Raw genomic sequence first — 230686 nt, forward strand, 5'->3', positions numbered from 1 at the left:
GGGCTGTCTCTTCGTATCATTTGTGGGCAAGCGCCGAGAAGCGCTCGTCGGTGTCGAAGGTGGCAAAGTAGTCGGCCTGGGTCTCGGCGCGGCGGATCTGCCGCACGGAGCCGTCCTCGCGCAGGAGCAGCTCGGCCGAGCGGAGGCTGCCGTTGTAGTTGTAGCCCATGCTGAATCCGTGGGCGCCCGTGTCGTGAATGAACAGCAGGTCGCCGATGCCGCACTCCGGCAGCATGCGGTCGCGGGCAAACTGGTCGTTGTTCTCGCAGAGGCGGCCCACCACGTTGTAGGCGTGGCAGGCGGGCTCGTCCTCCTTGCCCATGACGCTCACGTGGTGGTAGGCGTCGTAGATGGCCGGGCGCATGAGGTTGGCCGCGCAGGCGTCCACGCCCAGGTAGTCGTGGTAGGTCACCTTGTGGTGGATGACGCGGGTCACAAGGCCGCCCGCCGGGGCAAGCATCCAGCGACCGAGCTCTGCGGCAAGGCGAACGTCTCCCATGCCCGCCGGCACCAGCACCTCCTCGAAGGCCCGGCGCACGCCCTCGCCGATGGCGGAGATGTCCGCGGCGCGGTCCTCGGGCCGGTAGTCAACGCCGATGCCGCCGGAGAGGTCGATGAGCCACACGTGGACGCCGAGTTCCTCGTGCAGACGCACGGCCAGCTCGAAGAGCGTGCGGGCCAGGCGCGGGTAGTAGTCGTCCACCTGCGTGTTGCTGGCGAGAAACGCATGGATGCCGAAGTCCTCCACCCCCAGGGCGGCAAGCCTGCGGAAGGCCTCCTCAAGCTGCGGGACGGTCATGCCGAACTTGGCGTCCTCGGGGTTTCCGATGATGCCGCTTGCCGCCTCGAAGGTGCCGCCGGGGTTGACGCGGCAGCACACGCGGGAGGGCACCCGGCCGCCCAGAGCGCGCTCGAGGCACCCCACCATGTCGAGGCTGTCCAGGTTGATGATGGCGCCCATGGCGTCTGCCTGGGCAAAGTCCGCGTCGGGCGTGTCGTTGCTCGAGAGCATGACGCGCTCGCCGGTCACGCCCGCAGCCCGGGCGAGTGTGAGCTCGGTGGCCGTGGCGCAGTCGCAGCCGCAGCCCTCCTCGGCCAGGATGGAGACAATCCAGGGGTTGGGCGTGGCCTTGACGGCAAAGTACTCGCAGAAGCCCGGGTTCCAGGCAAACGCGGCGTTGAGCGCCCGCGCCCGCTGGCGGATCTGGGCCTCGTCGTAGATGTGGAACGGCGTGGGGTGCTCGGCGCAGACGGCCTCGAGCTGCTCCTTGCCAATGAACGGGCGCTTCTCCATGAGCGCGGCTCCTTGCCCTCGACGTGCTGACGTGTGCGCAGGCTCGAAGGCTCACCGGCTGCGGCGGCTCCCTGGCTGGGCGGGCCGCCATGCCCGTAAGACAGCGCTCCTGCGAGGTTGCTCTCGCAGACAGTCCGTGAGGTGTTTCCCCACGGCCCACCGCCGCGCCGCGCCCGGCAACGGAAGTTCGGCGGGCCTCGCCTCCTCCCGGGATCTTTGCCTGCCGGCTCCCCCAGGAGCCATCGTGCCCGCTCCTCTGTCGATGCGCATACCCTAGCACCGCGGCGGTGGGCGCGCCACCTAAAGTCGCACCGATACACGCACCGGAAACAGTTTGCATATAGACTGCAACCGTAAGGGAAGGCTTTGCGCCGTACGGGAGGACACGTGGACGAGAGGATCTGCGAGCTCGCTCGCGCCTATGCGCGAGAGGTCTACGAGGAGGAACTCGAGCTGTTGAGGAGGCTCGCGCGCATTCCCGCGCCCTCCCACCACGAGGAGAGGCGCGCCGCGTTCATCCGGGATTGGCTCGTCGAGCAGGGCGCCCCCGAGGACTCCGTCCGCATCGACGAGGCCAACAACGTGATCCTCTCGCTGGGCGGCGAGGAGCACGAGGAGTGCGCGGTCTTCTCGGCCCACACCGACGTCGTCTTTCCCGACACCGACGAGCTGCCGCTGCACGAGGACGAGACGCGCCTGTACGCCCCCGGCGTGGGCGACGACACCGCCAACCTGGTGGGGCTTCTCATGGCGGCACGCTTCTTCATCAGGCACAAGCTGCCCCTGGACCGCGACATCCTGGTGGTGGCCAACTCCTGCGAGGAGGGTTTGGGCAACCTCGAGGGCACCCGCGCCCTCTTCCGAGCCCTCAAGCGGCGCGTCCACGAGTTCACCAGCTTCGACCTCTACCTGGGCATGCACGTGACCTCGGCCGTGGGCAGCCACCGCTGGCGCGTGCGCTGCACCACCGAGGGCGGCCACTCGTGGGAGAACTTCGGGCGCGACAATGCCATCGAGGCGCTCTGCTCCTTCATAGAGGACCTCTACGCCATGGAGCTGCCGAAGGAGGCCAAGACCACGGTCAACGTCGGGCGCTTCGTGGGCGGCACTACGGTCAACTCCATCGCCGAGGAGGCGGCCGTGCTCGTGGAGTACCGCAGCGCCTCCGAGGAGTGCCTGGAGCAGATGTACGGCAAGTTCGTGGCGCTCGTCGAGGAGCACCTCAGGGAGAACACCCGCATTGACGTGGAGCTCATCGGCAGGCGACCCGCCTCCGGCACGGCCGTTCCGGCAGGCCAGCGGGCGCTGGTGGAGGCCGCCGACGAGGCCCTGCGCACCCTTGCCGGCGAGAAGCCCATCCACCAGGAGTCATCCACCGACGCCAACATCCCGCTGTCGCTGGGCATTGCCGCCCACACGGTGGGCGCCGTGGAGGGAGACCTCCTGCACACCCGCGAGGAGTGGGTCGAGAAGGCGAGCTTGAGGCGCGGCCTGGCCGTCATCCTCGCTCTCATGCTGGCCCACGCCAAGGCCCTCCCCCGCACTGAACTGCACCCCAAAACTTGGACGGCTTAAATAAGAACTACGCCGCAAGGGACTGTCTCCGGAACTCCTCCGGGGTCAGTCCCTTCAGTTTAACCTGGCGCCTCCTCGTGTTCCAATGGACCACGAAGTCGTCGAGGTCCGCCTTGAAGGACTCGAAGTCCGGCCACGTCCTTCCACGGAAGAACTCGTCCTTGATGTGGCCGAACACCTGCTCCGTCGCGCCGTTGTCGATGCAGTTGCCCTTCCGGGACATGCTCTGCACCACGCCGGCCTCCTCCAACCGCCTGCACCAACCGGCCTGCTGGTACTGCCAGCCCATGTCCGAGTGCAGGATCGGCCTGGAGCCCTTGGGCTTCTTGGACACGAGCTGGTCGAGCAGCTCGTGCTGCTGAGCCATGTTGGGGTGCAGCGACGTGGACCAGGCGACGATCTCCTTGCTGCCGAAGTCGTAGACCGGCGCGAAGTAGGCCTTGCCCCAGGGCTGCTTGAACTCGGTGACGTCGGTGCCCATCTTTTCCCACGGCCCGTCGGCGGCGAAGTCCCTGCCGATGACGTTCTCGAAGGTCTTTCCGACCTTGCCCCTGTACGAGTTGTACCTGTGGTAGTCGGTCTCGCGGCGGATCCCGCAGCTGATGCCCATCTCGCGCATCATCTTCAGCGTCGTCTTGTAGGCTATGCGCACGCCCTGCTCGGCGCGCAGGCACATGGCGATCTGCCTGTGGCCGCACCCGTTGGCGGTGCGCGAGAATATCTCGGCGGCGGCCTCCCAGAGCTCGGGCCTGGTGGGAGCCTTCGGGTGCGACAGCGCGTAGTAGTAGCTGGACCGGGCCATGCCGGCGCACTCCAGCAGGCGCCCCAGCCCGTGCCCCTCTTCGCGCAGGACCCTCACGGCCTCGACCTTCGCCCTGGTCAGAGCCCGTCCCTCTCGACCAGGGCACGCAATTTTTTTAGGTAGGCCACCTCGGTCTCGAGCCTTCGGCAGCGCTCCTCGAGCTCCTCCTCGCGGGTCCGCGGCCTCGCCTTGGAACCGCTCGGCCGGCCCTTGGGCCTCGGGCGCAGGGCCTCCGCGCCGCCCCGGCGGTATAGCGCGCACCACTTCTTGAGCGGCGACATCGACATTATGCCGAACGCCGCCATCGCCTCGGCCTTCGTCATGCCGCCGTCGACCACGGCGGAGGCTGCGGCGACCTTCTGCTCGTATGTGTACCTGGCCTGCTTGCCGTCCATGGATAGCAGCACCCCGCTTCCGAACGACCGGTATACGCAGAGCCATTGTCTCACGGTTCCGCGCGGGACCGACAGCGCCTTCGCCGCAGACTTGTAGCCGTTGCCTCGCTCGAAGAGCCCGATCGCCGCCTTCCTGGCCTCGATGTCGTGCTTCACCCTCAAGTCGACACGCATAAAAAGCCTCCCATTTCTCGTGTCCAAGAAATGGGAGGCAGTTCACACCTGACAGCGGGGACGTTGTTAGTTACCTGGTAAAAGGGACACCCTTACCCCGGTCCCCAATTTGCGGGGGGCTAGGAGAGCTCGCCGAGAAGGGCCACGGCCCGCTCGGCCAGCGGCGAGAGGAGCCTGTCGGCTCGCCACACCACCGCCGGGCGCGAGTCCAGCCCGCGGCAGTCCACGACCTTGATGAACTGGTCGCCGGTGTCCGTCACGCGGATGAGCGAACGCGGCGCCAGGGCCACGGCCATGCCCTCGCGGGCCCACAGGACGCAGGTCCTGACGTCATCCATGACGCAGGCCACCTGCGGCGAGAGGCCCTTCTCGGCAAAGGCCGAGCTGACCGCGGGCTCCTGCCGGCGGGAAAGGGCGAGCGGCACCGCCGCGAGGTCCTCGAGGGTGCAGAAGAGGTCCGACCCCACCTCGAGGTCCGCGGGCATGACGGCCGCGAGCGGCTCGGCGGCGGCAAAGCGGCAGCGGAGGCCCCCGCTCTTGAAGGGGGTGCGCACCACCCCCACGTCCACGATGCCTCCCTCAAGAAGCTCCAGGACCTCGGAGGTCGAGCCCTCTGAGACCTCGACGGAGACCTCGGGAAAGCGGTCGCGCAGCTCGCGCAGACGCGCGGCCGGCACCAGGCCCGCGCAGTCCGGGCAGACGCCCAGCGAGAGCGCGCCGGTCATGCCGGAGCCCACGCTCTCGACCTCCCTGCGGGCGGCGGCGGCCATGGCAAGGATCTTGGTCGCACGCTGGTAGAGGAGCTGTCCGGCCTCGGTGAGGCACGCCTGGCGCGGTCCGCGCACCACCAGCGTGACGCCGAGCTCGCTCTCCAGCTGGCGCAGCTCGTAGGAGAGCGGCGGCTGCGAGATGTTGAGGCGGCGGGCGGCGGCGGTGATCTGCCGCTCCTCGGCGATGGCGACAAAGTACTCCAGCTGCTTGAGGTTCATACCGAACGCCCTTCTCCGCACGCTATACCATACAGGGATTATATGGCCTCCGCGGCCCGGCCGCCCCAAGGCCTGGCGAGAAGGACGCCTCGGCACAGAAAGCGCCCCCGGACGGGAGGAGGTTGTCCGGGGGCTCAAGGGAGGGAGGAAGCGGTTTTTGGCGCGCGGCCCGAGTCGCCAGGCCGCGCGACGGGCATCGACCTTAGGCGTCCTCGTCGTCGGGGTCGTCGACGGCAGCCTCGGCGTCGACCTTGGCGACCTGGGCCTTTGCGGGAGCCTCGTCGCCCTCGCCCATGCCGTCGCGGAAGTTCTTGACGGTCTTGCCGAGCGAGCTGCCCAGCTTGGGAAGGTTCTTGGGCCCGAAGATGACCAGGACGACGGCCAGGATGACCGCCAGCTCGGGAACGCCCATGCCAAGGATCATGAGATGCCTCCAAACAACGAGAAGTGCGCGTCGCTTGGGCGGCGCTCGGAACAAGACCAATGGTAGGCGCGCACAACCGATAAGTGAAATACATGTTTGCATGGGTTAGCATACAGGCTTTGTATGGCGCAGCCGCCGGCAGTGCAGATTGCCACGTTTTGGGTTCGCGTCCCGCGCCATAGCAGCCAAATCAAAAATAAAACGGCCCGCTCACCTGCGCAAACGGCGAGCGGACCGACGTCTCTCCTCGAGCATCGAACCCAAAACGTGAGAAGGACCCCCAGAGAGCCCTCGTCTCCTACCGCGCGGCCTCCAGACGCGAGATGGCCTCGCGCACCCAGGCGGTGGCCTCCTCGACGCGGTCCTCAGCGTCCGAGATGTCCTTCTGGACCAAGAGGTCCACCAGCGTGTTGTCCATGGCGATGTCAAAGAAGGTGTTGAGGCCACCCACCTCGGCGTTCAGCAGGTGAAGGTCGCGCACGTCGGAGATCTCCCTGGTGAAGGCGCGGATCTCCTCGCGGGCGCGCGCGAGCTCGCGGTTGGCGTCCCCCAGGCGCGAGTGCTTGACCATGCTGGTCACAAAGCCTCCGCCCAGAATGTCAACGATGCCCCAGCGCTTGGCGGAGTCAAGCGAGTCAGCGGCCTCGGCCAGCGCGTCCAGCGCCCGATACCCGGCGGCGATAGCCTCGTCAATCTCAACGGCACGGTCGTACATGGGTCCTCCCTCAAGTCAGGCTGGCCCAATGATACCCAATGCGCGCGGCCCGCGGCACTACGCCCTGGGCTTCAGGGCGTAGGTGAGCGCCACGGAGGTCACGTAGCCAATGAGGACCAGGTAGACGTAGGTGGCAAGCCATGCGGCAACGAGGCCGGCGCCGCCGGTGTGCACCCAGGCCTCAACGAGGCTGATGATGGTCACGAAGATGAGGTTCTCGATGAAAATCTGCACGTAGACGCGCCAGGACGCCTCGCCCGCCCAGCCGGTCAGCGCACGCGCCCAGGTCCCGGTGGGAAGCAGGAACTGCCCCAGAACGTTGGTCGCCAGCGCCACGCAGGTGAACGTGTACCAGGTGTGGTCAAACGGGTCTCCGCCCAGAAGCGTAGCGCTCGTGTTGATGACAATGGCAAGGACGATGTCCTGGATGATGATGCTGCGGTTCCACTCGCACATGGGCGTGCCCTTCTCGACGGCAGTCTGCTTATGCAGAGAAGAGCGTACGCAAGCGCGCGGGCGCCTCCAAGGTGTGCCACCTCAGAAACGCGACGCGCGCCCGGCGCCACTTTTGTGTGGACGCACAGGCGCGCGGGCCTTGACTCGGTGGGCACAGGCCCTAGAGCTCGTTGCAGAAGCTCACGAAGTCAAGCAGCTGGATGGCCTCGATGAAGGCCGCCTTGCGGCCCATGTGGCCGAGCGTGACGGTAAGCGTGACGGCGCAGTCGCGGCTGCCGGCCGCGCCCTTGGTGAGCGTGAAGTCACTGTACTGGCAGTCCCAGGAGTTGAGCTTCTTGAGCAGCTCCTTGACCGCCCCGTGGCTCTCGAGCTCAATGTAGAGGTCGAAGACGCGCGCGTTGTCGTGCAGCCAGCGGTCCACCATCGAGAGCGCCGAGAACGTCAGCACCACGAAGAGCAGAGCGAGAAGCGCGGCCTCCACGAAGCCGATGCCCACAGCCAGGCCGATGCACGCGCAGGCCCACAGGCCCGCCGCCGTGGTGAGGCCGCGGACCTCGTTTCTTCCGGTAACGATGATGGTGCCCACGCCCAGGAAGCCCACGCCGGAGACCACCTGCGCGCCGATGCGGTTCATGTCGGCCCGCACCTCGGGAAACATCATGGCCACGTACTCGGAGACCACCATGGTCATGGCCGAGCCCAGGCACACCAGGACGTGCGTCTTTATGCCGGCGCCCTTGTTGTGGTACTCGCGATCCAGGCCGATGACGGCGCCCACGAGGGTTGCCACCAGGAGGCGCAGGAAGACCGCGCGCTCGTCCCAGGCAGCCGCCGCGGAGAGAAACGCGCCAAACCAGCCCGCGAGCACGCTACTCGTCTCCGAAGCTGATGCCCAGGAGCTTGGCCTCGCGCACGAGGTCGCTCTCGGGGTCGACGTACTTGAGCTTGCCGGCCACGTCCTCCAGGGGGACGCGGACCATCTTGCCGGCGCGCTGGGCCACCATGAAGCCGAACTGACCCTCCAGGCAGGCGCGGGCCGCCTCGACGCCGCACTGGGTGGCGAAGATGCGGTCCTGGGCGTCGGGGGCGCCGCCGCGCTGGGTGTGACCGGGCACCGCCACGCGGACCTCGCGGTCGGTGCGGGCGGCGATCTCCTCGGCGATGTCATAGGCCACGGACGGCTTCACGCGGGCGGCCACCTTGGCCTTGTAGGCCTTCTTCTTCATGGCCGCCTCCTCGCGGGAGATGGCGCCCTCGGCCACCACGACGATGGCGAAGCGGCCGCCCTTCTCCTCGCGCCTCTCGATGGCCGCCACGACGTTGTCCATGTCGTAGGGGATCTCGGGGATGAGGATGACGTCGGCGCCGCCGGCCACGCCCGCGTACAACGGGATCCAGCCCACCTTGTGGCCCATGATCTCGATGACGAAGACGCGGCCGTGGGAGCTGGCCGTGGTGTGGATGTCGTCGATGCAGCGGGTGGCCACGTCGATGGCGGAGGGGAAGCCGAAGGTCATGTCGGTGCCCCAGGTGTCGTTGTCGATGGTCTTGGGCAGGGCGATGATGTTCAGCCCCTCCTGGCGCAGGCGGTTGGCCGTCTTGGTCGAGCCGTTGCCACCCAGCATGAAGAGGCAGTCCAGCTTGAGCTTGCGGTAGTTGGCCACCATGGCCGGGACCTTCTCCACGCCGTCGGCCTCGGGGGCATCGAGCATCTTGAAGGGCGTGCGGGAGGTGCCCAGGATGGTGCCGCCCATGGTGAGGACGCCGGAGAAGTCGGCCCACTCCATCTTGCGGTAGCGCCCGTAGATGAGGCCCTGGTAGCCGTCCTCGAAGCCGTAGATCTCGACCTTCTCCTTGGCGTTGTTGAGCACGGTCTTGACGATGCCGCGCATGGTGGCGTTGAGCGCCTGGCAGTCTCCGCCGCTGGTGAGCAGTCCGATCCTCAGCATGTTGGCCTCCCTGGAATAAGCGCAGAGCGCGAAGTGACCCGCCCATTATGGCACGCGCAAATTGGGGACGTGTTCGTTTTTGCGCAAAGTTGGGACAGGTTTGCCCCGGCACCGGACACTGGGGACGTTGATCGTTACCTGGGAAAAGGGACACCCCTGCCGCCCGGCCCTGGCGGCCGCGGACAGGGGTGTCCCTCTTACCTGGCAACTAACAACGTCCCCGGTGTCTGGCGCTAGGCGCCAAAGCAGGGAAAGCCCTCGAAGACGGGCTTGCCGGAGTAGCGGCGGGGCAGCTCGGCGCCGTCGAGGACGCGGCGGGCGCCTGCGGCCATGGCCTCGAGCTCGAACTCGCCCGGATAGGCCGTGACCGGGGCTATCCAGCCGCAGCGCTCGACGATGTCGGCGACAAGGCCCTTGTTGTGAACCATGCCGCCTCCGAGCAGAATGCCGTCGACGCCGCCGCCCAATGCCGCGGCCATGGCGCCGATCTCCTTGCAGATCTGATAGACCATGGCGTCCCAAGCGCGACGGGCCGCCTCGTCGCCGGCCTCGGCGCGCCGGCTCACCTCGAGGGCGTCGGAGGTGCCCAGCAGGTCGACGAAGCCGCCGGTCTTCATGCAGAGGCGGCGCGTCTCGGCGACGCCGTGGCCGGCCTCCAGGTAGTCCAGGACCTCGGCCACGGGAAGGGCGCCCGCACGCGTGGGGGCCATCGGGCCCTCGCCGCCCACGATGTCGGCGCCGTCGACCATCTTGCCGTGGTCGTGGGCGCTGACGGAGATGCCGCCACCGATGTGGCAGACCACAAAGCGGCAGTCCTCGTAGGCACGGCCCATCGAGGCCGCGTGGCGGATGGCCGTCTCCTTGAGGTTGAGCGCATGAAGGTGCACGTGGCGGTACACGCCGCGCACGCCGGTCATGCGCGCCTCGTCGCACAGCTCGTCGGTGTCGGGCGGGTTCACCACAAAGGCTGGGCGGCCGCACCTCGCCGCAAGGGCGTGCGCGATCTGCGGCCCCAGCTGGGCCGGGTGCTGCACGCCGTTTGCGCCGCGCGTGGAGTGGTCGAGAAGGACGTCGTCCACCTCGTAGGTGCCTCCCGGGAGCGGCAGCAGGCCGCCGCCGCGCCCCACGAAGGCGTCCACGCTGGCAAGGTCCACGCCGTTCTCCGCGAGCGCGGCCTCGATGAGGCCCAGGCGGTACGGCAGCTGGTCCGACACGCCGGCGAACTTGGCCAGCTCGGAGGCCTCGTGCGCGACGTTTACGGTGAAGACGGGCTTCTCGCCGTCAAAGAGGCCGACCTTGGTGGAGGTGGAGCCCGGGTTGATGACAAGGACGCGCCAGGCGCGGGGCTCGATGGTCTGCGCCATGGCTACTCCCCCTCCGTCAGCGCCTGGGCGCGCACGCAGCTCATGACCACGTTGCCCACGATCTCGGAGACTGGGGCGCTGCGGCTGCAGTCGCAGACGATCTTCTTGAAGCCCTGGAGCATGGGGCCGTAGGCGTCGGCGCCCGTGAGGTTCTGGATGATCTTGACGCCGATGTTTCCGACGTTGATGTCGGGCCAGATGAGGAGGTTGGCACGGCCGGCCACCTCAGACTCGCGGCGGACCTTCTTGGCGGCAACGTCCGGGCGGACGGCGGCGTCAAACTGGAACTCGCCGTCGATCTTGAGGTCGGGCCTGCGCTCGTTGGCAATGTTGCGCGCGGCGCGGACCTTGTCGACAAGGGCATTGTCCATGGAGCCGTCCGTGGAGTGCGAGAGCAGGGCGCAGCGCACGTCCCAGCCGGTGAGCGCGGCCACCGTGTCGGAGGAGGCGCAGGCGATGGAGGCCAGCTCCTCGGGCGTGGGGTCAACGCAGACGGCGGAGTCGCCAAAGCCGATGAGGCCGTTCTCGCCGCCGTCCCAGCCGGGGACCTGGGCGATGCCGCAGGAGCTGATGGTGTCCACGCCGTCGGCCAGGCCCACGATGATCTGGCCGGCCAGGATGATGTCGCCGGTGGCGTTGGCGATGCCCGCGAACATCACGTCAACGTCGCCGAGCACCTGCATGATGAGGGCGCGCTCCAGGGGGCGCGTCATGCGCTTGGCCGCGCCCTTGGGCTTGTAGCGGCAGTCGGGGTGCGCCAGGTAGCGCTCGCAGCAGGCGGCGTTGGCGGCCTCGTCGGTCACGTCGACGACCTCGATGCCGTCGAGCGAGATGCCGCGCTCGCCGGCCAGGCGGGCCAGCTCGGCGCCGTCGCCCACCAGCACGCACTGGGCCAGGCCCTCGTCGGCCAGCTCGCGCACGGCGCGCATCATGGTCTCGTTGTCGCCCTCGGGGAAGGCGACGCGCATGGGGCGCGCGGCGGCGCGCTCGCGCAGGGTCTGCATCAGATCCATGCGCTACTCCATCTCTTCCTCGACGCGGGCCACGAGCTCGGCGATGTTCTTCATGACCATGACCTCGCGGACGGGCACCTCGGCATCGAGCTCGTTCTCGATCATGGAGGTGAGGGCGATCATCTTCATGGAGCCCTTGCCTAGCTCGTCGAAGGTGGTCTCGGGCGTGATCTGGCCCTCGTACTTGTAGGCGTTCTTGGCGAACTCGGCAACCTGCTCGAAGACTTCCTGGTTCATGGTTTGATTCCTTTCATAGGTTGATAAGTCGAGAAGGACCTGCCATTGGGGACAGTCCCCAATGGCAGGTAAAAGGGACAGGTCAGATGGCTAGTCCAGCTCAAAGGTGAGCATCTTGTAGCCGGGGCGGTCGATCACCTTTGCGTGGACGCCGACCTTCTCGCCGGCCATGAGGGCCGCGCGGATGGCCGGGGCCTTCTTCTTGGTGATGCCGTAGATGACGTAGGTGTACTGGGCGCCCTCGTCAATCTCCACGGCGCCGTAGGCGTACTTGCCGTTCTCCTTGAGGTAGGGCTTGTCGTTTTGCGGGCCGGGCAGAGTGAAGTCGATGAGGCGGCCGTGGCCGGAGACCTCGCACCACTCGGTCTCGTGGTAGCCGCAGGCGTTGCAGGCCAGGTGGGGCGGAAACTCCACGGCACCGCACTCCTTGCACTTGCGGGCGTAGAACTTGCCCTGCTCCAGGCCCTCGTAGAACTTCTTGACGATGGGCTCCATCATTTCGAGTTTCATGGGTCTCTCCTCTCGGCGCCTAGCGGACGGCGCGCAGGATCTGGCAGCGGACGTTCTGGGAACCGCCGAAGCCGCGGACGAAGGTGGTGTCGGGACGCTTGACCATCTGGGTGGCGCCGGCCTCGCCGCGCATCTGCTTGACGGCCTCGTAGATGTCGGCGATGCCCGAGGCGCCGTGGGCGTGGCCGAAGTTGCAGCGGCCGCCGTGCGGGTTGATGGGCTTGTCACCGTCGTAGGCGGTGCGGCCGTCGATGGCGTAGCGCCAGGCCTCGCCGCGCGGGATGTAGCCGCACTCCTCCGCGGAGACAATCTCCGACGCGAGGAAGAAGTCGTTGCACATGAAGAGGTCGACCTCGTCGGGAGAGACGCCGGTGAGTTCGTAGACCTGCTGGGCGGCGACCTTCGTGGCCCAGTGCTCGTTGTGGACCAGGCCCGCCTCAACGGCGGAGGCGCCGGTGCCCAGGACCTCGATGGGGGTGTGGGGCACACCCATGGCCAGGGCCTTCTCGGTGGGCATGACCACCAGGGCCGCCGCGCCGTCGCACTTCTTCTCGAAGCCGGTCACGCGCAGGTACTGGGTGACCTTGGGGTTGTACATGGACTTGAGGTACTCGTCGGCGGTCGCAAAGCCGTTGGCGGTCGCGTCCTCCTCGACCGTGGTCTCGTACCAGGCCAGCGGGTTGGCCACGGCGCCGCGGCGAAGGCTCTTGGTGAGGCCGTTTAGGGCGTCGTCGATCTTCTCGGCGTCGATGTCGTACTGCATGGAGTACTCGTTGATCCAGTTGTCGAAGGACACGCCGAAGGCGCCGTCAAGCGGGCGTCCGTAGGCGCGGTCGTAGATCTTGTCCAGGGACGGGATCATGACGGAGAGCGGGAAGTCCTGGCGGATGTGGGACGGCTGGTGCTCCACGGGAAGCGTGGAAGCCAGGTCGCAGGCGCCGGAGAGGACGACGTCGTAGGTGCCGGAGGCCACGGCCATGACGGCCTGCTCGAGCGCCACGTAGCCGGTGCAGCAGGCCTCGGAGTGGTGGACGGAGCCCTTGGCGCGCATGCCGATCCAGTCGGCCACCTGCATGTTGGGGGTGATGCAGTCTCCCACCAGGTAGGGGTTGGCGCTGCCGTGGTAGAAGAAGTCCACGTCGCGCGGCTCCAGGCCGGCGTCGGCGATGGCCTCCAGCGCGGCGTAGCCAAAGGCCTCGCCCTCGCCGATGCCCTGGGTCTCGGGGTGGGTCTCGAAGTCCTTGAACGGCGTGCAGCCCACGCCGACGATGGACACGCTTCGAGCGTTCTTGCCAAGCTTGACCATGGTTCACATCCTTATCCTTCGGCGGCCCCTTTGGCGGGGCCGGCTCTCTGGCATGGATGCTACGAGGACGTGCCGCAGGCGAGAAGAACACGCCCACGCCCCGCGTTCCCACCCGTGGGACAACTAAGCGCCACATGTGCCATTCCGCAGGTAGATGGTGCCGCCCTGACAGTGGGGACGTTGTTGTTTGCCACAAATTGGGGACGTGTTCGTTTTTGCGCGAAGAAGGGACAGGTTCGTGCCCCGCGCCTCCGGCTGCCAGCCCAAACCTGTCCCAAGTTTGCGCAAACTTGAACACGTCCCCAATTTGCGAGGCAGAGCAAGAGTGTCCCTTTTACCAGGTAACTAACAACGTCCCCAGTGTCAGGGGCTAGCTGGAGTCACTTCTCGCCGAAGGGGGAGGTGGGGCTCGTGCGGGCGCGGGACTCGTCGAGGAAGAAGGGGGCGTAGAAGAGGCGGTTGAGGACGCCGGCCACCTTCTCGGGCGGCGTGTCGGGGCGCTCCTCCAGCCAGTACTGGATGACGTTGTGGTGCCCCGCCAGAACGAAGGCCAGGTAGAAGTCTCGGTAGTCGGCGGACCCTGGCACGTCGGCCAGGCGGTCGCGGAAGTGGTCGTGCATGAGGACGGTGGCCTTGTGGATGAACTGCGGGTCCCCGTGGGGGCCGTTCAGCGCCACGATCTTGTCGCGGCGCTCCTGGAGGAGCTCCATGCGGCGGATCATGGTGGGCGTGGGGTCGAGCTCAGCCAGGCCGAAGCGCGCCTTCAGGGCGTACCCGTTGATGTCGTGCATGTTGGCCAGAAGGTCCATCTCGAAGCCCTTGACCACCTGGTCAACGCTGTCGAAGTGCCGGTAGAACGTGGAGCGCGACACCCCCGCCCCATGGCAGACGTCCGCCACGCGGATGTCCGGTATGTCGGTGGTCCTCATGAGCGAGAAGACTGCGTCCTCTATGCGCTCGTCAGCTGAGTCGCGCTTCTTGTCGTATCCCCAGGCCGTCATGACCACACTTCCTTTCAGATTCGGCTACCATGTCCCGCGACGGGACCGCTATCCACATCCGTCACCAACGCCCAAGCGAGGGGACTCCCATGAACACCACCGGCACAGACGTGCAGGAATCAAACGAGCGCCTGCTCAAGGCCCTGTTTTCCAACCGAGGCCTGACTCACCTCGTGGAGGTGGGCGCCGCCGAGCTTGGCAACCCGGTACTGGTAGTTGACCCAACCTACCACTACGCCGCCCGCGCCGGCATAGAGCTCGACGACGCCGACGACTCCGCCTTCGCCCGCTTCGTCCGCACCGAGTCCGCCGACGAGGTCATCGCCGACGAGGGCATCCGCTACATCAAGGAGACGGGCGTGGACGAGGAGCTCGCCCGCGCGCACGGCGCGGTGCTGCGGCACAACCCCCTCTACGACCTCGACACCCTGACGCAGGACGTCGTGGCCGAGGGCATCTGCCTGGGCCGCGTTATGGCCCTGGCAAAGAACCACCCCTTCGGCGAGGCCGACCGCGCCGTCTTCGACCGGCTCGTGGCCCTGGTGGCCCAGGAGCTCCAGAAGGGCGGGTTCCTCTCTTCCAAGGACTCGCAGGCAGGGCCCTACTTCCTGGCCCGCCTGCTCGACGACGAGCAGCCCAACCCCATGCACACCGCGCGCCGCATGAAGCTGGTGGGCTTCTCTCCCCTCTCCACGCTCTTCGTGGTGACCCTGCGCCGCCGCGAGGGAGACATGGACGGCAGCTGCGCCCAGCGCGTGCGCGCCCACCTCTCGGGCCTCCTCGCGCACAGCCTCTCCACCATCTACGACAACGAGCTCGTCTGCCTGGTCTCTCGCACGGACGAGCCGGTGCTTCCCGCACGCGACGAGGAGGCCCTCGTGCGCGCCGCCGCGAGCAACGGGCTCTTGGTGGGCATCAGCAACGCGTTCTCGGAGGTCACCGACGTGCGCCCCCACCTGGAGCAGGCGAGAAGCGCCATCCGCTACGGGTCCACCTACACCAAGATCCTGGACGACACCGGCGTCTACCGCTACTGCGAGTACACCTACATGGAGATGCTGGACATCTGCAACGACCACGTGAACCTGATGAACTACTGCCACCCGGCCATCTGGGCCCTGTGGGAGTACGACCAGGCGCACGGCACCGAGCTCGTGGAGACGCTCTTTGCCTACATGCAGAACGGCTGCAACACCGCCCGCACCTCCGCCCTGCTCAGCCTGCACAAGAACACGCTGCTCTACCGCCTGGGCAGGATCCGCGAGGTCACCGGCAACGACCTCGCCTCCGGGGAGGACCTGTTCCTCTTCCACCTCTCCATCCGCGTCCTGCTCTACCTGGGCATCTTCGAGACCCGCACCAAGCCGCGCTCGAGCGCGGACCTGCACCTGCCGGCGGAGTAGCTTCGCCGCGCAGAGCCTGCCGCAGGTCCTTCTCGCCACCTTACCCGTATGGCGAGAAGCCCGGCGGGCCGCAGGGACCCACCGGGCGCGGGGCGTCATCTGGCACTAGTCGCGCTTGATCTCGAGCGTGGGGAACTCCATCTTGGCGTACTTGTCAATGAGGGGCTTGACCTCGCCCATGTGCGCGAAGAACTCGTCGCGCGTCTTGTTAATCTCGTTCAGGTGCTCAGCGCGGGCGCGGTCGTCGTTGCGGTCGCGGATGAGGCCGTTCTCAGCGATCCTGAGCTTGGGGCGGCCGGTCTTCTCGTCGGTCACGAGGTCGCCGCCGGCGCCGCAGACGGCGCACTCCCACGGGAACTCGACGCCGTCCCAGTGCTTGTCGCCGGGGTAGACCAGGGAGCTGTGGCAGTTGGGGCAGACGCCGTCGTCGGCGTCGCCCAGCCAGCAGCGCTCCTCGACGGGGGTCTGGATGGCCTTGACGATGTTCTCGCCCATCCTGCGGGCGCGGGCGAGCTGGCCGCCCCACTCATCGCCCTCGCCCCACACGAAGCAGTTGCCCGGGCGGCCGTCGCGCTGGGCCATGTAGCGGTCAACGACCTGCATGGACATGGTGAACATGGTGGCCTGCAGGCTCTCCAGCGCAAGGGATTGCCAGTCGTGCATGGAGCCGCCGACGGAGATGAGGCCGGCCACCGTGTGCGGGTTCTCCTTGACGTCGCCGATGGCGAGCCTGAAGGAGAGCTCGTAGGCGAGGAAGCGCTGGGCCAGGCGGGTATAGACGGAGCTGGGCGTGAGGTCGTAGGTGGGGACCGAGATGATCACGCCCTGGCAGGTCTGGATCTCGTTGATGATGGCGTCGACGTCGTCCTTGTTCTTGAGGACGCAGCCGTGGTACTCCTTCTGGAGGCCGGCGGCCATCTTGCCCATCTGCATGGTGCAGCCCTCGCAGCCGGTGCAGGGCAGGATGTTGTAGTCAAAGAGGTTGATGAGCTCGACCTCTCCGCCCGCCTCCTGGACCGCGCAGAGGGCCTCCTTGGCGAGCGCCTCGCCATTTCCGCCGTGCCTGCCGGCGCAGATTGCCATAACCTTGAACGACATGTTTGCCCCTCTCCAGAGCATCCGGGCGCGGGCCGACGCCCGCGCATTCTGGAAAGAAGGTTACGGCGCCCGGAGGGGACGTTCACCGTCTGTGCAAACGAGGGATGCGCGATGAGGGGCCGCGCGCTCGTGCGAACATACAAAGGCCCTTCTTGCTTCCCGGCATGGCGGGCAAGAAGCAAGAAGGGCCTTTTGCCGTACAAGAGTATCCTCGCGGCGACGCACGCGTTCATTGGTCGCGCGACCAGAATCCGCCGTGCGTCGGGCGGTCGTCCTTGGCATCCGCCACAGCCGGCCAAATCAGAAAGGCTGAAAATGCAGGTTACTTGAGCAGGCCCGCCGACGCCATGGTCTGTTGACACCCGTTAAGGTAGGCTCTGCATGCAGCCTCATCGCTCACAAATGCATCAAAGTCAGAGGCTTCGCCGAAGGGGATGTTCTCGCCATCCTCGCCGGGCACGGCTCCCCTGATTCTGACCCGCTCCGGATGCTCCAGGACGTCGAGCGCAACATGTGCATAGGCGCTGTGCACCTGGACGTAGCGAGGCTCGCTCGCCTCGGGAAGATCGCGCTTCTTGTTGAGAAACAAAAGGTATGCCTGTCCCTCGCGCAACGGCGCCGCACCGCGTATGTTGGGGCCAAGCCCTGCCGGCCGCACCCTTCGCTCAGAAGTGAACTGACCCTTGCCGGAGTAGTTATACGGCTCCTCTATGGCCAGGTTATCGTATGTGTCGATGACGTCTCCCGGCTCGACGCCTTCGCCCCTCAGAACCTCGGTCACCTCAAGCTCGCGCAAAAAAGACTGGTATATGTACACTCCCCGGCCCCGGCACACCGCCACAGCGACGACCCCCGCCGAATCGAGGGCTTCGGAGTTATCGGCGTACGCCAGCATCTCCGCAGGCTGCGAGAAAACGGCGAAGGGAAGCGCATCCAGCTTGGTTCGGTCGCGGTTGTAATCGGTGAAGCTCTTGCGGGTGGCAAACCCGAAGACGGTACAGACGCCAAGCATGAGGATAACCAGGCACGCAGTCGCCCTCAAGGACAGCTCGGGGAGCTTTCGCAGGGCAACCATCACTGCCTCCCGTCTGCTATGCGCCCCTCATACAGGCGATAGGTCCTATCGAACAAGGCTTCAACCTGAGGCTCGTTGTGACAAGACACAAGAACGGTGCAGCCCCTCGCGCGCTCCTCCAAGATCAGCCTCGCAACCATGCCGATACCGTCCACATCCAGCGCATTCGTCGGCTCATCAAGGATGAGAAGCTCCGGCCTCTCCATCACCGCCTGCGCAATCGAGAGGCGCTGTCGCATTCCCATGCTAAAAGCAGACACCTTTCGGGCGTCGTCGGGGTCGAGCCCCACGCGCCTCAGCGCATCACGGGCCGCAGGCTCCCCCACCTCGCCGCGTATCGAGGCAAGAAAGGTCATGTTCCAAAGGGCCGATTGATCTTCCCAAAAGCCTGTCGAGTCGAGCGAAAGGCCTAGACCGGGTGGGAAGTCGCAATCCTCGCCGATGCGTTTCCCAAAGACGTTGACCGTTCCGGAACTAAGGTGAATCAACCCCGCGACGGCTCGAAAGAGCATGGTCTTTCCGGACCCGTTGATTCCCATAAAGCCGTAAACGCCGCCTCGCGGCAGCTCAAGCGAGATGCCATCGAGCACCGCGCGGTCCTTGATGACCTTTGTTGCGTTTTCGATCCTGATGACGTCCGTCATAAGACACCCCCTACAGAAGCTCCTTTGAGGCAAGGGCCCCGGATGCGAGCCCGCAAGCAACCAAGAGCAGCAGCAGCAAATAGACGATGGACCTGGCGGGCAAGAAGCCCAAGGCGTCGTGCCACGCGAGCACCGCCTGAGCCGAAGGCGCGAGCGGCACGAGCACGGCCTGCCACTTGGCGGGAGAGACCGCGAGGGCGCACAGAGTCGCAAAGTGCACGCCCAGGACCGCGACGGACGCCTCGACTTCCCCCAACCGCAAGGCCGCCGCGCTTGCCACCACAGCAAGAAGCGCTTGCTGAAGGGCGAGAAGCACCACCGAGGCCAGGAGCCCCGGAAAACCGGACACTTCCTCGCCGCCGACCAGAAGCAAGGCCCCCAGACCAGCGCCGTAGCCGAGCAGTGCCGAGAAACCTCCGCGCAAAGCAGCGCCGGCGCACGCCCTTCTTGCCCAACTCATGCGCGAGCCGATCCGAATGGCGGTAAGCCTCGCGCGAGAACAATCCTCCACGAGCTGATCGGAAAAGGCAAAGGTGCACACCGATGGCAGAATCATCGCCGTCATCATGGTGAACACATGTGGGGATGCGCCAGCCCTCGGAACAAGCGCGCCTCCTGCGATGAGATAGCGAGCCGCCTTATCCGCACCACCAGCGGCCATGGCGAGCATCAGCACCGCAGAGACCAGAGTGATCAGGGCACACTTTACGGCAAGGGACCTACAAGACATCAGCGCCACCGCCCATCGAGGGCAAATCTCTTCTCGAAGCAACGCGCGCTGAGGCGAACGCGAGAATCAAGGCGATGGCCAGCAGACGCAGAGCGTTGCAGACCATAACCGATACGGGCATGGTCGCCTCAAGAAGCGTCAGCCTCCAACCGAGGTACAAAGCGGGGTGGTCTAGAGCCGGAGAAAAGCTGGCAAGGTAGTCGAGCGAGCCGTAGAACGCCACTGAGCAGATTGCCATCGGCAAAGAAGCGCAGGTTAGCCAGGTAAAGAGCATGACGAGCTGGCAACTTGTGCAGAAGAGAGCGATCAAAACGGCCTCGACTATAAGGAACGAAACCGCCGCCTTAGTGCTAAATGTCCAGAAGCCCCTGGCAGCAACCAGCAAAAGACCGCTCGCCACCACAGTCAGTGCAAAAACCGCCGAACGCACCACGTAGACCTTGAGGCACATAGCAACGCTCGCGGCTCCGCTGCCGGCGCGGATCAGTATTTGCGGAGAGGAGCTCATTTGCAGATTCGATATCCCCAGTATGATCACGAGCGGAACGAGCGCAAAGACGGCAAGGTTCGAGCTGGTAACAACGAAGAACAACTTTGGCAAGTTGCCAACCGCCGCCGAGAACGTGCCCGTCTCGATGAAAGCGAATTCGACGCCCCTGAGCATGACGCCCAGGGCGCACGCTATGGCGCAGCTTCTGTCGAGAGCGCTTCTTCGCACAGGCCCGGCGCTCATAGGAGAACATCCCGCTTGGTCAGCAAGGCGGCGGCGATCGCGGCAACCGCGAAGAACAGCGCAAAAGCCGGGAGCGCAATAAACCAAAACAGCGTTGCGCCACCACCCCAAACAAAGGAAAGCCCAAGGTAGGTGGCCATGACGTTCACTTCGCTCGGCAAGAAGTTCGAGGACACCAAAAGCAGGAGCGTCGGCAAGCCAAGAACGAGGATGCGGCTCCGCTTCGAGTACAGCGAGATCGTCACCGAAACGAGGGCGGCGATTCCGGACCAAAGCGCCTCGTAAAAGGCGATCAAAAGATTGAAGGCATAGCGATTGTTCGCAGCGAGCGAGGCGAGCAGGTCCACGCCCGCGGCGGGAGCCACCGCGGCCTCGTATGACGCGGGAGTGTTGAACTCGGCAAAGGAGTCCTGCCCGGCGACGAGGGGGAAAGCGGCAAGGGTCATAAGCTGCGAGATCACGAGGGCCAGGAAGGTCAGAAGGAACGCGAAGGCGAAAGCGATCGCAGCTATGGAGGCAACATAGGCACGCAAGGAAGCCCTGCTTACGATCGCATTGGCCTGCTTTTGCCTCACGTCAAGGTAAAGCCGGTCGGCAAAGGCGGCGCTGGAGCACGGAATCATGAGGAAATACACGAACAGCCCGAACACAGGCGTCTGCATGGCACCATGGTTCCCAACCCATGCGTATGCGGCCGAGGGAAGCTCCGCGACGTCGTGGCCCCAAAAGCCAAGACAGGTCTGGATGAAAGCCAAAGACAAGACCGCAACAAAGATGAGAAGCGCATATCGCCAGTTTTTTGAGCGGAAGGCTCGATGGGACTGAGCCTTGAGCATACCTTTGCCAGCATCCATACGACCTCCCCTGGATATGCGGCCGGGAGGAACCCCGGCCGCCATTCGGTTAATTGTTAAAGTTCACACTACCGGTTACATAATCTGTCCCAGAGCCATAACCGTATTGATGACCATGGAGAACAACAGTGCCCGAAGTCCCGCTGTTGTGATAAGAAGAGCCCTTGCTCTGATTCACATGGACGTCAACGGAATAAGAGCACTGATTTCCATCCTTGGTAATCCAGAAATTACCACCGTTCTTTGAGCTGGAACTAACAGAGATCAGGGCTGTGCCCGATCCACTGTGTTTGGTTCCGCTCACGATGGAGACGTCCTCCCACCAAGGACCAAGTGTAATGTTGGTAAAAGACGCTGCAAAAACCGGTGCTGCAAAGCCAAATGTCAGCGCCGCCAGCAGAGCCAAAGTTGCCACCTTCTTCTTGGTTTTCTCAAACTTCATCGGTACTCTCCTTTCCATCCCCACCTCATTTGCAAACTCGCCAACCCTTCGCTTAATAAATTGATAAATTACTCCTTTCACCAGCTGTACATTGCGACGGTTGGTGCCGTAATCAACGAACCAAGATTGCTGCGAAATTCAAACATGTACTGACCAGATCCGACATTGCTCCATGTTGCCTTCGTGAACCCATTGCTTTTAAGGGAGGCGGACCCTATCCGAATGGTTGATGTATCCGAAACTCTTAAGAGAGTCACCGTGAAGAAACCGGTCTTAGCGCAACTAGATGTAAGTTCAAGACCGACATTCGAGCCATCAAATGAATAAGGCCCGAATCTTTCATATGAGTTCAAAGTCAGGGGTTCCCCAAACCAAGAGCAGGATGCAACTCCAGAGTTTGAGTCGTCATACGTTACCGAAACCTTATAATCGCGCTCTGTCGCCAACGCCTTAATTGGGAACATAAACGCCAATAGAGCTACGGCCGCAATCAACCAACCCGGTAATAGACACTTTCTCGAGGTGCCAGCGCATGAATCCATCACCACATCACGCTCCTATCCAATTCGCCATCGGGTGGTAGAACCGATTCTGGCAAAGAAAGGTTGCGATGTCTGTCACTCAACGCTATGCAATTAATGAATCAGCTTGTAAAGCCCGCCTCATCCTTAAGTAGTTTCCGCAGCTCACCGATGCTGTTGAGACCGAGCTTCTCAAAAGCCCTCGTCCGGTATGAGTAAACCGTTGCAGGCGTTGTGGTGTTCTTCTTGCAAACAGACGCAAGGTCCTCCCCACTAGCAAGGTTGATCAGAATGTCAGCCTGAAGCTGGCCGAGCCCTCGGCCCATGAGATAATGCCTCGCCTGCTCGATGCCCTTTGGAGCCACTTTAATGCGGCGCCACCCCAGCCTTCGCCACAAGCAGATGATTAGAACCACTATGGCAGCGGGATACACATAGGCAATGGGATTTGAAAGCGCCCCAATATGGTAGTAATCAAACCATTCCGATATATATAGGGCTGCCGCGAGAAAGAAGAGGTTCTCCGGCCCCATCCCGACAAGCCTTCGAACACCAAGGACAAACGCGGTAAGAAGTCGTCTGGAGCATCCGGCAGACCCGTCGATTTCAAGCTTCTCGGCGCCCAAACAAAGAAATACGAGTACCAGCAAGAGCAATATCTTTAGACGGTAAGCAAGATACTGATTGAGGTCTAATCCGATACCAGTCCATACCGGGGAAGAAGACCACGCAAAGTAGGAACCCACCGAAAAGAGCAGGTAATGTGCAAGCGTCATTGCCGCCTCGCGCGCCGTAAGTTTTCTGATCGAGTCGACGGCCTCTTTCGACCCGGCGTAAACCTCGGACCATGCAACGCCCATCAGAACAAGAAGAGCCGCAAAGGCAAGCAGGCCAAAGCGGCATATTCCCCCAATGGACCCATAGTCACCTTTGCTGTGGTTATAGATGATATCCGGCCAGACCATAAATATGACTGCGAGCATCAATATGACGAAGGCCGCCATCCCCGCGACGGAAGGCTCATTCGTTTGTTTTTCCTTCTCACCAGATTCGTTAGCGGCAACCGGCCTCCTTTTGCTGTCACGAGCATACTGCCGCAGCTCGGAAGCTCCAGAAAACCCCAGTTTTTCATAGCCGCGCCGACGGTACGAGGCAACCGTAGCCTCGGCAATTCCCAGGCAGTCCGCTATGGTGGCAGCCGAATGGCCCAGCGCCGTTTTACACATGACGCTGAGCTCCCTCTGGGTTAGGGGCGAGCTGGCGGCTTTACCTAGCAAATTCGCAACTTCATCTTCTTCGTTGGCTGCCGGTAAGCTGTCGATAGACGCCGCCGGCGTCGTTTTTGCGCGCCATTTGGTCATGCCCTTTAGCACCGCCTCGAAAAGAGATGCGCACAGCAGCACAACTGCCAAATAACCAAAAACCATCGCCGGCGGGTAATACGTCTCGAATATCATGTTCGACCATAGACTCATCAGAAACTCAAGGAATAAAGAGAACATCAGATGCCCTGCGACAAGGTACATGGCCGTTCTTCCCGGGAGCGCGCCGGCTCTGAAGCTGTGCCGCCCCCAAAGCACGACTGCAACGGCCACAAAAATGGACAGCAGCACAGAGCGCACCAAGCTTGCGGCGCACAACGAAAGAGCAGCCAGCAAAACCGCCGAAGGCCAGGCGCAGCCCAAGAAATATGATCGCGACGCCGCAAAACGCGGAGGCCTTCCCTGCGCGGCCACTTTTTTATCGAGATAGAGGCACCAACCGAACGTACCGATTATGCGGCAGAAAACCTCAAGGTTATCGATAAGCTCGACCAGACCCCAAGGGAGATCGACCGATTCAACCGTTGCGTTTATAACGGCGACGAGGCCAAGCGGAACGAGCATGAGGGTCATGGTTCGTGCTGCCAGAAAGAACCAGTCGAATGCCTTGGGAAATACGCGCAGGATTCGCGGCTCAAGCCAATCTCCCAGCCAGTGCCAGGCGATTAACAGCGCCAAAACAGTCGCGTGAACAATAGCCCCGCAAAGTCCCGGGGCAACGGGATCTCCCACGATAAAGGGCCCATACGGCGTCGCAGCAAGCAGCGCTGTCCAAAGAACCCAAGACATTGCTCCTCCAAAGGCAAAGAACCACCCGCGTGATTTCCCGTATATCCAATTTACTTAAACAATCCCAGACGGCCGCGCTGTCTCAATGAGCGGTTGCCATATCAGGCTTAGACGGCAGATGGCTCATTAACGGTAGCGCCCGCTCGTCTCAGCATAAGCCGAGGCGAGCGGGCGCTACCGATCCGGACAGGCAAAAAACGCTGCCGAACCAGACAGGCTGAAAACGCAGGTTACTTGCGCTTGAAGGGAATGGGCTTGGGCGGGCACTTGGGCTTGACGGCGCCGGCGGTCACGATGGCACCGTACTCGCAGGAGCCCAGGCAGGCGCCGCACTGGGCGCAGGCCTTCTGGTCGATGACGTGGATGAAGCGCGGACGGCCCAGGATGGCGTCCTCCTCGCAGGAGTCCACGCAGGCGTTGCATGCCTGGCACTTGCTGGCCAGGATGTGGTAGGTGAGAAACGCCTTGCACTCCCCCGCCGGGCAGGTCTTCTTGCCGATGTGGGCAGAGATCTCGGCCTCGAAGAGGTCGAGGAAGGCCATGACGGTCCTGGCCATGACGCGGCCCTGCTCGCAGAGGCACTGGCTCTGCATGACGGGGCAGAGGTCGCGCAGAAGCGCCAGGTCGGAGGGCTTGCCCTTCTTGCGGCAGACGTCCGCCACGATGGTGGCGATCTGGTGGCTTCCCTCGTGGCCGAAGACGCAGCGGCCGCAGGTCTCGTGGCGGTAGAGCTGGCAGATCTCGTTCAGCGCGTTGGCCATGCAGTTCTTGGCCGTGTAGACGCGCACGTAGTCGCTGGCGAGCTCGACCGTGGCCTCGGCGTCGGCGGCGGAGGTCAGCGTGCCGGCGGGATAGCCGACGTAGACGGCCTTGGGCTCCTCGGCGCCGGCGGCGGCTGCGAGCTCGGCCACCGTGGCGGTGGCGCCCAGGCAGACGGGCTCGGAGGCACCCTCGAGCCAGACACAGCGGCTGCCCTCGTCCGCCAGCAGGGCGCTGCCCTCGATGACGGAGTCGGCGCCCTCGCCGTTGGCGCAGGACGGGATGGGCTTCTCGCCGGAGAGCACCTTGGCGGCGGCAGACGGGTTGGCGTAGACGAAGCCGAGCTCGGGGTTGCACTCCACCACGCGGACGGAGTCGCCCAGCGCGTCGGCGAGACGTGCGGCAAGTTCGTGGCCGGCCGGGACGAGCACGGCCTTGGCGCCGGAGTCGGCGATTCTTGAGACGGAGGCGTCAAAGTCCCTGGCCAGGAGCCAGAGCGCGACGGGGGCCTGCCTGTGGGCAGGCATGAGGTTGACGACGGTCATGGTTCTGGGCTCCTTTCCTAGTACTCGTTCCAGAGGCGCGGGGAGGTGAGGGTGAGGCGCAGGTCGCACTGCAGGCAGCGGCTGGCCTCGCAGGTGGCCTCCTGCTCGGTGTAGGGGCACTCGAAGACGTCGAAGTCGTGCTTGCGCTCCTCGGCGTCGCGGAACTGCGGCTGCACGGCCTCGCCGTAGAAGCCCTCCGGCGCTCGGCCGATGTGCTGGCAGGGGGCCTCGTGCTCGGTGAGCTCGCCGTCGATGTCGCCGTCTCCGCCCAGGGCGCGGTCGATGGCGGAGGCGCACTCGCGGCCCGCGGCGATGGCGGCGATGACGGACTTGGTGCCGGTCACGCAGTCGCCGGCGGCCCAGACGCCCTCGACGCTGGTCTTGCCCTCGGCATCGGCCACGATGTAGGGGCCGTGGGTGAGCTCGAAGCCCATGTCCGCGGTGCCCTCGGGCTTCTGGCCCACGGCGAAGATGACGCGGTCCACGTCGATGGTCATCTCGCCGCCGTCGAGAAGCTCTGTCACGGCACGGTGGTTCTCGTCAAAGTAGAAGCGCTCGATCTTGTGGATGGTCATGGAGCCGACCTTGCCGGAGCCCTCGGCGCTCTCGTTGATGCTCGTGAAGGCGTAGGCGTCGTGCAGGACCACGCCCTCCTCGGCGGCCTCGGCGCGCTCCTCGGGGGTGGAGGTCATGACTGCCTCGGCCTCCAGGCAGGCGACGTCCACGGACGCGGCGCCCAGGCGCACGGCGGTGCGGGCGCAGTCGTAGGCGACGTTGCCGCCGCCCAGGACCATGACGCGCAGGCCCGTGAGGTCCTCGGCCTCGCCCCTGCGGGCGGCCTTCAGGAAGTCGGTGTTGCGGACGACGCCCTCAAGGTCGTGGCCGGCCATGGGCAGCACGGTGCCGTCGTGGGTGCCGATGGTCACCAGCACGGCGTCGAAGCCCTCGGACAAGAGCGCCTTGGGGTTGGCGACGCGAGTCCCGCAGGCAAGCTCGATGCGGGGCTCTGGGTCGCCGGCCTGGGAGATCTCCAGGATGGTTGCCACCTCGGCGTCGACGGTCTCGTCGGGCAGGCGGTAGGCCGGGATGCCGTAGCGCATCTGGCCGCCGACCTTCTCGTTTGCCTCGAAGACCTTGACCTGGTGGCCCTTCTCGGCGCAGTAGAGGGCCGCGGTGAGGCCGGCGGGGCCGGCGCCCACGACGGCGACGCGCTTGCCGGTGAGCGGCTCGTGGCGGACGTTGGCCTTCCAGGTGCCCTCGTCGCGGACGGCGGCGGCGCGCTTCAGGCGGCAGACGGAGACCGGCGTGCCGTTGAGGCCGTTGCGCTTGCAGGCGCCCTGGCAGTTGTGGACGCAGATGTCGCCCAGGCTCTCGGGGAAGGGTACCTTCTCGCGGACGACGGCCGCGGCCTGGGTGTACTCGCCGTTGCGGATGTGGCGCAGGTAGCGCGGGATGTCCACGTGCGCGGGGCAGCCGGAGCGGCAGGGGACCACGTTGTCGGCGTAGGACTTGTTCTCGTCAAACATGTTGAGGGTGTCCACGATGGAGCCCGTCGGGCACACCTCGATGCAGGCGCCGCAGAAGCGGCAGCCGGCCTGCTGAAGGCTCACGCTGCCGTCGGTGCCGATGCGGATGCCCTCCTCGGTGTGCTGGTAGTCGAGCACGCCGACGCCGCGCAGCTCGCGGCAGGCGCGCACGCAGCGGCCGCAGCGGATGCAGCGGGTGAACATGTGGGTGATGAGCGGGTTCTTGTCGTCGGTGGCAACCGGGCGGCTCTTGACGCGCCAGCGGGTGGGAGACACGCCCATGTACTGGTACATGGACTGCAGCTCGCACTTGCCGTACTTGGGGCAGCCGGTGCAGTCGGTGGGGTGCGTGGCCAGGATGAGCTCCATGGCCATCTTGCGCACGCGCTCGGCGGCCTCGCCGGTGGTGCTCACCACCATGCCCTCGGCCACGGGCGTCTTGCAGGCGCAGACCGGGCCGTCGGTGCCCTCGACCTCGACCATGCACAGGCGGCAGCCGCCCACGGCCTCAAGGTCGGGGTGCTTGCACAGGTGCGGGATGTAGATGCCGGCGTCAAGGGCGGCCTCAAGGACGTTTTGTCCCTCGGCGGCCTCGACCTCGGTCCCGTTGATTGAAAGCTTCATGCGTTTCCCCTCGAAACGTATTCCAACGTGCCAAAAGAGGCGCCCGGGAAACCCCTCCCCCGGGCGCCTCAGAAGGGCAATGGTCACGCGGCGAGAAGCCCTTCTCGCCTGCGCTCGTCAAGCCAGGCTAGGCCTAGGACCACTCCTCGTCGCCCGCGTCCTCGAAGCAGGAGGCCGCCGCGTTCTCGCCGGCGATGCGGCCGGAGTTGAGGCAGAAGCCCATGGTGTTGCCCGGGATGCAGTAGTTGTAGGAGTCGCCGTAGATGGTGCAGGCGTCGGTGCCCACGCAGTAGAGGCCAGGGATGACCTCGTAGTCGTCGGTCATGACCTCCATCTTGTGGTTGATGAGCACGCCGCCCAGGGTGCCGTAGGCGCCGCAGTACTGCTTGCAGCAGTAGAAGGGGCCCTTCTCCAGCGGGCGCATGAACTCGCGCTCCTTCTCGAAGATGTCATCCCAGCCGTTGTCGCACATCTCGTTGTACTCGTCGACGTTGGCAAGAAGCCCCTCGACGTCGATGCCGGCCTTCTCGGCGAGCTCCTCGAGGGTGTCGGCCTGGCAGATGGCGGGGTAGCCGGCCTCCAGGTCACGGTTCCACTGCTCCTCGAAGCCCTCGTAGAGGTCGTGCGGGTGGACGTGGGAGACGATGTCCGGGCCGTCCTTCTTCCAATGCTTGAGCATGCGGGAGTCGAAGATGGCGTAGGCGACCTTGCCGGGCAGGTGGTTGATGGCGTTGCCGACGAAGGTGGTGTTGTAGATCTCGTCCTCGGGCATGAAGCGCTCGCCGAGGCGGTTGCACCAGTAGCAGGGCTGGCGGAAGGCGCCCTCGACGTAGAAGTGGTTCATGTTGTCGGGAATCTGGTACATGAGCTCCATGGTGACGGGGGTGTGGCCCGCGCCGACCTCGTGGCACATGTTGATGCCGTCGCCGTCCATGCCGGGGATGGCGAAGGAGAACAGGTCCTTGCCCCACTCGAAGCCGAGCTTCTCCTTGATGAGCTTGGCGTTGTGGCCAAAGCCGCCGGTGGCGACGATGACGGACTTGCAGGAGATCTGGTACTCCTCGCCGTCCTTGTCCTTGGCGGTGACGCCGCAGACGGCGCCGTCCTCGCCCTTGACCAGGCCGGTGGCGGGGCACTCGAGCATGAACTCGACGCCCAGCTCCTGGGCGCGCTCGGTCATGCGCTTGGTCATCGTGGTGGCAGCGCGCGGGCCGGGCTCGGAGCCGTCCTCGGGCTGGACGACGTGCCAGGTGTACTCGCCGTCGGAGTAGCCGCGGGTGCGCTCGCGGGCGCGGAAGGCGGGACGCACGGAGTTGAAGACCACGCCCATGTCCTGCAGCCAGGCGATGGTGTCGCCGGACTTGAAGTAGTAGTCGCGGACCAGGCGGGCGTCCACCTGGTAGTGCGTGTAGAACATGTGGCGACGGAAGAGCTCGCCGGGGGTGACCTCGATCATGGAGCCCTTCTGGACCGGGGAGCCGGCCGCGGCCGGGCCCATGCCCATGTTGGCGGCGCCACCGGTGTTGGACGCCTTCTCCAGGGTGATGACGCGGGCGCCGCCCTCGGCGGCAGCCACGGACGCGGCCAGGCCGGACAGGCCGGCGGCAACGACGACGACGTCAGTCTCAAGCTGCTTCATGCGAATCCTCCTTGTTAGATGCGCTTCTCGCAACCAAACTTCAATCTGAAGCTACGAGTACACCATCGCGCTTTGGAGCCGCCCGTTCCATGTGCGCACGCACCGACCTCGCCCGCGCGCGCCCGCGCCCTTTGTGCAATCAGACATGGAGCAGCCGAGAAGCCCGTGAGCACCCGGAGGCGATGGGACAAAAACGGCCCCGGCCGCACAGGGGCGGTCGGGGCCGGCATGGCCTTGCGTGACCTCGGAGCTCTTGCCTAGCGCTCGGGAGTGGTGGCGGAGATGGCCTCCTTGTAGAAGTTGACGCGGTCCTTGTAGGCCTGGGTCTTCTTCATCTCGGCGAGCTTGCCCTCGTTCTCCTGGATGTCCTTGCCGTGGATCTCCTTGCCGGAGATGATGTCGTGGGCCTTGTGCAGGTCCTCGTCCCTGTAGGTGACGTGGGCACCGGTCTCGTCGACGGACAGCTCGCCCTCGAGGCCGCAGACGCAGCAGATGGCGCGGTTCTCGCCGGGGACGATGTAGAAGTCGTTGCAGTTGCAGTGGGGGCAGATGCCCTTCTTGCCCTGGTACTCAACGCCCTCGTAGGGCTGCTTGCCGGAGGCGCAGTTCTCCTGGATCTGCTTGGCGGCGGCGGCCAGGTTCTGGCCGATCTGGGTGGCACGGTCGATGAGGGCGTCGTCCATCAGGGCCGTCTTGGACCAGGGCACCCACTCGTTGTCGATGACCTTCCAGCTGGGGGTCATGGCCTGGAGCTGGTGCTCGGACTGGACATGCGTGCCCCAGTCGGAGCCGCCGATGCCGATGTAGGAGACGGCCTTGGGGCTCATGATGGCCGGGTCGGGGACCACGACGCCCTGGGCGGCGGGACCACCCTCGGCCAGGCGGCCCTTGGCGATCTGCGTGGAGATGAAGTTGTTGCCGGTGTCCATGCGGGGTCCGAAGCGATCCATGATGGTGTGGAACAGGCCGGAGGCGCCGGTCTCGAAGATCGGGTCGACCATGACGACGCCGTCGGCACGGAACATCTCGAAGGCCAGCCAGTCAAAGTCGTCCTTGTGGATGCACATGTTCTTGGTGCCGCTCATGAGCATCTTGACGCAGGTGATGCAGCCGGTGCAGTGCTTGATGTCGAGGTCCATCGCGCGGATGAACTCGACCTCGCAGCCAGCCTCCTTGGCGGCCAGAAGCACAGCCTTGCAGATGGTGTCGTTGTTGCCGTTCTTGGTGCCAAACGAGACGCCCACGATCTTGGTCATGGCGACCCCTTTCCTCTCCGTGCACAAACGGTGTGCGGCGCACCTCCCTAAGGCGGGCCGCCTTTTCACGGAAAAGCGTAGGGCCAAAGCCGTTATGCAAACGCATAGAGAACCGGGGCAAGCCGAGACGGGCCGTTGTGCTGGATGACAACGGTCGCCGCCGAGCGCCGGCTGGGGCCGGCGGGCAAAATGAGACAAAGGGACTGTCCCTTTATCTCATTTGCTCAGCCGAGGCCCTCCAGGATGGACGTGGAGAAGGACGTGGCCAGGCGGTCGTCGCCGTCCTTGAGGTCGATGAAGAAGAGCTCACGGACCTTGTTCACGCGGTAGAAGTACGTGTTGCGATGGACGTTCAGGGCGCCGGCGGCCTCGGCGGGGCTGCCGGGGAAGCGCACGGACATGACGGCCGTCTTGAGGTAGTCGGTGCCGTGGTCGCGGTCGTAGTCGGCCATGGCGACCACGCGCTTGTCGAGCATGCGCTCGAGGCGGTCGGCGCCCTCCGGGGCGCAGGCCAGGACGGCAAAGCGGTTCTCCCAGAAGTAGACCACCCGGCCCGCCACGCGGGAGGCGCAGGCCTGCGCGAGGTCGGTGGCCTGCGCGAGCCTGCCGGGCGCGAGCGCCAGGTCACGCAGGGGCTCGGCCACGAAGGCGCGCAGGTCGTTGTTCTCGAGCGCGCTCGTGAGCTGGGTGTTTCCCGAGAGCCTGCGCGCGGCGCGAGCGTAGTCGTCGTAGCCCACGCACTCGTTCCTGCCGATGGGGGCAAGCACCACCAGACAGTTCTCGCGGGCGCACCACAGGCAGTCGCGGAAGGCGCGCGCCACGATGCCGCCCACCCGGGCGTAGTAGTCCTTGCCGGCGCCGCGCTGGCCCATGACGGCCATCATGACGTAGGAGACGTCCAGCGGAAGGCCCGTCAGGGCGAGCTGCGCGCGCATGGTCGGCTCGTTGGCAAAGGCGCCGGCCACGAGGTCCTCCAGGACCGACGAGCCAAAGCCCACGCGCTCCCCCGCCGCGCCCAGGCGGTCGATCATGATGCCGGCGAGCTGCCCCGCGTAGTCGACGAGCTCCAGGTCAAAGCCGGTGATGGGGCGGTCGGACTCCATGACGTCGTAGCGGCCCATCTCGAGGTGGTGGTAGTAGATGATCGAGGTCACCCAGTGCCTGCCAAAGCGGGTGGTGCCCGAGAGCAGCGAGTGGCGGGCGTGCCGGACGGCCTCGATCATGCCGTCCGCCTCGAGCTCGGAATTCACGCCCTCGGACACGTAGCCGCAGGAGAGGACCTCCTGCACGTCGGGGGCGTCGGCGGGAAACTCGCCGGCGGTGGCGAGAAGGCGCATGTCGGCGTTGACGATGATGACAGGGTTGCCCAGCACCTCGGAGGACCTGCGCGCGAACTGCGGCAGGTCGTAGGACGAGAGGAACGCCTCGAACATCTTCTCGCGCCTGACCTCGAGGATGGCCGCGCCGGCGGGAAGGTCCAGGAAGGTGGCGCGGAAGTCCCCGTAGGAGTAGGGGTGGCTCACCACCACGGCGTCCGCCGAGCACGAGAAGCCCTCGGGAAGGGCGCCCTGGGTGTGGACGAGAAGGACCTGCCCCTCGCCGGCCTTGACGTGCTCCTCCAGGTAGCTCTGGAGGCTGCACAGGCGCAGGAGCTTTGCCTCGGGCGGGACGTTCTTCTCGTACTCCGGCACGACGATGACGTCCTCGTCCAGGAGCTCGTCACGGCCCACGCAAAGCGGTGCGCACTGCAGCTCGTTAAGGACGGTCCTCAGCTTCATGTCAAATCCCCCCAGGCATCTTTTGGAACCATCATAACGCGCGCGTTCCTCCTTTTGGCAAGGGGAGGCGGGCCGGCCATTGTACGGCATACCACGACCACGCGGGCGGACGCGGGAAAGTTTGTCATCCAGTCCAATGACCTTCTCGCCCCAAAAACGGACACTCATCCATGACCAGGACGCGGCCCCGAGGGGGTGCGTCAAGAACATCCGAGAGGAGAGCGCATGGCTGAGAAGCAGCCGGGCATCACCAAGAAGATGACCTTCGGCGGCGAGGAGTTCGAGGTCCCCTTCGCCAAGGGCAACCCGGGCAAGTCCCGCGAGGAGCTGGACGAGATCAAGCGCAAGCTGCAGGAGGACCCCGACGCCGGCGACGGCGAGATGGTGGCCACCATGGGCTTCTGCGCCAAGTACAACCCCCACACCTACATGACCGAGATTCCGGGCGTCATGTGCGAGCGCGACGTGGCCTGCGTCCTTCGTGACGGCACCACCATCTACGCCGACATCTACCGCCCCGCCAACACGACGGAGAAGGTGCCCGTCATCTGCGTCTTTGCCCCCTTCGGCAAGAACCCCTCCGAGGGCATGGACTCCTGGCAGCTCATGGGCGTGCCGCCCAAGACGGTCTCCCAGTACGCCAAGTTCGAGGCTCCCGACCCCGGCTACTGGTGCCACTACGGCTACGCCGTGGCCAACGTGGACCCGCGCGGCGTCGGCAACTCCGAGGGCGACGTCTACCTCTGGGGCTCCCAGGACGCCCAGGACGGCTATGACTTCATCGAGTGGGTGACGGCCCAGGAGTGGTGCAACGGCCGCGCCACCATGATCGGCAACTCCGGCGTCTGCATGGCCCACTGGCGCATCGCCGCCACCAGGCCTCCCCACCTCGCCTGCCTCGCCGCCTGGGAGGGCCAGGGCGACCTCTACCGCGAGTCCTACTTCTGCGGCGGCATCCCCAACCCCGACTACGAGACCCACATCATCCAGGCCCTCGCCGTCAACAACTACATCGAGGACACCCCGGCGATGGTGGCCAAGTACCCGCTCATGAACGCGTACTACAAGGACAAGATCGTCGACTGGAACAAGATCCGCATCCCCACGTACGTCACCGCCGGCTGGGTCCACCACCACCTGCGCGGCGCCTTCGAGGGCTTCCGCCGCATCCGCACCCCCAAGAAGTGGATGCGCGCCCACCGCGACTTCGAGTGGCCCGACAGCTACAAGCCCGAGAACCTCGACGACATCCGCCGCTTCTTCGACCGCTACTGCAAGGAGATCCACAACGGCTGGGAGATGACCCCGCGCGTCCGCCTGGACGTCATGGACGGCTATGACTACGACTACGCCAGCCGTCGCGCCGAGGAGACCTTCCCGCTCAAGCGCACCGAGTACAAGAAGCTGTACCTGGACGCCGAGAACCACGCGGCCGGCTTCGAGGAGTACGCCAACGAGTCCGAGGTCACCTACGACCCCAAGACCGAGACCACGACGTTCACCTACCAGTTCACCGAGGACACCGAGATCACCGGCTACATGAAGCTGCACCTCAACGTCGAGTGCCGCGGCTACGACAACATGGACCTCTTCCCCTGGGTCATCAAGCTGGACAAGGACGGCAACTACGTGCCCATCCGCGTCATGGGCGCCCCCTTCCGCGGCGCGTGGGGGTTCCTGCGCTGCAGCCACCGCGACCTCGACCCCAAGTACGCCAGCGACTTCCAGCCCGTGCACTCCCACGAGAAGGAGGAGCGCATGCAGCCGGGCGAGATCGTCCCGGTGGACGTGGAGATGTACCCGCACTCCCGCTTCTGGCACAAGGGCGAGAAGTTCCAGGTCGTCATTGCCGGTCGCTTCATCAAGACCGAGTGGTTCCACGACAACGACATGAACCACGCCACCGACAACGGCGACGGCATCCACGTCATCCACACCGGCGGCGAGCACCAGTCCTACCTGCAGATTCCCGTCGTTCCCCCCAAGTACCAGGTGGGCGACTACATCTGGCACGGCGACGAGAACAAGTAGCCCGCCGCGCACGACCAAGAGAAGTTGACAAAGGGACTGTCCCTTTGTCACCAAGACCAAACAAGAAGGAGCATTGACATGAACGATTTCCAGGAAGAGGTCGTCGAGATCCTCAAGAACAAGGCCGCCGACATCTTTGGCGTCGACCCCTCCACCCTCTCCGAGGCCACCAGCTTCGTTGACGACCTGCACTGCAAGTCCGTCAACATCGTGCAGTTTGCCTCTGCCCTCGAGGACGAGTACGAGGTCGAGGTCCCCTACATGCAGCTGAACAAGTGCGCCACCTTCGCCGACGCCGCCAAGTTCGTGGACGACGCCCTCTCCATGTAGTTGCCCCAGGGCCCGCAACCAGGCACTTCTCGCCTGACTGCGGGCTCTCTTTCTATAGAAAGGACCCAACAGATGAACCTCATCCAGAAGCTCACCGAGGAGGCCAAGGCCGCCCCCGCCCGCCGCGTGGCCATGCCCGAGTGCGAGGCCGTCAAGACCTTGCAGGCCGCCCGCCGCGTGGCCGACGACGGCATCGGCACGCCGGTGCTGGTCTCCCCCGCCGACGTCATCTCCGCCACCGCCGAGGAGGCCGGCGTCTCCCTGGAGGGCATGGAGGTCGTGGACACCACCGACGCCGACGCCCTCGAGGAGCGCGCCGCCCGCTTCATGGCCGCGGGCCAGCGCATGCTGAGCGACAAGGGCATCCGCCGCAAGATGAAGATGCCCATGTGGTACGCCATGGTCATGGAGGAGCTCGGCGAGGTCGACTGCACCTTCTGCGGCCACACCAACACCACCGGCGACGTGCTCATGTGCGCCCAGATGACCATCGGCCTGGCCGAGGGCGTGGACGTGCCCTCCATCCTGGCCCTGGTTGACACCCCGGGCTTCGAGGGCCCCGAGGGCAGCGTCATCTGCTTCACCGACTGCGGCCTCAACCCCGAACCCAATGCCTCCGAGCTGGCCTCCATTGCCATCAGCGCCGCCGACGGCGTGCGCTCCATCATGGGCTGGGAGCCGCGCGTGGGGTTCCTCTCCTTCTCCACCGACGGCTCCGGCGCCGGACAGAGCGTCGATCGCGTGGACGAGGCCATCAAGCTCGTGCACGAGAGGCGCCCCGAGCTTGCCGCCGACGGCGAGTTCCAGCTCGACGCCGCCATCGACCCTGCCGTGGCCGCCAAGAAGGTCGGCCGCGAGTCCGACGTCGCCGGCCGCGCCAACGTGCTGGTCTTCCCCGACCTCAACGCCGCCAACATCGCCGTGAAGCTCATCCAGCGCTTTGCCAAGGGCGCGGCCTACGGCCACACGCTCAACGGCTTCAAGCGCCCCGTGGCCGACTCCAGCCGCGGCGCAACCGTCGAGGAGATCGTCGGCGACATCGCGATGCTCGTCCTCTCCGCCCGCTAGCGCTTCTCGCCCAGATGCCGCGCGGCATCACGCACTCCATCAGAAAGGAAACCATGGGATACAAGGTCCTCACGCTCTCCCCCGGCTCCACCTCCACCAAGGTGGCCGTCTTCGACGGCACCGAGGCGCTCTTCCGCCTGAACGTCACCCACCCCGCAGACGAGCTCGCCCGCTTTGACTCCGCCGCGGACCAGTTTGACTACCGCCGTCAGACCATCCTCGACGCCCTTGCCGAGCAGGGCATCAGGCTCGAGGACATCGACGCCTTCAGCGGCTACTGCGGCGCCATGGGCCCCACCGTGGGCGGCATCTTTGCCATCGACGACACCGTCTGCGAGCACGTCATGAACGCCGGCGTCAACCACCCCGCAATCCTGGGCGCCCCGCTGCTGCACGCCTTTGCCCAGGCCACCGGCAAGCCCGCCTACGCCGTAAACCAGCCCGACACCGACGAGCTCGCCGACGTGGCGCGCATCACCGGCTGGCCCGGCGTCTACCGCAAGAGCCACGTCCACTGCCTCAACCAGAAGGAGTGCGCCATCCGCTGCGCCGCCGAGCTGGGCATGAGCTACAAGGAGGGCAACTTCATCGTGGCCCACGTGGGCGGTGGCCTCTCCGTGGCCTGCCACGAGCGCGGCCGCATGGTGGACACCAACGACGTCCTCGAGGGCGCCGGCCCCTTCGCGCCCAACCGCTCCGGCGACGTGCCGGCCAAGCCCGTCGTGAAGATGGCCTTCTCCGAGGGCGCCAGCAAGAAGCAGATGGACGGCGTCGTGGGCAAGACCGGCGGCCTTCTGGGCCTGCTCGGCACCGATGACGCCCGCAGAATCGTAGAGCGCATCGAGAACGGCGACGAGTGGGCGGCCACCGTCTACGACGCCATGGCCTACCAGGTTGCCAAGTACGTGGCCGGCTTTGCCGCCGTCGTCCGCGGCAAGGTGGACGGCATCGTGCTGACCGGCGGTGTCTCCCACGACCCGCGCTTTGTCTCCTACGTGACCGAGCGCGTGGGCTGGATCGCCCCCGTCAAGGTCTACGCCGGCGACTTCGAGATGGACGCGCTCGCCGCTGGCGCCATCCGCGCCCTCGACGGCAAGGAGCAGGTCATGACCTACACGGGCGAGCCCAGCTGGAAGGGCTTCGCCTGCGAGGGCGCCCTGCCCGACGTGGAGGCGTAGGCGAGAGGCGCTTCTCGCCAGCGAAAGGTGGCAGAGGGACCGTCCCCCTGTCGCCTTTGTCACGTGACACAAGCGACCCTGCGGGGCCGAGGCCTGATTTGGTGACGCCAAACAGTGCCTCGGCCCCTCTTTGGCACCACACTTGACCTGCAGCGGCACAAGATGCCGTAAAAACCAGCGCACCACCGGAGGAAACCCGTGACCCAAACCCAGACCAAGACCCAGAAGGCAGGCGGCTTCCACTACGCCTACGCCATCGTCGCGGCGTGCATCGCCATGACGTGCCTGCCGTGCGCGCTCGTGCTCTCCTGCGCCGGCATCTTCTTCACGCCCGTCTCCAGCTTCTTTGGCGTCCCCAAGGCCACGTTCACGCTGTACTTCTCCATCGTGAACCTCGCCATGATGGTGACCCTGCCCATCTGGGGCAAGATCATGTCCAAGACCGACCTGCGCGTCTCGCTCTCCGTGGCCGCGGTGCTGTGCGGCGCCGGCCTTCTGGGCATGAGCGCCTGCCAGGCCATGTGGCAGTTCTACGTCTGCGGCGCCGTCCTGGGCGCCGGCGTGGCCCCCTTCATCTACCTGGCCATCCCCACGCTCATCAACGCCTGGTGCGTCAAGCGCGTCGGCTTCTTCGTGGGCCTGTGCATGGCGTTCACCGGCATCGGCGGCGTGATCTTCAACCCCGTGGGAACCGCCCTCATCAACTCCGGCGCCGAGGGCTGGCGCACGGCGTACCTGGTCTTTGGCGTCATCGTCCTGGTGGGCACCCTGCCCTTCACCCTGCTGGTGGTGCGCAACCGCCCCGCCGACAAGGGGCTTCTCCCCTACGGCGCCGACGAGGCCGATGCCCCTTCCGGCGAGAAGGACGCCGAGGCCGCCGCGCCCGCCCAGGGCGGTATGAGCGCCCCGGAGGCCATGAGGACCCCGGCCTTCTTTGCCCTGGCCGCCTTCTGCGGCGTCATCACGCTCAACCAGACCATCTACCAGTTCCTGCCCAGCTACGCGCAATCCTTCGGCGACTCCCTGCCCGCCGTGGCCGCCGCCTCCGGCGTTGTTGCCAGCGCCGCCATGGCCGGCCAGGCCGTGGGCAAGGTCCTGCTGGGCGCCATCAACGACAAGTCCGTCCACCTGGGCGTCTTCCTGGGCATTGGCGCCGGTGCCGTGGGCGTGACCGTGATGTGGCTCGTGCCCGGCGTGCTGCCGCTGCTGCTTGTGGGCGCCTTCCTCTTTGGCGTGGTCTACGCCATGACCACCGTCCAGACCCCGCTTCTGGTGAGGACCGTCTTCGGCAGCGCGGACTACGCCAACATCTACTCCCGCGTGAGCATGGTGGGCTCCCTCATGGGCACCGTCGCGGCCGTCTTCTGGGGCTTTGTCTGCGACTCCGCCGGCGGCTACCCGCTGATGTTCATCCTGGGCTACGCCTGCATGGCCGTCTGCCTGGTGCTGGCGCTCTTCTCGCTGCGCTGGAAGGCGCGCCGGGAGGCCTAGGCGCCCCGCTCCGCCAGATCAACCCATCGGGCCAACCCCTCACATGCGGCCCGTCCCTCTCCTCGCCCCGGCGCGCCCCCGCACGCCGGGGCACTCTTGTGCGGGGGGCCGTGCACGCTGTCGGAGGGGCGCCACTCACCCCCGCCCCAAAGGCACACAATGGATTAACCGTATTAATTTCTTTATGCCCAGATCTGATATCAATCCCTTTACGCCACGCTAACCAGGCATTTCTCGCCAGCCAGGGACCAGACGGCGAGTAATTCACACGTGAAGCATCAAAGATTCAATACGGACAAGCTCAGCTACGCGCCGCTAGGCGTTGCGACGGCCTCCCCCTGCGGGGACGTGCGGGCGGCAGGCCGCGGGTGATGACGGCGCGGAAGTCGGGCGAGTCCGGGCTCCAGACGCCGTTGGGCACGAGGTGGATGGTGCCCTCCCAGCCCGGCACGATGCTGTGGTGCCACTCGTGGCCGCGGTCGTCCTCGGCAAAGTCGGCGGCTGCGGCAAAGCCCTCCAGGCTGTCCTTGCCAAACGGCACGCCGTGGTGGCCCGTCCAGAACTCGCGGAAGTCGAGACCCGCCATCTTGGCGAGCGTCTGCCTCCACGCGTCCAGCGTGAGGCTCTCCGCAAAGCAGAGGCACATCACGGGCGTCACGGCGTCGCCGGAGAGCAGGAGCCCGGCGTCGCGCACGAGGTAGCCCACGCTGCCCACCGTGTGGCCGGCAAGCTCCACCACGTCCACCGTTCGGCCGCCCAGGTCCAGCGCGTCGCCCTCCCCCACGTGGCTCACGCGCGGACGGCCGCCGCGCTCCACGGCGCACTTCTCGCCGTCAGGCACCATGCCCTCCCGGCGGGCCACCTCGGCAAAGAGGCGGGCGCCGCGCTCGGACTCCTCCCAGGCGGCCTCGACGTCGTCTGCGGCAGACATCAGCACCTCGCCTGCGCCAAAGGAGCCGCCCACATGGTCGCAGTGGCGGTGCGTGAGGGCCACGCTGACCGGCAGGCCGCCGGCAAGCTCCGACGCCTGCGCCACTACGTCGCCAAAGCCGGCCATGGTGTCCACCAGCAGGGCGCGCTCGCGGCCGGCCACCACGTAGGCGCGGTTCTCGAAGGGGTCGGTCAGCTGCCAGACGCCCTCGGCGATGGGTCTTGCGGAGATGAGCTTGGCCATGGGTGGTCCTTGTCCTTTCCAGACGAGAAGGGCCCGCCCGCGGTGCGGACGGACCCTGGGGGCACGTTTCTTAGGCTAGCGCGATTGCCCTGGCGAGGACGATACAAATGGAAGCCGCATGTCTCGCCTTTGGAGCGCCCTAGTGCATCTGGGGCTCGGGGTCCTTGCAGATGGCGCGGGCCCACTTCTCGCACTGGGGAGCCCAGAAGAGGGAGACCACGTAGCCGACGATCCAGCACTGCAGGATGGAGCTGGCGAAGGCGGCCGGGTAGGCGGCAAGCGGGGCGCCGTTCATGACGCAGGCGTTGACGTAGGTCAGGATGACGCTGTTGAAGGCGACGTAGATGGTGTTGACCACGACGTTCAGGGTGGCGCCGAACTTGAGGCCGTCGGTGGGCTTGAGGCCGCACTTCATGGCAAAGCCGAAGCCGAGCTTCTCGGCGGGGATGAACCAGCCCACGAAGAAGGAGATCACGTAGGACATGCCGATGTTGGCGAGGGACGTACCCAGGAAGGCGGGCACGAAGGCCTCGGCCGGGACGCCGGCGCCGGAGACGCCGATGTAGCTCGCGGTGAGCGAGATGGCCACGGCGATGGCGATGTTGGTGAGCAGGACCTTCACGAGCTTGGTGGAGTTCTTCATGGGCATGGTGCGAACCTTCCGTTGGAGAGCGAGCTCTTACACGTACAGCTGGGACCTCGCCCGGGCGCGCCCGGGCCTGTAACCCTGGGTCTTCTTAACCCATGTGGACATGTTATGGAGAAGGGGCCGTCCCCTCCATGGAGGACGGCCCCAAATGGACGCACCAAACGGATGGTTGTTTGTACCGCTGCACAGCGGCCGCGGCTACCGGGGTAAGGCCGGGCTTCTCGCCTGCGCAAGGGCCGCGGCGGCGGAAAGGTTGACAAAGGGACTGTCCCTTTGTCAACCCTCTCACGCCAAGGTGACGGAGTCCGCGCCGGTGATGCGCAGGTCGCGCGCATAGAAGGCCTTGAGGGCGGCGATGCCGAGGCTGACGTCGCGGGCGCCGGCGGTCTCGAAGCTGGAGTGCATTGCCAGCTGGGGCAGGCCCACGTCCACGCCGTGCAGGGACACCTGCGTGTTTGAGAGGTTGCCCAGGGTGCCGCCGCCGGCCATGTCGCTCCTGTTGGCAAAGGTCTGGAACGGCACACCGGCGTCCTGGAGCACGGCCACCAGCGCCGCGCGGCTGAAGGCGTCCGTGCAGTAGTGCTGGTTGGCGGCCTCCTTGATGACGAGGCCGCGGTTGAGCCAGCAGCGGTTTGCCTCGTCGTGCTTCTCGGCGTGGTTGGGGTGGCAGGCGTGGGCGTTGTCGCAACTCACAAGCAGGGAGCCGGCAACGGCGCGCAGGTAGTCCTCGGGCGTCTTGCCCAGGGCGGCGTTGGCGCGCGCGAGGACGTCGTGCAGGAAGGTGGACATGGCGCCCTGCTTGGTGTTGGAGCCCACCTCCTCGTTGTCAAAGCACGCGTAGACGCCGACGTCGTGGGGGTTCTCGGCAGAGAGGAACGCCTCCAGGGCCACGTAGGCGCAGCCCAGGTCGTCCAGCTTGGGCGCGCTCACAAACTCCGGGGCGCCGGCCGCCCCGCCCCAGGCCACGGGCTCCTGGCGGTTGCAGAGGAAGGCGTCGCGGGCCAGCACCTGCCCGGGCTCCACGCCCAGCTCGTCGGCGACCATCTGGTCGAAGGCGCCCTCGCCGAAGTCTCCCGCCGAGAAGAGCGCGCAGAGGTCAACGACCCGGTTGAGCTCGGGGTTGCGGCCACCCTCGCGGTTGAGGTGGATGGCCACGCTCGGGATGATGGCCACGTCGCGGTCCGTGGCAAACAGGCAGCTCTCCACGCGGTCGCCCTCGCGCACGAGGGCGCGCCCGGCCACGCCGAGCGGGCGGTCGAGCCAGGTGTGGTCAATCATGCCGCCGTAGGCCTCCACGTCAAGGCGCAGGTACTCGCCGGGGCCGGCCAGCTCGGGCACCGCCTTGACCTTGAAGCAGGGAGAGTCACCGTGGGCGGCGGCCAGCTGGAAGTGGTAGGAGTCAAGGTCTGCGCCCACCTTGAGCGCTATGACACTGGAGTTGTTGCGGCTGGTGTAGTAGCGGCCGCCCGGCTCCATGCGCCAGGCCTCGCCCTCGGGAAGGTAGGTGAAGCCGGCCTCGTCGAGCCTACGGCTGATGGCGGCGGCAGTGTGGAACATGGAAGGGCATGCGCGGACGAAGTCCAAAAGGCCCTGGGCTGCGCTCTGGTCTGTCATGTGGTGCCTCCTTGGCGGTTGGTTTGCACCCGCCAAGCCTAGCACCAAGCGGCGAGAAGGACGCGCTTCTCGCCGAATCGGCCACGGCTGGCGCCGGAGCCGGGACTACTCCAGCATGTTGCGCTCGGAGAACTCCGCCAGGACGGTGGCGAGCATGAGGTCCACGTCGTCCAGGCCCAGGTGGCGCTCGGACTCCCCGGCGGCAAGCGTGCCGCGGCGGCGGGCCCAGTTCTCCAGCGAGGCGGGACGGGAGTCGCGCGGGAGGGTGCGGACCTCGGGGTCAATGCGGCGGCAGATGTCGCGCGTGTCTATGGGCAGCACGCGGCCGGCGCGGCGGGCCTCGGCGTAGCCGTCGACGTGCAGCATGAACCAGGAGTCCTCGAAGGCGGCGTTGTGGGCCATGTAGGGGTAGGCGCACATGGCGGTAAGAATCGCCTTCTGGATGGCCTTGTTTTCGCGGAAGGGCTGCTTGCCCTCCACGTCGGACCACTGAATCTTGTGGATGTCAGCCAGCGGCACGCCCTTCTGCTCGTACATCTGCGGCAGGCCGAAGTAGGCCGCGTGCGCGTCGTGCGGCTTGGCGTCGGGCTCGATGGTCATGAACTCGAGGCCCACGTTGATGATGTAGCCGCGCGCCGGGTCACGGTCGGTGGTCTCGATGTCTATGCCCATGACCATGCCCGAGACAGGTGCGTCCACGTAGGCCACGTTGAGGTCGGCGGCGCCCTGGCCGGCAAGGGCCGCGACCTGCTCGACGGGGCGGTGCTGCAGCGTGGCGCAGGCCCGCACGAGGTCCGCCTCGGAGAGCTTGCGCGCCAGGTTGGGGCTGCTGGCGTCGCGCAGGCGCCCTATGCCGTAGCGGTCGCAGACGTCGCGGTTGCGGTCCGCCAGGGACATGATGAGGTCGTAGCCAAAGGGCTCATGGTCGGGCTCGGCAGACGACCAGGCGTCGCGCAGGACGGCCAGGGCCTCCTCGTTCTTGGAGCGCTCCGCGGCGAGCGAGGCGTCGTCGGCGAGAAACCCCGGGAAGACGAAGGCGCTCGCGCACTCTATTGCCTGGCTCAGATCCATGTGGCAGCTCTCTGTAGAAGTTGGCGGTGGCCCTCAACCCTACCAGAACGTTCCCTCAAATTGGGGACGTGTTCGTTTTTGCGCAAATTGGGGACAGGTTGGCGCGGGCCGGCGGGCGCAGACGGGCGGACGCGGGCCGGCGGGGCCTACGCGGAGAAGACGCGACCCTCGCGACGGGCCGGCGGCTCGGGCTTCTGACCCTCCCAGAAGCCGACGGCGCAGTGGCCGATGCCCTCGTAGTCGCCCTCGACGCCCAGCTGGGCCAGGATGGCGCGGCCCTCCTCGGAGCCAAAGACCTCGCGGGCGCGGTGGATCCAGATGCTGCCCAGGCCCAGGGAATCGGCGGCCAGCAGCATGTTGCCCATAGCGAGCGAGCCGTCGTAGACGTGGGTGGGCACGTCGCGCGCGGCCAGGACCACCAGCACGGCGGGCGCGCCATAGAAGGGGTCGGTGCCCTCGGGGGCGCCCATGACCTGGGCGTTCAGGGCAGAGAGGCGGTCGCGCAGCGCACGGTCGGTGACCTTGAGGATGATGGCGCTCTGACGCCCCATGCCGCTCGCGGCGTAGAGGCCCGCCTTCACGACTGCGTCCAGCTGCTCCTCGGAGGGCATGTCGGCCTTGAACGAGCGGCAGCTCCTGCGCTCGACCATGGCATCGATGACCTCGTTGACGGCCCTTCCGACCTTGCTGTCCATAAAACGCCCCCTCCAACGGCAAACCTTCCGCCCGCCATTCTACGCCCTGCCCAAAGCTCCACGGCAAGAGGCTCTTCTTACCCAGGTAAAAACCTTACAGGTAGCGTTTCTTCCACAAACGGAGAACCGCGTTCCCCCACTTGTCGAGAAACCCGTCCCGCCAAAAGAAACCCTACCTGTAAGGTTTTCTCCCCAGTCGAAAGGCCCTACGCCGAGAAGCACGTGCCGGCAGCCGGGCGCCCCCAACTCTCTCCTGGGCGACTTCCGCAGCCGCGCACGTCCTCTGCGCGGCGAGGACTGAGCCCAGGTGAGAGTTGGGGGCGCCCGGCGGAGGACCCCACGCCCTTCTCGCCTAGGCCGCCAGGTTGGCCTCCTTGTGCTCCCTCGCGTGGTCCATCCAGTGCCCGAGGCGGTAGTACAGGATGAACGCCACGCCCGTGGTTGCCCACGTGATGGGGTAGCTCAGCAGCGCCATGTGCAGCGTGTGGTTGAGCGGCACTACGGCCAGCTGCCAGACCACGCGCAGCAGGCACGACCCCGTGAGCACGATGATCATGGGCCGCAGGCTCTCGCCGGCGCCGCGGATGGTGCCGGCGATGTTGTCGTAGAGCGAGTAGACAACGTAGAAGGGCCCGATGTACCACATGACCTGGGCAGTCAGCGCCGCAATCTCAGGGTCGTTCACAAAGAAGCCGGCGATGCCGAGCACGTTGGCCATGAGCACCACGGAGAGCGTGCCCACCACCAGCGCGGTCAGGCAGAGGGCGCACCTGAGGCCCCGGCGCATGCGCTCGTAGTTGCGCGCGCCGAAGTTCTGGGCCGAGAACGTGGTCACGGCCACGCCCAGGGCCTCGGAGGCCATCCAGATGATGGCGTCGATGCGCCCGCACAGGCCAAAGGCAGTCACCACCGTGGAGCCGAAGGAGTTGATGGTGGCCTGCGTGATGATGTTGGAGACCGAGTAGCAGGACGACTGCAGGCCCAGCGGAAGGCCGCAGCGCAGCATGACGCGGCAGATGCCAGGGTCTATGCGAAGCCTGCGCAGGTCAAGGCGCCAGGGACCGTCCACGTGTGTGAGGCGCGCCAGCGTGAGGGCGCAGCCCCAGACGAGCGAGAGCGCCGTGGCCAGGCCGGCGCCCGCCGCCTCCATGTGCATCCCGGCAACGAGCACCAGGTCAAGCACGATGTTCACCACGCAGGTGGAGGCGACGATGATGGAGGGCGATCGGGTGTCCCCCACGGAGCGCTGCACGGCGGAGCCCGTGTTGTAGACGATGGAGAAGACCATGGCGCCAAAGTAGATCCGCACGAAGGCGAGCGACTCGGCCATGAGGTCGGCGGGCGTGCCCATGAGCGAGAGGATGGGCTCGGCAAGAAGGCTCCCCAGGACCGAGACGGCAAGGCCTCCCACCAGCGCGATGGTCATGGCGGTGTGGACGGAGGCCGAGAGGCGCTCCTCGTCGCGCGCTCCAAAGTACTGGCTGCACACCACGGCAAAGCCCGTTCCCATGCCCACGGAGAAGCCCACGGCGAGGTCCACCAGCGGCGCGGTGGCCTGGATGCCGCCCAGGGCCGCCTTTCCAGCGTACTGCCCCACCACGAAGGTGTTGACCAGCGAGTACGCCTCCTGGAAGAACGACGAGAAGAACACCGGCACGCACAGCAGCAGGAGCTGCCGCCAGATGACCCCCTCCGTCACGTCCAGCGACCCCGCCCTACCTCGTCCCGCCATGCTCTTCCCCTCCGCAACGCCTATTGCCAAAGTCGCACCAGCATACCCACAATAACGCCCAGCGAGAAGCCCTTCTCGCCGGGCGCACTCTCTATTGCATGCGGATGGCGCGGGCGCGCTGCCGCGAAGGATCGAGGGCCGCCAATCCCTCGATCCTTCTGGAGCCGGCCGTGCGCTAGACTGAAGGGTGGCATCGTCGAGAGGAACAGCATGGACATCAACCAGATCGCGCAGCTCGCAGGCGTTTCTCGCGCCACCGTCTCTCGCTACCTCAACGACGGCTACGTCTCTCAGGAGAAGCGCGCCGCCATCGCGCGCGTCATCAAGGAGACCGGCTACGTGCCCTCCCAGTACGCCAAGAGCCTGCGTACCGGCAAGTCCAACGTCGTGGGCGTGATCATCCCCAAGATCAACTCCGCCTCGGTGAGCCGCATGGTCGCCGGCATGACCACGATCCTGAACGAGGCCGGCTATCAGCTCCTGCTTGCCAACACCGACAACGACGAGTCCCGCGAGGTCAGCTTCCTTCGCCTCTTTGGCGAGAAGAACCAGGTGGACGGCATCATCCTCATCGCCACGGTCTTCACGCCCGCCCACGAGGAGGTGCTCTCCGGCCTGACGCTGCCGCTCGTGGTGCTCAACCAGAGCCACCCCGGCAAGTCCTGCGTCTACCAGAACAACGAGGGGGCCCTGCACGACATCACGGAGCTGGCGCTCAAGAAGGGCACCCACCCCGCCTACATCGGCGTGCACGAGGAGGACACCTCCGCCGGGCGCATGAGCCACCGCGGCTTCCTGGATGCCTGCCGCGAGGCGGGAGTCGAGGTGCCCGAGCGCGCCCAGGTGGTCACCACCTCCACCGTGGACACCGGCTACGTGGCCGCCGAGCAGATCCTGCGCGACTACCCCGAGGTGGACACCATCGTGTGCGCGACGGACTCCATCGCCTACGGCACCCTCACGTGCCTGCAGGAGTACGGCCACCGCGTGCCCGAGGACATCCAGGTCACGGGCATCGGCGACGGCGACCTCTCGCAGATTGTCAGTCCGACGCTCACCACCGTGCACCCCTACTACAAGACGAGCGGCATCGAGGCGGCAAAGATGCTCGTCGGCCTCATGAACGACTCAGACACCGCCCAGAGGGACATCCGCATGGGCTACGAGCTCGTCGTGCGCAACTCCACGCGCTAGGCCTGCCGCCCCGACCTTCCACCGAACTTGCATTGCCCGCCCCGCGCGCACGCGCTACCGTCATGCGACAAGCACGCAAGGACTTCCGGGAGGTCGCATGATCAAGATCGAGCGCCAGGTCACAGACCCCCTGGGCTTCCACATCCAGCTTGCCGTGCTCCTTGCCGGCGAGGCTCAGCGCTGGCGCAGCCGCGTGACCTTCCGCCACGGCCAGAGCGCGGTCGACGCCGCCGACCTCATGGCCCTTCTCAGCCTGGGCGTGCCCAGCGGCTCCAGCATAGAGATCTGCGTCGAGGGGCCCGACGAGGCCACCGCCGCAGAGGCCATCCGCGACCTGGCGAGGACGTTCTAGGCCCTTCTCGCCAGCTAAAACCCACCGCTTGGCGAAGGGCCGACAGCAACGCGCGTCGTCATGGCCAGAATGGCCGTTATGCGTTTCAGTCGCACCCCACGAGAGGAGCACCACATGAAGCAGCTCAACGAGAAGGTCGCCATCGTCACCGGCGCCGGCCAGGGCATCGGCAAGGGCATCGCGATGTGCCTCGCCAAGCGTGGCGTCAAGGTCGTCTGCACCGGCCGCCGCGAGGCCCCCATCCAGCAGACCGTGGCCGAAATCGAGGAGCTCGGCGGCCAGGGCCTTGCCATGACCTGCGACTCGGCCGACCGCACCCGCGTCGAGGAGGTCGTCAAGGCCGCCGTTGACACCTTCGGCTCCATCGACGTCATCGTCAACAACGGCCAGGCCATCGTGCCCTCCGCCCCGGTCGAGGACACCACCTACGAGAACATGCTCGCCGCCTGGCAGTCCGGCACCATCGGCTCGCTCAACTACATGCAGGCCGCCTTTCCCTACATGAAGGAGCAGCACGAGGGCCGCATCATCAACTTCGCCTCCGCCACCGGCATGTTCGGCATCGCCGGCCAGCTCGCCTACGGCTCCAACAAGGAGGCCCTGCGCGGCCTGACCAAGATCGCCGCCAAGGAGTGGGGCCAGTACGGCATCTGCGTCAACGTGGTCCTGCCGGGCGCCGAGTCCCCCGCCGCCAAGGCCTGGGCCGAGAAGTTCCCCGAGGAGTACCAGAAGCAGGTCATGCTCAACCCCATGCACCGCTTCGGCGACCCCGAGGACGACATCGCGCCCGTGGTGGCGTTCCTCGCCGGCCCGGACTCCTGCTACTACTCCGGCCAGTCCGTGATCGTGGACGGTGCCAACTCCATCATGCCGTAGCGCGGGACAACCACAAGCCGCACTGACGGCGCCCCGTCCCTCCGCCCAGGCGATTCTCGCCGCGTGGGCCCGGGGGGGACGGGGCGTCCCTTTTGCCGGCCGGCCGCCGGGGCCGCGCTCTACTCGCTCGGGCGCGCCGGCGCGACGAGGCTCGTGGCGAGCGCCACAGCCTTCTCCACGTCGTCGGTGACGGTCACGAGGCCGGGGTCGGGCGCGGAGATGTTCCCGCTGGAAAGCACAGTGCCGCCCAGCCAGTCCATGAGGCCGTCCCAGTACTGGTGGCCAAAGAGGACGATGGGCATGCTCGGCGCCTTATGGGTCTGTACCAGGGTCAGAAGCTCAAAGGTCTCGTCCATCGTGCCAAAGCCGCCCGGGAAGATGATGGCGCCGCTCGCGTACTTGACGAACATCGTCTTGCGCACGAAGAAGTAGCGGAAGCTCATGCCCAGGTTGACCCACTGGTTGATGCCCTGCTCGTGGGGAAGCTCTATGCCCAGCCCGACGGAGACGCCGCCCGCCTCGGCCGCGCCGCGGTTTGCCGCCTCCATGATGCCGGGGCCACCGCCCGTGATGGTAGCGAAGCCCGCCTGGGCGATGAGCTCGCCCGCACGGCGCGCGGCCTCGTAGCAGGGGTCCTCCCGCGCGGTGCGGGCGCTGCCAAAGACCGTGACGGCGGGACCAAGCTCCGCCAGGGCGCCGAAGCCGTCCACGAACTCCGCCTGGATGCGCAGGACGCGCCAGGGGTCCATGTGGAGCCAGTCGGTGTCCGGGTCTGCCGAGAGCAGGTTCGCCGAGGTCGTCGAGGTGGGAATCATGGGCCCGCGCAAGATCACGGGGCCGCGGTGGTACGTCTCGCCGGCGCCTGCCGCCGGGTTCTTGGTGAGGTTCTTCTCGTCCATTCTCGCTCCTTCTTGGTTGCGTACTCTGAACGTACCCCAGAAGGCGCCCCGCCCGCGTCACGCCATGGTAAGCGATCGGACAGGGCCGCCGGCGCGTCGAGAGGCGCGACCGAAAAAACGGTAGCAAACTTTGGAAGCCAACCGCAAAACCGCAGGTCGCGGGTTTCTCGCCAAAAAAGGGCCGGGCGTCGCCACCAGATAATCGGTAGGCGACGCCCGGCACCATGGCGCCAGGGCCTCAAGGCATCAGAGCCTCAGGCGAGACCCGTCCCCTACAGGCCGGCCTTGGCTCGGTTGTAGTTGATGAGGCAGCCGGCCTTGACGATGGCGCGCTCCTCGGGGGTCATGTCGGCCACGTAGAGGCTGACCTTGCTGACCGAGCCGTCCGCGCGCACGACGTAGGCGGCAACGTCCGCGAGGTCACCGTCGAGCGCGGCGCGGATGCCGGGCACGAAGAGGTGGTCGCCCACCTCGAAGCAGGGCTCGCTGGCAAGCTGGAAGGGCACCATGCCCCAGTTCATGACGTTGGAGCGGTAGCGCTTGGTGGCGTACTCGCTGACCACGTTGGCGAGGCCGCCGATGACGCGCTGGCAGCTGGCCGCCTGCTCGCGGGCGCTGCCGTCGCCGGGCTTGACGGCGTAGATCATGCTGCCGAACTCGGTCTTGGCGGAGTCGGCCGACACACCGGCGCCCTCGAGCGCGCCGAAGACCCGGGCGAGCTCGGGCTCTGCCGCCAGGTCCTCGCCCGCCACGCGGCGCTTCTCGATGGCGTCCACAGCCTTGGAGCGACCGACATACTCCGGGTCGCGACGGCTGAGGGTGAACTCGGCCAGGCCGAGCGGGTTGGAGCGGAAGGAGCTGGTCTCGCCGGACGGGATGAGCTCGTCGGTGGTGGTGACGGGGTCCATAATCTTGGAGCAGATGCGCAGCAGGATATCGTCGGCAAGCGGCTCCATGGCAGGCCACGGCTTGATGTTGGGGCCCTCGACGAGCTCGTCGGCGGGCGCAGCCTTGCCATAGCCCCAGTACACGCGCTTGTCGTAGGGCGCGGAGTCAAAGCGGTACTCGCAGGACTCGTCCCAGGTCTCGTCGGGAAGGTCAGTCGCGGCCGTGAGCACGCCGCCGGCCGCCGCCGTGGCGGCAATGGAGCGGGCGTCCATGAGGGCCACGGCGCTGAGCTGGCCATTTCCGGGCTTGGAGCCCTCGCGGTTGGGGAAGTTGCGCGTGGTGTGGCGGATGGAGAGGCCGTTGTTGGCCGGCGTGTCCCCCGCGCCGAAGCACGGGCCGCAGAACGCCGTGCGCACGATGGCGCCGGCCTCCATGAGGTCGTAGACATAGCCCTGGCGCGTGAGCTCCAGCGCCACGGGCTGGCTCGTGGGGTAGACGGACAGTGAGAACTCGCCGCAGCCGGTGTTGGCGCCCTTGAGCGCGCGGGCGGCCTGGACCACGTTGCCGAAGTTGCCGCCCGAGCAGCCGGCGATGACGCCCTGCTGGACGTGCAGCCTTCCGTCCACGACCTTGTCCATGAGGCTGAGGCTGGCGCGTCCGCCGCCCACCTTGGCCGCCTCGACCTCGACGCCGCGCAGGATGTCCTCGAGGTTCTCGTTGAGCTCGTCGATCTCGAAGGCGTTGGACGGGTGGAACGGCAGCGCGATCATGGGCTTGACGGAGGAGAGGTCCACCTCGACGCAGCCGTCGTAGTAGGCCACATCGGCCGGCCTGAGCTCGCGGTAGTCTCCGCCGCGGCCGTGCATGGCCAGGAAGGCGTGCGTGTCCTCGTCGGTGGCCCAGATGGAGGAGAGGCAGGTGGTCTCTGTGGTCATGACGTCCACGCCGTTGCGGTAGTCGGTGTTCATGCTGGCAATGCCGGGGCCCACGAACTCCATGACCTTGTTCTTGACGTAGCCCTTGGCAAAGACCGCCCTGATGATGGCCAGGGCCACGTCGTGCGGGCCCACGCCGGGACGCGGGGCGCCTGTGAGGTAGATGGCCACCACGCCGGGATAGGCCACATCGTAGGTGTCGCACAGCAGCTGCTTGGCCAGCTCGCCGCCGCCCTCGCCTACGGCCATGGTGCCCAGGGCGCCGTAGCGGGTGTGGGAGTCGGAGCCCAGGATCATCTTGCCGCAGCCGGCGAAGTTCTCGCGCATGAAGGAGTGGATGACGGCGATATGGGGCGGGACGAAGATGCCGCCGTACTTCTTGGCCGCGGAGAGGCCGAAGACGTGGTCGTCCTCGTTGATGGTGCCGCCGACGGCGCACAGGGAGTTGTGGCAGTTGGTGAGCACGTAGGGCAGCGGGAACTCCGTCATGCCGGACGCGCGCGCCGTCTGGATGATGCCCACGAAGGTGATGTCGTGGCTGGCCATGGCGTCAAAGCGGATCTTGAGCGCCTCGGGGTCTCCGGAGGTGTTGTGCGCCTGCAGGATGGACCAGGCGATGGTGCCCTGGCGGGCCTCTTCGGGCGTGGCCGCGATGCCGGCGGCCGCGGCCTCGGACTCGCGGACGAGCTCCTTGCCACCGCGCAGGTAGACGCCGCCCTCGTACAGCTTGACCATGGATCCCCACTCTCCCCCGGCAGGCCGGGACACGCAGAAGACTGTTTTGGCGAGAAGTGCCTTTCCGGCCATTATGCCCCACGGAGGTTGCCATGGGGTTACCGGATGGGCCGGGACTAGGGCAGAAGGGGCGACAGGGCCTCGGACCAGGCAGCGGCGAGGCGCTCCTCGCCCCAGGCGGCGTTGGCCGGGCTCGTAGAGGGCAGGACCTGCGCGGCAAGGCCGCACCGCGACTCCAGCCAGCGGTGGTACAGGCGGCCGGCAGTGCCACCGTTGCACAGCACCGCTCGGACGGGCGAGACGGACGTGATTCTCGCCAGGTCCACGGGTACGACGTTCTTGATGCTGGCGTCCGACGAGCCGCGCACGTCGCAGCTCTGGACCACGTCCCAGAGGGCCACGCCGTGGGCCAGGAGGAGCCGCCTCTTTGCGGGGGTGTCCTCGTCGGCGGGGACGGGCTCGCCCAGGACGCGCGCCATGACGCGCCAGAAGCGGTTGCGCGGGTTGCCGTAGTAGAAGTCGTTGGCGCGGCTCAGCACGGAGGGAAAGCTGCCCAGAACCAGCACGCGGCTGCGCTCGTCAAAGACCGGCTCGAAGCCGTGGGGTATGTGCTGGTATCCTGTCATGCGGTTGATTATAGGCGCCGCCACCAAGGAGAGACCATGACCTCAGCCCACAGGGCCCACCGCGACCTGCCGCCCCTTCCCAAGACCCCGCGCGGGCGCCAGGGCTTTGGAGGCCCCGCCGCGCAGAAGGGCATAGGCCCCAACAAGGCCTGCGGCCACAAGGGTGGCATCCGCCGCCAGGGCTCCAAGCGGGGCTAGCGTGGCCGGGCAGAACGAGGCGGCGGCGACCGCCGCACGGCCCGAGATGGGCCCCGAGGAGTGCTTTGCCGCCTACGAGGCCGCCCATAACCACAGGCCGCTCACAAAGGGGCAGGTGCTCGACCTGCTGGACGGACGCGGCGTTGCCTACGAGCGCTGCGACCACGCGGCCGTGCGCACCGTGGGAGAGGCCGAGGCGGCCCGCATTCCCTTCAAGCGCCACATGGCAAAGAACCTCTTCCTGCGCGACCCAAAGAAGAGAAACTACTACCTCTTCACCGCGCCGGACCAGAAGGCCATTGACCTGCGAGTCCTCCAAGAGCGGCTAGGCAGCAAGCGACTCTCGTTTGCAAGCGCCCAAGACCTTGCGGAGAAGCTGGGCGTCTGGCCAGGCTCCGTCACGCCGTTTGCCGCGCTCAACGAGGACACCCACACCGTGCGCGTGACCATGGACGCGGACTTTGCGGCCATGGGCTGGATCGGCTGCCACCCCTGCGACAACACGGCCTCCGTCCACCTGAGAACGAGCGACCTCCTGGCGCTGCTGGCAGACGCCGGCGTGGACGTGGAGCTGCTGAAGGTCTAGGCGTCACGGGCGGCTGCCCTTCTCGCCGCCGTTTGCATGTAAACGTAGTCGCTGCGAAGGCGCCCACAGACCAGAAGCGCATGCAAACCGCGGCGAGAACGGCTGAGCTACTTGGACGTCGCGGCCGCCAGCATCTCTCGGGCGTGGGCGAGCGAGAGCTCGGAGGCGTCGCCGGAGAGCATGCGGGCGACCTCGGCGACGCGGTCCTCTCCGTCAATCTGGGCGATGCTGGTCTGGGGGACGTCGCCGGCGGACTTGCTCACCAGGTAGTGCCTCTGGGCCATGACGGCCACCTGAGCCAGGTGCGTGACCACGATGACCTGGTGGCTCCTTGCGAGGTCTGCCAGCACGCCCGCCAGGGCCACGGCCGTGGCACCGCCGACGCCGGCATCCACCTCGTCAAAGACCAGCGTGTCGCAGCCGTCGGCCTCGCCCAGGACCACCTTGCAGGCAAGCATGACGCGGCTGACCTCGCCGCCGGAGGCAATGCGGCGCAGCGGCCGCGCCGTGAGCCCGGCGCCGGGGCGGTAGAGAAACTCCACGTGGCTGGGCCCGCGGCGGCCCCACTCGGCGCGCGGGAGCCTCTCCTGGGTAACCACGAGCTCGGCAGAGCCCATCTGCAGGCGACCCATCTGTTCGCTCACCAAAGCGGCAAGCTGCGGTGCGGCCTTGGCGCGGGCCTCGTCCAGAGCGTCGGCGCACTTGGCAAGACGAGTCTCGGCCGCATCGACCTCCCCGCGGGCACGACGCTCGGCCTCGCCGCCGTCGCCGGCGGCCTCCACGACCTCCCGAGCCTCCCGGCGCCGTGCGAGGACGTCCTCCATGCGCGGCCCGAAGGCACGCAGCAGGCCCTGCAGCTGCGACATCCTGGCGTGCATGGCCTCGAGGGACTCCGGGTCAAACTCCACCTCGTCGGCATAGGAGCGCAGCTCGGACGCCACGTCCTCCACGTCGATGAGGGCGCTCTCCAGAGACTCCGCAAAGCCGCCCAGGCGCGCGTCGTAGCGTGAGGCGTCCTGCAGAGCGCGCACGGCGCCGCCGATGGCGTCGCAGGCCCCCTCGTCGCCCGCCAGCAGCGCGTGGGCGCCGGAGGCGGCCTCCACGAGGGTCTCGCCGTGCTCGGCGCGCGGCAAGGCGTCCTCGAGCTCCTGAAGCTCTCCCTCCTGGGGATCGACCTCGTCGATGCGCCTCAGCGCAAAGGCGGCCTCCTCGAGCTTCTCGCCGGTTGCGCGGCCAAGCTCGCGGATGCGCTCGAGCTCGGCGGCGGCATCCTTGGCGGCGGCAAGCGCCTCCTGGTAGGCTGCGAGCGGGGCCGCCACGGACTCTCCCGCCCAGGCGTCGAGCATCTCGACGTGGGTCTGGACGGCAAGGAGACGCTGGTGCTCGTGCTGGCCGCAGAGGTCTACGGTGGACCCCACACCGGAGGCGAGCTCGCGCACGCTGGCCATGTGTCCGTCTATCTCCACGCGGCCGCGCCCGTCCGCGGAGACACGGCGGCGCACCACGCAGCCGTCGGGGTCTCCCCCGCGCACGAAGAAGCGGCCCTCGACGCAGAGCCCGTCTGCCCCCTCCCGGACGGCAGACGCGTCCGCGCGCTCTCCCACCAGCAGCTTTATGGACGAGAGGAGCGCCGTCTTGCCCGTGCCCGTCTCGCCGGTGAGGACGGTGAGGCCGCCTGCCGGCTCGATGGTGGCGTCGTGGATGAGGGCGACGTCGCAGACGTGCATCTGGTCGATCATCGGCGGGCCGCCTGACCGTAGAAGACGCGGCTCACCGAGCCGTAGAAGCTCTCGGTGCTGTGGTCCAGCAGGAGGATGTCCCCCTCGCCGCGGCGCACCGTGGCATGCGTGGCCCAGCTGGCGTCCTCGTCGCCCACGGGCTGGCCGTCCGCAAAGAAGTGCCTGATGACGGGCCTCTCCTGGGACATGTCGATCTCCACCACGTCCGAGGGGGAGGTCAGAAAGGCGCGGGCCATGATGGTGTGGGGGGCCACGGGCACGCAGACCATGCCGCCAAACTCTGGGGTCACGATGGGGCCGCCCGCCGCCAGGGCGTAGCCCGTGGAGCCGGTTGCCGTGGAGACTACGAAGCCATCTCCGCGCAGACGGTCGATGTGGATACCCGAGACCGAGACGTCAAACTCCACGATGTCCCCGTGGCCGCCGCGCGAGAGCGCGAAGTCGTTGAGCGCGAAGCTCCTCACGGTGTAGGTGGAGCCGTCCGAGCGCACGAACTCGCTCTCTATGTCCAGCGTAGCGCGGTGGCTCACGTGGAGCTCCCCCGCCAGGGCCTCCCCCACCGTGGCGATGAGGTCGGCCGGTCCCGCGCTGGTGAGAAACCCGAGGTGGCCGTAGGAGATGCCGAGGATGGGCGTGCCTGAGTAGCCGACGATGCGGGCCGCCCGCAGCAGCGTGCCGTCGCCTCCGAGGGAGACCACCAGGTTGCAGTCGGACGCGTCCACGGCGCGACCGGGGAAGAGCTTCTTGTCGTGCGCCCACTTGGCCTCGATGCCTTGCCCGTCAAGCCAAGACTCCAGGCTGCGAGCGCCCTCGACGGCGTCTGGGCGCGAGTAGTTGGGAACGATGAGGACCTTCACGGCAACCCCCTAGTACGAACATCCGTACGGCAATGGTAGCACACGGCGAGCGGCAGGGCCTATCCGCGCGTGCCCAGCAGCAGGTACTCCACGTTGCCCTTGTGGCCGTGGATGGGGCTCTCGCAGACGCCGGCGACGTTGAGGCCCGCCTCCTCGAAGGCGGTGCGCACCCGCTCCACCGCGGCGTCGCGCACGGCCTGGTCGCGGACCACACCACCCTCGCCCACGTCCTCGCGAGCGGCCTCAAACTGCGGCTTCACCAAGGTGAGAAACGCGCCGTGCGGCCGCAGCAGCTCCATGACCGCCGGAAGCACCGTGGTCACCGACGTGAACGAGACGTCGCAGACGGCCAGGTCCACGCAGGAGGCACCCACGGCGGCGGGCACGTCCACGATGTTGGTCCGCTCCATCAGGGTCACCCTCGCGTCCTGCCGAAGCGCCCAGTCAAACTGCGCGTAGCCCACGTCGACGGAGAGCACCGAGGAGGCGCCCCGGCGCAGCAGGCAGTCGGTGAAGCCTCCCGTCGAGCAGCCCACGTCAAGGCAGGCGAGGCCCGTGGGGTCAACGCCAAAGTGGTCGAGGCCCCGCTCGAGCTTGAGGCCGCCGCGGCTCACGTAGGAGCCGTGCCCCTTGACGTGCAGCGGGAGGCCTCGCTCCACCTTCTGGCCCGCCGAGGTCAGCCTCCGGTCAGAAGTCGAGACCTCGCCCGCCATGATGGCGCGCAAGGCCTCGTCCCTTGTCGCAAAGAATCCTTGCTCGACGAGCTCGTCGTCAAGGCGCTGGCGCTTGGCCACTACTCGGCCCCGCCCGTCTCGCCGCCCGCCTGGGACTCGTCGGCCTCCGGAGACTCGGCGACACCGGCATCCTTGGCCTGGGCCTCGTCCAGCTTTGCCTCCTCCTCGGGCGAGAAGTCCGTGGCGTCCACGAGGTCCACCGCCTTGGAGCCCAGGGCGATGGCCTCATCGAAGAGGTCGAGCGAGCGCTCCAGCGAGACGTCCTTGTCGCGGACCTGGGCGACGATGTCGTCAAGCCTGCCGGTGATGTCGCCGAAGGTCTGGTAGCGGGAGGTGTCCGGCCTTGCCACGCCTACCAACCCTCGCCGTCGTCGTCAGTCTCCTCGCGACGAATGAAGACGCCGGTGAGCTCTCCCTCCTGGGGAGCCATGTCGGAGCCGAAGGGCTTGTGCTCGACGGGAGCGGCCTGGTCGCGCTCGCGGCGCGTGCGGTGGGCGAGCTCCCAGTAGCCGTCGTTGTCGTCCTCGTAGGCGTAGTCGTCTTCGTAGCCGCCCTCGTAGTCGTCGTACTCCTCGTCGGAGACGGGCTCGAAGACCTCGGCCTCGGCGGCCACGGGAGAGGGCTCGGCGACGGTGGGCTCCGCCATGAGGTCGGCCTCGTCCTCGCCGCGCTCGGCAAGCACCTCGTGGGCGCGGGCGATAACGTCGACGCCAGCCTCCACGTCGTCGGCGACGCGGCCGAGGATGCCGTTCACGAAGCGGGAGGAGTCGTCGGTGCCGTAGGCCTTGGCGAGCTCGACACTCTCGTTGATGGTGACCGGGATCTCGACCTCGTCGACAAAGAGCATCTCGTAGATGGCGAGGCGCAGGAGGTTGCGGTCCATGGACGGCATGCGGCGCAGCGTCCAGGTGACGGAGCGGCTGGCGATGACAGCGTCCAGGTCGTGGCGGGCGGCGTCGGCGCCCAGGGCGAGCTGGCGGGCAAAGTCGTCCAGCGGGCCCTTCTCGATGACGTAGTCCTTGCCCAGGACCTCCTCAACCGTGAGGTGGTTGGCCTCGGCCTGGAACAGAAGCTGGAACGCCTGGCTGCGGGCGAGGGTGCGCCCGCCGAAGTGGATGCTCAAGAGGACTTACTCCTTGGGGAAGACGAGACTGTCAATGTAGACGTCGATGGCTGCGACCTCGACGCCGATCTGCTCGGTCACGGCGTCGGCCACGGCCTCGCGCACGTCGGCGGCGAGCTTGGTGAACGGGTAGCCGTAGAAGGCCGCGATGTGCACGACGAGCTTGAGGCGGTCGTCCTCGACGGAGGACTCCACGGCCTGCTCGGGGGCAAGGGAGCGGCTGGTGAAGACGGAGATGAGGCTGGAGGCGATGTCGTTGCCACCGACGGAGGCGACGCCGGCGACGCGGCGGGCCGCCAGGGAGACGACGGTGGAGACAACGTTCTTGGAGATTCCGATACCGGAGACGTAGAGTTCGCTTTCGGCCATTGCTGACCCCTCCCTCGTTTGCGCGGGCCCGGACGGGCCCTGGCGTGAGTTATCAAGCTTCCAGTATAGCCGCATCGCGGCGGGTGGCCGGCGCGCGTTGCGTCGAGGTACAAAAAGACCCGCGGGCGCCCACAGGTGCCGCGCGGGTCATTCAGGCGAGAGGGCGCGTGCTAGACGCGGGAGACGAACTTGCCGTCGCGGGTGTCGACCTTGATGACCTCGCCCTGGTTGAGGTACATCGGGACCTGGATGACAGCGCCGGTCTCGATGGTGGCGGGCTTGGTGCCGCCCTGGACGGTGTCACCCTTGAAGCCCGGGTCGGTCTCGGTGATCTCGACCTCAATGAACATCGGGGGCTGGACGCCGAGCAGCTCGGTGTCGGCGTAAAGGAGCTGGCAGTTGTCGTTCTCCTTGAACCACTTCACGGAGTCGCCAATGAAGTCGGCGGGAACGGGAATCTGCTCGTAGGTCTCGTTGTCCATGAAGTAGAAGGAGTCGCCGTCGTTGTAGAGGTACTGCATCTCCTTGGTGATGAGCTGCACGTTCTCGAACTTGGTGCCGGCGTTGCAGGTCTGGTCGATGACGCGGCCACTCTTGAGGTCGCGAATCTTGTAGCGCACGAAAGCGCCGCCCTTGCCCGGCTTGACGTGCTGGAACTCAACGATGGTGTAGTACTTGCCGTTGATCTTGAGGCCCATGCCGTTCTTGAAGTCTGCGGTGCTGATGGTTGCCACTTCTTGCTCTTCTCTCTCTAGCCCGCATCCCGGGCACTTACGCATAACGTCCAGATTCTACCAGCATTCGGCGAGCGGCGAGAAACTCTCCGCCAGAAAACATAAAAGGCGAGAAGCGCGCTTCTCGCCTTGGGTTTATCTGCCGAAAGACCGCCTAGCCAAAGATCGAGCGCAGACGGGACATGAGCCCGCCCGAAGGCTGTTCGGCAGGGGCGACCTCGTTGACGTTCTCGACCTTGTCACGCCCGACGTGGGCGGCCATGGCGCGCAGCGCCTCGATGTCGTCGTCCACAGTGAAGGTCAGGATGTCGCCGAGCGAGGTGTGCACATCCATGGTGCGGACGTGGCCGCGGAAGATGTCGCAGCTCACGAGCTCGACGTCGTCCCAGGCAACGCGCTGGGCAAAGGTGGAGTCCCCGCGGAACTCGATGCCCCTCTCGCCCAGGTAGAGCGTGCCCGGCTTGGGGACGAACCCGTTGACGAGGCAGTTAGCGGAGGTCTCGAGCTCGACCTCGGAGTTGAAGGACGGGCGGGCCCCGTGAGCTGCCGCAGTGACGGCCTGTGCCATGCGCTTCCTCCCAAATGACGCGTGCTTTCGTGGGCAGATTCTACTCCCCGCGCATGGCGTCCCTGGGACGACTCCGCCCGCTCCCCAAAAAGCCCCTACTTGCGCCCGAGGTGAAGCAGGCTCTTGGCGCCGGCCTTCATGACGTCGGCGAAGGAGGGCGACCTCTGGAGGCGGTCCTCGGGAATGTAGGCCCTCATGGCGCGCAGCGTCGCCTTGTTGTCACGTGTGGAGAACGAGAAGTGGCCGTTCTCCTTGGTGAAGATTGCGAAGCGCGCGATCTTCTTGCCGGGGAGCACCTCGGCGGCGACGTAGTCCACCTGGTCCCAGGGAATCTGGATATAGTCCTCGGGGTTCTTCTCGTTGTAGAACTCGAAGGCGGCGTTGCCCACCATGACGTCGCCATAGGTGGTGAGCCCCTGGAAGGACGTGGCCTTGAGGGCGAGGTCGACCGAGCTGTTCTGTGACTGGGCCATGAGAGCTCCTTAGCGAAGTGCGATACAAAAGGGGGCCGCGCCCCAGGTGTTGCTGGAACGCGGCCCCGTGAGCGCAGGTGTTCCTACGCCGACATCCTACATGAAGCCGACGACGCGGCCGATGATGCCCACGGCGAAGAGGGCGAGGATGATGACGATGGGGCTGACCTTCTTCTTGAGCAGGTAGCAGCAGAGCATCGTCAGGCCCACGGCGGCAAGGCCGGGGATGAGGGAGTCCAGGTTGGCCTGGAGCGTGGTGACCTTGATCTGATCAAGACCGGTGGCGCCCAGGGCGGCGTACTGCGTGAGGGCGCTCTTGATGCCCTCGGCGCCGGCAGGAAGCGCGGACCAGTCGATGTAGGCGCCCGCGGACTGCGTGACCTGGGAGACGACCGGCGTGAAGGAGATGGAGACCCAGCGCTCCACCAGGGCGCCGATGATGAACATGCCCAGGATGGAGGCGCCCTCGGTGACCTTGCCCATCAGGCCGCCGGAGAGGTCCTTGGCGATGGAGGAGCCCACCTTGTAGCCAAACTCCTGCGTGTACCACAGGAAGGCGATGCGGATGACGTTCCACAGCACGAAGAAGAGGAGCGGGCCGAGGATGTTGCCGGAGAGGGCCAGGGAGGCGCCCAGGGCACCCAGAATCGGGCGCACGGTGAACCAGAAGACCGGGTCGCCGACGCCGGCGAGCGGGCCCATCATGCCGACCTTGACGCCCTGGATGGCCACGTCGTCAACGGGTGCGCCGTTGGCGCGCTCCTCCTCGAGGGCCAGGGTGACGCCAATGACCGGAGCGGACACGTACGGGTGCGTGTTGTAGAACTCCATGTGGCGCTTGAGGGCCGCGATCTGGTCATCCTTGTTGGTGTACAGCTTCTTGATCGCAGGGATCATGGAGTAGCACCAGCCGCCGTTCTGCATGCGCTCGTAGTTCCAGGAGCCCTGGAGGAACTGGTGACGGAAGCAAACCGCCTGGCGGTCCTTCTTGGAAAGAGACACCTTGTTCTCTGCCATGTGTATCACTCCCCTCTTACTCGTAGTCGTTCAAGATGTCGCCCAGCGGGTCGCCGGAGCCACCGTTGCCGCCACCCTGCTTGGCCATGTCCTTCAGGCCGAGGTAGATGAGGGCGAGGGAGATGCCGATGAGACCCAGGGCGATGAGCGTGAGCTCGGAGATGGCGGCGAGGACGAAGCCGAGGATGAAGAACGGCCAGACCTCCTTGGTGGCCATCATGTTGATGACCATGGCGTAGCCGACGGCCGCGACCATGCCGCCGCCGACGGCCATGCCGCCGGACAGCCATGCGGGCATGGCGTTGAGGGCGGAGGTCACGGTCTCGGACGGGATGAAGCAGAGGATGGCGGCCGGGATGGCGATGCGGATGCCCTGCATCAGGATGGCGATGACCTGCCAGCGCTCGATGGCGGCGAAGTCGCCCTTCTCGGCGGCGCCGTCCATGATGTGGACGATGCCGGTTGCCAGCGTACGGCAGATCATGGTCAGGAACAGGCCGGCCACGGACAGGGGCACTGCCAGGGCGATGGACGTGTTGATGGCGTTGGTCGGGTCGGTGGTGCCGCCGTCAAGCGCCAGGACCATGATGATGGAGGAGGCGACGGAGGCGAGGGCGGCGTCGGGAGCGACGGCCGCGCCGATATTGGCCCAGCCGAGGGCAATCATCTGGAGGGAGCCGCCCAGGATGATGCCCTCCTGCAGGTGACCGGAGACCAGGCCGATGAGCGTGCAGGCCACCAGCGGCTGGTGGAACTGGAACTCATCGAGGATGCCCTCCATGCCGGCCAGCAAGGCGACGATGACGATGAGCAGAATCGTGATTGGGTTCATGACCCATCCTCCTAACTAGGCAGAGGCCAACTCGGACTTGGCCTTCTTGATGAGGTCCTCGTAGCTGACGGGAGAGTCGGACGGGACCTTGCGGGCCTCGAGCGCGACGCCCTTGGCGTGCAGGGTCTCGAGGGTCTCCACGTCGGCGTTGTCCATCGCGATGGCGTTGGTGACAACGACCTTGCCGACGGAGTGGGCCATGGAGCCGATGTTGGCCTCCTTGATGTCCACCCCGCCCTCAATGGCGGCGAGAAGATCCTGCGGGTTCTCGAAGAGCAGCATGGCCTTGGTGGCGCCGAAGCGCGGGTCCTTGGTGACCTCGATCATCTTGGAGATGGGGACCACGTTGGCGGGGACTCCGGGAGGGGCCGCCTGCTCGATCATGGTCTTGCGGAGCTGGTCGTGGGCCACGCCGTCGGAGACCACGATGATGCGGTCGGGGGAGACGGTCTTGGTCCACGTGGTGGCAACCTGGCCGTGCAGCAGGCGCGTGTCCACGCGCACGTGCGCGATCTTGATGTGGCCGTCGCCCAGGACCGTGCCCTCGGGAATGGCCCCCTGGCGGGCGACGGGAGCGGCTGCGGGAGCCTCGGCGGGGGCGATGCCCTCCGGCTTGGTGACGATGCCGCCCTTGGCCTCGGGGAGAATCTCCTTGGCGACGTCGACCGCGGTCTCAGCGCCCATGCGGGCGCCGTAGGCGGAGACGAGCATGGGCAGGTTGAGGCCTGCGACCGCAACCCAGTTCTCGTGACCCTCCTCGTCCAGCAGCAGGGAGATCTGGTTCCAGGGCGTGCCGCCCTGCAGGTCGACCAGGAACAGGACCTGGTCCTGGTCGCCGAGGCCACCTATGGCCTCGAGGAGCTTAGCCCTGAGGTCATCCGGCCCCATCTCGGGCATAAGCGTCACGGCGACGACGTCGTCCTGCTGGCCAAAGATCATCTGGCCGGACATCTTGATGCCCTCGGCGAACGTGCCATGACTGGCTAGAACAATGCTAACCACTGCCTACCTCCTTCTTCTCTTGACGCTTCCTTCCCTGTTCTTGCTCGCAACGCAACGCATGGCTTCATAATTCCTACCTCGCTGCTTCACGAACCGTCCACATTCTAGCGAGCCAATTGACTATTTCAACCATAAACAGCTAATTGGAAACGCAAATGTGCGCTTGCCGACTATTTGCTACCGCCTGCCGTTTTGCAACTTGTTATAAGGGAGCGCATTTGCAGAGCCCTTACAAAAAAGGGGCGGAGCCAAGCGGCCCCGCCCCATGTGCGCTAGTCGGACGAGTTTCTCGCCGCGAGGCTAGCAGTCGATGCAGACGAGGTCGTGGGTGGACTTCGTGAAGGGCACGAAGCCCTCGGCCGTCATGAGGCCGAAGTCCTCCAGGCGCACGCCGAAGTTGCCCGGCAGGTAGATGCCCGGCTCGACGGTGACCACGGAGCCCTCGGGCACCGGGCGCATCCAGCGGCGGCCGAAGTTGGGGTTCTCGTGGATCTCGATGCCCACGCCATGGCCCAGGCCGTGCTTGAAGAAGTCGCCGTAGCCGGCGTCGGAGATGACTTTGACGGCCAGGTCCTGGATGTCGGAGCCGATGCAGCCGGGCTTTGCCGCGGCGGCGCAGGCCTCGTGGGCCTGGCGCACGACGTCATAGACGTGGCGCTGCTCGTCGGTGGGCTCGCCCACGCAGACGGTGCGGGTCATGTCGCTCTTGTAGTCGTGGTAGCCGGCGCCGTAGTCCATGACGATCATGTCGCCCTTCTTGACCACGGTCTCGCCGGGCTGGGCGTGCGGGTTGGCACCGTTTGCGCCGGTGGCGATGATTGAGCCAAAGGCCAGGGAGTCGGCGCCGTGGTTGAACATGTAGTTCTCGAGCTCCACGCGGATCTGCTGCTCGGTCATGCCGGGCTTTATGAAGCCGCAGATGTGCGTGAACGCGGCGTCCGTGATGGACTGGGCGTGACGCATGAGCTCGACCTCCTCGGCGTCCTTGACCATGCGCAGGTCGCAGATGTCGCTGTGCATGCGCGGGGTGAGGCAGGCAGTGGAGAGCTCGCTCATGGCCTGGTTGAAGGCATCGAAGAAGGCAAGGTCGCAGGTGTCCTCGACGGCCACGACGCGAGAGCGGGTGGCGCGGGCGCGCTCGGCGGCCCAGGCGGCGGCGCTCACGATTTCTTCATCGATGACCCAGGGGGTGTCGGCGCCCAGGCGCTCGCGGAAGGTGTTGGCGTAGCGGGAGTCCGTGTGGAGCCACTGGCCGTCGGCCGTCACGAAGGCGGTGTGGGCGACCTCGTCGTCAAAGGTGCGCTCCGCCCCGGTGAGCCAGCGCAGGTCGGGGTTGTTGCGCAGGATCACGGCGTCGTAGCCGCGCTCCGCCATGAGGGCGCGCAGGCGCTCGACGCGCCCCGCGCATGCCTTGGCATCTGCCATGTTCTTCTCCTCTGCTCAAGGGCGCGCGGCGACAAGGACTCTCCCGCCGCCGCGCGCATGGTTACCGACTAGATGTTACTCCGCCTGCGAGCGGGCGGCGCACCAGGCGCCCACGTGCTCGCGCAGGGTCGCCTCCTCCACGTTGGTCAGGCGCACGCGGCCGAGGGCGCGCGGCACCTCCACCATGAAGCGGTTGGTGCGCAGGAACCTCTCGGCGCGAAGCGCGTCATAGAGGGCGTCTGCGTCCACGGGGCAATCGACGCTGCCGAGCTCCAGGCGCTCCAGCAGCTCGTCCTGGGTGAACATGTCGTCAAGCGAGAGCTCTCCGGAGGCCACGGCCAGGCGGGCGCAGAAGCGCAGGGCGTCGGCCAGCATGGCGGAGCGCGGCACGTCAGCCCCCACCAGGCCCGAGAGAGCCGCGACGAAGCTCTGGCCGTAGGCTATGGACTGGCGGACGGCCACCGACGTGGAGGCCACCACCTTGCCGCGGCTTCTCAGGGTGGCGGTGAGCTGCTCGGTCAGGGCGTTGAGGTCTCCCGCCACCAGACCGTCGGTGGCGTCGAAGAGGGTCTCGAAGGCCTTGGAGGAGTCCGCCATGGCCGTGGCGGCCATGAGCGCACGGGCGAGAAGGACGTTCTCGCGGGAGGCGGCGTCGTCCCCGGAGAGGCCCATGAGGTCGAGGTCGCAGATCTCGAAGCGGGCAGAGCCGTCCTGCTGCAGCATGTCGGGCGTCCCGCCCACGGCAAGGCCCTGCGGGGTCACGCCCGCAAGGACCGCGGAGACCAGGTCGCAGGGCACGAGGGCCAGCGAGGTGCCGCCGCACCAGGCGTGACACACCATCGTCGCGAGGGAGAGCTCGGGCAGGTGCCCCACGGCGACCACGAGGTCGTCGGAGGTCACGCGCATGCGGGCGAGCTCTGCTGCCACGACGTCCGCATGGGCGAGGTCGCAGCACGCGTCCCCCGAGGGGAGCTCGGCGAGAAGAACCTCGAAGCCCTGGTCGGAGAGGCCTCGGGAGAGCGTCCTCAGAACGTCATCGGAGACGTCGGGCGCGTGCAGGAGCGCGCAGGCGTGCGGTCGGCCGACGACGCTCTTGAGGTCGTGGGCAATGTCGTCCACGATGCCGCGGCCCACGCGGGCGTCCATGGAGGTGCCGCGCAGGGTGACCCACTGGCGGCACTTCTTGACGGGCGCGGGGGCCGGCTCGAGAGCCTCGGCGGCCTCGGGCTCGGCGGTCGCGGCGTCGGCGTCGCCGTTAGCGTCCTGCGGCTCAGCGGTCACGTTCTTCTCGTCCGGCTGGACGTCGTCTTGCTGTGTCATAGCAGGCCCTTCTCCCAGAGGAGGCGGCCGCTCTCAAGCGCCACCTGCTCGAAGGTCTTGTTCCTAATGTCGATGGTGATGTCGGCCGCCTCCCGGTAGAGCGGGTAGCGGTGCCGGTAGAGGCGCTCAGCCTGGCGGGCGCTGCCCAGGTCGGGGCGGCGCTCGCGGCTCCTGATCTGGCGCATGGAGTCAGAGAGGTCTCCGTCGAGAAAGACCACGGTGCCCATCTGCCGCATGAGCCCCGCGTTCTCGGGACGCTCGACGATGCCGCCGCCGCAGCTCACGAGCAGGGACTTCCTGGCCTCGAGGCCTTTGAGAACGCGGGTCTCCTCGTCGCGGAAGGCGTCCTCGCCGTCCTCGGAGAACACGCAGGCTATGGACTTGCCAAGGGCTCGCTCCACCAGGCGGTCCGTGTCCACGCAGGGGCGGTGGAAGAGACCGCTCAGGTTTCGCGCGAGGGTGGACTTGCCGGCACCGAGGAACCCCACGAAGAAGATGTGGTCACATCCCTCGTGGACTACGTATCCCTGTCCTGCCGACTCCACCTTAAAAGCTCCCCCACGCCGCGTTCATCGGCCTGATTCTAGCATGGAGCGCACGGACGCCACGAAAGTTGACAAAGGGACTGTCCCTTTGTCACAAGCGGGGGTTCACTCGCCCTCGAAGGGGTGGTTTCGCAGGGCGAGAAGCTCGAAGACGCGAAAGACCTGCGTGTACCAGAGGTCCCGGCGCGACTGCGGCCTCACCAGGACGGTACGGACGCCGGCGAGGTTGCCTGCGGCGACGTCGGTGAAGACCTGGTCGCCGATCATGACGGTCTTGTCCGGGGTGGCGCAGTGCATCTCCATGGCGCGGCGCAGCGCGAAGGGGGCGGGCTTCATGGCGTGGTCGACGACCTCGCACCCCAGCTCGTCTGCCGTGGCGCGCACCTGGCCGGAGTGGAAGTTGTTGGAGACCAGGCAGAGCGTGAGGCCGGCGGAGCGCGCCTCGGCGAGCCATGCCGTGACCTCGGCCGGAACCCTCCTGGTGTCCCTGGGCACGCAGGTGTTGTCGCGGTCCAGGAGCACGAGCGAGACGCCCTCCCCCACGAGCCAGTCGATGCTCACCTGGGGAAGGGACGCCACGTAGCGCGTTGCCGTGAAGACGCCCATGCTACTGCGGCCTTGCCTCGATGGCCTGCTGGTGCTGCTCGTAGGTCTCCGAGAAGGCGTGGTAGTCGCCGCTGATGAAGAAGTAGTAGTAGCTGGTGTCGTCGGGGTTGCAGGCGGCCTGGATGGAGGCGAGGCCCGGCGAGCAGATGGGCGTGGGCGTGAGGCCCGTGCGCGTGTAGGTGTTCCACTCGTTGTCGTCCTTGAGGTCCGCCGCCGAGAAGTCACCGCCCTTGTAGTAGGCGGTGGTGGCATCGGACTGCAGGGGCATGCCCACGGCAAGGCGGTTGTAGAAGACGGAGGCCACGGTGGCGCGGTCGTCGTCGGAGTTGGTCTCGCGCTCCACGATGGAGGCCACGGTGAGGATGTCCTCCTGCGTGAAGTCCATCTGGAAGCGGGACTTGAGGCTCGCGATGGCCGCGTCGAAGTCGATGCCTGCCATCTCGGTCTGCCACTGCGAGAGCATGGTGCGGATGACAAGGTCGCTCGTGACGTCCTTGCCCGAGAAGTCGTAGGTCTTGGGGAAGAGGTAGCCCTCGAGGGAGTCGTTTTTGGCTGCCGCCAGGAAGGGGTAGTCGGCCACGTAGTTGGACGCCTTGGCCTGGGCGGTGAAGTCGTCAGCCGAGATGCCGAACTGCGACTCGACGGCGGAGGCGACCTTTGCCACGGTGAAGCCCTCGGGAATGGTGAGGGTGGCGGCCGTGGAGTTGGGGCCGCGGCTCAGCAGCTGGATGATGTTGTCCAGGGAGTCGCCCGTCACGAGGGAGTAGGTGCCGCTCTTGAGGCCGAGCTCGGAGTTGGTGCGCCTGACCTGGTTGAGGAAGTCGCTCTTGGACTCGATGACGCCGGCGTCGTAGAGGGCCTGCGCGATGGCGGAGGCACCAGAGCCGTCAGGAATCGTGACCTCGACGACCTGGCCGGCGGTTATCTGTTGCTTGTCCCCGTCGGAGGAGGCGGAGCCCGTGAGGCGCGGGATGACGAGAAGCACAACCAGCCCGATTACGGCCGCCGCGGCGACGATGCCGCCGATGACGAGGGGAAGGGCGCTGGCGCGCCCCTGCTTGCCGCGCTTGCGGACATTGCCGGAGCCGGCGCGGCGCGTGGCCTGGGCGGTGCGGCTTGAGACCCCGGTGGAGCCCAGGGCGCTCCTGGCGCCCACGGCGCCGGTGGAGCCGGCCCTGCGGCCAGGGGCGGCCTGCGGGCGCATGCGGCTGGCGGGACGGGTCGTGCCCGACGTGCGCTGGCGCGCCTGCGGGGTGCGGGGCGCCTGCCCGGAGCCGCCGAAGTGGGCTGCGTGACGAGGCGCCTGGCCGTTGGGAGTACTCATGTAATGCCTTACTGCTCGTGTCTGGCGTCGAGCCAGGATTGCAGGAAGAGGGACGCCGCAACCATGTCGACCTTGCCGCGCATGGACTTTTCGGAGAGGCCCTGCTCCCTGAGAATACGCTTGGCCTCCTGGGAGGACAGGCGCTCGTCGGCAAACTCAAGAGGAAGACCACACGCGTCGGCAATCTGACGCGCCTGGGACATGATGCGCTCGGCCTGCGGCCCGTCCTCCCCCGCCATGGTCTTGGGACGGCCACACACCAGGACGTCGGGCTCCCAGTCCTCCAGCACGCGCCGGAACGTGGACGCGTGCTGGAGGACCTCCTGCGCGGGAAGGACGCAGACCGGGGAGGCCACGCGACCGGCAGGGTCGCACACGGCGACGCCGACGCGGACCTCCCCGATGTCAAGGGCGAGTGCGCGCACTAGAGGCCGAGCTCCTTCTTGGCGGCCTCGAGGGCAGCATCGATGCCGGAGATGTCGGAGCCACCGGCCTGGGCCATGTTGGGCCTGCCGCCACCGCGGCCGCCCACCATGCCGGCGATGGCCTTGACCACGTTGCCGGCGGCAAAGCCGGAGGCGACGGCGGCGTCGGTTGCGCCGGCGAGAAGGGCGACCTTGCCGTCGGGCGTGGCGGAGGCGATGACGCAGGCCACCGGCTCACCGTTGGCGGCGTCGCGGATGCCGTCCCAGGCGGAGCGCATGTCCTTGCCGGCCAGGCCGTCCAGGCGGGCGACGACGAGCTTGTAGCCGTTGTGGTCGACGGCGGACTTGAAGGCGGCCGCGACCTTGTCGCTACCGGCGCCGGTGGTTGCGGCCTCGAGCTTCTTCTGGGTGTCGCGCAGCTCGCGCAGCAGGGACGCCACGCGCTCGGTGACGTCGGCCGGACGGCACTTGAGCTGGGCCGCGACCTCGCTCATCTGGGCCAGGCGCTCGTCGACGTACTCGATGGCGCCGGCGGAGGTGACGGCCTCGATGCGGCGGGCGTTGGAGCCCACGGAGCTCTCGGAGACAATCTTGAAGAAGCCGAGGTCGGCGGTGTTGCGGGCGTGGGTGCCACCGCACAGCTCGCGGCTGAACGGGGCGTCGGACTCGCCGGTGGAGACCACGCGCACAACGTCGCCGTACTTCTCGCCAAAGAGGGCGACGGCGCCGGTGGCGCGGGCGTTCTCGAGGCTCATGACGCGGGTCACGATGGGCTCGGCGGCAAAGATCTCTGCGTTGACAAGGCCCTCGACACGCTCGAGCTCGTCGGCGGTCATGGCCTCGAAGTGCGTGAAGTCAAAGCGCAGGCGGCCCGGCTCGACGAGGGAGCCGGCCTGGGAGACGTGCTCGCCCAGGACCTGCTTGAGGGCGGCGTCCAGGAGGTGCGTGGCGGTGTGGTTGCGGCGGATGAGCTCGCGGCGGCCGTGGTCGATGGTGGCGGTGACGGTGGCGCCAACCTCGAGGGTGCCCTGCTCGACGACGCAGACGTGGGCGTACAGGCTGCCCTTGCCCTTGGTGTCGGTCACGCGCAGGGTGGCGCCATCGCAGCGGATGGCGCCGGTGTCGCCGCACTGGCCGCCCATCTCGGCGTAGAAGGGCGTGGCATCAAGGACGACCTCGACCTCGGAGCCCTCGGCGGCGCTGGCCACCTCGGAGCCCTCGGAGACGATGGCCAGGACCTTGGCCTCGCAGGACTCCTCGTCGTAGCCGCGGAAGTCGGTTGCGGCGAGCTTGTCGGAGAGCGCCGTCCAGACGTTGTTGAAGTCGCCCCAGGCGTCGCGGTTGGCGGCGGCGCGCGCACGCTCCTTCTGCTCGGTCATGCAGGCGTCGAAGGCGGCCATGTCGACCTCGTGGCCGGCGGCCTCGGCGATCTCGACCGTGAGGTCGATGGGGAAGCCATAGGTGTCATGCAGCTTGAAGGCCACCTCGCCGGGGAGCTCGGCGCCCTCGGCCAGGCCCGCGATGGCGGCGTCCAGGTAGGAGCGGCCGTTGTCCAGCGTCTGGGAGAAGCGCTCCTCCTCGGCGGAGACGATGCCCTTCACCAGGGCGACGTTCTTGAGGAGCTCGGGGTAGGCCTCGCCCATGAGGCGGTTGACCTCGTCGATGAAGGTGGTGAGGAAGGCGTCCTCGATGCCCAGCAGGCGGCCGTGGAAGACGGCGCGGCGCAGCAGGCGGCGCAGGACGTACTCGCGGCCCTCGTTGCCCGGCAGGATGCCGTCGGAAATCATGAAGTCCACGGCGCGGGCGTGGTCAGCGATGATGCGCAGGCTGCGGGAGGCGCCGGAGTAGTCGTCGGCCACGTAGCTCTTGCCGGAGATCTTCTCGCCGAGAGCGATGAGGGACTGCATGAGGTCGCCGTCGTAGTTGGCGCTCTTGTGCTGCAGGATGGCGGCCATGCGCTCCAGGCCCATGCCCGTGTCGAGGTTGCGGTGCGGCAGCTCCGGCATGGAGCCGTCCTCCTGGCGGTCGAACTGCGTGAAGACGAGGTTCCAGAACTCGAGGAAGCGGTCGCAGTCGCAGCCGGGCTTGCAGTCGGGCTTGCCGCAGCCCACCTCGGGGCCCTGGTCGTAGTAGATCTCGGAGCAGGGGCCGCAGGGGCCGGTGGGGCCGGCGGCCCAGAAGTTGTCGTCCTCGCCGAGGCGGGAGATGTGGTCCTCGGCCACGCCCAGGGAGCGCCACACGTCGTGGGTCTCGTCGTCGTCGGTGAAGACGGTGAAGTAGAGGCGGTCCACCGGGAGCTTGAACTTCTCGGTGATGAGCTCGAAGGCCCAGGTGCAGGCCTGCTGCTTGGAGACGCCGCCGAAGGAGAAGTCTCCGAGCATCTCGAAGAAGGACAGGTGACGGCCGTCCTCGCCGATGCAGTCGATATCATTGGTGCGGACGCACTTCTGGCAGGAGCAGGCGCCGATCTCCTTCATGGTCTTCTTGCCCTGGTAGAACTCCTTGAACTGGTTCATGCCGGCGTTGGCGAGAAGCAGGGAGGGGTCGTCGGGCACGAGCGACGAGCTGGGGTACAGCTTGAGGCCGCGCTCCTCGAAGAAGCTGAGGAACGTCGAGCGGATCTCAGCGGTGGTCATGGTAGGAAAGTCTGCGGTGCTCATATCTCTCCCTGCTATCGGGGTTCTTCTGCACATACGGATTAGGAGTATACCGCGAGCGGACACGCGGCGAGAAGAACGCACGAAGGCACCAGACTAGGGGCCGGGCGCAGGCCGCCCCCGCTACGCGAGGAGCTCGAACTCGAGCAGGTCCAGACGGCCGCCACCGCGATGGCGCAGGTAGAGGGCACTCCTTGGGCCTGCCGGCTCCAGGGGCGCGGCAAAGTCGGCCCACGCGCGTCCCGCAGCAGCCACGTCCACCGTTCCCAGCAGGCGAGAGAAGCCCGCGTCGTCGGAGACCTCCACGACGCCAGCGCCCCGCCCGCGGGCGACGAGCCTGATGCCGCGCGTCTGCGAGAGGTCAAGGTACTTGAAGCCGCAGACGGCGCCGTCGCGCAGGTTTGCCACGTACTGGCGGGCACCTCTCCCCCGGCCCTCCTGCGTGAGGAAGGGGTGTGCCGCCAGGGCTCGCCTGGGGTGCGGGCCGTCCACGCGGCCCACGCCGTCCGCGCTCCAGAGGTTGCAGGCGAGGCGCGCCTGGTAGGTGCCCACGCCCGGCAGGGTGCCCGCGAGGCCCGAGGTGGTGACCTCGGCCTGGAGCCAGCTGCCGCGGCCGTCGGGGAGAAGCTCCTCGGCGCAGGCCTGGCGCGCATAGGAGCTGCGGTTGGTCTGCCGGTGGTAGAAGACGTAGGTCCTCTGCCCCAGGCGCAGGAGGCCGCCGTGGGTGTTTCCCAGGTAGTTGGTGCCATGGGCCTCGTCGGGATGTCCCGGAAGGCCCACGTCCCCTATTGAGACCAGGACGCCGCCGTAGGCAAAGCCGCCGTCGGGGCGGCTGCTCGTGGCGTAGCAGAGCTCGTAGTTGGCCACGGAGCTGTAGACAAAGACGCAGCGGCCGTCCAGCTTGCGGATGGAGCTCGCCTCGAAGAAGCCGTGGCCGAGAAAGGCCGGGTCGTCCGTCGCCATGAGCAGGCGCTGGGGCCCGCGCACCGTCAGCATGTCAGGCGCAAGCTCCAGCACGTAGGCGCCGTCGCTTGCCGTGCGGACGCCGCCCGTGGCGAGCGCCGGCACGGGCGTCCTGAAGCCGGAGTAGAGCCAGACGCGGCCGTCGTCGTCTACTAGCACCGCCGGGTCGAAGGCAAAGCCGTCGCCCGCGCGGCGACCGTAGGGCGTGCCGTCCGGGTAGTGGACGCGCCCCAGGTACTCGTAGCGGCCGGCCGGGCTGTCGCAGACGGCCACGCCGATGGTGCCCATGAAGTCGAAGGCGTAGAAGAGGTAGTAGCGGCCGTCGGCGCCCCGCGCAACGTCAGGCGCGAAGAGCAGGCGCAGCCCCAGGCGGTTTGCCGGGTCCTGGCCGCGGCGGTAGATGACGCCCTCCTCGCGCCAGGCGGCAAGGTCGTCCACGGGGGCAGACCAGCAGACGTAATCCCCCACGCAGAAGATGGGCGCGCCAAAGCGGTCGTGCGAGCCATAGAGGTAGACGCGGTCCCCAAAGACGTGGGGCTCGCCGTCTGGAACGTACTCCCACTCCGGCATGAAGGGGTTGGCGCCGGGATGCCCGCCCTGGCCGGAGGCGACGTCCGGCCGGCTCATCGACCGTCGCCGCCGTCGTCTTGCGGCGCGTCCCTCTCGCCAAGGACGTCAGGTGAGAAGGACAGGCGAGAGCCCTCGAAGAAGCGCTCGTCGTCCAGGGCGTCCAGCGCCGGGATGGGGTCGCCCTTCTCGTCGACGTAGGGGCGGCTCCAGAAGAGGGCGCCGTCCTCGGAGACGATCTGGCGCCCGGTGCGGGTCTCGAAGAAGTAGACGAAGAAGCCGCGCAGGGCCGCCGTGACCGGCACGGCGATGACCATGCCCACGGGGCCACCCAGGCAGCCGCCGACGATGATGCCGACCAGCGAGAGCGCCGGGTGGATCTTGACGGCGCTGCGCATCACCATGGGAGACAGCAGGTTGTCGGCCACGTTCTGGGCGACCATGGCAATGACCAGCGTCCACAGGGCGCAGACCGGGCTCACAAAGAGCCCGAGCAACGTCCCGGCCACGGCCGAGAGCATGGGGCCGATGACCGGGATGAAGTGCAGCACGAAGGTGAGGGCACCCACCAGGCCCGCGTAGGGGTGGCCGACCAGGACCAGGCCCACGGCCACCATGAGGCCGTCGGCGATGGACGTGATGAGGGTGCCGCGCATGTAGCCGCCGGTGGAGCGCGAGAGCACGGCCAGAATGAGGGTCACGTCCCGCCCGCGCTCGGGACCGACGACGCGCACCAGCTCGCGCGCCATGCGCGGGTAGTCCACGGCAAACCAGTAGGCCAGGATAATGCCAAGGAAGAACGTGGTGAAGTCGCTCGCCAGGGCGCTCAGGTTTGCGGCGAGGCCGCCGGAGACCTGGCGGGCAAGGTCGCTCGCCATGGAGCTGCCCATGGTCGAGGCGGTGCCCACCAGGGAGTTCACGAGGTTCTGGACGTTGGAGTTCTCGCTCGTGCCCACCTTGGCCCAGAAGTCGGCCAGGGCCTGGTTGACCTGCGTCACGTAGGAGGGGACGTTGCGCAGCAGCACCACGAGCTCCTGCAGGAGCGGCCCGCCCACGAAGGCGAGAAGCGCCGCCAGCGCCACGAGGAAGGCGAGAAGCGCCAGGAAGGCCGCTGCCCCGCGCGGCACGCCAGCATCCTCCAGGCGGTTTGTTATGGGGCTGCAGACAAAGCCCACCACGCCGCCGACCAGCAGCAGCTCCAGGGCCTGCTGGACGAAGGAGAGGGCGCCCACGACCAGCCACGCCGCCACGAAGGCGCCGACGACCGTCCATACCGCGAGCGCGCGCGGACGCCAGCGGTCCACGCGCGCCTGGGAGTCATGCCTGTCCGGACGACTGCTCAACGCATCAGCCCCTCGGGGTCGATCTTGTCCTGTATCTTGCGCAGCGTGCGGCGCAGAAGGCGGCTCACCTGCACCTGGGAGACGCCCAGGCGCTTGGCAATCTCCACCTGCGTGAGGCCGTCGATGAAGCGCATGCGCACGATCTCCTGCTCGCGCGGCGAGAAGTCACTGATGGCGTCGTCGATGACCATGCGGTCGTCCGAGGCGTCGAGGTCCTCGTCGACGGAGCCGAGGCGGTCGATGAGAGCCGGGGCCTCGTCGTCCTCAGAGGAGCCGCCCGCCTCCAGTGAGACAGACGTGTAGGCCCCGGAGGACTCCATGGCCTCGAGGATCTCCTCGGCGCCGACGCCGAGCTTGGCCGCGATCTCCTCAACGGAGGGGCTGCGCTGCAGCTCGACCGTGAGCTCGTCGGTGGCCTGGTTGACCTTGGCGGAGAGCTCCTGAAGGCGACGGGGCACGCGGATGGACCAGCCCTTGTCGCGGAAGTGGCGCTTGATCTCTCCCAGGATGGTGGGCGTAGCGTACGTGGTGAACTCCAGGCCGCGCTCCGGGTCAAATCGGTCGATGGCCTTGATGAGGCCGATGGTTCCGACCTGCACGAGGTCGTCCAAGGGCTCGCCGCGGTTCTTGAACTTGGAGGCGAGGAAGCGCACAAGGTTGAGGTGGCTCACGATGAGCTGGTCACGGGCCTCCTCGTCGCCCTTCTCCTTGTACAGGCGGAAGAGCTCGTGGGTGCGCTCCTTGTCCCAGGCATCCTTGCCCTTGGGGGCGCGACGCACGGCACGGGCCTCCGAGGCGTCCCTCTGGGGCGCCTGCGGCACCCGCTCCTCGGCGCGGGCGCCCTCGGGCTTGGGGACGCTACTCGTCATGGGCACCGCCCGTCCGCTTGGTGAGGCTCAGGGTCCGCCCGTCCTCGGAGATGGAGCTCTCGTCGCAGATGGCGGCGAGAAGCGCCTCCACGAGCTCGAGGGACTCGTCGGCATCGGCCGCGCCGAGGTCCTCGCCAAGCGAGAAGTCCATGGACACGGCCTCGTCGGAGATGCCGAAGACGATGCCGCACTCCTGCTGGCCGGTGGCGCAGGCATAGACGAAGCCCTCCTCGGCGGCCATGCGGGCGTCCTCGACCTCGTCGACGCCCATGTCGCAGGTGACGGCCAGGGAGGCCGCGGTCATGCGCACGATGCGGGCAAAGCCGGGCTCGGCGGGAACGGTGAGGCAGACGCGCTTCTGGTCCATGGCGCGCCCCCTACTCTGCGTCGGCCGCGGAGGCGGCGCCATCGGGGTCGGACTCGGGCTTCTCGGCGCTGTCGGCGGCGGGGGCGACGGCGTCGTAGTCCACGTAGGAGACCGTGCGGGCCGGGCGCTCGGCGGGCTCGGGGACGGTCACGCCCTCGAGGGACGCGGGCGCGGCGCCCTCGGAGATCTGGGCGGGGGCGCAGGACTTGCGGCCGCCGGCGATCTTGCCCACCACGCCGGCCACGGCGCTGGCGGCGCCCGAGACGGCGCCGTTGACGGCCTCGGTCACGCCGGCGGCGGTGCCGGACACGGAGGCCACGTCGTCCAGGATGGCGTTCACGCTGGCAAGGGACTCGTTGGCGGAGTCCAGGGCGGTGTTGGCCTTCTCCATGAGGGCGGGGACGTCCTTGACCGCGGGCTGGAGCTCGTCGACCATGCCGTCAAGCTTGGCCACGATGGGCTGCGTCTGGGCGATGACCTCGTTTGCCGTGGACGCGACCTCGTCGATGGACTTGCGCGCGCCGCGCACGGTGAGCGCGACCTCGATGACGGCCCAGATTCCAACGAGCGCCAGCACGATGAGCGCGATGTCCAGATAGTTCATGGGAGCCCCCTTCGGGAGGATTGGGTTTGCCTTGCGCATTCTGTCATTCTACCCGAGTGCGCCCACGCGAGTCCGCGCGCTCGGGCGCCTCCACGCCTCGGCGCAGTGCGCAAAATAACGACCCCGCGCCCTTCTCGCCTGCGTTTTCGCAGGTGAGAAGGGCGCGGGGTCGTTATTTTGTACGCTATTTGCCCGCCGACAGCACCGGCGGCGAGCTAGGAGCGGTCGCGGGCGGCGACGTCGAGGCGCCAGGCCTCCCAGCCGCGGGGGCTGGGGTGGTAGAAGCAGCCGCGGTCAAGGCCCTCGGGCAGGTAACGCTGGTCGACCCAGCCCTCCGGGTAGTTGTGCGGGTAGAGGTAGGGGCCATACTCGTCCGAGCCGGGGCGGTGGCGGTCGCGCAGGTAGTTGGGCACCTCGCGGCGCGGGCCCTGGCGGACCTCGGCCAGGGCGGCGTCGATGCCGGCCTCGCAGGCATTTGACTTGGGGGCAAGCGCAAGGTAGGTGGCAGCCTGGGCCAGGTTGATGCGACACTCCGGCATGCCGATGACCTCGGTGGCGCGGAACGCCGCCTCGGCGATAAGAAGGGCCTGCGGGTCGGCGTTGCCCACGTCCTCGGAGGCGCAGATCATGATGCGTCGCGCGATGAACTTTGGGTCCTCGCCGGCGTCGAGCATGCGCGCGAGCCAGTAGAGCACGGCATCCGGGTCGCTCCCGCGCATGGACTTGATGAAGGCGCTGATGATGTCATAGTGCATGTCGCCAGACTTGTCGTAGGACAGGCCGCGGCGCGGGTTTGCCTCCAGGACGTTCTCGGCGGTGATGGTGACGGGGGCCTCGGCGGAGGGCTCGGTGCCGTCCACGGGCGCGGCCATCTGACTTGCCAGCTCAAGCGAGGTCAGGGCCGCTCGCCCGTCTCCCCCGGAGAGCTTCACGATCTCATCCTCGGCCTCGGGCGAGAGCACGAAGGCCCCGGCCAGGCCGTTCTCGGACGCGCAGGCGCGCTCGACCATCTGGCGCACGGAGGCGTCATCCAGCGGCTGGAGCTCAACCACGCGGCTGCGGCTGATGAGGGCCGAGTTGACCTCGAAGTAGGGGTTCTCCGTCGTGGCGCCCACCAGCACGACAGTGCGGTCCTCCACGGCGTGGAGAAGCGCGTCCTGCTGGCTGCGGTTGAAGCGGTGGATCTCATCCACAAAGAGGATGGTGCGCCGCCCGCTGGTGAGAAGGCGGCTCTCGGCGGCCTCGATCTCTCGGCGCAGGTCCTTGACCGTGCCCGTGACGGCCGAGACCTCGACGAACTCCGCGTGCGTGGAGTGCGCGATGATGCGCGCCAGGGTGGTCTTTCCGGTGCCGGCAGGCCCGTACAGCAGCACGGATGAGAGCGTGTCGTGCTCTATGGCGCGCCTGAGCCAGCTACCCTCGCCCACGGCCTGGGCCTGGCCCAGGTACTCGTCAAGGGTCTGCGGGCGCATGCGAGCAGCGAGCGGCGCGTTGTCGTTGCGGCGGGCGCGCTCTATGTGTGCGAATAAGGTCTCCATGGGAACAATTGTACTACATGTTGAGGAGTGCCGGACCGCCTGGCTTCTCCCCAAATGTACCTCGCGCAAAGGACGCGCTCAAAAACATTTGGGGAGAAGCCCGGCGGTCCGGCTCAGCCTACAGGGGCAATTTGGGGTGCCTAGGTTGTTGCCGCGAGCCATCGATTGGCAGAGGCCGATAAAATGGTAGGTAATTATTTTAATTGGATACAAAAGGGCAGGTGGCGGAGGAGAGGGTCAAAAAAGTCCGGGCGTGGCGGTTTGGGGCGGCGGCGGTCCTAGCGGGAGGACTTGGCCAGGGCCAGGGCGACGAGGGTTCCGGCGGCGCCCATGGCGGCCATGATGACCAGGACGGGGATGAAGGAGCCTAGGCGCTCGGCCAGAAGGCCGGCACCCCAGGAGCCAAGGACGGCGCCGAAGATGCTGTAGGTGTTGACCACAGCCATGTTGGAGGCCATGTTGGCCATGCCCCACTCGGTGCGGGTCACAAAGGGCATGCAAACCACGGCGGCGCCCCACGCAAGGCCCGCCACCAGGCACGCCACGGTCATGAGGGCCGTGCTCTCCCCCAGCAGGGAGAGGACGAGCAGGATGGTGCCCACCATGGAGAGAAGGCCCACGCCCACCATGGTACGGCCCCGGCCAAGGCGGTCGAGCAGCGTTCCGGCCACAAGGCGCCCCAGGCCGTTGCCCACGTTGACGAAGCCGATGACGAAGGCCGCCCCGAGGGCGTCAACGCCCAGGGAGGCCGGAAGCTCCTTGCCGATGCCGGTGATGCCCATGCCCACGGAGCCAAGCATGAAGAGGAAGACGTAGAGCAGGCGGAAGGTGCGGTCCCCCACCATCTGCGCCACGCCGCAGTCGCGAACAGGCGCGGCATCGGCGCCCCCGGCGGACTGGGCGGGAACGGCGGCGGGGAGCTTGGCCAGCTCGTCGGCCGTGGGCTCGCGCAGGATGAGGGAGCAGGCGACCGTCAGCGCGGAGAAGACCACGCCCACGCCCACGAAGGCAACGCGCCAGGCGAGCACGGTGTAGAGCTGCGCGGCCACCGGGCCCAGGAGGAACCCGCCCATGCCGAAGCCCATGAGCGAGACGCCCTGCGCCATGCCGCACGCGTCGGGGAACCACGAGGTCACCACCGGGATGACCACGTTGTAGACGAGGCCGATGCCAAGGCTGGCAAGAACGCCGTAGGTGAGGTAGACCACCGCGAGCGCGGAGGGGCCGTCCACCAGCGAGGACCCGACGAAGCCCGCCAGCAGCAGGGCCGCGCCCAGCAGGTAGACCGGGCGGACGCCCACGGCGGACTCGATCTTTCCTGCCAGGAGGTTTCCAATGGTGAAGGCCACGATGGAGATGGCAAAGATCAACGTCATGCCCGAGACGCTCCAGTCGAACTGGGCCTTGAGCGGCGCCATGAGCACCGAGTACGCGTAGATGAGGCCGAGGAAGAGCAGGAGCAGCGTTCCCACCGCAAGCGTGAGGACGCGACGTGCGCGAAGGTTCATGGGACGCCTTTCGGGCCGGGCGGCGGCCACGGACGGCCGCGCGAGTTGTGTTCCGCCTGAGAAGTTTGGGCCATCGTGACGCGTGTCAGTCCGCCACTGCCTTGATTTTCACGCCTTGCCCACACAAACGGAACGGCGAGAAGAACACGGGTTCTTCTCGCCGTTATAAAGGCAATCTATATGTGTAGGCCATGTGGACGCAAAACAAAGATGCCAAACGCGCGTTCTGCCTACGAAAGCTCTGCGACGGCGGTCTTGAGCTCCTCGGTGCGGTTGGTGGCCTCCCAGGTGAAGTCCGGGTCGTTGCGGCCGAAGTGGCCATAGGCGGCCGTCTTCTCGAAGATGGGGCGGCGCAGGTCGAGGTCGCGGATGATGGCGCCGGGGCGCAGGTCGAAGACCTTCTCGACGGCCTGCTCGATCACGTCGTCGGCGACGACGCCGGTGTCGTGGGTGTCCACCATGACGGACAGTGGGTGGGAGACGCCGATGGCGTAGGCCAGCTCGACCTCGCACTTGTGCGCCAGGCCCGCGGCCACGACGTTCTTGGCCACCCAGCGGGCGGCGTAGGCGGCGGAGCGGTCGACCTTGGTGCAGTCCTTGCCACTGAAGGCGCCGCCGCCGTGGCGGCCCATGCCGCCGTAGGTGTCGACGATGATCTTGCGACCGGTGAGGCCGGTGTCACCCATGGGACCGCCGACCACAAAGCGGCCGGTGGGGTTGACGTAGATGTCGGCGCCGTCCCACTTGATGCCCTGGGCGTCCAGGACGGGGGCGATGACGTGCTCGACCATGTCGGCCTTGACCTGGGCCATGTCGGTCACGGAGTCGGCGTGCTGGGTGGAGACCACGACAGCCGTGACCTCGACGGGGCGGTCGTCCTCGTAGCGGACGGTGACCTGGGTCTTGCCGTCCGGGCGCAGGTAGGGCACGGTGCCGTCCTTGCGGACGGTGGCCAGGCGCTCGGACATGCGCTGGGCCAGGTAGGCGGGCATGGGCATGAGGACGTCGGTCTCGTCGGAGGCGTAGCCGAACATCATGCCCTGGTCGCCGGCACCCACCTCGTCGATGGGATCGGTCGTGCGGCCGGCCTGCGCGTCAAAGGACTCGTCGACGCCCTGGGCGATGTCGGGGCTCTGCTCGTGGATGAGGTTGAGCACGCCGCAGGTCTCGCAGTCAAAGCCGTACTTTGCGCGGTCGTAGCCGATGCGGCGGATGGTGTCTCGGGCAATCTTCTGGACGTCCACGTAGGCCTCGGTGCGCACCTCTCCGGCCACGATGACGGTTCCGGTGGTGACGAAGGTCTCGCAGGCGCAGCGGACGTTCTCGACGTTGGCGGGCACGCCGTCGGGAGAGACGTAGCCCTTCTCCTGCAGCTCCGCCTCCTTGGCCAGGATGGCGTCAAGGATGGCGTCGGAGACCTGGTCGCAGATCTTGTCGGGGTGACCCTCGGTTACGCTCTCGGAGGTGAAGTAGTAGCTCTTGTGTGACATGCGAATGCTTCCTTTCTGCTTGCTGTCACCATGTTGGAGCCGGGCAGGTCAGACACCCGGCAGCGTTGCCTTGGTTGGCGAGGGGCGCCAGGCGAGAAGGCCTGCGCCGCCGCGACGCTAGCTCGCGCGGTCCAGCCCCAGGCGCTCCTGGGCCTTGGACGTGCCCATGCCCTCGAAGGCCAGGCGCACGAGCTGCGCGGAGAACTCGTCGGAGTCGGATAGGGCGTTCTCCTCGGGCTGCTCCAGGACGGCGAAGGTGAAGGCGCCGGCGATGGCGATGGCCCCCAGGCGGCTGCTCACCTCTGGGCGCACGAGCCCCTCCTCCTTGGCGCGGTCGAACTGCGCCGAGAAGATGGAGACGATGCGCGCCAGGCGCGTCTCCACGGAGGGCAGGACGGACTTCTCGGTGTTGGAGACCTCCCGGCCCATGGCCAGGGCCAGCGGGCTTCTGGGCCTCATGCCGCAAGCGAGCACGCGGGCGATACCCTCGATGGACTCCATGGCCGAGCTCGCCTTGGCCACGGCGCCCTCGATCTGGTCCACGAGGTCGTCGATGGAGGCGTCAAAGATCGCCTGGACCAGCGCGCCCTTGTCGGCAAAGTAGTAGTAGAGGGCGCCCTTGGACATCTGGCAGCGGGCGGAGACCTCGCTCATCTGGAAGTCGGTGTTGCCACGCTCCACCATGAGCTCGGTGGCGGCTGCCATGATCTTCTCGCGCGTGGCCGCGCTCTTGCGAGTCTTGGCACCGCTCCTCAGGCGCGTGGCGCCACGGGCCGCGGCAGTCTCTATGCCGCCCTTGGCCGCCGCGTGCACGGTGCGGATGCCGCGCGCTATATCCTCGGTCACGTCCTTGTCTAGAAGGCTCATGAGACTCTCCCCCACCATTGTTTGACTTGGACCAGTCTAGCATCCCCTCTTCATTTTTGAGCTTATTTCAAAAAAACTGGACACCTGCGTTTAGGAATGCCCACACCTTGGTAAATTGAGATGCGGTCGAATCCGCACCAAAGCAACTGCAAGGCAGGTGGGGCGCGCCCCACATAGATACTAGAGGGAGAGCGAGGCCGGTGAGAAAGGCATTCCAGATATTCAAGAGGGACCTCAGGAGGCTCCTCAAGAACCCCGTGGCCGTCATAGTCACCCTTGGCGTTGCCGTTATCCCGTCCCTGTACGCGTGGTTCAACATCCTCGCCAACTGGGACCCCTACGAGAACACCTCCACCGTGCCCATCGCCGTCGTCATAGACGACGAGGGCGCAGAGGTCGGTGACATGGGCCAGATCAACGCCGGCGACATGATCCGCGAGCAGCTGGAGGAGAACACCCAGCTGGGCTGGACCTTCCTCGACTCCGAGGACGAGGCCGTGGAGGGCGTGCGCAGCGGCAGGTACTACGCCGCCTTCGTCGTGCCGTCCGACTTCACCGCCTCCCTGGGAGACATCGTCGACGGCGACGTCAGCCCCGCCCACATCTCGTACTACGTCAACGAGAAGGCCAACGCCGTGGCCCCCAAGGTCACCGACACCGGCTCCACCACCCTGGACAACAAGATCACCGACCAGTTCCTGGAGGTGGCGGGCAAGACCGTCACCGAGAAGCTCCAGGGCGCGGTGGGCGACGTCGCCGCCAAGGCCGACGAAGCGCGCGACTCTGTCGTCACCGACCTGCGCGACGTCTCCGGCACCCTGACCGGCCTGGCCGACGGCCTCGACGGCGCCCAGGGCACCCTCGCCGACGCCCGCGCCACCGTGGCCCAGGCCCGCACCACCCTGCAGGACCTCTCCGGCAGCGCCACGCGCGTCTCTGCCAGCCTGGGCGACGCGCTCGACGGGCTCTCCGACACCCGCGCCAAGGCCACGAGCCTGGCCGCCCAGCTCTCCGGTGCCCTCGGCAGCGGGGCCGGCTCCCTCTCCGGCATCTCCGCCGACGCAAACCACGCCATCGGCCAGGTCACCGGCGACATCGGCTGGGCCCAGGGCAAGCTCGACGGTGCCATCTCCCAGGTGGGCGGCATCTCCGACGACACCCTGGGGAGCCTCGTCACCTCCCTCGGCCGCATCTACAACAAGGTCAACGCCCTTCCCGACGGCACCGCGGGCAAGGCCGACGCCCTGGCCGCCCTCGATGACGCCATCGCCCAGGTCAAGACCGCTCAGGCGGACCTCGCCGGCAAGGTGGGGACCCTGAGGCAGGTCTCCTCCGACATAAAGGACGCAAACGACACCGTGAGCGGCCTCGCCGACGGCGTGAACGACGCCATCCAGAGCGGCGCCTCCGGCCTCTCTGGTCTGCAGCAGCAGGTCTCTGGCACCACCGTGCCCGCGCTCTCCGCCGTCCTGGACGACATCTCTGCCGACGCGGGCCAGCTCGCGGGCGGCGCGGCCGCCATCGCGCCCATGCTCGACCAGGTGGACGCCACCCTCTCCCAGCTGGACGGCATTCTCGCCCAGTGCGCCGACTCGGTCTCGGACGCCGCCTCGTCCGTGAGGGACGCCGGGCAGAAGGTGGCCTCGCTCGCCGACGACGTGGCCGCCATCGAGGGCATCGAGACCGTGGGCGCCGTGAGCGACGTCCTGGACCTCGACCCCGAGGACGTGGGCACCTTCCTGGGCTCGCCCGCCCAGCTCGTCACCGAGTCGGTCTTCCCCGTCGCCAACTACGGCAGCAACGTCACGCCGTTCTACACCAACCTGGCCCTGTGGGTGGGCGGCTTCGTGCTCGTGGCCATCTACAAGCTCGAGGTCGACGACGAGGGCGTGGGCGACTTCAAGCCCTGGCAGGGCTTCTTCGGCCGCTGGCTGCTGCTCAACCTCATCGGCCAGCTCCAGGCCATCATCTGCTGCGTGGGCGACCTCTGCCTGGGCATCCAGTGCGTCTCTCCGGTGGCCTTCGTCTTCGCCGGCATGGTGGAGTCCTTCGTCTACGTCTTCTTCATCTACGCGCTCTCCGTGGCGTTCAAGCACATCGGCAAGGCGCTGGGCGTCCTTCTCGTCGTGCTGCAGATCCCGGGCGCCTCGGGCCTCTACCCCATCGAGATGCAGCCCGAGTTCTTCCAGGCCCTCAAGCCCTGGCTGCCCTTCACCTACGGCATCAACGCCATGCGCGAGTCCATCGCCGGCTTCTACGGCAACTACTACGCCCAGAACCTCGGCATGCTGCTGGTCTTCCTCATCCCGGCGCTTCTGGTCGGCGTGGCGGCCCGCAGGCACCTGCTCAACATCAACGCGCTCTTTGACCGCCGCCTTGCCGAGACGGACCTCATGATCTCCGAGCGCACCGACATGGAGGGCGCGCGCTTCCGCCTCTCCACTATCGTCAAGGCCCTCATGGACTCCGGCGGCTACAAGCGCACCTTCATGGCCCGCGTGGCCCACTTCGAGCTGCGCTACCCCGTCTACGTCAAGCGCGGCTTTGCGGCCCTCATCATCGTGCCGCTGGCCCTCACGGCCCTCATGTTCGTGCTGCCGGCCAAGTTCGGCCTCATGGTGGTCTGGGTCATCTCGCTGGTGGTCATCTGCACCTTCCTCATCGTGGTGGAGTACCTCCACAGCCGCGTGGGCCAGAAGACCACGCTTGCCGACATGTCCCGCGAGGAGCTCTACGGGCTTCTGGACGCCGAGCTCAAGGAGGAGTTCATGGCCTTCGCGCCACTGGAGAAGATCAGGCTCGACCGCGAGGCCGAGCAGGACGGCGCGTCCGCCGACCCGCTGTCCGACGCGGCCGCCGCGAGCAGGCCGGCCGGCAGGGGCGACGACGCCCAAGACGGCCGCGGCCAGAGGGGCGGTGAGGCCCGATGAGGAAGATCTGGGAGCTCGTCCGCTATGACTTCAGGCACGTCCTATCCAACGTGATCAGCCTCGTGGTCTGCGTCGGCATGATCGTGGTGCCCTGCTTCTACGCGTGGTTCAACATCGCGGGCAGCTGGGACCCCTACGGAAACACCAAGAACCTCAAGGTGGCCGTGGCCAACGCCGACGGCGGCTACACGAGCGAGCTCATCCCCGTGAGCCTCAACATGGGCGAGCGCATGACCTCCGAGCTGCGCGAGTCCACCTCCATCGGCTACACCGTGACGAGCGAGGAGGACGCCGTCGAGGGCGTGCGCAGCGGCAAGTACTACGCCGCCGTGGTCTTCCCCGAGAACTTCACGCGCGACCTTCTCTCCGGCTTTGCCGACAGCGCCAGCGCGCCGCGCGTCTCCTTCTACCAGAACGACAAGGAGAGCGCCATCGGCAAGATCGTGACCGGCAAGGCCTCCACCGCCATCCAGCAGGACATCGACGAGTCCTTCGCGCACGCGCTCACCACCGTGGGCGGCGGCGTCCTGGACGAGCTGGTGGGCTACCTGGACGACGAGCACATGACCGAGCTGGCCGGCAAGCTCGACTCCGCCGTGGACGAGGCCCAGCGCGGCCTCCAGGACACCGCCGCGAGCGTGCGCGGCTTCGAGGACGTCCTGACCTCCACGCAGGCCCTGCTGGGCAGCGGCTCCGACGCCTCCACCGGCTCCCTCTCCGCCACCCTGGCGGCCGGAAACGGCCTGCGCCAGAGCGCCGGCGACGTCCGCGGCCTGGGCACCTCCGTCGACGGGACCGTGGACGCCGTGAACTCCGCCCTGGCAGACGGAGCGGCGAGCCTCTCGGGCGTCTCCGACCAGATCGAACACGCCTTCGACGTGGCCGGCACCCAGACCGACAAGATGGCCGACGGCCTTCGCCAGGCCGCCGGCGCCGTGGACGCCAACGTCTCCGGCCTGAACGAGCTTCTCGCCAAGCTGGCCAACGTGGACACCACGCTGCGCATCGCCGACGACCGCCTGCCGGACGACAGCTACCTGCACGACGTGCTGCAGCCCCTCATCTCCTCCGTGGGCGCTCTGCAGGACAGCGTGCGCGACGCCATCGACGGCCAGACCGAGCTCTCCGCCCAGCTGACCAAGACCGCTGACGACCTGATTGCCGGCAAGGCCACCGCCGAGTCCGCCCGCGCCCAGCTCCAGGGCTCCGTCCAGGCGGCCAAGGACGCCCTGGGCAGCGTCCAGGACACCTACGAGAAGGACGTCCGCGGCAGCCTCGGCGGCCTGGCCGACACCCTGGAGTCCGCCGCGGGCGAGGCCGACGGCGTCTCCGCCAGCATCTCCGCCACGCTGAGCTCCCTGCGCGGCACCACCGACTCGGCCGCCTCCAGCGTGGGCGAGGCGGCCTCCGGCGTGGCCGAGGGCACCCAGTCCCTGGACGAGGCCGCCGCCAAGCTGGGCGAGCTCCACGGCAAGCTCTCGGCCGCCCTGGCCTCCGACGACGTGGCCCAGGTGAGGACCATCCTCGCGAGCGGCGCCGACAACCTGGCCGAGTTCATCTCGGCCCCCGTCACCGTGGACCGTACGGCCGTCTACCAGCTCGACAACAACGGCAGCGGCATGGCGCCCTTCTACACCACCCTGGCCATCTGGATCGGCGGCGTGGTGCTGTGTGCCCTGGTCAAGGCCAACCCCAGCGAGAAGTGCGTGGAGCTCCTGGGCCTGAAGCCCGGCCAGGCCTACCTGGGCCGCCTCGTCTTCTTCGTGGTGCTGGCGCTCATGCAGTCCACGCTGATCCTTCTGGGCGACCTCTACTACCTGCAGGTCCAGTGCGCGCACCCGCTGCTGTTCCTGCTGGCCGGCTGGGCGGCGTCCTTCGCCTTCATGAACATCATCTACGCGCTGACGGCGTCCTTCGGCGACGTGGGCAAGGCCATCGCCGTGCTCCTCATGGTCATCCAGGTGGCCGGCTCCGGCGGCAGCTTCCCGGTGCAGATGCTGCCCGAGAGCTTCCAGGCGGCCTATCCCTTCCTGCCCTTCGTGCACTCCGAGAACGCCATGCGCGCGGCCATGTTCGGCCTCTACGGCAACGACTTCTGGGTCGAGCTGGGGCTGCTGCTCTCCTACGTGGTGGCGTCGCTCGTCCTCGGCCTGGCGCTGAGGAGGCCCGCGCTCAAGCTCACCGAGTGGATGGAGCGAAAGCTCGAGTCAACGAAGGTGATGTAGGGACGTCGGCGTGGGGCGGCGCGCTCCGTCCCACGGATGCCACCCGAACGCGGAAAGGCCCCTCCCTCTCCCCGCAAGCTACGCTTCGCAAAGAGCTTGCCGGGGAGAGGGAGGGGCCTTTCCGCTTTGTTGACGTTGCGGGGACGGGGCGCGGCGCCGCCGGCGGCCCGGGCATCGGGGAGGGCCTTTTTGAGGTCGTGAGGGGGTTGAGCCCGGAAATGCGGCCGTTGGCAGGGATGCGTCGGGTATGAGCCGAGAAATGCGGCCGTTGGCAGAGAATCCCTGCCAACGGCCGCACTTCTCGGCTCGTGGTGGGCGTTTTGCTGCCAACGGCCGCACTTCTCGGCTCGTGGCTGACGCGTGGGCGAGAAGGGACGCGGGCGGCGGGTGGTTCTTAGCGCGCTATACTGTTGAACCGTATGAAGATAGGAACCCAACGAGGAGGAGACTCCATGGCAGACAAGCCCGTGCGCGTTCGCTTTGCGCCGTCCCCCACCGGCAAGCTGCACGTCGGCGGCGCCCGCACCGCCATCTACAACTGGGCCTTTGCCCGCGCCAACGGCGGCACGTTCATCCTGCGCATCGATGACACCGACCCCACCCGCTCCACCGACGAGAACACCCAGATCATCCTGCGAGCCATGCGCTGGCTGGGCCTTGACTGGGACGAGGGTCCCGAGGTCGGCGGTGACTTTGGCCCCTACGCCCAGACCGAGCGTCTCGACCTCTACAAGCATGCCGCCCAGCGCCTCTGGGACGAGGGCAAGGCCTACCCCTGCTTCTGCACGCCCGAGAAGCTCGCGGCCGACCGCGCCGCCGCCCAGGAGCGCAAGGACCCCTTCCAGGGCTACCAGCGCACCTGCCGCGACATGGATCCCGCAGAGGCCCAGCGCCGCATCGACGCCGGCGAGCCCTACGTCCTGCGCATCAAGGTGCCCCTCGACCGCGGCGACGTCATCGTCCACGACGCCGTCCACGGCGACGTGACCTTCAACGCCAAGGAGCTCGACGACTTCGTGATCTTCCGCTCCGACGGCACCCCCACCTACAACTTCGCCACCGTGGTGGACGACGCCATGATGGGCATCACCCACGTCATCCGCGGCGACGACCACCTCTCCAACACCCCGCGCCAGGTCATGGTCTACGAGGCCCTGGGCGCCCCCGTGCCCGAGTTCGCCCACATCTCCATGATCCTGGGCGCCGACGGCAAGAAGCTCTCCAAGCGCCACGGCGCCACCAACGTGGAGGAGTACCGCGACGCCGGCTACCTGTCCGACGCCTTCGTCAACTACCTGGCGCTTCTGGGATGGTCGCTCGACGGCGAGACCACCATCGTCCCACGCGACGTCCTGGCCTCCAAGTTCAGCCTGGACCACGTCTCCAAGAACCCGGCCACCTTCGACCCCAAGAAGCTCGACTGGATCCAGGCCGAGTACATCCGCTCCATGACCGACGCGGACTTCGCCGACCAGATCATGGTGCCCGAGCTCCACGAGGCCGGCCTCATCGAGGGCGGCGTCGAGTACGACGAGACCTGGGTCGACGCCCTGGCCGCCATCGTGAAGCCGCGCACCAAGTTCCCCGCCGACGTGGTGAGCGTGGCCACCCCGGTCTTTGCCTGCGCCGAGACCCTGGAGTACGACGAGAAGTCCGTTGCCAAGGGCCTTGCCAAGGAGGGCATGGGCGCCATCCTGGACGTCGCCCGCGAGGCACTTCTCGCCGTGCCGGCCGACGCCTGGACGCCCGAGGCCATCGACGGCGCGCTGGAGCCGCTGCCGGAGGCCCTGGACGCCAAGAAGCGCATCGTCTTCCAGGCCGTTCGCGTGGCCGAGTGCGGCAACATGGTCTCCCCTCCCCTGGGCGAGACCATGGCCCTCATCGGCCGCGATGACTGCCTGGCGCGCCTCGACCGCGCCCGCGCGATGGCCCTGTAGCACTCAACAGCCAAATGATACGAAGGGACTGTCCCTTCGTATCATTTTTTAGGAGGTAACGATGGTCTTTGACTTTGGTTCCGAGGAGTTCGTGGGCATCCCCAACTTCAAGGGCGGCGAGGGTCACTTCGACGCCAAGATGCACGACGACGGCAGGTGCAAGGTCATCCGAGGCCGCATCGAGCCGGGCAGCACCAGCGGCTACCACCTCCATGAGGCAAACTGCGAGGTCATCTACGTGATCTCCGGCCGCGCCTGGTTTGACTACGACGGCGAGCGCGAGTACGCCGAGGCCGGCCAGGCCCACTACTGCCCCATGGGCCACAGCCACGCCATGGGCAACGCCAGCCAGACCGAGCCACTCGAGGTCTTCTGCGTCGTGCCCGAGCACCGCGTGGCCTAGCGCCCGTCGAGAAGGCCGAGGCAACCTGTCAGCGAAAAAGGGCAAGGCCCCCGGTTCCCCAGCAAGTTACGCTTCGCAAAGAACTTGCTTGGGGAACGGGGGCCTTGCCCTTTTTCGCCGCGAGGACGTGCTCGGCCTTCTCGACGGGCGCTCGGGCAAGACGAAGTGCGCGGGAAGCGACGGCTCCGGCTGGGGAGAAGAGAGTGCGGCGCTGCGCGCCGCGTTTAGTGCTGAGGGGTGGGCTCGACCAGAAACATGAGCTCCAGGACCATCTTGGTGGCGCGGCGGAAGCGACGGCGGCGGTAGTGGTAGAGCTCGACGTCGCGGAAGCCCAGCTCGCAGCTGGGACGATAGCCGCTCGTGGGAAGCCAGTCCTCGTAGAAGCGCTTGCGGGCGGTCGCTATGCGCAGCGGCAGGGTGACCTGCGTGCCCACAGGGACCGGCACCACGGCTGCGAGGGCGCCCGCCGGTATGCGGACCGCCTCCAGGCCCTCGACGGCCGCCAGAGCCCGCCTCACGGGCTCCTCGCCGGGCTCCACCTCGTCGCCGGTGAAGTAGCGGAAGCGCCCGTCCTCGCCAGGCTCGTCGCAGATGACGGCCGTGACCACGGGCATGACGCGGCAGGGCACGTCCTCCTTCACCTCGGCCAGGCGCTGGGCCAGCACCGGGGCGTCGGAGAACATGTCCTTCTCGCTGGTCATGACGGAGCGGCCCACGAAGGCTCGGGGCAGGGCGAGCGAGGCGACCTCGATCTTGGCGTCTGCCATGCGCGCGCCTAGTGCTCGCAGCCGGCGGAAGCGGAGACGATGTCCTCGCCCTCGTGCTCCACCATGGCGGCCACCATGGCCGTGAGGCCCTCGGTGATGCGCGCAAGGCTCATGGACGGGGTGCCCGCCTTGAGGTTTGCGGCCTGGGAGTCCAGGTAGGGCACGTGCACGAAGCCGCCTCGCACGCCGGGGTGACGGCGGTCGAGGGCGTAGAGCAGCTCGTAGAGGACCTCGTTGCAGCAGTAGGTGCCGGCGCTGTAGGACACGTTTGCGGGCACGCCCTTCTCCTTGCAGGCGTCCACCATGGCCTGGACGGGCAGGGTGGCAAAGTAGGCGTCCGGGCCATCCTCCTCGAGCTTGGTGGACAAGGGCTGGAAGCCCTCGTTGTCGGGGATGCGGAAGTTTGCGTAGTTGATGCCCACGAACTCCGGGGTGATCTCCGCGCGGCCGCCAGCCTGGCCCACGCACAGGACCATGTCGGGCTTCTCGGCGTCGATGGCGGCCTCCACGGCGGCGGGGCCCTTCTTGTACACCACGGGGATCTCAACGGTGGCGATGTCTGCGCCCGCGATCTGCGCGGGCAGGCGGCGGACGGCCTCGTAGGCCGGGTTGACGGTCTCGCCGCCAAAGGGCATGAAGCCGGTGACCAGGATCTTCATGGGTATGCTCCTCTCATAAGAACGGGGCGCCATCGCACACGGCGACGACGCCCCGCAACGCTTCTGCGTCCATTCTACCCCCGCACGCGCGCCGCAGACCCCGCAAGGCCCGTCTGGCGAGAAGTGCGCGGCGGTCGGCCTACAGGCCGAACAAGATCATGATGACAATCTGCACCACCAGCATGAAGATGGCGATGGGGACCTGCTTCTTGATGACACCGTAGTTGTCCTTCATGTCCAGGATGGCAACCGGGACGATGTTGAAGTTGGCCGCCATGGGCGTCATGAGGGTGCCGCAGTAGCCGCAGGTGAGGGCCAGGCCGCCGATGATGGTGGGGTCGGCGCCCAGGGCCAGCACGAAGGGCGCGCCAATGCCCACGGTCATGACGGTGATGGCTGCGAAGGCGTTGCCCATGATCATGGTGAACAGGGCCATGCCCACGGCGTAGACGATGACGCCCACGATGGCGTTGCCGGACGGGATGATGCCGGAGACCAGCTGGGAGATGACGTCGCCCACGCCGGCGGCGGTGAAGATGGCGCCCAGGCCGGCAAGAAGCGTCGGCAGCATGGAGAGCGGGCCAACCACGTCAAGCATGCGGCGGCAGTCGTCCAGGAAGATCTTGGGGCTGTTCTTGCGGTTGAAGGCAAGCAGCAGCACCGCGCCCACCAGGACGCCGAAGGTCATGCCCACCAGGGAGCTGATCTTGGTGAAGAGGGCGAAGAGCAGAGCGAAGAGGCCGATGCAGATGGCCGGCGCGAAGATCTTCATGCCGATGTGCTCGAAGTTGCCCTGCATCTCCTCGGTGGTGGGGGCGCCCTCCTTGCCCTTGTCGACCTGGCCCGCAATGGCCGGGATGACCATGACGAAGAGAAGGGCGCCGGTCCAGGCGGCCGGAATCCACTTGCCGAAGATGAACAGCACGCCCAGGACGATCCAGAAGACGGCCGAGCCGACGCGCTTCTCGTTGGTGGAGTCCTTGGCGTTGCGCACGCCGGTGTAGACGGAGACGAGGCCAATGAGGATGTACATGACCTCCAGGAGCTTGTTGGAGAGCGTCACGTCGGCGCTCGTGAAGAACTGGATGAAGGCGTCCATTACTTATCACCGTCCATCGAGAGCTGCTCGGAGTGGTAGCGCTTGGTGTCCTTGCGGTCCAGCACCTGGTAGTAGACGATGGCCGCGATGGTGGCGATGATGGCCGGCGCCACGGCGACGGAGGCCAGGCCGATGAGCTCCACGTGGTAGCCCAGGGGCTCCAGGGTGTTCTGGACGAGAAGCGCGCCCGCGCCGCCGACGAAGAGCATCTGGCCGAAGAACCAGGTGATGTTCTCCATGCCCGCGGCCATGCCCTTGATGTTCTCGAGCTGCTCGGAGGCGATCTTCTTGCCGTCGGACTCAACGGCCGCCTGCGCCATGGGCATGACGACCGGGCGCACGAAGCCGGCGACGCCGCCGAACCCCACGTTGAACGCGGCAAAGACTACGCGGAACACGCCGTAGGCGGCCAGCACCATGCCGGCGGTGGCGCCCTTGAACTTGTTCATGAGCGCGGCGGCGGCCTGCTTGAGGCCGTTTCGCTCGAGCGTGCCCGTGATCACGAAGGTCATGATAAACACGCACATGCTGCGGTTGGAGACAAAGCTCGAGCCCATGGTCTCAAGGAACGAGACCGGGTCCATGCCCGCCACCAGGGCGGTGGCCACGGCGGCCACCATGATTACGAGGATGGAGTCAAGCTTGCAGGCAAAGCCAACGACCACGATGACGATGCCGAGCAGCTTGAGGAGCTCCATGGGATCCATAGGTCCTCCTCTGGTCGAAAATTACAGACCTATAGACCCTACACAAAATGTGGCTCCAAGTGCGGCGGCAAGGCGCAAATGGCCCGAATCCGGAGCCGCCTTGCACCTTTTGCCGCCCACGCGGCGCGCTTCTTGCCGGCGCAACAAAAAAGGCAGGCCGCCGTAGCAGCCTGCCTTGCAATTCATGGTAGCCCGTACCAGATTCGAACTGGTGATCTCCGCCTTGAGAGGGCGGCGTCCTAAACCGCTAGACGAACGGGCCATATCGCATTTGGTAGCCCGTACCAGATTCGAACTGGTGATCTCCGCCTTGAGAGGGCGGCGTCCTAAACCGCTAGACGAACGGGCCACATATGCGATTCTCAAAGTAGCAAATGGCTGGGACTGAGAGAGTCGAACTCCCGTTGACGGAACCAGAATCCGCTGTCCTACCACTAGACGAAGTCCCAATTGCTTGCCACTTCTTTGCGCCTCTCAGCGAGAAATTACTATACGGAAGACCCCTCAGGATTGCAAGCACTTTTCCCGAAATAATTTTGGGCAAGGCAAAAAAGAGGCGTTTGCGCAGGTAGGAAGGCGCTTCCTACTCCCCCATCCTCAGCTCGGCGAGAAGCTCCTCTCGCCCATGGCCGAGCTCGCCGGCAAGGACGGCTGCCAGAAGCGCGTCCAGGACCAGGCCCACGCCGGGCCCGGGTTCAAGGCCGCGCTCGCGGATGACGTCACCGCCGCCGACGGGCAGCTCGCGCACCGTAAGCGGGCAGCCGGCGGCTACCTCGGCGCGCACGCGGGCGGCCATGGCGTCCAGCTCCACGGCGTAGCCGCGGCAGGCCGGGGCCTTGGCCAGGGCGTCGGCCCGCTTGAGGTCCACCAGCGCAAACGCGAGGGCGCGGCCGCAGCCCGGGCAGGCGGCCTCCAGGAGCGACATCATCCTGCGGCAGGAGGCGGCCACGGGACGCACCGGCAGGTCGTGCAGGCGGATGAGCGCCTGGGCCTCCCGCGTCACGGACTTGGGCAGCGCCAGGCGGCCCATGACGCGACCCGCCACGCGCGCCCCCTCCTCCGGGTGCCCGAAGAAGTGGCCGCGGCCGGACGCGTCCAGGCTGAAGCAGGCGGGCTTCGCCACGTCGTGCAGGAGCGCCGCCCACCTCAGGGCCTGGCCCGGGCGTCCGCCGCAGGCGCACTCCACGCCCGCGCAGACCCGCGCCGTGTGCTCGGCCACGTCGTAGGCGTGGTAGGGGCTCCTCTGGTCGAAGCCCGCCATGGGGGCAAGCTCGGGCACTGCGGCGGCCATGACGGCAAACTCGTGGCGCAGCGCCCACGCCACGCGTCCAGAGGCCAGGATGCCATCCAGCTCGGCGCCCACGCGCTCGCGGGCAATGCCGTCGAGCTCCCCCGCGCAGTCCACGAGGGCCTCCTGCGTGGCGAGCTCGATGGAGAAGCCCAGGCGGCAGGCAAACCTCACGGCGCGCAGCACCCGCAGCGCGTCCTCCTCGAAGCGCCGCCGGGGCTCGCCCACCGCGCGGATGACGCCCAGCGAGAGATCCCTCTCGCCGCCGAAGGGGTCAAGCAGGCCGCGGCGCGGGTGGTAGGCCATGGCGTTGACGGTGAAGTCACGGCGGGCCAGGTCTTGCCGGACGTCGGTCACAAAGCGGACCTCGTCCGGGTGGCGGCGGTCTGAGTAGGCGCCCTCCACGCGGTAGGTGGTGGTCTCCACCGGAAGCCCGTCCACCACGGCGGTCACGGTGCCGTGGGCCACGCCCGTCTGGTGCACCTCAATGCCCGCCGCGCGCAGCACGCGCTCGGTCTCCTCCCAGGGAGAGGAGCAGGTCACGTCCACGTCGTGGCCGGGCCGGCCCATGAGAGCGTCGCGAACCCAGCCGCCCACGACCCAGGCCTCGTGGCCCGCGGCCTCCAGGGCGTCCACCACGCGCATGGCGTAGGACGGCACCTCGGGCATCTCTCGGTTGGGCTGCGCGGTCTCTACCTGCACGCTCTTCTCCCCTGCTGGCTCCTTCGGACGCGACGCGCCAAGTCTAGCACGCAGGGCACGGGCGGCCGGCGGTGCTATGCTCAAGCCGTCAGCCAACCGCAAGAGAGCGAGGAGAATCAATGGAGAAGAACGTGCAGGCAGTGACCTCCGAGGACCTGGCGGCCGCGAGCGAGGCCTTCCGCGCCGAGAGGGCAAACCTCGTGGCCAAGAACGCCGTGAGCAGCAAGGGCATACGCGCCGCGGCCCGCGTGCCGGAGGCCGTGGCCAAAAGCGCCCTGGGCTTTGACGTGGAGGTCCCCCAGGGAGACCGCTGCGACCAGAAGCGCTCCGGCCGCTGCTGGATGTTCGCCAGCCTGAACACCATGCGCTTCCGCACCATCAAGAAGTACAACCTCAAGACCTTCGAGCTCTCGCAGGCCTATCCCCTGTTCTGGGACAAGGTCGAGAAGAGCAACTGGTTCCTGGGCAACGTGATCGACACCCTGGAGGAGCCCGTCGACGGCCGCCTGGTGAGCTTCCTGCTCACCGACCCCATCGGCGACGGAGGCCAGTGGGACATGTTCAAGAGCCTGGTCAAGAAGTACGGCGTCTGCCCCAAGGAGGCCATGCCCGAGACCGCCTGCTCGCGCAACACTCGCGAGATGGACTCCTACCTCACGCGCTACCTGCGCGGATGCGCCTGCCGCCTGCGCCGCGCCCACGAGGCCGGCGTCGGCGCCGACGACCTTGCCTCAATGCGCCGCGAGATGATGGGCGAGGTCTACCAGCTCCTGGCCACCTGTCTGGGCGAGCCGCCCGCGAGCTTTGAGGTGCGCCTGCGCGACAAGGACGACAAGCTGGCGCTTGCCGGCACCTTCACGCCGCAGGAGTTCTTCGCCGAGGCCGTGGGCATGGAACTCGACGACTACGTGAGCCTGATCAGCGCGCCGACGGCCGACAAGCCCTTCGGCCACGCCTACACCGTGAGCCGCCTGGGCAACGTCGAGGAGGACGGCGGCGTCCGCTACCTCAACCTGCCCGTCTCCGAGCTCAAGCGCTGCGCCATGGAGCAGCTGGCCGACGGCCTGCCCGTGTGGTTTGGCTGCGACGTGGCCCAGTCCTACCTAAGCGACGAGGGCATCATGGACACAGCGGCCCTCGACGTGGATGCGCTCTTTGGCTTCCCGGTGGAGGGCTGCATGGACCGCGCCGAGCGCCTGGAGTTCGGCGAGTCCCTCATGACGCACGCCATGGTCCTGGAGGGCGTGCGCCTAGGCACGGACGGCGCGCCCGAGCTCTGGAAGGTGGAGAACAGCTGGGGCAAGGACCACGGTCGCAACGGATTTGACACCATCAGCGACGCGTGGTTCGACGAGTACGTCTACCAGGTCGTGGTTGACAAGAGGTACCTCACCGACGAGGAGCGCCACGTCTTTGAGACCGAGGAGGCCCGCGTACTCGCTCCCTGGGACCCCATGGGCTCCCTCGCCCGCACGCGCTAGGTGGGGTGACAAAGGGACAGTCCCTTTGTCAACTCTCGGCATCACCGGGGCCCGGACGGCTGCGTCCGGGCCCTTTTTGCGGCCATTTTCCGAGGGGTCGCAAGACCGACCACGCCCATCCGTCAGCGGCGGCGACAAAAGCCCGGTTGACGCTCGACCGAGGACACGAATGGGCATGGCGCGCTCAACGCCTGCGCCTCCAGACAAGCCAGACAAGGAGCCCGACGATCGCCAAGGGCGCAAGAACGACCAGCTCGGCGGGCAGAAGACCCCGATACGCACTCATGACAGCCACCCCTCGTCGGAACGCTCTTGTCGAGAAAAGCGTACCACGCCGGCAAAAAAGAGCGCCCCGGCTCGTGCGTGAGCCGGGGCGCTTCCGTCCAAAGAGGTGCGAGGCGGGCCTGTAAGCCGGGTTCTGTCTGGGGCGGCCATTTATCTACTGCGGACGTCGCCGTCCGCCTCTAGCGCGCAACCCGAGCACAGTGCGGGCCACACCATGGTGCTCCTATTTGCGTTTGCTCCGGATGGGGCTTGCCAAGCCGCCGTGTTGCCACGACGCTGGTGGTCTCTTACACCACCGTTTCAGCTTTTCCCTTTGCGTGCGGCGAACCGCCCGCAGGTGGGAGTCTTCTTTTCTGCGGCGCTTTCCGTCGGGTTACCCCGCCTGGCTGTTAGCCAGCATCCTGCCCTGTGGAGCCCGGACTTTCCTCATGGCGCACGATCGCTCGCACGCCCCGCGGTCGCCTGGCCCACCTCGCAAGGGGGAATTCTAGCACGCCCGCGTCCGCGACGCGACTCGTTTGGTTACAATACGGAGAAGTACGCAATCTCTGCGGATGGCAAGTGTCATTCCGTGAAAGGCAGCAAACTTGGGTCTGTTCGATAGGTTTTCTCCGGCGGGCGCCGCTCGCCCGGACTCCGTGGCTGCCAGCCAGGCGCCCGACACCATCTGCGCCCCGCTCACCGGCTCGCTCGTCCAGCTCAAGGACGTGGCGGACCCGGTCTTCTCGCAGGGCATGCTCGGTCCCGGCCTGGGAATCTCCGGCGAGGGGGACGTGGCCTATGCGCCCGTCTCGGGCACCGTCATCGCAACCACCTCCACCAGCCACGCCATCGCCCTCAAGGCGGACGACGGCGCGGAGGTCCTTCTCCACGTGGGAGTGGACACCGTGGCCCTGCGTGGCCGCGGCTTCAAGACCCTGGTCAAGCAGGGAGACCACGTGAGCGCCGGAGACCCGCTCATCCTCTTTGACCGCGCCCTCATCCGCGAGCGCGGCCTGGACGACACCGTCATCGTCACCGTGACCAACGCCGACGAGATGGGCGGGGTCTCCCCCGTCGAGGGAGCCGACGTCACCGCCGGGGACGCGCTTCTCACCACCGCGTGCTAGGCATGGGCGCCGCAAGCTACCACACCCTTGCCGCGGGCGTCGAGGTCACGGGCGAGTTCGAGGACCGCCGCAGCCGCTTCATAGCCCAGCTCGTCCACGTGGGCAGCGAGGCGGAGGCCGAGGCCCACATAGCCGCCGTGCGCGCCCGCCACCACGACGCGCGCCACAACGTGCCCGCCTGGATTCTGGCCGACGGCCGCGAGCGCTGCTCCGATGACGGCGAGCCCAGCCGCACCTCCGGCATGCCCACCCTGGACGTCCTCAAGGGCGCCGGGCTGGCGGACGTCTGCTGCGTGGTCACGCGCTACTTTGGCGGTACCCTGCTGGGGCCGGGAGGGCTCGTCCGCGCCTACACCGCCGCCACGCAGGCCGCCGTGGAGGCCGCCGAGCGCCAGGGGGCCATCGTGGAGATGACCCTGGTCACGCCCGTGACGGCGCAGGTGCCCTACGCGCTCTACGACCGCTGCGCACGCCTGGTCTCAGACGCCGGCGGCAAGGTGGCGGACTCCCTCTTTGCCGAGGACGTGCAGCTCACGTGCCTCTTCCACGCCGGCGACGAGCAGCGCTTCATCGACGCCATGCGCGAGCTCGCCTGCGGAGAGGACCTCTGCCGCGCCGGCGAACCCTCCTTCAGGGAGTTCTAGCCGGAAGGGGCGGCTGGCTGCCGGTCCACGTTGCCTACCGAAAAAACGGTACCAATTTTTTCGAACAGCCAGCAAACACCCAGTTGGCGAGAAGCCCTTCCCCCCACCCCGGGCGTTGCCTACCGATTTTTCGGTAGGCAACGCGTGCCTCTCCCAAAGGCATCCAGAACCGCATGGCACGGCCTGAGGTTGTTCGGTCGGCTTCCATCTCGGAGGAGAAGAAACATCTGCAGAGAAGGGCGGACCCACCCCATCTCAGGGGGCTTCGTTCAGCTCCCCCTGAGATGGGGTGGGTCCGCCCGTCGCCCTCGGGAGGTCCTTCTCGGCTGATTGAAACTGACCGAACAAATGTCCGCCGTCTGTGCTATAGTTCCCTCACTTGAAACACCCGTTCGTGATTGGGGGGCTCGTGGACGCGTTGGAGAAGCTGGAGATCCTGGCCGAGGCGGCCCGCTTTGACGCCGCATGCACCTCCTCGGGCTCGGACCGCGGGCCGCGGGCCGGCAGCCTGGGCGCCACCAAGGCTGCCGGCTGCTGCCACACGTTCACCCCGGACGGCCGCTGCGTCACCCTGCTCAAGGTCCTCATGTCAAACGCCTGCAGCTATGACTGCGCCTATTGCGTGAACCGCAGCTCGGCGAGCTGCCGGCGCGCCACCTTCGCCCCACGTGAGCTGGCCGAGCTCACCGTCGACTTCTACAAGCGCAACTACATAGAGGGGCTCTTCCTCTCGTCCGGGGTGCTGGGCACACCGGACGCCACCTCGGAGCGCATGGTCAGCTGCCTGCGCACCTTAAGGGAAGAGCTCCGTTTCAACGGCTACGTGCACTCCAAGGTCATCCCCGGCACCTCGCCGGAGCTGGTGGACGAGCTCGGCCGCCTCTCGGACCGGCTCTCCGTCAACTTGGAGCTCCCCAGCGAGCGCTCCCTGGGCACGCTCTGCCCAAACAAGACAAAGTCGCAGGTAATGACCCCCATGGAGCAGATCTTCAAGACCCGGGTCCAAGAGGAGGAGCACCTGCTCGCGCACGGTGGCAGGCGGCTCGGAGGCCCGGCGAGAAGGGCACTGGGCGCAGGCCCCGCCGTCACGGGCATCCAGACGTCGGCCACGGCGTCCCCGGCCGGGCCGTCAGACGCCCTCGCCCGCACCGAGGCCGCCCTCTCGCGGGGCGCGGGCACCTCTCCCCTGCTGACCAACGGGGCGTGCCTCACCACCATGCCGCACTCGCGCGTGGCCAGCCGCCGTCGCCGGTTTGCCCCGGCCGGGCAGTCCACGCAGATCATCGTGGGGGCAAGCCCCGAGGACGACAACCACATCCTCAAGCTCTCGAGCGCCCTCTACCGGCGCTTTGGCCTCAAGCGCGTGTTCTTCTCGGCGTACGTGCCCATGATGGAGGACGCGCACCTGCCGGACCTCCAGACGCCCGTGCCGCTGCGCCGGGAGCACCGCCTCTACCAGGCGGACTGGCTCATGCGCTACTACGGCTTTGCGGCAGACGAGCTCGTCACGCCAGAGACGCCCTGGCTAGACCTGGACGTGGACCCAAAGACCGCGTGGGCGCTGGCCCACATCGAGCAGTTTCCAGTGGAGGTCATGGACGCCAGCCTGGAGCGGCTGCTGCGCGTGCCGGGGCTGGGGCCGGTGGGAGCCCGGCGCATCGTTGCGGCACGCTCGCGCGGGCGCCTGGACTTCGATGACCTCAAGGCCATGCACGTCACCCTCGGCCGCGCCCGGCACTTCATCACGTGCTGCGGGAAGAGGGACGCCAAGAGCCCACTCGACGCGGAGCTCATCAGAAGGAAGGTGGTGGGGGATGCCCAGGAGGCCACGTACAACAGGCGGCGCAGAGAGCTTGAGGGCAGGCAGCTCAGGCTCTTCTGAGGCCATCTCAGGCCAGAAAGACACCACGGCGGTGACGGTGGCCACGCAAGCCCTCAAAGAGGCCCTGGAAGCCTCCGAGGGCGTCCTTCTGCCCTGCGAGCCAAGCCCCGAGGGGATGCTTGCCGCCGTGGGGATGACCTACCTCGCGCGCGTGGGCAGGACCGACCGCGTGAGGCTCGCTCGCGCCGACGCCTGCCAGCCCATGCTCGGCGAGGTCACGTGCGCGGCGCCTCCCGCCGCGGACGCCTCGGCCGTCGCGCTGGCGCGTCGGGTCCTCGCGGGCGTCAGGCGCTCCACGGGGGCGGAGGCCGCGCGCCGCATAGTCCTCGCCTGCGCGGCGGACGGCGCCGACGCGCCAGAGGCGGTGCGCCGCTACGTCCGGACCTGCTTTGCCTGCGGCCGCGCCCTGCCCCCCACCGACCCGAGCGTCCTTGCCCTAGACGACCTCGCTCGCACCGTCACCAACGAGGTCGAGAAGACCCGCCAGTTCGTGCGCTTCTCCCACGTAGCGGACGGCTCGTGGATGGCGGTCTTCAGGCCGGCGGCAAACACGGTGCCCCTGGTGGCCACCCACTTTGCGGAGCGCATGGGCACCGAGCGCTTCTGCCTGCTCGACCCCACGCGCGGCGTGGCGGCCCTGCACGAGGCGGGCGAGCGCCGCTGCCAGGTGGTGGGGGTGGACGCCCAGCTGGCCTCTCGGATAGATCGGGAGCTGCGCCTTGCCTCGGACGAACCCTACGTGCGCGCCCTCTGGAAGCGCCTCTACGACGGCCTTGCTCTTAAGGGGCGCAGCCCCTACGAGCGCGGCTACGACCTCAGGACCCACTGGATGCCCAAGCGGCTCTGGGAGGGACTCGTGGAGCTGGACCCGCGCTCGGCAGACCCAGGCACCCACGTGCCCGCCCGCTACGCCGGCCGCCAGTCCGCCTAACGGGACGAAAAAGGCCCCGGGGCCAGGGCCTCGGGGCCGGAAGCGCGCGTCAGCGAGAAACCCGGGCTAGTCCAGGTCGCCAAAGTCGCCGAGCGGAGAGACGTCGCTCGCGGGGGCGGCCACGGGAGCCGCGGGGGCAACGGGAGCCGGGACGGCGTCGTTGTGCGTGGTGCCGGCGGAGCCGTTGGGGGCAGACAGGGCGACAAAGCCGGCGGCGGGCATGACGGCCTCGGCATCGTCCATGAAGTGCTGCAGGAGCTTCTTGTACTCGCCGCGGAAGTCCTCGCGGGACTGCTTCAGGCGGTCGATCTCGTCGAGCTCGTTCTGCTTCTCGGCCAGGGCCTGGCGGATGACCTCGCGGGCCTTCTGGTCGGCCTCGTTGCGGATGCGCTCGGCGTTGTCGCGGGCCTCGGCCACGAGCTTATCGGCGCTCTGCTGGGCGACGATGAGCACCTGGGAGATCTGGCGCTCGGAGACGGAAAGGTCGACGGCAGGAGCGGGAGCGGGCGTCGGGGCGACGACGGGAGCGGGGGCGGCCAGCTGCGTGGCGCCGGCGTTCTCCTCCAGGCTCGCGATCTGGGCGTTGGCGGCGGCGAGCTGCTGCTCGGTGTTGTTTAGGCGGCCCTTGAGGTCAGCGATCTTCTGGAGCATGGCGTCGACCTCGGAAGAGATCTGCTCGAGGAAGGCGTCGACCTCCTCGGTGTCATAGCCGTGCTTGGAGGGAGAGAAGGTCTGCTGCTCGATGTCTGCTGGTGTGATTGCCATTCTGGTTCCCTTTCGGATCGATGAACGCGGGGGTACCGCGTTCCAACACTACAAAATGATAGACAAAACCACTCGCTCGATGATGCCGAGCGCGAATATCGCCAGAATCGGCGAAAAGTCCACCCCGCCAAGCGCGGGCATCAGGCGCCTGAAGAAGCCGAGGTAGGGCTCCACGAGCGTGCCCAACGCGTCCCTGAAGGTGTCGATGCCGCCATGACCGATGCCGCGCGGCACCCAGCTCATGATGCACCAGACCACGATCATGAACTCGTAGACGTTGAAGAGCCTTGCGATGAGGTTTGCGAGTGCGTAGATGCTCATGGGGCGGGAGGTACCTTTCGTTTGCGGGTCAGTGGCGCGACGGGCGTCGCCGGGGCTTCTCGCCTAGCGGACGAGGTCACCGTCGGCAACGAGCTTGTCGATGTCGGCGCGGGACAGCTGGATGCCAGCGGGCGTCACCGCGAAGACGCGGTCACCGAGCTCGGTGATGTCGCCGTCGAGGCCGTAGGACAGGCCGAAGCAGAAGTCCAGGATGCGCTTGGCAACCTCGATGTTGGTGTTGCGGAAGACGATGACCACGGGCTGGTTGGTCTTGACGCGGCGCACCACGGTCTGGACGTCGTCGTAGGAGACGGGGCGCAGCACGTAGGGCGGCAGCTGGCCGGAGTTGACGCGGGCCACCGGCGTGAGGCCGATGTCGCCGGGCGTGGCTGACGTGGCGCCGCCCAGCGCGGGCTCGTAGCTCGTGGGGTGGTAGGCGGGCTCGACCGGCTGGAAGCTACGGGTCTGCGCCGCGGGCTCGTAGGGGGCCACGGGAGCGGGGGCCGCCGCGGAGGAGCCCACGGGGCGGCCGGAACGCGTGTAGACGCTGACGCTCTCGGCCTCGGGGCGTGGGGTGTTGCCCAGCAGGCGCGGGGCGCTGCCCGGCGTGGAGGTACGGGACTCGCGACGCGTCGCGGGCGCGGGCTCGTCGTAGCCCTGGTCGCCCTCGTAGCCGTCGTAGTAGTCGTCCTCGTAGTAGTCGTCGTCCGCCTCGCCGCGGAACCGGTCACGAATGGAGTCAAGGAAGCCCATGGTTCTCTCACTTTCTCGCGGCGCCGACGCACGGCGCATTCGCGGTTGCTAGCTGATGGGGTACGCGGGGTCGAAGGCGACCCTGCCGAGCCTGACGAGGGTGGAGCCCTCCTCGATGGCGATCTCGAAGTCGTCGCTCATGCCGCAGGACAGCACGGGCAGCGCAAGGCCCGTGCGGCCTCGCAGCTCGCCGGCAAGCTCGCGAAGGCCCGAGAAGGTCCTGCGCGCGCAGTCCGGGTCCGCCTTGGGCGCCATGGTCATGAGGCCGCGCACGCGGATGCCGGGGCAGGCCAGGACGTCGTCCACGCAGGCGCGCAGCCCGTCAGGCGAGAAGCCCGACTTGGATGCCTCGCCCGAGACGTTGACCTCGAGCAGGACGTCGCTCGCGGCGCCATGGCGCTCGGAGCGCTCCGACACCTGGCGGGCGAGCTCCGCGGAGCTGATGGAGTGGATGAGGCCGACCTTGCCGACCACCTGGTTGATCTTGTTCTTCTGGAGGTTACCGATGAGGTCGAAGGCGGCGCCCGTCATCTCGGGGGTCTGCTCCACAAAGGCGAGCTTGCGGGTGAGCTCCTGCGGGCGGTTCTCGGCAAAGCGGCGCCAGCCGGCGCGCCAGGCAGCCAGAAGCTCGCCGGTGCCCACCGTCTTGGAGACGGCCACGGGGCTCACCTCGGAGACGTCCCTGCCGGCACGCGCGCAGGCGGCCTCGATGCGGGCCACGATCTGCGCCCGCCGCGCGGCGGAGAAGTCCGCGTATGTCTGGTCAAAGGTATCGCTCATCATTCAGCCTCCTCATCCGAGCGGCGCCGGCCGCCAGGCCTCGCGCGCGTCCGAGCCGAGCACGGCCAGGGCGGCGTGCCTGCCGCACCGGCCCTCCTCGGCGCGATACGAGAAGAACCTACCCACGTTGGAGGCGGTGGAGTCGTCGCACGAGGCGATTGAACCCTCCGGGACGCCCGTCTCCACGAGCGCCGCGCGCACCGCGAGCCCGAGGTCGAGGTGCCTCTCCCCCGCGTCCACCGCGGGGCCGAACTCCCCCACGAAGCGCTCCATGAGCTCGGAGGAGACCTCGTAGTCCCCCGCGCAGATGTGCGGTCCCACGTAGGCGCGCAGCTCCTCGGCGGCGCAGCCCTTCTCGTCCATGAGGGCGCGGACCGCCTTGGCGGCTATGCGGGTGATGGTGCCGCGCCAGCCAGAGTGCGCGACGGCAAAGCCGCCCGGCGCGCACACCACGACGGGCACGCAGTCCGCAAAGCACAGCAGGACGGGCACGTGCGGCACCGTGCAGACCACGGCGTCGGCCCCCTCGCGGGCCTCGCGCCTTCTGGCGAGAAGCTCCTCGGGCTCGGCGGAGGTCACGCGGACCACGTGGTCCCCGTGGACCTGGTGGGGCGCCACCAGGGAGTCGGCCCACGCCTCGGCGCCGATGGCCGCAAGGGCCAACCGGCGATTCTCCGCGACGCAGGACGGCTCGTCGCCGCAGGCATCGCCGAGGTTCAGCGACGCGAAGCGGCCCTCAGAGACGCCGCCCGTGCGCTCGGTAAAGGCAAAGGTGACCCCGCCCGGGACGGCTCCGTCCGCGAGCAGGGTCAGCCTTCCAGCCTGGTATCTGTCCAGGGCCGTCATCTCAGCCTTCTAGATGCGGCTGCGCTTGAGGAAGTCGGGGATGTCGAACTCCTTGTCGTTGTTGGACGAGGAGGTCTGCGGGCGGCTCACGTTGATGGGAGCCGGGGCGGGCTGCGGCGCTACGGGGCGCGCGGGAGCGGCGGCGGGGCGGGCGACCGGCATGGTCATGGACGGCAGCGTCTGCTGGACGTTGCTGTCATTGAAGCCGGTGGCGATGACGGTCACGCGCACCTGGTCGCCCAGGGACTCGTCCACGACGGTGCCGAAGATGATGTTGGCCTCGGGGTCGACGTTCTTGGCCACCAGGTCGGCGGCGTCGTTGATCTCCTGGATGCCCAGGTCCTTGTTGCCGGCGATGGAGAGAAGGACGCGCGTGGCGCCGTCGATGGAGCTCTCCAGCAGGCGGGAGGAGATGGCCTCGGAGGCCGCGTCGGTGGCGCGGTTGTCGCCGGAGGCGGTGCCGATGCCCATCATGGCCGTGCCGGCGCCCTTCATGATGGTGCAGACGTCGGCGAAGTCGAGGTTGATGAGGCCCGGGACGGTGATGAGGTCGGTGATACCCTGGGTGCCCTGGCACAGCACGTCGTCGGCCATGCGGAAGGCCTCGAGCATGGTGGTCTTCTTCTCGGAGAGGTCGAGCAGGCGGTCGTTGGGGATGACGATGAGCGTGTCGACGTTCTCGGAGAGGGCGGCGATGCCGTCGGTGGCGGACTTGAAGCGCTTGCGGCCCTCGAAGGTGAACGGTTTGGTGACGACGCCCACGGTCAGGGCACCCACGTCGTTCTTGGCGATGTCGGCGACCACGGGAGCGGCGCCGGTGCCGGTGCCGCCGCCCTCGCCGGCGGTGATGAAGACCATGTCGGAGCCGGCCAGGGCGGCCTTGATCTCGTCGCGGGAGTCCTCGGCGGCCTCCTTGCCGACCTCGGGGTTGGCGCCGGCGCCGAGGCCCTTGGTGATGTCGGTGCCGATGTGGACCTTGATGTCTGCGTCGGAGATGGCGAGCGCCTGGGCGTCCGTGTTCACGGCGACGAACTCGACACCGCGGATGCCCTCCTCGATCATGCGGTTCACGGCGTTGGTGCCGCCGCCGCCCACGCCCACGACCTTGATGACCGCGAGGTAGTTGCTGAGGGTGTCGGTGTCCTTAATCATCGTTTCCTCCTCGATCGGCTGGCGCACGGGGCACCGCCTTTGCCCTACACTTTCCGACCCGTCTTGCGGGCCATGAAACTTCTTTCTTAGCGCCCCGCAATAGTGCTGGTAGAAACCCTAAACCTCAAGTTTAGACCGAGCCTTCTTGCAAAGCGTCGTATGTTTGCACAAACGCGACCTTCTCGTCAAATGATTTGTGCGAAAGGTGAAAAGCGCAGGTCCGGGCAGTACCAGACCCTGGCCCAACCCTCAAGGGGAGCAGAAAGCTCCCCCATCCTCAATGAACTGCACCCCAAAACTTGGACGGCTTAAATAAGAACTACGCCGCAAGGGACTGTCTCCGGAACTCCTCCGGGGTCAGTCCCTTCAGTTTAACCTGGCGCCTCCTCGTGTTCCAATGGACCACGAAGTCGTCGAGGTCCGCCTTGAAGGACTCGAAGTCCGGCCACGTCCTTCCACGGAAGAACTCGTCCTTGATGTGGCCGAACACCTGCTCCGTCGCGCCGTTGTCGATGCAGTTGCCCTTCCGGGACATGCTCTGCACCACGCCGGCCTCCTCCAACCGCCTGCACCAACCGGCCTGCTGGTACTGCCAGCCCATGTCCGAGTGCAGGATCGGCCTGGAGCCCTTGGGCTTCTTGGACACGAGCTGGTCGAGCAGCTCGTGCTGCTGAGCCATGTTGGGGTGCAGCGACGTGGACCAGGCGACGATCTCCTTGCTGCCGAAGTCGTAGACCGGCGCGAAGTAGGCCTTGCCCCAGGGCTGCTTGAACTCGGTGACGTCGGTGCCCATCTTTTCCCACGGCCCGTCGGCGGCGAAGTCCCTGCCGATGACGTTCTCGAAGGTCTTTCCGACCTTGCCCCTGTACGAGTTGTACCTGTGGTAGTCGGTCTCGCGGCGGATCCCGCAGCTGATGCCCATCTCGCGCATCATCTTCAGCGTCGTCTTGTAGGCTATGCGCACGCCCTGCTCGGCGCGCAGGCACATGGCGATCTGCCTGTGGCCGCACCCGTTGGCGGTGCGCGAGAATATCTCGGCGGCGGCCTCCCAGAGCTCGGGCCTGGTGGGAGCCTTCGGGTGCGACAGCGCGTAGTAGTAGCTGGACCGGGCCATGCCGGCGCACTCCAGCAGGCGCCCCAGCCCGTGCCCCTCTTCGCGCAGGACCCTCACGGCCTCGACCTTCGCCCTGGTCAGAGCCCGTCCCTCTCGACCAGGGCACGCAATTTTTTTAGGTAGGCCACCTCGGTCTCGAGCCTTCGGCAGCGCTCCTCGAGCTCCTCCTCGCGGGTCCGCGGCCTCGCCTTGGAACCGCTCGGCCGGCCCTTGGGCCTCGGGCGCAGGGCCTCCGCGCCGCCCCGGCGGTATAGCGCGCACCACTTCTTGAGCGGCGACATCGACATTATGCCGAACGCCGCCATCGCCTCGGCCTTCGTCATGCCGCCGTCGACCACGGCGGAGGCTGCGGCGACCTTCTGCTCGTATGTGTACCTGGCCTGCTTGCCGTCCATGGATAGCAGCACCCCGCTTCCGAACGACCGGTATACGCAGAGCCATTGTCTCACGGTTCCGCGCGGGACCGACAGCGCCTTCGCCGCAGACTTGTAGCCGTTGCCTCGCTCGAAGAGCCCGATCGCCGCCTTCCTGGCCTCGATGTCGTGCTTCACCCTCAAGTCGACACGCATAAAAAGCCTCCCATTTCTCGTGTCCAAGAAATGGGAGGCAGTTCACAACGGGGACGGGAGAGCTTTCGCGGGAACCCAGAACGGGCGGGGCGGAAGGCCTACTGGGCCTGGCCGCCCGACGCGGTGTCGGTGCCGGACGTCGCGGCCTCTGACGACTGAACGTCAGAGGCGGAGCCGGAGGTCACGCCCGTCCCGGCCTCCACGTCCTCGGAGTCGATGGAGCGGTAGCTCGAGCCCGTGCTGGACGGGACGCGGACGTTGATGAAGGTGACCTTGCCGGGATGCGCCGCCAGGATCTCCTTGGCGATTGCCTCCTTGGAGGAGACCTGCGTGGCGGACCCCAGGGAGATCTCCACGCCGCTGGCAAGCGTGCAGGAGATGTTGTCGGCGCTGGGGGCCGAGTAGCTCACCACCTGGGCCGAGAAGTCCGCCGAGAAGCCGTCGCGGAAGGTGCGCACCGCCGCGAACACGTCGTCGGTCGCCTCCGAGCCCGACTTGGGGCTGACCGACGAGGGGACGTCGGTGATGAGAAGCACGCCCTCCGAGGTGGCCTGCGCGAGGGCCGCGTCATTGACCGACTGGTTCTGCGCAACGGTGACCTTGGTGGGCTGGATCCAGCTTCCTGAGGTGCCCAGGTACCAGGCGATGGAGCCCGCGTTCATGACCACCAGGGCATCCGTCGACTGCTCGTTGACCACCACCCTGAGGGTGTCCGGGAACTGCCGCTCGAAGCTCACCGAGCCCACCCAGGGGTCCTTCTTGAGGCTCGCCTCGATGGTACTGCCGTCAAAGTTGAGCAGCGTGGCCCCGTCGGGTACCGCCAGGAGGTTCTTGATGTCGGACTCGGTCACGTGCTCGGTGGGCTCGCAGACGACGTTCTGGATGGCAAAGGCCGACGAGCTCCTCAGCACGAAGTACGCCACGACAAGCACCACGGCCAGCACCGCCACGCCGCCCACGACGCCGACGACGGCCTTGGCGCTCTGCCCCCTCTGGTAGCGCTCGCGCCGCTCCTTGCCGCCCTGGGGCGCACCCCTGCGTGCCGCGGCGGCATTGTCGAGAAACGCGGGCCTGCCCATGGCGGCCTTGGCCTTGGGCGCTCGCTGCGGCCGCGCCGCGGGTCTCGCCGCGGGCCTTGCCGCTGGGCGCCCCGTCGGCCTTGCCGCGGGCCTCGCCGCCTGGCGGGGGCGGGACTGCGCCCTGCCCTGGGCCGGCAGGGCCCTGCCGCGGGGAGTCCCCCGCCTGCTGGTGTCTCTTGCCAAGGCCCCTCCTACGCGCCGAAGCCGAGCAGCTTGACCTCGCACGCGAGGTCGATGTCAAAGCGGTCGCGCACGGCGTCATGGGCGCGCCCCATGAGGCTCACCACGTCGGCCGCGCTGGCGCGGCCGGTGTTGACGATGAAGTTGGCGTGCTCCTCTGAGATCTGGGCGCCGCCAGCCATGGCCCCCTTGAGGCCGCAGCTCTCAATGAGGATGCCGGCCGAGCGCTCGGGAGGGTTGCGGAAGACCGAGCCGCAGCAGGGCCTGCCCATGGGCTGGGAGGACCTGCGGCGGCGCAGGCGCGCCTCCATGTCCTCGGCAATGGCCTGCTTCTGGCCCCGCTCCAGCTGGAAGGTGGCCTCCAGGACGATCTCGCTCGTGGGGATGGACGTGCAGCGGTAGCCCCACTGTATCTCCGACGCCTCGTAGCGGTGCAGGCCCTCGCCCGGACGCAGGGTGACCACGTCGCGGACGCGCTGGCCGATCCACTCCCGGCGGGTGCCGGCGTCCATGGAGACGGCGCCGCCCACGGTGCCCGGGATGCCCACGCAGCTCTCCAGGCCGGAGAGCTCGGCCTTCAGGGCCTCGTTGACCACGCGCGAGAGAAGGGCGCCCGCGCCGGCGGTGAGAAGCCCGCCCTCGCCCACCTGGATGCGGGAGAACTCGTCGTCCAGCACGATGACGCAGCCGTCGTAGCCCGCGTCGGCAGCAAGGACGTTGGAGCCCTTGCCCAGGATGACCCACTCCACGCGCTCCTCGGCGAGGACCGAGACCACCTTCAGCAGCGCGGCGTAGCTGTGGACCGTCACGAAGAGGCCCGCCGGACCGCCGATGCGATAGGTGGTGTGGTGGGCCAGGCGCTCGTCTCGCCTGACGTCGGCGTCGATGGCGCCGGAAAGGCTCATGTAGGCGTTGAACAGGCTCAAGCTAGGCCCTCTTTGCGTCGCGGGCCCTCATGGCCTCGACGAAGGCGGGGCCTATGGTGGTGACGTCGCCGGCGCCCTGCGTGATCAGAAGGTCGCCGGGGCGGACAAGCTCCACCAGGGCGTCCACCAGCTCGTGGCGGTTGGGGACGTACTCCACGTCCTTGGAGGCGTCGTGCTCGCGCACGCTGTTGACGACGGTCTTGCCGGAGACGCCCGGGATGGGCTGCTCGCCGGCCGAGAAGACGTCCATCACGCGCAGGACGTCGGCGGCGTCGAAGGCGCGGCCGAAGTCAGCGGCAAGGGACTGCGTGCGGCTGTAGCGGTGCGGCTGGAAGACGCAGACGATGCGGTCAAAGCCCAGCTCGGAGGCTGCGCCCAGGGTGGCCGCGACCTCCGTGGGGTGGTGGCCGTAGTCGTCGACCACGGTGACGCCGTCGATGTCCGCCACGTGGGTGAAGCGCCTGCGGGCGCCCTTGAACTCGGACAGCGCGGCCGCGGCGGCATCGAGGTCGGCACCCACGGCGTCGGCGACGGCGATGGCGGCCGTGGCGTTTGCCATGTTGTGGCGGCCGGGATTGGCCTTGATGGTCACGCGGACGGTGCGGCCGCCCGGGCAGACGACGTCAAAGGTGCTGGCCAGGCGGTGGGAGCCGCTGGCCTCGACGGGCACGCAGCGGAAGTCCGCGCCCTCGCCGAAGCCGTAGGTGACCACGCGGCGGCCGGTGGAGCGGGCGAGCTCGACGTAGTGGGGGTTGTCGCCGAAGATGACGACGGTGCCGTCCTCGCCCACGAGGTCCATGAACTTGCAGAAGGTCTTCTCGATGTTCTCGAGCGTGCCGTAGTGGTCGAGGTGGTCCGCCTCGATGTTGGTGACCACGACCACGTTGGGGTTGAGGTAGAGGAAGGAGCCGTCGGACTCGTCGGCCTCGCAGACGAAGTAGCCGCCGTCGCCGTTGCGGCCGTTGGTGTCATAGCCCTCGACCACGCCGCCGATGAGGAAGGACGGGTCCATGCCAAGGCGGTCCATCATGGTGGCGACCATGGAGGACGTGGTGGTCTTGCCGTGCGTGCCCGCCACGGCGACGGTCTTGGCCGCGCCGGAGAGGTAGGAGAGCATCTTGGCGCGAGGCCAGATGGGAATGCCCAGCTCGCGGGCGCGGACAACCTCGGGGTTGGACTCGGGGATGGCCGTGGAGGTGACCACGACCTCGGGCATGGCGGCGTCGATGGTGGCCGCCTCGTGGCCGATGCTCACCGGGATGCCGGCCGCCTCGAGCTCGCGGACGTAGTGGGAGTGCTTGAGGTCGCTGCCGGTGACCTTGCAGCCGCGCTCGTGCAGGACGAGGGCGATGCCGCTCATGCCGGCGCCTCCGATGCCAATGAAGTGGGCGCTCTTGACGGTCTTCTGAACGCTGGTGTCAGCCATGTGTCTGCCTCTTTGGGTCGAGCGGTCATGGACGCGCAGGCGCTGCGGTGAGCGTCTGCATCTCATCCACTCTAGCCCAAAACGGCGGCGCGTCCTATGCCCCAGCCACACTCTCCACTTGGTCTGCGAGGGAGGAGGCGGCCTGCGCGGAGCCAAGCCCGCGGGCGGCCTCGCGCATGGCCGCGCGGCGCTCGGGCTCGTCCAAAAGGCCCGTCAGCGCAGACGAGAAGGACGCGCCGTCCAGCTCGGCGTCTGGCACCAGCAGGGCGGCGCCGGCGTCCACGAGGTAGTGGGCGTTGGTGGTCTGGTGGTCGGCCGTCGCGTGCGGGTAGGGCACGAGGATGGACGGGGCGGCAAGGGCCGCTATCTCCGCGATGGAGGAGGCGCCGGCGCGGGAGACCACAAGGTCGGCGGCGGCAAGGGCCTCGCCCATGTTGGAGATGTAGGGCATGACCTGCCAGCGGGCGGCTTGCTCGTCGGTGAGGGAAAGCGCCTGGCGCACGTAGGCCTCGTCGTCGGCGCCCGTCGAGTGGACGATGACGAGCCCGGGGCGGGCGAGAAGCTCGTCCTTGAGGGAGCAGACCGTCTCGTTGAGATGGTGGGCCCCCAGGGAGCCGCCAAAGACCAGCAGCATCGTGGCGCCCTCGGGCACACCGAAGGCGGCGCGTCCGGCCGGGCGGCTTGCCTCCACGACGCTGCGGCGCACCGGGTTGCCGGTCACCACGTGGGCCTCCGCCGCGCCCTTGCCCTCGAAGGCGGAGAGGGCCTGCGGCAGGGCGCAGCAGACTCGCGCGGCGTGCGCGGCGCACATCTTGTTGGCAAGGCCCGGCACGGAGTTCTGCTCGTGGAGCAGGTAGGGCACGCCGTTCTTGCGGCACCACTCAAGGAGCGGTACCTCGACGTAGGCGCCAAAGCCCAGGCAGACGTCAGGGGCGCCCTGCTCGGCAAAGGCGCGTCCGAGGGCTCCCTTGGCCCTGGAGACCATGGCGAGCGACTGCACTGCCGTCCAGGGGCGCGAGCGGTCGAAGCCCTGCACGTGGATGGGGATGAGTGGGAAGCCGGCCTCGGGCACGAGGCGTCCCTCGAGCTTTGCCGTCTGCCCGACGAAGGAGACGCTGTGGCCGCGGTCGCGCAGCTCCTCGGCAAGCGCGAGCGCCGGGTTGATGTGGCCGGCGGTGCCGCCCGCCGCGATGGTGACCTTCAGGCTCTTGGCCATGTGCTTCTCCCCTCTTGCGGGGCGTCCGGCAGAGGCCGGCGCCCCGGTTGCTATCTCCTGGTCCTGGGGCCGTCGGAGCCGCCGCGCAGGCGGTCTGAGGCCGACGGGCCGAGGTCTATCCTGCGCCTGCCGTTGGCGTCCGTGGTGACGCGTCCCCTCTGCGGTCGGGCCTGACCCCTCGAGCGGCCCTGGGCGCCTCCGGCGACCACGCGGAAGGGCGAGCCCGCCTGGGGCTGGGCCGAGCCCGCGCCGCGGCCCTGGGCCTCCTGGCGGACTGCGCCCCGGGCAGAGCGGGGGCGCGCGTCGCTCACGAAGGTGAGGCTGCCGGGGTCGGACTCGTCCGCCACCTGCTGCCAGGTCCTCCTGGTCCGGTCGTGGACGGTCTCGGGCAGGCTGGAGTGGACGGACACGGAGACCAGGGCGCCCACGATGAGCAGGCTCGCCATGATGGACGAGCCGCCGTACGAGAGGAACGGGATGGGCTTGCCCGAGAGCGGGAAGATGCCGATGACGCCGCAGACGTTGAGCAGCATCTGGAAGGCGAGAAGCGAGGTGCATCCCACGGCGACGAGGCGGCCGGAGAGGTCGGAGGCGCACCGGGCAATCTTCATGCCCTGCCACGCGATGACGCCGAAGGCGGCCAGGACGCCGAGGGTGCCCACCAGGCCGCACTCCTCGCCGATGATGGCGAAGATGAAGTCGTTGTGGGCCATGGGCAGGTAGGAGTACTTCATGCGAGACATACCGATGCCCACGCCAAACAGGCCGCCGGAGCCAAAGGCGTACTGGCCCTGGGCCAGCTGGTAGCCGTCGTTGTAGTAGTCCTGGAAGGGGTCGAGCATGATCTGGATGCGCCTGAGCGAGTAGGAGTCCTTGACGGAGAGGAAGACCATGCCCGCCAGGGCGACGAGGGCGATTATGCCAAGGTACCTGCGGTCGAAGCCGGCAAAGAAGAGCATGGCCAGCAGCGCCACGCCGATAACCATGGTGGTGCCCTTGTCGGGCTGGACCACGATGAGGACCAGCGGCAGGACGGTGGCCAGGACGCCGTTCTTGACGAACTGAGCGTCGTCGATGGTGCCGTCGTCAAAGCGCTGCTGGCAGACGCCCGCCGCAAGCCAGACGATGCCGATCTTGGCAAACTCGGAGGGCTGCAGGTTGCCGATGAGGGGCAAGCTGATCCAGCGGCTCGCGCCGTAGGTTGACTGGCCCGCGATGGGCGTGAACACCAGGACGAGCACGACGACCATCGCGGTCCACATGGGCATGGACGCGCGTCCGTTGGTGAACTCGTGGTAGTCCACCTTGGCCAGCACGAAGGCGGCGACGCCTCCCAGGGCGATGAACTGCAGCTGCTTCTTGAGGTAGTAGGCGGGGTCGTTGCCCAGCGCGTCGGAGGTGAGCGAGCTGATGGAGGAGGCCGAGTAGATCATGAGGCAGCCAAAGGCCGTGAGGAGCACGACCGTGGCGATGAGGATGAGCCGCGGGCGCATGAAGCGCTCCGGCACGCCGAAGATCTTCCTCTCGGTCCTCTGGACGGCACCGCCGACGCCGCCCTTCTCGCCGCGCCTGCGGGCCGCCGGGCGCGGGCGGGAGGCACCCGCCTGGCCGGACCTGGCCTGCGACGCCGCGGCGCGCCGGCCAGCGCTCCTCTGATAGGTTCCCGTGACAGCCAAGCCCTACTCCCCGTCCTGGCCGAGGCCGGCCACGAGGTCCTTGAAGAGCCTGCCGCGCTCGGCCATGTTGCTGAACTCGTCGAAGGACGAGCACGCCGGCGAGAGGAGCACGGTGTCGCCCGGACGGGCGGCCGCGACGGCGGCGTCGAAGGCCTCGCGCATGTGGGGCGCGCGGATGACCTGAACGGCAGAGCCCGTGGCCCTGCGGGCCTGCTCGACGGAGCGGGCGATGCGCTCGCCCGCCGCGCCAAAGCAGACGGCGGCGCGGCAGGTGCCGCACACGGCCGCGGCGAGGCTGGCAAGGTCGGTCATCTTGTCGTGCCCGCCCAGCATGACCACGATGGAGCCGGCCCCGAAGGCGGTGAGGGCCTTCTCCACGGAGTCGGTGTTGGTGGCCTTGGAGTCGTTGACAAAGTGGACGCCCGCGTGGGTGCCGCAGGGCTCGATGCGGTGCTCGATGGGGTTGAAGTCGGCAAGGCCGCGCACCAGCGCCTCGTCGGAGGCTCCCAGGTGCAGCGCGCACGCGGCGGCGGCAAGGGCGTTCTCCCAGTTGTGGCGGCCGCGGATCTTGAGGGTGCCTGCGGCCAGGAGCTCGTGCTCAACGCCGGACGCGCGGACGACGAGCATGCCGTCGCGCACGAAGGCGGCGTCGGCGGAGGCGGGCTCGCCCTCTACGGAGAGCTCGCAGGTGGCCACGCCGCGGGCGATGAGGCGGTCGCGCACCGCGCGGCACCAGTCGTCGTCCACGCTCACAATGGCCAGGTCGCCCTCGCCCAGGTTGGCGAAGACCTTCTCCTTGGCGGCGGCGTAGGCCTCGAGGGAGCCGTGCCACTCCACGTGGTCGGGCGTCACGTTCAGAAGCGTCGCCACGCGGGGGTGGAGCAGTCTGGTGGTGGCCAGCTGGAAGCTGGAGAGCTCCGCCACAAGCCAGCCGCCGGCCGGACGGGAGGCAAGCTCGCCGGTGATGATGGTGCCGATGTTGCCCACGGCCTCGGCGCCCATGCCCGCGACCTGCAGCAGGTGCGTGGTGAGCGAGGTCGTGGTGGTCTTTCCGTTGGTGCCCGTGATGGCCACCCAGCGCTCGGGGCTCTCGCGGAAGGCAAACTCGGGCTCGCCGATGACCTCCCTGGCGCACGCGCGCGTCGCGGAGAAGAACGCGGAGAACTCCGAGATTCCCGGGGAGGCCACGGCGAGGTCGTAGCTGCCGGCCACGTCCTCGGTGCCCAAGACGCACCTCACGCCCTCGGCCTCGAGCTCACGGGAGAGGTCGCCCTCCCTGGAGGAGGCGCCCCCGTAGAGGGTCACCGACGACACGCGCCCGGGGCCCTGGGAGGCCAGGTAGCGGCAGACCGCCGCGCCCGTCCCGCCCATGCCCAGGACGAGCACGTCACCGAGGTACTTCTCGCCAGATGCAGCCATGCGTGCGACCTTTCCTAGCCGAGCTGGAAGTAGAGAGCGAAGCCGAGGGCCGCGAAGGCGGCCGAGACGATCCAGAAGCGGATGACGACCTTGGTCTCCGCCCAGCCCTTCTTCTCGAAGTGGTGGTGGATGGGGGCCATGAGGAAGACGCGCTTGCCCGTGGCCTTGAAGCTCACGACCTGGATGATGACGGAGACGGCCTCGGCGATGAAGAGGCCGCCCATGATGAGGGAGGTCACCTCGGTCTTGGTGAGGATGGCCAAGGCGGCGAAGGCGGCGCCCAGGGCAAGGGAGCCCGTGTCGCCCATGAAGATGGTGGCCGGGTAGCAGTTGTGCCAGAGGAAGCCCACACAGGCGCCGGCGATGGAGGCGGCAAAGATGGCGAGGTTGATCTCCTGGTAGCGGAAGGCGACCATGGCCATGACGAGCATGACCACCATGGTGCAGCCGCCCGCGAGGCCATCAAGGCCGTCGGTGAGGTTGACGGCGTTGGACAGGCCCGCCATGAGGAAGAAGACGAAGACGAGGTAGATCCAGGGCACCGTGAAGGTGACGCTGCCGATGGTGAGGGTGCTGGAGAGCACGCCCAGGTCGAGGACGAGGCCGCCCGGGAAGCGCAGCTCCGGGGAGATGCCGATGACGTTAACCGCAACCAGGCAGAACGTCACCGAGATGAGGATGAGGCCGGCCATCTTCTGGGGCGGCGTGAGGCCCAGGGAGCGCTTGTGGGCCACGGACTCGATGTCGTCCAGAAGGCCAAGCGAGCCCGTGACCAGCGTGGCGACAAGGGCCAGGACCAGGTCGGGCGTCCACTTGGCAAGAAGGACGCAGGTGAGCACGATGCCCAGCAGGATGACGACGCCGCCCATGGTGGGCGTGCCCTGCTTGATGAGGTGGCGCTGGGGGCCGTCGGCCCTGACCTGCTGGCCCAGGTGCTCGTGCCTCATCAGCCTGATGAAGGGCGGCATGAGCAGGCAGGTGATGGCGGCAGAGACGAAGACCGCCAGGAAGACCTGGTAGGTGGGGTATGCGGGGTTGCCGATCACTGGGCAAGCACCTCCTTGACGAAGCCGTCGAGACCGGCGGCGCGGGATGCCTTGACGAGGACGAGGTCGCCCTCGGAGAGGATGGGGCCGAGCGTGGCCGCGGCCGACGCCACGTCGGGGAAGACCTCGAGCGCGTCCTCGGACTGGCCGACCGTGCGGGCGGCCTCGGCCATCTGGCCAGCGAGATCGTGGCCGATGAAGACCAGCAGGTCGAGGCCCTTGGCCGCCGCGTAGGCGCCCACGTAGCCGTGGAGGCGCCCCTCGTCGGCACCGAGCTCGCCCATCTCGCCCAGGACCGCGATGCGGCGGCCGGAGCAGGCCATCTGCGCGAGGACGTCAAGGGAGGCCGCCATGGAGTTGGGGGCGGCGTTGTAGGAGTCGTCGATGACGCGGGCACCCGAGGGGGCCGTCTGCACGTCAAGGCGCATGTGGGTGGCGGGCATGCGCTCGATGGCCTCGCAGGCCAGGTCGCGGTCCAGGCCGAGCCTCCAGATGACGGAGAGGGCCAGCAGGAAGTCGGGCACCACCTGGCGTCCGGGCACGGAGAGCGTGACCTCGCGGCTCCAGCCGTCGGAGCAGCTTGCCGTGAGCGTGGCGCAGCCCTCGGCGGACAGCGTCACGCCGAGGACGCGCACGTCGTCCTCGGCGCGGGAGCCGGCCATGAGCACGTCCACGCCGGCCGGGCGGGCAAAGCCATCAGCGATGAAGGGCGTGTAGTCGTTAGCGCTGGTGAGGGTCAGGGTGCGGCGCAGCTCGCCGTGGTCGACCAGGCCTCCCACGACCTCGGCCTTGGCGCGGGCGATGTTCTCGCGCGAGCCCAGAAGCCCGATGTGGCTCGTGCCGACGTTGGTGATGACGGCCAGCGTGGGCTGGCAGGCGGCGGCAAGGCGGTCGATCTCGTGCGGGTGGTTCATGCCCAGCTCGCAGACGAGGACCTCAGTGTCCTCGGGCGCGGAGAGCACCGTGAGCGGCAGGCCGATGAGGTTGTTGAAGTTGCCAGCGGTGGCGTGGGTGCGGCGCTGGGAGGAGATGCCGCAGCGCAGCATGTCCTTTGTGGTGGTCTTGCCCACCGAGCCCGTCACGCCCACGACGACCCACTCCGGGTGCATCCGGCGCCACAGGGCCGCGGCGCGCAGCATCCACTCCTCGCAGTCGTCGCCCTCGGCGCGCACGACCCAGCAGCCGCGCCCGCGCGCCGCCTCGAGGTCGGCCTCGGACACCTCGGCGCTCGCGACCACCAGGGCGGCGCCCGCCTCGATGGCGGAGCGCACGTAGGCGTTGCCGTCCACGCGCTCGCCGGCGAAGGCCACGAAGACGGAGCCCTCCCCGACCGCGCGGGAGTCGATGGTCACCTCGCCCGCGACGTCGGCCGCGCCCCTTGCGAGGATGCTTGCGCCGGTGGCGTCAACGAGCTTGCATGTGCTGATGCGCATCTTGCTTCACTCTCCTTGGTGCTAGTTGGCGGGCGCGATGCCCAAGATGGCCACGGACTGCTGCATGACATCGTGGAAGATGTGCGCAGCGGAGCCCAGGGCCAGGTGAGATGTTCCGTTGAGGCCCGCGTAGACAAGGACCTCGGGGTCATCGGCGTTGGCAAAGCCGCACAGCGAGGCTACGTAATAGTAGCCCTCGTAGCCGTCCGAGCCGTCCTTTGCCTGCTCGCCCGTGCCGGTCTTGCCGGCAATGTCATACCCCTCCACGGCGCCGTTCTTGCCGGTGCCGTCGGTCATGACGGCGCGCATGGCGTCGATCTCCTTCTCGCAGGCCTCGGCGGAGATGGCCTGGCCGCCGCTGGGCCAGTCGACCTTCTCGCCGGCCTTGGCTATGAGGAAGTGGGGCGTGGTCAGCGTGCCCTGGTTGCCCACGGCCGCAAACGCGCGGATGATCTGGATCATGGGGATGGCCACGGACTGGCCGAAGGCCATGTAGCCGGCGGTTGTGCCGTCGTACTCGTCGTAGGACTTGACGATGCCCGCCGTCTCTCCCGGGAAGTCGATGCCGGTCTTCTGGCCGATGCAGAACTTCTCCACGCCCTCCGCAAAGCGCTTGGGGCCTATGACCTCGTTGGCGAGAAGCGCCATGGCGGGGTTGGAGGAGTGCTGCAGCATGTAGCGAACCGTCATGTCCTCGGCGTAGTCGCGGCCGTCGTCGTCCTGGACGTAGTTGTCGCCCAGGGTGTAGCGGGCCGGCACGTTGTAGACGGTATCAGGCGTGTAGAGCCCGAGGTCGAAGCCGGTGGACGTGGTGATGACCTTGAAGACCGAGCCGGGCTCGTAGGACTGCGAGACGAGCTTGAGGTCGAGGGACGAGGAGTCAGTGAGGTTGGAGAAGTCCGGCAGCGGTGTGGAGCAGGCGGCGTAGATCTCGCCGGTCTTGGGGTCGCTCACCATGACCGAGCCAGACTCGGACTGGTAGGTCTCCACGCCCTCGGCGATGATCCTCTCGGCCTCCTCCTGGAGGTCGATGTCGATGGAGAGCATGATGTCCGTGCCGTCCTGGGCCTCGGTGACCTCGGACGTGCCGCCGGCGATGGGCGTGCCGCCCAGGCCGGTCTCCATGATCATCTGGCCGTCGGTGCCGGTCAGGATGTCGTTGTAGTAGTACTCAAGGCCCGAGAGGCCCGTGCCCTCGCTGCCCACGAAGCCCAGGATCTGGGCGCCGGTGCTGCCGTAGGGGTAGACGCGCTTGGAGTCCTTGAGGTAGTAGATGCCCGCAAGGCCCTGGTCGGAGAGCTCTTGCTTGATCTTGTCGGCCACGTCCTGGTCCACCTGGCGCTTGATGTAGCGGAAGGTGGTGTCGGCGGTGAGGTCGCCCACATAGTCGGAGGCCACGCCGCCCAGGTTCTGGGCAAGGACCTGCGCCACGGCGGAGGCGTTCTCCACGACCTTGGGGTTTGCGTAGATGGTCTGGCACTCCACGCTCATGGCGAGGACCTTGCCGTTGCGGTCGTAGATGGTGCCGCGGCGGGCGGTTAGTGTGACCACGTTGGTGCGGCGGCTCTCGGCCTCGGAGGCAAGGCGCGGGCCATCCACCACCTGCAGCCAGAAGAGGCGCAGGGCGACGGCCGCGACGATGACGCAGAGAAGGCCCAGCAGCACCTTGCGGCAGGCGTCGAAGTCAGCGGGACCCTGCCCGCCAGGCCCACGGCGCCCGGCGCGGTACGTGACGCGAGGGGCCTCGTCGTACGAGGCCCCCGGCATCTGACGCCGCCCGCGGCGGCCCTGTCTGTCTCTAGTAGTTGACACGGGGAAAGAGTCTACGCCACGCCCTGGGCGGAGGCGTCCTCGGCCGCGGACTGCGCAGCATCCCCATCAGCCTGAGCGGCCTGCCCGTCGGAGGGGGCGGCATCGGCGGAGGCCGCGTCGGCGGCGCCGATGGTCACGGTCTCGGTGTCGGTGGAGAGGACCATGCCAAGGTTCTGGGTGGCGATGCGGCTGATGCGGGCGTTGGAGGAGAGCGCGGAGCGCTCGATCATGAGGCTGTCGTTGGTGGTCTTTGCCTCGCTTATCTGGGACTTGAGGGTGGCGTTTCCCTGGAGCGCCGCGACCGCGCCGGACGTGAGGGCGACGCGGCAGGCGCCAAGGGCGAAGAAGACCAGGGCGCAGGCGACTACCGCCTTGACGCGGGCGAGAAACTCCGGGGCCACGCCGCGGCGGGCGCGGGCGTCCAGCCCACCGCCGGAGACGACCTCGAAGGAGGGGCGCTCCTGTGGGAGGGCGTATCCCCTCTCTATGTACTCCTCGTTTGCGACGGCCGAGCCCTGGTACCTCATTTGATATTCCCTGCTATCCGACGGACGCGTGGCCCGCTGCATGTGCGTTCAAAACGGTGTCAGGAAGCTGGGAGCTTGAGGGATAGTTGAGTGTTCCTCAAAGGTTGCTTGAGCGTTCCTTAAGGGTGCAGATTAACTAGGTTGAATGTTTCGGTGGTGCTGCGTTGTGGTGCGTTTGGGGTGCGTTGGTGGTGTGTGTTTGGTCTGTTTGCCGTGCTATGGAAGACGGCCTTTCGACCGGCATCCTAGAAATCTGACCCCGAGGGATCGAGCTTCACCGCAACCCTCGTGAGGGCGCTTCTCGACCTTGGGTTGGAAGCGACCTCCTCAGGGGTGGCGACAAGAGCCTTGCGCGTCTTGACTCTGACGATCGGCACGTTGCCGCAGACGCACACCGGAAGGTCCGGTGGGCAGGTGCAGCCCTGGGACAGCTCCGCGAAGACGTGCTTGACGATGCGGTCCTCGAGGGAGTGGTAGGCGATGACGCAGATCCTGCCACCCGGGTTGGCCCACCTGACGGCGGCCCTGAGGCCCCGGTCCAGCACCTCGAGCTCGTGGTTGACCTCGATGCGCAGGGCCTGGAACGTCTTTCTCGCCGGGTGCCCGCCACTTCTCCTCTTGGCAGCCGGGATGGCCGCCTTGATGACGTCGACGAGCTGGAGAGTGGTCTCGATGGGGGCCTTGGCCCTCGTCTCGCAGATCCTCCGGGCGATCTTGCCCGCAAAGCGCTCGTCGCCGTATACGCGGAGGATTCGGGTGAGGTCAGCTTCGTTGTAGGTGTTTACGACCTCTTGTGCGGTTAGGGTGTTGTTCCCCGAATCCATGCGCATGTCCAACGGGGCATCCTCGTGGTACGAGAAGCCCCTCTCTGGGATGTCAAGCTGGGGCGAAGAGACGCCCAGATCGAAGAGGAAGCAGTCCACGCCGGGGACCTCCGCCTCAACGAGCAGGCGGTCGAGGTCTCCGAAGTTGCCCTTGAGCGGAAGGAAGTCCGCCTCCGGCACCTCGCGCGAGAAGCGCTCGGTTGCCGCCGCAAGGGCCATGTCGTCCTGGTCGATGCCAATCGAGAGGCCGTTCGGGGCCACCCTCCTGGCGAGCTCCACGGAGTGTCCGGCCCCACCGAGGGTGCAGTCGCAGACCACCTCTCCCGGCTTTGGGTCGAGCTCTCTGAGGACCTCCTCGAGCATCACGGGTACGTGCCGATATTCGCCTGTCAAGGTGCTCACCCGCCCTTCCTAGTCGTGGTACAGGAGCGACTCGAGGTCCATCTCGAAGTCGGCCTGCTGCCTGTTCCACTCCTCGGTGTTCCAGACCTCGAAGTGGTCGTCAGCACCCACGACCGTGACGTCAGCCACAAGGCCGAGCTTCTCGCGCGTGCCGGGCTTGACGTCGAGCTTGCCGAGCGCGACGCGTCCGGCGGAGTCGACGTCGATCTCCACGGCGCTGCCCATGAGGCCGCGCTTGAGCATGACGTCCTTGCGGTTGCGGGGGTCAAAGTGGTGGTCTCCGTACTCAAAGAGCCCGTCGACCCACGCCTTGAAGCCCTCGCGGGTGAAGCCGTTCACGCAGCCATCGAAGGGGACGAGCAGAATGGTCTTGTTGGTCTCGTCGACCAGCTGCTTGCGGAACACAGCGGGAAGCGTGACGCGGCCCTTGGCATCCACGGACATCGGATAAGCGCCAGTGAGCATGTCACCCTCCCCTCAGGACGTATCTGGACGAGCCCCCGATTGGAGCGTGGAATCACTATACGTCATTTGCCCCACTTCGCCACACCAAAAAACACCTTGCGACACAGAAGGCGTCCTTTGGACCGCAGAAGGGGGTCGGCTGGACTGAAGCGACCCAACATCTTGGGGAGCGAACGCCCGTTTGCACCAAAGCCGCGCACAAGGCGTTCACAAGTGCGCAGGCAATTGTGATGAACCCATGAATCCGCAGGTAGATACATGCGTTTGTCGCCGTTTTTACGAGAAGCCCCTGGTCAGCCAAAGCGCAGCCAGGGGCTTCTCTGAGGCGTCGCGCGGGCCCGTCCGGCCCGGTGGGGCGCCGTCCCACATGTGGTGTGGCAAGGTGTGGGGCGCCGTCCCACACCCAGTGGGGCGCCGCCCCAGAGGCTACTCGCCGAGGTGGGCGCGGGGGTGGGCCGCGAGGTAGACGCGGCGGATGTGGGAGCGGTCCAGGTGGGTGTAGAGCTGGGTGGTTGAGATGTCGGCGTGCCCCAGCAGCTCCTGCACGGCCCTGAGGTCCGCCCCGCCCTCTAGAAGATGCGTGGCAAAGCTGTGGCGCAGGGTGTGGGGGTGCAGCCCCTTGATGCCCGCCACGCGGCCGTACTTCTCGCAGATGGCGTGCACGGACTGGCGAGAAAGGCGTCCGCCATGGACGTTGAGGAAGACCGCCGGCGTGGGCATGCGCCCCACGAGCGCCCCTCTCCCCTCCTCCAGGTAGGCCCGCAGGGACGCGGCGGCCGTCCCCAGGATGGGCACGAGCCGCTCCTTGCTGCCCTTGCCAAAGACGCGCAGCAGCTCCTCGTCGAGCAGGACGGCGCGGCGGTCGAGGCCGCAGAGCTCGCTCGCGCGCAGGCCGCAGCCGTAGAGGACCTCCAGGACGGCCCGGTCGCGCAGACCTGCGGGCGTCTGGGGGAAGGGCTGGTCAAGCAGGGAGGCCGCCTGCTCGCGCGAGAGCACGTCCGGCAGGCGCGAGGGCTTGGCCGGCAGCGGCATGTCCGCCGTGGGGAGCTCGTCGCAGACGCCCTCCAGCACCATGAAGCGGTGGAAGCCCTTGATGGCCGAGGCCGCGCGCTCAAGCGAGGCGGGAGAGAGCCCCACCTCCGAGAGGGCCCCCAGGTGGCGCTCCACGTCGGCGCGCGTGACGTCGGTCGGCTCCACGATCTTCTCGCCCGCAAGCCAGTCCAGGTAGCGGGTCAGGTCGCGCCGGTAGGCGGCCACGGTGTTGGGGGAGCTCCCCCGCTCGACGGCGAGGCAGTCGAGGTACTCGCCGAGTGCGCCTGCAAGGTCCATGCGGCCTTCCCTCCCCTGGTCCAGGCGGCTGATCGCCGCACAAAAAAGGCCGGGCCCGGCAGAAAGCCAGGACCCGACCCAAACGTTACCTCATTCCGGCGCTCCGGGAAGCCCTAGGCCTCCGGCTCGACCTCGTGGCGGTCGCAGCCCTCGTGGCGGGCGATGGACGCGCGGACGAACTCGCGGAAGAGCGGCGCGGGCTTGGTCGGGCGGCTCTTGAACTCGGGGTGGGCCTGGGAGGCCACGAACCACGGGTGGACGTCCTCGGGAAGCTCGACCATCTCGACCAGGCGCTCGTCCGGGGAGAGGCCGGAGATGACCAAGCCGGCGCGGGTCAGCTGGTCGCGGAAGGCGTTGTTGACCTCAAAGCGGTGACGGTGACGCTCGTAGACCAGGGACTCGCCGTAGGCCTCCTCGGCCAGCGTGCCGGCCTTGACCTTGCAGGGGTAGGCGCCCAGGCGCATGGTGCCGCCCTTGTCGGTGACGTCCTCCTGGTCGGGCATGAGGTCGATGACGGGGTAGGCGCAGTCCGGCACGAACTCGGTGGAGCTGGCGCCGGGCATGTCGGCCACGTTGCGGGCGAACTCGCAGACGGCCACCTGCAGGCCCAGGCAGACGCCCAGGTACGGGATCTTGAGCGTGCGGGCGCGGTGGGCGGCCGCGATCTTGCCCTCGATGCCGCGCAGGCCAAAGCCGCCGGGCACCAGGATGCCGTCGGCGCCGCCGAGGACCTCCTCGATGTTGTCCTCGGTGAGCTCCTCGCCGTCGATGAGCTCGATGTCCATGTGGCGGCCGTAGTAGACGCCGGAGTGGTGAAGGGCCTCGATGATGGAGAGGTAGGCGTCGGGCAACTGCGTGTACTTGCCGACGACGCAAATCTTGGTGACGTCGTCCTTCTTGTTGGCGGCGTGCATGGCGTTGGTGAACTTGTACCAGCCGCTCATGTCGCTCTCGCGCGGGTCGAGGCCCAGGCGCTCGCAGACCTTGGTGTCAAAGCCCTGCTCGGCGAGGTGGGCCGGGACGTCGTAGATGGAGGGGCAGTCGGAGTTCTCGAAGACGCAGCCCGGCTCGACGTCGCAGAAGCTGGCGATCTTGGCGCGGATGTCGGCATCAACCTCGTGGTCGGAGCGGCAGACGATGAAGTCCGGCTGCAGGCCCATGGAGCGCAGCTCGCGCACGGAGTGCTGGGTGGGCTTGGTCTTGACCTCGTGGGCGGCGGAGATATAGGGCACCAGGCTCACGTGGATGAGGCAGCAGTCAGCCATGCCCTTCTCCTTGCGGAACTGGCGGATGGCCTCGACGAAGGCCTGGCCCTCGATGTCGCCGATGGTGCCGCCCAGCTCGGTGATGACCACGTCGGCACCGGTCTGCTCCTCGATGCGGAAGAAGCGCTCCTTGATGGCGTTGGTGACGTGCGGGACCACCTGGACGGTGCCGCCAAGGAAGTCTCCCTGGCGCTCGCGCGCGATGAGGCTCTGGTAGATGGCACCGGTGGTGAAGTTTGAGTTGCGCGTGAGGTTCTCGTCAATGAAGCGCTCGTAGTGGCCCAGGTCCAGGTCGGTCTCCTTGCCGTCCTCGGTGACGAAGACCTCGCCGTGCTGGAACGGGCTCATGGTGCCCGGGTCGACGTTGAGGTAGGGGTCGGCCTTCTGCATCATGACCTTGTAGCCACGAGCCTTGAGCAAACGGCCGAGGGAGGCCGCCGTGATGCCCTTGCCAAGGGACGAGACGACGCCGCCGGTCACGAAAATGTGCTTTGTCATGTGGGGACCTTCCCGTAGTGAGCCCTTGCGCACCACCGTGCGCATCTTCTACGGGTCTTCATCCTAGCACCGCGCCGGGACGCCGGAACCCCTGTAATTTCCCGCTCATAAAGACGTAACGAAACGGCGAGAAGGGCGGCGCGCGGACGCGGTGCTTGGGCGAAGGGTGCCATTGGGGACGGGGCGAACGGCATGCCCGGGCGGCCTACGCCGGCAGGGCCATGATCTGGTCGAGCTCGGCGTCCAGCTCCGGCATGCGCTTGACGCGCGACTTGCGCACCAGGTGGCCGCGGGCGAGCACGTGGAGCGGCTCGCGCAGCGCCGAGAGGTCATCCAGGGGGTTGCCGCGCGTGAGCAGCAGGTCCGCGTCCATGCCGGCCGCGACGGTGCCGCAGACGCCGCCGAGGCCCAGCAGGCCGGCGTTGACCTGCGTGGCCGTGTGGAGCGCGAAGGCGGGCGTCACGCCCACGTACTTGGAGAAGTACGCGAGCTCGCGCCACGTGTCGTACTGCGTGACGTAGGGGCAGGAGGAGTCGGTGCCCAGGCCCACGGGGATGCCCTCGTCCAGGGCCTGGCGGGCGCTCTCGATGATGCCCTCGCAGACGATGTCCCCGTTGACCTTCTGCACGTCGGTGGAGTGGGTCTTCTCGGGCGGAAGCTTGACGAAGGGCAGCGCCGGGGAGATCGTGCAGGTCACGGAGGCCGGCCTGCCGGCAAGCTGGGTCCCGGCCGAGCCGTGGTAGAGCCCCACGATCTCGGGCGTCATCTTGGCGCCGTGCTCGATGGTGTCCACGCCGGCGAGAAGCGCCTGGCGCACGCCCTCGGTGGACTCCACGTGCGCCATGACGGGGAGCCCCAGCCCGTGGGCCTGGGCACAGGCCGCACGGGCGACCTCGAGCGGCATGCGCACCACACCGGGCTCCCCGGGCTCGGTGGCGTCAAAGACGCCTCCGGTGATGAAGAGCTTGATGACGTCGGCCTTGCGGGCAAAGAGGTCGCGCACCATGGCCGCGGCCTCCTCGGGCGCGTTTGCCACCTGGGCAAAGAGCCCGGCGCCGTGCCCGCCGGGGACGGTGATGCCCGTGCCGGGGGCAACCAGGCGCGGTCCCTCCAGACGCCCGGACTCTATGGCATCGCGCACGGCAAGGTCGCCGAAGAGCGGGTCTCCCGCGCCGCGGACGGTGGTGACGCCGCTCGCAAGCTGCTGGCGGGCGCTTCCCGCGAGCACGCGCCGCACGATGGCGCGGCCGGGGGCGTTGTCCAGGCGGCGCATGAGGTCGCCGGCGTTGCCCGCCGAGACGGGCTTTCCAGACCCGCAGAGGTGGACGTGCATGTTGACCAGGCCCGGCATGAGGTAGGCGCCGCCCATGTCCATCTCGCGGGCGCCCGAGGGAACCCGCGCGCAGGCGGCGGGCCCCACCCAGGAGATCTTGCTCCCCTCGGTGATGACGGCCATGCCGCGCTGCGGCTTCATGTGCTCACTGCCGTCCAGCAGCGTGACGTTCAGAAGTGCGTAGGACTCGTTGGCTCCCTTGGGCATGCTCTTCTCCCCTGCTTCCTGGTCGCGTTGGCGTCTGCGCTGGGGAGAAACGATAGCACGGGGGCGCGGCCGTCCCCGGAGAGGCTCCGCGGGCGGCCGCGCCCTTCTCGCCTGCGGCTAGAGTCTGCGGAGAACCACCTCGGTGGTGGTTAGCCAGGCGAGGGCGCCGGCCTCGATGGCCGCGCGGTCGCCGGCGGCGTAGGGGTTGTCGCAGGCCACCCAGTCGCGCCAGGCCTCGTCGTTGCAGGAGAGGTCGCGGATGCGCTCGACGCGCACGTCGCCCTCCGCCGCGAAGAGGCGCTCCCAGCGCCCACGCGGCCAGAGGTACTCCAGCTGCTCGGGCGTCCAGGAGCAGGAAAGCTCCGGCGGAAGCGCGCCACCGAAGTCGGCGACGTCGCAGCTCAGGCCCGAGATGGCCAGGTAGATGTGCGCGGCCAGAAACGCCGAGGTGAGGCCGCTGCCGCTGCCCAGGTCGAGCACGAGGGAGCCGGGCGCCAGGCCGCTGCCGTGCGCCGCGGCGTCGTCGAGGGTCTCCTCGCAGAGCTTGAGCGGGTTGGGGCCCATGATGAGCTCGTGCACGAGGGCGGAGTCGTAGCCGTTGGAGCGGCTGAGGGGGTTGGGACGGGTGGACATACCGTCTGGCATAGTGATTCTCCTTGTTCTGCGATAGGTTTTTGCCACAAGAAAACCGGCCGCCTTGCGCGGCCGCCTCCGGGCTCTTCAGTTAGCGCGTGCGCCGGGCACGCTACCTATCGGACAAGGTTCAAAAAGACATCCCCTTGGATGGTCGGGCGACGAGGCCTCTCCCCGTCACGCTCTTCTCGCTGGCATACCACGGCGAGAAGTGCGGCGGAGTGGGGCCTTTTAGCCTTGCCCACGGCTAGGCCACGCCCTCGCCGCGGGAGGGGTCGGCGGCGCGGCGCTCGCGCATCAGGGCGCCGGACTCCTTGCCGGTCATGCGCTCCACGCGCAGGCGCAGGACGCGGGTCTTGCCAGCCCAGTGGGAGATCTCCTCTCGGCACTCCTCGGGGTGGCCGACGTTGAATGCCTCGCCCATGAACATGAGATCCTTCTCCTGCTCGGCAGGGTCGTCTACGACCTCGATGGCGCCGAAGCAGATGACGCTGCGGTAGCGTGTGGTGTAGTCTGCCGGGACAACCTCGTCGGCGTCGATGACGCAGAAGGAGGCGTTGGGGTTGGCCGCAATGAGCTCGTGCTTGTGGCCCTCCATGGCGCCGCGGAAGGTGACGACGCCGTCCCGGTAGGCGTAAGACATGGGCACGGCGTAGGGCCACTCGTCGGGCCCGCCCGCCAGCGCCAGCACGCCGGCGGTGCCGCGGCGGAGCACCTCCACGCACTCGTCCTCGGTCAGGGCCTGCGCGGCGCGGCGCATCTTGTGGACGTTCATGGGGTCTCCTTGGGTCTCGTTGCCGGGAAGGCCACTATACCCCGCCGCGTGCTTCTCGCCTGCAGGGTGCCGTCAATCTGCAAGGTTACCAGGGTAAGATTTGGCCCCAAACACCGCAGATCGACGGCGCCCCAGGCGGCGGAGCGGAGGCCCGCCTGCCCGCGGATGCCCTCGCGGCGGGCGAACCACAGCGTGAGCACCACCAGCGAGAAGCCCAGCAGCACCAGCAGGGCCACGCACAGGCGGCGCCTCGCACAGGTCAGGGCGCCGGCGGGCGCGGCGGCGGTCTTCTCGCTCACGTTCTTCTCCTCTGGGACTGGGCGGCGGCATATGGCCACCCATCCTGGCGCACCGCGGGAGGGGCGCGCCGGCGGCGCTACTGCTCCGCGATGAGGCGCTTGTCCACGAGCTCGCGCGGCTGCTTCCAGATCTTCCAGGAGAGCCAGGCGCAGCTGCCGGTGAACAGCAGGTCCAGCAGGACGTCCACGCCCACGGACGAGAGCCCACCGGCAACGGCCACGCTGACGACGGTCTTGGCGACGTCAAAGGCAAGCGAGGCGGTGACGATGACGAAGAATGGCACAATCTTCTGGGGACGGTTGGAGCCCCAGATGCCCAGGCAGCCCACGAGCACGTTGGCGGCGGCGGTGAGAAGCCCCACCACGACGCCCGTCACGAGGTCGGAGCCCTCGAGGCCCAGGTCGCGCGCGAGGTCCGCGCCGGCGCTGCCGCCGGTCACCGCAAAGGCCGTCACAGCCAGGACCGCCACGACGACGCCCAGGATGGCGCCCTTGACCAGGACGACCTCGGCCAGCAGGTGAAGCGTCCGCTGGCGACCGGTGCGCAGGAAGACCTCGCCCTTGACGCCGGCCTCGTGCTCCTCGGCCACCTTGTCGGCCAGCTGGGAGCACACGAGCACGTAGGTCACCGTACTGGCGAGTACCACGGGGTTGAAGAGCAGGAACATGCCCATGCCCCAGCCCCAGACGATGGCAACGAGCACCACGAGACCGACGAAGTAGCAGAGGAAGCGGTACGGCCCAACGCGCGAGGAGTCGTCGGCCGCGCGAAAGCCGAGCCACGCGGTGAGCAGGAGCAGGCCGGCCGCGGCGAGGATGATGCCGCCGTAGGTGAGGACGGTCCACATGCTCTCCTCAGCAAGCCCCAGCTGGTCTTGGTTGAGAAAGACCAGCACGGCGCCCACGACCACCTGGCCTCCCAGAAGGGCCATGATCGCCGAGACCACGCGCAGGGTGACCTGCGCGGGCGTCCGGGGTATGGAGGGCCTGACGTCTGCCATGTGGGGCTCCTTGGTCCTGCCCGCGCCGGGGCGGGCACTTCTCGCCTGAATCTACTCTGAACGAGTATACCCAGCGCCAGCGATCCCGCCGTTTGCATGTGCTTTTGGACGCTGGGAGCGGCCCTAGCGACCAAATTCACATGCAAACAGCGGGGCGACAGGCGGCGAGAAGGGCGCGACGGCCGAGGATGCCCTAGAAGTCCAGGCGGACGGGGATGCCCTGGCTGGCCATGTACTCCTTGACCTGGCGGATGCTGTAGGTGCCAAAGTGGAAGACGCTGGCGGCCAGGACGGCGTCGGCCTCGCCGTCGATGATGCCCTCGGCAAAGTGCTCCAGCGTGCCCACGCCGCCGGAGGCGATGACGGGGATGTCCACCGCACGGGCGACGGAGCGGGTGAGCGGGATGTCGAAGCCGTCCTTGGTGCCGTCGCGGTCCATGCTCGTGAGCAGGATCTCGCCGGCGCCGCGGCGGGCGGCCTCCTCGGCCCAGGCGACCGCGTCGATGCCGGTGGGGATGCGCCCGCCGGCCAGGTAGACCTCCCACTTGTCGGAGGTGCCCACCTGCTTTGCGTCGATGGCCACGATGACCGCCTGGCTGCCGAAGGCCTCGGCGCAGGCGGTGATGACGCCCGGGTCCTTGACCGCGGCGGAGTTGATGGAGACCTTGTCCGCGCCGGCGGCGATCATGGAGCGGCAGCCCGCCACGTCGCGGAAGCCGCCGCCCACCGTGTAGGGAATGCGCAGCTCACAGGCCGCGCGCGAGGCAAGCTCGATGGTGGTCCTGCGGTCGTCGGAGGTGGCGGTGATGTCCAGGAAGACCACCTCGTCCGCGCCCTCGCGGTCATAGCGGCTGGCCAGCTCGACCGGGTCGCCCGCGTCGCGCAGGTCCACGAAGTTGACGCCCTTGACCACGCGCCCGTCCTTGACGTCCAGGCATGGGATGACTCTCTTGGTAAGCACTTTGGATCCTTCCCCTCGACCCGGTCGGCCAGGTTTCTCGCCAGGCGAGTCGCGCAGCGAGCGAACGTAGTGAGCGCCGAGCCGGGCGAGAAACCCGACCGACCGGCGCCGCGGGCTAGGCCCTCGCCGACTTCAGCGCCTCTGCCAGCGAGAAGCTCCCCTCGTAGAGGGCGCGTCCGGTGATGGCGCCCTCGATGACGTCAGGCCCGGCAGCGGCAAGCGCGTGGACGTCGTCCAGCGTGGAGATACCGCCGGAGGCCACCACGGGAAAGCCGCACAGGGCGGCCAGGCTCCGGTAGGCGTCTACGTCGACGCCGGTCTGCATGCCGTCTCGGTTGATGTCGGTGAAGACCAGGTGGCGGTAGCCCAGGCCCGACAGGCGGCCCACGAGCTCGGAGAGCGAGACCCTCTCGCCCTCTCGCCAGCCGTTGACCTTGACCACGCCGTCCTTGGCGGCCACGTCCGCGACGAGAAGCTCGCCGAACTCGGCGGCCGCCCGCTCGGCGAAGGCTGGGTCGCGCACGAGGGCCGTGCCAATGGCGATGCGACGGACGCCGAGGTCCACCAGGCGGCTCACGGCGGCCATGGAGCGCACGCCGCCGCCGCAGTCGACGCTCACGCCCGCCACCTGGCAGATGGCGCGGATGGCGGCCGCATTTGCCGCGCAGGCCTCCTCGTCCTCCTCGAAGGTCGCCGAGAGGTCCACCACGTGGATCCACTCCGCGCCGGCCGCGGCAAAGTCACGTGCCACGGAGGCCGGGTCGTCGGAGTAGACGTCCATCTTGGAGCGGTCTCCGCGCTGCAGGCGCACCACGCGACCGCCCACGAGGTCGATGGCGGGAAACAGGATCATCTTCCACCCCCGCGCACGAGATCCACGTAGTTCCTGAGGATGGTCAGGCCCACCGCGGAGCTCTTCTCGGGGTGGAACTGCACGCCGTAGACGTTGTCGCGCCAGACGGCGGAGGCAAAGCTGCGCACGTAGTGGGTGCGACAGGTCACCACCAGGGGGTCAACGTCCTCGTCGAGCGCGTAGGAGTGCGTGAAGTAGGCGTTTGCGCCCTCGGGCACGCCGCGAAGAAGCGGGCAGACCCGGCCGTGGGGCGTGAGGTGCACCTGGTTCCAGCCCACGTGCGGCACCTTGAGGCGCCCGCGCAGGCGAGAGACGCTTCCCGGCAGCACACCCAGGCCGGCCGCCCAGCGCTCGGGATCGTCCGGCCCGTGCGGCGCGCCGTCGCAGCGCTCGTCCCCACGCTCGAAGAGGAGCTGCAGGCCCAGACAGATGCCCAGGAACGGCACGCCGCGGCCGATGGCGGAGAGGATCGCCTCGTCCTGGCCGCTCTGGCGCAGGTAGGCCATGGCGTCCTCGAAGGCGCCCACACCCGGAAGCACCACGCCGGCGGCCTCGGCGATGCGGGCCGGGTCGTCGGTGACCTCGGCCTCGCCACCCACCTCGGCAAGCCCACGGGCCACCGAGAGGAGGTTTCCCTTGTGGTAGTCGACCACGACGATGGGCGCGCTCACGAGAGGCTCCCCTTGGTGGAGGGGATGGCGCCAGCGGAGCGGAAGTCGGGCTCCACGGCCTCGCGCAGGGCGCGGGCGAAGGCCTTGAAGGTGGCCTCCAGGATGTGGTGGGCGTTCTCGCCGCAGACCAGGCGCAGGTGGAGCGTGATGCCGGCGTCTCGGGCGAGACCGGCAAAGAACTCGTGGCCGAGCTCGGTGTCGAAGCTGCCCACCTTGTCGGGGCCGATTGCCACGTCCCAGAAGAGCTCTCCCCTGCCGGAGATGTCCACGGCGGCCATGACCAGGGCCTCGTCGAGCGGCACCATGACCGAGCCGAAGCGGCGGATGCCGCGCTTGTCGCCCAGGGCCTCACGCAGGGCCTGGCCCATGACGATGCCGGTGTCCTCCACGGTGTGGTGGTCGTCGACGTAGGTGTCACCCTTGACGCGCAGCGTCAGGTCGATCATGGAGTGGCGCGCCAGGGCGCAGAGCATGTGGTCGAAGAACCCCACGCCCGTCTCCACGTCGGCGACTCCGGTGCCGTCGAGGTCTATGGAGAGCCCGATGTCAGTCTCTGCCGTCGCACGGACGACCTTTGCGGTGCGGGTCATGCTTCCTCCCTTGCCAGGATGGACAGGGCGTCCAGAAGTCGGTCGTTCTCCTCGCGGGTTCCCACGGTCAGGCGCAGGCAGTCGGCCAGGCCGGGCGCGTAGCTGAAGTCTCTCACAAGGATGGAGTACTCGTCGCGCAGGCGGGCGCGGACGCGGCTGGCGCCGGGCAGGCGAACCAGCAGGAAGTTGGCCGCGCTGGGCCAGACCTCCACGCCGGGGATTGCCACCAGCCCCGCGGCCAGGCGCTCGCGCTCGGACACCACGTCGGCCACCACGCCCACGAGCTCCCGACGACGCGAGACCGCCGCGGCGGCCACGGCCTGGGCCAGCACGTCCTCCGAGTAGATCTGGCGGATGGAGGCCAGGGCGCCTATGACGGCCGGGTCCGCCACCAGGTAGCCCGCGCGCAGGCCCGCCAGGCCAAAGGCCTTGGAGAGGGTGCGCAGGACCATCAGGCGGGGGCAGCCCGCCACCCAGGAGACCAGGCTCGCGTCCTCCCCCAGGTGGGACGGGGTGCCGGCAAACTCCACGTAGGCCTCGTCCACCAGCACCAGCGCGTCGGTCTCGTCCAGCAGACGCCGCACCAGGGGCGGGTCCAGCAGGTTGCCGGTGGGGTTGTTGGGAGAGGTCAGGATGACCAGCGAGGCGCTTCTCGCCGCGTCCACCAGGGCGTCCGCGTCAACCTCGAAGGTCCTGGCGTCTCGCCAGACCTCCACGCAGGGCGTCTCGCACATCTTGGCGAAGTTGGCGTACTCCGAGAAGTCCGGCGGGCAGGTGACCAGCGCGTGGCCCGACCCGCCAAAGGTGAAGAGCAGGTTGAAGAGCAGCTCGTCGCCGCCGTTGCCCACCATGACGTTGCCGCGCTCCACGCCGTGCCACGCGGCGAGAAGGTCGCGCAGGTCGTTGGCCATGGGGTCGGGGTAGCGGTTGAGGGCGCACGAGACCGCCGCGGCGCGCATGGCCTCGGTGACGGAGGCCGGCAGCGGGTGGGTGTTCTCGTTGGCGGAGAGGTTGATGCGGCAGGGCGTGAAGGCCGGGTCGTAGGGCTCGAAGCCCGCCAGGGCGGGCCTCACGCGGCCGGTCACGTCGAGCGGGCTGGCGTCGCGGTCGGCCATGGCTAGGCCTCCCTCGCATAGCCGGGCAGGTAGGGCACGCCGGGCACGTCCAGGTCGCGCGGCCAGGCCACGCGGTTGGCTCCCTCGCAGGCGGCCGCGGCGTCCTCGTAGCGCTTCTCGCCGGACTCGGCCAGGCGGCGGCGCATGCCGACGGAGAGGGCGTGGGCCCACAGGCCCTCGGCCTGGGCCATGGCCTGGACGGCCGGTGCGTCGGCCAGAAGTCCCTCGGGCGTGTAGCTGATCACGCTGGAGCGCTTCTGGAAGTCGTAGACGCCCAGCGGGTTGGAGAAGCGCGCGGTGCCGCCGGTGGGCAGCGTGTGGTTGGGGCCGGCCACGTAGTCTCCCAGGGGCTCGGAGCTCCAGGCGCCCACGAAGATGGCGCCGGCGTTGCGGATCTTGCCCAGGAGACCCATGGCGTCCTCGCAGTGCAGCTCCAGGTGCTCGGGCGCCACCACGTTGACGGCCTCGGCGGCCGCGTCGAGCGTGTCGGCCACCACGATGACGCCGCGGTTGTCCAGGCTCGCGCGGGTGACCTCCTCGCGCGGGGACTGGGCCACCAGGCGCTCGACGGCCGCAAGGACGCGGTCGGGCAGCGTGGCGTCGCAGGTCACCAGGTAGCAGCTGGCAAGCGGGTCGTGCTCGGCCTGGGCCATGAGGTCGGCGGCCACCACCACGGGGTCGGCGGTGGCGTCGGCCAGCACGCACACCTCGGAGGGGCCGGCCACCATGTCGATGCCCACGTCGCCCGAGACGTAGCGCTTGGCGGCCGCCACGTAGGCGTTGCCGGGGCCGACGATCTTGTCGCACGCGGAGATGGACTCCGTGCCGTAGGCCACGGCGCCGATGGCCTGGGCGCCGCCGACGGCGTAGACCTCGTCGACGCCGGCCAGGGCAGCGGCGGCCAGGGTGTAGGCCGAGAGGGACCCGTCACGCTGGGGCGGGGTCACCATGACCACGCGCGGCACGCCGGCCACCTTGGCGGGAATGGTGTCCATGAGCACGGTGGAGGGGTACTGGGCGCGGCCGCCGGGCACGTAGACGGCTGCGGAGGCCACCGGCGTCACCTGGACGCCCAGCAGCGTCCCGTCCGGGCGCGTGGTGAACCAGGACTCCTCGCGCTCCTTCTGGTGGAAGGCCAGGATCTGGTCGCGGGCGCGGGTGAGAGACTCCAGAAACTCCGGGTCAACCATGGACGGGGCGGCCTTGACCAGCTCGTCCGGCACGCGGAAGCTCTCGGGGCAGGCGCCGTCAAAGCGCGTGCAGTACTCGCGCACCGCGGCGTCTCCGCGGTCGCGCACGTCGCGGACGATGTCCTCGGCGGCGTCCATGACCTCGCGCGGCAGTGCCCCGGAGCGGTTGAGGTCGGCCTGCGTGAGGGCGCGGCCGCCGGTGAGTTCTACCTTCCTCATTGCTATGCCTCCTTGGTGGTGGCGCTGACCTCGGCGAGACGTGCCGCCAGGTCGCGGATTCTCTTGTCGCAGCGATAGGCCGCCGGGCCCGCGAAGAAGCGGGCGGTGCACTCCATGACGTCGTCGACGATGACGAGGTCGTTCTCGCGCAGGGTGGTTCCGGTGGCCGTGATGTCAACGATGCGGTCGGTCATGCCCACGATGGGGCCGAGCTCGATGTTGCCGTGGAGCGTGAGGATGTCCACCTGCTGGCCGATGCGGTCGTAGTACTGCTGGGTGATGCGGGGGTACTTGGTTGCCACGCGCACGGTGCCGCGCCAGCGGTAGTTGCGCTCCGCCTGGCCGGCGTTGGCCGCGGGCTCGGCCACGACGAAGCGGCAGCCGCCGTAGCGCAGGTCGACGAGCTGCAGCAGGTCGAGGCCGGCCTCGATGAGGGAGTCCTTGCCGCAGATGCCGCAGTCGGCGCCGCCGTGTCCCACGAAGGCAGGCGCGTCCTGGGCGCGCACGATGACGTACTCCACGTCGCCAGCCGAGATGATGAGCTTGCGGCCGGGGTCGGCGAGCTCCTCGGTGGGCAGGCCCACCGCCTCGAGGACGCGCAGGGTGTCCTTGAACAGGGAGCCCTTGGGCACGGCGATGCGCAGCGGGCGGGAGGCCACGCGCACGCCCGGCGTCACCACGCCGGAGTCGCCGGGCTCGCCCAGGACCTCCTGGAGGCGCTCCAGCGAGACGGCAAAGCCGCAGGCGGCAAGGCCGGGGCGGCCGAGGTTTGCCAGGACGGCGTCGTAGCGGCCGCCGGAGGCCAGGCTCGCGGCGATGCCCTCCGAGTAGGCCTTGAAGATGATGCCGGTGTAGTAGTCGAAGGAGTTGATGATGGAGAAGTCAAAGCTCGCGCGGCCGTCGTCAAAGAGGTCACCGAGCTTGGCCACAAGCGCGCGGAGCTCCTGGCAGCCGCGCTCGGCCACGGGCACGTCGGCCTCGGCCAGCAGGGCGTCGATCTTGTCGATGACCTCGAGGCCGCCGTGCATGCGCGGGATTGCGTGCAGGGCGCGCACGGCGGAGGGCTTGAGCGTGGGGGTGGCGTCCACGAGCTCGTCGAGGGTGACGAGGTCGGAGTCGTGCACCAAGGCAAGGACCCTCTCGCGGAAGTCGGGCGAGGGGGCGCAATTGGCCAGCAGGGCCGTCAGGGGCGTGACCGAGCCAAAGACCACGCGCCAGGCGGGAACGCCCAGCTTGGCCAGGACCTCGGCGAGGAGGGCCACGACCTCGATCTCCGCCGCGGCGCCGTCGGTGCCCACCAGCTCCACGCCAAGCTGGGTGAACTGGCGGGGCTGGCCGCGCAGCGAGGGCTCCTCGCGCACGACGGGCGCCGCGTAGCGGAAGCGCGCCGGCAGGCTGCCGGCGTCCACGCGGCCGGCCACCAGGCGGGCGACGGGCAGCGTCAGGTCCGGACGCAGGACGAGCAGGGTCCCGTCCGTGTCAAAGAGCTGGAAGGGGGAGTCCTTGAGGCGGCCGCCGCGCTCCAGGGCGGCGCGGTCCTCCAGGAGCGGGGTCTCCACGGGCAGGTACCCATGGGCGCTGAAGCACTCGCGGACCTCGTTGGTGATTCTCTCCCTGGCAAGGGCCTCCTGCGGGAGGATGTCGCGGAAGCCGCGCGCGGTGCCTGCAATCACGTTCTTGTCCCTTCTCGCCACGCCTGTCGCTGTGTGGTGTCACTTTAGCACGCTAAAGTGACAGGGAGTCACTGCTCACACACTCGTAACGTTGCGCCGCCGAGAAGGGCGCGGGCCGGCCCCCTAGCGACGGGCGAAGCGGCGGACCAGGCCGTTGATGAGCTTGGCCTCGGGCATGTTGAAGATGAAGGCCAGGCCGTAGGTGACCGCGACGGCGGGCAGTCCGGCAAGCACGCAATAGAGCATGGAGAGCATGGTGTTGCCCGCGCAGTTGCCCATAAAGAAGGCGAGGACGCCCAGGACGATGAAGCCCACGATGCCGCCCGCAAGGCCCAGGAGGAGCGACTTCACAAAGGCGGCGATGACCTTGGAGAGGCCGAGCGGGCCCAGGTTCTTGCGCAGGCTGACGAAGACGACCACGTCAATGAGCAGGAAGAACACCGTGGACGAGAAGGCCACGAAGTTGAGGCCGAAGTACTGGGTGAAGACCAGCAGCATGACCACCTGCACCACGGAGGCAATGACGCTAGCCAGGGCGTACAGGCCCATGCGGCGCATGGCCGAGACAACCTTCTGCAGGTACATGCAGATGGCGTAGAAGGGCAGCGTGAGCGCGTACGTACCCAGGTAGTCTGCCGTCATCTGGAGCGCCTCGGGATCGAACTTGCCGGCCGCCAGGATGGAGATGAGCGGCACGGAGAAGACCATCAGGAAGATCATGAACGGCACCATGAAGAAGAGAATCTGGCTCACGCCGGAGGTGAGGCCGCGCACGAAGGACCCGCGGTCCTCCTTGGCCCAGCTGTCGGAGAGCTCCGTGAACATGGCCGTGGTGATGGGCACCGTGAGGATGGCGTAGGGCAGGGTGTACCAGAGGCGCGCGTAGTAGGTGATGGAGGCGCCGGTGGCCACCACGGAGAGCGAGGCGGAGGACTGCACCGAGGTGGTCACGAAGGAGGACGCCATCACGATGACGGACGGCACCCCGATCTTGAGCGTCTCCTTGAGCAGCGGGTCGTGCAGGTCTATGCGGAAGCGCAGGCGGATGCCGTGGCGGTACATCGACGGCATCTGGCAGACCACCTGGACCAGGACGCCCAGCGGGTTGCCCAGGGCAAGCAGCACGAGGGCCAGCTGGGGGTTGGAGTCGGCCAGGAAGGCGTAGGCAAAGAAGGAGGCCGTGGTCACGAAGTTGTTGAAGATGGGGGCCGCGGAGCTCCAGAAGTAGTCCCTCTCCGCGTTGAGCACGCCCGAGAAGATGGACGAGAGCGCATACAGGACGACCTCTATGACAAAGAACCTGAAGAAGTAGACCGAGAGGTCAAAGTCAAAGTCCGAGGTTGCCGAGAAGGACTGCGTGTAGACGAGCTGCGCGGCAAAGACGAAGCCCAGCACCGTCACCGCGCCCATCAGCACCAGGACGATGGAGACCAGGTTTGAGGTGTACTCGCTGGCCCCCTTGGTGCCGGCCTTCTCGCGCACGGACATGTAGACCGGCAGGAAGGCCGTGGTGAGCATGCCCGCCACCACGAGCTCGTAGAGCTGGTTGGGCAGGTTGTTGGCAATGGAGTAGCAGCTTGCCATGACCGTGACGCCGATGGCGTAGGCCTGGCCCCAGGTGCGGAAGAAGCCCGTGAGGCGGCTCACGATGACGAGCACGCTCATCAGGGCCGCGGAGCGGCCCACCTGGGCGGTCTTGGCCTCGGCGGAATCCTCGGCGGGGACGACCTGCTGGGCGGCAGGCGCCTCCCCGGTCTTGGCCTCGCTGCCCCTCATGTGCCTGGGCTGGTAGCTCACCTCTGCGCTCCTTCTTCTGACGAAACAACACAAGGGGCGATTGTCTCACCGTCGCGGGGAGCGGGACCTGCCACGGGTCAAAGCGCCGCCAAAGAACACAACGACAAGGGCCGGACGCAAGGAGCGGCAGGGGGCACCACGGGCGAGAAGCGCCCGCCTACTGGGTGATGTCGGCCAGCGTGGCCCCCAGGAAGGCGACGAGCTCCGACGGATCGAGGCGCAACGAGAGGCCGCGGCGCCCGCCGGAGATGCCGATGGCGTCATAGAGCTGGGCCGTCTCGTCGATGATCGTCGGGAAGGCCTTCTTCATGCCCACCGGGGTGCACCCGCCACGGACGTAGCCCGTCACGGCCTCGAGGTCCTTGATGGGCATCAGCGAGAGGGACTTCTCGCCAGCGGCCGCGGCGGCCTTCTTGAGGTCAACCTCGCAGGCGACGGGGATGCAGCAGACCACGTGGTCCCCGCCCGGGGCCACGCAGACGAGCGTCTTGAAGGAGGAGTCCGGGTCCTCCCCCAGCTGCTCGGCTATGCGCACGCCCACGCCGCGGGAGACGTCGGTCTCCTCGAACTCCTGGACCCCGTAGCCAATGCCCGCCCGGTCAAGCTCCCGCATGGCATTGGTCTTCTGCACCTTCTCGCGCTTTGACATGCCCTACTCCCCCTTTGCGGCCTGGCGGGCGCGGTCGCGCTCGAGGATGGGGGCGAGGAAGCGGCCGGTGTGGCTCTCGGGCACCTTGGCCACCTGCTCGGGGGTGCCGTAGGCGACCACGGTGCCACCGCCGTTACCGCCCTCGGGACCCATGTCCAGGATGCGGTCGGCCATCTTGATGACGTCCAGGTTGTGCTCGATGACAAGCACCGTGTTGCCGGCGTCAACCAGGCGCTCCAGCACCTCGACGAGCTGGCGGACGTCCTCGAAGTGAAGGCCCGTGGTCGGCTCGTCCAGGATGTAGAAGGTCTTGCCCGTCTGCTGGCGGTGGAGCTCCTTGGCCAGCTTCACGCGCTGCGCCTCTCCGCCGGAGAGGGTGGTTGCGGGCTGGCCCAGGTGGATGTAGCCCAGGCCCACGTCGTGCAGGGTCTGCAGCTTGTTCTTGATCTTGGGGATGTTGGTGAAGAAGGCCAAAGCCTCGCTCACCGTCATGTCCAGCACGTCGGAGATGGTCTTGCCGTGGTAGGTGACCTCGAGCGTCTCCCTGTTGTAGCGCTTGCCGTGGCAGACCTCGCAGGGGACGTAGACGTCTGGCAGGAAGTTCATCTCAATCTTGATCTGGCCGTCTCCCTTGCAGGCCTCGCAGCGGCCGCCCGGCACGTTGAACGAGAAACGCCCGGGGCCGTAGCCGCGCACGCGGCTCTCCGGCACGGAGGCAAAGAGCGCCCGCAGGTCGTCCCACAGGCCGATGTAGGTGGCCGGGTTTGAGCGCGGCGTGCGGCCGATGGGAGACTGGTCGATGTCGATGACCTTGTCGATGAGCTCCACGCCTTCGAGCCTCTTGTACGGGCCCACGGGGCGCTTGGAGCGGTGGACGGCATTGGTGAGCGCCGGGGCCAGGGTGTCTGTCACCAGCGAGCTCTTGCCGCTGCCGGAGACGCCCGTGACCACGGTGAGCGTGCCCAACTCCACCTTGGCGGTGACGCCCTTGAGGTTGTTGGCCGAGGCCCCCACCACCTTGATGGCGCCGCGCCGCGGGTTGCGGCGCTTTGCCGGCAGCTCTATCTGGCGCAGCCCGGTGAGGTAGGCGCCCGTGACGGAGTCCGGGTTGGCGGCGATCTCTTCCGGCGTGCCGGCGGCCACCACATGCCCGCCCAGCTCGCCCGCGCCCGGGCCCATGTCTATGACGTAGTCCGCCGCGCGGATGGTGTCCTCGTCGTGCTCGACCACGATGACGGTGTTGCCCTGGTCCCTCAGGCTCTTGAGGGTGGCGATGAGGCGGTCGTTGTCGCGCTGGTGCAGGCCGATGGAGGGCTCGTCCAGGATGTAGAGCACACCCATGAGGCCGGCGCCGATCTGCGTGGCCAGGCGGATGCGCTGCGCCTCTCCGCCGGAGAGGGTGGCCGCGGCGCGGGACAGCGTGAGGTAGTCGAGGCCCACGTTGACCAGGAAGCGCAGGCGCGCGCGGATCTCCTTGACGATGGGCCCGGCAATGACCAGCTGGCGCTCCTCGAGCCTGAGCTGGTCAAAGAACTCCAGGCTCTCCCTGCAGGAGAGCTCGCAGACGTCCCAGATGCTCTTGTCGCCAACGGTGACGGCCAGAATCTCCGGCTTCAGGCGGGCGCCGTCGCACGTGGTGCAGGGCACCTCGCGGATGTACTTCTCCAAGTGGGTGCGCATGGTCTCCGACGTGGTCTCCTGGTACTTGTCGAAGAGAATCTTGCGCACGCCCGAGAACGTGGTGAGCCAGCTGGTGTCGCGCCCGTCGCGCGTGTGGTAGTCAACGCGGATCTTCTTGTCTCCCAGACCGCCGAGAAGGACGTCCTGCGCCTTCTTGGGCAGCTCCGACCAGGGCGTCTGGTCGGAGACGCCGATGTGGCGGCACACGGCCGAGAGGATCTGCGGGTAGTAGTTGGAGTTGCCGAAGAGGCTCCCGAAGACGCCGCCAGCCACGGAGAGGGACGGGTCCTCGATGAGGGCCTCCGCGTCCACGATCTTGCGGAGACCCAGGCCGTCGCAGTCCGGGCAGGCGCCGTAGGGGGCGTTGAACGAGAAGTCGCGCGGCTGGAGGTCATCCATGGAGTGGCCGTGCTCGGGGCAGGCGAGCGCCAGAGAGTACTGGAGCAGCTCTCCTGGAATGCCCTCGGGGTCCTGGCGGTCCGGCAGGAGCCAGAAGCCCACCTTGCCCTGCGCGAGCTTGGTTGCCTGCTCCACGGCCTCCGCGATGCGCCCGAGGGAGTTCTCGCGGATGACGATGCGGTCCACCACCACCTCGACGGTGTGCTTGAGCTTCTTCTCGAGCTTGATCTCATCGTCGAGCTCGCGCACCTCGCCGTCCACGCGGACGCGCGAGAAGCCCTCGTGCCGCAGGTCGTCGAAGAGCTTTGCGTACTCGCCCTTGCGGCCCAGTACCACCGGAGCGAGGACCAGCGCACGCCTGCCCTGGGCGTGCGCCAGGACCTTGTCGGCCACCTGGTCGGTGGTCTGGCGCTCGATGACGCGGCCGCACTCCGGGCAGTGCGGGGTGCCCACGCGCGCGTACAGCAGGCGCAGGTAGTCGTAGATCTCCGTCACGGTGCCCACCGTGGAGCGGGGGTTTCTGGACGTGGTCTTCTGGTCAATGGAGACTGCCGGGGAGAGGCCGTCGATGGAGTCCAGGTCCGGCTTGTCCATCTGCCCGAGGAACTGGCGGGCGTAACTGGAGAGGCTCTCCACGTAGCGGCGCTGCCCCTCGGCGTAGATGGTGTCGAAGGCCAGGCTCGACTTGCCCGAGCCCGAAAGGCCCGTGATGACGACGAGCTTGTCCCTCGGGATGTCCACGTCCACGTTGGCGAGGTTGTGCTCCCTCGCGCCACGAATGGTGATTGCCTCCTGGGCCATGCGTCTCTCCCCCAGCGTTGCTCCTATTGGTCGGAACAGTCTAGCATGAAACACCAAACACTTGTACTAAACAGCCGTCCCGCGGACAAAAGCCACGGGACGGCCAACGCAGCTATGGGTCACGGTGCGGGCGGGCGCGAGCCGTCACGCAAGCCAGTAGCGGTTCACGCCGGCGTCGTCCTTCTCGCGGCGTATGCGGCCGCAGCACACCAGGTGGTCCAGGTGCGCCACACTCTCGCTCACGAGGAACCACCGCGTGAGGGCCGGGACCTTCTCCCAGGTCTCGAAGGGCGCGTGCCAGCCCAGGGAGGGCACCAGCTCGCGGCCCGTGGAGCCGGGACGCTCCCCCACGGCGGCCAGGGCGCGCTCGCTCCTGCGCTCGTGGTGCGCCACGTTGCCCAGGCACCGCTCGGCGAGCACCCCCTCCTGGACGCCGTGGCCCAGGAAGGCGTGCTCCACGCCCATGTCGGCCACGCGTCGCAGCGTGGAGAGCTGGTCTCCCAGGGCGTCGTCGGAGCCGCCCCAGAAGCAGATGCAGGTGGAACAGGCGTAGAGGACCACGTCGCCCGTGAAGGCCAGGCCGCGCTCGGGCAGCCACAGGGCGGTCTGCCCCGGCATGTGGCCCGGCACCGGCACCGTCTTGAACTCCCAGCGGCCGCAGCGCACCACGTCGCCGGCGGCCAGCACCCGACAGGGCACCTCGTCGCGCTCGAAGTCCGTGACGTGGGCCCAGATGGAGTTGGCCATCTCCTCGGCCTCGGCGGCGCCGACGCCCTCCCCCACCAGGCGCTCCGCCATGTAGTCGCAGTACGTCGGCGTGGAGAAGCGCCTCATGTCGGCAAGCGTGGCGCGGGAGAGCGTCACCCTCACGCCGGCCTCCGCGAGCTCGCGCGCCTGGCCGGAGTGGTCGATGTGCGCGTGCGTGCAGAAGAGCGTGGCGTGGGCGGGGTCCACCCCCAGGCGCACGAGGGCGCGCATGAGGCGGGTGTCGTTGTAGTCGTCGGGGGTGCCGGTGTCCACGATGAGCGTCTCTGCCCCGTCGCGCACCACGAAGACGTTGACGGAGGGCAGGAAGGTCTGGCTCATGAGCAGCTCGACGCGCCAGACCTCGGGCTCGTCGAAGACGCGCGCGCAGGCAAATCCGTCGGAGTCCAGCGCGAACGCTCGGGCGTCGCTCACGACGCCCGAGATGCGCTCCTCGCGGGACTCCGCGGCCATGGCCGTCTGGCCGCCCTGGCCAGCCGCGCTAGTCAACGAGCACCTTCACGCAGATCTTCTTGAGCGCGGCGGGCTCGTCCACGCAGCAACCGGGCTTGTGGGCGTCCTCGGGCGGCGTGACCACGATGTCGCCCTCGTGCAGGGTGACCCAGGCCTCGCGGGCGGGGTTGGCGTACAGGCCGAAGTCATCGGCCTCGTTGAAGTCGCAGACGGGCTCGACCTCGTCGATGGGGGCCACGGCCAGGCGCTCGACGCCGCTGATGACGTAGTGGATGTCGGCGTAGCGACGGTGGGCCTCGTAGTTCTTCTCGCCCGCGGGGACGGTGGTGAACTCCATGACGTTGGCAAAGACCTCGTCGCCCATGATGTCGTGGCGGCCGCACTCGATGGCGGACATGTCGGTGGCGGCAAGCCACGCGAGCGCCCTCTGGAAGCGCTCGGAGGAGATGTCGTTGTGGGACGCGTTCTTGATGGACGAGAAGAGCATGCGTGCCTCCTTGTGGTCAGTTACGGCGCAAGGCGCCCAGTTGCTCCCTACTATACGCTCCCGCGGGAGGCACTTCTCGCTTCTCGCCCGCGCAGCACGACGGCTGTGCTATAAGTGAGCCGAGGTTAACTTAAACCATGGCTAACTTTTGGGAGGAGACAGGTCATGAGGGGACCGGAGCCCTATCTGGTGGTTGACGGGCTGATGAAGCACTACGGCGACGGCGAGGCGCGCGTCCAGGTGCTCGACGGCATAACCACCAAGATCATGCGCGGGGAGGTGTGCGTCATGCTGGGCCCGTCCGGCTCGGGCAAGTCCACCTTCCTGAACCTCATCGGCGGCCTGGAGGACGCCGACGGCGGCCACGTCAGCGTGGGCGGCTGCGAGCTCACGGCCCTCGGGGCGCGCGAGCTGGGCGAGTACCGCCGCCGCGAGCTGGGGTTTGTCTTCCAGTTCTACAACCTCGTGCCCGACCTCACCATCCGCGAGAACATCGAGGTCACGGCGCACCTCTCGAGCGATCCTCTGCCCATGGAGGACCTGCTGCGGTCCCTGGGCCTGTGGGAGCACCGCGACAAGTTCCCCCGGCAGGTCTCCGGCGGCCAGCAGCAGCGCTGCGCCATAGGACGCGCGCTGGTCAAGAACCCCGGGCTCATCCTGTGCGACGAGCCCACCGGCGCCCTCGACTACAAGACCTCCAAGGAGGTCCTCGAGCTCATGGAGCACGTCAACCGCGAGTACGGCTGCACCATCGTCATGGTGACGCACAACGCCGCCATTGCCGGAATGGCCGACCGTGTGCTGCGCCTACGCGACGGCAGGCTCGTGGAGGACCAGGTCAACGAGGCGCCGGTCAGCGCCGCCGAGCTGGATTGGTAGGCGCCCCATGACCCCGCTAGCCAGGCGGCTCCCCCGCGAGCTGCGAAAGGACATAGGCAAGTACCTCGGCATCTTCCTGCTCATGTGCGGCTGCGTGGCCTTGACCTCGGGCTTTCTGCTGGCCGCGCACTCCATCGACGTCATCATGGACGGCATGCGTGACGAGTACGCCATTGAGGACGGCCGCGTGACCACCAGCTTCAGGGCCACCGACGTCCAGCTCGACGCCATGCGCCGGGCGGCCGAGGGCGCGGGCGGCGTCGACGTCTACGAGAACTTCTCCATTGACGCGCGCTTTCGCCACGCGCAGGGAGACGACGGGACCAGCCGCACGCTGCGCACCTACGTCCACCGCACGCAGGTGGACCTCGCCGCCTACTGCGAGGGACGCGAGCCGGCCGCCGACGACGAGGTGGCCGTCGACCGCGTCTTTGCAGCCAACAACGGCCTCTCCTTGGGCGACGAGGTCCTTCTCTGCGGGCGCGCCTACTGCGTGACGGGCATCCTCACCCTGCCCGACAGCCAGGCCCTCTTTGCCAGCAACTCCGACTTCACGGTCAACACGCTCACCTACGGCGTGGCCGAGGTCACGCCCGGGGGCTTTGCCGCCCTGGAGGCCGCCGGGGGCGCCCCGGCCTACACGTACTCCTTCTGCTTTGCGGACCGAGGCCTCACCGTGGCCCAGCGCACCGACGCCGAGAAGGACATGGTCAGCGCCCTCACCGACGCCGACGCGCGCGTCGACGAGCTCATAGACGCCGACTCCAACCAGGGCATTGGCTACGCGGCCGACGACGTCTCCGGCGACTCGGCCATGTGGACCACGCTCCTGGACATCATCATCGTCATCATGGCCTTCGTCTTCGTGGTGCTGACCAACGCCACCATCGAGGAGGAGAGCGCCGTCATAGGAACGCTCATGGCGAGCGGCTACCGCCGCCGGGAGCTGGTCCTGCACTACCTGGCGCTTCCCGCCGCGGTGGGGCTTCTCGCCGCCGGGCTGGGCACCGCGCTGGGCGTGGTGCTCTTCACCAGCCCCATGCGCGACCTCTACTACGGCAGCTACAGCCTGCCGCCCTTCCACGTGAGCTGGGACTGGAGCATCTTCGTCAAGACGGCCGTGGTCCCCTCCGCGCTTCTCGTCGGCATCACGCTGCTGGCGCTGCTTCACAAGACGAGAAGGACTCCCCTGCAGTTCCTTCGCCACGAGGCGTCCGGCAAGTCCGGCACCAGGCGCGGCGTGAGGCTCCCCGAGCGCCTAGGGTTTGTCGCCCGCTTCCGCCTGCGCGTCTTCCTGCGCAACCTGGGCAACTTTGCCACGCTCTTCGTGGGCATCGGCTTTGCCTCGCTGCTGCTCCTCTTCAGCCTGGCCATCCTCCCCACCATGACCCACTACGCCGACAACCTCGAGAGCAGCCTGGTGGCCCGCCACCAGTACGTGCTCAAGGCGCCGCTGGAGCTCGAGGGCACCAGCGACCAGCGCGCCCAGTGGGCCGCCGTCGAGCGCCTGCAGGCCGTGGACGGCGCCGTCCCCTCACGCGCACAGGACGCGGCCGACGGGCTTGAGGACGCGCTCGCCTCGCTGGCGGCCGTCCCCGGCATGGACGCCGTGGCGGCCGTCCAGGACGCGCGGGCAGAGCTCTCCGCGCGCCTGGGCGAGGTGGCGGACGCCCTGGGATGCACCCGCGACAAGGTGGTCGACCTTCTCGACGAGGCATCAAGGGTTGACGCGGACGACGAGGACGCGCACCCCGTGAACACCACGGACAACGGCGCCGAGGCAATCTCGCAGGCCGAGAAGTACGCCGTCTACACGCTGCAGTACGACCGCGGCGAGGGCAACGGCGAGGAGACCGTCAGCGTCTACGGCGTCTCGCCCGACTCCCGCTACTGGAAGGGGCCGCCTGTTGGCGGCGGGCGCGTGGTCTTTGGCGGCGGCCTGGTGGACAAGTTCGGCTTTGCCGCGGGCGACTCCGCGAGCCTCTACGACAAGTACGAGGACAGGGTCCACGAGCTCGTCTTTGACGGGACCACCTGGGGCTCAAAGTCCGACATGAACCTCTACATGAGCCTCGACGACTTCAACGGGCTCTTTGGCAACGCCGACGGCTACTTCAACGCCTACGTCAGCGACGAGGAGCTGCGGCTTGACTCGCTCTTCTTTGCGAGCGAGACCACGCCTGACGATATGCGCGCCATCGGCGACCAGTTCACGGGCATGATGGACGACATGATCGGCATGCTGGTGGGGCTCTCTGTCTTTATCTACCTGCTCTTCATCTACCTGCTCACCAAGGCGGTCATCGACAGGAGCGCGCGCTCCATCAGCTACATGAAGGTCTTTGGCTACCGTGACGCAGAGATCTCCAGGCTCTACGTGCGCTCTATCACGCTGTGCGTGGCGGCGTCGCTGGTGCTGTGTCTGCCGCTGATCATTGGCAGCCTGACGGCCATCTTCCGCGCGATGCTGATCAGCTACAACGGAAACATCGAGATCTTCGTGCCGTGGTCGGCCATGGCCGAGACCCTCGTCGCGGGCTTCGTGACCTACCTTGCGGTGGCGGCGTTGCACACGCGCTCCATCCGGCGGGTGCCCCTCTCCGAGGCGCTGAAGGTCCAGGAGTAGGCGGGGCCAGGCGCGGCGGAAGCGGGGCACAGGCTCCATCGGGGCGGTCCAGGCGGGCCGTCCCTTTTTGTGGCCCTATACTTCAGGGGACCAGCTACGATGAGGAGGAGCATGAGCGGCCAGACTGTCCCGGAGATTGAGTTCAGGACCTACGACCATCTGCCCGAGGAGGCCAGCCAGCGATGACCCTCTTCATCGACGCCGACGCCTGCCCCGTCACGGCTGACGCGCTCGCGGTGGCCCGCCGTGCGGGCGTGGCGGTGGTCATTGCGGGAAACACCACGCAGAACCTGGAGCGGCACGTCAGGCCGGGAGACCCGCGCGACGCCGCGCATGCCAGGCGCGGCTTCTGGGTTGACACGCTGGCCGTGAGCACCGGCGCCGACTCGGCGGACTTTGCCATCGTGGAGTCCCTGCAGCCGGGAGACGTCGTGGTCACGCAGGACATCGGCCTGGCCGCAATGGTCCTCGGGCGCGGCGCCCGGGCCATTGGTGTGAGGGGACGCGTCTACAGCACCGCCACCATAGACTCTGACCTGTTCATCCGTGCCGAGGAGAAGAAGGTGCGCCGGGCAGGAGGGCGCACTAAGGGCCCCTCCGCCTTCACCGACCGCGACCGCAAACGCTTCGTGGAGAACCTCGAGGGCCTTCTGGGCATCTGGTAGGGTTCGCGGCGGATTCGCCGCCCCTCCCGCCCCCAAATCCGGTCGGGAGGGGCGTCGCCCTGCGCAGAAGTCCCCTTCGTGCGAGTGTTTTCCAAAAGTTTGTGCAGAAGTCCCCTTCGTGTGAGCCTGTTTTTGCCCCTTTTGGCGTTTTTGGCCTTCCGCCGATCACAAAAGCCCAGTTGGCAAATTCCAGATACTCGGCCAGGCCCCGAAATGGGCTCACACGAAGGGGACTTCTGCACGCTGGAATCGAAATCACTCACACGAAGGGGACTTCTGCGCAAGGAAAGACTCTCGGGCAGCCAATGACCCCGCCCGAGCTCTCGCCGACCCCCCTAAAGCTCCAGCCGCATGAGTACGACCTCCTGCCAGCCGGACGTCCGGGAGCGGAAAGCCAGCGGGTTGCGCCCAAACTCCACGAAGCCCAGGCTCCGGTAGAGACCGATGGCGCTCGCGTTGTCCGCGACGACCTCGAGCTCCGCCTGGACGTAGCCCATCTGCCTGGCGCACTCGAGGCAGGCCTCCATCAGCGCACGGCCAATGCCGCGGCCCCAATACGCGCACAGGATGGAGATCCCCAGCTCGCAGCGGTGCCTGTTCTTGAAGCGCCGTCCGATGGGGTCCACGCTCGCCGTGCCCACGATCTTGCCGCCAACCACGGCACAGACCTCGACGCACCGCGGGCTCTCCGCGCGTCCGGCAAGCTCGTCCGCAAACCGTCCCTCGTCAAGCGAGTTCTCGTCCGGGTAGCTCAGCAGGTAGTCGGTCTCCGCGTGCGTGACCTGGAAGACGTCAAAGCACTCGCGGGCATCCGACGCCTCGGCACTCCTGAGCAGGCACGCGTTGCCGTCCTTGAGGACGACGTCCCTCCGGTACCTCATGGCCCTCCCCTTCCTCGCGCAACCCCCTCGCGCAATCGTGGGTATTTGCCGCCAGGCGCATGCCCTTGGCGGTTTGGGTTCATAATAGGCCAGCAAAACCGAGGGCAGGAGGCACCATGGCACAGGACGAATCGCAGGGCACGGGTCAGGAGAGCGTCCGCGAGCCGAGACTCGCCGACTGTGACATGCGCCCCGCCACCGTCGATGACGTGCCCGCCATCGTCGCCACGCTCGAGGCCGGCCGCTCCCTTCTGGCCGCCGACGGCATCGACCAGTGGCAGAACGGCACCGGCCCCGACGTAGACCTCGTGACCGAGGACGTCGCGCGCGGCTGGGGCCGCGTCTTCCTCGTTGACGGGCAGGTGGCGGCCACCGCGGCACTCATAGATGAGCCCGAGCCCAACTATGCGCGCATGCTCGAGGGCGCGTGGCGGGTACTCGAGGGCGAAGCCGCGCCCGCCGGCGCCTCCTCGGCCTACGCGACCATCCACCGCGTGGCCGTGGCCCCCGCCTTCCGCGGCATGCATGTGGCACAGCGCTTCTACGCACGGCTCATAGAGGAGGCGCGCGCCCGCGGCTTCGCGGAGATTCGCGCGGACACCCATGCCGACAACGTCCGCATGCAGCACGTCATTGCCAGCACCGGCTTCACGCGGGCGGGAACCGTCTGCATGGACGGCAACGAGGCCGACCAGCGCTGGGCCTATCAGCTCTTTCTGTAGCAGCCGCCCCGGCGAGGAGCCCGAGGCCGAGCTCGTGGCCATCGCCGACGCCTTCGAGGGCGCCCGCGCGACCGCCGAGGCCGCCGGTGTGCCGTTCTACACCGACCCGACCCAGATGATGGACGAGGTCAAGCCCGAGGGCGTCATCATCGCCACCCCCAACGGCCTGCACCTCTCCGTTGCCCGCGAGGCCGTCAAGCGCGGCATCGTGCCCCTGGTCGAGAAGCCCATTTCCGACAACCTCGAGGACGCCCAGGCCTTTGCCGCCGAGGCCGAGGATGCCGGCGTGCCCGTGCTCGTGGGCCAGCACCGTCGCCACAACCCCTTCGTCCAGAAGGCCAAGCAGATCATCGAGGGCGGCGAGCTGGGCAAGCTCACCGTCAGCTCCTTCCACTACATGATCTACAAGAACGACGAGTACTTCGACGTGGAGTGGCGCCGCAAGAAGGGCGCCGGCCCCATCCTGGTCAACCTCGTCCACGACGTGGACCTTCTCCGCTACCTGCTGGGCGAGCCCATCGCCGTCCAAGGCATGCAGTCCAGCGCGGCCCGCGGCTTTGAGACCGAGGACTCCGCCGTCGTCAACGTGCGCTTCGCCGACGGCTCCCTGGCGTCCATGACCATCTCCGACGCCACCGCCTCCCCCTGGAACTGGGAGGCCACCGCTCGCGAGGACCCGCAGTACCGCCCGTTTGACGCCGACGCCTACTTCATCGGCGGCACCAAGGGGGCCCTGTCCCTGCCGCGCCTGCACCAGGTGAGCTACGACGGCGCCTCCAGCTGGCATAAGCCCCTCAAGCTGGACGTCCCCGCCGTTGACCCGGCCCTGCCCCACAAGATGCAGCTCAAGCACTTCGTGCGCGTCGTCCGCCGCGAGGAGGAGCCCGTGGTGACCCCCGCCGACAACGTCAAGACCCTGCGCACCCTGAACGCCATCAAGCAGGCCGCCGAGACCGGCGAGCTCGTGGAGCTGTAAAGAAGCCAGATGCACTCGCACGACCAACGACGCCCTTCTCGCCAGCACGGCGAGAAGGGCGTTATTTGCGGCGGCGGGTTCTTCTCACCTGTCCTCGCCGTCCCCCGCCCCCCGCCGTTCCTTTCCTGAATCGACGTTTGGCACCCATTTGAGAGACCCAGATGTCGATTTAGGAAAGGAACGGCAAATCGGCGAGAAGGGCAGCCGCCGACGGCTGCGCTACAATGGCCACCACAGCGAGGAGGCAGCCATGGCATCCAGGAGAAACGTCGTCTTTGACATGGGAAACGTGCTCATGACCTTTGACGGGCACGAGTTCTCGCGGGCATTCACCAGCAGCAAGGAGGACGCGCAGGCGCTCTATGAGGGAACCTTCGGGCGCGTGGAGTGGTCGCTGCTTGACTCGGGCGCCATCGACCACCAGACCATGCTGCGCGTGGCCCTAGCGCACACGCCCGAGCGGCTGCACGCATGTGTCCGCGAGTGCCTGGCCCACTGGCCCGAGCACTCGCGCGTCATCGAGCCCACCAACGAGCTGGCGCGCCATCTGCACGAGGCCGGCTGGGGCGTCTACGTGCTCTCCAACGCCTCGGACCGCATCGAGGAGCAGCTCAGCCACGCGCCCGTCTTCGGCGTCCTCGACGGCATCGTGGTCTCCGGCCGCGAGCGCCTCATGAAGCCCGGCACCACCATCTTCCAGCTGCTCTGCAGACGCTACGGGCTCGACCCCGCCACATGCGTCTTCGTGGACGACAACCCCGACAACTGCGAGGCCACGCGCGTGGCCGGCATGACGGCATTCCACTACACCGGGGACGTCGAGGCGCTGGAGGAGTGCCTGAAAGCACTCGGGTAGAAGTCTCCCGTCACGTATTCCTCATCATCGAGTCTGCTACATGCAGCTATGTCTACGACACGGGATCCATGCCGTGATCAGTCGACCGCTACCTAGATGAAAACCCTGCCCCCTACGACACCTCGATATAGCGCCTGGCTTCCAACCACGTCTCCTCACACCAAACGCGCCCCTCTCGCCAGCAACTGAACTGCACCCCAAAACTTGGACGGCTTAAATAAGAACTACGCCGCAAGGGACTGTCTCCGGAACTCCTCCGGGGTCAGTCCCTTCAGTTTAACCTGGCGCCTCCTCGTGTTCCAATGGACCACGAAGTCGTCGAGGTCCGCCTTGAAGGACTCGAAGTCCGGCCACGTCCTTCCACGGAAGAACTCGTCCTTGATGTGGCCGAACACCTGCTCCGTCGCGCCGTTGTCGATGCAGTTGCCCTTCCGGGACATGCTCTGCACCACGCCGGCCTCCTCCAACCGCCTGCACCAACCGGCCTGCTGGTACTGCCAGCCCATGTCCGAGTGCAGGATCGGCCTGGAGCCCTTGGGCTTCTTGGACACGAGCTGGTCGAGCAGCTCGTGCTGCTGAGCCATGTTGGGGTGCAGCGACGTGGACCAGGCGACGATCTCCTTGCTGCCGAAGTCGTAGACCGGCGCGAAGTAGGCCTTGCCCCAGGGCTGCTTGAACTCGGTGACGTCGGTGCCCATCTTTTCCCACGGCCCGTCGGCGGCGAAGTCCCTGCCGATGACGTTCTCGAAGGTCTTTCCGACCTTGCCCCTGTACGAGTTGTACCTGTGGTAGTCGGTCTCGCGGCGGATCCCGCAGCTGATGCCCATCTCGCGCATCATCTTCAGCGTCGTCTTGTAGGCTATGCGCACGCCCTGCTCGGCGCGCAGGCACATGGCGATCTGCCTGTGGCCGCACCCGTTGGCGGTGCGCGAGAATATCTCGGCGGCGGCCTCCCAGAGCTCGGGCCTGGTGGGAGCCTTCGGGTGCGACAGCGCGTAGTAGTAGCTGGACCGGGCCATGCCGGCGCACTCCAGCAGGCGCCCCAGCCCGTGCCCCTCTTCGCGCAGGACCCTCACGGCCTCGACCTTCGCCCTGGTCAGAGCCCGTCCCTCTCGACCAGGGCACGCAATTTTTTTAGGTAGGCCACCTCGGTCTCGAGCCTTCGGCAGCGCTCCTCGAGCTCCTCCTCGCGGGTCCGCGGCCTCGCCTTGGAACCGCTCGGCCGGCCCTTGGGCCTCGGGCGCAGGGCCTCCGCGCCGCCCCGGCGGTATAGCGCGCACCACTTCTTGAGCGGCGACATCGACATTATGCCGAACGCCGCCATCGCCTCGGCCTTCGTCATGCCGCCGTCGACCACGGCGGAGGCTGCGGCGACCTTCTGCTCGTATGCGTACCTGGCCTGCTTGCCGTCCATGGATAGCAGCACCCCGCTTCCGAACGACCGGTATACGCAGAGCCATTGTCTCACGGTTCCGCGCGGGACCGACAGCGCCTTCGCCGCAGACTTGTAGCCGTTGCCTCGCTCGAAGAGCCCGATCGCCGCCTTCCTGGCCTCGATGTCGTGCTTCACCCTCAAGTCGACACGCATAAAAAGCCTCCCATTTCTCGTGTCCAAGAAATGGGAGGCAGTTCAACGGCGAGAGGGGCGCGTCTTCGTTACGTCATCGAACCCGTCCCAAGTCTGCGCAAAAAGGAACACGTCCCCAATTTGCGGGGGCGGGGCTAGATGCGGTCGGCGATCTGGCGGATGAGGGCCTCGGTCTTGTCCCAGCCAAGGCAGGCGTCGGTGATGGACTTGCCGTAGACGCCGCCATCCACGGACTGGTTGCCGTCCTCAAGGTAGGACTCCACCATGAAGCCCTTGACCATGCCGGCGATGTCCTGGTTGCGGCGGCAGGAGTCCAGGACCTCCTTGCAGATGCGGGTCTGCTCGAGCGGGCGCTTGCCGGAGTTGTCGTGGTTGCAGTCCACCACCACAGAGGGGTTCTCGAAGGTCTCGCTCGTGTAGCGGCTGGCCAGGCGCTCCAGGTGCTCGTAGTGGTAGTTGGGGTAGTTGCGGCCGTCCAGGCCGATGTAGCCGCGCAGCACGGCGTGGGCCAGCGGGTTGCCCTCGGTGGAGACCTCCCAGTTGCGGAAGATGAAGGACTGCTTGGCCTGGGCCGCGTAGATGGAGTTCATCATCACGGTGGTGGAGCCGGCGGTGGGGTTCTTCATGCCCACGGGCACGGAGATGCCGCTGGCCACCAGGCGGTGCTCCTGGTTCTCAACCGAGCGGGCGCCCACGGCCACGTAGGAGAGAAGGTCAACCAGGTACTGGTAGTTGGAGGGGTAGAGCATCTCGTCGGCCGTGAAGAAGCCCGTCTCCTCAATGACGCGCAGATGCATGTGGCGGATGGCCTTCACGCCCTCCAGCAGGTCATCGGGGGCCTCGGGGTCCGGGTTGTGGAGAAGGCCCTTGTAGCCGGTGCCCTTGGTGCGCGGCTTGTTGGTGTAGACGCGCGGGATGACGACGAGCTTGTCCCTGACCTCGTCGGCCACGCCGGCCAGGTGGTTCATGTAGTCCAGCACGGAGTCCTCGCGGTCCGCGGAGCACGGGCCGATGATGAGCACGCGGCGCTTGTCCTCGCCGCGGAAGATGTCGGCCACCTCCTGGTCAAAGGCAACCTTCTTCTGGGCCATCTCGGCCGAGAGGGGCATCTCCTCGCGGATCTCCGCGGGAATGGGAAGCTTGCGCTTGAAGTTCATTGCCATGTGGTTCTCCCTGTTCAGGTTGTTGCTCGTTGCATTATCGTGGCCGCGTCGCACCCGCGCAACCGCGTGCGGCTAACATGTAACCGTCCATCAACTCGCGTCGGCCCAGCTGGCGAGAAGCGCGCCTCTCGCCTCTTGCTGCCGACGCAGAAGGGAGGGCACATGCCCTGCACCACCATTCTCGTGGGCAAGAAGGCGAGCTTCGACGGCTCCACCATCGTGGCCCGCAACGAGGACTCCTCCAACGGCGAGTTCTGCCCCAAGCGCTTCGTCTCAGTGGACCCCGCGGGAAAGACCAGCTACACCAGCGTGATCAGTCACCTCACCGTGCCCCTGCCGCAAGGAGGCGTGCGCTACACGGCCATGCCCAACGCAGACCTCAAGGAGGGCCTGTGGGAGGAGGCCGGCTTCAACGCCCGCAACGTGGGCATGAGCGCCACCGAGACCCTGACCACCAATGAGCGCGTCCTGGCGGCAGACCCGCTGGTGCGCTATGACGCCGCGACCGGCACGCCCGGCGGCATCGGCGAGGAGGACATGGTCACGCTGGTCCTGCCCTACGCCACCAGCGCCCGCGACGGCGTGCTGCGCCTGGGCGCCCTGCTGGAGCGCTACGGCACCTACGAGATGAACGGCATCGCCTTCAGCGACGTGGACGAGATCTGGTGGCTGGAGACCGTGGGCGGCCACCACTGGATCGCCCGCCGCGTGCCGGACGACTGCTACGTCACCATGCCCAACCAGCTGGGCATTGACTCCTTCGACCTCGACGACGCGTACGGCGAGAAGCGCGAGCACCTGTGCTCGCCCGACCTGCGCGAGTGGGTTGCCGCAAACCACCTGGACCTCTCTCTTGATGGTCAGCTCAACCCGCGCGACGCCTTTGGCAGCCACTCCGACTCCGACCACGTCTACAACACGCCGCGCGCCTGGGCCATCCAGCGCTTCCTCAGCCCCACGGCCGGCCCCTGGGACCGTGCCCTTCCCGCCGAGGACTTTGGCCCGGAGTGCGACCGCCTTGCCTGGTACCGCCGCCCCGAGCGCAAGGTGACCATCGAGGACGTCAAGTACGCGCTCTCACTCTGCTACCAGGGCACCCCGTACGACCCCTACGGCCACGACCCGGCGGGGCGCCCCGGCCGCTACCGCCCCATCGGCATCAACCGCAACAGCCAGCTGGCCGTGCTGCAGCTGCGCCCCTACGAGCCGGAGGCCACCCGCGCGCTGCAGTGGGTGAGCCTGGGCTCCAACGCCTACAACGCCCTGGTGCCCCTCTATGCCAACGTGGGCCGCACGCCCGCCTACCTGGAGGACACCACCGCCCGCGTGACCAGCGAGAACTTCTACTGGGCAAACCGCATCATCGGCGCCCTGGCCGATGGCGCCCGCACCGGATGCGTGCCGCACGTGGAGCGCTACCAAGAGGCCCTGCCCGCGGCGACGTTTGCCCTGGTCCGCGCCTGCGACGAGCGCGTCCGTGAGGATGCCGTGGCAGGTGATGACGTCTGCGGCGAGCTCGAGGCCGCAAACGACGCCATCGCCGACGAGTGCCGCCGCCAGACCGAGGCGCTCCTGGACCACGTGCTCTACGAGGCCTCCATGGGCATGGGCAACGCCTTCTGCCGCTCCGACGGCTAGTCGCAGGGAGAAGCCCGCTGACGCAGACGGGGCGCGCCTCCAGGTGGAGACGCGCCCCGCTCTTGTCTAGAGAGGCGTCGCAACGCCCCGTGTGGCCGCCTAGGCGCCCAGAATCTCCAGCAGGCGCTTGAACTCGGCGTCCGCGTTCATGCCGGTGAGAAACGCCACGCCGTTGACGGCGGGAACGTCCGTGGCGTACTCGGTGCCCATGACGTCAACGTAGGCGTCGGCGTCGGCGAGGGCGCCCTCGAGCTCGGAGAGCTCAACGGCCACCACCTGGGCGTCCACGGAGGCCTGCTCCAGCATCTTGGTGAGCCTTGCCGCCACCATCTCGGAGGTAGCCACTCCAGACCCGCATGCCACAACAACCTTTGACGCCATATTCCGCCTCCCGAAGAGCCCCTTCAAAAATCACAGCCTTTTAAGTTTACCCAAAAACATGACAGGGACGTTACGCGTCATCCGTTGCGCCCGAGGTCCCCGCAACCTGGGTGGCGTCTGCTCCCACAGCGCCCTCCGCCCTGGCCCGAGCGCGGGCCAGAAGGGCCGTGCCCTCCGACTGCAGAGCGGCCAGGGACTCTGGCAGGGCGACCTCGGGAAGCGTGACCTCGGGCAGGCTCACCTCCGGCACAAAGGCCCGCAGCAGCAGCGACACCGCGCGCGTGAGGTAGCGCCGCTCCTCGGGGTCGGTGGCGGCCAGCGAGTCGAGCATGGCCGGCAGCGTGGTCTGCAGGTTTCCCGCCATGCTGGCAAAGGTGTCCTCCCCGCTTGCGTACAGCACCGAGAAGAGCGTGTTCACAAAGCCCTCGCGCTCCTCCACCGTCATGCTGGAGATCCACTGGTTGAGCGTCTCGTCCAGGGCGGCCGCCCCTCGCGCGATGCCCTTGACCCGCACGAAGTCGCACCCCTCCACCACCCAGGAGAACGGGTCGTGCTGGAGGATGCCCACCGTGGAGGAGTCCACCACCGAGTACTCCTCCTGCTGCTCGAAGAGCATGCCTATGAGCGACGAGCGCGGCACCGTCTTGGATACCAAGCGCGCACGCTCCCTCCAGGAGCTTGCCGCCAGGGACTCCGCCGTGAACCCGGGCCCATCGTGCGAGAAGACCCTCTCGAGCCGGCCGGCCACCTCGGGGCTGCACGTGGAGGCAACGTACGCGGCGAGGTTTCCGCCCTTGGAGTGGCCGCCCACGTAGATGCGCCCCGATATGGTGGGCGCCACGCGCTCGAGGTAGGCCCTGGCGCTAACCTGCGAGGGGACGTCCCTCTCGAAGGCCATGTTGAAGTCTTCCTTCCAACCCACCAGCGTGTTGTCGGTCCCGCGGAAGGAGACGTAGGCGTCGCCGCCCGGCAGCCGCAGCGTGCAGGCGGAGAACTGCTTCTCTCGCGCGGCGTCCAGGTCCTCCACGTAGCAGGAGAGGCGGATTCCCCTCATGCGGGGGCTTGCCGCAACGCACGCCAGCAGGCGAGAGAGGCCCGCCGGGCCCCAGAGGCCCCCGGTCATGCCCTCCAGCCACTCCGCGCGGAAGAGGTCGCGCAGGTCCATGCCCTCCTCGGTGCGGGCCGCCTCGGCCTCGGCAGGCAGCTGGAAGTACGAGAGGCACGCAAGGACGAGGCTGTCCACGTCACCCAGCGGGCGCTGGTCGAAGGTCTCGAACTCGTGCGTCAGGTAGCCGAAGACGTTCCTCTCGCGTCCGTCGGTCTCTCTTGCCATAGGACTCCCCTTTCCCCTTGCGCTTCCTCGTGTGTGGCGCGGGCCTCGGACCTAGTGCTTGCCGCGGTAGCGCCTCCTGGTGGCGTGCGCGCTACCCTTGCGGGCTCCGGCCTTGAGGCGCTCCATGACCTCGGCGGCGCTCCCACCCTCAAAGCGGCTCTTGAGCTCTACCAGCTGGTCTCTCAGGGCGGCCGCCCGCTCGAAGTCCATGTCCGCCGAGGCGCGGGCCATCTCGTCCTCGAGGGACGCCATGACCTGCGCCAGCTCCTCCGGCCCGAGGTCGGCCAGCTCGTCTGCCACCGACTCCGCCGTGGAGTGGTCCGCGGGGGCGCCCTGCTCCTCGGCCCCCTCGCCGGAGGCGGTGTAGAACGCGTGGTCCTTGCGCTTGCGCTTGCCCACGTTCTCGTCGGCCTCCTGGATGAAGCCGGAGATGTCAGCTATGGACTTGCACACCGTCTTGGGCACGATGCCATGCTCCGCGTTGTAGGCCTCCTGGATGGCGCGGCGGCGGCGCGTCTCGTCGATAGCCTCGCGCATGGAGTCCGTGATGACGTCCGCGTACATGATGACCTGGCCCTGGGCGTTTCTCGCCGCGCGGCCCATGGTCTGGATGAGCGACCTCCTGTTACGCAGGAAGCCCTCCTTGTCGGCGTCCAGGATGGCCACGAGGCTCACCTCGGGGATGTCCAGGCCCTCGCGCAGGAGGTTGATGCCCACCAGGACGTCGATCTTTCCCTGGCGCAGGTCCCTGATGATGTCAACGCGGTCAAGCGTGGCGGTGTCGGAGTGCATGTAGTTGACGCGGATGCCCTCGTCCAGCAGGTGGTCGGTGAGGTCCTCGGCCATGTGCTTGGTGAGGGTGGTCACCAGCACGCGCTCCTTCCTGGCCACGCGCTCCTTGATCTCTGCCAGCAGGTCGTCTATCTGGCCGCGCACCGGGCGTACCTCTATGTTGGGGTCCAGAAGGCCCGTGGGGCGGATGATCTGCTCCACCTGGCGTTGGGTGACGGACTCCTCGTAGTCTCCCGGCGTGGCGGAGACGTAGATGAACTGCGGGATGCGCGCCTCGAACTCGTCAAAGCGCAGCGGGCGGTTGTCCAGCGCGGAGGGCAGGCGGAAGCCGTGGTCGATCAGGGTGATCTTGCGCGAGCGGTCTCCCTCGTGCATGCCGCGGATCTGGGGCACCGTGACGTGGGACTCGTCGATGATGCAGAGCATGTCCTTGGGGAAGTAGTCGATGAGCGTGTAGGGCGGCTCGCCGGGGGCGCGGCCGTCGAGGTGGCGCGAGTAGTTCTCGATGCCGTTGCAGAAGCCCATGGTCTCGAGCATCTCGAGGTCGTAGCTCGTGCGCTGCGCGAGGCGCTGGGCCTCCAGGAGCATGTCGCTTGCCTTGAGCTCCGCCACGCGGCCCTCCAGCTCCTCGCTGATGGTCTTGAGGGCGTGGTTGACCTTGGGCCGCTCCGTCACGTAGTGGGACGCCGGCCAGATGGGGATGGCGTCGAACTCTCGGACGATCTCTCCCGTGGTGTTGTCCACCTCGGCGATGAGCTCAACCTCGTCGCCGAAGAAGCTGATGCGCAGGGGGTTCTCGGCATAGGGAGGGAAGACGTCCACGGTGTCTCCACGCACGCGGAAGGTGCCGCGCACCAGGTCATAGTCATTGCGGTCGTACTGGATGTCTATGAGCTCGCGGATGAGGTCGTCCCGCTCCAGAGGGACCTCCTTGTCCACGTTGGGCGCCAGGCCCGCGTAGTCCTGGGGGCTGCCGATGCCGTAGATGCAGGAAACCGACGCCACCACGATGACGTCGCGGCGCGAGAGCAGCGAGCTCGTGGCCTGGTGGCGGAGCTTCTCCACCTCCTCGTTGATGGAGGAGTCCTTCTCTATGTAGGTGTCTGTCTGCGGGACGTAGGCCTCCGGCTGGTAGTAGTCGTAGTACGAGACGAAGTAGACCACCGCGTTGTTGGGGAAGAACTCCTTCATCTCGCTTGCCACCTGGGCCGCGAGCGTCTTGTTGGGCTCCATGATGAGCGTGGGGCGATTGAGCGCCTCTATGGTCTTTGCCATGGTGAAGGTCTTGCCCGAGCCGGTGACGCCCATGAGCGTCTGGTAGCGCAGGCCCTCCTCCACGCCCTCGGCGAGCCTCTCTATGGCCTGGGGCTGGTCACCGGCGGGCTCGTACGGGGAGACCACGCGCAGGCGCTCCCCCTCGTGCTCCACGCCAAACCGGCGCAGCTCGGCGCCAAACCGCTCCTTGCCCGGTCCCGCATACTCGGCAGCCCCCATTGCGTCCTCCCCTCAGCCGGTGTCCAGAGTGTACCCCATTTGCCCAAATTAAGAAACATCTGTTCTGGTTTTTACCTCAACGAGCATCTACTTGTTCCAAAGCTTGGAGACGCCCACTGCGTAGAGAGGGACATTGCTCATCCAGTCCTGTTCGCGATACCCCGAGAGGGAAAACCTCACGGCGCTTACCCCGGGATTTCTTTCCTTGAACGACCGAAGGCTCTTGGCCTGCAAGTTCTCTTCCGCTTTGACCTCGATGGCAAAGACATTCCCATCCTTCTGGGTGAGGAAGTCAACCTCCCCACGAGAGTTCACTGCAGACCAGTAGTACGGTCGCATTCTGCAATCGGCAATGAGCTGCTGGCAGACATACTGCTCGGTCAAGGCACCTTTGAACTCGGTAAAGACGACATCTCCCTCAATGACGCTCGACGGTGTGAGACCACTCATGGCCCCAAGGAGGCCGACGTCCGAGAGAAACACCTTGAACGCCCTTCGGTCGTCATAGGCAGAAAGCGGGATGCCGGGCTTGGTCACTCGGGAGACCCTGTGAATGAGGCCGGCCTGCGACAGCCAGGCAAGCACCTCCTCATAGTCCTTGGCGCGTGCCCCCTCCCTGACCCTGCCAAAGACAAACTTCTTGTTCTCGTGCGAGAGGTGCGCTGGAATGGAGTCCCACAGGTCGTGCATCTTGGGAAGTAGCCTGACGGGAACGTGCTTGCCAAAGTCACGCTCGTAATCAACGAGTATCTGGAGCTGCAAGCGTCGCGCTTCGCCGAGGTCGCCCGTCTGGGCGAACTCCTCCACGACGGCAGGCATGCCACCGACAACGCAGTAGTTCTTGAGGGCCGCCCTCGCCCTCTCACCAAACGCGTTGACGCTGACCGGATCACCATCATCCAGGAATTCCCGGAGCATCTTGTCTCCCGTCGCGTCCAGATACTCCCTAAAGCTCAGAGGGTGAAGGTCCAGCGAGTCCACTTTTCCCACCGGATAGCCAGTGCCCTCCGTGGCGGATACCCCCAGCAGCGAACCAGCAGCGGCGACGGCGAGCTCCGGCAGCTCCTCGCAAAAGTACTTGAGCGCGGTAATCGCCCTCGGGCAGGCCTGCACCTCGTCAAGGACGAGCAGCGTTGAGCCGACCTTCACCCGAACGCCCGTAAGAAGGGAGAGGCCGGCAACGATCCTCTCCATGTCGTACCCAGACTCGAACAGGGCACGCGCCGCATCGTTGTTATCCAGGCTCACGTAGGCCATGTCGTCAAACTGCGTCCTTCCGAACTCCTTGAGGAGCCAGGTCTTTCCCACCTGGCGGGCGCCGTTGAGGATGAGGGGCTTGCGACGACGGGATTCCTTCCACCTCATGAGCTCAGCCATAAGGTACCTGTCCATACGGGCCTCCAAATAACGCTCCGAGATCAAACTCAGCCTGATTTTTGTTATTTTAGACAGAAAGTCGAACGTCTTTTTGTTTGAAATCACACTTTTCAGGCGGAGTTTGTATGCATCGCCGCTTCTTGCCATATCGCGCCATGCCATTGACCCCGTCCCCAATGGCACGGGCAGACAGCGGCGGGCTAGAATCAAATCCACAGGCGCCTTGGGGAGGAGAGACGTGGAGAAGAACGCTCAGAACAGCACGGCCGGCAAGAGGTCGTCCAGGCCCATGATCGTGGGCGGCGTGGCCGCCATCGCGGTGGGCAGCGCCCTCCTGTGGGCCTCCGAGACGGGCGGGAACCTCCCCGGCGCCGTCGAGTGGGGCGTCTGGGGCGCGGGCATCGCCATGATCTGCGTGGGCTCCATCCGTAACCGCAAGGAGCTCAAGGCTGCGGCGGCTTCCGCCGGGCAGGCATCCGCTGCCGCCGGCGCGCCGCGGGCCGGCGCCTCCCAAGCGGCGGAAAAGCACGGCACGGGCAGCGTCGAGGCCCTGGTCCAGAGGAGCGACGACGTGGTCGCCTCCCTGCGGGACCTGGTCTCACACGGGCAGACCTCAGCCGACTACGGCATGCTTCCGGCGCTGCTGGTGCGAAGCGGCCTCATGGAGTGGGAGGGCGCCCCGCGCTTCTCCGCAAACCGCCTGCGCCGCAACCGCCGCTGGTGGATGTCGTGCGACGTGGACGAGCTCACCGAGGACGGCTATGACCGCCTCATCGCCCTGGAGGGTGCCCTCAACCTGGCCGCGGACCTCGCCGAGGGCGCCTGCCCGGACGCGCCGGACGACCAGGGACGCATCGAGGCCCTCTTCCGCGACCTGGCGAGCCTCTCTCCCCTGCCGGCGCCGGAGGGCAGGACCTTCCCCGCCGGTGAGAAGGGCGGCGAGTGGGCGGCGCGCCTGGCGCTCTCGGAGTGGCTCGAGAACCTGCCCGCGCCCTTCCGCGTGGTCTCCGCCTTCCAGCTCAACCTCGGTGAGGGTCTGGCGTGCGTCGACGTCGCCGTTCCCAGCCCCTCCTGCCTGGCCCTCGTGGCACCTGACGACAAGGCCCGCCAGGCGGCGGAGGCGCGCCGCTACGACTGGCGCCTTGCGCTCCTGGTGGCGCGCGGGGCCTTCGCAGCCTCGTCGCGCATCCAGCGCGTGGGAGTGAACTGCGTGAGCCATGGCGCGCGCGAGACGCTCCTCTCGCTGCTCGTCGGCCAAGGGGAGTTGGACGGCCTCCTGGCCGGCGCGGCGGCTGCGGACGCAGAGCCCGTCCCCGCGCGGAACTGCCGCCTGGACGTTGCGGGGGACGGCCGGATGCTGCCCGTCGACGCCCTGCTGGCTCGCTCCGACAGCCGTCTCAACCCGGCCTGTCGCTGGGACGCCGTCGAGCTCGACGCCTCGGACGCGCCCCGGGCCGTTCGCGAGGCCTGCGGCGCCGCCCGCGTCTCCGATCTGGGCATCAACGAGAACGCCCGCCGCGTGAGCGTCTGGAACCGGCTGGTGGGCACCCTCGGCTCCACGACCTCGGACGCCGTGACCCGCCTCATGTCCGCCCGCGACGCCACGGAGGACCCGACGGTGCGCGAGGCCTGCTCCCGCACGTGCCAGGCGCTCGTGGACGGCACCGTGGACGCCTCCGACCACCAGGCGCTGGCCCTTGTCTTCGCGCTGGGAAGCCCGCTCGACCAGGCCCAGCGGCAGGCGCTCGACCTTGCCGGCGAGGACGCCGGCCCCGCGGACCTCGAGCGCGCCCTGGGGCTTCTTGACGCGGCCCTCGTGCCCCTGGCCCAGGCGGGCGCCTACGCGGACGGCCCCACACGTGCCTGCCGCTACTTCAACTCGGCCGCCGAGCGCGTGCGCTTCAACCGCACGGTGGCAGACGGCCGCGACGTGGTCCTGGTGCCAGACGCCTACTACGCCGCGCACTCGCTTGCCGCCCGCGTGCTCACGCAGCTGGGCCGCGCCGAGGAGGCACAGGTCCACGCCGACGAGCTCGTCCGCATCGCCCCGGTCACACCGGACGCGGCGCTCTCGCGCGTGCGGGTCCTGGAGGCTCAGGAGCGCATCTTCGAGTGCGTGGACGTCCTGGTAGACGCGCTGGGCTACGCCGCCACCGCGCGCGAGATGTCGATCTGCCTGTACCGCCTGGCCTACATGGAGTGGCGCCTAGGCAGGAACCGCCTCGCCGTGGCCTGCTACGAGCGCTCCATGCGCCTGCACGGCGAGATCGCCGCCCAGGCCAGGGAGGAGCTCGACGAGCTCCTGGGCAGCGAGCCGGGCCTTTCTCGCCTTGACCCGGAGGAGTGCGCGCGCGAGCTCTCGGCCGCGGGCATCCCGCTGGGGGACGCCGACGGCGCCCGGCGCGCCATGGAGGAGGCCGCGGCCGCCTGCGTGGACGCGCGCCTCATGGGAATCTCCCGCGCATACCTGGCCGTGGCCCTCGAGGTTGACCGCGACGACGCCCTGCTGGGGGTCTACCGATCGCTCGCGTCCGTGAGCCCGGAGGGGTAGCTCCTCTGGTAGCCCTCGTAGGCCAGGGTCACCTTCTGCAGGTAGGCGCGGGTCTCCGCGAAGGCTATGTCGTCCGGGATGACGCCGCCCTCGTCGAGCCAGCCCTGCACGGTGCCTATGCCCGCGTTGTAGGCCGCCACTATCTCCTCCGTGGACGAGAGGCGCCCCTGCAGGTAGCCCAGGTACGCGCAGCCGAACTCGATGTTGGTGCTGGGGTCCGTGAGGTTGCTCGCGTCCCAGGCGCCCCCGTCGACGAGCCCCATCTCCACCAGGCTCCTCGCGGTGTCGGGCATGACCTGCATGAGGCCGATGGCGCCCGCTGAGGAGGTGGCCGTGGGGTTCCAGGAGCTCTCGCACTTGATGACCGCGCACACCAGGTCCGGGTCGACGCCATGCCTGGCGGCGGAGGCCTCTATGGCGGCGACGTCGCTCACCGGGTAGAGGAGCTGCCGCCCCAGCGTGGTGGGAGCGGCGTCAAGTGCCCCGCAGAGTCCCAGCGTGCCCGCCAGCGCCAGCAGGGGCAGGAGGCGGTACCAGCGAAGAAACCGTCCCTCTCGGCGAGCCCTGCGCCTAGCCACGCGCTTCTCCCCAGCCGGAGGACTCCCGCTCGGCCCACCAGGCGCCGAGCGCCGTGGCAAGCCGCTCCGGCGCGCCGGAGTTGTCCAGCACCGTGTCCGCGTGGGCGCGCAGGTACTCCTCGGTGGGCTGGTTGGCCACGCGCCGGTCAAAGTCCGCGCCGTCCATGCCGCGCCCGATGGCGCGCTCGCGGCGCACCTCGACGGGGCACGTCACGCAGACGACCTCGTCGGCCAGGTCCAGCATGTCCTCCACGCGGTCCAGCAGCGGCACCTCCACGACGCAGACGGCGGGCGCGGTGAGGCAGCAGCCCTCCCCCTCCAGCGTCCGCACCAGCATGCGCTTGATGTGCGGCATCTCGATCTTCTCCAGAAGGGCGCAGGCCTCGGAGTCGGCAAAGGCGCGACCGGCCAGAAGGCCGCGGTCGAGCTCGCCGGTCTGCGGGTCAAGGAGGTCGTCGCCAAAGGCGTCGGCAATCTCGGGCAGGCAGTCGCTTCCCGGCTCCAGGACGGCACGGGACACCTGGTCGAGGTCTATGCGCCAGGCGCCGCGGCGCTCGAGCTCGCGGGCCACGCTGGACTTTCCGGAGGCTATTCCCCCGGCGAGAAATACGGTGTACAAGATGACTCCCTGGGTTCCCTGGGTGCGAGTGAGTTGCGGTTTGGGAGACCCTATCTTCTCACATGCGGTCGGGGCGGACCCGCCCGCCATCAACCGTCCACAGCACCGGGGCGGGCAGCGCGGCGGCCTCCGCCTCGGAGTGAGTCACCCAGAAGACGGTCTTTCCGGCCAGGCGCGGCAGGAGCCAGGCCATGGTGGCCCGGGAGCTCCCCTCGTCGAGCCCGCGCAGAGGCTCGTCGAGAAACACAACGTCAGAGGTGGAAAGCGCCGCCCGCAGCAGGCTCACGCGGCGACGCTGGCCACCGGAGAGCTCGCCCGCGCGGGCAGACTCCAGGCCGGCCATGCCCACCGCGACCAGGGCGCGGCGCGTCTCGTCCAGCAGCCGTGCCCGCTCGGGGCCGCCCACGCGCCCGTGGGGCAGGCGCACGTTGGCGGAGACGGTAAGGGAGTCCAACAGCCTGTCCTCCTGGAAGGCCGCCGCAAGCCGGGCGCCCTCGGGCCGCCTGACGCCGCCTGAGGCGGGCTCGACGAGGCCCATGAGCAGGCGCAGCAGCGTGGTCTTGCCTGCACCCGAGGCACCGCGCACCACGTGGACGCGGCCTTTGGCAAAGTCGGCGCTGACGTGCGAGAGGACGTCCTTCTCGCCCAGGCGGACGGTGACGTCTGCCAGGGAGTATGCGGGTGCGCTCGCGCTCACGGGCGGGCCTCCCAACGGGCCTGCGCCCAGTCCAGAAGGCGCCCGAGCAGGGCCTCGAGCCCCACGGAGAGGGCGACGACGACGACCGTCCACGCAAGGAGGCCGGGCACGTCAAGGTAGACCTTGGCGTCGTAGAGGTGGATGCCTATGGAGGGCGCCGGCAGGCCGATGACCTCGGCCGCAACGCCACTCTTCCAAGAGAGGCCCATGGCCAGCGAGAGGCCCGCGCGCAGGTAGGGGGCCACCTGCGCGGCGTAGATGGTGCAGGCGCGCGCCCAGCCGCGGACGCCAAAGACGTCGGCCATCTCGAGCAGGGCGGGGTCGGTCTGCCGCACGCCCGCGAGCACGTTGGTGTACAGGATCGGAAAGGCCATCAGGAACGAGACCGCCACCGAGAGCCGGCGCGACGGCACCCACATGAGCAGCAGCACCACGAAGGAGGCCACGGGGGCCGCCTTGACGGCGCCAACCAACGGGGCGAGAAGCCCCTCCACCACGCGGGACCTACTCGCCCACGCGGCAAGGGCCACTCCGGCCGCGACCGCCAGGCCAAAGCCGGCGGCGACGCGCCCCAGCGAGAGGCCCACGGAGACCCAGAAGTCCCCCTGGCAGACGAGCTCCGCCAGCCGGCACGCCACCTCGGCGGGGCCCACCAGCACTATGCGCGAGCCCACCGCCATGCTCGCCAGCTGCCAGGCGGCGAACCAGAAGGCGGCCACGGCGAGGCGGCGGAGCCACGGGCGGACGCCCTTCTCGCCTGATGTGTCCTTTGCGGCGCCGGCCAACGCGGGCCCCTAGGCGCCGTAGTAGAAGTCGTCGCCGGGAAGGGAGCCGCCCACGGCCTGGGCGTTCTGGCCGAAGAGGATCTCGAGGTAGCCGGAGAGCTGGTCCTTCATGTCCTGGCCGGCAACGAAGGTGATGTTGCAGGCCGGCAGGGCCTTTGCCGCCACGGCCTCGGGCACGATGTCGTAGCCGGCCACCAGCTTGGCGGCCTCGTCCACGTTGCCGTTGACGTACTCAACGGACTCGCGGTAGTGGCTCAGGAAGGCGTCAACGGCCTCGGGGTGAGCGTCGGCGAACTCGGAGCGCGCCACGGCCACGCCGGTGATGAGGCGGGCCTTCTGGCCGGCGGCCTCGCAGGCGGACTCCCACTCGCGGTTGAGGTCCAGGGCCACGCGGATCTTGTCGTTCTTGGCCTGGGCCGTGGTCACGAAGGGCTGGGGCAGCATGGCCACGGCGTCCGCGCCCTCGGCCAGGGCGGCCACGCACTCGGCGTGCTCGCTCTTCCACTCGATGGTGACGTCGGAGTCGGGGTCAAGGCCCGCCTGGCGCAGCACGTACTCCAGCGCGTACTGGGGCGTGGCGCCCTTGCCGGCGGAGTAGATGGTGCGTCCGCGCAGGTCGGAGACGGTCTTGACCTCGTCTCCCAGCTCGCAGACGTAGAGCACGCCCAGCGTGTTGACGGCGATGACGTGCACGCCGCCCTCGGTCTTGTTGTAGAGCACGCTCGCGAGGTTTGCCGGCACGGCGGCCACGTCCACCTCGGACTTTGCAATGAGCGGGGTGACCTCGTCGGCGGAGGCCAGGATCTGGAACGACCAGTCCTCGTCGGCCAGGTTGCCGGCGTCGGCCTCGCCCATGAAGCGCACCAGGCCCATGGCCGTCGGGCCCTTGAGGGCGGCGGTGCGGACGGCGACGGGCTCCGCGGCTGTGGCGGCGTCGCCCTGCGCGGGAGCGGCGTCATCCTGGGCGGGCGCGGAGCCGCAGCCGGCAAGGCCGATCGCAGTGCCGCCCAGGGCCGCTGCCTGCAGGAACTCTCTTCTATTCAGCATGTGATGCTTCCTTCCCTTTTTGCGTTGCGCACCAAGGTTGGCAAGCGCCGGGCCCTTTGTCAAATGCGCCGCGGCGGCGACCGGTGGCATCGGGCGGCGCCAGGCTAGCTTGGCAGCCCCTCCACCAGGACGAAGGCCGTGATGGCGCCCAGCGCGAGCTCGTCGGCCGGCCCCACCTCGCGGCGTACACCGGGCTCCAGCCGCACGCGCTCGCCGCCCGCCGGGGTGAGCCAGCTGCCGTTGGTGGACCCCAGGTCCATGGCCCACCAGGCGTCCTCGTCGCGCCACGTGCACCCCCTCTCGTTGGCTCCAGTCACGTAAGGATACTATGCCACCAACCTGGTCCCGATGGCCACGGAGCGGCCCATCCGGGACGGCGCGCTGCGCAGAACGCGCCTTGGTGTGAGGATTTTTCCTAGCCCTGTGCAGAAGTGGCTTTCGTGCGAGCCCGATTCCGGTACTTTCCAAGGGCATCATTATTTTAATGTATATCATCTACGCTTAGCCGCAGGTAGACGAGGCGGCAACAATCCCGTTTTGCATATAGCCAGTGGCCGGCAGGCGCAGACTCCAAAAGGGCACTCACACCAAGGTCACTTCTGCACAATCTTTTCCGGAACGCTCACACCAAGGCCACTTCTGCGCGCGGATTGCAACCGAGAGCGCCCTGTCTGCCGATCGCGGCCCTACAACTTAGCCAGAAAGGGCCACGGCGGCGGCCGACCCGGGAAGAGGAGGGTCGGTCGCCGCCGCGTCGCATTACATGGTAGGGGGTCTGCCGCAGGCCGCAACCTCGGTAAAGCAGAGTTTCACCCAGACGTAACCGCAGGAACACATAGCCGTATGGGACTTTATCCCTTTACTCTAGTATGTACGTAATTGCAGCATTGATACCTCGCCTGAAAGGTAAGCGACCTGCGGTTTTGCCGTCTGTCGTCTAATATCAATTTCGCAATTGCGTACATACCGAGGTCAAGAATACCTAGGATACCGGCCCCGACGAGAAACGCCGGCCCCGGGGAAGAGTTCGGGGCCGGCGCGTGGTGCCGGGCGTGCGGGGCTGGGCGGCAGGGCCGCCAGGCGAGGACTACGCCACGGGCTTGGTGAGCGGGGCGACCTTGTAGGTCTTCACGCGCTCGTCGTCGATGACGCCACTCCAGTTGAGGCCGTATGCGAAGTCGTAGGTGTTGCCCTCGGCGTCCACGTAGCAGTCCATGTCGCGGGAGGCGTCCTCGAGCTGGGTCTCGACGGCCACCATGTCCTTGGGCATCTGCATGGGCAGGAGTCCCGAAGGCTCGTCCTGGCCGGCGACGATACGACAGGCCGCCTCAGTGGAGCCGGACATGGAGACCAGGATGGCGTCGACCTCGGACTCGAACTCGTGCACGCACATGGGCTGCGTGATGTCGAGAATGACGACACAGGGCTTGCCGGCCTCCTTGGCCAGGGCCGCCGCCTCGAGGATCTGGTCGAGCTGACCCTCGTTAGTGATCTGGGAGGTCTTGCCAAAGTAGCTGCGGTTCTCGATGGCGACGCCCTTGGCGGTCTCGTGGTCTGCCCAGCAGCTGCCGTCAGCGGGGTCGCCGGCAAGGGAAGCCTTGCGCACGACGTCGGCGTCGGCCGTGTAGGGGCGGTACTGCACGGACAGCGGCACGTAGTCGCCGGCCTCGGTGCGCGCGGCGCGCGGGGAGGCGTTGTTGGGGGCGGCGGCGCAGACAAGAACCAGGTCGCAGTCGGCGATGTCGGCCGCGGTCAGGCGGGTGAGGTCGGCCTCGGCGGGCGTGGCGTTGCCCTTGTCGTCGGCGGGGCCGGTCAGGGCGTCGGCCAGCGTGTCGGTCACCACGTCGAAGTACTTCTCGAGCGTGCCCTTGGAGAGCGGCAGCCCGCAGGTGGCCGCGGAGTCCTTCCAGGGAGCGGTGTCCATTGTGCCGGCCTTGCGGGAGGCGGCGACAAAGCGCATGGGCACGTAGGCCTTGGGCTTGTCGGAGCCGGCCGCCTTCTTGATGACGCCACCGGCGTTCTTGAGCATGACGATGCCCTTGACCTGGGCGTCCAGGGCGGCGGCGGCCACCCCGTCGTTGCCCTTGTCAATGTCGGACTTGGCCGCGTCGGGGTCGACGTAGGGGTCCTCGAAGATGCCCGTGTTGAAGTAGCCCAGCAGCAGGCGCTTTGCGGAGGCGCGGAAGTTCTCGGTGGCCTTCTCCTCGCCGAGCTCGGCCTTCATGTCCTCGAAGGCGGAGACCAGCAGGGTGGGGTCGTTGCAGCCGCCCATCTGGTCGACGCCGACCGAGACGGCCTTGGAAGCGCGCTTGGCGGGCGTCCAGTCGCCGCCCTCGACGCCCCAGCAGCGGTAGGACTTGGCGCCGTCGGGCTGGACGTCGTTCAGGACGGCCCAGTCGGTGCAGGCGGAGCCGGCAAAGCCGAACTTCTCGCGCAGGAGCTCCTGGACCTTGTACTTGGAGAAGCCCGAGCCCACGAGCTCGCCGTACTTCATGTCCTCGTCGTAGGCAATGGTGTAGGAGGTCATGATGGCCGCGGCGCTGCCCGTCTTGCCGTCGAGCTTGAAGGCGCCGTCCACGAAGGGGATCATGCAGGCCTCAAAGCCGTCGGACGGGTAGACGGCGTACTTGCCGCCCTCGGTGTGGGCCTCGCGACCGCCCTCGCCCGGCCCCTCGGCCGGCCAGTGCTTGACCATGGAGACCAGCGAGCCGGTGCCCCAGCCCTGGTCCTCGCCCTTCTCGTCGACGGTGGACTGCAGGCCGTCGACGAGTGCGCGGGTCATGTCGCGGGACAGCGCCGGGTCCTCGCCGAAGGTGCCGCTAAAGCGCTGCCAGCGCGGGTCGGTGGCGACGTCCACCTGGGGCCCGAGGAACGTGGTGACGCCCATCTCGCGCATCTCGCGAGCGATGCCGGCGCCGGTCTGCTTGGCCACGGCGGGGTCGAAGGTCGCCGCAAGGGCCAGGTTGCCCGGCCAGTCGGTGCAGTTCTTGCCGTTGCGCGGGTCAGACGAGAAGTTCACGGGAATCTTGTTGCCGGACGCCTCAACGTAGGCCTGCATGAGGTTTGACCAGGTTGCCTGGCGATACGCGGCGTAGCCGGAAGCGGCGTTCAGGACGGCGCGGACGTTACCGTCAAGGAACTCCTTCTGGACGTCGGTCACGGAGTTGTCGTCCTCGAGCGTGAACACGTGCGCGGAGAAGCACATGAGGCCCGCGATCTGCTCGATCGTGAGGCGGCCGGCCAGGTCGTCGGCGCGCTCCTCGGCGGTGAGACGCCAGTCCTCGTAGGGGACGAGCTCGCCCGTGCCCTCGAAGTCCTTGAACGCGTAGCCATCCTTCTCGATGAGCTTGAGGCCGGAGTCCGGAGAGTAGCTCAGCTGCTTGCCGTCGCCGTTATCGACGATGGTGTAGCCGTTGCCGGAGTCGGTCTCCTTGTAGCCGGAGCCCTTGGCGGCGCCGTCGGTGCCGTCGGCCGCATTGCAGCCCGCCAGGCCCAGAAGGCCCGCGGCGAGCGCGCCCCCTGCGACGAAGCCCCTTCTGGTGACGCTCTTCCCAGTCATGCTTGACCCCTTTCACCATGGGTTTTTGTGGGTGTATCCCCTTGGCTGGCATCCTACGGGAGCAAAGGCTGCCGCCGCCATGGCGCTTTCACGGTCTGCGGGCTGGGTTTCACGGATTGCGGGAGGGTTGCGGGGCCGGCGCCGCTCGCCGCCCGGAAGCCGCCGCTCGGCGCAGGGCTACTCAAACGGCAGCAGCACCGTCAGCGAGAAGCGCCCGTCGGCGGGCTCCAGGGTCAGGTTGCCGCCGTGGCGCCGCGCGATGTCGCGGATGCTGCGCAGGCCGAAGCCGTGGTAGTCGGGGTCATCCTTGGACGTCACCGGCAGGCCGTCCTCCCCCAGCGTCACCTGTCCCATGCAGGAGTTCTCCACGCAGAGAAACGCCAGGCCGCCGCGCGACCACGCGCGCACGGAGACCACCCGGGCCTCCCACGAGGGGACCTTCTCGGCAGCCTCTATGGCGTTGTCCAGGGCGTTTCCCAAAAGGGTGTAGAGGTCGACCACGCCCAGACCGGCCAGGCAGCCGCCATCCACCATGCACGAGAAGTCGATGCCGCGGCTCCAGCAGCGGGTGCTCTTCTCGGTGAGGATGGCGTCCACGGCCGGATCTCCCGAGTGCACGGAGGCGTCGTAGGCCTCGATGGAGTGCTCGAGCTCGGCCAGGCACCTCTCGCGGAGCTCGCCGCCCTCCATCTGGCGCAGGGCCGCTATCTGGTGCTTGAGGTCGTGGAACTTGACGTTGACTACCTCGACGCTCTCCTGCCCCTCGCGCTGCTGGCGCTCACGCAGGCGGAAGAGGCGCCGCTCGAGGTCGCGCTCGCGCTCCATCGAGGAAATCTGGAAGGCGCCGAACTGCACCATGAGCAGCAGCACGTAGCACATGACGCTGCACACGGCGTAGGGGCCGGTCTGCAGGCCGTCCACGCGCACCCAGGTAGAGAGCACGTTGACCACGAGGTGCGTGATCAGCACGAAGACCAGCAGAAAGGCGTTGTTGACGTCGGGCTGGCGGTCCTTTCCGTAGCGGGCCGAGAGGACCAGGAGCACGGCGAGAAGCACCAGCGCGCAGCAGCACCCACAGGCGATCTTGCCGGAAACCACGTCGAGCTGCGGCAGACCGGGAAAGTAACTCCTTGCGTTTCTTATGACGAAGAGGATGCCCTCAACCGAGTAGCCGGCCGCGCCGTAGAACAGGGCCGTCTGCAGGGGCACGTCAAAGAGGGCCCAGATCACGGCGACCGAGGCGGCAAAGATGAGGGTCGCCCGCGGGGAGACGAGCCACGTGCCGACGACGGGCACGACCAGCAGGTGCGAGTTGAAGAGTGCCACGTAGACCGGGATGGCCACGGCGGCCCTGGCCAAAAAGCGCGGGCGACGGGGCAGGTTGGGCAGGCAGAACGTGAGCTCGGAGGCAAGCAGCACGGTGGTGAAGCACACCAGGGTGGCCCAGACCTCGTGGAGAAGCGCGGCGTCCATGCTACCTCCCCATGGAGCGCGTGAGGGCGTCCACGAAGTCGCGCGACTTGCCGCGACTCATCTTGAGGCTCTCCTCCCCCATGCGCACGTACTCGCCGGAAAGGCCGGTCACGTGGTCGAGGTTCACCAGGTAGCAGGCGTTGCAGGCGGCAAAGCCCCGGGGGCCCAGCTCGGCCGTTGCGGCCTTCATGGTGCCCCAGATCTCGATGGGGCCGCGCGCGGTGTGGTAGGTCAGCTTGTGGCCGCGCACCTCGACGTAGAGGATGTCCGCGGCGTCCATGCGCACGAAGCCGTCCCTGGTCTCAAGGGTGACCAGGTCGCGGCGGCGGGAGCGCACGGCCTCGAGCACCCGTTTGAACTTGAAGGCAAAGACCGGGTACTCCACCGGCTTGACGACGAAGTCGAAGGCGCCGACCTCGTAGCCGCGGATGGCGTACTGTGCCATGTTGGTCACGAAAACGATCTGTGCGCCGACGCCGCGGCGGCGCAGCTCGTGGGCGGCGTCCATGCCGTCCACCTGGGCCATCTCTATGTCCAGAAGGATGACGTCATGGCAGCTGGCGGCAGCCGCGTCCAGAAGCTCCGAGCCGTCCGCGTACTCATGGACGCAGACGCGCTCGCCCTCCTGCGCGCAGAAGCGCCGGACCATCTGCCCCAGCTCGGCGCGCACGTCCTCCTCGTCGTCGACGATGGCAACGTCAAGCATCGCGACCCCCTTTCGACACGCACAGGATACGCGAAGGTGGCCGCAGACGGCAGGGGCTTCTCGGCAGACACAAGAAACGCCGGCCCCGGGGAAGAGTTCGGGGCCGGCGCGTGGTGCCGGGAGTGCTAGACTGGGGCGAGAAGGCCGTTACTTGTCGGCCTTGACCTCGGCCTCTGGCTTGGTCAGCGGGGCGGCCTTGTAGGTCTTGGTGCGCTCGTCATCGATGACGCCGCTCCAGTTGAGGCCGAAGCAGAAGTCGTAGGTGTTGCCGTCGGCGTCGGTGTAGCAGTCCATGTCGCGCGGGACGTCCTCGAGTTGGGCCTCGACGGTGTCCATGTCCTTGGGCATCTGGAACTGCAGCAGGCCGGAGGGCTCGACCTCACCGGTGATGATGCGGGCGTAGCTGTCGGCCGGGATGTTGAAGCCGGAGCCGGAAGGACCGGCGTCGCCCGCCCAGCCCATGAGGATGACGTCGGCGTAGGGCTCGATCTCGGAGAAGATCATCGGGTGGTCGGCGTCGACAATGAGGATCAGCTTGGCATCGGCCGGCAGCTTGGCCTTGGTGTCGATGACCAGGTCGAGGTCGCTCTCGTTGGTAGCGTGCGTGGACTTGCCGTAGTAGCTGCGGTTCTCCATGGCAACGCCGGACTCGGTGCCGTGCTCCGCCCAAGTCTTGCCATCGGCGGGGTCGCCGGCAAGGGAGACCTGGCGCACGTTGGGGCCATCTGCAGTGTACGGACGGTACTGCAGGGAGATGGGCACGTAGGTGATGGTGTCGCCAGCCTGGGCGCCAAAGATGCCCGTCGCGCCCTCGACGCCGTCGTAGGCGTCCTGCGGGTTCTTGACCTTGATGATGGCGTACTTGACGTCGGCGAGGTCCTCGGCAGTGGCGCGGGCGATGTCGCCCTCCTGGTACTGGGCCTCGGTCTCGCCCTCAAGCGGAACGCCAGAGGGGTCGCCCACGGTGTCGGTCACGACATCAAAGTGCTCGGCCGCGACCTGGGCGTCGAAGCAGGAGGCGATGCTGGCCGGCGTGGTGCCCGTGAAGCCGGAGGAGCTGGGCGTGAAGACCTGCGGGATGTAGACCTTGGGCTTGTCGGAGATGCCGCCCTTGGCGATGACGTTGCCCGCGTTCTTCAGCATGATGACGCACTTGTCGTTGCACTCGGAGGCGAACTTGGCGGCCGCGTCGCTGGTGAAGATCGCCTTGGCCGTGTCACGGCTGGAGAACGGCTGGTCGAAGAGCTGGGTGTGGACCATCAGCTTGAAGATGCGTCGGGCGGACTCGCGCACGCGCTCCAGGGCGGCGTCCTCGCCCATGTCCTTCTTCATGTCCTCGTAGACGGGATAGCCGACCTCGTCGGGCTCGAAACCGCCGCCGTACTGGTCGATGGAGCCGTCGACCATCATGCGGTAGCGCTCCTGCTCCGTCATGTTCTCGGTGCCGCGGCCGGAGGTGATGATGCCCCAGTCGGTGGTGTACATGCCATCCCAGCCGGCGTTGCGCAGGATGGAGAGCTGGATCTTGTTGAGGCCGCCGCCCACGCGCTCGCCATACTCGGCGTCCTCGGAGAACGGGATGCCGTAGTTGGGCATCACGGCCGCCATCTGCTCGGTCTTGGAGTCGAGCTTCATGCCGCCGTCAAGGAACGGGATGAGGTGAGCCTGGTAGTTGTCGCCGGGGAAGACATCGAACTTGCCGGTGTCGCCGTGGTCGTTGCGGCCACCCTCGATGGCGCCGGCGCCCACGAAGTGCTTGAGCATGGTGGCAACGGAGTCCTTGCCCCAGCCCTGGTCGTCGGTGGCGTCGTCGTCGCCCCAGGTGGACTGCATGCCGCCGGCGAAGGCGCGGGCGAAGTCGCGGGCAAGGGCCGGGTCCTCGGTCTCGGCGCCGTTCAGGCGGGCGACCGTCGGGTCGGTGTAGAGGTCGATCTGGGGACCAAGCTCGCAGCGGACGCCAATGGAGCTCCAGGCGCGTCCGATCCACATGCCCGCCTTGCGCCAGAGGTCCTTGTCCATGGCGGGGGCCAGGCCGACGGTGGAGGGAATGCCCAGCGTGGCGTACGGGTCAACGGAGCAGATGTACGGGATGCCGTGCGGGCGCTGCTCGCACTTGGTCTGGATGTTGTTGATCCAGGCGATGACGGTGGCGTAGGAGTCGCCATCGCCGCCCAGGCGAGAAACGCCTGCGCAGGAGCCCTTGTCAAGCAGGCTCGTGTCGTTGGCGTCGACCTTGGAACCGGGCCTATCCGCGACGCCCTGGACGCCGCCGTGCCACATGAGCTGGATGCACTCCTCGCCGGTGAGCTGGCTCGCGAGGTCCGCGGCGCGGTCGTCGGCGCTCTGGCGCCAGTCCTCAAAGAGGCTAAGCTTGCCGTCGCCGTCCATGTCGCGGAAGGCGTAGCCGTCAACCTGGATGATGCGGGCCTCGTCGGCGACGCCCAGCGTGGCGCCTCCGTCGTTGTTGGTCACGCGCGTCCAGCCGTCGCGGACCTCCTCGCTGGACCACTTGGCCTCGGTGCCCTCCTTGTCGGGCTCGATGGGATACTTGTCGGCGGCGGGAGCGGCAAGCGGGTCGGCAGCTCCGGTGGCGGCGCCATTGGCGCTGCAGCCGGCAAGGCCCACCAGTCCCGCGGTCAGCGCGGAACCTGCGATGAATCCCCTGCGTGAGACGTTCATGAGCTCTTCCCTTCCTCGTTGTTCCAACCCGGCGGGATGCCGGGCCTCTTCTTGGCGCCAAGATTGCCGCGGCGTTGCGGGACGGAGAAAATCCTGTCGCGAATCGCTACTCTCGCGACCCGAACGTACTTCTCGCCAGACGGGCGAGAAGTACGGCCGCGAGCGGCAACGGATGTTGGAACAGGGGCCCTGACCTCGCTATCATTTGGGTTGGCACGCAGGGGAAGAGGGAGGACGCGTGACTAGCCTTCTGATTGTGGAGGACGAGAGGGACGCCGCCGAGGCGCTTCTCGCCCTCGTGCGGCGCTACGAGGCCGCGCGAAACGTGACGTTTGACGTGGACGTGGTAGGCGCCGCGTTCGAGCTCCTGGACGCGTCGCGCACCTACGACATCTGCCTTCTGGACATCCAGCTGCCGGGCATCAACGGCATGGAGGCGGCCGAGCTGCTGCGCTCGCAGCACCGCGTGACCAGCATCATCTTTGTGACGGACCTGGCGCAGTACGCCGTGCGCGGCTACGAGGTGGACGCCCTGGGCTTTCTGGTGAAGCCCGCCACCTTCGCGGGCCTCTCAATGAACCTTGACCGCGCCATGCGCGAGGTGGCCCAGGGGACTAACCGCACGCTCACGGTGCCCACCGGCGACGGCTTCAGGTCGGTCCCGCTCTCGCAGGTCACCCACATAGAGGTGCGCAACCACGACCTCGTCTACCACACCGTGGACGGGGAGGCCCTGCGTGCGCGCGGATCTCTGGCCCAGGTGGAGCGCGAGCTGGCGGACGCCCCGATGGTGCGCGTCTCTCGCTATTGCCTGGCAAACATGGCGCTCATCACCGGCGTGGCCGGAGACGAGGTCACCGTGGCGGGCGGCACGGCGCTCCACATCACGCGCGGCCACAAGAAGGAGATCGAGCTCGCCCTGGCCCGCTACCTGGGAGGCCGGAGATGATGGGCCCGAACGCGTTTCGCTTCGCGCTGTCCATGATGCTGCAGCTGGCGGCCTGCGCCGTGCCCCTATGCGCCCACCTTGAGCGACGCGGCGACACGGCCGTGCGAGGCCTTCTGGCCGTCGGCGTGTTCCTGGCAGGCGAGCTCTTGCAGGAGCCCCTGCGCCAGAGCGTGCTGGGATCGAATCTGCCCATCCTCATGCTGACCTTCGGTATCACGCTCTTCTCCACGTGCGTGGCGGTGCTGCTGGTGTGGCGGATCTCGTTCTGGCAGTCGCTTTTCTGCGCCACGGCGGCCTACATAGGCCAGAACCTCATGAGCGGAACGGCCAACCTCATTGAGTCGATTGTGGAGCTGGGCCTGTTCCCAGGCCACCCCTGGCCGACGAACCTCCTCATTGCCGCGGCCATTGTCTACCCGTTCTACCTGCTGCTCTTTGTGCGGCAGATTCGCCGGCACAACCTGGCCGACATCAGCGAGCCACAGATCGTCCTGGTGGCGCTGGCCGTGGTGGCCACGGTCATCGGGCTTGACGTGGTGGTCAAGAGCCTGGGCGTGCGCGTCTTCGGGCTTGAGACCTACCTCATGGCGCGCCTGGCCCACGGCGTGCTGTGCGCCTTCACGCTCTACGCCGAGCAGAAGATCCTGGCGGCGCGCCAGCTTGCCACCGAACGCGAGGTGGAGCGGCGCATGGCGGCCGAGCGCGAGCGCCAGTACCAGCTCAGCCGCAAGAACATCGACGCCATCAACGTGAAGTGCCACGACATCAAGCACCAGATCCGCTCTCTGGCGGACGGTGGGCGCGTGGCCAACGGGCGGGCGCTGGAGGACCTGGCGGCAGAGATCGCCATCTACGACTCCACGGTCAAGACCGGAAACCCGGCCCTGGACGTCATCCTCACCGAGAAGGGCCTGGTCTGCTCAGGCGAGAAGATTACGCTGTCCGTCATTGCGGACGGCCGTGCGCTGGAGTGCCTGGAGCCGCAGGAGATCTACTCGCTCTTTGGAAACGCGCTGGACAACGCCATAGAGGCGGTGCGCGGAATCGGGGAGCCGGAGCGGCGCCTGGTCTCGCTCAACGTGCGGCGCTCCGGCACCATGTGCGTCATCAACGTCGAGAACAGCTGCGACGTGGCGCCCGCCTTCAGGGACGGCCTGCCCGTCACCACCAAGGCTGACGCCGGCAACCACGGCTTTGGGACGCGCAGCATGAGGGGCATCGTCGAGCGGCACGGCGGGGTCCTCACGATGGGGTGCGAGGACGGAATCTTCCACGTGGACGCCCTGCTACCGGTGGCGTGAGGCGAGAAGGCCTTCAATGTTGTCCACCGAGGGACCCCGCCCCTTCTCAAAGGGAGTTGAACGAAGCCCTTTGAGAAGGGGCGGGGTCCCTCGGCTACGCTTTGCACGGCCTTCTCGCCGTCCCCGGCTGCAGGGGCTGGATGCCTACTAAATTTTGTCGGCGGAGGTACTCCCGCCTGCGCGGGCAGGCGCGCAGGGGCAGCCACGTAAACGAAGGCGCGCGCCCTCGCCTTCCGTCGCAAGGGGTTCGTTCAACTCCCCTTGAGACGGAACGGCGAGGCCGCGCGCCGGTCAGGTCCGCAGGCCCCTACGCGCCCAGCTCGTCCGGGTTGGCGGAGACCAGGATCTTGACCTGCTTCTTCTTCTCGGGACCGGTCAGGGTCTCGAAGCCCTCGGAGACGATGTCGTCCAGGGCCACCTTCTTGGTGATGAAGCCGTTGGCAGGAATCTTGCCCTCGTCCATGAGACGGATGACGTCGTCGAAGTCGTTGCCGCAGTAGCAGATGGAGCCCACGATCTTCTTCTCGGGAATGACCAGCGCGTTGAGGTCGAAGCTCACGCCCTTCTCCCAGATGGAGGTCACCACCACGGTGCCGCCGGCGTGCACGGCCGCAACCTCCTGGTCAAAGCAGGCCTGCGCGCCCGTGCACTCAAACGCGATGTCGGCGCCATAGCCGTCGGTCAGGCGCATGATCTCTGCCACGACGTCGCACTCGGACGGGTCGAGAACCGCGTCGGCACCGGAGTTCTTGGCGTATTCCTGGCGCACGGACTTGCGCTGGATGACGAAGACCTTGCTCGCGCCCATGGCCTTCAGGCTCTCGATGGTGGCCAGGCCGATGGTGCCGGCACCGGAGACGACGGCCGTCATACCGGGCTTGAAGTCGCCAGCCTCGAGGGAGTGGTAGCCCACGGAGATGGGCTCCACGAGCGCGGCCTTGTCGTACGGCAGCGTGTCGGGAATCTTGTGGACGAACTTGTGGCGGAAGGCGGTGTACTCGGCAAAGCCACCGCCCTTGCCGGCCAGGCCGTGGAAGCCGAGGTTCTGGCAGAGGTTGGGCTTGCCGGCCTTGCAGGACGGGCAGGTGTCGTCGCAGACGATGGGCTCGACGACCACGCGGTCGCCGGGCTTGACGTTAGTGACGTTGGGCCCGACCTCGACGACCTCGCCGGAGAACTCGTGGCCCATGATGACGGGCGCGGCCTCGCCGGTGACCGGGTGCGGGTCACCCACGGGGATGAAGATCGGGCCCATGAGGTACTCGTGCAGGTCGGAGCCGCAGATGCCGCACCAGTGCAGCTTGACCTTGACGTCGTAGTCCTCGTCGATCTGGCACTCCGGGACGTCCTCGACGCGGATGTCCCCCGCCTTGTACCAACGTGCAGCCTTCATAGAAAACCTCTCTCGTTGGATTGTCGTGGCGCCCCCGCGCCACCCAAGCCGACATCTTAGTCCTTTGTGCAACGAGCGGCGAGAAGGTCGTCGGCGGGGCAATTCGGACCTACAATGTGTTTGGTATCCAAACTAGTTGTGAGGTGTGACGCATGGACACAGCCTGGAACCTGGCGCAAGACCTGGTGCGCATTGACAGCTCTGACCCCGGCACGTACGAGGGACGAATTGAGCATTACATAAAGTCGCTGGTGGAGGCACGTATCGCCAAGATGCCTGCGGAGCTGGCCGCGGCCGTCCGCGTGGAGGAGCTCGAGGCGCTGCCCGACCGACGCAACCTCATGGTCACCGTTCCCGGCATCTCCGACGAGCCGCGCCTGGTCTACATCTGCCACATGGACACCGTCACCCTAGGCGAGGGCTGGAGCGAGGGCATCAGCCCCCTCGGCGCCCAGGTCATCGGCGACGACCTCTACGGCCGCGGCTCCTGCGACATGAAGGGCGGCCTGGCCTGCGCCCTCTCCGCGCTCTTCTCGCTGCTTGGACGCGTTGCCAGGGAGAAGCGCCTTCCCCGGCGCGGGTTCGGCCTCGTCTGCTCGGTGGACGAGGAGGACTTCATGCGCGGCGTGGAGGCGGCCATCAGGGCCGGCTGGGTGGGCTCCGACGAGTGGGTGCTGGACACCGAGCCCACCGACGGGCAGATTCAGGTGGCCCACAAGGGTCGCACCTGGTTCGAGGTCACCATGACCGGCGTCACCGCCCACGCGAGCCAGCCCTGGAAGGGCGCCGACGCCGTGGCGGCCATGGCCGAGTGCGTGAGCTGCATCCGCCACGCCATCCAGGCCACGCCCGCCCATGAGGAGCTGGGCCGTTCGACCGTCACGTTTGGCCAGATCCAGGGCGGCTACCGTCCCTACGTTGTGCCTGACGAGTGCCGCGTCTGGATTGACATGCGCCTGGTTCCACCCACCACCACCGAGGCGGCCACGCGCATGGTGGAGAAGGCCATTGCCTCGGCCGAGTCCGAGGTCCCCGGATGCCACGGCTCCTACGTCATCACCGGCGACCGCCCGGCCATAGAGCGCGACCCCGGCTCCGGCCTGCTCGCCGCGCTGCGCGGCGCCTGCGAGGCCTGCAACACCCCCGCCGAGGTGGGCTTCTTCACCGGATACACCGACACCGCCGTCATCGCGGGCACCTGTGCCAACCACAACTGCATGAGCTACGGCCCGGGCTCCCTGGCCCTGGCCCACAAGCCCGACGAGCACGTGCCCCACGCCGACATCGAGCGCGTCGAGCGCGTCCTGACCGCGCTTCTTGACCGCGAGCTCTGGTAACGGGGGGTTAAGGGGCAACTTCGGTCCCCAAATTGGCTCGCCTCGTCAGCAATATGAACTGCACCCCAAAACTTGGACGGCTTAAATAAGAACTACGCCGCAAGGGACTGTCTCCGGAACTCCTCCGGGGTCAGTCCCTTCAGTTTAACCTGGCGCCTCCTCGTGTTCCAATGGACCACGAAGTCGTCGAGGTCCGCCTTGAAGGACTCGAAGTCCGGCCACGTCCTTCCACGGAAGAACTCGTCCTTGATGTGGCCGAACACCTGCTCCGTCGCGCCGTTGTCGATGCAGTTGCCCTTCCGGGACATGCTCTGCACCACGCCGGCCTCCTCCAACCGCCTGCACCAACCGGCCTGCTGGTACTGCCAGCCCATGTCCGAGTGCAGGATCGGCCTGGAGCCCTTGGGCTTCTTGGACACGAGCTGGTCGAGCAGCTCGTGCTGCTGAGCCATGTTGGGGTGCAGCGACGTGGACCAGGCGACGATCTCCTTGCTGCCGAAGTCGTAGACCGGCGCGAAGTAGGCCTTGCCCCAGGGCTGCTTGAACTCGGTGACGTCGGTGCCCATCTTTTCCCACGGCCCGTCGGCGGCGAAGTCCCTGCCGATGACGTTCTCGAAGGTCTTTCCGACCTTGCCCCTGTACGAGTTGTACCTGTGGTAGTCGGTCTCGCGGCGGATCCCGCAGCTGATGCCCATCTCGCGCATCATCTTCAGCGTCGTCTTGTAGGCTATGCGCACGCCCTGCTCGGCGCGCAGGCACATGGCGATCTGCCTGTGGCCGCACCCGTTGGCGGTGCGCGAGAATATCTCGGCGGCGGCCTCCCAGAGCTCGGGCCTGGTGGGAGCCTTCGGGTGCGACAGCGCGTAGTAGTAGCTGGACCGGGCCATGCCGGCGCACTCCAGCAGGCGCCCCAGCCCGTGCCCCTCTTCGCGCAGGACCCTCACGGCCTCGACCTTCGCCCTGGTCAGAGCCCGTCCCTCTCGACCAGGGCACGCAATTTTTTTAGGTAGGCCACCTCGGTCTCGAGCCTTCGGCAGCGCTCCTCGAGCTCCTCCTCGCGGGTCCGCGGCCTCGCCTTGGAACCGCTCGGCCGGCCCTTGGGCCTCGGGCGCAGGGCCTCCGCGCCGCCCCGGCGGTATAGCGCGCACCACTTCTTGAGCGGCGACATCGACATTATGCCGAACGCCGCCATCGCCTCGGCCTTCGTCATGCCGCCGTCGACCACGGCGGAGGCTGCGGCGACCTTCTGCTCGTATGTGTACCTGGCCTGCTTGCCGTCCATGGATAGCAGCACCCCGCTTCCGAACGACCGGTATACGCAGAGCCATTGTCTCACGGTTCCGCGCGGGACCGACAGCGCCTTCGCCGCAGACTTGTAGCCGTTGCCTCGCTCGAAGAGCCCGATCGCCGCCTTCCTGGCCTCGATGTCGTGCTTCACCCTCAAGTCGACACGCATAAAAAGCCTCCCATTTCTCGTGTCCAAGAAATGGGAGGCAGTTCAATAAGCCTACGTTTGCGTCTTGTCGCGCAAAAGAAAACGCCCCGGAACGAGGCATGGCAGCTCGTTCCGGGGCGTCTCCTGAGGGGTTGCTCGCAGGCCCATCATGCGGGGGCATGTAGTGGGGGGCTCAGACCCGGGCCCGCGGACACCTGGAGAAGGTCGACGTTCCATCAATCAACCTAACTTGATGTTAGGCATTCAAACACAAAGTTTGAAGTAGCAGGCGGTGAACGGTATCAATCGCTATGGGAACGGTACCACAACCATAGAATTCCGCAAGCGGAAAAAGCGTCTCCCCCGCGCTACACCCCCGCCGCGCAGTCGGCCTGCCCGCCTCGCAGGATGCGCAGGCCATGCGCGATGGGCCCGATGACCGCAGAGACGTTCTCCAGCGCGGCCTTGGGACTGCCGGGGAGGTTCACCACCAGCGTGCGGCCGCAGATGCCCGCTGCCTCGCGAGAGAGGCACGCACGGTCGGTAATCTGCATGCTCGCGGCTCTCATGGCCTCGGGAATGCCGGGCGCCATGCGCTCGCACACCGCGGCGGTGGCCTCCGGCGTGACGTCCCTCGGCGAGAAGCCCGTCCCGCCCGTGGTCAGCACCAGGGCGACGTCGGCCTCCGCGCAGGAGCGCAGCTCGCGCTCGATGTCCGTGCGCTCGTCGGGCACGATGGCCGTGCGGACCACGTCGTAGCCGCGCTCCACGAGCAGCGCCACCAGCGCGGGGCCGCTCGCGTCCTCGCGCTCGCCGGCCGCGCCGCGGTCGCTCACCGTGACGACGGCCGCCGTGTAGGCGACCTTCTGGGCGCTCTCAGTCATATGACCTCCTAGTTCGGAAAGCCGACAAATGAGACAAGGGGACTGTCCCTTTGTCTCATTTCTAGCGGCCGAAGGGGCAGTGCGGGAAGGTGCAGGGCTTGCAGCCCAGGCACAGGCCTCCCTCGCCCAGCTCGACGAAGTCGGCCTTGGCAAGCGGCACGCCCGCCGCGACGCGCGGAAGCACCAGGTCGAGCACCGTGGCCTTGTTGTACATGGCGCAGCCCGGCACGCCCAGCACGGGCACGCTCCGTGTGACGGTGCCGTCCGCGCCCGTCTCGTCGAAGTAGCCCACCAGCAGCATGGCGCCCGGCAGCACGGGGCTTCCGTACGTCACGATGCGGGCGCCCGCGCGCTTGATGGCGCCCGGCGTGTTGTCGTCCGGGTCCACGCTCATGCCGCCCGTGCACACGACGACGTCGACGCCCTCGGCGCGCGCCCCGTCGATGGCGGCCACCACGGAGCCCATCTCGTCTCCCGGCGTGGCGCGATAGGTGACCTCGATGCCAAACGCCGCCAGCTTGGCCTCCATGACCGGCGTGAACGCGTCCTCGATGAGGCCGCTCGCCACCTCGGAGCCCGTCGCAACGACCGCCGCCGTCCGCGCCGAGAAGGGCCTGACCTCCAGGAGCTTCTCGCCTGCCGCGGCGGCCTCGGCAGCGGCCAGCACCTCCTCGCGCACCACCAGCGGAATCACGCGCGTACCCGCCAGGGCGTCGCCCTCGCGCACGGCGAAGCCGCCCTTGCGCGTGGCGACCATGACCTCGTCGGTGGCGTTGACGGCCCGCAGGCGCTCGGAGTTGACCAGCAGCACGCCGTCGCAGGCGGCGTTGATGCCAATCTTGCCCTCGGAGGGCTCGCCGGCGGCCACGCAGCCCGAGCCCAGGCAGAGCTCGGCCAGGCGGTGCGCGGCATCGTTCTCGTGCACCATGCCCGGCTCCATCTCCCACACGTAGAGGTTGACCTTGCCCATGCTGAGCAGCACGGGAACGTCCTCCTCGGTGACCACGTGGCCCTTCTTGAAGCGCGGGCCCTTGGACTTGCCCGCAATGATCTGGGTCATGTCCTGGCAGAGGATGTGGCCCACGGCCTCCTCGGTCTTGATGAGCTTCATCTGCTACCTCCTGATGCGGACGGGGTCGCCGGGGCGTACCGTGCCCCCGCGCGTGACCACGGCAAAGACGCCGTCGGTGGGCATGACGCACTTGCCCGTAATGCGATGGATCTCGCAGTCGCTGTGGCACTTCTTGCCGATCTGCGTCATCGCGAGCTCACACTCCCCCACCTCGAGGACGGTGCCCACCGGCAGGTCCTTGAGGCTGAGCCCCCGCGTGAGGATGTTCTCGGCAAAGTCGCCGGCAGCAAGCTTGGGGAGAAGCTCACGCATCTCGTCGACGGACTCCTCGGGAAGCAGGCTCACCATGCGGTGCCAGGCGCCGGCGTGCGCGTCGCCCGCGACGCCCAAGCCCACCTCGAGCCGGATGGACTCCTGCGGCACCTTGCGCGTGCCCTTCTTGGTGGAGATGCTCGTGGCGACCACGACGCCGTCGGAAGTTGACAAAGGGACAGTCCCTTTGTCAACTTCCGCCACCGAGCCTCGCACGAAGTGGCCCGACTTGCCGCCGGACTTCTCGAGCAGGCGCACGTCGGAGACGACCATGTCCCTCTGCACGGCCTTGAGCATGTCGTAGATGGTGAGACCCGCGACGGACGCCGCCGTCAGGGCCTCCATCTCCACGCCCGTCTGGCCGCAGCAGCGGCACTCGGCCTCGATGGCCACGCCGCAGGGCGCGTCAGACAGCTCGAAGCGCACGTCCACGCCGGTGAGCTGGATGGGGTGGCACATGGGCACGAGCTCCCAGCAGCGCTTTGCCGCCATGATGCCCGCCACCTGCGCCACGGCGAGCACGTCGCCCTTCTTGCAGCCGCCCGTACGCACCAGCTCCAGCGTGGCCGGCTCCATGAGCACGAAGCCCGCGGCCCTCGCCACGCGCTGGGTCCTCTCCTTTGCCGAGACGTCCACCATGCGGGCGCGCCCCTGCTCGTTGATGTGCGTGAGGTCCTCTCCAGTTCCCACGTCATCCCCCAATCTCGTTCATGTCACGCGCGCTCTGGCTCGCGTGGTCTTGGTCCATGTGATGGTACGCCGGCTTGGCGGCTATGCCGCGCCTGAGCTCGGACAGAAGCGCCTCCCCGTGAAGGCCGCGCAGCGGGATCTCCGCCGCAGAGTGCAGGCACGGCTTGAGCCGGCCGTCCGCCGTGACGCGGATGCGGCTGCAACCGTCGCAGAAGCGGTGGCTCATGGGCCGGATGAGGCCCACGTTGCCCGCCCAGCCGGGGGCGTGCCAGAGCTCGGCCACGCCGTCCCGGCGCAGCGGCTCAAGGCCCGGCACGGCCTCGAGCACCGTTTCTGCCGGAATAAAGCGCGCCTTTGGCCAGCCGGCGCAGGGCCCCATGGGCATGAGCTCGATGAACCGCACGTCGATGGGCTCGGTGCGGGCCAGCTCTGCCAGGCGCGGCACGTCGGCGTCGTTGACGCCGCCCATGAGCACGCAGTTGACCTTGGTGTGCGAGAAGCCCGCGTCGCGGGCCGCCGCGAGGCCGGCCAGGGCGTCCTCAAGGCTTCCGCCGCGCGTGAGCTCGGCGTAGCGGGCGGCGTCAAGCGTGTCCAGGCTGACGTTCAGCCGGTCAAGCCCAGCGCGGTGCAGCTCGGCGGCCACGGACGCCAGCAGCGTGGCGTTGGTGGTCATGGCCAGCTCCTCCACGCCCGGCACCGCGCGGATCATGCGCACCAGCTCGGGAAGGCCGCGGCGCACCAGGGGCTCGCCGCCGGTGAGGCGGACCTTGCGCACGCCCAGACGGGCGCAGGCGGCCACCACCTCGGTCAGCTCCTCGAAGGAGAGGATGTCCCTGTGGCCCAGCATGGGCACGCCGCCCGCCGGCATGCAGTACGTGCAGCGGCAGTTGCAGCGGTCCGTCACGGAGAGCCGCAGGTACTCTATGAGGCGCCCCTCCCCGTCTAGCATGCGCAGGCCGCCTTCCCATCGGAGAGTGGCATGACGTCGGCGGGGTCAATAGCCACGGTCAGGTGGTCGGGCTTGCCCAGCGCCGCCCACGCGTCCTTCTCGCACTCGTAGCGCAGAAGGCCGCCGCCGGGCGTCCGCAGCATGGCGATGGTGGAGAACGTGTTGTCTATGACGCGGTCCACCTCGCACGGAATGAGGTTCTGGGCGGCTTCGGTCCCCGCGGGCTTCTCGCCTTTGCCCACCACGCGGAAGTAGTGCGCGCGAACGCCCACGTGCGAGAGGCCCTCGGGCACCGGCAGGCTCGTTGCAAGCGTGACGCCCCAGTCCTCGCAGTCCAAAAGTTGACAAAGGATACGAAGGGACTGTCCCTTCGTATCATTTGTCACGTTTCGTCGGGCGCGGCTGACGTTCTTGCAGCCGCTGATGAGGGCCGCCGCCAGCGTGGAGGGCGTGGAGAAGAGCTCGCCCACGGTGAGCTTGGGCTCACTTTTGCCGGCGGAGACCACGCAGACCGTGTCGCACATGCGAAAGACCTCGTCGCGGTTGTGGCTCACGTAGACCGAGCCGCCGGGAAACTCGCGCAGCGTGTCGGTGAGCTCCAGCTCAAGCTGCCAGCGCAGGTACCCGTCGAGCGCCGAGAAGGGCTCGTCCAGAAGCAGCAGCTCGGGCTTGCTGGCCATGATGCGGGCCAGGGCGACGCGCTGCTGCTGGCCGCCGGAAAGCTGCGCCGGGCGCTTCCTCTGGAGGCCATCCAAGCGGAAGGCGCGGACCTGCTCGTCCATGCGGGCGGCACGTTCCTCCTTGCTGGCGCCAAGGACACCCACGCCGACGTTCTGCTCGACGGTCATGTTGGGGAAGAGCGCGTAGTTCTGGAAGAGGTAGCCCACGCGGCGCTCCTGCGGTCGCAGGTTCACGCCAGCGGCCGAGTCAAAGAGCACGCGGTCGTTGAGGACGATGCGGCCCTCGTCGGGCGTGACGATGCCCGCGATGCACTTGAGCGTCATGGACTTGCCGCAGCCCGAGGGACCCAGGAGCGCCAGCGTCTCGCGGGCGTCCGCCACCTCGAAGGAGACGTCAAGGTCAAAGCCGGCTAGGTGCCGGCGGATGTCTACGGAGAGGCTCATCGGGCCCCACCCGCCCCTCTTACGCGCAGGGGCCTGGCGGCGCGGCGCACGTCGGCCTTGCTCCTCTGCTCGAACCAGTTCATGGCCAGCAGCACCACGGCGCTGACGGCCAGGTTCACCATGACCCACGCCAGGGCGCCGGCGTCGTCTCCGGTACGCCACAGCTGGTAGACCGTGGTGGAGACGGTGGCGGTGGAGCCGGGCGTGTAGCCGCAGATCATGGCCGTGGCGCCGTACTCGCCGAGGGCGCGCGCAAAGGCCAGCACCGCGCCGGCCACGATGCCCTGCTGGCAGTAGGGCATCTTGACGTGCCAGAAGATCCAGCGCTCGGAGCGGCCCAGCGTGCGGGCGGCGTCGGCCAGGTTCTCGTCAAAGGACTCGAAGGCGCCTCGGGCCGTGCGGTACATGAGCGGGAAGCTCACCACCACGGTGGCGAGGATGGCCGCGTACCAGACCATGGTGAGCTTGACGCCAAGGGTCTGGAGCAGCCAGGCACCAACCACGCGCTTGGGGCCAAAGACCCTCAGCAGCAGGTAGCCCACTACGGTGGGCGGCAGCACCAGCGGCAGCGTCAGGACGACGTCGAGCGCGCCCTTGACCAGGCGCGGGGCGCGGGCCACCACGTTTGCCAGGAAGATGCCCAGGAAGTACACCACGACGGTGGACGCCGCCGCTATGCGCACCGAGTTGTAGAGGGGATACCAGTCCATGCGTTCTTCTCGCCATCAATCGACAAATGAGAAAAAGGGACAGTCCCTATTTCTCATTCCAGTTTTGATACGGGGCGGGAAGGGGCGCCGGGTCCCTCCCGCCCGAGTCCTGCTGCTAGTTGCTGGCCAGCGGGGTGAAGCCCACCTCGGAGAAGTCCGAGGAGGCCTCGTCGCCCCTGAGGAAGTCCAGGAAGGCGCGGGCGCCCTCGGGGTTGGGGGCAGCCTTGGTGGCCGCGGCCGGGTAGACCACGCGGCCGCACATGTCCTTGGTGGCGGAGTCGACGACGGTCAGGCCGGCGGAATAGGCGTCGGTCTGGTAGATGACGCCACAGTCGGCGGAGCCGGCGGACACCTGGGAGGTGACCTCCTTGACGTTGGTGGCGTAGGTGATGACGCCCGCGGAGGCCAGGGACTCCTCGTCGAGGTTGTAGTAGGCAAGGATCTTCTGGGTGTACTGGCCCACAGGCACGTCGGAGTTGCCCATGACCATCAGGATGTCGCCGGCCTGCAGGCGGCTGGCCAGGTCGTCGAAGCTCTGGATGTTCTTGGGGTTGCCCTCGGGGACCGCGAGCGTGACCTTGTTCTCGAGGATGTCAAAGCGGGTGTCGTGGTCGATGAGGTCCAGGCCCTCGGTGTTGACGTCGGAGGCGGCCGTGATGTCCATCTGGTTCATCTGCTTCTGACCGGCGGAGATGAAGACGTCGCAGTCCGCGCCCTCTTGGATCTGGGTCTTGAGGGTGCCAGAGGAGTCATAGTTGAAGGAGAGCTCGTACTGGTCGTTGGCGGCGGCGAACTGGTCGCCGGCGCGGGTCAGGCTCTCGGTCATGGACGCGGCCGCAAAGACGACGATGGTGCTCTTCTTGGCGTTGTCCTTGCTGGCGGAGCCGTTGCCGCCGCAGGCCGCAAGGCCCAGGGCAGCCGCGGCAGCGGCGGTACCGCCCATGAACTGCCTTCTGCTCAGATAGGTCATAGTGGTTCCTTTCTCTCCGCCCTGTCTCGGCCTACAACCTGGATCGTTGGCGCTTGTGAGCGTCTGCCCGGCGAGAAGTGCCTAGCGTCGCAGCTCCGCGCGGCAGCGGATGAGCTGCGCGGCGATGCTCACGGCAATCTCGGCCGGGGTGACGGCAAGGATGTCCTCGCCGATGGGGAGGTGCACGCTGGCGGCGAGGTCCGCCGGGACGCCCGCGGCCTCAAGGGCCTCGCGGACGAAGCCCGCCTTGCGGCGGCTACCGATGCAGCCCACGTAGGCCGGGCGGTGCGGCAGGACGTGCTCCAGCACGGCGGCGTCGCCCAGGTGACCGTGGGTGAGCACGACCACGTAGTCGCGGCTCGTGACGCGCACCAGGGAGTCAAGGTCCTCAAACGCGCCGCAGGTCACGGCCTCCGCCTGGGGGAAGAGCGCCGGGTCGCAGATGCCCGGGCGGTCGTCCATGACGTCCACGCGGAAGCCCACGGACGCAAGGACGGGCACCAGTGCCTGGCCCACGTGGCCGCCGCCGAAGACGTGGCAGATGGGCTCGGGGCCCACGGGCTCGACGTAGCGGCGGGCGGTCTCGTCCCAGGTGGGGACGTCGCAGGCGCGGCTCGGCGCGTCAGACTCGGCACGGAGACAGACGGAGGGAGACTGGGAGTCGCTCCAGTCCTCCTCCAGCCAGCCCACGCCGCCGGAGGCCAGAAGCTCCGCCAGCTTGCAAACGAGCGGCAGCTCGGAGGGCATGACCAGGCGCACGGCCAGGAGGGCATCCCCGCCGCAGGCCATGGCGTTCTTCTTGTGGGTCATCCACTCCAGCGAGGCCGCGGGGACCACGGCGGACGCGGGCTTCTCGCCTGCGGAGGCCGCCGCGGCAAGAAGCTCCGTGCTACGGCGCTGGGCGATGAGCTCGATGTTGCCGCCGCCCACGGTGCCCACCCAGGTACCGTCGGCCAGGCCGAGCATGCGGGCGCCCTCGTGGCGTGGCATGGAGCCCCTGGTGGCAAGCAGGCTCGCCAGCGCGGCGGGGCGACCGGCCTCGAGCTCGGCCGTCAGCGCCTGGAGGAGCCGCTGGTCGCTGATGGTTCCGGCAACGTCGTTCATGCGTAGCCTCCCACGATGCTGACGTCGGCCGCCTCTATGACGGCGTCGATGGCGGGCGCGGCGTCGTGCGTGCCCAGGAAGGCGGTGAGGTTGAGAATTGCCTCCAGGACGCCTCCGCCCACGGCCAGGGCCTTGTCGGAGGCCATGGTGATGTACTCCGGGTGGCAGCGCGGGTCCACGTCTCCGGACTTCATGCCGCGCGTGACGGACACGCCCTCCTGGAGCAGGCCGCGGACCACGCCGTCGATGGTTGCCACCATGGGCTGGCCCGCAACGGTGCCGCAGACGGTGCCGGCCTTGACCTCGTCGCCGATCTCCACGCACGGGGTGAAGGTGCCGTCTGCCGGGGCGCGCAGGACGCGCTCGCCGGCGTAGCCGCCGATGAGGCCGGGAATGGCCGTGTTGGGCAGGGGCGAGCCGGTGTAGTAGACGCGGCCCAGGTAGTGGCCACGCATGGTCTCCACCGCGGCGTCCACGTCCACCTGGGCGGTGAAGCCCGGGCCCACGCCGATGACCACGGGGGCCATGCCGCGCGTGGTACCGAGGTTGCGCTTGGCCAGAATGGCGTCGACGACAACGTCAGGGTGCAGGTCGGAGACGCAGGAGGCCTCCGGGTCCGCCATGACGGCCACGCACGCGGACTGGGCGGCCAGGCGCGCGACCTCGGCGTCCTTGCACAGGACGCCGCGAACGCCCTCGATGGTGGTCTCGCCCAGGCGGATGGCCTCCGAGAAGCAGACGGTGCGCCTGATGGACGTGGGCTGCGCCAGGTCGCACATCACGATCTGCATGCCGGCGCGGTAGAGCCTGAGTGCGATGCCGGTGGCAATGTCGCCGGCGCCGCGGATGACGACGAGCATTTCTTCCTCCCCTCGCCCGCAGGAGCCTCCGTTGCGCGGGCGTATTATCTTTCTGTAACTACGATAGCATATGCCCGTAGCTGCGTTATTTCTATATCACAGCAACGGTTACCTGCTATTTTACGGTATTTGAGACCAGAAACGCGTACCGTTTCTTACTTTTTGTTAGGTTTGCGAATGAATTTGCATGAAGCACTGGAGATTCGGCCCGGCGTGACGTCCGTCATCGGCAGCGGGGGCAAGTCCACGCTGCTCGCGAGACTTGCGGCGGAGCTTGCCGAGGGCGGGGCCACCGTGGCGCTGGCCACCACGACGCACTTCATGCCCTTCCCAGGCGTGGCCTGCGTGGCGGGCGGCTCCGCGGAGGAGGTCCGCCTGGCGCTGGCGGCGTCTGGTGTGGCCTGCGTGGCCGCTCCGGCAGGCGGGGCCGCCGGGGCGGCCGGCAAGCTCGGACCGGCGGCACTTGCCCCCGCCGAGCTGGCGCGCCTTGCGGACTACGTGCTGGTGGAGGCCGACGGCAGCAAGCGGCTGCCCCTCAAGGCGCACGCCGCCTGGGAGCCCGTGGTGCCCGAGGGGTCCACGCAATCGGTGCTAGTGGTGGGCGCAAGCGGCTTTGGCCGGCCGGTGCACGAGGCCGTCCACCGGCCGGAGCGGTTCTGCGAGCTCGCGGGCTGCTCGCCGGAAGACGACGCCACGCCCGAGGCCGTGGCGGCCGTCATCCGCGCGGAGGGCCTGGCCAGCCGCGTGGTGGTCAACCAGTGCGAGGGGGAAGGCGCCCTGGCGTGCGCGCGGCGGCTGGAGGCCCTTCTCGACGTGCCCGTGGCCGCCGGGAGCCTGCGCGAGGGGCACCTGGAGCGGCTGGGCTAGGAGCAGGGCCCGTCTTTGCCGTCAGGTGCGAGCGGCGTCTACGCCACTGGACGGCCGTTTGGGTCTGGGGCATCGTCACCATCCGGCACCAGGAGCCGGTCCAGCTCGACGGCGTTGCCGTCGCCGTAGTCCAGAGAGAGCGAGCCCACGGAGGCCACGTCGACGCCCGCGGGAGGCGTGAGGCGCCACTCGGTCCACGTCAGGTCCAGGGTGGTGACGCCGACGGACTCCAGCACCACCGTCAGGCGCGCGCCGTCCGTCTCGCTCGTCACGCTCTTGACCTGCGTCCCGGGGATGGAGCCGCCACCCAGGTGCAGCTGGACGAAGTCGCCGTTGGGCGCCCAGCCGTCCCCCGTCGCGGCCACCACGGAGCCGCCGGAGACCTCCATGCACAGAAGGGGCAGGTCGTCGTCCCGCTCAAAACCCCACTTGGCGGCCGGCTCCGCCTTGGCGCCACTCCCAGCAGAGCAGCCTGCAAGAGCGGCCGCCGCCATGGCCGCCCCCGCCAAAAAATCCCGTCGAGAAACGCACTTCTTGTCCGCGGCCATGATGCCTCCCGTCCTTCCGCGTCATACTTGGCAAGAGCGTACCCCACGAGGGGGCTCGCCAAGCGCCGTGCCAGGGGAGGTTCGATGAGCGCGAGAGAAGGCATCGCCAGAGGCACGGGAGGCCGGCGGCCGCACCGCGTGGGGCTCGTCTGCCTGGACGCCGGCGAGAAGGGCGCGGCGCGCCTGCTGCTGGACGACCTCGCCGCTGCCACGGATGCCTACGAGCGCCGCGCCGGCATGGGTGACGACGCGATTGAGCTCCTCGAGCTGGCAGGCGGCAGCGCCGCGGGCGTCGACGCGCTGGTGGTAGCGCTCAGCCGGGACGCCCCGCTTTGCGACCTGCCGCAGGACGCCCGGCCGGGGACGCCGGTCTACGCCCTCCTGACCTGCGACTCAGACGCCACCGGCCTTGAGGCCTGGTGCCGCCAGAACGGCCTTGCCTGGTCGGGCGCCCTGGTGGTCGAAAGAGCCAGGACGCTCCCGGCAACGTGGTCTTCTCCCCGCCTGGGCTGGCTGAGGCGACCGGTCTCCGAGGGCGTCGACGCCCTCGTGCTGGCGCTGCGCACCGGCAGCGACGCCGGCGTCATCCGCGTGCGCCAGAGCCTGGCCAGACGCGCATGGTCCGCGCTTCTGGCCAGGCTCTTCTCGGCGCGAGGTTAGCCCTGCCGCGCCTACTTTGAGTTGTCGGGGATGGCGCAGGCGATGAGGCCCAGCACCACGGGAGACGCGAAGAAGCCGATGAGGTAGAAGACCCAGCGCTTCTCCATGGCGTAGCCCTTCATCTCCATGATGTCCACCAGATAGCGGATGGCCAGCACGTAGGCCAGGATTCCCGCGACGGCAAAGGCCGCGACAAGAAGCCCCGCGATGCCGCCGCCCACGGCGGACCCGAGCGAGCCCAGAAGGCCGAGGATGCTCGTGCTGGACATGATGCTGACCGCGCTCATGGTGCCTCCCTCTGACGTGCTGACGTTGTTGGGAGCCTACCCGGCGCGGCCGCGCACTACACCGACGCCCGTTGCCTAGCGAGAAGAGACCTCCCCCCTACGCCTCCGCCAGGGCGCGGCCGAGCGCCTGGCAGGCCTCGACGGCCTCATCGTCGGGCGCCTCGTTGGCGATGAGCGCGTCCACCACGGTGAGGCCGGCCGCCTCGGCGTCCTCCTTCCAGGCGTCCATCCACTCGCCGCCGCCCCAGCCGTAGCTGCCAAAGAGCGCGACGGGCCTTCCGGTCAGGACGGGCTTGCAGGCCTCCCAGACCGGCTCGAACTCGTCGGACTCCAGCTCCTCGGCGCCCATGGCCGGGCAGCCAAAGGCCAGCGCGTCAAAGCCGGCCACCTCGTCGGCCGAGAAGTCCGCGACGCCGATGGCGCGTGCCTCGGCGCCGGCTGCGGCCGCACCCTCCGCGACGGCGTTTGCCATGGCCTCGGTGTTGCCGGTGCCGGTCCAGTAGACCACTGCGACGTTCTTGCTCATTTGATTCCTCCTAGTTCGATGTTTTCCATCCTTGGAAGGCGAGGCTAGGCCGCGCCCATCTCAAGCAGCTCCCTCACGCTCGTGCCCTGGGCGTAGCTCAGGCGGCACTCGCGCTCGCGGCGGGCGAGCTCGTCAAAGCGGCGGCGAGCGTTCTCCACGTTGCCGTAGCAGCGCCAGCGGCCGACGACCTTGGCCCCGCGCCCGCCGTCTGCCATGAATCCGCGCACGTCGTCGACGGGGTAGCCCAGCACCAGGCCCAACTCGTGGGGAAAGCTGGCCCGCCCGGCGTAGTAGGCGCGCAGGCGGCCGACGAGCTCGGCCATGAGCGCAGAGGCGTCCTCGGAGGGCAGCCCGACGGACTCCAGGAACACGCGATTCTGCGCGTCGGCAACGATCTTCTCCACCTGCGAGGGGCGCCAGGCAAGCAGCATGAGCCCGTCGGCATGGCGAGAAAGGCCCGCCAGACAGAGGCCGTAGCGGCGCGTGGAGGCGGCGTAGGTAGCAAGCAGCCGGGCGGAGAGGGCGCGCTTCTGACGGTGGTCCCCGCCCCTCCACGCGCGCGGCGTGAAGCCAAAGACGGCCGCTGGCTTGTGGCCCGAGATGACCAGCCCAGCCTGGCAGACGAGCGTCCGCACGAACTCGGACTCCAGGCACTCCTCGATGGTCCGTGCCTCGCGCGGGTCTCCCATGCAGACGTCAAGCCCGTGTCCCATGCCCCGTGGCCTCCTCTTGTTAGCCTTGGTTAACTCGTTGCGGTTGCTAAAGTACACCATGGCTAACTTATGTGCAAGGGGTGCCGGGCCGCCGAAGGGGCGTCGCTTGGGGATTAGCGTACATTTTGACGATGCGCCCATCTCGCCAACTGGGCAAACTCGGCGAGAAGGGCGTCCTGATTGTCAAAATGTACGCTAAGGCGCGGCCCTCGCGGCCCCCGCGGCCCCGCGGCCCGCGCACCCCCACTCCCCCACGCAAAAAAGGCGCCGCCAGTCCTGGGAGGCTGGCGGCGCCGAGGCTTGCCACGTCGCAGTCCGGGGAGAGGGTCCGTCCCGCGCGAGGCGAAGTTAACATCATGATGCCCGGCGAGCTGGAGCCCACTTGAGGGGGTATGGGTTCCACCGGCGAGGCCCTTGACCTGAGGGGGTTGTCTCGGGCGCATCGTGTGCTGTTAGTAGAATAAGTTCACCTGAGCTAACTTCTGTGGTAAACCTTGGCTAACACATAATGTCCACATTCAGCTAGGAATTACCATGCGCACCAACAAAAGCACCGCGAGAAGGACCCCTCCCCACCTGGCAAAGCGCCTCATCGAGCGTTTTGGCGCAAAGCGAACCGGAGGCCACGGCGGCCTCGAGATCCTGCGTCACATCGGCCCCGGCCTGCTGGTTACCGTCGGCTTCATAGACCCGGGCAACTGGGCATCCAACATGGCCGCCGGCTCGCAGTTTGGCTACGCCCTGCTCTGGGTGGTCACCCTCTCCACCATCATGCTCATCGTCCTGCAGCACAACGCCGCTCACCTGGGCATCGTCACCGGAACTTGCCTCGCGGAGGCCACGCGCGAGCACCTGCCGAGGCCGGCGGCCCTGCTCGTGCTGGGCAGCGCCTACCTAGCGACCGTCGCCACCGCCATGGCCGAGGTCCTGGGGGCGGCCATCGCGCTGCAGATGCTCCTTGGCCTGCCGCTGCGCGCGGGATGTGTCATTGTGGCCGCGGCGTCCCTGCTCATGCTGGCCACCAGCTCCTACAGGCGCATCGAGCGCTGGATCATAGCCTTCGTCTCGGTGGTGGGTCTCTCCTTCCTGGCGGAGCTCGCACTGGTGGACGTGAGCTGGCCCGCGGCGGCCACGGGCTGGGTCACGCCATCCCTGCCCGCAGGGTCGGTCGCCATCGTGACGAGCGTGCTCGGCGCCGTGGTAATGCCGCACAACCTGTTCCTGCACTCCGAGGTGGTGCAGTCCGTCCACTACGACCAGCAGGGAGACGACGTCATCGAGGAGCGCCTGCGCTTCGAGCTCTTTGACACGCTCTTCTCCATGGGCGTCGGCTGGGCCATCAACTCCGCAATGGTCATCCTGGCGGCGACCACCTTCTGGACGCGCGGCATTGCCGTAGACGACCTCGCCCTGGCGGCCTCCACGCTCGAGCCCATCCTGGGCCCGGCTGCGCGCACGATCTTTGCCGTGGCGCTGCTGTTTGCCGGTCTCTCATCCAGCGTCACCGCGGGCATGGCGGCGGGCACCATCAGCGCTGGCATGTTCGGCGAGGAGTACGACATCCACGACAGGCACTCGTCCGTCGGTGTGGCCGTGGCCTTCGTGGGCGCCGTGGCGGCGTGCCTTGCGGTGGAGGACGCCTTCAGCGGCCTGGTCTGGAGCCAGGCGCTCCTCTCGCTGCAGCTGCCCGTCACGGTCTTCGTCCAGATCTGGCTCACCAGCTCCCCCGCCGTCATGGGCCGCCATGCAAACTCCCGCCCGCTCAAGGCGGTCCTCGTGGCCATCGGCCTGACCGTCACCGTGCTTGACCTCGCGCTTCTCCTCGGCGCCTAGAGCCCAATGACGCACTTCTCGCCAGGTCCCGCCGCACGTGCGGCAAGGGGCCTGGCGAGAAGTGCGTCAATCTTGAAATGCTTTGCGGAATGCGCGGCACAGGCCCGCCTACCTGACCGCGACCTCCATGCAACCACGCTCTACTCGATAGCGAGCGCTCTGTCGAATGCTTCGCGCATGAACTGGCTGCGCGTCTCCTTGAAGGCGATGGTCACCATCTCCTCGTCGCCGAAGGTTGGACGACCCAGCAGGCGATAGACCGCTCAAGGCGCTATTTGCGTCGCTTGCGGGATTCACTCTCATCTTAATGATCGTTAAGGGAACCTTAGCAATAGGGGACCTCATTTAAGGAGGCTTGGCTATCACGAGAGGAGAATGTCATGATTAGCAGAAGGACGTTTCTAGCTTCTTCGCTTATGGCCATCAGCGCTCTTGCAATGCCAAAGTCGGCTTTGGGCGACACCTTGGTTGCATCCGACGTCGAAAACAAAATATCCTCTCTTGGTTCAACGTTAAGTGAAATCGAGGCCAACAAGTTTGGTGCAGGACTTGAGGACGTTGATTTCTCGTCCCTTTCAATCTGTCAGCCGATCAGCTTCTATGAGGCAGCCAATGGGTCGATTAGGGAGATTGAGCCGCGATATCCAATTCTTGACCAGCATTCAGATATTAGAATGCTTGCGTACGATATTGGCGCTGAATCTATGATCGTAACAACAGCTCTTGCCGGGCAAATTAATGATGCGGTCAAGAACGGAAATCAAATTGCCGTTGTATACGATTCAAATGGATGCTACCTATTAAAAAGTAACGGCGATTTGATTAGAGTTGGTGAAAGCAGTTATACCGTTTCTACGAGAGATTCGCTTAAAGATGCTTCAACGATAAACACCAGCAGTGCAGTGTTCTCGGAACTTGATGAGATTAATTCAATCAACGCGCTTGCCTCGTCCCTATCCCAGTCAACGCGCTCGACTATTCAGGTTGGTTATGTAACACAAAACCCACCGTCAAATATCTGCTGGGCGGCGTGCGTTGCATCGATTGCAAACTATCGAAACGGAGGGAGCAGAACCGCAGTAAGCGTTGCTCGAGCTTATTATGGGTCTTCGTATAACAGGTCCCTGACAAATACACTGTTCCCGACGGTTCTCTCATCAAATGGAGTGAGCGGGTACACATATTATTCGTCTTGGCCGTCTGACAGCAAGATTAATAGCAATATTGATTCAGGATACCCCTTGGTTGGAATTCTATCTGTCAACGGAAACACGCAGTCGACGCATGCTGTCGTTGTAAGCGGCTGTACCCCATTTGTAAGCATCCTTGTCATGGATCCGGAATTCGGTTTCACAACGGCATCGAAACTAGGCTCCGCTTACGTTTATTCAAGTGGTTATTCCGGCGCAAGCCTGAAAACAATAAGTGCTGCTAGGAGATTGTAGGAGCTAAAGAGCATGATTAGCATCAGCAGAAGGCGCGCCATCTTAGCTGCTTCATTCCTTGCTCTAACCCTTTGTACCTCGTGCGGAAATGCCAGTGACGCCGTCGATGATTCCGATAAGGGTGGCAGCGGCGATCTCAAAGCAGCCAGAAAGCACGTTTCTGATGATAATGTAGTTGACGTATTTCTGTTCTCGCTTGATGGCCAATCTATTTCCGAGATTGATGCGGAAAACCTCCAAGAGACAATCGAGGTCCTTTCCGACCTTGACTCAGAAACTTCAGAGGAACCCGCCGTCGTTTCCGACGGCGGGTCTTCTGGCGGGCGAGATTGCATGTTCTTTGTTGTGTTTGAATCATCGGAAACACTGACGGTTGGAACGGATGGATCTCGCGCTATATACGATTCCGTTTCATTTGAAAGCAGCTATGACGCGTGTCAGAGGACTGACGATTTGTATTCCAGGCTCATAGAAACGACGTCGTTCTAGCTAGAGTCAATCCTAAAGCCAGTAGCTGTGATTCACTCCGTTCGGATTGTCAATCGCGGCGCGGCACAGGCTCGCCTAACTGAGCGCGACCTCCATGCGGCCGCGCTCCAGGCGAGGCCTGTCCAGAAGCGGGGTGGCGTTTCTGGCGGCGATGCACAGGGTGGAGACGTTGTGCAAGTAGGCGGCCGTGGTGATGGGGATGGCGCTTGCCACGCCCAGGCCGATGAGCAGCGAGTTGAAACCCACGATGAAGCGGTAGTCCGCGTGGATGCGCCCCATGAGGCGGCTCGCCAGCTCGCGCATGGTGACCAGGGACTCCAGCGAGGAGTCGTGCACCAGGACGTCGGCCACCGCGCGGGCGATGTCGCTTGCGTCGGACATGGCAACGCTGACGTCGGCGGTGGCCAGCGCCGGCGAGTCGTTGATGCCGTCGCCCACCATGACCACGGTGTGGCCGGCCTCGCGAAGCGCCGCCACGTGGGCGGCCTTGTCCTCGGGGAGCACCTGGGCAAAGTAGCCGTCCAGCCCGAGCTCGCCCGCCACGTGGGCGGCGCAGCGCTCGGAGTCCCCCGTGATCATAACCAGGTTGGAGAGGCCCTGGCGGCGCAGGCGCGCCAGCACTGCGGCGGCCTCCGCGCGAGGCGGGTCGCTCACGCAGATGGCGCCCACGAGCTGGCGCTCGCGCGCGATGTAGATGACCGAGCTCGCCGGGGCCTCGCGCTCCATGAGCTCGTCCAGGCCCTCGGGCTTCTCCACGCCCTCGTCCTCAAAGAGGAAGTGCGCGCTGCCGATGCAGACCTCGCGGCCGCCCACGCGGGTGGAGATGCCGTGGGCCACCACGTACTGCACCTCGGCGTGCAGCTCGTCGTCGTGGACGAGGCCGCGGCGCTCGGCCTCCGCCACAATGGCGCGGGCCATGCTGTGCGGGAAGTGCTCCTCGATGCAGGCGGCCAGGCGCAGCACGTCCTCCTCGGAGGCCTCAGTGAACGAGACGATGCGGCTCACGGCGGGCGTGGCGTTGGTCAGCGTGCCGGTCTTGTCGAAGACCACGGTGTCGGCCGCAGCCAGGGCCTCCAGGTACTTGCCGCCGCGCACGGTCACGCCGGCGCGCACGGCCTCGTCCATGGCGCTCATCACGGCGATGGGCGTCGAGAGCTTGATGGCGCACGAATAGTCCACCATGAGGACGGCCATTGCCTTGTTGATGTTGCGCGTCACGGCGAGGATGCCAAAGAACGCCAGGAAGCTGTACGGCACGATGGCGTCTGCCAGGCGCTCCGCGCGGCTCTGGGCGCCCGCCTTGAGCTCGCTGGAATGCTCGACCATGTCCACGATGCCGTCTATGCGAGAGGCCCCCGGAGGCGCCGTGACGCTCACCTTGAGGTCGCCGCTCTCAAGCGCGGTGCCCGCGTAGACGGTGGCGCCGGGCTCCTTGCGCACCAGCGCGGCCTCGCCCGTCATGGAGGACTCGTCTATCTCGCCGGCGCCCTCCACCACGGTGCCGTCAACCGGAAGGACGCTGCCCGCGCCCAGGTGGAGCACCATGCCGCGGGTGACGTCCTCGGTGCGCACGCGCACGTCCTGGCCGTCCACCACGGCCCACACGCTCTCCGCGCGCACCACCATGCCCTCACGCAGCGCCAGGTGGGCGCGGCTCTGCACGTGCTCCTCCATGAGGGCGGAGAGCTGCAGCAGGAAGGTGATGGTGCCCGCCTCGGCAAAGCTGCCGCGGGCGATGGAGGTGGCAATGGCCGTGGCGTCCAGTACCTCCACGGTGACCTCGCCGGCAAGCAGGTGCCGCAGGCCCTCGGCCACAAACCCCACGGCGCGCACGCAGGTCAGCGCCGCGCGAACCGGGGCGGGCAGAAGGACGCGCTTTGCCGCGCGCCACAGCACGAGGCGCGTGGCCTCCACCTGGAAGCGGTTGTTCTCCAGGCAGATCTCCAGCGCGCCCTCGCGCGTGCCCAGGCCAGGCTCGGCCGCCGCGGGCAGGCGCAGCGGGTCAAGCCCGCGCACGGCGACCAGGACGGCCTCGCGGCACGCAGGCTCAAACGTCAGCAGTATGGAGCCGTTGGCAGCGTGGACCTCGGCAGTGCGCACGCCGTCTGCGGCCATGAGGGCGTAGGACACGCCGCGCGCCTCCTCGTCGGTGAAGAGACGCGCGCCGCACCTCAGGCGGAGCCTTCCGGGAAGCTCCGAGACAATCCTGAAGACCATTGGCTAGGCCTCGGCGCCCTCGGCGTCGACCTCGGCGGTGACCTCGGCGCGGATGTCGCCCTCGAGGGCGGCCAGGCGAGCGGCCACGGCGGCGTCGATCTTGGCCTGGCGGCGGGCCTCGGCGGTGGCGTCGTTGGCGTCGTCGACGATGGACTGGGTCTCGGCGGCAACGGCGTCGGTGACCTTGATGCCGGCGGTGGTCACGGCGACGGCGGCCTTGTGGAGCAGGCCGGAGTTGGCAAGGCCGGCCACGGCACCCGCGGCGGCGGCACCGGCAACGGCAAACCAAGCGTGATTGACCTTCATTACGTTCTCCCTTCGTCAGGCGAGAAGCGCGTGCCTCTCGCCGCCCTTATGCTTTGCTTACCGGAGCATATGGAGGAGCCATAGCTAACTTCAACGCAACTCGCCGCAGCTCAAGCAAGTCGTCACAGTTGTGACCCGCCCGGACGGCAATGCTCCAATCGGACGCATCAGCCCGCCTCGGCAAGCTCCGGCGCCGCCGTGGCGGCAGACGTCAGCGCGGCCCTTCTCCAGGCCGAGGGCGTGGCGCCCATGCAGGCGCTGAAGGCCTGCGCGAACTTTGACGCGTTGCTGTAGCCCACGGCCCGCGCCACGTCCGAGATGCTGCCGGAACCAACGCGCAGCAGGTCAGCGGCCCTGAGCATGCGGAAGCGCCGGTACCACTCGTGCACCGGCATGCCATACTCCGCGCGGAAGGACTCCTTGAGCACCGTGGGCGAGGTCTGGCAACGCCGCGCAAGCTCCCCGATGGTGAGGGGACTCTCCACGTTCTGCCTCATGAGGGCCCGTGCGCAACGGGCTATCTCCGCACGCGTGGCCGGGCCGCACTGGGGCCGCGGGCTCTGCCGGCGGGCCTCGCAGAGGCAGCGCAGGGCCTCCACGCAGCGCAGCTTGAGCGCAGCCACGCCCTCCCCGCGCACGCCCACCGCCAGGTCCATGAAGGCCCGGGAGACGGGCGTGCCGGCGGCGTCGAGCGTGGGCCCGGCCGCCACGGCGGCGCGCACCAGCTCGGCCAGGTCCACGTCAAAGCCGGCAAGCGTGGCGGCGGCCCCCGGGGCCACGGCGTCCGGGCTGGCCAGAAGGGCCACGCCCTGGAAGGGGTCCTCCTGCGAGCGGACGCGGCACTTCTCGCTGGGAGCCGGAGCCACAAGGGAGAGGACCGCGCCGCACGTGAGGTCGGTGCCCAAGGCCTCGACCACCGCACGGCCACGTACGCAGCAGGCGGCCACGAGCGCGCCCTGCGGCCCGCACAGGAGCGACTCCAGGTCGGATGCATTGACCTCGGCCAGCCGCACGCCCGGCATCAGCAACACCCCTGGCAGGGCCGTCGCCGTACGGGTCCTCTGGTCGTGCGTCATGAAGGCCTCCCTTGCTGGCATTCGCGGGTCTTGTCCACCGGGCTTGCTCACCGGTCTTATCCGTGTAAAAAGATTGATGTTGCCTTCAGCTCCGTTCCTACATGTGGTAGGCAGTTCAAAGACGTACGCAAACTGTGGTGGTGCGCACTCACCACCCCGTCAAAGGGCATCAAACTTTTAACGCGGATAACGCGCGGGCGAGAAGAGCCTCCCGCCCAAAGGCAGGCGCGCCGCCGACGCACGCATCGGCGTCGGCGGCGCGCCAAGGTACCGAGGGGACTCGCGCTACGCGACGGTCTCGGTGAGGTCGGACAGGATCTTGTCGTCCTTCTTGTCCCACTTGGGGGTCGGACGGAAGAGCTGGAAGAGCATTGCGGCCAGCAGCACGAAGGCCACGACGGTCCAGAAGCCAAAGTTGCCCAGGACGAAGAGCTCCCAGAGCTGGTTGATGATCAGGCCGACGCACCAGCCGAAGATGCACTGGTAGCCGATGGCAAACCAGAACCACTTGGTATCGTCCATCTGGCGACGGATGGTGCCCATGGCCGCAAAGCACGGGGCGTCGAGCATGTTGAAGGCCACGAAGGCGCACATGGCGCCGGCGTGCAGCACGCCCTGCGGGTCGGTGAACATGCCCGCGAAGCCCTGCCACATGGAGACGGAGTTCTCGGTGGCCTCGCCCAGGCCGTAGAGGGCGCCGAAGGTGGAGACCAGGTTCTCCTTGGCGATGAGGGCGGAGATGGACGCAGCGGTGGCCTGCCAGGTGTCAGCACCCAGCGGGGCAAAGATGATGCCGAGGAAGCCGCCGATGGCCGCGAGCAGCGAGTAGTCCATGAAGTCGTCGCCAGCGCCCTCCATGCCGGAGAGGAAGCCGAAGGTGCCGTTGCCGCCGTCCCAGCTGGCGAAGCCGAAGTTGGAGAGGAACCACACCACGACGGCCGCGGCGAAGATGATCGTGCCGGCCTTCTTGATGTAGGCGGAGACGCGCTCCCAGACGTGCAGCCACCAGGACTTGATGGTCGGGAAGTGGTAGTTGGGCAGCTCCATCACGAAGGGAGCGGGCTCGCCCTGGAAGGGCTTGGTCTTCTTGAGCATGATGGCCGAGACGATGATGGCCGCGATGCCCATGAAGTAGAACATGGGGGCAACCCACCAGGCGTCGGAGCCGCCGATGAGGACGCCCATGACCAGGGCGATGATCGGGGTCTTGGCGCCGCAGGGGATCATAGTGGTGAGCATGGCCGTCATGCGACGGTCCTTCTCGTTCTCGATGGTCTTGGTGGCAAGGACACCCGGGACGCCGCAGCCGGAGCTGATGAGCATCGGGATGAAGGACTTGCCGGACAGGCCGAAGCGACGGAAGACGCGGTCCATGACGAAGGCGACGCGGGACATGTAGCCGCAGTCCTCAAGGAAGCAGAGAAGCACGAAGAGGACGAACATCTGCGGGATGAAGCCCAGGACGGAGCCCACGCCGCCGATGATGCCGTCGACCACGAGGGAGGTCACGACGTCAGAGGCGCCGGCGTCCTCGAGCCAGCCGGAGACGGCGTTGGGGATGGAGTCCACGAAGCCGTCGTAGTCGGACGCGTCGGGCTCCTCGAGGCTGCCCTCGACGGCGGCCACGAAGGCGTCGGAGTCAACGGAGTCGATGACCTCGAGCTGCTGGCCAGGCTCCAGGACGGGCTCGCCGTCGCCGTCGACGTTAGTCACGACGACGTTGTTGCCCTTCTCGTCGGTCTCGGTGAGCAGGTAGTTGCCGTCCTCGTCGTGCACGGGCACATCGGTGGCGACGACATCGGCGTCCTTGGCCTCGTCGGCAAAGGCCTTGACGGTGGCCATGGCCTCGGCGTCGTCGGCGTCCTCGGAGAGGGTGGCCACGGCGTCGGAGACGTCGGTGGTGTCAAGACCGGCCTCGTCGGCCGCGGCGATGAAGCCGTCCACCTGGTCGGCGTAGTTGTTGGAGGCCCATTCCTCGGTGTCGGCCTCGTACTGCTCCTGGGAGGCGCCGTTCAGGAAGAAGCCGTCGCCAAAGAGGTTTTCGTTGACCCAGTCGGTGGCGGCGGTGCCCACGGTGGAGATGGAGATGTAGTAGACCAGCACCATGACCACGACGAAGATCGGGAGGCCGAGGATTCGGTTGGTCACGATCTTGTCGATCTTCTCGGACGTGGTGAGCTTCTTGGGGGCCTTCTTGACGCAGGCCTCCATGGTCTGGGCGATCCAGTCATAGCGGTCGGAGGTGATGATGGACTCGGAGTCGTCGTCGCGAGCCTCCTCGACGGCCTTGATGACGGGCTCGATGGCGCGCAGCTGCTCGGCAGTGAGGCGCAGCGGGGCGATGGCCTCGGCGTCGCGCTCGAAGACCTTGACGGAGTACCAGCGGCTGAGCTGCTCGTCACACTGGCCGGAGATGGCCTCGGCGATTCTTGACAGCGCGTCCTCGACCTCAGGCGAGAAGCACTTGGCGCCCGTGGTGGGAACGCCCCTCTTGCCGGCCTCGACGGCCTCCTTCACCAGCGCGTCCACGTTGGTGTTGTGCAGGGCGGAGACCTCCAGGACCGGGCAGCCGAGGCGCTCGGCCAGGGCGGCGGTGTCGACGACGTCGCCGCGCTCCTTCAGCAGGTCGCACATGTTGAGGCCCACGACGACGGGACGGCCGGCCTCGAGCAGCTGCGTGGTCAGGTAGAGGTTGCGCTCCAGGTTGGTCACGTCCACGAGGTCGATCAGGGCGTCGGGGCGCTCGTTGACCACGTAGTCGCGGGAGACGACCTCCTCGGGAGTGTACGGGGAGAGGGAGTAGATGCCGGGGAGGTCGACGAAGGTGACGTCCTTGTCGGCGCGCCACGTGGCCTGCTTCTTCTCGACGGTGACGCCGGGCCAGTTGCCAACATAGCCGTTCGAGCCGGTCAGCTCGTTGAAGAGCGTGGTCTTGCCGCAGTTGGGGTTGCCGGCCAGACCGATGAACGTGTTTGCCATTCCTTGCCTTTCTTGATCGCGCTCCTTGGGGCTGCGCGCGTGCCGCTCATATGCCACCGCGTGGGTCCCAATAGTTAGATGAAGGTAACTCACTCGCCCTTAAAAACGGGGCTCGCGAACCTCGCAGGCCCCGATCTACTCGCCGGTCCTGACGTCGGTGACCTCGACGTTTGCCGCCTCGTCACGACGGATGGAGAGCTCGTAGCCGCGGACGGTGAGCTCGATGGGGTCACCGAGCGGGGCGACCTTCTTCACGTAGACGTGGGTGCCCTTGGTAAGGCCCATGTCCATGATGCGGCGCTTGAGGGCGCCCGTGCCGTTGAGCCGGGCGACGGTCGCGCTCTCCCCCACCTTCACGTCCTTCAGAGTTGCCATCAGATCCCTTTCTTCTCGCCGGCGTCGTCGTGCCGGCAACCTGCATGAGCGCGAGGGCCCTGCGGCTCCCGCGCTGAACGACCCGCCGCGGCCGCGGCGAAGTTGAACCCTAGAGGGTGACCATGACGTGGGACGACATGGTGCGGTTGAGCGCCAGGCGGGCGCCCTTGACGCTGACGATGCAGTCGCCGTTGACGCGCGAGATGACCTTGACCTCGGCGCCCTCCACAAAGCCGAGCTCCGCGAGGTGCTGGCGCAGCTCCGCGCCGCCGCGGATCTTGGAGACGCGGGCGACCTCGTCCTCGCCCACCATGCCGAGCGGAAGCTGGCCGCCCACGTGGGCGGGAGCCTGAGCGGACGCGGTCTGCGCGCCAAGGCCCTGCAGGGCCGCTGCCTCAGATGCCATTGCTGCCTCCTCCGTTGCCGCCTGGCGGCAGTTTTGAGCCGTCCGCCGGCCATAAGTTGCTGCCTGTTAACTTGTAAGCCGCCAAGTAAGATACGACTAACTCCAAACGGACGCAATAGTTAACCTACGTTTCAGTCAACTTTGCCTAACTTTTTTGTGCGGCGAGCCGCGACATGACTTGAGCCACGTATTGCGGGTTTTGGCACGGCTTGGCGCGCCGGGTGCCGCCTTGAGCCACAAAAAGCGGGGTTTGGCACGCCAAACCGTGCCAAACCCCGCAATCCGTGGCTCACCAGCAAGAAATGCCCTTCTCGCCTGCCAAACCCCACAATCTGTGGCGCAGCGTCGGGCGAGAAGGGCTTTGCCCCGCTACTTTGCGGCGGCCTTTGCGACGGCCTTGGTCGGGCGGCCCTTTGCGTCCAGGAGCGAGCGCTGCTGGGGAATGGCCGCGTAGCGCGGGCACATGATGACCTCGACAGCAGTGGTCTGCTTGCACTTGCACTGGCAGCTCTCGCACAGGTGGTTCACTTGCTCGTCCGCCATGGACCCTCCCTTCGGTATGCTTGACCGGGGCGTTCAAAAAACAAGCCCGAAGACCTAGGGCCCTCGGACTCGAGAATTCAGTGGAGCCGGCAATCGGACTCGAACCGATGACCCCCGCTTTACGAGAGCGGTGCTCTACCAACTGAGCTATGCCGGCGTGCGGCTTTTAACATTACAGAAAGTCGCACGGAGTTTCAAGTGCGTTTTTCTTGGCTCGGGTATGACGTGGGGATGCCGTGGCGTGCCGTTCTCGCCGTCCTTCCCAATACCGTACAAAATAACGAAAGGCCCTTCTCGCCAACTGGGCAAACGTGGCGAGAAGGGCCTTTCGTTCATCTAAATGCACACTCCGCGGCCCAAGGCCCGGCGAGAAGTGCCCGGCGCTCCGAGCCACCCTCCCCTACAGCATGCGCAGCACGCCGCGGACCAGGCGCTCGAAGTCCTCGGAGTGGGCCTCGGCGGCGGCGCGGACGCTCTCGTGCGTGACGTCGGCGGCGCCGGACTCGTTGGCGGCAAGCGTCAGGCCCAGGACGTTCATGTCGAGCGCCTTGGCCATGATGACCTCGCACACCGTGGACATGCCCACGTAGGAGACGCCCAGCGTGCGCAGGGCGGCAACCTCGGCCGGGGTCTCAAAGCAGGGGCCCAGCACGCCGGCGTAGACGCCCTCCTCAACGGCAATGCCCAGGTCGTCGGCCACGCCGCGGGCAACGGTGCGCAGGTAGGGCGAGTAGGCGTCGTTCATGTCGACGAACGGGGTCTCCACGTCGCGCAGCTCCTCCCACTCGGCAAGGGGGTTCCTGCCGGTGAGGTTGATCTGGTCGGTCAGGATGCCCAGGCCCGTGTGCGCGCAGCCCGGCACGGCGCCCGTGGCGCACGCGAAGATGATGTCGCGGCAGCCCAGACGGTGGGCGTGACGCACCAGCGCGGTGACCTCGGCGGCACTGAAGCCCTGGTAGAGGTGGATGCGACCCGGGTAGACCACCACCGGCACGTCGTCGATGGTGCCAACGGTTGCCTCGAAGACGTGGCCGCTCACGGGGTTTGCCGCGGCCGGGAAGCCCTCGATGTCGTGGTAGTCAATGCGCCGCACGGGCTTGACCAGGCTTCCCAGGTGCCCCAGGCCCGTCCCCAGGACGATGGCGACGGGATTCTCCACAGACGGCTTGCAGGCCTTGACGACGTCCTCGGTGACCACGCAGATCCCCTCCTTCTTGAGCCGGGCGGCAAGCGTGCCGTCCCCGGCGGTGAGCGTACCGGAATAGGTCCCATCGTAGATGAGATTCACCCCACATGACGGGCTCTTTGCCTTGAGTACGGCCAACGAGACCCGTGAGCGTAGCACGCGGTCCCGGCACGCGTCGGAGCCCCGCGCAAACTCGGCCGTCACGTCCCGCCCGTCGGACAGAAAGACGCGTCCCTCTCGCTGCTCCGCGGGAGGCCTCGGTACGGGAAGCCCCGCGGCCCCTTCGGGGCACACGGGGCATACGTCGACCTTTCCCGCGAGGGACATGACCTCGGGCACCGGCTTGGACCCGCCGTCGTAGCGGACGGGCTGACCCAGCAGGCACCGGCTTATGGCCACCCTCATCGCAAGCGCCTCCTAGACGGCCAGCGAGCCGAGCTGAATGCTGGCGTTGGACAGCAGCGAGTTCACGTACGTGGTCCACTGGCTGTTGTAGTCGCTGTAGGCCGTGCTGTATTTGCTGTAGGCAACGTAGTAGGCAGCCTGAGCGGCGGCGTAGGTTGCGGAGTCGTTGGAGATCTCGTAGCTGGAGAGGGCGTTGTAGTAGTCGCCGTCGGTACGGGCCCAGGTGTTGTTGGCGGAGTCCCACTCGTCGCCGGCAAGGCCGATGATGTAGCTGGCGTAGTCGGCCGTGGGGGTGTCCTGCTGGCCCTCGGCGGGCTCGGTGGGCTTGGTGGGCTGCTCGGGCAGGGTGGCCGTGACCACGGAGTCGCGCAGCTTGGACATCATGCAGGAGTCGGAGATGGTCTGCTTGGCCGTGTCCTCGTCGATGCCGTACTTGCTGGCGATGGTGGCGTAGTCGTCGGTCTGGAACATCTGGTTGGCGTAGGCGGAGAGGTCATCGTCGGTGACGGAGATGCCCTGGTCCTTGGCCGCCTGCAGCACGATGGCGTTGCGGGCGTAGGAGACCACGTCGTCGGCTACGGGCACGTTGTAGGTGCCGTCGCTGTTGGCGGCGGAGTCAACGCTCTTGCTCTGGGAGATCACCTGGCGGGCCGTCACGTCGACGGTCTTGCCGTTGTAGGTGTAGGTGGCAATGGTGCTGTCGAGCTGGTCGCCCGTGAGCGTGGTCTTGCCGGAAAGCGAGATGGAGCTGCCGCCGCCCAGCAGGAAGTGGCCGCACAGGACGCCCACGACCAGCGCCGCCACGGCGATGGCCACCCACGCGGGGGTGGGAAGCGCGGCGTCGGCGCCCTTGTGCGCGGCGTCGGCCTTGGGGGCCTGGCTGGCCTTGGCGCCCTTCTCGGCCTTTGCCTCAGCGGCCACGGGCGCCACCTCGGTCTTCTCGTCGTTCTTGTCTGCCATAGAATCACCTCTCGTTGTGGGCGCACGGACGCCCTGGGTCAGGTTCCAAATGCAAAATGCTACCGCCCCCGCGAGGCTGCGGGGGCGGCGTCAAAGGACTCCCTCAGAGAGCGCAGAAACCTATTCGCAAGCTTGAATGATCTGCGCCGAGAAGCTCTTGACGTAGCTCGCGCCGTTCTCGGCGTCGAACTTCAGGCGCTCCGCCAGGGCCGCCTTGGTGGCCGCGGAGGCAGCGCCCTGCACGAAGGCCAGGAGGGCGACGAGCATGTCGCGGTACTCGGGGTCGCCGTGGTAGCACTGGATGGCCTCGTCCAGAAGCGGCCAGACCTGGTCGGAGCGCTCCTCGGAGGTGGCGCCAAAGCGGCAGAGGAAGACGAAGCCGGCCAGGCGCACGGGGGCGGAGTCCTCGTCAAAGAGGCCGGTCTCGGCCGCCTCGAAGGCGGGGGCGACCTCGTCGGCGTGCTCGTCCACCAGGGCGGTCAGCGCGTCCAGGACCTCCCAGCGCGTCTGCGCCTCGGGACGCTCGAGGGCGTCCATCAGGGAGCCGACGAAGGGCGTGACCATGCTGGCGTCTGTGTGCGCGACGGTGGCGATCTTGTGGGCCACCTCCTGGCGGCGACGGCGGCTGGAGCCCGCGAGCTCCTCCACGAGAATGCGCATCTGCGCGAGCCTTGCCTCCTGGTCGTTGGCGGAGTTTGCCATGTTGCGATTCCTCTCTGTCTTGCGTCCGCGCGGGCCCTGGCAAGAACGCGCCAGAGGCCCGCGATGAGTTACCCGATTGGTGCCGCCGGCCCCGTGCCCGGCGCGGCGAGAAACCCGTCCCTACTTGCGCGGGCTGCCCTGCCCCTTTGAGGCCGGCCCGTCCTGCTGCACGCTGATGAACTCGGGCTCCGGCGTGCCGTCCCTGCGCGCGCGGCGAACGGCCTCGGCGCGCTTTCCGTCCTTGGCGCGCCTCAGCTGGTCCTTGTTGGCGCGGAAGGTCTTGTCGACGAACTTCCACGGGCCCACGGACTCGCCGAAGCCCAGCTTGAGGCCGGCGACGGCACCGGCCATGAGGCCGATGACCAGGCCCATGAGCACGGAGAGCCCCGTCACCAGGACCACGCTGGAGGCAAGCGCGCCCACCAGGAGCACGCCGGCGTTGGCGAGCCCGTACTCGCGCTTGGTGACGCAGCGGCGAGAAAGCTCGTCTCCCAGGCCCACGCCCGACACGATGCCAAACAGGAAGAGCACGAGCGCCATGACGGCTACGGCAAAGCCGGCGTCCACGCGCTACGCCTCCTCGTGGTGGTGGCAGCAGCCGCCCTCGCCGTGGCCGTGGCCCTCGCCGTGGCCTCCGCAGCAGCCGCCCTCGCCGTGCTCGTGGCCGCAGCCGCAGCCGTCGCCGGCGCCGTAGTCCTCGGGGTTGAGCAGCGACCAGTCAAGGCCGGCCGCGGCGCCTGTGGCCTCGTCGGAGTAGAGCAGCGAGAGGGCCTGGGTGCCCATGCGGGAGCCGCCAATCTGGCAGAGCATGTCAAACAGGGTGAAGGCGGTCTCCGCACCCGGCATGGCCACGTCCAGGTCCTCGGCGCGCTGGAGCGCCAGGGCGATGTCCTTGCGCAGGTGCTCCACCATGAAGCCGGGCTTGTAGTCGCCGTCCAGGGCCTTGGGGGCAAGCGCCTTGGAGGCGCCGGAGCCACCCGTGCCGTTGGCCATGAGCTCGAGCACCTGGCGCTGGTCGATGCCGGCCTGCTCGGCCAGGGCAAGCGCGTCGGCGTAGCCCACCATGCAGGAGGCCAGGCTCACCTGGTTGCAGAGCTTGGCCGTCTGGCCGCCGCCCGGCTGGTCGAAGTACATGACCTTTGCCGAGAAGGTCTCCAGGATGGGCAGCACGGGGGCCGTCTCCTCCTCGGTGGCGCCCACGATGAGCGTGAGGGTGCCGTCCTCGGCGCCCTTCTGGCCACCGGTGACCGGGCAGTCGAAGGCGTGCTTGTCCTCGACCTCGGCGGCGTCGTGGATGTCGCGGGCGAGCTGCGGGGAGCTCGTGGTGAGGTCGATGAGCCAGGCGCCGCGCTTGGCCACGCGGATGAGTCCGTCGGTGGACAGGTAGACGTCCTCGACGTCGGTGGGATAGCCCACCATGGTGAAGACGACGTCGGCGTCCTTGGCGGCCTCGGCGGGGGTGTCCGCCCACTTGGCGCCGCGAGCCAGAAGGCCCTCGGCCTTGGCCTTGGTGCGGTTGGTCACCGTGACGTCGTAGCCGGCGTCCAGGATGTGGCCCGCGATGGCCGAGCCCATGATGCCGGTGCCGACGAAGGCGATCTTGCTGTGGGAGTTGACGGGCATAGAGGTCCTTTCTTCATGCGGCATGCCGCCCCGGCAGGCGTCGGGGCGGCATGTTCTCTTCTGTGCTTCTAGTTGGCGGACTCGTCCCTCTTGCCGCGCACCCTGCGGGCGATGCGGTCCGTGAAGGAGAGGCTCTCGCGGCGGTCCTTGCCCCAGAAGACAAGGGCGACCATGCCGGGGCCCACGTGGGCGCCGATGACCGGCGAGACGGAGCTGTAGATCACGGGGACGTCCGCGCAGCCGGGCTCCTTGCGGAGCTGGTCGACAAGCCACTTGGCGTCCTTCTCGGCGTCTGCGGAGACCACGCCGATGGGAAGGGGCGTGCCGCCGAGGTCTTCCTCGGAGAGGTGGTTGGCCTTGAAGTCCGCCAGGATGGCGCGCAGGGCCTTCTTGCGGCCGCGGCACATGCCGCGCAGCGTGAGGGCGCCGTTGAGGTCGTAGGAGAGCTCGGGCTTGATGTCCAGCTTGCCGCCGACGGTGGCCGCCGCGGGCGGGATGCGGCCGCCGCGGGCCAGGGCGTCAAAGGAGTCCAGGGTGAAGTAGCCCTGGATGTAGTAGCGGGCCTCCTCGACCCACTCCACCAGCTCCTTTGCGGAAAGGCCGTTGCCGGCCTGGTGGACGGCCTCAATGGCAAGGAGCTCTGCCGCCGCGGAGGGGCAGAGGTTGTCCACCACGTAGAGCTCGAAGTCTGGGTACTTCTCGCGGATCATGTCGGCGGCCTGGCGGGCGGCGTCCACGGAGGACGAGAGGCCGCGCGTGAAGGCCAGGTAGACGGTGGGCGCGCCCTTCTGGGCCGCGCGCTCGAAGACCTCCAGGTAGTGGCCGGGGGTCACGGCGGCGGTGGTGGCCACCTCGCCGGCGCGCATGCGCTCGTAGAAGTCGTGCGGGCTCATGGACTTCCAGAAGTCATCGGCGTGCTCCTGGCCGCCCATGACAAACGAGAAGCTCACGACCTCCACGCCGAGGGCCTCCACGACCTCCGGCGCAAAGTCCGCGCACGAGTCCACAATGATGTTGACGTTTGCCTTGTTGTGATAAGCGCGGCCCAGGCGCGCAGCCTCCTGCGACGCCTGGGCGTTGGCGTTCTCTTCTGTCTTGGTCAGATCCTCGGACAAGGATTCTCCCAACTACTCGTTCTCTTCGATCCTAGGCTTAATAATGCCATACCCACCGTTTTTGCGGTGGTAGATGACGTTGGTGAGGCCCGTCGTGGCGTTGATGAACACAAAGAAGTCATGCCCGAGCAGGTCAGTCTGGACGAGCGCCTCCTCCTCCGTCATGGGCTTGAGGTCGATGTACTTCTCGCGGACGAGCTGGTCGTCCTCCTCCTCGGGAGCGGACTCGATGAGGCTGGCGAGGTCCTCCCCGGTTGCGGCGGGGACGGGGGCCGCCTGGGCACGCTGACGGCGGTCGATGACGCGGGTCTTGTACTTGCGCAGCTGGCGGGTGACCTTCTCGGCGGCCTCGTCGATGGCGGCGTACATGTCGTCGGAGGTGGCCACGACGCGGACCACGTTGTCGCGGACGAAGACGGTGACCTCGCAGGCCTTGCGCTCGGGGTTGGACGGGTTCTTGTCCACGCGCAGGACGACGTCGCAGCTCATGGGCTTGATGTCAAATACCTTGAGGGCTCCCCCGACCTTGGCCTCGACGTGATCGCGCAGGGCGTCGGAAACGCTGACCTTGCGGCCGGAGATCTTGATGTCCACCATAGATGCCTCCTAAAAACGGTTGCAGATCGCGAACCCGCGGCTGCCAAGGCGGGCGCCGCGTACCTCTCTCTTACCCAAAAAGGGCGCCCGCCGGCGTCGGGCGCCTGGCGGGCGGCGGCCGAGCGGGGCGTATTGCTCGGCGGACGGGTCTTTTGGCAACGCGCGTCTGCGGCTACGCGGCGTCCGTGGAGGTGGAGGCGGTCCCAGCCTCGGTGCCGGCGTCCGCGTCGGCCTCTGCGTCAGCGTCGGCCTGATCGTCCGCGTTGGCGTCGGCCTGCTGGATGCCGTCGATGACCGAGGTGGTGTCAAGGCGAGACATGCCTCCCACCCAGCGGCCGCGCAAGACGTCCAGGACGCCGTTGGAGGAGATCACGTCCATGCCCTCAAGCACCTTGGAGAAGAGCGTGTTGTTCTCGGCCTTGACGCCCACGCCCAGGTAGGCGGGCTGGGCGAGCGTGCCGACGCAGGAGATGCCGTCGTAGACCGCGGCGAGGTAGCCGCCGGGGTAGGCGCCGCACAGCACGTAGTCGACCGTACCGGCCTCAAGGGCGGCAAAGGCCTCGTTGAGGTTGGTGAAGTCCTGCTCGGCGGCCTGTGTGCCGGCGCTCGCCAGAGCGCGCTGGGAGACGGAGCCCGCCTGGACGCCCACGGTCTTGCCGGCAAGGTCGGCCGCCGTGGCCTTGGTGCCCGAGGAGGCACGCGAGAAGAGCGCCATGGCGTCCTCGGCGTAGGAGCCCGCCACGGCGGTGTCCGCGTCGTCGCCGGCGCGAACGCCCATGACCACGTCGCAGGCATCGTAGGCGTCGGAGAGCCCGGTCACGGAGACAAACGCGCAGTCCACGCCCAGCTCGTCGGCCAGGGCGTAGGCCACGTCGACGTCGAGGCCCTCGTCGGCCGAGGAGAGCAGCAGCGGCGCGGACTCGGAGGAGAGCAGGCCCACCGTGAGAGTGCCGGCCGTGTGAAGCTCGTCTGCCGTGAGGGTGGTGGAGCGGGCCGCGCGGGCTGCTGCCTTGGCCTCGGCCACCGAGGTGCCGTTGCCCATGAGGGCGTCGAGGTCTACGGGGCCGAGCGAGCAGGCGGGAAGCGCCGCGAGCGAGACCGCGCACGCGAGGGCAAGCGCCCCGCGGCGCAGGTTGGTCCTTTGGGTTTGGGTTGAGGCGCGCATGGGTGTCTTCCGTCCTTCTCGCCAGCTGATGGTATGGGTGGGGCGCATGGTGCGGCCACTCTGTGCAAAGCAGGTGTTCCGCCCGGCTGACCTGGTCTTTGACCCCACACTCGCGCACCGGGGCCTTCGCCGTGGGCGCCGCGGCGCCCTTGACTTGCAACCCTCTCGCCCGCGGGACCGTATGTCCCTTGAGTATTACGGACGGTGCGACTTACTTCTAGGACGAACCATGATCGTCCGGGCGCGCACGCCCGGGCTTACGTGGATCCCTTTGGCCTCGTCTACCTTGGACTGGGGACGGACTGATGCCGCCCCGCAACCACAGACCCAGGCGGAACCTCCCCAGTATACCCGCCCAACACCCGTCAATGGCACCTGACAATGGGGACGCTGTTAGTTACCAGACGCGGGCGAGGGCGCAGGCGGTGGGAGGGCAGGCGCCGCGGGACAGAAGGGCGCGGGAGGCCTCGCGGATGGTGGAGCCGGTGGTGACCACGTCGTCCAGGAGCAGCAGCCTCATGCCGCTGACGTCGTCGGCCACCTCGACGGTGCCAGCCAGGTTGGCGGCGCGCTCGGCCTGGCCAAGCTCGCGCTGGTCACGCGCCCGTCGGCGCACCAGGACGTCGGCCAGCGGCAGCCCCGTGAGCCGGCAGAGCTCGCGCGCGACGAGCTCCATGTGGTCAAACCCGCGTCGCGCAAAGGCCGCGGCCGTGGCCGGCACAAAGCAGACGGCGTCCACCTCGCCGGCGTCATAGCGGGGCCGGCCGTCCGCCGCGGGCCAGGCGGTGGCCTCCTCCAGCGCGCAGAGCATGGCGGCCGCCATGACCGGCGCCAGTCGAAGCTCGTGGTAGTCCTTCATCGCGGGGACGAGCCGCCGCACCGGCCCCAGAAAGCCCAGCGCGCAGACGCAGGCGCGCGTCTCCCAGGGCTCGGAGCACTCGGTGCAGGTGAGGCCGCCGTGCGGGGCGCCACAGTTGGGGCACGCCAGCTCCTGGCGGACCCACGGCAGCGCGGCCAGGCACTCGTCGCACAGGAGGGCCCCGGGCTCGTCGCAGCCCACGCAGCGCGTGGGGGCAACCAGCTCAAGAGCCTCGTCCATGACGGCTGAGAGCACCCCTCTACCCGGCACGGCCCTCCCCTCTCACAAAAGGTTGGAGAAGAATAGCACGGCGGCGAGAAGAGCGCTCTTCTCGCCGCCGGTTGCGTCAAAGCCATGTGATCCCTCTGGCCCATCCAGCCGGGCCCCTGGCGTTAGAGCAGGCGCAGGGAGACCTCCTTGAGCTGCTTCACGCTCACCTCGGAGGGGGCGGCGGACATGAGGTCGCTGCCGCTGGAGGTCTTGGGGAAGGCCATGACCTCGCGGATGGAGTCGGAGCCGGTGAGCAGCATGCACACGCGGTCCAGGCCCAGGGCAAAGCCGCCCATGGGAGGCGCACCAAACTTGAGGGCGTCCATCAGGAAGCCGAACTGCTCCTGCGCGCGCTCCTCGGTGAAGCCCAGGAGCTTGAGCATGGCCATCTGCATGTCGGCGTTGTGGATGCGCATGCCGCCACCGCCGGCCTCGTAGCCGTCCATGACGAAGTCGTAGGTGAAGCTGCCCGCGGCCAGCGGGTCGGCCTCGATCTTGGCCACATCGGACTCGGTGGGCAGGGTGAAGGGCTGGTGCTCGGCCGCATAGGCCTTGCGGTCCTCGTCCCAGTGGAAGAGCGGGAAGTTGACCACCCAGAGGAAGTCGTGGCCCTCGCGGGGGACGTCCAGGGCGTCGGCCATGTGGCAGCGCATACCGCCCAGAATCTCGTCGGCCTTCAGGCGGCTCTCCACGGCAAACATCACGAGGTCGCCGGGCTCGACGTCCATCTCGGCGCGAAGGGCGGCCATTTCCTCGTCAGAGAAGAACTTGACGATGGGGCTGGTCACGGAGCCGTCCGGACGGAAGGCGATATAGGCCAGGCCCTTGGCGCCAAAGCCGGTGGCGACGTCTGCCAGCTTGTCGATCTGGGCGCGCGGCCAGGCGCCGGCGCCCTTGGCGTTGATGGCCTTGACGAAGGTCTTGTCGTCGGCCGCGGCGGAGGCAAACAGCTTGAAGCTGGAGTTGGCAAAGATCGGCGTGACGTCGTGCAGCTCCATGCCGTAGCGGGTGTCGGGCTTGTCGACGCCGTAGGTGTCCATGGCGTCCCAGTAGTTGATGCGGCGCAGCGGGGTGGGCATCTCCACGCCCATCTGGCCGAAGGCGTCGCTCAGGACCTCCTCCAGCTCGCCCATGACGTCGTCCTGCTCGACAAAGGACATCTCGATGTCCACCTGGGTGAACTCGGGCTGGCGGTCGGCGCGCAGGTCCTCGTCGCGGAAGCACTTGGCAACCTGGTAGTAGCGCTCGACGCCGCCCACCATGAGGAGCTGCTTGAGCAGCTGCGGGGACTGCGGCAGGGCGTAGAAGTGGCCTGGCTGGGTGCGGGAGGGCACCAGGAAGTCACGCGCGCCCTCGGGCGTGGACTTGAAGAGGGCCGGGGTCTCCACCTCGGTGAACTCGCGGTTGTGGAGCGCCTGGCGGATGGCGAAGGTGAAGTCGGAGCGCAGCTTGAGGTTGGCCGCCATCTTGGGCCTGCGGATGTCGAGGTAGCGGTAGCGAAGGCGCACGTCCTCGGAGCAGTCGATGTGGTCCTCGATCTGGAAGGGCGGGGTCACGGAGGTGTTAAGCACCTCGAGCTCGCTCACCAGGACCTCGATGCGGCCGGTGGCCAGCTTCTCGTTGTCCTGGCCCTCGGGACGCTCGCGCACGGTGCCGGTGACTTTGATGGGCCACTCGGAGCGGATGGTCTCGGCGGCGTGGAAGGCGGTGCCGCCGGAGTGCTCGGGGTCAAAGGAGACCTGCGTCACACCTGCGCGGTCGCGCAGGTCGACGAAGATCAGGCCGCCGTGGTCGCGGCGGTGCCAGACCCAGCCGGTGAGCGTGACGGTCTGGCCGATGTTCTCGGCGCGCAACTCGCCACAGGTGTGGGTGTGCATGGAGTGAGCCATTCGAGTTCCTCTCGTCTCTTCCGCCCCGTGTCGGTGCGGGCGGATTCCCAGCAGACGGCGACGAGGCGTAGACTGCGCAGCGTCGCACGTAATTCGCAACTCTACCACGCGCCCCGCCCTCCCACGTCGGGAAGGGCCGCGGGAAAGCAGACGTTAACGTAGGGACGAGGTGCTACGCGGCGCGCTCTTCTCGCCAGGTGCTAGGCTGGGGACGCACGAAGGAGCACCGAGGGGAGTTACCCATGTACAAGACCGTTGTCTTTGACCTTGACGGAACCCTTTTGGACACGTTGGAGGACCTCTACCTGTCCGTCAACCACGCGCTGGAGGCCTACGGCCTTCCCGGGCGTAGCCGTGACGAGGTGCGCCTTGCCACGGGTAACGGCATCGTGCTGCTCATCAAGAGGAGCGTCCCCGCGGATTGCCCCGACGAGCTGCGCGAGGAGGTCTTCAAGACGTTCAAGGAGCACTACGGCGCCCACTCAATGGACCACACGGCCCCCTACGCCGGCATGCCCGAGCTGGTTGCGGCCCTGCGCGAGGCCGGGGCGCACGTAGCCGTGGTCTCCAACAAGGCCGACTTTGCCGTCCAGACCATCATCCGCGCCACCTTCCCGGACGCCTTCGACTGCGTCATGGGAGAGAATGAGGCCGCGGGCATCCCCAAGAAGCCCGCCCGTCCCATGGTGGATGCCGCGCTTGAGGCAATGGGAGGCAGGTCAGGAGCGGTGGCCTACGTGGGCGACTCCGAGGTTGACGTGGCGACGGCCGCAAACGCCGACTGCGACTGCGTGGCCTGCTCTTGGGGCTTCCGGAGCCGCGAGGCCCTTGTGGAGGTCGGTGCCCCGCTCATCGTGGACACCCCGTCCGAGCTGCAGCGCGTTCTTCTTTCCTGACCCTCGGCGAGAAGATGCAGCCGCTCGCCTAACATTTTCGGCCGGCCGGCGCCGCCGGTGCGCGGGCGGGCTATAGTCATCCCCAACACCGGCAAGGTCGCTCAACGAAGGGAGCCACCATGGGTAAGAAGGCTGCTGAGGCACTCGACATCAATTACGACGAGCTCGCCGAATACCTGCACTGCAATCACTCGGTGTACATGAAGCTTGACTCCTCCATCTATTACCTCACGGACGTCAACTACGAGTCCTGGCGCGCCCAGGACACCAGCCGCATCAACGACAAGGGCCACTTCACTGACTGCAGCGAGCTCGTTCCCACCGTGGACGAGTTCCTCTCCCTGCCCTTCGTCAACGGCAAGACCGTGAAGGACGTCTTTGACCACGCCACGTTCTACGCCTCCATCAAGGGAGAGAAGCAGTAGAGGCGCACCCAACAGCGCGCATGCAGCACAAAAGCGGCCGGTACCCAAGGGGTTCCGGTCGCTTCTTCGTTTCATGGGCTATGATTGGTCGTGCGTCAGCCCTCCTGGGAAAGTGGGCTGCGGAGAGGACGGGCCGCCAGGCAGGGGTGCCAGGCGGCCCTTGTGTTTCTCGCCGCCAGGGCTCCCTAGCGCCGGACCACCAGGAGCGGGTCGCCGAGCTTGACGAGGGGACGGCCGCCCAGGAGGGTGTTGGAGTCTCCCACGTGCTCGATCTTCTGGAAGGCGTCGGGGTTGGAGACCACGCAGGCCACCACGTCCTCGTGCCCCGCCGCGGCAATGGCGTCACGGTCAAAGGAGATGAGGGGCTGGCCGGCCTTGACCTCATCGTTTGCCTCAACGTAGCGGGTGAAGCCCTTGCCGTCCATGTCCACGGTGCCAATGCCGATGTGGATGAGCACCTCGACGCCGTCCGCCGTGGAGATGCCGATGGCGTGGTTGGTCACCGTGGTGGCGCCAATGCGTCCGTTCACGGGCGAGTACAGCACGCCGTTGCCCACCGGCACGATGCCGTAGCCGTCGCCCAGAAGGCCGGCGGAGAGCACCTCGTCGTTGACCTCCTTGAGGCTGACCAGCACGCCGGAGACCGGCGCGTAGACCACGTCGTCCCTCGTGGCAAAGGTCGCCGAGACGGGCGCCTGCCCGTCGCCCGACCCCGTGGAGAACGCGCTCTTGATCTTGTCCAGCAGTCCCATGTTGAAACCTCCCTGGCTAGTGATGGAACGTTCTTCCCCCAACGGCCATTCTCCCCAGCCTGTCAACAAAACGTTCGCAAACTTCGGCTCATGGCACAAAGATGCGGGGCCGGCGAGAAGCGCGTGGCCCTCGTCGGCCCAACTGGTATCAATCGCCTGCAACCAGGCGCTAGGCCACGCTTGCCTCGTAGCCGGCGCCCTTGACGGCGGCGATGAGCGCCTCGTCAGTCACGCCCTCGGCGCAGGCCGCCGTGGCGGTGCCGGCGTCCAGGTCGACGGTGACCTCGCCGACGCCCTCCACGCCCTCCAGCGCGGCCTTGACGTGGGCCACGCAGTGCTGGCACATCATGCCCTCGACGTTGAGCTTCTTCTCCATGGTGGTTCTCCCCTCTGGTTGGGTTGCGGCCTCGGTCCCAGCCTCGGCCCCTGTCTCGGTCACGGTCACGGCTGGGGCCGCGGCCGGTGTTGCCTCTCTCCCCCTGCGCTCGGACGGCTTCCAGGTGCGCAGGCGCAGCGCGTTGCCCACCACGAAGACCGACGAGAAGCCCATGGCCGCCGCGCCGATCATGGGGTTGAGCGTGATGCCCCAGGGCACCAGCACGCCGGCAGCCACCGGGATGCAGATGGAGTTGTAGAACAGCGCCCAGAACAGGTTCTGGCGGATGTTTCTCATGGTGGCGCGCGAAAGCTCCATTGCCAGAGCGACGTCGGCCGGGTCGGAGCGCATGAGCACCACGTCGGCGGAGCCTATGGCCACGTCCGTACCAGCGCCGATGGCAATGCCCACGTCGGCGCGGGCCAGGGCCGGCGCGTCGTTGATGCCGTCGCCCACCATGGCCACGCGGTGGCCGGCGCGCTGCAGCTCGCGGACACGCAGCTCCTTCTGGCTGGGCAGCACTCCGGCCACGACCTCGTCGACGCCAACCTTGCGGGCCACGGCCTCGGCCGTGAGGCGCGCGTCTCCGGTGAGCAGCAGCGTCTTGGCACCCAGGGCGCGCAGGCGGGAGACGGCCTCAGCGCTCGTGGGCTTCACGGGGTCCGCCACCGCCACCAGGCCGAGCACGCGGCCGTCCGCGGCAAAGAAGAGCGGGGTCTTTGCCTCGGCCGCCAGGGCGTCCGCGCGCTGGGCAAAGGAGCCCAGGTCGACGCCGTTCCTCTCCATGAGGCGGGCGTTTCCGGCAAGCACGCGCCTGCCGTCAACCGTGCCCGCAAGGCCGCCACCGGCCACCTGTTCGAAGCCCTCGACGCGAGCGTCCCCATCCGCGCTGGGGCAGACCTCGTCGGCATAGGCGCAGACGGCCTCGGCAAGCGGGTGCTCGCTCTTACGCTCCAGGGCGGCCGCCACGCGCACGAGCTCGGCCTGGCTGACGCCGGCCGCAAGCTCCACGTCGGTCACGCGGGGCCTTCCGGCCGTGACGGTACCGGTCTTGTCCAGCACCACATAGTCCACGGAGCACGCGGTCTCCAGCGCCTCGGCGGACTTGATGAGCACGCCGTTTGCCGCGCCGCGGCCGGTGCCCACCATGATGGCCGTGGGCGTGGCCAGGCCCAGCGCGCAGGGGCAGCTTATGACCAGAATTGATATGGCGTGGTTGAGGGCCGTGGCAAAGTCGGCCGAGATGGCCATCCACGCCAAGAAGGCCACGGCGGCGATGGCCATGACCGCCGGCACAAAGACGCCGGCGATCCTGTCGGCCATGCGCTCGATGGGGGCCTTGGAGCTTGTGGCCTCGTCCACCAGGCGAATGATGCCGGCGAGGGTGGTATCCTCCCCCACCGCCGTGGCCTCCACGACAATCCAGCCGCGGCCACTCACGGTAGCGGCGGTCACGCGGTCGCCCACGCCCTTCTCCACGGGGACGGGCTCTCCGGTGATGGCGGACTCGTCGATGGAGGCGCTGCCCTCGAGCACCACGCCGTCCACCGGCACGGACTCGCCGGCGCGAACGATGACGCGCTCACCGGCGCGAACGTCCTCGGTGGGCACACTCACCTCGGCGCCGTCGCGCACCACGGTGGCCGTCTTGGGCGCCAGGTCCATGAGCGCGGCTATGGCGTCGGTGGTCTTGCCCTTGGCGCGGGCCTCGAAGTACTTGCCCAGGTCGATGAGGGCCAAGATCATACCCGCCGAGTCCAGGTAAATGCCGTGCATGGCCTCGTGGGCGGCCGTCATGTCCATGGCGCCGAAGGCCCAGGCCATGCGGTAGAGGGACACCACGCTGTAGGCAAAGGAGGCAGCCGAGCCCAGCGCGATGAGTGAGTCCATGTTGGGCGCGCGGTGCCAGAGCGTCTTGAAGCCGGTCACAAAGTAGTGGCGATTGACCAACAGGATGGGAACGCAGAGCAGAAGCTGCGTCAGCGCCGCGGCCATCATGTTCTCCATGCCGTCCAGGCCCGGCACCTCCGGCCAGCCAAACATAGGACCCATGGCCACGTAGAAGAGCGGCACGCTGAAGGCGAGAGACACCACCAGCTGACGGAACTTCTCGTCCGCGGCCTTGCGTGCGAGGTCGCCGGGGGCGGGGGTGGCGGCGCTCGCACCGCCGCGTCCGGCCGCGTTGCGGCGCAGCGCCCCGTAGCCGGCGTCCTCTATGGCGGCCACCACCGCGGCGGCCGTGGCGTCCGTGCCGTCAAAGTCCAGCTCCATCGAGTTCTTGAGCAGGTTGACGCTGGCCTCGGTGACGCCCGGCACGCCGGACGCCGCCTTCTGCACACGCGCCGAGCATGCCGCGCAGGTCATGCCCTGAATGTCAAAGGTCTCCTTCAACAGAGGTCACCTCACATGAACTTCTTGAAGAGGCCCATGACCTCGTCCACGACCTCGGTGTCGCCGGCCTGGACGCGCTCCACCACGCAGGTCTCGAGGTGGTCCTGCATGACCTCGCGCGAGACCGCCTTGACCGCGCTCTCCACGGCCGCCAGCTGGGTGAGGACGTCTCCGCAGTAGCGGTCCTCCTCCACCATGGTCTTGATGCCGTTGAGCTGGCCTATCGCGCGGTTGAGCCGGCGCGTCACGTCTGCCTTGAGCTGCTCTGAGCGCGGCGTGTGCTTCTGGGCCCCGCAGTGGCAGCAGCGCTGCTCTGCAGGTTTCTGGACGTTCTGGCCGTCTTGGGACATGGTGTCTCCTCGTTGCTTGCCCCATACCCCCATGGGGTACTTGACAAGCCGAGACTATACCCCTTGGGGGTATCTGTCAAGCAAAGGCTCCGGCGAGAAGGACTTCTCGCCGGCAGGCCCTACTCCACCTCGTCGGGCTCCACGGGGTCGTCGGCCGCCACGGCATCGACGCCCGTAACGTCCTCCCCCGCCTCAAGGCCGCGGGCCTCGCGCTCTGCCGCGGCCTCGGCGAACTTTGCCTTCATCGTGGGGTTCTTCCAGGTGAGCTTGCGGATGGTCAGGCCCTCGGCCTTGTCGTTGGCAATGCGCAGCTGGCGCTCGGACGAGAGGAGGTTCTCCTTGACCTTGTTGAGGTGGTCGATGGTCTTGTCGATCTCCTCAATGGCCGTGCCGAACTTCTTGCTTGCGGTCTCGTAGTTCTTGCCGAACTTGGCCTTAAAGTCCTCGAGCGCATCCTCAAAGCCCGTGATGTCAATGTTTTGCTGGCGGATCTCCTCCAGCTCGCGGCGGGCCTCCACGGCGTTTCTGCCGGCGTTGCGCAAAAGCGAGATGAGCGGCAGAAAGAACTGCGGGCGGATGACGTACATCTTGGGGTACAGGTACGAGACGTCCACGATGCCCGCATTGTACAGCTCGCTGTCGGGCTCCAGCGTGGAGACGAGCACGGCGTACTCGCAGCCCTTGTCGCGGCGGTCCTTGTCGAGCTTCTTGAGGTGGTCCTCGTTCCTCTTGCGATTGGTGGAGTTGTCATCCTCGTTCTTCATGTCGAACATGATGGAGACCACCTCCACGCCGGAGTCGTCCAGCTCGCGGAAGACGTAGTCGCCCTTGGTGCCGTCCACCACGTCGTTGTCCTTGTGGAACTCCGCCTTGGGGAAGGCCATCATGCGCACGCGGTTGAACTCCATCTCGCAGTGCTGCTCGAGGGTCTCTCCGATGAGCTTTACCGAGAGGCGGCTGCGCTGGTTGCGTAGGCGCTCGATCTCGTCCTCCTTGTCGCGGATGGCCTGGTCCTTGTAGCCGAGCTTCTCGGTCATCTCCTGGCGGAGCTGCGCCTCCACCTGGTCGCGCTCGAGCTGGGCGGCCGTGACCTGGCCCTCGAGGGCCACGATCTTCTCTCCCTGCTCGCTGGTGGCCTCGCGCACCGCAAGGGCCTTCTCGCTTGCAAATGCCTGCTGGGCCGCCTTGGCCTGCGCCTCCAGCTCGGCGATGCGCTGCCTGCTCTGGGCCAGGTCGCGGTCGCGGGCGGCGAGCTTGGCGTCGGCCTCGCGCTGGGCGCTCAGGCGCGCCACGTCAACGGCACTCTTGCCCTGCTCGACCTCAGAACGTAGCTTGGCAATGAGCGCGTCCTTCTCGGCAAGCTGGCCCTGGAGGCTCGCGCGAGCGTTGCTGAGCTGCTGCTGGGCCCTCACGTTGGCCTGCGCCACGGCGGCCTCGACGGCACTTGCCTGGCCCTGGCGCACCAGCTCGACGCGCTCGGCGATGTCCCTCTCAAACTCCGCGTCGCGCACCTGCTTGACTATCTGGGCGTACTCGGTCTCGTCGACGGTGAACGCCTCGCCACAGTGCGGGCACCTGATCTCAGCCATGGCAACCTCCCGTTTGGATTCCAGTCACCCCTAGCCTACACGCCCCACCGGACATTAATTGCGGACAAGGGCGACCTTCCCCGCGAACCCGCCCGGCGCAGTGTACAAAATAACAATCAGAAGGCCCCTCTCGCCGCGTTTGTCCAGTTGGCGAGAAGGGCCCTTCATCTAAATGTACGCTAACCAGCCAAGCGGGCAGGTTGTCTTCGACGTCCTAGCGACCGGAGGTGGTGCCACCGTCGATGGAGAGGCACTCGCCGGTGATCTCGCGGGCAAAGTCGGACGCCATGAAGACCGTGGCCCAGGCGATGTCCTCTGCCTGCTGCGCGTGGCCCATGGGAATCATGCTCTTGACGGAGGCGTTCCACAGCTCCTCGCGCTGCTCGGGCGTGGTGGTGTTCTTGACGTCCGGGTTCCACTCGTTGGCCATGCCGTCCAAGATCTCCTCCCACATGGCGGTGCGGATAATGCCCGGCAGGATGGAGTTGACGCGCACGCCGTAGGGGGCGGCCATCTTGGCGGCGGACTGGGTGAGCGAGGTCACCGCGGCCTTGGAGGCGGAGTAGGCCTGCAGCATGTTCATGCCGTCGCGGCCGGCGATGGAGCTGACCGTGATAAAGTTGCCGGACTTCTGGCCCTCCAGGACCTTGAGTCCGTGCTTGAGCATGTTGACGGTGCCGCCCACGTTGATGCTGAAGAGGCGCTCGACCTCCTCGGACTTGATGTACATGAGGTCCTGCAGGCAGATGACGCCCGCGGCGTTGACGATGACGTCGAGCTTGCCGCCGCCAAACTCCACAGCGTCGGCGATGAGCTTCTCGACATCCTCCTCGACGGCCACGTCGCACTTGGTGAAGCCGGCGCGCACGCCCATGGCCTCGAGCTCGGCGACGGTCTCCTCGCCCTGCTCGACCTTGCGGTTGCCCAGGTAGACGTTGGCGCCGCAGCCGGCAAACTGGAGCGCCATCTCCTTGCCCAGGCCGCGGCCCGCGCCGGTGATAAGGACGGTCTTGCCAGTGAAGTCAATGTTCATTGCCATGCTAGTCCTCCAATGGGAGCGGCCCGGGAAGCCCCCGCCTCCCGCTCGGCCAAGGCCAAACCTAGACCCTTGAGGCCACTCCAAGGCAACCCGCGTCTACGCCAGCGGATGGGGCGGGTCCGCCAGCGGTAGTGAGAAGGTTCCCAGTGCAAACGGGGTGTCTCTCGCGCTGCATAGTGTACATAAAGACAAAAGGCCCTTCTCGCCAACTGGGAAAACGCGGCGAGAAGGGCCTTTCGATTGTCAAAATGTACGCTATTGCAACGATGCCCTAGCGCTGGCGCTGGTTGTAGCCGTAGCCCTCCTGCTGTTGCTGCAGCCACTGCTGGAACTGTTGGAGCAGCTGGGAGTTGTCCTGGCCGGTTCCGTTGCCGGTTCCGTTTCCGTTGGTGTAGGAGTTGATGTCGCTCACCGGCTGGTTGTTGGCCTCCTCCTGCTGCCTCTGGAGCTCCTCGTCGGAGCCCAGGGTGACGTCGAAGGTCTTCTGGTCGTTGCCGCGCATGACCGTGACCTGGACCGTCTCGCCGATGCTGTGGGAGCGCACGGCCAGGATGGCGCCGTCGGCGGACGTGATCTGCGTGCCGCCGATGCCCACGATGATGTCGCCCTTCTGGATGCCGGCCTCGTCAGCGGGGCTGCCGTCGGTGACCTCTGCCACGTAGGCGCCCTGGCTCACGGAGAGCTTGTTGGCCTTGGCGTTCTGGGCGTTGACCGTCTGCATGGACAGGCCGATGTAGGCGTGGGTGACCTGCTCGCCGTTCACAATCTTCTGGGCCACGTCGACGGCGTAGTTGCCCGGGATGGCAAAGCCAATGCCGGCGAAGCTCTCCGTGTCGGAGGAGTAGAGCGTGCAGATGCCCACGAGCTGGCCCTTGTCGTTGACCAGGGCGCCGCCGGAGTTGCCGGGGTTGATGGCCGCATCCACCTGGATGAGGTTGGTGTAGAGCGTGTTGCCCGAGCTGGACTGCATGAGCTCATTGCGCGTCAGGGCAGAGACGATGCCCTGCGAGACGGACCGCTCGAGGCCAAACGGGCTGCCCACGGTCATGACCCAGTCGCCCACCTGCAGGGCGGAGGAGTCGCCCACCTCGATGGGCGTGACGGAGTCTCCCTGGAGGTCCGCCTTGACCACGGCGAGGTCGCTGGAGCTGTCCGTGCCCACAAGCTCGGCGTCGTAGCTCTTGCCGTTGATGGTCACGGTGATGCTGTCGGCGTCCTCGATGACGTGGTTGTTGGTGATGATGTTGCCGTCGGTGTCCAGCACCACGCCGGAGCCCAGGCCCTCGCCCGAATCATAGGTGCAGGAGACCGTGGCCACGGACGGCAGCGACTTGGCGGCCACCGCCGTTGCGGTGGAGGTGTCGTTGTCGGAAGGGTTGATGGTGATGGACTGGCTGGAGCCCGTGGTGAAGGTTGCGCTCGTCTTGCCGATGACGCCCGTGCCCAAAAGCACGCCCGTCAGCGCCGCCGCGCCCACGACGCCGCCGGCAACGCCCAGGAGCGCGGCCCTGACGCCGGGATGGTGGCGACGGGGCTCCTTGGAGCTGGGGGTCCCGCTGGCAGAAGGGGCAGCCTCGGATGCCTGGAGCGCCACGCGGGTGCCGCCGAGCTCCTCGGGCATGGGAGGCCTCTTCTGCGTGGGCTGCGCGCCCTCGTCGCCAGGCTGCTGGTTCATGCCATTGTGGTTCTCGTCCATGGTGCATCCCTCTCTCTGGCGCGCGCCCGCCCGGGCGCCGCGCCGCCTTGTTTCATGAACGAATGTACCCCACGGGCAGGGGGCGTTTCTCGCCAACGCGCAATGCCACGCCGCTGGCACGACCCTTTTTGCTACCTGAAAAAGGCCGCCCCCCGGCGGAGGCGGCCACGAATGAGAAAAAGGGCCTGTCCCCTTTTCTCCTATTTAGCGAGAAGTGCCTAGATGCGGAAGAGGTATCCCACGCCGCGGATGGTGACGATGTGGCTTGCCACCTGCGGACCCACCTTGGAGCGCACTCGCCTGATGTGGACGTCCACGGTGCGGGTGCCGCCGCAGTACTCAAAGCCCCAGACGCGGTGCAGCAGCGTCTCGCGCGAGTAGGCGCGGGAGGGGTGCGTGGCCAGGAAGGAGAGAAGCGAGTACTCCATGAGGGTGAGGTCAACGGGCTTCTCGTCGATGTAGACCTGGTAGGTGGCCAGGTTGATGGTCATGTTGTCCACGGTGACGATGTCTGCCGGGGCGCTCTCCTCGCCAGGCCACAGAAGCAGCGTGCAGCGGACCTCGAGCTCGGCCGCGCCAGCGGTGGAGAGGATGAAGTCGTTCTTGCCCTGCATGGGCATGTGGAGCGTGGCCAGCTTGTCCGGGTCCTGGACAAAGAGCATGGGGATGAAGCCGTTCTCGGCCACGAAGGAGTCCACAGCGTTGAGGGTGTCCTGGCTCATGCCCTCCCCGTCCAGGATGACAAGGTCGAACTCGTGGCCGGAGGAGATGGCCTGCGGGAAGGTCTCCTCGTTGGCAAGCGCGATGGAGACGTCGACGGCATGCGACAGCTCGCGCATGCGGTCGTGCAATCTGGTGGTGGCTGAGACAAGCAGGATGTTCTTGTGATGCACCCTCGGGCCCCCTGTGCTATGCGGACATATATTTTTCAGAAGACTACCACACGCATGGCGCGGCTCGCGCCACCGCCACAAAAAAACAAATGCGCCCCAGCTCAGAGCGTGAGCCGGAGCGCATCCTGTCGATTTTGCGACACAAACGTGCGAGCGGGCGCGCTTCTCGCCTGCGCTCCCGCCCGCGCGAGGGGCGCAGGCGCTACTTGATGGAGCCGAGAAACTCCGCCGTGCGGGCGTTCTTGGGGCGGTCGAAGACGTCCTCGGGAAGGCCCTGCTCCACGACGACGCCCTCCTCCATGAAGACCACGCGGTCGGCCACGTCGCGGGCAAAGCCCATCTCGTGCGTGACGACGATCATGGTCATGCCGGAGTTCTCCGCGAGGTCGCGCATGACGTCCAGGACGCCGCGCACGAGCTCTGGGTCAAGCGCGGAGGTGGGCTCGTCAAAGAGAAGCACGTTCGGGTGCATGGCCACGGCTCGGGCAATGGCCACGCGCTGCTGCTGGCCGCCGGAGAGCTGGGCGGGCTTGAAGTCTGCGCGGTCGGCCAGGCCCACGGCGGTGAGCTGCTTCATGGCCTCGGCCTCGGCCTCCTCCTTGCTCTTCTTGAGCACCTTGGTCTGGCCGATCATGACGTTCTGCTTGGCCGTGAGGTGCGGGAAGAGGTTGAAGCCCTGGAAGACCATGCCCACGTCGCGGCGGAGCTTGTTGACGTCGGCGTTGCTCTTGCCGGTGATCTCCTGGTCCTCGATGAGGATGTGGCCGGCCGTGGGCGTCTCAAGCAGGTTGATGCAGCGCAGCATGGTGGACTTGCCGGAGCCGGACGGGCCCAGCACGACGACGACCTCGCCGGGCCAGACGTTGATGTTGACGTCCTTCAGGACCTGCGTGGCGTCAAAGCTCTTGTTGAGGTGCTCGATGCGCACGATGGGGTGCTCGCCGGGCGTGAAGTGGTGGCGCGTCAGGCCCTGGTCGGCGTCCCAGGCAATGCGGGCGGCCTCCTCGGCGGGAAGCGCGGGCGGCACCTGTACGGCAGGCGCGTGCGAGAGAATCTTACTGGACATCGGCGGCCTCCTTCAGCTGGGCCTTGGCCTTGGGCCTGGGACCCTCGCCGCGCTCGGAGCGGGCAATGCGGTTCTCGACGATGCTGACGACCTTGATCAGCGGCAGGGTGACGATGAGGTAGAAGATGCCGGCGGCCACGTACGGGGTGATGTTGCCGGACACCGTGGTGAGGTTCTTGGAGAACATCATGAGCTCCATGACGCCCACGGAGGAAAGCAGCGAGGTGTCCTTGAAGGAGGTGATGAAGTCGCTGGTCACGGTGGGGATCACGCGACGCACGGTCTGCGGCAGGATGATGGTGAACATGGTCTGGACGTAGCTCATGCCCAAAGAGCTCGCGGCCTCGTACTGGCCCTGCGGGATGGACTGGATGCCCGCGCGGAAGATCTCGGCCAGGTAGGCGGAGGAGTTGACGGCCATGACGATAATGCCCAGCAGGTTGTTGTCAATGTTGATGCCAACCATGGGCAGGCCGAAGAACATGATGTAGATCTGCAGGAAGAGCGGGGTGCCGCGCAGGATGTTGATGTAGACCACGGCGATGGCGCGCAGCAGGCGGTGCTTGGAGATCTTGAGCAGCGAGAAGAGCAGGCCGAGCGCGATGGCAAACGGGTACGCCGCGATGACGATGCCCAGGCACAGAAGCCAGCCGGGGAACAGCGACGAGAAGGACGTGACCAAAAGCTGCGGCTTGAAGAACATGCCGAGGAACTGGTTGGAGTTCCACGCCTCCACCCACGCCTGGTTGTCGAGCCAGTTGACGATGGATTGCAGCGGCGTGTTGGCGATGACCGTGATGGCGGGAGACGCCGCGAGCTGGTGGCTTGCGCCGTCGTCGGTGGTGTAGGAGCCGGTGACCTGGTAGTCTCCGCCCTCGCCGGGGAACTGCATGTCGGTGACCTCGAGGCGCAGGAGCGACCCCTCGGGGATGCTCGTGGCAAAGCTCACGGCGATGCTCTGGCCGGAGGGGGCGGCGGTGCCGTCGACGTTCACGCGGTTGAGGCCCTCGAGCACGGTGATGCGCGTGGTGGAGCCGTCAAAGGTCGCGCCCTCGGGCAGCTGCAGGGTCACGGACGAGACGTCCTCGCCGGACTCGACCGTTCCCTCCCAGGTAAGGCGCGTGTTCATAGCGCCGATGACGCCAGAGCCGCCGTCCTCGTTGGGCTTGGCGGTGGCCTTCTCGGTGGTCATGGCAAGCGCTGCCTGCGGGGTGGCCAGGGCCACGCCGCAAGACGCCACGAGCACCGCGGCAAACAGGGCCGCCAGCGCGTGCGCCAGACCGCCTCTCTTGCTCGGGAGCTGCATCTTCTCTCCATTCATAAGCCGTGGGCGGGACCCCTCTGAGGAAGGGCCCCGCCATCTTTCCTACCTGCTGAAACGCTGAGATTGAGCCTTGTGGCGGCCTAGATCTCGGAGCCGAACCACTTGGTCTCGATCTCCTTCATGGTGCCGTCGGACTTCATGTCCTCCAGGGCCTTGTTGACGGCCTGGGTGAGCTCGGGGTTGTCCTTGGAGACGGCGATGCCGTACTGCTCGCCGGTCGGAATCTCCTTGACGATCTGGAGGTCGGAGAAGGACTGGGCCAGCATGTAGGAGGCAACGGGGAGGTCGACGACCATGGCCTGGTAGAGGCCGGTCTGGACGCCGGTGAGGGCGGCGGTCACGTCGTCGACGGGCACGCGGACGGCGTCGGGGAGGTTCTCGCCGATCCACTCGTCGCCGGTGGTGCCGCCCTGGCAGACGACCTGCTTGGAGGCGTCGTTCAGGGTCTCCTCGGTCTCGGAGGAACCCTTGGCCACGACGATGGCCTGGTTGGAGTCAAGGTAGGGCTCGGAGAAGTCGACGGACTCCATGCGCTCGTCGGTGATGGTGATGGCGGCGATGGAGACGTCGGCCTTGCCGCCCTGCTTGATGATGGGCACCAGGGTGTCGAACTTCTGGTTGGGCAGGTAGGAGGCGGTGAGGCCCATCTTCTCGGCGACGGCGTTGATGACGTCGACGTCAAAGCCCACGGGCTCGCCGGTCTTCTCGTCCATGTACTCGAAGGGGGCAAAGCCCAGCTCGGCGACGACGGTGAGCTTGCCGTCCTCGATGAGGGTCATGCCCTTCTTCTCGTCAGACTTGGCGTCGGAGGAGGAGTCGGTGCTGGTGGCGTTGGAGTTGCCGCAACCGGCAAGCACGGCGCCGGCGGCGACGGTGCCAAAGACGGCCAGGAACTCGCGACGGTTCATGTTCATCTGCATGGTGGGTCCTTTCCCAGGGATGGCTAGGGCATCTGCCCGGTCACTGAAATGCAGGCGAGAAGCGCGCCTCTTGCCTGCAAAGGGTTGCTACATTGCGGAGCCGAACCACTTGACCTCGAGGCTCTCGATGGTGCCGTCGTCCTTGAGGGCGGCGAGCGCCTCGTTGATGGCGGAGGTGAGGCCGGCGTTGGACTTGGAGACCACGATGCCGTACTGCTCGCCAGTCGGGATCTCGATGACCACATGACAGTCGGTGAAGGAGTTGTTGCAGAGGTACTTCATGACGGGCAGGTCAGCGGAGGCGGCGGCGTAGATGCCGGTGGAGACGCCGGTCACGGCCTGGACGGGGTCGTCCAGGGAGACGATGGTGGCCTTGGGCAGGTTCTCCTGGGCCCAGGCCTCACCGGTGGTGCCGGACTGGCAGGCGATCTTCACGCCATCGGCGTTCAAGGCCTCGGCCGTGGTCTTGTCGGAGTCGGCCTTGACGACGACGCCCTGGTTGGAGTCGATGTAGGGGTCGGTGAAGTCGATCTCCTGCTTGCGCTCGTCGGTGATGGTGAAGTTGGAGACGCCGCAGTCAGCCTTGCCGCCCTGCTTGATGAGCGGGATGATGCTGTCGAACTTCATGGCCGGCAGGTACTCGCAGGTGAGGCCCATCTTTGCCGCGACGGCGTCCATGAGATCGACCTCAAAGCCCACGGCGGTGGTGCCATCCATGTAGTCGAACGGCGGATTGGCCAGGTCAGAGGCAACGATGATCTTGCCGTCCTGAACCAGGGTGTAGCTGGCGGCGTTTGCGGAGTCGGTGCTGGCGGCAGCACCTGCACCAGAGTTGCCGCCGCAGCCTGCGAGCACGGCTGCGCCAGCCGCAGCTCCAAGGCCAAGGATGAAGTTGCAGCGGTCAAGCGTCTTGTTGAGGTTCATGCTGGGATTCCCTTCCCAAAAAAGCTTTGGCGCGCGGTCACGCCCTTTCCCGACGGAAGGCACGAGGTCTTCCCCGTGTCAGGGCTTGCGCCCCGTCCGTCGCCTGTCTGACCAGTTTGCGCCAGCTTTCTTTCAGCCTCGGCACATCCAGGCTTTCTTTACACGATTGACATACTGGATGCTCATTTTTGCATGATAACTAATATTTGCAGCCAATTTGCTAGTTTTGATGCATATTGAGACACGTATGGCCAGATGGAGTCACATCAATATGCATACGCATAGAGGCTACATGCAGCACCTCAAGACTCTCCAGCGGAGTTCTGCTGCACAGAACTGCCCTTCGTGTGAGTGATTTCCAAAAAGTTGTGCAGAAGTGCGCTTCGTGCGAGTGGCTTTCCGGCCAATTTGGCCCAATCGGCGCCGGTCGCGTGAAGAAACCCCAGTTAGCAAATGGCCGATACTCGCGAGGGCCCAAAAACAGGCTCACACGAAGGTTACTTCTGCACAGAGTTTTCCAAATCGCTCACACCAAGGTGACTTCTGCGCAAATACGCAAGGGCGGCACCTCGGCAGACCAGCCGGGGCGCCGCCCTCGTGGTTCTCAGGCCCGATTACGGGCGCGCGGGCCTAGAAGCCGCCGTAGTAGCGCTTGCGCTCCCAGTCAGTGACCGCGGTGCAGTAGTCGTTCCACTCGTGCTTCTTCTCCTGCACCAGGTAGTCAAAGATGTGGTCGCCCAGGACCTCGCGCATGAGCTCGGACTCCTCGAAGTTCTGGATGGCCTCACCCAGGGTGCGCGGCAGACGCCTGATGCCCTTGGCCTCGAGCTCCTTCTGGCTGAGGAGGAAGGTGTCGCGCGCGGACTCCTCGGGCAGGGGCAGCTCCTCCTCGATGCCCTTGAGACCGGCGGCGATGGTGGCGGCCAGCGCCAGGTACGGGTTGGCGGTGGGGTCGGGGCTGCGCAGCTCGATGCGGGTGGAGACGTGCTTGCCCGGCTTGTGGGCCGGGATGCGCACCAGGGCCGAGCGGTTCTTGCGGCCCCACGTGGCGTAGTTGGGGACCTCGCCCGTGGAGATAAAGCGCTTGTAGGAGTTGACGGTGGGGTTGGTCACCAGCGTGAACTCCGGCGCGTACTTGAGGATGCCGGCCACGTAGTGCTGGGCCAGGTCGGAGAGGTGCGCCACATGGTAGTCCTTGGGGGCCCAGAAGAGGTTCTCGCCCTCGTGGCTGAAGAGGGACTGGTACAGGAACATGGCGCTGCCCGGCTGGCCCGCAACGGGCTTGGGCATGAAGGA

The 230686-nt window shown here is 67.4% G+C and carries 211 protein-coding genes, 4 tRNA genes, 1 other RNA gene and 1 riboswitch (1 of these 217 cut by a window edge); of the genes, 39 read left to right on the top strand and 177 right to left on the bottom strand.

The window, feature by feature from the left end; all coding sequences use genetic code 11:
- Positions 1–16: 16 nt before the first annotated feature.
- The gene (locus DXV50_RS04825) at positions 17–1294 is read right to left on the bottom strand and encodes a diaminopimelate decarboxylase (protein ID WP_117205042.1); all 1278 of its coding nucleotides are present in this window, start codon (positions 1292–1294) and stop codon (positions 17–19) included.
- 93 nt (positions 1295–1387) lie between these two features.
- A riboswitch (Lysine riboswitch) is annotated at positions 1388–1561 on the bottom strand.
- Between the two features lie 120 nt (positions 1562–1681).
- Between DXV50_RS04825 and DXV50_RS04830 the strand changes: the two genes are divergently transcribed.
- On the top strand, positions 1682–2869 hold the full coding sequence (locus DXV50_RS04830; protein ID WP_117205043.1) for a M20/M25/M40 family metallo-hydrolase: 1188 nt from the start codon (positions 1682–1684) through the stop codon (positions 2867–2869).
- A gap of 7 nt (positions 2870–2876) precedes the next feature.
- On the opposite strand, the gene DXV50_RS04835 is transcribed toward DXV50_RS04830, so the two are convergent.
- From DXV50_RS04835 to DXV50_RS04900, 14 genes are all read right to left on the bottom strand, one after another.
- A complete protein-coding gene (locus DXV50_RS04835; RefSeq protein WP_198666371.1) occupies positions 2877–3728 on the bottom strand; it encodes an IS3 family transposase in 852 nt (283 codons plus the stop codon).
- A gap of 20 nt (positions 3729–3748) precedes the next feature.
- Entirely contained in the window at positions 3749–4240 is a 492-nt protein-coding gene (locus DXV50_RS04840; RefSeq protein WP_117204406.1) for a helix-turn-helix domain-containing protein, read from the bottom strand.
- A 119-nt stretch (positions 4241–4359) separates the two neighbouring features.
- Positions 4360–5229: a LysR family transcriptional regulator gene (locus tag DXV50_RS04845; protein WP_117205044.1), complete on the bottom strand. Its 870-nt coding sequence runs from the start codon at positions 5227–5229 to the stop codon at positions 4360–4362.
- Between the two features lie 202 nt (positions 5230–5431).
- Positions 5432–5653, bottom strand: coding sequence for a twin-arginine translocase TatA/TatE family subunit (gene tatA, locus DXV50_RS04850; RefSeq protein ID WP_117205045.1), 222 nt, complete (start codon positions 5651–5653; stop codon positions 5432–5434).
- A gap of 298 nt (positions 5654–5951) precedes the next feature.
- Complete coding sequence (locus tag DXV50_RS04855; protein ID WP_117205046.1) at positions 5952–6368, bottom strand: hypothetical protein; 417 nt, start codon at positions 6366–6368, stop codon at positions 5952–5954.
- A gap of 57 nt (positions 6369–6425) precedes the next feature.
- Positions 6426–6824 (bottom strand): ABC transporter ATPase, encoded by a 399-nt coding sequence (locus tag DXV50_RS04860; RefSeq protein WP_117205047.1) that lies wholly within the window; start codon positions 6822–6824, stop codon positions 6426–6428.
- Between the two features lie 160 nt (positions 6825–6984).
- Complete coding sequence (locus DXV50_RS04865; RefSeq protein WP_117205048.1) at positions 6985–7692, bottom strand: MgtC/SapB family protein; 708 nt, start codon at positions 7690–7692, stop codon at positions 6985–6987.
- 1 nt (position 7693) lies between these two features.
- The gene (locus tag DXV50_RS04870) at positions 7694–8773 is read right to left on the bottom strand and encodes a 6-phosphofructokinase (protein ID WP_117205049.1); all 1080 of its coding nucleotides are present in this window, start codon (positions 8771–8773) and stop codon (positions 7694–7696) included.
- A gap of 233 nt (positions 8774–9006) precedes the next feature.
- Positions 9007–10137: a butyrate kinase gene (gene buk / locus DXV50_RS04875; RefSeq protein WP_117205050.1), complete on the bottom strand. Its 1131-nt coding sequence runs from the start codon at positions 10135–10137 to the stop codon at positions 9007–9009.
- Positions 10138–10139: 2 nt separating this feature from the next.
- Positions 10140–11150 carry a phosphate acyltransferase gene (locus DXV50_RS04880; RefSeq protein ID WP_117205051.1) on the bottom strand — a complete coding sequence of 337 codons (1011 nt, stop codon included), beginning with the start codon at positions 11148–11150 and terminating at the stop codon, positions 10140–10142.
- Between the two features lie 3 nt (positions 11151–11153).
- Positions 11154–11387, bottom strand: a complete 234-nt coding sequence (locus DXV50_RS04885) for an acyl carrier protein (RefSeq protein ID WP_117205052.1) — start codon at positions 11385–11387, stop codon at positions 11154–11156.
- Between the two features lie 90 nt (positions 11388–11477).
- Positions 11478–11897: a Zn-ribbon domain-containing OB-fold protein gene (locus DXV50_RS04890; RefSeq protein WP_117205053.1), complete on the bottom strand. Its 420-nt coding sequence runs from the start codon at positions 11895–11897 to the stop codon at positions 11478–11480.
- A 19-nt stretch (positions 11898–11916) separates the two neighbouring features.
- On the bottom strand, positions 11917–13203 hold the full coding sequence (locus tag DXV50_RS04895; RefSeq protein WP_117205054.1) for a thiolase family protein: 1287 nt from the start codon (positions 13201–13203) through the stop codon (positions 11917–11919).
- Positions 13204–13583: 380 nt separating this feature from the next.
- Positions 13584–14204, bottom strand: a complete 621-nt coding sequence (locus tag DXV50_RS04900; protein WP_147556686.1) for a TetR/AcrR family transcriptional regulator — start codon at positions 14202–14204, stop codon at positions 13584–13586.
- An 89-nt stretch (positions 14205–14293) separates the two neighbouring features.
- Between DXV50_RS04900 and DXV50_RS04905 the strand changes: the two genes are divergently transcribed.
- On the top strand, positions 14294–15607 hold the full coding sequence (locus DXV50_RS04905) for a PucR family transcriptional regulator (protein WP_117205056.1): 1314 nt from the start codon (positions 14294–14296) through the stop codon (positions 15605–15607).
- A gap of 105 nt (positions 15608–15712) precedes the next feature.
- On the opposite strand, the gene DXV50_RS04910 is transcribed toward DXV50_RS04905, so the two are convergent.
- From DXV50_RS04910 to DXV50_RS04965, 13 genes are all read right to left on the bottom strand, one after another.
- Entirely contained in the window at positions 15713–16705 is a 993-nt protein-coding gene (locus DXV50_RS04910; protein WP_117205057.1) for a flavodoxin family protein, read from the bottom strand.
- A 322-nt stretch (positions 16706–17027) separates the two neighbouring features.
- Positions 17028–17780, bottom strand: coding sequence for a hypothetical protein (locus tag DXV50_RS04915; RefSeq protein WP_117205058.1), 753 nt, complete (start codon positions 17778–17780; stop codon positions 17028–17030).
- Entirely contained in the window at positions 17780–18424 is a 645-nt protein-coding gene (locus tag DXV50_RS04920) for an ABC transporter ATP-binding protein (protein ID WP_117205059.1), read from the bottom strand. Before DXV50_RS04920 ends, DXV50_RS04915 begins: the two co-directional genes overlap by 1 nt.
- Positions 18425–18434: 10 nt before the next feature.
- Positions 18435–19154, bottom strand: a complete 720-nt coding sequence (locus tag DXV50_RS04925) for a hypothetical protein (protein ID WP_117205060.1) — start codon at positions 19152–19154, stop codon at positions 18435–18437.
- Entirely contained in the window at positions 19144–19818 is a 675-nt protein-coding gene (locus tag DXV50_RS04930) for a hypothetical protein (RefSeq protein WP_117205061.1), read from the bottom strand. The genes DXV50_RS04925 and DXV50_RS04930 overlap by 11 nt, the downstream gene beginning before the upstream one ends.
- Before the next feature lie 65 nt (positions 19819–19883).
- Entirely contained in the window at positions 19884–20741 is an 858-nt protein-coding gene (locus tag DXV50_RS04935; protein WP_117205062.1) for a hypothetical protein, read from the bottom strand.
- Positions 20742–20790: 49 nt separating this feature from the next.
- Positions 20791–21183 (bottom strand): hypothetical protein, encoded by a 393-nt coding sequence (locus DXV50_RS09570; RefSeq protein WP_147556687.1) that lies wholly within the window; start codon positions 21181–21183, stop codon positions 20791–20793.
- A gap of 643 nt (positions 21184–21826) precedes the next feature.
- Positions 21827–23815 (bottom strand): response regulator transcription factor, encoded by a 1989-nt coding sequence (locus DXV50_RS04940; protein ID WP_117205063.1) that lies wholly within the window; start codon positions 23813–23815, stop codon positions 21827–21829.
- Between the two features lie 230 nt (positions 23816–24045).
- Positions 24046–25119, bottom strand: a complete 1074-nt coding sequence (locus DXV50_RS04945) for an NADH-ubiquinone oxidoreductase-F iron-sulfur binding region domain-containing protein (protein WP_117205064.1) — start codon at positions 25117–25119, stop codon at positions 24046–24048.
- 17 nt (positions 25120–25136) lie between these two features.
- Positions 25137–27269 (bottom strand): FAD-dependent oxidoreductase, encoded by a 2133-nt coding sequence (locus tag DXV50_RS04950; protein ID WP_117205065.1) that lies wholly within the window; start codon positions 27267–27269, stop codon positions 25137–25139.
- Positions 27270–27402: 133 nt separating this feature from the next.
- Entirely contained in the window at positions 27403–28908 is a 1506-nt protein-coding gene (locus DXV50_RS04955) for an FAD-dependent oxidoreductase (protein ID WP_117205066.1), read from the bottom strand.
- A 257-nt stretch (positions 28909–29165) separates the two neighbouring features.
- Entirely contained in the window at positions 29166–30164 is a 999-nt protein-coding gene (locus DXV50_RS04960) for a flavodoxin family protein (RefSeq protein ID WP_117205067.1), read from the bottom strand.
- A 224-nt stretch (positions 30165–30388) separates the two neighbouring features.
- On the bottom strand, positions 30389–31942 hold the full coding sequence (locus DXV50_RS04965; protein WP_157966966.1) for a PucR family transcriptional regulator: 1554 nt from the start codon (positions 31940–31942) through the stop codon (positions 30389–30391).
- 225 nt (positions 31943–32167) lie between these two features.
- Here DXV50_RS04965 and DXV50_RS04970 point away from each other — a divergent pair, with 225 nt between their 5' ends.
- The 5 genes from DXV50_RS04970 to DXV50_RS04990 all read left to right on the top strand — a co-directional run bounded on the left by DXV50_RS04970 (position 32168) and on the right by DXV50_RS04990 (position 38040).
- Positions 32168–33973, top strand: coding sequence for a CocE/NonD family hydrolase (locus DXV50_RS04970; protein WP_117205069.1), 1806 nt, complete (start codon positions 32168–32170; stop codon positions 33971–33973).
- Between the two features lie 78 nt (positions 33974–34051).
- Entirely contained in the window at positions 34052–34303 is a 252-nt protein-coding gene (locus tag DXV50_RS04975; RefSeq protein ID WP_117205070.1) for an acyl carrier protein, read from the top strand.
- 72 nt (positions 34304–34375) lie between these two features.
- Positions 34376–35371 (top strand): phosphate acyltransferase, encoded by a 996-nt coding sequence (locus DXV50_RS04980; protein WP_117205071.1) that lies wholly within the window; start codon positions 34376–34378, stop codon positions 35369–35371.
- Positions 35372–35424: 53 nt separating this feature from the next.
- Positions 35425–36549, top strand: coding sequence for a butyrate kinase (gene buk / locus DXV50_RS04985; RefSeq protein WP_117205072.1), 1125 nt, complete (start codon positions 35425–35427; stop codon positions 36547–36549).
- 198 nt (positions 36550–36747) lie between these two features.
- The gene (locus DXV50_RS04990; protein WP_232817459.1) at positions 36748–38040 is read left to right on the top strand and encodes an MFS transporter; all 1293 of its coding nucleotides are present in this window, start codon (positions 36748–36750) and stop codon (positions 38038–38040) included.
- A gap of 301 nt (positions 38041–38341) precedes the next feature.
- On the opposite strand, the gene DXV50_RS04995 is transcribed toward DXV50_RS04990, so the two are convergent.
- The 6 genes from DXV50_RS04995 to DXV50_RS05020 form a co-directional block, all read right to left on the bottom strand.
- Entirely contained in the window at positions 38342–39214 is an 873-nt protein-coding gene (locus DXV50_RS04995; protein WP_117205073.1) for an MBL fold metallo-hydrolase, read from the bottom strand.
- 139 nt (positions 39215–39353) lie between these two features.
- Entirely contained in the window at positions 39354–39863 is a 510-nt protein-coding gene (locus DXV50_RS05000; protein WP_117205074.1) for a hypothetical protein, read from the bottom strand.
- 285 nt (positions 39864–40148) lie between these two features.
- Positions 40149–41477, bottom strand: coding sequence for a M18 family aminopeptidase (locus DXV50_RS05005; protein WP_117205075.1), 1329 nt, complete (start codon positions 41475–41477; stop codon positions 40149–40151).
- 105 nt (positions 41478–41582) lie between these two features.
- Complete coding sequence (locus DXV50_RS05010; RefSeq protein WP_117205076.1) at positions 41583–42548, bottom strand: 3'-5' exonuclease; 966 nt, start codon at positions 42546–42548, stop codon at positions 41583–41585.
- Positions 42549–42694: 146 nt separating this feature from the next.
- Positions 42695–43243, bottom strand: coding sequence for a nitroreductase family protein (locus DXV50_RS05015; RefSeq protein WP_117205077.1), 549 nt, complete (start codon positions 43241–43243; stop codon positions 42695–42697).
- Positions 43244–43595: 352 nt separating this feature from the next.
- The gene (locus DXV50_RS05020; RefSeq protein ID WP_117205078.1) at positions 43596–44975 is read right to left on the bottom strand and encodes an MATE family efflux transporter; all 1380 of its coding nucleotides are present in this window, start codon (positions 44973–44975) and stop codon (positions 43596–43598) included.
- 210 nt (positions 44976–45185) lie between these two features.
- Here DXV50_RS05020 and DXV50_RS05025 point away from each other — a divergent pair, with 210 nt between their 5' ends.
- From DXV50_RS05025 to DXV50_RS05035, 3 genes are all read left to right on the top strand, one after another.
- Entirely contained in the window at positions 45186–46169 is a 984-nt protein-coding gene (locus DXV50_RS05025; protein ID WP_117205079.1) for a LacI family DNA-binding transcriptional regulator, read from the top strand.
- A 97-nt stretch (positions 46170–46266) separates the two neighbouring features.
- Complete coding sequence (locus tag DXV50_RS05030) at positions 46267–46521, top strand: HPr family phosphocarrier protein (protein ID WP_117205080.1); 255 nt, start codon at positions 46267–46269, stop codon at positions 46519–46521.
- 114 nt (positions 46522–46635) lie between these two features.
- Positions 46636–47397, top strand: a complete 762-nt coding sequence (locus DXV50_RS05035; protein WP_117205081.1) for an SDR family NAD(P)-dependent oxidoreductase — start codon at positions 46636–46638, stop codon at positions 47395–47397.
- Between the two features lie 119 nt (positions 47398–47516).
- Here the strand turns inward: DXV50_RS05035 and DXV50_RS05040 are convergent, their stop codons facing one another.
- From DXV50_RS05040 to DXV50_RS05050, 3 genes are all read right to left on the bottom strand, one after another.
- Positions 47517–48296, bottom strand: a complete 780-nt coding sequence (locus tag DXV50_RS05040; protein ID WP_117205082.1) for an LOG family protein — start codon at positions 48294–48296, stop codon at positions 47517–47519.
- Between the two features lie 272 nt (positions 48297–48568).
- Positions 48569–50854: a hydratase gene (locus tag DXV50_RS05045; RefSeq protein ID WP_117205083.1), complete on the bottom strand. Its 2286-nt coding sequence runs from the start codon at positions 50852–50854 to the stop codon at positions 48569–48571.
- Between the two features lie 116 nt (positions 50855–50970).
- Positions 50971–51480 (bottom strand): DNA-deoxyinosine glycosylase, encoded by a 510-nt coding sequence (locus DXV50_RS05050; protein WP_117205084.1) that lies wholly within the window; start codon positions 51478–51480, stop codon positions 50971–50973.
- A 36-nt stretch (positions 51481–51516) separates the two neighbouring features.
- On the opposite strand from DXV50_RS05050, the gene DXV50_RS09690 reads away from it, so the two are divergent.
- Both DXV50_RS09690 and DXV50_RS05055 read left to right on the top strand, forming a co-directional pair.
- The gene (locus tag DXV50_RS09690) at positions 51517–51678 is read left to right on the top strand and encodes a hypothetical protein (RefSeq protein WP_198666411.1); all 162 of its coding nucleotides are present in this window, start codon (positions 51517–51519) and stop codon (positions 51676–51678) included.
- Position 51679: 1 nt separating this feature from the next.
- Positions 51680–52264 (top strand): prolyl-tRNA synthetase associated domain-containing protein, encoded by a 585-nt coding sequence (locus DXV50_RS05055; protein ID WP_117205085.1) that lies wholly within the window; start codon positions 51680–51682, stop codon positions 52262–52264.
- Between the two features lie 107 nt (positions 52265–52371).
- Here the strand turns inward: DXV50_RS05055 and recN are convergent, their stop codons facing one another.
- The 28 genes from recN to DXV50_RS05195 all read right to left on the bottom strand — a co-directional run bounded on the left by recN (position 52372) and on the right by DXV50_RS05195 (position 80130).
- Positions 52372–54003, bottom strand: coding sequence for a DNA repair protein RecN (recN, locus tag DXV50_RS05060; RefSeq protein ID WP_117205086.1), 1632 nt, complete (start codon positions 54001–54003; stop codon positions 52372–52374).
- A complete protein-coding gene (locus tag DXV50_RS05065) occupies positions 54000–54860 on the bottom strand; it encodes an NAD(+)/NADH kinase (protein WP_117205087.1) in 861 nt (286 codons plus the stop codon). The genes recN and DXV50_RS05065 overlap by 4 nt, the downstream gene beginning before the upstream one ends.
- A gap of 59 nt (positions 54861–54919) precedes the next feature.
- Positions 54920–55654 (bottom strand): TlyA family RNA methyltransferase, encoded by a 735-nt coding sequence (locus tag DXV50_RS05070; RefSeq protein ID WP_117205088.1) that lies wholly within the window; start codon positions 55652–55654, stop codon positions 54920–54922.
- Positions 55654–55944 carry an exodeoxyribonuclease VII small subunit gene (locus DXV50_RS05075; RefSeq protein ID WP_117205089.1) on the bottom strand — a complete coding sequence of 97 codons (291 nt, stop codon included), beginning with the start codon at positions 55942–55944 and terminating at the stop codon, positions 55654–55656. The genes DXV50_RS05070 and DXV50_RS05075 overlap by 1 nt, the downstream gene beginning before the upstream one ends.
- 2 nt (positions 55945–55946) lie before the next feature.
- Entirely contained in the window at positions 55947–56717 is a 771-nt protein-coding gene (nusB, locus tag DXV50_RS05080) for a transcription antitermination factor NusB (protein ID WP_117205090.1), read from the bottom strand.
- Between the two features lie 6 nt (positions 56718–56723).
- On the bottom strand, positions 56724–57086 hold the full coding sequence (locus DXV50_RS05085) for an Asp23/Gls24 family envelope stress response protein (RefSeq protein ID WP_117205091.1): 363 nt from the start codon (positions 57084–57086) through the stop codon (positions 56724–56726).
- Between the two features lie 170 nt (positions 57087–57256).
- On the bottom strand, positions 57257–57820 hold the full coding sequence (gene efp, locus DXV50_RS05090; protein ID WP_117205093.1) for an elongation factor P: 564 nt from the start codon (positions 57818–57820) through the stop codon (positions 57257–57259).
- 154 nt (positions 57821–57974) lie between these two features.
- Positions 57975–58388: a DUF956 family protein gene (locus tag DXV50_RS05095; protein ID WP_117205095.1), complete on the bottom strand. Its 414-nt coding sequence runs from the start codon at positions 58386–58388 to the stop codon at positions 57975–57977.
- Positions 58389–58483: 95 nt separating this feature from the next.
- The gene (locus tag DXV50_RS05100) at positions 58484–58861 is read right to left on the bottom strand and encodes a DUF956 family protein (protein ID WP_117205097.1); all 378 of its coding nucleotides are present in this window, start codon (positions 58859–58861) and stop codon (positions 58484–58486) included.
- 96 nt (positions 58862–58957) lie between these two features.
- Entirely contained in the window at positions 58958–59878 is a 921-nt protein-coding gene (locus DXV50_RS05105) for a PTS system mannose/fructose/sorbose family transporter subunit IID (RefSeq protein WP_117205100.1), read from the bottom strand.
- 16 nt (positions 59879–59894) lie between these two features.
- Positions 59895–60710: a PTS mannose/fructose/sorbose transporter subunit IIC gene (locus DXV50_RS05110; protein WP_117205102.1), complete on the bottom strand. Its 816-nt coding sequence runs from the start codon at positions 60708–60710 to the stop codon at positions 59895–59897.
- 15 nt (positions 60711–60725) lie between these two features.
- Positions 60726–61712, bottom strand: coding sequence for a PTS sugar transporter subunit IIB (locus DXV50_RS05115; protein ID WP_117205104.1), 987 nt, complete (start codon positions 61710–61712; stop codon positions 60726–60728).
- Between the two features lie 300 nt (positions 61713–62012).
- Complete coding sequence (locus DXV50_RS05120; protein WP_117205106.1) at positions 62013–63137, bottom strand: M24 family metallopeptidase; 1125 nt, start codon at positions 63135–63137, stop codon at positions 62013–62015.
- 75 nt (positions 63138–63212) lie between these two features.
- On the bottom strand, positions 63213–64457 hold the full coding sequence (locus DXV50_RS05125) for a dehydroquinate synthase/iron-containing alcohol dehydrogenase family protein (RefSeq protein ID WP_117205108.1): 1245 nt from the start codon (positions 64455–64457) through the stop codon (positions 63213–63215).
- Positions 64454–65002 (bottom strand): shikimate kinase, encoded by a 549-nt coding sequence (locus DXV50_RS05130; RefSeq protein WP_117205110.1) that lies wholly within the window; start codon positions 65000–65002, stop codon positions 64454–64456. The genes DXV50_RS05125 and DXV50_RS05130 overlap by 4 nt, the downstream gene beginning before the upstream one ends.
- Positions 65003–65107: 105 nt before the next feature.
- Entirely contained in the window at positions 65108–65608 is a 501-nt protein-coding gene (locus DXV50_RS05135) for a YqeG family HAD IIIA-type phosphatase (RefSeq protein ID WP_117205112.1), read from the bottom strand.
- 1 nt (position 65609) lies between these two features.
- Positions 65610–66932: an endolytic transglycosylase MltG gene (gene mltG, locus DXV50_RS05140; protein ID WP_117205114.1), complete on the bottom strand. Its 1323-nt coding sequence runs from the start codon at positions 66930–66932 to the stop codon at positions 65610–65612.
- Positions 66933–66940: 8 nt separating this feature from the next.
- Positions 66941–67357: a Holliday junction resolvase RuvX gene (ruvX, locus tag DXV50_RS05145; RefSeq protein ID WP_117205116.1), complete on the bottom strand. Its 417-nt coding sequence runs from the start codon at positions 67355–67357 to the stop codon at positions 66941–66943.
- On the bottom strand, positions 67357–70017 hold the full coding sequence (gene alaS, locus DXV50_RS05150) for an alanine--tRNA ligase (protein WP_232817460.1): 2661 nt from the start codon (positions 70015–70017) through the stop codon (positions 67357–67359). Before alaS ends, ruvX begins: the two co-directional genes overlap by 1 nt.
- A gap of 120 nt (positions 70018–70137) precedes the next feature.
- Complete coding sequence (locus DXV50_RS05155; protein ID WP_117205118.1) at positions 70138–71604, bottom strand: family 43 glycosylhydrolase; 1467 nt, start codon at positions 71602–71604, stop codon at positions 70138–70140.
- Complete coding sequence (locus DXV50_RS05160) at positions 71601–72887, bottom strand: AI-2E family transporter (RefSeq protein WP_117205120.1); 1287 nt, start codon at positions 72885–72887, stop codon at positions 71601–71603. Before DXV50_RS05160 ends, DXV50_RS05155 begins: the two co-directional genes overlap by 4 nt.
- The gene (locus tag DXV50_RS05165; RefSeq protein WP_117205122.1) at positions 72884–73756 is read right to left on the bottom strand and encodes an RNA polymerase sigma factor SigF; all 873 of its coding nucleotides are present in this window, start codon (positions 73754–73756) and stop codon (positions 72884–72886) included. Before DXV50_RS05165 ends, DXV50_RS05160 begins: the two co-directional genes overlap by 4 nt.
- The gene (locus DXV50_RS05170; RefSeq protein ID WP_117205123.1) at positions 73746–74123 is read right to left on the bottom strand and encodes an ATP-binding protein; all 378 of its coding nucleotides are present in this window, start codon (positions 74121–74123) and stop codon (positions 73746–73748) included. The genes DXV50_RS05165 and DXV50_RS05170 overlap by 11 nt, the downstream gene beginning before the upstream one ends.
- A 10-nt stretch (positions 74124–74133) precedes the next feature.
- Positions 74134–74727, bottom strand: a complete 594-nt coding sequence (locus tag DXV50_RS05175; protein ID WP_117205125.1) for a hypothetical protein — start codon at positions 74725–74727, stop codon at positions 74134–74136.
- 215 nt (positions 74728–74942) lie between these two features.
- Positions 74943–76265: a replication-associated recombination protein A gene (locus DXV50_RS05180; protein WP_117205127.1), complete on the bottom strand. Its 1323-nt coding sequence runs from the start codon at positions 76263–76265 to the stop codon at positions 74943–74945.
- A 278-nt stretch (positions 76266–76543) separates the two neighbouring features.
- Complete coding sequence (locus tag DXV50_RS05185) at positions 76544–77773, bottom strand: MFS transporter (RefSeq protein ID WP_117205129.1); 1230 nt, start codon at positions 77771–77773, stop codon at positions 76544–76546.
- Between the two features lie 230 nt (positions 77774–78003).
- Entirely contained in the window at positions 78004–79263 is a 1260-nt protein-coding gene (gene metK, locus DXV50_RS05190) for a methionine adenosyltransferase (RefSeq protein WP_117205131.1), read from the bottom strand.
- A gap of 117 nt (positions 79264–79380) precedes the next feature.
- The gene (locus DXV50_RS05195) at positions 79381–80130 is read right to left on the bottom strand and encodes a TetR/AcrR family transcriptional regulator (RefSeq protein WP_198666412.1); all 750 of its coding nucleotides are present in this window, start codon (positions 80128–80130) and stop codon (positions 79381–79383) included.
- 200 nt (positions 80131–80330) lie between these two features.
- On the opposite strand from DXV50_RS05195, the gene DXV50_RS05200 reads away from it, so the two are divergent.
- The 4 genes from DXV50_RS05200 to DXV50_RS05215 all read left to right on the top strand — a co-directional run bounded on the left by DXV50_RS05200 (position 80331) and on the right by DXV50_RS05215 (position 87625).
- Entirely contained in the window at positions 80331–83060 is a 2730-nt protein-coding gene (locus DXV50_RS05200; RefSeq protein ID WP_117205135.1) for a YhgE/Pip domain-containing protein, read from the top strand.
- A complete protein-coding gene (locus DXV50_RS05205) occupies positions 83057–85285 on the top strand; it encodes a YhgE/Pip domain-containing protein (protein WP_117205137.1) in 2229 nt (742 codons plus the stop codon). Before DXV50_RS05200 ends, DXV50_RS05205 begins: the two co-directional genes overlap by 4 nt.
- A 452-nt stretch (positions 85286–85737) precedes the next feature.
- Positions 85738–87222 (top strand): glutamate--tRNA ligase, encoded by a 1485-nt coding sequence (gene gltX / locus DXV50_RS05210; RefSeq protein ID WP_117205140.1) that lies wholly within the window; start codon positions 85738–85740, stop codon positions 87220–87222.
- 61 nt (positions 87223–87283) lie between these two features.
- The gene (locus tag DXV50_RS05215) at positions 87284–87625 is read left to right on the top strand and encodes a cupin domain-containing protein (protein ID WP_117205142.1); all 342 of its coding nucleotides are present in this window, start codon (positions 87284–87286) and stop codon (positions 87623–87625) included.
- 224 nt (positions 87626–87849) lie between these two features.
- Here DXV50_RS05215 and DXV50_RS05220 read toward each other — a convergent pair whose 3' ends face one another.
- The 8 genes from DXV50_RS05220 to DXV50_RS05255 all read right to left on the bottom strand — a co-directional run bounded on the left by DXV50_RS05220 (position 87850) and on the right by DXV50_RS05255 (position 92847).
- Positions 87850–88392: a GyrI-like domain-containing protein gene (locus DXV50_RS05220; protein WP_117205144.1), complete on the bottom strand. Its 543-nt coding sequence runs from the start codon at positions 88390–88392 to the stop codon at positions 87850–87852.
- Between the two features lie 8 nt (positions 88393–88400).
- Positions 88401–89051 (bottom strand): pyroglutamyl-peptidase I, encoded by a 651-nt coding sequence (gene pcp / locus DXV50_RS05225; RefSeq protein ID WP_117205146.1) that lies wholly within the window; start codon positions 89049–89051, stop codon positions 88401–88403.
- 139 nt (positions 89052–89190) lie between these two features.
- Positions 89191–90150, bottom strand: coding sequence for a DUF979 domain-containing protein (locus DXV50_RS05230; protein ID WP_117205148.1), 960 nt, complete (start codon positions 90148–90150; stop codon positions 89191–89193).
- A complete protein-coding gene (locus DXV50_RS05235; protein WP_232817461.1) occupies positions 90150–90857 on the bottom strand; it encodes a 5-oxoproline transporter, DUF969 family subunit in 708 nt (235 codons plus the stop codon). Before DXV50_RS05235 ends, DXV50_RS05230 begins: the two co-directional genes overlap by 1 nt.
- A gap of 185 nt (positions 90858–91042) precedes the next feature.
- Positions 91043–91119 (bottom strand) — tRNA-Glu (locus DXV50_RS05240).
- A gap of 10 nt (positions 91120–91129) precedes the next feature.
- A tRNA-Glu gene (locus tag DXV50_RS05245) sits at positions 91130–91206 on the bottom strand.
- 26 nt (positions 91207–91232) lie between these two features.
- A tRNA-Gln gene (locus DXV50_RS05250) sits at positions 91233–91306 on the bottom strand.
- A 134-nt stretch (positions 91307–91440) separates the two neighbouring features.
- Positions 91441–92847, bottom strand: coding sequence for a CCA tRNA nucleotidyltransferase (locus DXV50_RS05255; protein ID WP_232817462.1), 1407 nt, complete (start codon positions 92845–92847; stop codon positions 91441–91443).
- 119 nt (positions 92848–92966) lie between these two features.
- On the opposite strand from DXV50_RS05255, the gene DXV50_RS05260 reads away from it, so the two are divergent.
- Complete coding sequence (locus tag DXV50_RS05260) at positions 92967–94328, top strand: C1 family peptidase (RefSeq protein ID WP_117205150.1); 1362 nt, start codon at positions 92967–92969, stop codon at positions 94326–94328.
- Between the two features lie 391 nt (positions 94329–94719).
- Here the strand turns inward: DXV50_RS05260 and rnpB are convergent.
- Positions 94720–95087, bottom strand: an RNA gene (gene rnpB / locus DXV50_RS05265) — RNase P RNA component class A.
- A gap of 113 nt (positions 95088–95200) precedes the next feature.
- On the opposite strand from rnpB, the gene DXV50_RS05270 reads away from it, so the two are divergent.
- The 4 genes from DXV50_RS05270 (at position 95201) to DXV50_RS05285 (ending at position 99179) form a co-directional block, all read left to right on the top strand.
- Positions 95201–95722, top strand: coding sequence for a PTS sugar transporter subunit IIA (locus DXV50_RS05270; protein ID WP_117205152.1), 522 nt, complete (start codon positions 95201–95203; stop codon positions 95720–95722).
- 2 nt (positions 95723–95724) lie between these two features.
- Positions 95725–96366, top strand: a complete 642-nt coding sequence (locus DXV50_RS05275; protein WP_117205155.1) for an IMPACT family protein — start codon at positions 95725–95727, stop codon at positions 96364–96366.
- Positions 96367–96775: 409 nt separating this feature from the next.
- Positions 96776–98248: a putative DNA modification/repair radical SAM protein gene (locus tag DXV50_RS05280; RefSeq protein WP_117205156.1), complete on the top strand. Its 1473-nt coding sequence runs from the start codon at positions 96776–96778 to the stop codon at positions 98246–98248.
- Between the two features lie 37 nt (positions 98249–98285).
- Complete coding sequence (locus tag DXV50_RS05285; RefSeq protein ID WP_232817463.1) at positions 98286–99179, top strand: TIGR03915 family putative DNA repair protein; 894 nt, start codon at positions 98286–98288, stop codon at positions 99177–99179.
- A gap of 66 nt (positions 99180–99245) precedes the next feature.
- On the opposite strand, the gene DXV50_RS05290 is transcribed toward DXV50_RS05285, so the two are convergent.
- The 39 genes from DXV50_RS05290 to DXV50_RS05480 form a co-directional block, all read right to left on the bottom strand.
- Positions 99246–99944, bottom strand: a complete 699-nt coding sequence (locus tag DXV50_RS05290; protein WP_117205160.1) for a DivIVA domain-containing protein — start codon at positions 99942–99944, stop codon at positions 99246–99248.
- Between the two features lie 48 nt (positions 99945–99992).
- Positions 99993–100265, bottom strand: coding sequence for a YggT family protein (locus DXV50_RS05295; RefSeq protein ID WP_117205161.1), 273 nt, complete (start codon positions 100263–100265; stop codon positions 99993–99995).
- Positions 100266–100328: 63 nt separating this feature from the next.
- Complete coding sequence (locus tag DXV50_RS05300; protein ID WP_117205163.1) at positions 100329–101018, bottom strand: cell division protein SepF; 690 nt, start codon at positions 101016–101018, stop codon at positions 100329–100331.
- A 48-nt stretch (positions 101019–101066) separates the two neighbouring features.
- Positions 101067–101801 carry a YggS family pyridoxal phosphate-dependent enzyme gene (locus DXV50_RS05305; RefSeq protein WP_332871121.1) on the bottom strand — a complete coding sequence of 245 codons (735 nt, stop codon included), beginning with the start codon at positions 101799–101801 and terminating at the stop codon, positions 101067–101069.
- A gap of 9 nt (positions 101802–101810) precedes the next feature.
- The gene (locus DXV50_RS05310; RefSeq protein ID WP_117205165.1) at positions 101811–102644 is read right to left on the bottom strand and encodes a polyphenol oxidase family protein; all 834 of its coding nucleotides are present in this window, start codon (positions 102642–102644) and stop codon (positions 101811–101813) included.
- Positions 102645–102653: 9 nt separating this feature from the next.
- On the bottom strand, positions 102654–103796 hold the full coding sequence (ftsZ, locus tag DXV50_RS05315) for a cell division protein FtsZ (protein ID WP_117205167.1): 1143 nt from the start codon (positions 103794–103796) through the stop codon (positions 102654–102656).
- Positions 103797–104115: 319 nt separating this feature from the next.
- Positions 104116–104967 carry an IS3 family transposase gene (locus DXV50_RS05320; protein ID WP_198666371.1) on the bottom strand — a complete coding sequence of 284 codons (852 nt, stop codon included), beginning with the start codon at positions 104965–104967 and terminating at the stop codon, positions 104116–104118.
- Positions 104968–104987: 20 nt separating this feature from the next.
- A complete protein-coding gene (locus tag DXV50_RS05325; RefSeq protein WP_117204406.1) occupies positions 104988–105479 on the bottom strand; it encodes a helix-turn-helix domain-containing protein in 492 nt (163 codons plus the stop codon).
- Between the two features lie 98 nt (positions 105480–105577).
- Positions 105578–106741 carry a cell division protein FtsQ/DivIB gene (locus tag DXV50_RS05330; RefSeq protein WP_147556689.1) on the bottom strand — a complete coding sequence of 388 codons (1164 nt, stop codon included), beginning with the start codon at positions 106739–106741 and terminating at the stop codon, positions 105578–105580.
- 8 nt (positions 106742–106749) lie between these two features.
- Positions 106750–107664, bottom strand: a complete 915-nt coding sequence (gene murB, locus DXV50_RS05335; protein ID WP_117205170.1) for a UDP-N-acetylmuramate dehydrogenase — start codon at positions 107662–107664, stop codon at positions 106750–106752.
- Between the two features lies 1 nt (position 107665).
- Complete coding sequence (gene murC, locus DXV50_RS05340; RefSeq protein ID WP_117205172.1) at positions 107666–109090, bottom strand: UDP-N-acetylmuramate--L-alanine ligase; 1425 nt, start codon at positions 109088–109090, stop codon at positions 107666–107668.
- 94 nt (positions 109091–109184) lie between these two features.
- Positions 109185–110306, bottom strand: coding sequence for an undecaprenyldiphospho-muramoylpentapeptide beta-N-acetylglucosaminyltransferase (murG, locus tag DXV50_RS05345; protein WP_117205174.1), 1122 nt, complete (start codon positions 110304–110306; stop codon positions 109185–109187).
- Positions 110307–110356: 50 nt separating this feature from the next.
- Entirely contained in the window at positions 110357–111982 is a 1626-nt protein-coding gene (locus tag DXV50_RS05350) for an FtsW/RodA/SpoVE family cell cycle protein (protein ID WP_232817464.1), read from the bottom strand.
- A gap of 3 nt (positions 111983–111985) precedes the next feature.
- Positions 111986–113401: a UDP-N-acetylmuramoyl-L-alanine--D-glutamate ligase gene (gene murD, locus DXV50_RS05355; protein ID WP_117205175.1), complete on the bottom strand. Its 1416-nt coding sequence runs from the start codon at positions 113399–113401 to the stop codon at positions 111986–111988.
- Between the two features lie 14 nt (positions 113402–113415).
- A complete protein-coding gene (mraY, locus tag DXV50_RS05360) occupies positions 113416–114447 on the bottom strand; it encodes a phospho-N-acetylmuramoyl-pentapeptide-transferase (protein ID WP_117205177.1) in 1032 nt (343 codons plus the stop codon).
- A complete protein-coding gene (locus DXV50_RS05365) occupies positions 114444–115880 on the bottom strand; it encodes a UDP-N-acetylmuramoyl-tripeptide--D-alanyl-D-alanine ligase (RefSeq protein ID WP_117205178.1) in 1437 nt (478 codons plus the stop codon). The genes mraY and DXV50_RS05365 overlap by 4 nt, the downstream gene beginning before the upstream one ends.
- Positions 115881–115901: 21 nt before the next feature.
- Positions 115902–117647 carry a peptidoglycan D,D-transpeptidase FtsI family protein gene (locus DXV50_RS05370; RefSeq protein WP_117205180.1) on the bottom strand — a complete coding sequence of 582 codons (1746 nt, stop codon included), beginning with the start codon at positions 117645–117647 and terminating at the stop codon, positions 115902–115904.
- Positions 117648–117703: 56 nt separating this feature from the next.
- The gene (locus DXV50_RS05375) at positions 117704–118219 is read right to left on the bottom strand and encodes a cell division protein FtsL (RefSeq protein ID WP_157966968.1); all 516 of its coding nucleotides are present in this window, start codon (positions 118217–118219) and stop codon (positions 117704–117706) included.
- A 245-nt stretch (positions 118220–118464) separates the two neighbouring features.
- Entirely contained in the window at positions 118465–119436 is a 972-nt protein-coding gene (rsmH, locus tag DXV50_RS05380; protein ID WP_117205998.1) for a 16S rRNA (cytosine(1402)-N(4))-methyltransferase RsmH, read from the bottom strand.
- A gap of 18 nt (positions 119437–119454) precedes the next feature.
- Positions 119455–119910, bottom strand: coding sequence for a division/cell wall cluster transcriptional repressor MraZ (locus tag DXV50_RS05385; RefSeq protein ID WP_117205184.1), 456 nt, complete (start codon positions 119908–119910; stop codon positions 119455–119457).
- A 426-nt stretch (positions 119911–120336) separates the two neighbouring features.
- A complete protein-coding gene (locus DXV50_RS05390; protein WP_117205186.1) occupies positions 120337–121239 on the bottom strand; it encodes a site-specific tyrosine recombinase in 903 nt (300 codons plus the stop codon).
- A 113-nt stretch (positions 121240–121352) separates the two neighbouring features.
- Entirely contained in the window at positions 121353–123002 is a 1650-nt protein-coding gene (locus DXV50_RS05395) for a CTP synthase (RefSeq protein WP_117205188.1), read from the bottom strand.
- Between the two features lie 205 nt (positions 123003–123207).
- Positions 123208–124542: an amidohydrolase family protein gene (locus DXV50_RS05400; protein WP_117205190.1), complete on the bottom strand. Its 1335-nt coding sequence runs from the start codon at positions 124540–124542 to the stop codon at positions 123208–123210.
- Positions 124543–124659: 117 nt separating this feature from the next.
- A complete protein-coding gene (locus tag DXV50_RS05405; protein ID WP_198666413.1) occupies positions 124660–125187 on the bottom strand; it encodes a hypothetical protein in 528 nt (175 codons plus the stop codon).
- A 235-nt stretch (positions 125188–125422) separates the two neighbouring features.
- Entirely contained in the window at positions 125423–125950 is a 528-nt protein-coding gene (locus DXV50_RS05410; RefSeq protein WP_117205194.1) for a pyridoxamine 5'-phosphate oxidase family protein, read from the bottom strand.
- Positions 125947–126249 (bottom strand): hypothetical protein, encoded by a 303-nt coding sequence (locus tag DXV50_RS05415; protein WP_117205197.1) that lies wholly within the window; start codon positions 126247–126249, stop codon positions 125947–125949. The genes DXV50_RS05410 and DXV50_RS05415 overlap by 4 nt, the downstream gene beginning before the upstream one ends.
- 77 nt (positions 126250–126326) lie before the next feature.
- Positions 126327–127250 (bottom strand): hypothetical protein, encoded by a 924-nt coding sequence (locus DXV50_RS05420; protein WP_117205200.1) that lies wholly within the window; start codon positions 127248–127250, stop codon positions 126327–126329.
- 193 nt (positions 127251–127443) lie between these two features.
- The gene (hisF, locus tag DXV50_RS05425) at positions 127444–128211 is read right to left on the bottom strand and encodes an imidazole glycerol phosphate synthase subunit HisF (protein ID WP_117205203.1); all 768 of its coding nucleotides are present in this window, start codon (positions 128209–128211) and stop codon (positions 127444–127446) included.
- 115 nt (positions 128212–128326) lie between these two features.
- Positions 128327–129064, bottom strand: coding sequence for a 1-(5-phosphoribosyl)-5-[(5-phosphoribosylamino)methylideneamino]imidazole-4-carboxamide isomerase (locus tag DXV50_RS05430; RefSeq protein ID WP_117205205.1), 738 nt, complete (start codon positions 129062–129064; stop codon positions 128327–128329).
- The gene (gene hisH / locus DXV50_RS05435) at positions 129061–129735 is read right to left on the bottom strand and encodes an imidazole glycerol phosphate synthase subunit HisH (RefSeq protein WP_117205207.1); all 675 of its coding nucleotides are present in this window, start codon (positions 129733–129735) and stop codon (positions 129061–129063) included. The genes DXV50_RS05430 and hisH overlap by 4 nt, the downstream gene beginning before the upstream one ends.
- Positions 129732–130325, bottom strand: a complete 594-nt coding sequence (gene hisB, locus DXV50_RS05440) for an imidazoleglycerol-phosphate dehydratase HisB (protein WP_117205209.1) — start codon at positions 130323–130325, stop codon at positions 129732–129734. Before hisB ends, hisH begins: the two co-directional genes overlap by 4 nt.
- Positions 130322–131440, bottom strand: a complete 1119-nt coding sequence (gene hisC, locus DXV50_RS05445) for a histidinol-phosphate transaminase (protein ID WP_117205211.1) — start codon at positions 131438–131440, stop codon at positions 130322–130324. Before hisC ends, hisB begins: the two co-directional genes overlap by 4 nt.
- A 2-nt stretch (positions 131441–131442) precedes the next feature.
- Positions 131443–132849, bottom strand: coding sequence for a histidinol dehydrogenase (gene hisD, locus DXV50_RS05450; protein WP_117205213.1), 1407 nt, complete (start codon positions 132847–132849; stop codon positions 131443–131445).
- Between the two features lie 2 nt (positions 132850–132851).
- Entirely contained in the window at positions 132852–134522 is a 1671-nt protein-coding gene (hisG, locus tag DXV50_RS05455; protein WP_117205215.1) for an ATP phosphoribosyltransferase, read from the bottom strand.
- Positions 134523–134645: 123 nt separating this feature from the next.
- Positions 134646–136319, bottom strand: coding sequence for a murein biosynthesis integral membrane protein MurJ (gene murJ, locus DXV50_RS05460; protein ID WP_232817465.1), 1674 nt, complete (start codon positions 136317–136319; stop codon positions 134646–134648).
- A gap of 157 nt (positions 136320–136476) precedes the next feature.
- Positions 136477–136968, bottom strand: a complete 492-nt coding sequence (ybaK, locus tag DXV50_RS05465) for a Cys-tRNA(Pro) deacylase (RefSeq protein WP_117205217.1) — start codon at positions 136966–136968, stop codon at positions 136477–136479.
- A gap of 3 nt (positions 136969–136971) precedes the next feature.
- Complete coding sequence (uvrA, locus tag DXV50_RS05470) at positions 136972–139848, bottom strand: excinuclease ABC subunit UvrA (protein WP_117205219.1); 2877 nt, start codon at positions 139846–139848, stop codon at positions 136972–136974.
- 144 nt (positions 139849–139992) lie between these two features.
- Positions 139993–141102 carry an MBL fold metallo-hydrolase gene (locus DXV50_RS05475; protein ID WP_117205221.1) on the bottom strand — a complete coding sequence of 370 codons (1110 nt, stop codon included), beginning with the start codon at positions 141100–141102 and terminating at the stop codon, positions 139993–139995.
- A complete protein-coding gene (locus DXV50_RS05480; RefSeq protein ID WP_117205223.1) occupies positions 141095–141553 on the bottom strand; it encodes a YhcH/YjgK/YiaL family protein in 459 nt (152 codons plus the stop codon). Before DXV50_RS05480 ends, DXV50_RS05475 begins: the two co-directional genes overlap by 8 nt.
- Before the next feature lie 165 nt (positions 141554–141718).
- Here DXV50_RS05480 and DXV50_RS05485 point away from each other — a divergent pair, with 165 nt between their 5' ends.
- The 3 genes from DXV50_RS05485 to DXV50_RS05495 all read left to right on the top strand — a co-directional run bounded on the left by DXV50_RS05485 (position 141719) and on the right by DXV50_RS05495 (position 145723).
- Complete coding sequence (locus DXV50_RS05485) at positions 141719–142432, top strand: ABC transporter ATP-binding protein (protein ID WP_117205225.1); 714 nt, start codon at positions 141719–141721, stop codon at positions 142430–142432.
- 7 nt (positions 142433–142439) lie between these two features.
- Positions 142440–145058 carry an ABC transporter permease gene (locus DXV50_RS05490; RefSeq protein ID WP_117205227.1) on the top strand — a complete coding sequence of 873 codons (2619 nt, stop codon included), beginning with the start codon at positions 142440–142442 and terminating at the stop codon, positions 145056–145058.
- A gap of 182 nt (positions 145059–145240) precedes the next feature.
- Positions 145241–145723, top strand: a complete 483-nt coding sequence (locus DXV50_RS05495) for a YaiI/YqxD family protein (protein ID WP_117205229.1) — start codon at positions 145241–145243, stop codon at positions 145721–145723.
- Positions 145724–146058: 335 nt separating this feature from the next.
- On the opposite strand, the gene DXV50_RS05500 is transcribed toward DXV50_RS05495, so the two are convergent.
- Positions 146059–146604 carry a GNAT family N-acetyltransferase gene (locus DXV50_RS05500; protein WP_117205231.1) on the bottom strand — a complete coding sequence of 182 codons (546 nt, stop codon included), beginning with the start codon at positions 146602–146604 and terminating at the stop codon, positions 146059–146061.
- Positions 146605–146720: 116 nt separating this feature from the next.
- Between DXV50_RS05500 and DXV50_RS05505 the strand changes: the two genes are divergently transcribed.
- The 3 genes from DXV50_RS05505 (at position 146721) to DXV50_RS05515 (ending at position 149158) form a co-directional block, all read left to right on the top strand.
- Positions 146721–147326 (top strand): GNAT family N-acetyltransferase, encoded by a 606-nt coding sequence (locus DXV50_RS05505; RefSeq protein ID WP_157966969.1) that lies wholly within the window; start codon positions 146721–146723, stop codon positions 147324–147326.
- Positions 147208–148302 (top strand): Gfo/Idh/MocA family protein, encoded by a 1095-nt coding sequence (locus DXV50_RS05510; RefSeq protein WP_269801607.1) that lies wholly within the window; start codon positions 147208–147210, stop codon positions 148300–148302. The genes DXV50_RS05505 and DXV50_RS05510 overlap by 119 nt, the downstream gene beginning before the upstream one ends.
- 250 nt (positions 148303–148552) lie before the next feature.
- Positions 148553–149158 carry an HAD family hydrolase gene (locus DXV50_RS05515; RefSeq protein WP_117205233.1) on the top strand — a complete coding sequence of 202 codons (606 nt, stop codon included), beginning with the start codon at positions 148553–148555 and terminating at the stop codon, positions 149156–149158.
- A 224-nt stretch (positions 149159–149382) separates the two neighbouring features.
- On the opposite strand, the gene DXV50_RS05520 is transcribed toward DXV50_RS05515, so the two are convergent.
- The 3 genes from DXV50_RS05520 to DXV50_RS05530 form a co-directional block, all read right to left on the bottom strand.
- The gene (locus tag DXV50_RS05520) at positions 149383–150234 is read right to left on the bottom strand and encodes an IS3 family transposase (protein WP_198666371.1); all 852 of its coding nucleotides are present in this window, start codon (positions 150232–150234) and stop codon (positions 149383–149385) included.
- A 20-nt stretch (positions 150235–150254) separates the two neighbouring features.
- Complete coding sequence (locus tag DXV50_RS05525) at positions 150255–150746, bottom strand: helix-turn-helix domain-containing protein (protein ID WP_117205235.1); 492 nt, start codon at positions 150744–150746, stop codon at positions 150255–150257.
- A 134-nt stretch (positions 150747–150880) separates the two neighbouring features.
- The gene (locus DXV50_RS05530) at positions 150881–151909 is read right to left on the bottom strand and encodes a 3-deoxy-7-phosphoheptulonate synthase (RefSeq protein WP_117205236.1); all 1029 of its coding nucleotides are present in this window, start codon (positions 151907–151909) and stop codon (positions 150881–150883) included.
- A gap of 162 nt (positions 151910–152071) precedes the next feature.
- Between DXV50_RS05530 and DXV50_RS05535 the strand changes: the two genes are divergently transcribed.
- Positions 152072–153547 carry a C69 family dipeptidase gene (locus tag DXV50_RS05535; protein ID WP_117205237.1) on the top strand — a complete coding sequence of 492 codons (1476 nt, stop codon included), beginning with the start codon at positions 152072–152074 and terminating at the stop codon, positions 153545–153547.
- 99 nt (positions 153548–153646) lie between these two features.
- On the opposite strand, the gene DXV50_RS05540 is transcribed toward DXV50_RS05535, so the two are convergent.
- The 4 genes from DXV50_RS05540 to DXV50_RS05555 form a co-directional block, all read right to left on the bottom strand.
- Entirely contained in the window at positions 153647–153928 is a 282-nt protein-coding gene (locus tag DXV50_RS05540; protein WP_117205239.1) for a PTS sugar transporter subunit IIB, read from the bottom strand.
- A gap of 70 nt (positions 153929–153998) precedes the next feature.
- Entirely contained in the window at positions 153999–155261 is a 1263-nt protein-coding gene (locus tag DXV50_RS05545) for an Mbeg1-like protein (RefSeq protein ID WP_117205241.1), read from the bottom strand.
- A gap of 51 nt (positions 155262–155312) precedes the next feature.
- On the bottom strand, positions 155313–157547 hold the full coding sequence (gene uvrB, locus DXV50_RS05550; RefSeq protein ID WP_117205243.1) for an excinuclease ABC subunit UvrB: 2235 nt from the start codon (positions 157545–157547) through the stop codon (positions 155313–155315).
- An 87-nt stretch (positions 157548–157634) separates the two neighbouring features.
- A complete protein-coding gene (locus DXV50_RS05555; RefSeq protein ID WP_117205245.1) occupies positions 157635–158939 on the bottom strand; it encodes an ATP-binding protein in 1305 nt (434 codons plus the stop codon).
- 223 nt (positions 158940–159162) lie between these two features.
- On the opposite strand from DXV50_RS05555, the gene DXV50_RS05560 reads away from it, so the two are divergent.
- The gene (locus DXV50_RS05560) at positions 159163–161475 is read left to right on the top strand and encodes a tetratricopeptide repeat protein (protein WP_117205247.1); all 2313 of its coding nucleotides are present in this window, start codon (positions 159163–159165) and stop codon (positions 161473–161475) included.
- Here the strand turns inward: DXV50_RS05560 and DXV50_RS05565 are convergent.
- The 10 genes from DXV50_RS05565 to DXV50_RS05610 all read right to left on the bottom strand — a co-directional run bounded on the left by DXV50_RS05565 (position 161439) and on the right by DXV50_RS05610 (position 173618).
- Positions 161439–162053 (bottom strand): lytic transglycosylase domain-containing protein, encoded by a 615-nt coding sequence (locus tag DXV50_RS05565; RefSeq protein ID WP_117205249.1) that lies wholly within the window; start codon positions 162051–162053, stop codon positions 161439–161441. The two genes, DXV50_RS05560 and DXV50_RS05565, sit on opposite strands and share 37 nt — an antisense overlap.
- Positions 162046–162672, bottom strand: a complete 627-nt coding sequence (gene coaE / locus DXV50_RS05570) for a dephospho-CoA kinase (protein ID WP_117205251.1) — start codon at positions 162670–162672, stop codon at positions 162046–162048. Before coaE ends, DXV50_RS05565 begins: the two co-directional genes overlap by 8 nt.
- A 58-nt stretch (positions 162673–162730) precedes the next feature.
- Positions 162731–163369 (bottom strand): ATP-binding cassette domain-containing protein, encoded by a 639-nt coding sequence (locus DXV50_RS05575; protein WP_198666414.1) that lies wholly within the window; start codon positions 163367–163369, stop codon positions 162731–162733.
- Entirely contained in the window at positions 163366–164154 is a 789-nt protein-coding gene (locus DXV50_RS05580) for an ABC transporter permease (RefSeq protein ID WP_117205253.1), read from the bottom strand. Before DXV50_RS05580 ends, DXV50_RS05575 begins: the two co-directional genes overlap by 4 nt.
- A gap of 9 nt (positions 164155–164163) precedes the next feature.
- Positions 164164–165201, bottom strand: coding sequence for an ABC transporter substrate-binding protein (locus tag DXV50_RS05585; RefSeq protein WP_117205254.1), 1038 nt, complete (start codon positions 165199–165201; stop codon positions 164164–164166).
- 104 nt (positions 165202–165305) lie between these two features.
- Positions 165306–165518 carry an FHA domain-containing protein gene (locus DXV50_RS05590; protein WP_147556690.1) on the bottom strand — a complete coding sequence of 71 codons (213 nt, stop codon included), beginning with the start codon at positions 165516–165518 and terminating at the stop codon, positions 165306–165308.
- A gap of 770 nt (positions 165519–166288) precedes the next feature.
- Positions 166289–168760: a glycoside hydrolase family 3 N-terminal domain-containing protein gene (locus tag DXV50_RS05595; protein WP_117205258.1), complete on the bottom strand. Its 2472-nt coding sequence runs from the start codon at positions 168758–168760 to the stop codon at positions 166289–166291.
- Positions 168761–168937: 177 nt separating this feature from the next.
- The gene (locus tag DXV50_RS05600; RefSeq protein WP_117205260.1) at positions 168938–170233 is read right to left on the bottom strand and encodes an ATP-binding protein; all 1296 of its coding nucleotides are present in this window, start codon (positions 170231–170233) and stop codon (positions 168938–168940) included.
- A gap of 1 nt (position 170234) precedes the next feature.
- Positions 170235–170939 carry a LytR/AlgR family response regulator transcription factor gene (locus DXV50_RS05605; RefSeq protein ID WP_117205262.1) on the bottom strand — a complete coding sequence of 235 codons (705 nt, stop codon included), beginning with the start codon at positions 170937–170939 and terminating at the stop codon, positions 170235–170237.
- A 147-nt stretch (positions 170940–171086) separates the two neighbouring features.
- The gene (locus DXV50_RS05610; RefSeq protein ID WP_117205264.1) at positions 171087–173618 is read right to left on the bottom strand and encodes a glycoside hydrolase family 3 N-terminal domain-containing protein; all 2532 of its coding nucleotides are present in this window, start codon (positions 173616–173618) and stop codon (positions 171087–171089) included.
- A 238-nt stretch (positions 173619–173856) separates the two neighbouring features.
- Here DXV50_RS05610 and DXV50_RS05615 point away from each other — a divergent pair, with 238 nt between their 5' ends.
- Positions 173857–174567, top strand: coding sequence for a LytR/AlgR family response regulator transcription factor (locus DXV50_RS05615; RefSeq protein WP_198666415.1), 711 nt, complete (start codon positions 173857–173859; stop codon positions 174565–174567).
- Entirely contained in the window at positions 174564–175868 is a 1305-nt protein-coding gene (locus DXV50_RS05620) for an ATP-binding protein (protein ID WP_117205268.1), read from the top strand. The genes DXV50_RS05615 and DXV50_RS05620 overlap by 4 nt, the downstream gene beginning before the upstream one ends.
- Before the next feature lie 307 nt (positions 175869–176175).
- Here DXV50_RS05620 and DXV50_RS05625 read toward each other — a convergent pair whose 3' ends face one another.
- Positions 176176–177261 carry a 2,3-butanediol dehydrogenase gene (locus DXV50_RS05625; protein ID WP_117205270.1) on the bottom strand — a complete coding sequence of 362 codons (1086 nt, stop codon included), beginning with the start codon at positions 177259–177261 and terminating at the stop codon, positions 176176–176178.
- Positions 177262–177413: 152 nt separating this feature from the next.
- On the opposite strand from DXV50_RS05625, the gene DXV50_RS05630 reads away from it, so the two are divergent.
- On the top strand, positions 177414–178598 hold the full coding sequence (locus DXV50_RS05630; protein WP_117205272.1) for a M20 family metallopeptidase: 1185 nt from the start codon (positions 177414–177416) through the stop codon (positions 178596–178598).
- A gap of 92 nt (positions 178599–178690) precedes the next feature.
- Here DXV50_RS05630 and DXV50_RS05635 read toward each other — a convergent pair whose 3' ends face one another.
- The 11 genes from DXV50_RS05635 to yqeB all read right to left on the bottom strand — a co-directional run bounded on the left by DXV50_RS05635 (position 178691) and on the right by yqeB (position 188708).
- Complete coding sequence (locus DXV50_RS05635; protein WP_198666371.1) at positions 178691–179542, bottom strand: IS3 family transposase; 852 nt, start codon at positions 179540–179542, stop codon at positions 178691–178693.
- 20 nt (positions 179543–179562) lie between these two features.
- Complete coding sequence (locus tag DXV50_RS05640) at positions 179563–180054, bottom strand: helix-turn-helix domain-containing protein (protein ID WP_117204406.1); 492 nt, start codon at positions 180052–180054, stop codon at positions 179563–179565.
- Between the two features lie 347 nt (positions 180055–180401).
- Complete coding sequence (locus DXV50_RS05645; protein WP_117205274.1) at positions 180402–180917, bottom strand: MogA/MoaB family molybdenum cofactor biosynthesis protein; 516 nt, start codon at positions 180915–180917, stop codon at positions 180402–180404.
- Between the two features lie 61 nt (positions 180918–180978).
- Entirely contained in the window at positions 180979–182028 is a 1050-nt protein-coding gene (locus DXV50_RS05650) for a molybdopterin-binding protein (protein WP_117205276.1), read from the bottom strand.
- Positions 182029–182031: 3 nt separating this feature from the next.
- Entirely contained in the window at positions 182032–182991 is a 960-nt protein-coding gene (gene moaC, locus DXV50_RS10065) for a cyclic pyranopterin monophosphate synthase MoaC (protein WP_408634259.1), read from the bottom strand.
- A 1-nt stretch (position 182992) separates the two neighbouring features.
- The gene (gene moaA / locus DXV50_RS05660) at positions 182993–183940 is read right to left on the bottom strand and encodes a GTP 3',8-cyclase MoaA (RefSeq protein ID WP_117205278.1); all 948 of its coding nucleotides are present in this window, start codon (positions 183938–183940) and stop codon (positions 182993–182995) included.
- Positions 183934–185064, bottom strand: a complete 1131-nt coding sequence (locus tag DXV50_RS05665) for a sulfate/molybdate ABC transporter ATP-binding protein (RefSeq protein ID WP_117205280.1) — start codon at positions 185062–185064, stop codon at positions 183934–183936. The genes moaA and DXV50_RS05665 overlap by 7 nt, the downstream gene beginning before the upstream one ends.
- Positions 185061–185774, bottom strand: a complete 714-nt coding sequence (modB, locus tag DXV50_RS05670; protein WP_117205281.1) for a molybdate ABC transporter permease subunit — start codon at positions 185772–185774, stop codon at positions 185061–185063. The genes DXV50_RS05665 and modB overlap by 4 nt, the downstream gene beginning before the upstream one ends.
- 115 nt (positions 185775–185889) lie before the next feature.
- Positions 185890–186744 (bottom strand): molybdate ABC transporter substrate-binding protein, encoded by an 855-nt coding sequence (gene modA / locus DXV50_RS05675; RefSeq protein ID WP_117205283.1) that lies wholly within the window; start codon positions 186742–186744, stop codon positions 185890–185892.
- An 81-nt stretch (positions 186745–186825) separates the two neighbouring features.
- A complete protein-coding gene (locus DXV50_RS05680; protein WP_117205285.1) occupies positions 186826–187848 on the bottom strand; it encodes an XdhC family protein in 1023 nt (340 codons plus the stop codon).
- Positions 187845–188708 (bottom strand): selenium-dependent molybdenum cofactor biosynthesis protein YqeB, encoded by an 864-nt coding sequence (gene yqeB, locus DXV50_RS05685; protein WP_117205287.1) that lies wholly within the window; start codon positions 188706–188708, stop codon positions 187845–187847. The genes DXV50_RS05680 and yqeB overlap by 4 nt, the downstream gene beginning before the upstream one ends.
- A gap of 213 nt (positions 188709–188921) precedes the next feature.
- On the opposite strand from yqeB, the gene yqeC reads away from it, so the two are divergent.
- Positions 188922–189575, top strand: coding sequence for a selenium cofactor biosynthesis protein YqeC (gene yqeC, locus DXV50_RS05690; RefSeq protein ID WP_198666416.1), 654 nt, complete (start codon positions 188922–188924; stop codon positions 189573–189575).
- Between the two features lie 38 nt (positions 189576–189613).
- On the opposite strand, the gene DXV50_RS05695 is transcribed toward yqeC, so the two are convergent.
- Positions 189614–190123 (bottom strand): twin-arginine translocation signal domain-containing protein, encoded by a 510-nt coding sequence (locus DXV50_RS05695; protein WP_117205291.1) that lies wholly within the window; start codon positions 190121–190123, stop codon positions 189614–189616.
- Positions 190124–190207: 84 nt separating this feature from the next.
- Here DXV50_RS05695 and DXV50_RS05700 point away from each other — a divergent pair, with 84 nt between their 5' ends.
- A complete protein-coding gene (locus DXV50_RS05700) occupies positions 190208–190783 on the top strand; it encodes a hypothetical protein (RefSeq protein WP_147556691.1) in 576 nt (191 codons plus the stop codon).
- Between the two features lie 11 nt (positions 190784–190794).
- Here DXV50_RS05700 and DXV50_RS05705 read toward each other — a convergent pair whose 3' ends face one another.
- The 3 genes from DXV50_RS05705 to DXV50_RS05715 form a co-directional block, all read right to left on the bottom strand.
- A complete protein-coding gene (locus DXV50_RS05705; protein ID WP_117205294.1) occupies positions 190795–191070 on the bottom strand; it encodes a hypothetical protein in 276 nt (91 codons plus the stop codon).
- Positions 191071–191167: 97 nt separating this feature from the next.
- A complete protein-coding gene (locus tag DXV50_RS05710; RefSeq protein WP_117205296.1) occupies positions 191168–191596 on the bottom strand; it encodes a flavodoxin in 429 nt (142 codons plus the stop codon).
- 44 nt (positions 191597–191640) lie between these two features.
- A complete protein-coding gene (locus tag DXV50_RS05715; RefSeq protein ID WP_157966970.1) occupies positions 191641–192309 on the bottom strand; it encodes a DUF3793 family protein in 669 nt (222 codons plus the stop codon).
- A gap of 534 nt (positions 192310–192843) precedes the next feature.
- Here DXV50_RS05715 and DXV50_RS05720 point away from each other — a divergent pair.
- The 3 genes from DXV50_RS05720 (at position 192844) to DXV50_RS09575 (ending at position 196076) form a co-directional block, all read left to right on the top strand.
- Positions 192844–194142 carry an Nramp family divalent metal transporter gene (locus tag DXV50_RS05720; protein ID WP_117205300.1) on the top strand — a complete coding sequence of 433 codons (1299 nt, stop codon included), beginning with the start codon at positions 192844–192846 and terminating at the stop codon, positions 194140–194142.
- A 380-nt stretch (positions 194143–194522) separates the two neighbouring features.
- Positions 194523–195587: a papain-like cysteine protease family protein gene (locus DXV50_RS05725; RefSeq protein ID WP_117205302.1), complete on the top strand. Its 1065-nt coding sequence runs from the start codon at positions 194523–194525 to the stop codon at positions 195585–195587.
- A gap of 12 nt (positions 195588–195599) precedes the next feature.
- Entirely contained in the window at positions 195600–196076 is a 477-nt protein-coding gene (locus tag DXV50_RS09575; protein WP_147556692.1) for a hypothetical protein, read from the top strand.
- Positions 196077–196151: 75 nt separating this feature from the next.
- Here DXV50_RS09575 and DXV50_RS05730 read toward each other — a convergent pair whose 3' ends face one another.
- The 18 genes from DXV50_RS05730 to aspS form a co-directional block, all read right to left on the bottom strand.
- A complete protein-coding gene (locus tag DXV50_RS05730) occupies positions 196152–198293 on the bottom strand; it encodes a heavy metal translocating P-type ATPase (protein ID WP_117205304.1) in 2142 nt (713 codons plus the stop codon).
- A 3-nt stretch (positions 198294–198296) separates the two neighbouring features.
- Positions 198297–198599, bottom strand: coding sequence for a DUF1490 domain-containing protein (locus DXV50_RS05735; RefSeq protein ID WP_117205305.1), 303 nt, complete (start codon positions 198597–198599; stop codon positions 198297–198299).
- A 167-nt stretch (positions 198600–198766) separates the two neighbouring features.
- Positions 198767–199675, bottom strand: coding sequence for a helix-turn-helix transcriptional regulator (locus DXV50_RS05740; RefSeq protein ID WP_117205306.1), 909 nt, complete (start codon positions 199673–199675; stop codon positions 198767–198769).
- Between the two features lie 285 nt (positions 199676–199960).
- Positions 199961–202654 carry a ferrous iron transporter B gene (locus DXV50_RS05745; protein ID WP_117205307.1) on the bottom strand — a complete coding sequence of 898 codons (2694 nt, stop codon included), beginning with the start codon at positions 202652–202654 and terminating at the stop codon, positions 199961–199963.
- 135 nt (positions 202655–202789) lie between these two features.
- Positions 202790–203029, bottom strand: coding sequence for a FeoA family protein (locus DXV50_RS05750; RefSeq protein WP_117205308.1), 240 nt, complete (start codon positions 203027–203029; stop codon positions 202790–202792).
- Between the two features lie 109 nt (positions 203030–203138).
- Positions 203139–203435, bottom strand: a complete 297-nt coding sequence (locus DXV50_RS05755; RefSeq protein WP_117205309.1) for a FeoA family protein — start codon at positions 203433–203435, stop codon at positions 203139–203141.
- 369 nt (positions 203436–203804) lie between these two features.
- Positions 203805–203978: a hypothetical protein gene (locus DXV50_RS09580; protein WP_157966971.1), complete on the bottom strand. Its 174-nt coding sequence runs from the start codon at positions 203976–203978 to the stop codon at positions 203805–203807.
- A gap of 81 nt (positions 203979–204059) precedes the next feature.
- Positions 204060–204135 (bottom strand) — tRNA-Thr (locus DXV50_RS05760).
- Positions 204136–204378: 243 nt separating this feature from the next.
- Positions 204379–205569 (bottom strand): purine-nucleoside phosphorylase, encoded by a 1191-nt coding sequence (locus DXV50_RS05765; RefSeq protein ID WP_117205310.1) that lies wholly within the window; start codon positions 205567–205569, stop codon positions 204379–204381.
- A 12-nt stretch (positions 205570–205581) separates the two neighbouring features.
- Positions 205582–206529 (bottom strand): SurA N-terminal domain-containing protein, encoded by a 948-nt coding sequence (locus DXV50_RS05770; protein WP_117205311.1) that lies wholly within the window; start codon positions 206527–206529, stop codon positions 205582–205584.
- A gap of 120 nt (positions 206530–206649) precedes the next feature.
- Positions 206650–207231 carry a hypothetical protein gene (locus DXV50_RS05775; protein WP_117205312.1) on the bottom strand — a complete coding sequence of 194 codons (582 nt, stop codon included), beginning with the start codon at positions 207229–207231 and terminating at the stop codon, positions 206650–206652.
- A gap of 120 nt (positions 207232–207351) precedes the next feature.
- Positions 207352–207798 carry a hypothetical protein gene (locus DXV50_RS05780; RefSeq protein WP_232817468.1) on the bottom strand — a complete coding sequence of 149 codons (447 nt, stop codon included), beginning with the start codon at positions 207796–207798 and terminating at the stop codon, positions 207352–207354.
- A 3-nt stretch (positions 207799–207801) separates the two neighbouring features.
- Positions 207802–208854, bottom strand: coding sequence for an NAD(P)-dependent oxidoreductase (locus tag DXV50_RS05785; RefSeq protein WP_117205313.1), 1053 nt, complete (start codon positions 208852–208854; stop codon positions 207802–207804).
- A 68-nt stretch (positions 208855–208922) separates the two neighbouring features.
- Positions 208923–209969 (bottom strand): DegV family protein, encoded by a 1047-nt coding sequence (locus DXV50_RS05790; protein ID WP_117205314.1) that lies wholly within the window; start codon positions 209967–209969, stop codon positions 208923–208925.
- Positions 209970–209981: 12 nt separating this feature from the next.
- Positions 209982–210566: a ribosome hibernation-promoting factor, HPF/YfiA family gene (gene hpf, locus DXV50_RS05795; protein ID WP_198666417.1), complete on the bottom strand. Its 585-nt coding sequence runs from the start codon at positions 210564–210566 to the stop codon at positions 209982–209984.
- A 172-nt stretch (positions 210567–210738) separates the two neighbouring features.
- Positions 210739–211731 (bottom strand): substrate-binding periplasmic protein, encoded by a 993-nt coding sequence (locus DXV50_RS05800; protein WP_157966972.1) that lies wholly within the window; start codon positions 211729–211731, stop codon positions 210739–210741.
- 397 nt (positions 211732–212128) lie between these two features.
- Entirely contained in the window at positions 212129–212860 is a 732-nt protein-coding gene (locus DXV50_RS05805) for a ComF family protein (protein ID WP_232817469.1), read from the bottom strand.
- A 122-nt stretch (positions 212861–212982) separates the two neighbouring features.
- Entirely contained in the window at positions 212983–214749 is a 1767-nt protein-coding gene (gene aspS / locus DXV50_RS05810; RefSeq protein WP_117205317.1) for an aspartate--tRNA ligase, read from the bottom strand.
- A 242-nt stretch (positions 214750–214991) separates the two neighbouring features.
- Between aspS and DXV50_RS05815 the strand changes: the two genes are divergently transcribed.
- Both DXV50_RS05815 and DXV50_RS05820 read left to right on the top strand, forming a co-directional pair.
- A complete protein-coding gene (locus DXV50_RS05815) occupies positions 214992–215645 on the top strand; it encodes an HAD family hydrolase (RefSeq protein WP_117205318.1) in 654 nt (217 codons plus the stop codon).
- 119 nt (positions 215646–215764) lie between these two features.
- Complete coding sequence (locus tag DXV50_RS05820) at positions 215765–216070, top strand: CDP-alcohol phosphatidyltransferase (RefSeq protein ID WP_117205319.1); 306 nt, start codon at positions 215765–215767, stop codon at positions 216068–216070.
- 185 nt (positions 216071–216255) lie between these two features.
- Here the strand turns inward: DXV50_RS05820 and DXV50_RS05825 are convergent, their stop codons facing one another.
- From DXV50_RS05825 to DXV50_RS05880, 12 genes are all read right to left on the bottom strand, one after another.
- Positions 216256–216822: a PTS sugar transporter subunit IIA gene (locus DXV50_RS05825; protein ID WP_117205320.1), complete on the bottom strand. Its 567-nt coding sequence runs from the start codon at positions 216820–216822 to the stop codon at positions 216256–216258.
- A 169-nt stretch (positions 216823–216991) separates the two neighbouring features.
- Positions 216992–219592, bottom strand: coding sequence for a heavy metal translocating P-type ATPase (locus DXV50_RS05830; RefSeq protein ID WP_198666472.1), 2601 nt, complete (start codon positions 219590–219592; stop codon positions 216992–216994).
- 8 nt (positions 219593–219600) lie between these two features.
- A complete protein-coding gene (locus DXV50_RS05835) occupies positions 219601–219939 on the bottom strand; it encodes a metal-sensing transcriptional repressor (RefSeq protein ID WP_117205322.1) in 339 nt (112 codons plus the stop codon).
- A gap of 119 nt (positions 219940–220058) precedes the next feature.
- Positions 220059–221528 carry a DUF2130 domain-containing protein gene (locus DXV50_RS05840; protein WP_117205323.1) on the bottom strand — a complete coding sequence of 490 codons (1470 nt, stop codon included), beginning with the start codon at positions 221526–221528 and terminating at the stop codon, positions 220059–220061.
- Positions 221529–221742: 214 nt separating this feature from the next.
- Complete coding sequence (locus DXV50_RS05845) at positions 221743–222567, bottom strand: SDR family NAD(P)-dependent oxidoreductase (RefSeq protein WP_117205324.1); 825 nt, start codon at positions 222565–222567, stop codon at positions 221743–221745.
- 271 nt (positions 222568–222838) lie between these two features.
- Positions 222839–224263: a S1C family serine protease gene (locus DXV50_RS05850; RefSeq protein WP_117205325.1), complete on the bottom strand. Its 1425-nt coding sequence runs from the start codon at positions 224261–224263 to the stop codon at positions 222839–222841.
- A gap of 218 nt (positions 224264–224481) precedes the next feature.
- The gene (locus DXV50_RS05855) at positions 224482–225156 is read right to left on the bottom strand and encodes a response regulator transcription factor (protein WP_117205326.1); all 675 of its coding nucleotides are present in this window, start codon (positions 225154–225156) and stop codon (positions 224482–224484) included.
- A gap of 202 nt (positions 225157–225358) precedes the next feature.
- Complete coding sequence (locus DXV50_RS05860; protein ID WP_117205327.1) at positions 225359–226222, bottom strand: amino acid ABC transporter ATP-binding protein; 864 nt, start codon at positions 226220–226222, stop codon at positions 225359–225361.
- Positions 226212–227528 (bottom strand): ABC transporter permease subunit, encoded by a 1317-nt coding sequence (locus tag DXV50_RS05865; protein ID WP_232817470.1) that lies wholly within the window; start codon positions 227526–227528, stop codon positions 226212–226214. The genes DXV50_RS05860 and DXV50_RS05865 overlap by 11 nt, the downstream gene beginning before the upstream one ends.
- A 98-nt stretch (positions 227529–227626) precedes the next feature.
- The gene (locus DXV50_RS05870; protein ID WP_117205329.1) at positions 227627–228466 is read right to left on the bottom strand and encodes an amino acid ABC transporter substrate-binding protein; all 840 of its coding nucleotides are present in this window, start codon (positions 228464–228466) and stop codon (positions 227627–227629) included.
- An 87-nt stretch (positions 228467–228553) separates the two neighbouring features.
- A complete protein-coding gene (locus DXV50_RS05875; protein ID WP_117205330.1) occupies positions 228554–229390 on the bottom strand; it encodes an ABC transporter substrate-binding protein in 837 nt (278 codons plus the stop codon).
- 630 nt (positions 229391–230020) lie between these two features.
- On the bottom strand, positions 230021–230686 hold the end of the coding sequence (locus DXV50_RS05880) for a glutamine synthetase family protein (RefSeq protein ID WP_117205331.1). The gene runs 675 nt beyond the window's last position; the window shows 666 of its 1341 coding nt (coding positions 676–1341); the start codon falls outside the window, past its right edge — the gene reads right to left on this strand; it ends in the stop codon at positions 230021–230023.

Source organism: Paratractidigestivibacter faecalis (assembly GCF_003416765.1).
GTDB classification, from domain to species: Bacteria; Actinomycetota; Coriobacteriia; order Coriobacteriales; family Atopobiaceae; genus Paratractidigestivibacter; species Paratractidigestivibacter faecalis.

Coding starts and splice junctions, on each gene's coding strand:
- DXV50_RS05605 (WP_117205262.1), bottom strand. CDS start 170,939: ATGCTTGACGTTGCCATCGTCGACGACGAGGAGGACGTGCGCGCCGAG.
- yqeB (WP_117205287.1), bottom strand. CDS start 188,708: ATGCTCGTCGTCATCCGCGGCGCCGGCGACATTGCCACCGGCATCGCA.
- DXV50_RS04940 (WP_117205063.1), bottom strand. CDS start 23,815: ATGTCTTGGGTTCTTTGGACAGCGCTGCTTGCTGCGACGCCGTATGGG.
- DXV50_RS05820 (WP_117205319.1), top strand. CDS start 215,765: ATGGGTAAGAAGGCTGCTGAGGCACTCGACATCAATTACGACGAGCTC.
- gltX (WP_117205140.1), top strand. CDS start 85,738: ATGGCAGACAAGCCCGTGCGCGTTCGCTTTGCGCCGTCCCCCACCGGC.
- DXV50_RS05695 (WP_117205291.1), bottom strand. CDS start 190,123: ATGGCCGCGGACAAGAAGTGCGTTTCTCGACGGGATTTTTTGGCGGGG.
- DXV50_RS05865 (WP_232817470.1), bottom strand. CDS start 227,528: ATGCAGCTCCCGAGCAAGAGAGGCGGTCTGGCGCACGCGCTGGCGGCC.
- DXV50_RS05035 (WP_117205081.1), top strand. CDS start 46,636: ATGAAGCAGCTCAACGAGAAGGTCGCCATCGTCACCGGCGCCGGCCAG.
- DXV50_RS05770 (WP_117205311.1), bottom strand. CDS start 206,529: ATGGCAGACAAGAACGACGAGAAGACCGAGGTGGCGCCCGTGGCCGCT.
- hisC (WP_117205211.1), bottom strand. CDS start 131,440: ATGGCCGACCGCGACGCCAGCCCGCTCGACGTGACCGGCCGCGTGAGG.
- DXV50_RS04880 (WP_117205051.1), bottom strand. CDS start 11,150: ATGGATCTGATGCAGACCCTGCGCGAGCGCGCCGCCGCGCGCCCCATG.
- DXV50_RS04935 (WP_117205062.1), bottom strand. CDS start 20,741: ATGGATGCTGGCAAAGGTATGCTCAAGGCTCAGTCCCATCGAGCCTTC.
- DXV50_RS04995 (WP_117205073.1), bottom strand. CDS start 39,214: ATGGCCAAGCTCATCTCCGCAAGACCCATCGCCGAGGGCGTCTGGCAG.
- DXV50_RS05610 (WP_117205264.1), bottom strand. CDS start 173,618: ATGAACGTCTCACGCAGGGGATTCATCGCAGGTTCCGCGCTGACCGCG.
- DXV50_RS05125 (WP_117205108.1), bottom strand. CDS start 64,457: ATGACACAGCAAGACGACGTCCAGCCGGACGAGAAGAACGTGACCGCT.
- DXV50_RS04915 (WP_117205058.1), bottom strand. CDS start 17,780: ATGGTTGCCCTGCGAAAGCTCCCCGAGCTGTCCTTGAGGGCGACTGCG.
- DXV50_RS05030 (WP_117205080.1), top strand. CDS start 46,267: ATGATCAAGATCGAGCGCCAGGTCACAGACCCCCTGGGCTTCCACATC.
- DXV50_RS05870 (WP_117205329.1), bottom strand. CDS start 228,466: ATGCAGATGAACATGAACCGTCGCGAGTTCCTGGCCGTCTTTGGCACC.
- tatA (WP_117205045.1), bottom strand. CDS start 5,653: ATGATCCTTGGCATGGGCGTTCCCGAGCTGGCGGTCATCCTGGCCGTC.
- DXV50_RS05825 (WP_117205320.1), bottom strand. CDS start 216,822: ATGGGACTGCTGGACAAGATCAAGAGCGCGTTCTCCACGGGGTCGGGC.
- DXV50_RS05040 (WP_117205082.1), bottom strand. CDS start 48,296: ATGGACGAGAAGAACCTCACCAAGAACCCGGCGGCAGGCGCCGGCGAG.
- DXV50_RS05745 (WP_117205307.1), bottom strand. CDS start 202,654: ATGGCAAACACGTTCATCGGTCTGGCCGGCAACCCCAACTGCGGCAAG.
- DXV50_RS05305 (WP_332871121.1), bottom strand. CDS start 101,801: ATGATGAGCGATACCTTTGACCAGACATACGCGGACTTCTCCGCCGCG.
- DXV50_RS04840 (WP_117204406.1), bottom strand. CDS start 4,240: ATGCGTGTCGACTTGAGGGTGAAGCACGACATCGAGGCCAGGAAGGCG.
- DXV50_RS05395 (WP_117205188.1), bottom strand. CDS start 123,002: ATGACAAAGCACATTTTCGTGACCGGCGGCGTCGTCTCGTCCCTTGGC.
- DXV50_RS04970 (WP_117205069.1), top strand. CDS start 32,168: ATGGCTGAGAAGCAGCCGGGCATCACCAAGAAGATGACCTTCGGCGGC.
- alaS (WP_232817460.1), bottom strand. CDS start 70,017: ATGAGCACCGCAGACTTTCCTACCATGACCACCGCTGAGATCCGCTCG.
- DXV50_RS05625 (WP_117205270.1), bottom strand. CDS start 177,261: ATGAAGGCTGCACGTTGGTACAAGGCGGGGGACATCCGCGTCGAGGAC.
- ftsZ (WP_117205167.1), bottom strand. CDS start 103,796: ATGATTAAGGACACCGACACCCTCAGCAACTACCTCGCGGTCATCAAG.
- DXV50_RS05480 (WP_117205223.1), bottom strand. CDS start 141,553: ATGCTCTTCTCGTCCATCAAGAACGCGTCCCACAACGACATCTCCTCC.
- hpf (WP_198666417.1), bottom strand. CDS start 210,566: ATGGTGGACATCAAGATCTCCGGCCGCAAGGTCAGCGTTTCCGACGCC.
- pcp (WP_117205146.1), bottom strand. CDS start 89,051: ATGAAGATCCTGGTCACCGGCTTCATGCCCTTTGGCGGCGAGACCGTC.
- murD (WP_117205175.1), bottom strand. CDS start 113,401: ATGGCTGCATCTGGCGAGAAGTACCTCGGTGACGTGCTCGTCCTGGGC.
- DXV50_RS04885 (WP_117205052.1), bottom strand. CDS start 11,387: ATGAACCAGGAAGTCTTCGAGCAGGTTGCCGAGTTCGCCAAGAACGCC.
- DXV50_RS05005 (WP_117205075.1), bottom strand. CDS start 41,477: ATGACAGACCAGAGCGCAGCCCAGGGCCTTTTGGACTTCGTCCGCGCA.
- recN (WP_117205086.1), bottom strand. CDS start 54,003: ATGATCGACCAGATGCACGTCTGCGACGTCGCCCTCATCCACGACGCC.
- DXV50_RS05755 (WP_117205309.1), bottom strand. CDS start 203,435: ATGGCATCTGAGGCAGCGGCCCTGCAGGGCCTTGGCGCGCAGACCGCG.
- DXV50_RS05015 (WP_117205077.1), bottom strand. CDS start 43,243: ATGGACAGCAAGGTCGGAAGGGCCGTCAACGAGGTCATCGATGCCATG.
- DXV50_RS05700 (WP_147556691.1), top strand. CDS start 190,208: ATGAGCGCGAGAGAAGGCATCGCCAGAGGCACGGGAGGCCGGCGGCCG.
- DXV50_RS04905 (WP_117205056.1), top strand. CDS start 14,294: ATGAACACCACCGGCACAGACGTGCAGGAATCAAACGAGCGCCTGCTC.
- DXV50_RS09570 (WP_147556687.1), bottom strand. CDS start 21,183: ATGAAGTTTGAGAAAACCAAGAAGAAGGTGGCAACTTTGGCTCTGCTG.
- moaA (WP_117205278.1), bottom strand. CDS start 183,940: ATGCTAGACGGGGAGGGGCGCCTCATAGAGTACCTGCGGCTCTCCGTG.
- DXV50_RS04920 (WP_117205059.1), bottom strand. CDS start 18,424: ATGACGGACGTCATCAGGATCGAAAACGCAACAAAGGTCATCAAGGAC.
- DXV50_RS09575 (WP_147556692.1), top strand. CDS start 195,600: ATGATTAGCATCAGCAGAAGGCGCGCCATCTTAGCTGCTTCATTCCTT.
- DXV50_RS05215 (WP_117205142.1), top strand. CDS start 87,284: ATGGTCTTTGACTTTGGTTCCGAGGAGTTCGTGGGCATCCCCAACTTC.
- DXV50_RS05730 (WP_117205304.1), bottom strand. CDS start 198,293: ATGGTCTTCAGGATTGTCTCGGAGCTTCCCGGAAGGCTCCGCCTGAGG.
- DXV50_RS05620 (WP_117205268.1), top strand. CDS start 174,564: ATGATGGGCCCGAACGCGTTTCGCTTCGCGCTGTCCATGATGCTGCAG.
- DXV50_RS05135 (WP_117205112.1), bottom strand. CDS start 65,608: ATGGGCGTCTTCACGGCAACGCGCTACGTGGCGTCCCTTCCCCAGGTG.
- DXV50_RS04965 (WP_157966966.1), bottom strand. CDS start 31,942: ATGAAGCTGAGGACCGTCCTTAACGAGCTGCAGTGCGCACCGCTTTGC.
- DXV50_RS05630 (WP_117205272.1), top strand. CDS start 177,414: ATGGACACAGCCTGGAACCTGGCGCAAGACCTGGTGCGCATTGACAGC.
- DXV50_RS05290 (WP_117205160.1), bottom strand. CDS start 99,944: ATGGCAATCACACCAGCAGACATCGAGCAGCAGACCTTCTCTCCCTCC.
- DXV50_RS05180 (WP_117205127.1), bottom strand. CDS start 76,265: ATGGAGACCTTATTCGCACACATAGAGCGCGCCCGCCGCAACGACAAC.
- DXV50_RS05205 (WP_117205137.1), top strand. CDS start 83,057: ATGAGGAAGATCTGGGAGCTCGTCCGCTATGACTTCAGGCACGTCCTA.
- DXV50_RS05785 (WP_117205313.1), bottom strand. CDS start 208,854: ATGCCCGTCAACTCCCACAGCAAGATCGCCTTCGTCGGCACCGGCATC.
- DXV50_RS05875 (WP_117205330.1), bottom strand. CDS start 229,390: ATGAACCTCAACAAGACGCTTGACCGCTGCAACTTCATCCTTGGCCTT.
- DXV50_RS04895 (WP_117205054.1), bottom strand. CDS start 13,203: ATGGTCAAGCTTGGCAAGAACGCTCGAAGCGTGTCCATCGTCGGCGTG.
- DXV50_RS05665 (WP_117205280.1), bottom strand. CDS start 185,064: ATGAGCCTCTCCGTAGACATCCGCCGGCACCTAGCCGGCTTTGACCTT.
- hisD (WP_117205213.1), bottom strand. CDS start 132,849: ATGAGGAAGGTAGAACTCACCGGCGGCCGCGCCCTCACGCAGGCCGAC.
- DXV50_RS05725 (WP_117205302.1), top strand. CDS start 194,523: ATGATTAGCAGAAGGACGTTTCTAGCTTCTTCGCTTATGGCCATCAGC.
- modA (WP_117205283.1), bottom strand. CDS start 186,744: ATGACCTATCTGAGCAGAAGGCAGTTCATGGGCGGTACCGCCGCTGCC.
- DXV50_RS05020 (WP_117205078.1), bottom strand. CDS start 44,975: ATGGCGGGACGAGGTAGGGCGGGGTCGCTGGACGTGACGGAGGGGGTC.
- hisB (WP_117205209.1), bottom strand. CDS start 130,325: ATGACCCGCACCGCAAAGGTCGTCCGTGCGACGGCAGAGACTGACATC.
- DXV50_RS05495 (WP_117205229.1), top strand. CDS start 145,241: ATGACCCTCTTCATCGACGCCGACGCCTGCCCCGTCACGGCTGACGCG.
- DXV50_RS05540 (WP_117205239.1), bottom strand. CDS start 153,928: ATGGCGTCAAAGGTTGTTGTGGCATGCGGGTCTGGAGTGGCTACCTCC.
- DXV50_RS04980 (WP_117205071.1), top strand. CDS start 34,376: ATGAACCTCATCCAGAAGCTCACCGAGGAGGCCAAGGCCGCCCCCGCC.
- DXV50_RS05600 (WP_117205260.1), bottom strand. CDS start 170,233: ATGGACGCCGCGCTTCTCCACGAGGTCTGGGCCACCCTGGTGTGCTTC.
- DXV50_RS05120 (WP_117205106.1), bottom strand. CDS start 63,137: ATGGCAGATGCCAAGGCATGCGCGGGGCGCGTCGAGCGCCTGCGCGCC.
- DXV50_RS05000 (WP_117205074.1), bottom strand. CDS start 39,863: ATGCCCATGAAGAACTCCACCAAGCTCGTGAAGGTCCTGCTCACCAAC.
- DXV50_RS04960 (WP_117205067.1), bottom strand. CDS start 30,164: ATGACCAAGATCGTGGGCGTCTCGTTTGGCACCAAGAACGGCAACAAC.
- DXV50_RS05740 (WP_117205306.1), bottom strand. CDS start 199,675: ATGACGCACGACCAGAGGACCCGTACGGCGACGGCCCTGCCAGGGGTG.
- DXV50_RS05845 (WP_117205324.1), bottom strand. CDS start 222,567: ATGGCAATGAACATTGACTTCACTGGCAAGACCGTCCTTATCACCGGC.
- DXV50_RS04925 (WP_117205060.1), bottom strand. CDS start 19,154: ATGTCTTGTAGGTCCCTTGCCGTAAAGTGTGCCCTGATCACTCTGGTC.
- DXV50_RS05800 (WP_157966972.1), bottom strand. CDS start 211,731: ATGCGCGCCTCAACCCAAACCCAAAGGACCAACCTGCGCCGCGGGGCG.
- uvrA (WP_117205219.1), bottom strand. CDS start 139,848: ATGGCCCAGGAGGCAATCACCATTCGTGGCGCGAGGGAGCACAACCTC.
- DXV50_RS05310 (WP_117205165.1), bottom strand. CDS start 102,644: ATGACGGCCCTGGACAGATACCAGGCTGGAAGGCTGACCCTGCTCGCG.
- DXV50_RS05850 (WP_117205325.1), bottom strand. CDS start 224,263: ATGGACGAGAACCACAATGGCATGAACCAGCAGCCTGGCGACGAGGGC.
- DXV50_RS05230 (WP_117205148.1), bottom strand. CDS start 90,150: ATGGACGCCTTCATCCAGTTCTTCACGAGCGCCGACGTGACGCTCTCC.
- DXV50_RS04930 (WP_117205061.1), bottom strand. CDS start 19,818: ATGCTCAGGGGCGTCGAATTCGCTTTCATCGAGACGGGCACGTTCTCG.
- DXV50_RS05860 (WP_117205327.1), bottom strand. CDS start 226,222: ATGTCCAGTAAGATTCTCTCGCACGCGCCTGCCGTACAGGTGCCGCCC.
- DXV50_RS05110 (WP_117205102.1), bottom strand. CDS start 60,710: ATGAACCCAATCACGATTCTGCTCATCGTCATCGTCGCCTTGCTGGCC.
- aspS (WP_117205317.1), bottom strand. CDS start 214,749: ATGGCTCACTCCATGCACACCCACACCTGTGGCGAGTTGCGCGCCGAG.
- DXV50_RS05715 (WP_157966970.1), bottom strand. CDS start 192,309: ATGGGACACGGGCTTGACGTCTGCATGGGAGACCCGCGCGAGGCACGG.
- DXV50_RS05260 (WP_117205150.1), top strand. CDS start 92,967: ATGGAGAAGAACGTGCAGGCAGTGACCTCCGAGGACCTGGCGGCCGCG.
- DXV50_RS05490 (WP_117205227.1), top strand. CDS start 142,440: ATGACCCCGCTAGCCAGGCGGCTCCCCCGCGAGCTGCGAAAGGACATA.
- DXV50_RS05420 (WP_117205200.1), bottom strand. CDS start 127,250: ATGGCAGACGTCAGGCCCTCCATACCCCGGACGCCCGCGCAGGTCACC.
- murG (WP_117205174.1), bottom strand. CDS start 110,306: ATGGCCAAGAGCCTGAAGGTCACCATCGCGGCGGGCGGCACCGCCGGC.
- DXV50_RS04890 (WP_117205053.1), bottom strand. CDS start 11,897: ATGAAACTCGAAATGATGGAGCCCATCGTCAAGAAGTTCTACGAGGGC.
- metK (WP_117205131.1), bottom strand. CDS start 79,263: ATGTCACACAAGAGCTACTACTTCACCTCCGAGAGCGTAACCGAGGGT.
- uvrB (WP_117205243.1), bottom strand. CDS start 157,547: ATGGGGGCTGCCGAGTATGCGGGACCGGGCAAGGAGCGGTTTGGCGCC.
- DXV50_RS05325 (WP_117204406.1), bottom strand. CDS start 105,479: ATGCGTGTCGACTTGAGGGTGAAGCACGACATCGAGGCCAGGAAGGCG.
- DXV50_RS05295 (WP_117205161.1), bottom strand. CDS start 100,265: ATGAGCATCTACGCACTCGCAAACCTCATCGCAAGGCTCTTCAACGTC.
- DXV50_RS05220 (WP_117205144.1), bottom strand. CDS start 88,392: ATGGCAGACGCCAAGATCGAGGTCGCCTCGCTCGCCCTGCCCCGAGCC.
- DXV50_RS05370 (WP_117205180.1), bottom strand. CDS start 117,647: ATGCCGGGGGCCTCGTACGACGAGGCCCCTCGCGTCACGTACCGCGCC.
- DXV50_RS05010 (WP_117205076.1), bottom strand. CDS start 42,548: ATGGATCTGAGCCAGGCAATAGAGTGCGCGAGCGCCTTCGTCTTCCCG.
- DXV50_RS05750 (WP_117205308.1), bottom strand. CDS start 203,029: ATGGCAACTCTGAAGGACGTGAAGGTGGGGGAGAGCGCGACCGTCGCC.
- DXV50_RS05105 (WP_117205100.1), bottom strand. CDS start 59,878: ATGGCAGAGAACAAGGTGTCTCTTTCCAAGAAGGACCGCCAGGCGGTT.
- DXV50_RS04945 (WP_117205064.1), bottom strand. CDS start 25,119: ATGACCGTCGTCAACCTCATGCCTGCCCACAGGCAGGCCCCCGTCGCG.
- DXV50_RS04955 (WP_117205066.1), bottom strand. CDS start 28,908: ATGAAGCAGCTTGAGACTGACGTCGTCGTCGTTGCCGCCGGCCTGTCC.
- DXV50_RS05410 (WP_117205194.1), bottom strand. CDS start 125,950: ATGAACGTCCACAAGATGCGCCGCGCCGCGCAGGCCCTGACCGAGGAC.
- DXV50_RS05765 (WP_117205310.1), bottom strand. CDS start 205,569: ATGAGGGTGGCCATAAGCCGGTGCCTGCTGGGTCAGCCCGTCCGCTAC.
- DXV50_RS05275 (WP_117205155.1), top strand. CDS start 95,725: ATGGGCGCCGCAAGCTACCACACCCTTGCCGCGGGCGTCGAGGTCACG.
- DXV50_RS04900 (WP_147556686.1), bottom strand. CDS start 14,204: ATGACGGCCTGGGGATACGACAAGAAGCGCGACTCAGCTGACGAGCGC.
- DXV50_RS04855 (WP_117205046.1), bottom strand. CDS start 6,368: ATGTACGACCGTGCCGTTGAGATTGACGAGGCTATCGCCGCCGGGTAT.
- DXV50_RS05170 (WP_117205123.1), bottom strand. CDS start 74,123: ATGGACCAGAAGCGCGTCTGCCTCACCGTTCCCGCCGAGCCCGGCTTT.
- DXV50_RS05485 (WP_117205225.1), top strand. CDS start 141,719: ATGAGGGGACCGGAGCCCTATCTGGTGGTTGACGGGCTGATGAAGCAC.
- DXV50_RS09580 (WP_157966971.1), bottom strand. CDS start 203,978: ATGGCGGACGAGCAAGTGAACCACCTGTGCGAGAGCTGCCAGTGCAAG.
- DXV50_RS05650 (WP_117205276.1), bottom strand. CDS start 182,028: ATGAAGCTCATCAAGACCGAGGAGGCCGTGGGCCACATCCTCTGCCAG.
- DXV50_RS04825 (WP_117205042.1), bottom strand. CDS start 1,294: ATGGAGAAGCGCCCGTTCATTGGCAAGGAGCAGCTCGAGGCCGTCTGC.
- DXV50_RS05705 (WP_117205294.1), bottom strand. CDS start 191,070: ATGAGCGCGGTCAGCATCATGTCCAGCACGAGCATCCTCGGCCTTCTG.
- DXV50_RS05680 (WP_117205285.1), bottom strand. CDS start 187,848: ATGAACGACGTTGCCGGAACCATCAGCGACCAGCGGCTCCTCCAGGCG.
- DXV50_RS05025 (WP_117205079.1), top strand. CDS start 45,186: ATGGACATCAACCAGATCGCGCAGCTCGCAGGCGTTTCTCGCGCCACC.
- DXV50_RS05365 (WP_117205178.1), bottom strand. CDS start 115,880: ATGCGCATCAGCACATGCAAGCTCGTTGACGCCACCGGCGCAAGCATC.
- DXV50_RS05585 (WP_117205254.1), bottom strand. CDS start 165,201: ATGCTGAATAGAAGAGAGTTCCTGCAGGCAGCGGCCCTGGGCGGCACT.
- DXV50_RS05385 (WP_117205184.1), bottom strand. CDS start 119,910: ATGCTCACTGGCGCTTATCCGATGTCCGTGGATGCCAAGGGCCGCGTC.
- DXV50_RS05525 (WP_117205235.1), bottom strand. CDS start 150,746: ATGCGTGTCGACTTGAGGGTGAAGCACGACATCGAGGCCAGGAAGGCG.
- DXV50_RS05045 (WP_117205083.1), bottom strand. CDS start 50,854: ATGGTCAAGCTGTACGAGGGCGGCGTCTACCTGCGCGGTGGCAAGGAG.
- DXV50_RS05555 (WP_117205245.1), bottom strand. CDS start 158,939: ATGGACAGGTACCTTATGGCTGAGCTCATGAGGTGGAAGGAATCCCGT.
- DXV50_RS04950 (WP_117205065.1), bottom strand. CDS start 27,269: ATGAAGCTTTCAATCAACGGGACCGAGGTCGAGGCCGCCGAGGGACAA.
- DXV50_RS05840 (WP_117205323.1), bottom strand. CDS start 221,528: ATGGCTGAGATCAGGTGCCCGCACTGTGGCGAGGCGTTCACCGTCGAC.
- DXV50_RS04910 (WP_117205057.1), bottom strand. CDS start 16,705: ATGTCGTTCAAGGTTATGGCAATCTGCGCCGGCAGGCACGGCGGAAAT.
- modB (WP_117205281.1), bottom strand. CDS start 185,774: ATGGACTGGTATCCCCTCTACAACTCGGTGCGCATAGCGGCGGCGTCC.
- DXV50_RS05400 (WP_117205190.1), bottom strand. CDS start 124,542: ATGCCCAAGGGAGCCAACGAGTCCTACGCACTTCTGAACGTCACGCTG.
- DXV50_RS05510 (WP_269801607.1), top strand. CDS start 147,208: ATGCCGACAACGTCCGCATGCAGCACGTCATTGCCAGCACCGGCTTCA.
- mltG (WP_117205114.1), bottom strand. CDS start 66,932: ATGAGTACTCCCAACGGCCAGGCGCCTCGTCACGCAGCCCACTTCGGC.
- DXV50_RS05640 (WP_117204406.1), bottom strand. CDS start 180,054: ATGCGTGTCGACTTGAGGGTGAAGCACGACATCGAGGCCAGGAAGGCG.
- DXV50_RS05300 (WP_117205163.1), bottom strand. CDS start 101,018: ATGGGCTTCCTTGACTCCATTCGTGACCGGTTCCGCGGCGAGGCGGAC.
- DXV50_RS05185 (WP_117205129.1), bottom strand. CDS start 77,773: ATGAACCTTCGCGCACGTCGCGTCCTCACGCTTGCGGTGGGAACGCTG.
- DXV50_RS05720 (WP_117205300.1), top strand. CDS start 192,844: ATGCGCACCAACAAAAGCACCGCGAGAAGGACCCCTCCCCACCTGGCA.
- DXV50_RS04845 (WP_117205044.1), bottom strand. CDS start 5,229: ATGAACCTCAAGCAGCTGGAGTACTTTGTCGCCATCGCCGAGGAGCGG.
- DXV50_RS05735 (WP_117205305.1), bottom strand. CDS start 198,599: ATGAAGGTCAATCACGCTTGGTTTGCCGTTGCCGGTGCCGCCGCCGCG.
- DXV50_RS05430 (WP_117205205.1), bottom strand. CDS start 129,064: ATGATCCTGTTTCCCGCCATCGACCTCGTGGGCGGTCGCGTGGTGCGC.
- DXV50_RS04860 (WP_117205047.1), bottom strand. CDS start 6,824: ATGTGCGAGTGGAACCGCAGCATCATCATCCAGGACATCGTCCTTGCC.
- DXV50_RS05195 (WP_198666412.1), bottom strand. CDS start 80,130: ATGAGCCTTCTAGACAAGGACGTGACCGAGGATATAGCGCGCGGCATC.
- DXV50_RS05505 (WP_157966969.1), top strand. CDS start 146,721: ATGGCACAGGACGAATCGCAGGGCACGGGTCAGGAGAGCGTCCGCGAG.
- DXV50_RS05050 (WP_117205084.1), bottom strand. CDS start 51,480: ATGACAGGATACCAGCACATACCCCACGGCTTCGAGCCGGTCTTTGAC.
- DXV50_RS09690 (WP_198666411.1), top strand. CDS start 51,517: ATGACCTCAGCCCACAGGGCCCACCGCGACCTGCCGCCCCTTCCCAAG.
- DXV50_RS05530 (WP_117205236.1), bottom strand. CDS start 151,909: ATGGCAATGAACTTCAAGCGCAAGCTTCCCATTCCCGCGGAGATCCGC.
- DXV50_RS05835 (WP_117205322.1), bottom strand. CDS start 219,939: ATGTCCCAAGACGGCCAGAACGTCCAGAAACCTGCAGAGCAGCGCTGC.
- DXV50_RS05235 (WP_232817461.1), bottom strand. CDS start 90,857: ATGGATCCCATGGAGCTCCTCAAGCTGCTCGGCATCGTCATCGTGGTC.
- DXV50_RS05645 (WP_117205274.1), bottom strand. CDS start 180,917: ATGACTGAGAGCGCCCAGAAGGTCGCCTACACGGCGGCCGTCGTCACG.
- DXV50_RS05155 (WP_117205118.1), bottom strand. CDS start 71,604: ATGAGCCGGCCGGACGTCGCCTCCGGCCAGGGCGGGCATCCCGGCGCC.
- buk (WP_117205072.1), top strand. CDS start 35,425: ATGGGATACAAGGTCCTCACGCTCTCCCCCGGCTCCACCTCCACCAAG.
- DXV50_RS05815 (WP_117205318.1), top strand. CDS start 214,992: ATGTACAAGACCGTTGTCTTTGACCTTGACGGAACCCTTTTGGACACG.
- ybaK (WP_117205217.1), bottom strand. CDS start 136,968: ATGTCAAAGCGCGAGAAGGTGCAGAAGACCAATGCCATGCGGGAGCTT.
- DXV50_RS05175 (WP_117205125.1), bottom strand. CDS start 74,727: ATGAACTATCTGGACATCGCGCTCATCGTGCTGGCGCTCGTTGGAATC.
- DXV50_RS05405 (WP_198666413.1), bottom strand. CDS start 125,187: ATGCCAGACGGTATGTCCACCCGTCCCAACCCCCTCAGCCGCTCCAAC.
- DXV50_RS05515 (WP_117205233.1), top strand. CDS start 148,553: ATGGCATCCAGGAGAAACGTCGTCTTTGACATGGGAAACGTGCTCATG.
- DXV50_RS04870 (WP_117205049.1), bottom strand. CDS start 8,773: ATGCTGAGGATCGGACTGCTCACCAGCGGCGGAGACTGCCAGGCGCTC.
- DXV50_RS05375 (WP_157966968.1), bottom strand. CDS start 118,219: ATGAGGTACCAGGGCTCGGCCGTCGCAAACGAGGAGTACATAGAGAGG.
- DXV50_RS05085 (WP_117205091.1), bottom strand. CDS start 57,086: ATGGCCGAAAGCGAACTCTACGTCTCCGGTATCGGAATCTCCAAGAAC.
- buk (WP_117205050.1), bottom strand. CDS start 10,137: ATGGCGCAGACCATCGAGCCCCGCGCCTGGCGCGTCCTTGTCATCAAC.
- DXV50_RS05710 (WP_117205296.1), bottom strand. CDS start 191,596: ATGAGCAAGAACGTCGCAGTGGTCTACTGGACCGGCACCGGCAACACC.
- DXV50_RS05095 (WP_117205095.1), bottom strand. CDS start 58,388: ATGGCACAGGCCGTCACTGCGGCAGCTCACGGGGCCCGCCCGTCCTTC.
- DXV50_RS05500 (WP_117205231.1), bottom strand. CDS start 146,604: ATGAGGTACCGGAGGGACGTCGTCCTCAAGGACGGCAACGCGTGCCTG.
- DXV50_RS05390 (WP_117205186.1), bottom strand. CDS start 121,239: ATGGACCTTGCAGGCGCACTCGGCGAGTACCTCGACTGCCTCGCCGTC.
- DXV50_RS04975 (WP_117205070.1), top strand. CDS start 34,052: ATGAACGATTTCCAGGAAGAGGTCGTCGAGATCCTCAAGAACAAGGCC.
- murC (WP_117205172.1), bottom strand. CDS start 109,090: ATGGCTGACACCAGCGTTCAGAAGACCGTCAAGAGCGCCCACTTCATT.
- DXV50_RS05595 (WP_117205258.1), bottom strand. CDS start 168,760: ATGACTGGGAAGAGCGTCACCAGAAGGGGCTTCGTCGCAGGGGGCGCG.
- DXV50_RS05535 (WP_117205237.1), top strand. CDS start 152,072: ATGCCCTGCACCACCATTCTCGTGGGCAAGAAGGCGAGCTTCGACGGC.
- DXV50_RS05100 (WP_117205097.1), bottom strand. CDS start 58,861: ATGGCCCAGTCACAGAACAGCTCGGTCGACCTCGCCCTCAAGGCCACG.
- DXV50_RS05775 (WP_117205312.1), bottom strand. CDS start 207,231: ATGGCAAACTCCGCCAACGACCAGGAGGCAAGGCTCGCGCAGATGCGC.
- DXV50_RS05165 (WP_117205122.1), bottom strand. CDS start 73,756: ATGACGAGTAGCGTCCCCAAGCCCGAGGGCGCCCGCGCCGAGGAGCGG.
- DXV50_RS05545 (WP_117205241.1), bottom strand. CDS start 155,261: ATGGCAAGAGAGACCGACGGACGCGAGAGGAACGTCTTCGGCTACCTG.